The organism is Segniliparus rotundus DSM 44985 (assembly GCF_000092825.1).
Classification (GTDB): Bacteria; Actinomycetota; Actinomycetes; order Mycobacteriales; family Mycobacteriaceae; genus Segniliparus; species Segniliparus rotundus.
Genome location: NC_014168.1, coordinates 110042 through 333736 on the forward strand (window position 1 = coordinate 110042; position 223695 = coordinate 333736).

Here is a 223695-nt window from a genome sequence, read left to right on the forward strand (position 1 = left end):
GAATTGGGCGTCGGCGCCGCTCGGGTTCTGGCGGAGCCAGCGGTCCCGGTCCCACTGATGGCGTTGGTACACCGGGTCGTTGTAGTACCAGCGGTTCTCGTAGTAGCCCTGGTAGCGGTTGTACCATTTGTCGCGCCAGCCCGCGTTCCGAGGGTCGTCGGGGTGGCCTTGGCGCTGGCCCCACTCGTTGTAGCCGTCGCGGTGCCAGCCCATGCGGCTGATCGGGTCGTAGCGCCAGCCCGCGTAGTTGTACCCGTAACGGTCGTAGCCCCGCCGGTCGTAGCCCCAACGGTCGTAGCCCGCCCGGTCGTACCCGTAGCGGTCGTAGCCGGTGTAGTCGTAGCCGTACGGGTTGTAGCCGTCCAGGCCCCAACGGTGCCAGTCGTCCCGGTTGTAGCCGTAGAAGGTGTCCCAGGTCGGGTCGTAATAGCCGAGCTCCTGCTGGTTGAGCGTCGCAGCGGCGGGCGTCGGGTCGCTCCAATCCGGATCGGCCTCGCCGGGCGGATTGCTGATGTCCGCGCCCGCGACCTGGGCGGGCGGCTGGGGAGCCGAGGCTGACGCGGCCGCTTGCGTCGAGTAGCCCCAGGTCGGCAACTGGGCCGAGGCTTGGGTCGCGACCGAGCCTTGGGCGTTCGCGTCCAGGCTTGCGTCCGGCGCGGCCGGCAGGTCGGCGGGCGGGGGCACGCTGTCCGCGAGGTTCTGGGTCAGCTGCAGGTAGAGCTGTTGCAGACCGGCCCGCTGGTTGGCGTCGGGGACGTTGCTCGCGTCGTCGATCAGCTGTTTCGCCTGGTTCAGGTAGTTGCGCGCCTGCCCGAGGTCGTCTGCGCCGATGGGGTTCTTGGACAAGAGCGCCTGCGCGTTTTTCAGGTCGCTGGCGACGTCGTTCACCGCCACTTGCTGCGCGTGGCTGGAGAAGACAGTCTTCTGCAGGCCCCACAGGGCGTCGCCCGGACCGGAGTTGTACGTTGCGACGCCGGTGCCTGCGACGGCAGTTGCGGCGACAGCGACGCTCGCGGCGAGCTTCGGTTTCGCCAAGAGGAAGGCCAGTGCTTTGCTACTGGTCCCAGCCATAGGAGCCTCCTAGAATTGTTGGTTACCCGATGAGTCTCACAGACGAGGGTCACAGTCCGCTTCCGGCAGCCTGGGGGTTGCCTGTGAATGGTTTCGGCCACGTCGGGCGGGCGGAGCTCGTGGGCGCGTCGTGGCCGCCGCCCGTGAGCTCGGGCATACTGGAAGGGCGACCACATAAAACATAAAAAAGGAGCCGACGTGCGCGAGATCATTGAGGGATTTCTGACTTTCCAGCAGGAGATTTATCCGAAACGGCTGGAGCTGTTCAAAAAGCTCGCCGCCGCGCAGAGCCCGAAGGCGCTCTTCATCAGCTGCTCGGACAGCCGCGTCGTGTTGGAGTTGTTGACGCAGCAGGAGCCGGGAGACCTGTTCGTCATCCGCAACGCGGGGAACATCGTCCCGCCCTACGGCCCCGAGCCTGGCGGCGTCACGGCGACCGTCGAATACGCTGTCGCCGTGCTGCAGGTGACGGACATCGTCGTGATGGGGCACTCCAACTGCGGCGCGATGAAGGCCATCGCCGCCGGGCAGCCCCTGGACTCGCTGCCCGCGGTCAGCCACTGGCTGCGGTATTCGGACGCGGCGAAAGCCGTCAACCAGGCGCGCGAGTACGGGTCGGACGACGAGAAGCTGACCGCGTTGGTCCACGACAACGTCGTCGCCCAGATCTCGAACCTGAAAACACACCCCACGGTCGCCCTCGCGCTGGAGCAGGGGCGTCTTGACCTGCACGGCTGGGTGTACGACATCGAGCCAGGGGTGATCGACGCGTATGACGGGACGAGCCGCACGTTCGTGCCGCTCTCCGACAACACCAAAGTGAGCGCGTTGGCCACCAAGCAGGGCTGAGCGCCGAGCAGGGCTAACCGGGGTTGTTCGCGCCGAACACGACGACCGAGCGCAGCACTCGCCCTTCGTGGATGGCGTGGAAGGCTTCTTCCACGTCGCCCACGCCGATCCGCTCGGTGACGAATTTCTCCAAGGGCAGCCTGCCTTGCAGGCTCAAGTCCACGAGCGCGGGGAAGTCCCGTTCTGGGAGGCAGTCGCCGTACCAGGCCGATTTGAGCGAGCCGCCGTGGGAGAAGAAGTCCAGCAGCGGCATTTCCAGGCGCATCGTCGGGGAGGGCACGCCGACCAAGACCACGACCCCCGCGAGGTCGCGGGCGTAAAACGCCTGTTCCCAGGTTTCTGGGCGGCCCACCGCGTCAATCACCACATCCGCGCCGAAGCCGCCGGTGAGCGCTTTGACCGCCTCGGGCACATGGACGCCCTCGCCGGAGAGGATCGTGTGCGTCGCGCCGAGGTCTTTGGCCCAGTCGAGCTTGCGCTGGTCCACATCGACGCCGATGACCACCGAGGCTCCCGCGAGCCGAGCCCCGGCGACTGCTGCCGATCCGACGCCGCCGCAGCCGATCACCGCCACGGCATCGCCGCGCGCGACCGCGCCGGTGTGCACGGCGGCCCCGATCCCCGCCATCACGCCACAACCGAGCAGGCCCGCGACCGCAGGGTCTGCCGCGGGGTTCACTTTCGTGCATTGCCCTTGATGGACGAGGGTTTTTTCGATGAAAGCGCCGATGCCGAGCGCCGGGGTCAGCGCTGTGCCGTCGGTCAACGTCATGGGTTGCTCGGCGTTGAAGGTGTTGCAGCAGTACTGCTGTTTGCCCTTGCGGCAGGCGCGGCATTCCCCACAGACCGCCCGCCAGTTGAGCACGACGAAGTCGCCGGGCTCCACATGGGTGACCGCGGAGCCCACCGCCTCCACGGTCCCCGCGGCCTCGTGGCCCAACAGGAACGGCCATTGGTCGGTGATGTTCCCGTCCCGGTAGGCCAAGTCGGTGTGGCAGACCCCGCAGGCTTGGATCTGCACGACGACTTCGGCGGGGCCGGGGTCGGGGACCACCACGTCGACGAGTTCGACGGGAGCGCCTTTGGCGCGGGAGACGACACCTTTGACGGTTTGCGGCAAGGGAACCTTCCTTCATGACGACAGCCGGGGGTATGCGACAAACCGCATACGCCCAGCCTAATCCCCGCCTCCACGGGTATCAGGTCCCCTGCACGTTGAGAATCTGCCGCAATGTGCGCAGGACGGCGACAAGGCTCTTGGCGTCGTCCATGACCGGGTCGATGTCCTTGTCGGCGTCGGGGATCTCGTCGATCAACGCCGTGCCGCCCCGGCACTCGACGCCTTCCATCCGCGCCCGCGTCCTTCGCGCCGAGCCATTCGGCGAAGACGGACGCGAACCGGTCCATCATCTCGGCCCGGTTCAGGAAGGCGAACCGTTGCGCCCACTGCAGGTCCGCCAAGCCACGACGGAACTCGGGCGTGCCCGAGGGCAAGCACGCGAGATCCGGGTGCGGCAGGTCGATATGCCATATCTTGCACAGCCGCTGCGCGGTTGTGATGTGCTTCTGGGCGATCTTGTTGCCCACGCCTCTGTGCCGGAGTGCAGGAACAACCACACCCGGTCCGCCTCGTCGAGGCAGAGCTCGACGAAGTGGTTGCCGCCGCCGAGGGAGCCAAGCTGTTCGCGTCGCTTCGGCGAGTGGCTGAGGTCCACCTCGAGCTCGTCGGCCAGCTCGCGCAGGCGTGCGGGCAAGGCCCCGCTGTCGGGGCCGGGCTGGGGAGAACTACGGCTTGATCTCGAAATACCCGTACATGTCGCCGTCGAAGTCGTCGCCGTACTGATGGGCTTTGCGGAAAGACTTCCCGTCCAGCATGGCGAGGACGATCGGCCGGGATTCGCAGGCCTGGGCGTCGGGGGGGATGTTCTTGGGCGGATTCGCGAGCTCCACCCAGCCCTCGGCGTCGCCGGAGCCCGCCCGCCGCGCGCCGGACGGGGAGAAGCCGATGCCGGGCAGCTTCTCGTGGAAGCGCCGCTGAATGCGGCTCCAGCCGCCGACGGTCGGCTGGTTCGACTTCGCGTAGAAGGGGCCGTACGCGGTGAGCAGCAATTTTTCTCGCATGAGTGTGGCTTGGGGGTATGCGGCCTGGAAGAGTTTGAGCAAGCTGACGCGCTCGCCCTCGCGGGTGTCGTCGCGCATGCTGTCCCAGGGCTCGTCGCCCTGGTCGCCGATCCGCTCTGTCGGGCAGGGGTTGTCCGGCGAGGCGTGCGCGGGCGAGCCGCACAAGGGCAACACGAGGGGGAGAGCGGCCAAAGCCATTCGAGCCAAACGCATATGATGCAGCTTACAGGCGGCCGCGCAGGGCGCTGAGGTGGACGGCCATCCCGACGAGCGGACCGATCAGCAGGGCGAGGCAGACCCGCAGGCCGATCTGGTCCTGGGGCAGCGCGGGCACGAGCAGCAGGGCGAGGGAGGCGAGCGTCGCGGCCCACCAGCCGACCGCGTTGATCCGGCCGCGACCGGTGGTCAGGCAGGACACGCCGGTGCAGGTGAGCAGCGCGATCATCGCCGCGCCCAAGGTCAACGCGGCCAATGTGGCGCGCCCGAATGGCCATGCCACATGGAAGACCGCCGCAAGCAGCCACGGGCCGAGCAGCGCGGCGGCCAGCGCGCTGGCCGCGCCTGCGAGCAGGACTGCGCCCGTCGCAATGCCGAGCGCGCGCCAGGGGCGGCTCCTGCGGTCGGTGCACCATGCGACCAACGCCCCTTGGAAGACGTTCAACGGCACGAGCAAGGGCGCCCGGGTCAAGGTCACCGCGAGCAGCAACGCACCTGCTCCTTCGGGCAGCCGCCCCGGGGTGGTGATTTTGAGCAGCACGGGGAAGCCCATGACGAGGACCGCGCTCGCCGACGCGGCCGCCACCGCCGCCGCGCAGCGGCGCAGGAATTCCCGCATGGGCACGTCCGCTCTCGCCGCGGCCAGCGCGCGGGCGCGCGGCGAGGCCGTCAGCAGCACCAGCCACGAGCCCGCGCCCGCGACGGCTGCGACGCAGAACCATCCCGGTCCCGCGCCGAACGCGACGCAGCTGATCGCCGCGGCGAGCCGGAACGCGGCGTCGAGCACGGTGAGCACGGCGAACGGGGTCCACGCGTACGCGGCGGACAGCAGCCCGCCGACCGCGGCTTGGGCGGCGACCCCGCACACGCCGACGGCGAACAGCCCGGCGAGCGGCAGCACGCCGTTCTCGGCTGGGCGCGCCGAGCCTGGTTGCGCCCCGCCGGCTTCGAGGAACAGCAGCCCCGCCCACAGGGGGGCGGTGGCCAACGCGAGGCCGCCGAGCACCACGCCGGAGCCGAAGCCCGCGAGGAGGGGCCGCGCGCCGCGCGCCTCGGCCGGGGCGGCCCGAACGCCTCGGGCGGTCTCTTGGAGCAACCCGCCCAGCGCGCCGGTGGCCAGGCCGAACGCGGACCAGAAGACGAACCAGCCCGCGTACTGCGACTCGGTGAGGCTCCGGGCGGCGAGCAGGAGCACGAAGTACCCGCTGGCCGCCGAGAGCGCCGTCGCGACGCCGACGCTCAACACGGCAGGACGCGGAGTGCTCATCACAAGCATGATGTCACAGCGGGCCCGCCGCCCGCCCGGCAAAAACATGTCGCACATCACAGAGGCCTCTGTTTGTGGGCGACAACGTGTCGATCCCCCCGATATCACAATGTTATCCTGGCGCTGAGACATGTGTCTCAATCTCCGGAGGAGGAGTGAGGAAATGACCGTCAGCGCGCAGACCGGCGAGACCCAAGAACAGGCTTCGGGCACGGCGGCCTTGCTCGACGTGCTCGTCGTCGGAGCAGGTTTCAGCGGCATCTGCGCTGGAGTCAAACTGCAGGAGGCGGGAGTCTACGACTTCCTGATCGTGGAGAAAGCCGAGGATTTCGGCGGCACCTGGTGGCACAACACCTACCCCGGCTGCGCCGTGGACGTGACCTCCCCGATGTACTCCTTCTCCTTCGCGCAGAAGTCAGACTGGTCCAACCTGTTCGCGCCGCAGCCGGAACTGCTCGCCTACGCGAGGCAAGTGGCCAAGGACTTCAATTTGCGGCCCCGCACCCGGTTCGGCGTCGCCGTGGAGCAGCTCGTCTTCGACGAATCCGCCGACCGTTGGGACGTGAGCCTCTCCGACGGCAGCGTGTACCGCGCCCGCGTGGTGATCGGCGGCTTCGGCGGCCTGCACGTCCCCAAGATCCCCGAATTCGCCGGCCTCTCCACGTTCCAAGGGCCGGTGTTCCATTCCGCCCAATGGCGCCACGATGTGGACCTGCAGGGCAAGAAGGTCGTCGTGATCGGCACCGGGGCCTCCGCCGTCCAATTCGTCCCCGAGGTCGCGAAAGAGGCCGAGCGGCTGACGGTCTTCATGCGCTCCCCGCACTGGGTGCTGCCCCGGCTCGATTATTCGATCAAACCCTGGCAGCACGCTGTCCTCAAGCACGTCCCCGGAGCCCGGCGGCTGTTGCGGGCCATCGCCTACTTCCTCTACGAGGGGTTCGTCTTCAACCTCTTCTTCCCGAAGGTTTTCGCGCGGTTCTTCGAAGCCGCCTCCAAGGCGCACATGCGCCGGCAGATCGCCGACCCGGCACTGCGGCAGCTGTTGACCCCGGACTGGCGGTTCGGCTGCAAGCGCGTCGTCATGTCCAGCACGTACTACCCCGCGCTGCAACGGCCCAATGTCACCTTGGAGCACAGCGGCGTCGCGGAGTTCACCGAGCACGGCGTGCGCAGCGCCGACGGCGTCCTGCACGAGGCGGACGTGGTCATCCTGGGAACCGGTTTCGAGACCACGGAGGGCGTGCTGCACCTGCCGATCATCGGACGAGGGGGCACGTCCCTCGCCGACGCGTGGCACACCGACGGCCCGGAGCAGTTCCTCGGGCTCTCCACGCACGGCTTCCCGAACCTGTTCACCCTGGTCGGCCTGAACACGACCGGCGGCAACCAGTCGGTCATCTTCGCCATCGAGGCGCAGATGCACTACATCAACCAGGCGATCCGCTGGATATTCGGCTCGCGCTCGGGCGTGACCCGCGTGGAGCTGCGTGAGTCTGTGCAGCGCAGATACAACCGGGACGTGCAGAAAAAGCTGAAGAAATCAGTGTGGCTGACCGGCGGTTGCAAGAGCTGGTACCTCGACAGCGAAGGGCGCAATGCGATCGCCTGGCCGGGCTTCTCGTTCGGATTGTGGTGCAAGACCCGTTTCGCGAAGGCGAGCGATTGGGAGCTGTCCGGCGTTCAGTCCCGCCAGATCGCAGAGGGCTACACCGGGCCTGCGGAAATCGTGCTAGTGGGCGAAAGCATTCCCGTCGAAGCCGAAGTGCGCGGCCACATCGACCCCCTCGACGGCGCACGCCCCTGGTACGGGCGTGTCGTCGGCGGCCCCTCCCTCGGCGTGCTCGCAGCATCAGGCGACACGACAGCGACGTTGCAGATCCCCGGCCGGGAGGCGGCCTCGGTCCGGTTGGCCGGGCAGGACGCGCGCGGCGGTTTCCGTGTCGTCGGCGTCGGAGCCCCGCCGTTCGCGCTGGGCCCCGCGGCGCTCGAACGAAGCGGCTAGGGCCGACGGCGCCCGGATGAGGAATCCGACTAGGCTGGTGGCATGAGCCTTCCGATCAAGCTCGGCTACAAAGCCTCCGCAGAGCAGTTCAACCCCCGCGAACTCGTCGAATACACTGTCGCGGCGGAACGCCACGGTTTTGACAGCGTGGTGGTGAGCGATCATTTCCAGCCGTGGCGCTACACCGGCGGGCACGCGCCCTGGGCGCTCGCGTGGCTCGGGGCGGTGGGCGAGCGCACCAGCAGGGTGCAGATCGGCACGTCCGTGCTCACCCCCACCTTCCGCTACAACCCGGCGATCATCGCGCAGGCCTTCGCCACATTCGGCATGCTGTACCCAGGCCGGGTCTTCCTGGGCGTCGGCACCGGCGAAGCCCTCAACGAGCAGGCTGTCGGCCTGAAAGAATGGCCGGAGTTCAAAGAGCGCTTCGCCCGTCTGCGAGAGTCTGTCGAGCTCATGCGCAAGTTGTGGACCGAGGAACGGGTCAATTACGAAGGCGAGTACTACCGCACGGTCGACGCGACGGTCTACGACAAGCCGTCCGAGCCCATCCCGGTCTATGTCAGCGCGGGCGGCGCTGTGGTCGCCCGGTACGCGGGACGCGCCGGCGACGGGTTCATCTGCACCTCTGGCAAAGGCGCGGAGCTGTACACCGAGACACTGCTGCCCGCCGTGCAGGAGGGCGCGGACAAGGTCGGCCGCGACGCGGGCGGCATCGACAAGCTCATCGAGATCAAGCTCTCCTACGACCCGGACCCGTGGCTCGCTCTGAACAACACGAGGTTCTGGTCGCCCCTCTCCCTTTCCGCGGAGCAGAAGCATTCGCTCTCGGACCCCAAACAGATGGAAGAGGCCGCCGACGCGCTGCCGATGGAGCAGATCGCCAAGCGGTGGATCGTGGCGAGCGACCCCGACGAGGTCGTCGAGAAGATCAAGTTCTACACCGACCTCGGACTGAACCACTTAGTTTTCCATGCTCCTGGGCATGATCAGCTGCGTTTCCTGGAGGTCTTCGAGCGGGATCTCGCGCCTCGGCTGCGCTCGCTCTGAGTTTCGCGAGGTCAGTTGCGCTTTGCGCGGTCTTCGGATACACTCGATTCGGCGACCCGCTCCTCGCCCTTGTTTCCCCTCCCCCCGTCTGGGGCGGGTTGAGCGGGTCGCTCTTTTCTTCCCGCCAATTCCACGCTTCCTGAATGTTCGGCGCGAGGGGTTTCCCACCGGGGCGGCATCAGAAAACAGTGCGCGGGCGAACGATGTTCGCAAGATCCACCAGCGCGTAACGCTGGCTGCGGTGAGCGGCCCGTTTCGCGAGCGCGCGGAGCACGAACTCGCTTTGACGGCGCAGCGAGTGCAAGGTGAAAGGTTTGCCGAGGAAGCTGCCGCTGAGCGGGGGCGAGTGCGCGGGCCTGCCCTGCATCCAGTCGACCGCCTTGCCGAGCAGGAGCGCGCGCGCGGCGAGTGTGCGCGGCTCCTCCTTCGGGAGGCGCTGCTGCCGCTCGGCCGCCGCGCGGAGCAGATCCTCGTCCACCTCGTCCTTGAGGAGGATGACGATCGCGCTCACCGTCGCCGTGGCGGCGTGGCGTGAACTCGAAGGCACTTTGTCCAGCGCCGCGACCGCGCCCATCGGGTCGCCCTCCGCTGAGAGCCGCCTCGCGAGGCCGAACGTGGCGCTGATGAGCCCGTCGTCCGTGGTCGAACACAAGCGGTACAGGGTCTTCGCGGCCGGATCGTCCAGGAGCTCCAACACGACAGCGAGGGCGAGTTTCGGCGCGGGCTCGCCGGGCAGCATCCCCCAGACCTCTTCGAACGACTTCTTGGCCTCTTCGAGGTCGCCTTGGAGCAGGGCCAGATTCCCCTGGTACCAGGACGGGCGCCAGTTGCGCGGGGCGTACAGGTTGTCCAGAAGACGGGCCGCCTCGTCGAGCTGGCCGAGGCCCATGTGCACGCGGACGGCGGCGAGGACTGTCTCGGTGTCGTCGGGGTCGGACTCCAAGGCGCCGGTCACCGACTCCAACGCGTGCTCCGGCTTGGTGTGCAGCAAGGTCGCCAGCAGCGCTGCAGACGGGTGGGCGGGATCGACCAGCGGCAGCGGCAGCGCCTGGACGACCTCGTCCCGGCGCAGCTCTCCCCGGCGGTCCCGTCCGTCGGCGTAGACGTCCAGCCTGCGCGACAACACGTCGGTGCCGAACTCGCCCCGGCTCGCGGTGAACAGGGTCGAACTCGACGGGTACGGCCTGCCCCTGCGTTCGGCGAGCACTTCGCGCAGCACCCCGGACATCTGCACCGACATCTCGCTGGCGGACTGGAACCGGGCTCTGGAGTTCGGGTGCGTCGCGCGCAGCAGAAGCTGGTAGTAGGAGGGGTACTTGGCGAAAACCGGCTCCTCCTGCGGGGAGGGGAGCCCCTCCGCGTAGCGGCCCTTGTCCAGCGGAAGGTCCACGGTCAGCACCGCCAACGTGCGCCCGACCGTGAACACGTCGGTCTGCACGGTCGGCCCGGTGAGGGTCAGTTCCGGCGCTTGGTAGCCGACCGTCCCGTACAGGCGGTTGGTGTCGTGCATGCTCGTCACCGCGCCCAGGTCGATGAGCGTGAGCTGCCCCTCGGTGAGCATGATGTTCTCTGGCTTCAAGTCGTTGTAGGCCAGGCCGATGGAGTGCAAATACCCCAGAGCGGGCATGATCTCCATGAGGTACGCGAGCGCCTGTTCCACGGGCAGGCTGGTGCGGCGAAGGGCCCCCCCGAGCGGCGGGGAGCCGGGTTTGCGGCCATAGAGCAGGTCGCGCAGGGACACCCCGCCGATGTACTGCATGACGATGTAGCCGACCGGCACGCCGTCAAGGTCCGGGTGCTCCACGAAGTTCAAGATCTCCACGATGGCCGGATGGGAGACTTCTGAGAGGAATTGGCGTTCGGCCCGCGCGATGGCCTGGGCGCTCGCGTCCCCTCGGGAGAGCAAGCCTTTGAGCACCACGGGCCGGTTGTCGACGTTGCGGTCCTCCGCGAGGTAGATCCAGCCGAGGCCGCCGTGCGCGATCGGGCCCCGGACCACGTACTGGCCCGCGACGACTTCCCCGGCTTTCAACTGGGGCAGGAACGAGAACGGGGTGCCGCAATTGCCGCAGACCCCTTCGGGCAGCCCTGGGTCGTCCGGGCCCTTGCGGCCCACCGGCGCGTGGCATTTCCAGCAGAACCGCTTGTTCTCCGGCACCTGGGGGTCCGGCATCAGGGCGAGGGAGGGGTCCAACGCGGGAGCGGGTTGGATTCGCACCAGGCCGCCGCCGATCAGCCGCTCGGACAACGGCACGGTGACGGTGCGTTCGGCGCGTTTGGCGGGGCCGCTGCTCTCCACCGGCGCGGTGGGGGCCGGCTGGGTGGTGTCGGCGGGGGAGAACGCCTCCGTCATCGCGCTCCCCCTGATGCGGGGCTGTCCAGCGCCAGCGTGCCCCGAGCGCTGGATCGGGGCCGCCGCGGGCGCCCCGCGCCCGCCGCGTCCCCGATCCGCGCGTCCCATGCCCTGCTCATGGCGTCGACGGCTCCTCAGGCGCGTACTCCGGCGTGGCCGGGGGGCGGTTGCACGGGGAGAACTTCAGGTTGTCCCGGCACAAATTCGTCCAGGTGCCGTCAGCCTTGATTTCCTCGATGATCTTGTTGACCACCCGTTCGAGCTCTGCTTCCCCTTTGTGCATGCCCACGCCGTACACCTCGCGGCCCAGTTGCAGCGCGGAGAGGAAATAGAGGTTGGGGTCCTGGTCGTAGAAGCCGTACAGGATGGACTCGTCCGAGCTGATCGCGTCCACCGAGCCTTGTTGGATCGCGACGAGGCAGTCCGCCCAAGTGGTGGTGCCCAGGATCTTGGCCGTGGGGAAAAGATGGTGGAAATGGCCGACCGCCGTCGAGCCCCGAGCCGCGCAGACCGTCGATTCGCCGAGGATCTTGCGATCTGCGAGCGTGGTGGCGTTCGCGTTGGTCGCGGCCATCACGCGTTGGTCGGTCTCGAAGTACGGCTCGGAGAACGTGATCTCCTTCATGCGCTTGCAGTTGATGCTCATCGTTTTGATGACGATGTCCACCGAGTCGTTCTCCAAGGCTGTGGTGCGGCCTGCCGACGAGATGATGCGGTAGTCCACTCGGTTGGGGTCGCCGAGCATGCCCTGCGCGATTTCGCGGGCCATGGCGACGTCGAATCCTTTCATCTGCCCGGTGGCGCTGTCGCGGTAGCTGAACGGATACGTGCCTTGGTCCAGGCCGACGACGAGCTTGCCGCGCTGCAGGATGCGGTCGAGCCTGCCGCCGTGAATCGGGTCGTGGTTGCCCGAGTACGGCCGCAGCGGCAGCGGCGGCGCGCACTGGCCTTCCTCGCTCTCGCTCAACGCGGCGGAGTCGAGCAGCGCGGCCCCGGCTGGCAGCAACGGCGGCAGCGACACACTGGGCTGCGCGATCACCGCCGCGCCTTGCGCCGAGCAGCCCGCGAGCACCGCTGAGACGAGGCTGGCGGCGAGGGCGCGGAGCAACGCTGCGGCGCTCATGCCCGGTACTCGTTCAGTCTCGGCCAGTATCCCGCGACGACGAAAGCCGCCGCGAGGAACGAGAGGACGGCGGTGGCGGGCGCCAGCGCGGTGAGCGCCTCGCGCGCGCTGGCGACAGAGTCGCGCAGCGTCCGCCGCGAATGCTCGATGTCCGAGGTGAGGGCTTTGTCCAGGGAACGGTACTGGGCGGCGCACGCGTCGGGGCTTGGTCCGATTGCCAATTCCACGGATTCACCGTACATCCCGGCGACGAGGTCTTTGCGCAGCTGCTCGTGGGTTTTCTCCCAAGCTTGCGCCGCCGAGGCGGCGGTCTGCCGGGCCCCCGGCTCGCCTTGCGCGCGGTCCAATTCGTCGAGCTGGTTGTGCGCGGCGGCCATGCTGGAGCGGTAGCTCTGCTCCAGCTGGTCCTCGTCGCCCCGGCGGAGCAGCTGCAGGGTCTCCTGGGTGCGGGCTTGTTGCACGTCGATCCTGGCCGCTGTCAGGGTCCGCAGCGGGTCGGTGCCTTTGCGCTGCCCTTCGCCGCTGAGCGTCACCAGGAACGCCGAGGCGACGAGGAACCAGAGCAACAGCAGCGCGAAGCATCCGCTGGCGAGGATCAGGCCGGGGTTGAAACGCCGACGCGAACGTTTCGAAAGGTGCAATTGCGCCAGGACGAGGCTGCCCAAGGCCAGGGTCAACAGCAGCGCCGGGGCCCAGGGCAGCTGGGTTTGTTGCTGCTGCGCGGCCTCCAAGGCGTCGATCTGGTCGCGGTGCATATGCTCTGCGGCGGGCAGGATGACCGTCTGCATCAGGTGGGAGGCTTGGCTCAGGTAGGCGGCCCCGACCGGTTTGCCCGCCCGGTTGTACACCTTCGCGCTCTCCACGAGCTTCGTGTACACCGGGAGCTCTTCGGCGATGGTCTCCAGTTGCTGGCTTTGGGTGTTCGCCGCGACTTGCACGGTCGCCGCGCTCGCCGCCGCGATGGCCTTGTCGTACCGGTCGCGCATCTCTTGCGACTCCAGTCCGGGGGACAGGAAGACAGCCCCGGTGATGGCGTCCGCGATGGACAGCTCGGTGTACAAGGTCAGTGTGACGTTGGTGAGCGGTTCCGCGCGCCGCAGCGTCGTGTCCAGACCTTGTGTGCGTTCGGCGACGGCCTGCGCCACAGTGGCTCCGGCGATGATGATGAGCAGGATCAAGCCGAGCGCGGTGGCGGCGAGTTTGCCAGGGCTGGTCTGGGCCCGCTCCCAGAGCAGTTCCAGGAAGTCTGTGTCCTCGTCGGCCGTCGTCCTGCGACCGCGCCGCAACGACGCGGCGTCGGTTTTCAGCACGGAGAGGGGAGATATGGTTCGCACCGCCACCCCTTTCGCAGGATTCCGTTCGTGGGCCTTCTCTCCCGTTCCTCAGAGATTCTCCGGAGCTCTTTTCCGCAGTCTAGCGTGACGAAGCCCGACGCCGGGAACTTCCCCGGCCTCATATCCGACTTGTGCAACATGATGGAGACTGTCTTGCCGGAGCCGCCCGAGGTGTGTCCGCCTCCTCCGGCGCGGGACCGCCGAACGGCGGTGCTGGCGTTTTTTCGTCGGCTGCACTTTTATGTCGGCGTGTTCGTCGGCCCGTTTCTGCTGGTGTCCGCCCTGACCGGGGTGCTGTACACGGTCGCGCCGAGCATGACGCAGGCGCTGCACCGCCATGAGCTCTCCGTCGAGGCGGCCGCCGCGGGCACGCTTCCCTTGTCCCAACAAGTCCGCTCAGCTCAGCAAACGTATCCGGGGCGTGTCGTGCTGTCGGTCGCCACCGGCGCCGACGCGCGCGCCACCACGCGCGTCGTCATGTCCGGTTCCGGCTGTCCGTGCACTGTTTTCGTCGATCCGCACACCGCGCGGGTCCGAGGCGAAGCCCCAGGCGACGGCGGCCAGGTCTTCGAGGCGAAATGGAGCGACGACCTGCATCGGACGTTGTTCCTCGGCGAGTTCGGCCGCAATTACGCGGAGCTGTCCGCCAGTTGGCTGTGGGTTTTGGTGGTCTCCGGCCCTGTCCTCTGGTTCTTCGGCCGCCGCACGCGCGGCGGCGGGCCGAAGGCTCCTCGCCTGAGCCTGCGCGGCAGCCACGCCACATTGGGGTTGGCCTTGTCGCTCGGGCTCTTGTTTTTGTCGGCCTCCGGCCTGTCCTGGTCCTTGCACGCAGGGGAGAACATCGACGCGTTGCGCACGGCGGTCTCCGGGGCCAACCCGCCGTTGGCGAAGAAGCTCGACCCCCCCGTTGCCCCCGCGGCGCAGGGGCAACCAGAGTGGTTGGCCCGCGTCGACCGGGTGCACGCCGGGGCGCGGTCGGCGGGCCTCGTCGATCCGATCGTCATCACGGCCACGGACAAACCGGACTCCGCGTGGACGGCTTCGGACCGCGAGCGGCACTACCCGATGCGCAACGACCGGGCTTCGGTCAACCCGCAGACGGGCGCCGTGGTGGCAGTCAGCCGGTTTCAGGACTGGCCGATGCTCGCGAAGATCACACAGTGGGCGATCGCCTTGCACATGGGGCTCCTGTTCGGGTGGGCGAACCAACTGGTCCTCGCCGTGCTCGGCATAGGATTGGCCGTGATGATCGTCCTTGGCTACCGCATGTGGTGGGCCCGCCGTCCCCGCCATGACGGCGGCGCATGGCCCGCCCCCGCGCCGCAACGCGGGGCGCTCGGCGAACTGCCGCCGAGCGCGGCGGCCGCGTTGACAGGCGCGCTGCTGTTCGCCGGATGGTTCCTGCCGTTGTTCGGCGCGAGCCTCGCCGGGTTCGTCCTCATCGACGCGCTCCTCGGCTGGCGCGCACGGCGCCGGGCGCGTGAGGCCCAATGATCGCCGATCCGTGGTTGCGCCTGGCGCTCGCCGCTCTTTTCGGGTTCTCAGCGGGCTACTGCGCGTGGCGGTTGCTGCGCGCGGGGGCGTTTCGGCCCCGGCTGTGGCGCGGGTGCGTCGGCCATGTTTTCCATCTGCTCATGTGCCTGTCGATGCTCGCCATGATCTGGCCGACAACGCCTGCGGTCCCCTACTCGGCGCAGACCGCGGTGTTCGCGGTGGCGACGTTGTGGTTCGCCGCGCTCGCTCTTGGCCGCAGCTCGCAGCGCGCGGGCCGGACCGGCTTCGCCTGCGCGTCGGGCAGGGGAGCGGCCTGGTACCACACCACGATGATGGCGGCGATGCTGTGGATGGCCGCGGTGATGAGCGGGCAACTGCTCGGAGGGGCCCCGCCCGCGTCCGCCGCGCCCCGTCCGGGGGGCATGGCAGGCATGGACATGCCCGGCATGAGCATGCAGGCCGAGGCGGACGGCGGGGCGCGCCACACGGCCCCGATGTGGATGAGCGCCGTCGACGTGCTGCTGGGCTTCATGTTCTTGGCGGCGGCGCTCTGGTGGGTCCGCGGCTATTTCGAATTGCGCCGCAGCCGAGGACGTTCGGTTCCCGCGGAGGCGGAAATGCTCTGCGAGGTGGCGATGGCGCTGGGCATGGGCGCCATGCTGTTCGCCATGGTCTGAGGGTGCCCCGCCGCGTTCCCTCGGCCGCGGCGGCGGGCTCGGACATCGCCGAGGGCAAAGGGGTCGGGCGCGTGGCGGGCCAAGTGGGAGAATGGACTCGATGTCGTTCCTTTTCCTGATCGGACTCGTCGCGGCGGTGGCGTTCGCCGCCCGCGTCGGCCCTGGCCCCTACCTGGCGGTCCAAGTGCCCTACCCTGGCACAGAGGTCCTCCTCGTGCAGGTCGCGACGCAGTTCGTCGCGAGCTTCGCCGGAGCCGTGTGCCTTGGCGGCCTCGTGTTCGCATTGTGCTGCACCCGCCCGAACGCCAAGATGCGCTTGGGCCCGCGCGGTTACGCGGGGTTGCGCACGGCAGAACGGGCGAGCCCGCTGTGGGCGGTGAGCGCCCTGTTCGCGATGGTGACGAGCGCGACGGTCCAGGCCGGGCGCGCGCCATGGGATCTGCTCCACGTCGAAGACCCTGTCGGCAGGCTGGTCTCGCTCGTGTCGGTCTCCGAGCGCTCCGGGGCGTGGCTGGTCGTGGCCGTGCTCGCGACAGCGGTGGCCGCCCTTTCGCGATGCTGCCTGGGATGGGCCTCGTGCGCGGGGCTGGCCTGGCTTTCCGTGTTCGCCGTCGTCGCCCCGTGGATGACGCAGAACGCTGGCGACGGGCCCAACCATGACTGGGCGAGCGGCGCGGCGGTGTGGACGAGCGTCGGTTTGGCGGTGCTGGTCGGGGTCGGAGCGCAAATGCGCGGTGACTGGACGCAGGACCGCGCGGCGGCCCAGCGGCGGGCACGGCGGACCAGCGCTGTCGCGCTCGGCATGGTCGCGGCGGGCTCCGCGGTGCTCGGCGCGCTGTTGATCCCGCTTTCGGCCATGCCGAGCACCTGGTACGGGCAGCTCGGCCTCGCCGCCGCCGTGCTGTTCGCGCTCGCCGCCGCCGCGGTCTTCTTCGGCAAGCTGACCGTTGCCGCCGGGGCCGGGGTCGTGCTGCTCGCTGTCGCCGAGGCGATGTCCGTCCAGCCCGCCCCGGCGTTCGCGGGGCAAAGATTCTCCGTTCCCGAACTGCTGCTCGGGTTCGATTTCCCCGGGGCCCCGACGCTGTGGCGACTGCTGTCGGCGTGGCGGTTCGACGTTGTTTTCGGCACCCTTGCCGTGCTCCTCGCGGCGGCGTACGTGCTCGGCGCGGCGCGATTGCGCGGGCGCGGCGACGCGTGGTCGCCGTGGCGGACGCTTTCCTTCCTCTTCGGCTGCGCTTTGCTGCTGCTCGTGACCTCCTCAGGGATCGGCCGTTACGCGTCGGGCCAGTTCAGCTACCACATGATCTCCCACATGGGGCTCAACATGTTCGCCCCGGTCTTCTTGGTGCTCGGGGCTCCGGTGACGTTGCTGCTGCGCGCGGCGCCCACGGCCGGGCAGCACATGGCCGGGCCGCGAGAATGGGCGCTCGCGCTCGTGCACGCGCGTCTTGTGCAGATCCTCGCGCATCCGCTGGTCGCGGTCGGGCTCTTCGTGGTTTCCCTCTACGGGCTGTACTTCACCCCGGTGTTCGGGCTGCTCGTCCGGTACCACTGGGGGCACCTGCTGATGACCCTGCATTTCCTCGCCATCGGGTACACGTATTACTGGGCGATCATCGGGGTCGACCCCGGCGCTCGTCGGCTGCCGCACCTGGCGCGGCTGGGGATGCTCTTCGCGGTCATGCCGTTCCACGCGTTCTTCGGGGTGGCCGTGTTGTCCGACAACGAGATCATCGGGGGGGATTTCTACCGGTGGCTCGCGCTGCCGTGGGTGAGCGATCTTGCCTCGGATCAGCGCGTCGCGGGCGCGGTGGCGTGGACCAGCGGCGAAATTCCCATCGTGTTCGTCGTCGGCGCGCTGCTCTACCAATGGGCGGGCGCGGACCGGCGCGCGGCGAGCCGCGCCGACCGGCATGCCGCGGATTACGAGGACGCGGAGCTGGACGCCTACAACCATATGCTGCAGAAACTGGTCGAACGGGGCTGAACGGATGTTCCCGCGCCTCCCGGCCGCCGCGATCGCCGCGGCCGGGGACGGCTAACTGACCGGCGAGCCCATGCAGTACACCCGTTTGGGCTCGGGGTACGTCACCGGCGAGGAGTCCACGCACACCGAAGGGTCGTTGGAGCCCTCCACCGCTTTGACCACGCGGTCGTCCCTCACCGAAGCCGCCTCTTCGGCGGTGGTGGAACAGGCCGTCTCCTCGTGCAGCGGCGGGGTCGCGCTCATGGTGTAGCAGTGCCCCTCCCGCAAGTTCTCCACCAGGCACAGCGCCCCGACCTGGCGCCCGTCCAGGTTGACGCGGTAGGTGAAGTAGTACTGGCTGGGGCATTCGTCTTCGCCTCGGACCTTGAGCCCGACCGTGAGGGTGACTCCGGCGGACGCGCAGTCGGTGAGCCGCAGATCCTCGTCGTCCTGCCCGAATGTTTCCGCTCCCGACCGGCCCGGGCTCGCCGTCAAGCATTCGCCGGGCCGGAAACGGTCGAGCTTGTGCTCGGCGACGGCGCGGGCTTGCTGGCCCTGCTGCTGCTCGTGCCATACCGCAAACCCCGCCGCCGCACCGAAGACGACAACGAAGGGCACCGCCCAGAGCAGGAAAGACCTCACGACGCGCATGTCCGGCTACGACCCCCCGTGCTCCGCGCGAGCGGCGAGCGCATCCTCCCAGAGGGCCGAGAGGATCGCCGCGGCAGGGCCGGATTTGGTCTCAGGGTAGCCGACTCCGGCCCAGAGGCTGATCGACTCCGCGTCGCCGCGTTTCGCCGCCGCCGCGCGCAACGGCGAGGTGAGCCAATGCACCTGCGGGTACTCCCCAGGGGCGTGCGAGGAATGCGCGTCCATGAACGCGTTGCGCAGGCCCCGCGCAGGGCGCCCGGAAAACGCGTTGGTCACGGATGTCTCCACGAACCGTGGATCGGTCAGCGCCGCCCGGTGCGCGGGCCGGGTGCCTGCTTCCTCGGCGCGCAAAAAAGCGGTCCCCAGCTGCACGGCGCTCGCCCCTGACGCCAGCAGTTCGGCGATGTGCGAACCACGGCTGACGCCGCCCGCGGCGATGAGCGGCGCAGTTGTGGCCTCGGCCGCCCAGAGCAGCAGGTCGGCGAGGGGCACATGCTCCGGTTTCTCATGGTTGGAGAGCGTCGCGCGGTGCCCCCCGGCCTCGGGGCCTTGCACGACGATCGCGTCCACGCCCAGCGCGTCGGCGGAGCTCACCGCCGAAACAGAGGCGACGCTCGCGACCACTGCGATCCCCGCGTCGTGCAGTTTTGCCACGACCTGCGCGGACGGGAGGCCGAAAGTGAAGGAGACCAGCGGGACCTCCCGGTCGATCGCGAGGTCTATTTTCTCGTCGTAAAAGTCGTCATCGGGGTGCGCCGGGTCCGCCGAGCCAGCCTCCGGCAGGGCCACGCCCGCCGCTTCGGCGGCGGGCAGCAGGCGTTCGCGGTAGGCGGCCACAGCGGCATGGTCCACCGGGTCCGAGCTGGGAACGAAAATATTGACCCCGAAAGGGTGGACGGTGAGCTCTCGCGTCGCGTCCAGCAGCGCCGCTGTCGCGGCCGGGTCGAGGTACCCGGCGCCCAGGAAGCCCAGCCCGCCCGCATTGCTCGCGGCGGCGGCCAGTTGCGGCGTGCTCGGGCCGCCCGCCATCGGCGCGCAGATGATCGGGATCGCGAGGCCGGGCAGGATGCTCCGGCTTTGCTCAAGCTCAAGCGGCATGGCAACCACCCTAGTCGTCCCCGCCCCGGTTGGCGCTCATCCGGCGGGGGCGCTTGCGGCCCGACGGGCGGAATGGCCCTTGGGCGCTTGCGAGCCGCCGCGGCAAAGCGCGTATATGGTGGGGATGTGAGTTCCAGCGCCTCTCCCCGTTATGATCTTGTCGTCATCGGTTCTGGGCCAGGGGGCCAGAAAGCTGCCATCGCGGCGGCGAAACTGGGCAAATCGGTCGCCATCGTCGAGCGCAAGCACATGTTGGGCGGGGTGTGCCTGAACACGGGCACGATTCCGTCGAAGACGCTCCGCGAGGCCGTGTTGTACCTGACCGGCATGAATCAGCGCGAGTTGTACGGCGCGAGCTACCGGGTCAAGTCCAACATCACCCCCGAGGACTTGTTCGCCCGGACCGCCCAGGTGATCGGCAAAGAGACCGAAGTGGTGCGCTCCCAATTGCAGCGCAACCGGGTGGAGATCTTCCCCGGCGTCGCGAGCTTTGTGGACGAGCACACGGTCGAGGTCGTCGACGACGACCGAGGCGAGAGCACCCGGCTGCACGGCGAGTTCTTCGTCATCGCGACCGGCACCAGGCCCGCGCGCCTGCCCGGAGTCAACTACGACGAGGAGCGCATTCTCGATTCGGACGAGATCCTCCAGCTCAAGGCCATCCCCGCCACCATGGTCGTCGTCGGGGCCGGGGTGATCGGCATCGAGTACGCCTCCATGTTCGCGGCGCTCGGCACGCGGGTGACCGTGGTCGAGCGGCGGCCCAGCATGCTCGAATTCTGCGACCCCGAGGTCATTGAGGCGCTCCGCTTCCACTTGCGCGACCTCGCCGTCACATTCCGTTTCGGCGAGGAGGTGACCGACATCGAGGTCGGCCCCAACGGCGCCGTCACCAAGCTCGCCAGCGGCAAGCGGATCCCGGCGGAGACGGTGATGTACTCGGCCGGCCGTCAGGGCCAGACCGAAGCGCTGGCGCTGGAGAACGCGGGGCTGTCCGCGGACGACCGGGGCCGCATCCAGGTCGACAAGCACTTCCAGACTGCTGTGGATCATATTTACGCGGTCGGCGACGTGATCGGCTTCCCCGCGCTCGCCGCGACGTCCATGGATCAGGGCCGCCTCGCCGCCTACCACGCGTTCGGGGAGTCCGCCGAGGGCATGACCGAGCTGCAGCCGATCGGCATCTACTCCATTCCGGAAGTCTCCTACGTCGGGGCGACCGAGACGGAGCTCACCAAGGCCGCTGTGCCGTACGAGGTGGGCGTCTCCCGCTACCGGGAGCTTGCGCGGGGGCAGATCGCGGGCGACTCGTACGGCATGCTCAAGCTCCTGGTGAACACGGACGACCGCAAGCTTCTCGGTGTGCACATCTTCGGTTCGCAGGCCACCGAGCTGGTGCACATCGGCCAGGCTGTGATGGGCTGCGGCGGGACGGTCGACTACTTGATCGAAGCCGTCTTCAACTATCCGACGTTGTCCGAGGCGTACAAGGTCGCGGCGCTCGACGTCGCGAACAAGATCCGGGCGCTCGCCCAGTATTGCGACTAGCCGCGCGAATTTTTCCAAGCCAGCGCGTCGCGCAGCGCCGAGAGGTCGTAATCGGGGGCCGAGGTGTCGGCGACGATCACACTGGCTCCGGCCGCCACGAGCTGTTCGGTGAGCTCAGGCCCCGACCATGAGGCCGCGCGGGCGATCTCGGCGGGGTCGCGCCCGAGCGAGGCGCAATGTTCGGCGAGCGCCGCGCTTTTGCGCGTGAGCTCGCCGACTGCTGAGAAACTGTGCCAGATGTCGGCGTGTTCCGCCACGACCCGCAATGTTTTGCGTTCGCCGCCGCCGCCGATGAGGATGGGGATCTCGCCCACTGGCGGCGGGTTGAGCTTCCCGAGGCGGGCTTTGATCCGCGGCAGGCTCTGCGCGAGCAGGCCGATCCGCGCGCCCGCGGAGGGGAACTCGTAGCCGTATTCCGCGTAGTCCCGCTCCAGCCAGCCGGCCCCGAGGCCCAGGATCAGCCGCCCGCCGCTGATGTGGTCCACGGTGCGGGCCATGTCGGCCAACAGGTCGGGGTTGCGGTAGCCGACTCCGGTGACGAGCGCGCCGAGTTGGACCCGGCTGGTCTGCTCCGCCCAGGCGGCCAGCATGCTCCAGCATTCGAAATGCGCTCCGTTGCCGTCGCCGCTCCACGGGAAAAAATGATCCGTGTTGAACAGGGCGTCCGCGCCGAGCTCCTCCGCCCTCGCCGCGACGTCGCGCAACGACGAGTAGCTCGGGGCCCGCTGCTGGCTGACCAGCAGGCCGACCCGCACCGGGTGGCTTCCCTGCCCTGTTGGGCGCAGGAGGGCGCCGATCAGTTGTCCCCGTCTTCCTCGTCGTCGTCCGACGGCGGCGGGGTTTGGATCGGGCGGAAAGCGTCGTCGTCGGGCGAGCTGCTCGTCGTCGGGGTTTTCGGCGGGTTGGGGCGCAGCCCCAGGTGCTGCACCACGAAGTCTGCGGCTTTGTCGGTCAGGCCGCGGTCAATGTAGGAGTCGTGGTTGTGGAAGTTCGAGAGGTCGTCCGGGCCCGGCAGATGGCAGACGGGATCGCCGTCCGCGCATTCGTCGTCGGTGCGCGACCGAAGCCCGTCCGGCATCGGCAGGACGCCGTCGTAGACGTGCTTGACCGGGTTCCCGAAGACCGCCACCGCGGCGATATGCGGGAAGACGTTCGTGGGAAGGGGCTGGTCGAACCCGGTGTCCGCCAACGAGACCTCTCCCAAGATCGGCAGATTGATCGATTGGGTCGGCAATGGCGACACGGTCACCAGATCGACCACGCCTGCTCCTTGCGAGAAACCGCCGAGCACGATTTTCGTGCTCGGGCACGAACGGGCGACGTTCTGCACATGCTGGCTGAGGTCGTTGCCGCCGTCGCCGAGGCTCTCCGGGCTGAGCACGGCCGGATAGTCCACCGCGTACGCGTCGATGGCCTTTCCGGGCAGCCGTTCGCGCAACCCGTCGACAAAGTACTCGCCCATATAGCCAAGGCCGGGCGGCTCGTTCGTGCCCCTCGCGAACGCCACTTCCACGTCAGGGCAGGCGTCCGCGTGCGCCTGGGCGGCGTGCGGCGCGAGGACGGCGAGACCGGCGCCGCAGAAAAGGGCGGCGGCCAAAGCGGTGGATTTTCTCGGAATGCGCGAGTGTTCCATCCTTCGAGCATGCCATATTTTTCTCACAAGGGTCACTGCTTGTTCCAATCCGCACTCGCTCCTGTCCGCCGATTCGTTTGGCCAGTGACGACGCTGTCTTACTCGCCGTCCGCGTCCGATCCTTCTTCCTCCGGGGCTGCGGTCGTGTCTTCGTCTGGGGCCGTTTGCGCGTCGTTCTCGGCGGGCGGCTGCGGCGCCGGGGCGGCCTGCGCGGGCTGGCCGTTGATCTGGTCGGCGACGAAAGCGGCGCCCTGGGCTGTGAGGCCTCGGGAGACGTACGAGGTGTGGTTCGCGTTGAAATCGGCGCTCTGCGTGTCGAGGCCGCCCTCCACGTTTTCGCAGATCGGGTCGCCGTCAGCGCAGATATTGGTGGTCTTGGCAGCGAGGTCGGGGGTGATGAAGACCGGTTGCAGGCCGTTGAAGACGCGGTGGGTGGCGTCCCCGAACAACGCGACGCCGACAATCCGGTTGGCCACATCCCCCGGCAGCGGGTTGCTGAAGCCGAGCAGCGGCACCCCGAACGAGATCACCGCGTCGACCAGGGCCGCGCCCTGCGAATAGCCGCCGAGGACGAACTGCGTGTCCGGGCATCGGCTGGCCACGTCCTGCAGGTGCGCGGACAGATTGTCCGCGCCTGCGGCGAGGGAGTGCAAGTCGAGTGCGACGAAGTCGTAGTCGGCGGCGTAGTCCACCCCGTGGACGTTGAACGTCTTGCCTGGCTCTTTGGCCTTCAGGGCGTTGGCGAACGCGTTGCCGACGACGCCGACTCCGGCGGGCTCTCCCGTCCCCCGGGCGAAGGAGATGTCGTAGTCGGCGCATCCCGCGGGCGCCGCAGCGGCGTTCGGGGCCATCGTTGCGACTGCGGGCAAGGACGCTGCGGACAAGGACAGCAAGGGAAGCAGTCCGCTGAGGACGCCGCGGACGCGTGAGGAGATCATCATAAAGATCACTCTATACGAATCAAGGATCACTCTCTACGAAATAAATAGTGAACGCTAAATACTTTTCGGCGCTCGTCGTCCCTCCCGACGTCCCGGCTTTCGCCGAGGCCCCGGCCCTGGGCGTCACAAAATCGACCCTGGCCGGTAGGCGGCCGCTTCCGGGTGCTTCGCGACCAGGGCCTCCACCTCGTCGATGACGCGACGGACCTGGTCGTCGGCCGCGCCGAGGAACAGGTCGCGGTCGGCGAGCGCCTCGTCCAGCTGCGCTCGGGTCAATCCCAGTCGTTGGTCCTGGGCGAGCCGCGAGAGCAGGTCCGGCTCGGCTCCGCGCTCGCGGATGTCGTTGGCCAGCGCCACCGCGTGCTCTTTGATCGCCTCGTGCGCGGCTTCCCGGCCCACTCCCGCCCGCACCGCGGCCATGAGGATGCGGGTGGTGCCGAGGAAAGGCAAGTAGCGGGCGACTTCGCGCTCGATCACCGGCTCGAAGGCGTGGAACTCGCCGAGCACCGTCAAAAAGCCCTCGAAAAGGCCGTCGATCGCATAGAACGCGTCAGGCAGGGCCACCCGTCGCACAACGGAGCAGAACACGTCGCCCTCGTTCCACTGCGCTCCGGCGAGCTCGGCGGTCATCGAGGCGTAGCCGCGCAGGACGACGGCGAGTCCGTTGATGCGCTCGCTGGTGCGCGGATTGGTCTTGTGCGGCATCGCGGAGGAGCCGACCTGTCCGGGCTGGAACCCTTCGGTGGCGAGCTCTTGGCCCGCCATCAGGCGCAGGGTGTGCGCGAACGAGGAGGGCGCGGCGGCGAGCTGCACCAGCGCGGAGACGACGTCGTGGTCGAGGGAGCGCGGATAGATCTGCCCGACGCTGACCAGGGCTTGGGTGAAGCCGACGTGCTCGGCGACGCTGCGTTGGAGCCGGGCGAATTTGTCGCGGTCCCCGCCGAGAAGGTCGAGCATGTCCTGCGCGGTGCCGACCGGGCCCTGGATGCCGCGCAGCGGATAGCGCTCGATCAGCTCGTCCACCCGGCGCACCGCGATGAGCAGTTCCTGGGCGCAGGTGGCGAAACGCTTGCCGAGCGTGGTCGCTTGCGCGGGGACGTTGTGGCTGCGGGCCACCAGCATGGTCGGCGCGTATTGGGCCGCGCGTTCGGCGAGCCGGGCCAGCGCGGCGACCGCGTGGTCTCGGACGTGGGCCAGCGAGGCGCGGATGACGGATTGCTCCACGTTCTCGGTGGCGTCTCGGCTGGTCATGCCCCTGTGCACCAGCTCGTGCCCGGCGAGGGCGTTGAACTCGTCGATCCGCGCCTTCACGTCGTGGCGGGTGACTCGTTCCCGCGCTGCGATGGAGTCCAGGTCGACCTGTTCCTTGACCCGCTCGTAGTCGGCGACGCTGGCCGCGTCCCCGCCGGGGACGCCCAGTTCGATCTGCGCCTTGAGCACGGCGATCCAAAGATCGCGCTCAAGGACGACGCGGGCGCGGGGCGACCAGAGCGCCACAAGCTCTTTCGTCGCGTAGCGGGCAGCGAGGACGTCAGGCGTCTGCGGAGTGCTCATACCGTGCTTCGATGTTCCGATCAGCGGGGGGAAAGCTTCGCGGGCCGGTTGGCCCCGAGCGTGCCGAGCTCGGTGTCGAGCACGTCAGGATAGGCGGTGATGATCCCGTCCACGCATTGGTCCAGGTGCAGCTGGCTGTCTGTCCCTTGGCAGATTTTGAGCTGATGGTCCATATCGTTGAGGTTGTTGATGACCTGCGGGAAGACCTTCAGCCCCGCCTTGTGCGCGCGGTCGAGGAACTGTTTGGAGACCAGGAGGGGCTTTTGCTGCCCCGGCGGGGTCTGGTCCTCGGGCTGTGGCAGCGGCTGCGAGGCGAGGAAGTCGGGGGCGATGCCGTCGACCCCGAGTTTCACAGCGGCTTCGATGAGGTCGGCGTGCACTTCGCTCAGGTTCAGGCCGCCGATCCACGGGCTGCCGGGGTAGAATGTGTCGGCTCGCACCAGGGCCACGGTGGGCACAGTGCTCAGGCCGGGGATTTGTTCGGTGCCGACTTTGAAGCCGCTGTGCACCAGGGGCAGGGTGCGCCAGTCGTAGCTGGAGATGATGACATTGTCGAACCTCGCCTCGTTCATCGCTTTCACGACGGCGGCGACGTACTGCTCCGGGGTGGCGGTGTTGGCCTTCTGCACCGGGTCGGTGATGAGTTCGACGTCGAACCAGAGGCGCTCGACCGCGTTGTTGTAGCTGGTGCCGACTTTGAGCAGATCGACCAGCTTGCGCAGCTTGGACCCGGAGGCCTCGCTCTCGCTCTGGTTCGGGTAGGCGGGGTCGGTCTTGTCGCAGACGATCCCCTGCAAGACGGTTTCGTCGCTCAGGGCGTACACGTTCGACCCGATTGTGCCGTCCGGCGCGGGCTTCGGGCCGTTCGGGTCGGCGGACTCCGGGGCGATGGAGCACTTGGCGTCGGAGATCTTGGTGCTCGACCAGGCGATGGCGGTGCCGTTGTTGTCCAGCACCACCGGGACGTGCACCACGCTCACCCCGACGTTCTGGATCGAGTTGCGCACGGTGGGCTCGGACTGGGCCAAGCCGTAGCCCACGCCGCCTTGGTAGGCGATCACGGCGGGCAAGTCGGGCGACCAGTGCACCGGGATCTTCGTCGCCGAGGTCGTCGTCGGCGCGACGGGTGTGTTGCTGCCGCAACCGCTGGCCAGAAGGGTGGCGACGGCGACGGCGACGACCGCCCGGCCCGCGGGTCTCCCGCGGGCGGCCCTCTTGAGGATGCCCATGGCGCAAATACTAGCGGAGCTGGTTGGGCGCGGCGCCAAGTGGTTTGGGCGAAACCCAGGTGGTGATGGTCCCGTTCGCGACCTCGATGCCGGCGGAGTCGATCACCTGGAAATGGACGGGGACTTCGGATCCCTCGGTGATCGTGGAGAAGTCGAAGCCCTCAGGCAGGTGCGCGATCGTGCGCACGCCGCCCTTGATGATCTTCAGGTAGTTGACGGTCATGCCTTTGGGGAGCCAGCGGTGCGTCGACGGGGTGGAAGCCTCCATCACGAGGCCCATCGCGGCCTCGGCGGTGTTGCAGCAGGCGATGGCGTGCAAGGAGCCGATGTGGTTGTGCGTCAAGAACCACGACGGGGCCGAGACCTCGGCGCGGCCGGGCTCGATCGTGCGCACGTACGGGGTGACGGTGGCGAAATACGGCGCCTTGAGCGCGTACCCGGCGGAGAAGGCGACGCGGCCGGGGACGGACTTGCCGAGCTTGAGCCAAGCCCGTCCGAGGGCGCTGCCGCGCAGTGCCAGCTCGGTCCTCGACGTGACGGGCTTGGATTTGAACACCGCCATGGGTCTCCTTCGGATCGGCCGGCTCCGCCGGGCGTGTGGACGGACCGAGCATAATACTACCCGAAAGTAGTATTGGCCGACGCCGTGATCGCGAGGGCGTCGGCAGTGCTGCCTCAGTCTTTCCACCTGCGGACTTGCCAAGCCGCAGGGGTCTCGTGCATACTGAACAACGCTGCTCGCAAGGGCGGCGGGGTTGCGCGCGGCCTAGAGCTTTGACAAAAGTTTCACATCTGATGTCGGGATTTTGCCGCAGCGGACCAGCTTGGCTGGCCCGGAGGAGTGAAAGCTCCAGGGAGTCGGCCGCAGAACCATGAAAGCGAAAGAGCGGCCATTTGGCGTGCGTTCACGACGGCGAGACGCCGCGCGGGCGCCGACGTGAAGGACAGCCCTGCTTGGCGCGAGCCACGGCCAGGGCGCGCCAACCCGGATGCGGTGTTGGCGAGACGCAGGAGAAACGAGGCACTAGTGGCGGGACAAAAGATCCGCATCAGGCTCAAGGCGTACGACCATGAGGCTATTGACGCGTCCGCGCGCAAGATCGTCGAGACGGTCACCCGCACCGGCGCGAGCGTCGTCGGCCCGGTTCCTTTGCCGACGGAGAAGAACGTGTACTGCGTGATCCGCTCTCCGCACAAGTACAAAGACTCGCGCGAGCACTTCGAGATGCGCACCCACAAGCGCATGATCGACATCCTTGACCCCACGCCGAAGACAGTCGACGCGCTCATGCGCATCAACCTGCCTGCCAGCGTCGACGTGAACATCCAGTGAGGCCGCTCTGATGACTTCTTCCACTTCCAAGAACCGCGTGGGCCTGTTGGGCGCGAAGCTCGGCATGACCCAGGTCTTCGACGAGCGCAACCGCGTCGTCCCGGTGACCGTGATCCGCACCGGCGTCAACGTCGTCACCCAGGTCCGCACCCCCGAGCGCGACAAGTACTCGGCCATTCAGCTGGCCTTCGGCCACATCGACCCCCGCAAGGTGAACAAGCCGCTGGCCGGCCAGTTCGAGAAGGCCGGGGTCACCCCGCGCCGCCACCTCGCGGAGTTCCGCCTCGACGACGTCTCCGGCTACGAGGTCGGCCAGCAGATCGACGCGACCGTGTTCTCGGCCGGCGACTTGGTCGATGTGACCGGCACCAGCAAGGGCAAGGGCTTCGCGGGCACGATGAAGCGCCACGGCTTCAAAGGCCAGGGCGCTTCGCACGGCGCGCACAAAGTGCACCGCCGTCCGGGTTCCATCGGCGCGTGCGCCTTCCCCGGCCGCGTGTTCAAAGGCACCCGGATGGCCGGGCGCATGGGCAACGCGAAGACGACCACGCAGAACCTCACCGTGTTCCGGGTTGACCCGGAGGCCGGTGTGCTCCTCATCAAGGGCGCTGTCCCCGGCCGTGACGGCGGCTTGGTGTTCATCCGCTCCGCTGTGAAGAAAGGGGTGGCGAAGTGAGCCTCACCGTGACGATCCACGCCGCTGACGGCAAGAGCGCCGGAACGTTCGATCTCCCCGCCGAGATCTTCGACGCTCCGGCCAACATCTCGCTCTTGCACCAGGTGGTGACCGCGCAGCTCGCCGCTGCCCGGCAGGGCACCCACAAGGTCAAGACCCGGGGCGAAGTCTCCGGCGGCGGCCGCAAGCCGTACAAGCAGAAGGGCACCGGCCGCGCCCGTCAGGGCTCGACCCGCGCCCCGCACTTCACCGGCGGCGGCACGGTCCACGGCCCGGTGCCGCGCGACTACTCCCAGCGCACCCCGAAGAAGATGAAGGCCGCCGCCCTGCGCGGCGCCCTCTCCGACCGGGCGCGCGGCGGGCGCGTGCACATCGTGGACGAACTCGTCGCCGGGCAGTCCCCGTCGACCAAGAAGGCCTCCGCCTTCCTCGACTCGATCGCGTCCCGGCCCCGTCTGTTGGTGGTCCTCGGCCGTGCCGACGAGACCGGTCTGAAGAGCGTGCGCAACCTGCCGCACGCCCACATCCTGACCCCGGACCAGCTCAACACGTACGACGTGCTCAAGAGCGACGACATCGTCTTCAGCCTCGAGGCGTTGACCACGTTCATCGAGCACCACAAGGTCAACAAGAAGGAAGAGGTGCAGGCATGACCATCGCAAGCATCCCGGCTGATCCGCACGACGTGCTGATCCGGCCTGTGGTGAGCGAGAAGTCGTTCGCCTTGGCCGAGCAGAAGACCTACAGCTTCGTCGTGCACCCCGAAGCCAACAAGACCCAGGTGAAACTGGCCGTCGAGAAAGTTTTCGGCGTGAAGGTGGCGCGGGTGAACATCATGAACCGCAACGGCAAGCGCAAGCGCACCCGGTTCGGCGTCGGCAAGCGCGCCGACACCAAGCGGGCGCTCGTCTCCTTGACCGAGTCGAGCAAGACCATCGACATCTTCACGACGGCCGGCGCATAGGACTGAGGTAGAGAACAATGGCTATTCGTAAGCACAAGCCGACCAGCCCGGGTCGTCGTGGCTCTTCGAGCTCCGACTTCGCGGAGGTCACCCGCTCCACGCCGGAGAAGTCGCTGCTGCGCCCCTTGCACAACAAGGGCGGCCGCAACGCCCACGGCCGGGTCACCGTCCGCCACCAGGGCGGCGGCCACAAGCGGTCCTACCGGCTCATCGACTTCCGCCGCGCGGACAAGGACGGCGTGCCCGCCAAGGTCGCGCACATCGAGTACGACCCGAACCGCACTTCCCGGATCGCGCTCCTGCACTACGCGGACGGCGAGAAGCGCTACATCATCGCCCCCGCGAAGCTCAAGCAGGGCGATGTCGTCGAGACCGGCCCGCAGGCCGACATCAAACCGGGCAACAACCTGCCCCTGAAGAACATCCCGACCGGCACGGTGGTGCACGCCATCGAGCTGCGTCCGGGCGGCGGCGCGAAGATCGCCCGTTCGGCCGGCTCCGCTGTCCAGCTGGTCGCCAAAGACGGCCCGTACGCCCAGCTGCGCATGCCGTCCGGCGAGATCCGCAACGTCGACGCGCGCTGCCGCGCTTCGGTCGGCGAGGTCGGCAACGCCGAGCAGTCCAACATCAACTGGGGCAAGGCGGGCCGCAACCGCTGGAAGGGCATCCGCCCGACCGTCCGCGGCGTGGTCATGAACCCGGTCGACCACCCGCACGGCGGCGGCGAGGGCAAGACCTCCGGCGGCCGTCACCCGGTGAGCCCGTGGGGCAAGCCGGAAGGCCGCACCCGCCGTGCCAACAAAGAGAGCGACAAGCTCATCGTCCGCCGTCGTCGGACCGGGAAGAAGCGGTAGAAGGGAACTGACTGATGCCACGTAGTTTGAAGAAAGGCCCGTTCGTCGACGACCACCTCCTGAGGAAGGTGGACGCGCAGAACGACAAGAACACCCATCAGGTCATCAAGACCTGGTCGCGTCGTTCGACCATCCTCCCCGACTTCGTCGGGCACACTTTCGCGGTGCACGACGGGCGCAAGCACGTCCCGGTGTTCGTGAGCGAGTCGATGGTCGGTCACAAGTTGGGCGAGTTCGCCCCGACCCGCACCTTCCGCAGCCACGTCAAAGAGGACCGAAAGGCGAAGCGCCGATGAGCACTGTCCAAGACAACCCGACCGCGCACGCCTCGCTCAAAGGCGCGCGTTTCTCGGCGACCAAAGCCCGCCGGGTCATCGACCTGATCCGAGGCAAGCGCGTGGACGAGGCGTTGGCCATCCTGCGCTTCGCCCCGCAGAGCGCGAGCGAAGAGGTCTCCAAAGTCCTCGCGAGCGCGGTCGCCAACGCCGAGCACAATTTGAACCTGCACCGCTCGACCCTGGTGGTCTCGAAGGCGTTCGCGGACGAGGGCCCGACCCTCAAGCGTTACCAGCCGCGCGCCCAGGGCCGCAGCTTCCGCATTCGCAAGCGCACCGCGCACATCACCATCGAGGTGGCGGCCGCGCTCGCCAACGAGCGGCCGAGCCGCGCCAAGCGCGTCGCCGGTTCCAAGCAGGGCGCGTCCAAGAAAACCGAGTCCAAGAAGACCGAGTCCAAGAAAACTGCGGCAACCGCGACCGAGAAGGGAGGCGAGGAGTAAATGGGACAGAAAATCCATCCCCATGGCTTCCGCCTGGGCATCACCACTGATTGGCGCTCCCGTTGGTTCGCCGACAAGCAGTACAAGGACTACATCAAAGAGGACATCCAGATCCGCAAGCTGCTCGTGTCGGGCATGGAGCGGGCCGGTATCGCGAAGGTCGAGATCGAGCGGACCCGTGACCGGGTGCGCGTGGACATCCACACCGCCCGTCCGGGCATCGTCATCGGCCGCCGCGGCGCCGAGGCCGACCGCATCCGGGGCCAGTTGGAGAAGCTCACCGGCAAGCAGGTGCAGCTGAACATCCTGGAGGTCAAGAACTCCGAGACCATCGCCCAGCTCGTCGCGCAAGGCGTCGCCGAGCAGCTGTCGAACCGCGTGGCGTTCCGTCGCGCGATGCGCAAAGCGATCCAGTCCGCGATGCGCCACCAGCAGGTCAAGGGCATCAAGGTGATGTGCGGCGGCCGTCTCGGCGGCGCTGAGATGAGCCGGTCCGAGTACTACCGCGAGGGCCGGGTGCCCCTGCACACCCTGCGCGCCGACATCGACTACGGCTTCCACGAGGCCAAGACCACCTTCGGCCGGATCGGCGTGAAGGTGTGGATCTACAAGGGCGACATCGTCGGCGGACGGGTCGAGCACGCCGCTCAGCTCGCCGCCGCGGAAGAGGCGGGCGCCCGTCGCGACCGCGCCGCCCGCCCGCGCCGCTCCGGAGCCTCTGGCACCACCGCGACCAGCACCGAGGCCGGTCGCGCTGGCCAAGGCCCGTCCGACCCCTCGGCGGCGGAGCCTGTCGCGGCAGCGCCCGCGGCGGAGTCTGTTGCCAACGAATCAGGTCAGGAGGCCTGAGCCATGCTGATCCCACGTAAAGTCAAGCACCGCAAGCAGCACCACCCGAGCCGTTCGGGCGCTGCCAAAGGCGGCACGAAGGTGACCTTCGGCGAGTTCGGCATCCAGGCCCTTGAGCCCGCCTACGTCACCAACCGGCAGATCGAGTCCGCGCGTATCGCCATCAACCGGCATATCCGTCGTGGCGGGAAGGTGTGGATCAACATCTACCCCGACCGTCCGCTGACCAAGAAGCCCGCGGAAACCCGCATGGGTTCCGGCAAAGGCTCGCCCGAGTGGTGGATCGCCAACGTCAAGCCAGGCCGCGTTCTGTTCGAAATGTCGTTCCCGAATGAGGAGACGGCTCGCGAAGCGCTCCGCCGCGCGCAGCACAAGCTGCCGTTGAAGACGCGCATCGTGACCCGAGAGGAGCAATTCTGATGGCACACCGCACCAAGGCCGCTGATTTGCGCGAACGGGGTCGTGACGACCTGGTCGAGCAACTCGGCAAACTCAAAGAAGAAGCGTTGCACCTGCGTTTCCAGCTCGCCACCGGCCAGTTGGCCAAGAACAGTCGCGTCAGCGAGGTCAAGCGGGAGATCGCCCAGGTGTACACCGTGATTCGCGAGCGCGAACTGGGTTTGTCCGCCGAGCCGACCGCCGAGCAGGCGAAGGCGAAGAAGGCCGAAAAGAAGACCGACAAGGCCGAGAAGACCGACAAGGCCGAGAAAGCCGAGAAGAAAGAGTCCAAGGCCAAGAAGAGCGAGAAGACCGAGGGTGAGGACGCATGAGCGCCACAAAGACTGAACCGACGCCACAGGCCGCGCGCACCTCGCGCCGCAAGGTCCGCTCGGGCGTCGTCGTTTCGGACAAGATGGACAAGACCATCGTCGTGGAGCTTGTGGACCGCCACCGGCACCCGCTGTACGGCAAGATCATCCGGACCACGAAGAAGGTCAAGGCCCACGACGAGCAGCAGGACGCCCATATCGGCGACACCGTGCGGATCATGGAGACCCGGCCCCTGTCCGCGACGAAGCACTGGCGCTTGGTCGAGGTGTTGGAGCGGGCCAAGTAGGCTTCGTGTCTGCGGGTCGTCCCCGAGAATCCTGTCGAATCCCCTGGGCATACCCCAGGGGATTCGGCGTTTGCGCGTCCCTGATAATCTTTTCCGAGAGGAAGACGAAAAAGGGGGCGCTATGAACCTCGGGGACATTCGGCGTGTGGACACGGGGGCATTCGGCGATCTCGCGACGAGCCTGTCGTCGCGGGTCGCGTCGATTCAGGACGCCCAGGGCTCATTCGCGAAGATCACGCAATTCCCCGGATGGAGCGGCGCCGCCAAGGACGCGGCCACGCAGAACTTCCAGAACATCGACACAAGCCTGCTCGACGACATTGCGCGCCTCTCGGCGGTGCGAGAGGCGGTTTCGGAGCTCCACGACGATTTCACCCAGTTGCAAACAGAGCTGCGAGCCCTCGAACAGGAGGCGGACGCGCTCGGCGCGACTATCGACGACAACGGTTTCGTGCACGACAAGCCGGACGCGCACATCTCGGACGCGCAGCGCGCCCGGATCGCGAACCTGTCCGCCGAGGTCGCGGAAGTCATCCGGGCGGCGAACCGCTTGGACGAGAAAGCGGCCGACGTGCTCAAGAGAGCGACGGACGGAACGATCACCGCCGGGGGAGCCGCCGACGACGCCCAGGCCGCGCACGCCGGAGAGCAGCAAGGGGAGCTCGGCGTTGCGGACCCGCCGCCGGGCAAGGGAAGCCCCGACGCCAACACCGGCTGGTGGAACTCGCTCCCCCCGAAGCAACGCCAGTGGGTGATCGACAACCACCCGGATTGGATCGGGGGCAGGGACGGGGTCTCCGCGAGCGCGCGCGACGCCGCCAACCGCACGCTCATCCCGGCGGAGCGGGCGCGATTGACCGCGGAGCGGGACCGATTGCAGCGCGAGCTGGACAGCAACCCCTTCGGCGGCGCGTTCAGCGACAAGGACGCGCAGCTCTGGTACGTGAAGAAGAAACTCGACGACCTCGACGCGATCGACAGGTCGCTGAACCAGTACGGGAAAGACGCTAAATTGCTGGTGCTCGATATGCGGTCAGGAGAGCGCGGCAAGGCCGCCATCGCGCTCGGCGACCCGGACACCGCCGACCATATTTCGGTCACCACGCCGGGGTTGGACTCCTCCGTCGGTGGCAGTCTCAATGGGATGGTCGGCGAGGCAAGCGATCTCAAGAGCGAAACCGAGCGAATTCTGCGGGCACAGGGCAAGCCCGGCGAGACCGTGTCGACGATCGCGTGGATCGGCTACCAGTGCCCCCACGTTGACGGCCCCGGGTGGGGCGACTGGGCGCGCGGCGGCGCGGACGTCAGCCAGGACACCTTGGCGAAGGCGGGGGCGCAGGATCTCAGCCGGTTCTACCAGGGGCTCAACGCGGCATGGCATCCGTCGGACGGGCGTGCGGACACGGGGCCGCAGATCACCGCGCTCGGGCACTCCTACGGCTCGCTCACCACCTCCCTCGCCTTGCAGCAGACCCCGCCGGGTGTGGTGCAGAACGCGGTGCTCTACGGCTCGCCGGGGATCGAGGCGGACTCGGCCCAGCAGTTGCACATGCAGGCCGGGCATATTTTCGCGATGCAGGGCGATGGCGACACCATCAAGTTGGCTGCCGGAACGGGGAATTTCGGCGCGGACCCCTCTGTGCAGTCCTGGGTGACCCGGCTGTCCACCCATGAGGGCATCACGCTCGGTGACAGCCTGGACGGCATCGGTGTGCGCCACGAGGGCATCCAACAGAATGGGCACGAGCACTCGCAATACCCCCAGAACGGGTCCAACGGAGAATTGCGGATGCCGGGGTACAATATGGCCGCTGTGGTTGCCGGGATGACCGGGGACGACGGCCGCAAGGATGTCACCCAGCATGGGGAGTGAGATGAGCACAGACGAGGCCGTGCGCGGGGACGGGGGTGGTGTTCCGCGCCGCTCGTGGTGGGGGCGTGTGTGGAAGCGGGTGTTGATTGTGCTGCTTGTCCTTGCGGTGTGTTGCGGGGGCGGGTGTCTGGCGTTGCGAAAGGCGGTGGATTCTTTGGACCCGAATCCGAAGCATATGACCAAGGAGCAGGCCGAGGCGTTCGAGGAGCGCTACTGGAATAAAAGCACCTTGGAACAGGAAGGCCAGAAACTGGAAGCTCTCTTGGCTAGGACAGGTGATGAGATCGCGGCCCTTGTGCCCGGATTGACGTGGAGTTGGAAGGATGACATGAGTCGCACCGGGTGTCCCGGTGATCCTGCTGCCGATACTTGGGTTGGTCGGTTTTGGGCGCGGAAAGTGGTGTTCGATGGTCCGATTCCGCCTGGGGTGTGGCCGCAGGCGGTGGAGGTCGTGCGTCGTGCGGCGGCGTCCTATGGGGCGACGGAGTATCAGAATTTCATCGACAAGCCGGACAACCATGATTCGAACTTCTACAGCCCGGAGGGGGCGCGGATCGGCCTGACCTCGGCGGTGGCCGCCGTGTTGGTCGGGGTCACGCCGTGCCGGTTGCCGGAACGGTATTTCACCGAGCGCCACCTCCCGGTTCCCGGCGCGAAGTAAGGAGGAAAGATGCCTGCGAACACGCCGACGGGAGCCGGGCCGCATGTGCGAGCCGAGCTGGACGAATTGCGCTCGGGCGTGGACCAGCTGCGCAATCTGGCCGAGGAGACCAAGGACAAGCTCGCTTCCAGCGACTCGGCGCTGGCGGGCGCCAAGTCCGCGTGGCCGGGGATGCGGGCCGCGGGGGTGTTCGCCGCGTACGCTGATGCCGAGACCGCGCGCGGCGCGGCCATGGCCGAATCCTTCACCACGGCCGGTGACAATGTCGCCCATGCCGCCGAACAGTACGAGCATGTGGACGGCGTGAACGCCGACGCCTTGCGCCTGCGATGAGCACAGACGACACCATGCGCGCGGGTGGGAGTTCCGCTCCGCGCCGCTCGTGGTGGCGGCGGGTGTGGAAGCGGGTGCTGGTTGTGCTGCTGGTGCTTGCGGTGTGTTGCGGGGGCGGGTGTGTGGCGTTGAGAAAGTTGGTGGATTCTTTGGACCCGAATCCGAAGCATATGACCAAGGAGCAGGTGGCGGCGTTCGAGGCGCGCTACTTGGACAAGGGCACGGCGGAGCAGGAGGCGCGCAACCTGGAAGACCTTTTGGCGCGGACGGGCGACGAGATCGTCGCCCTCGTGCCCGGGCTGAAGTGGAGCTGGAATCGCGACTGGGGCCGTCTTAGTTGCCCAGGGGATGCTGCGAGCGATACACAAGTTGTCCAGATTTGGGTGCGACAACTGGTGTTCGATGGTCCGATTCCGCCTGGGGTGTGGCCGCAGGCGGTGGCGGTCGTGCGCCGCGCGGCGGCGTCCTATGGCGCGACGAAGTATCAGAATTTCATCGACAAGCCGGACAACCGGGATGTGAACTTCTACAGCCCGGAGGGGGCGAGGATCGGCCTGACCTCGGCTGTCTTGGCGGTATTGATCGGGGTCACGCCGTGCCGGTTGCCGGAATGGTATTTCACCGAGCGCCACCTCCCGGTCCCGGCCGGCAAGTAAGAAGGAACCCGCGCCCGTGAGTCATGCGCCGAACGGTCGGGGGATGGCGCCAGCATGCGCGCTCACGCCCTGCGTGTGACATGAGCAACGGTCCTCCCAGCTTCGCCGTGTAGGCTCGGGCGATGCCGAACACTGAGGCTGCGATGAGGAAACGCAAGTTCTGGATCGTGTCGCTGGTGATCGCGACAGCGGTGCTCGGCTCGGTCGTGTTCTGCGTGGGCGGTTTCTTTTTGCTCGGCTCCTGGGGCAGCCAGCTGGACCCTGACCACACGAGCCCGCACGAGGTCGCCCAAACAGAGGCCGCGTTGCGCCGAGGAGGCCCCGCCGAAGCGGACGCGCAACGGGTCGAGGCGGCGCTCATCCGGGCGGCGGACGCCGTCGCCGCCCAGCACCCCGGTGTGGCGTGGCACTGGGGCGAGCAGACCCCGGAACCATTGGATTGCAACCCCTACCACATGTTCCCGGCGACGCCCCCGGAACAGATCGTCGTTCGCCGTGTCCTGTTCGAAGGCGACCTCGCCGCCCCGGCCCGAGACGCTGCCCTCGCCGTGTTCGAGGAGCAGGCCAAGGCCGTCGGCGCTTCGCTCAAAGATTCGTTCACGACAAGCGACGGCAGATCAGGGGTGACGTTTTCCCGAAGCCCCGGCGATATCGCCTTTGTCGTCACGTGGGGGCGGGTCGATCCGCGCGTGGTCGGCAACCCGACGCAGGAGCAGCAAGCCGCCGCGGTGGTGGAGGGGCGCTCGGCGTGCTTGTTCCCGCAGCGGTATTTCACCGACCGCCATCTGGCGACCCCGAACCGCTGAGCCCAGTGCCCCCGGTTCGCCGCGCCGCTTCGACCGGGCGCGCACGCTGCCGACACGGAGGCGCTAGCGGATGTCGGTTCGCCGCAGCCGCAAACTGTTCGCGACGACGAAGAACGAGGAGAACGCCATGGCCGCGCTCGCGAGCAGGGGGTTCGCGAAACCCAGCACGGCGACGGGGATCGCCGCCACGTTGTAGCCGAACGCCCACAGGAGGTTGCCCCGCAGGGTGCGCAGCGTCGCCCTGGCCAGTGCGATCGCGTCAGGAACCGCGCCGAGGTCCTCGCGCACCACGATCACATCGGCCGCGCTCAACGCGACGTCGGTGCCGGTGAACACGGCCATGCCGAGGTCCGCGACGGCGAGCGCGGGGCCGTCGTTGATGCCGTCCCCGACGAATGCCACCCGCAGCCCCCCCTCTTGCAACTGGCGCAGCACGTCCGCTTTGCCTTCGGGGGCGACCTCGGCGATCACTTCGGGGATGCCGACCTGGTCCGCGACCAGTTGGGCGGCGCTCGCGTTGTCGCCGGTGAGCAGCAGCAAGCGCAGTCCGCGCGCGCGCAGCCGCGCCACTGCCGCGGCCGCGGAGTCCTGGACGGTGTCGGAGAGGCCCAGCACGGCAATGGCGGCGCCGTCTTTGCGCAGCACCACGGCGGTGGCTCCGTTGCGTTGCTGCTCGCGCACGGCTCGGGCGAGCTCGGGGGGCAGGTCGGGGCGCGGCGCGTCGCGCCTGGTGTCGGGACGGGTCACCTCGACGTCGCAGCCGTCCACCGTGCCGCGCACGCCGGAGCCGGGGAGGGCGAGGAAACCATGGACTTCGGGCAGCGCCGGGACGACGCCGCGCGCCCACGAGGCGATCGCGGCGCCCACCGGGTGCTCCGAGGCGGCCTCGACGGCGCCAGCCAGCCTCGCCGCCTCGGCCTCGGCGGCGCCGTCTGCGAGCGCCACGCTGGCCACTCGCATTTTCGCGGTGGTGATGACGCCGGTTTTGTCGAACACCACGGCGTCGACGTCCCTGGTCGCCTCCAACGCCCTCGGCCCTTTCAGGAACACGCCGAGCAGGGCTCCCCTGCCCGCCGCGACCATGAGCGCAGTCGGGACGGCGAGGCCCAAGGCGCACGGGCAGGCGATCACCAGGACCGAGATCGCGACGCCGACCGCGCGCGCGGTCTCGGCCCCGGCGAGCAGCCAGCCGACGAACGTCGCCGCCGCGATGAGCAGCACCGAGGGGACGAAGAACGCCGAGACCCGGTCGGCGAGCTCCGTGGCCTTCCCCTTGCCGATTTGCGCCTCTTCGACCAGCCGCAGCATCCCGGCCAGCCGGGTGTCCTCGCCGACCGCCGCGGCCTCCACCACGAGCCGCCCGGTCAGGCAGATCGTCCCGCCGACCACGGCGGAGCCCGGTTCGACCGGCACGGGGTTCGGCTCGCCGGTCATCGCGCTCATGTCCACATCGGCGGCGCCGCTCAAGACCAGTCCGTCCGTCGCGATGGTCTCGCCGGGGCGGACGGAGAAGCGCGACCCCTCGACGAGGTCTTCGACCGAGGCCCGCACTTCGCGGTCGTCGATCAGCAACGTGACCTCGCGCGCGGCGAGCGCGGCGAGCGCGCGGGTCCCTGCGCCGGCCCGTTGTTTCGCTTTCGCTTCGAAATACCGCCCGGCGAGGACGAACACCGTGATACCGGCGGCGACTTCCAGGTACACGCCGTCGCTGGCGAGGATGGTGGCCAGGACGCCTGCCGGGGCGGGCCGCGGCTGGCCCGTCGTGGCGAACATCGACCACAAGGACCAGCCGAACGCGGCCCACACGCCAAGGGTGACCAGGGTGTCCATCGTCGCCCCGCCGCTGCGGAGCGCGGCGAGGGCGCGGCGGCGCATGGGCGCGGCGCACCACAGCACCACGGGGAGCGCGAGCGCGGTGAGCAGCCATTGCCAGCCAGGAATCCGAAAGCCGGGCTCCATGGCGAAGAGGACGGACAAGTTCGCGAGCGGGAAGAACAGGAGCAGCGCGACAGCGAGCCTGCGGAAGAGGTCCTGCACCTCGCGCTCTTCGGCCTGGTCGGCTTCCTCCGCGAGGGCGGCGGCGCGCGCGTTGGCTTCGATCAGCGCGGCGGCGTACCCGGCTTTTCCCACGACGGCCACGATCTCGTCCGGCGCGACGGACTCGGGCGCGTCGACGACCGCCACCCCGGTCGCGAGGTTCACCTCCGCGCGCACCCCGTCGAGCTTGCCCAAGGCCCGCCCGACCCTGGCGGAGCACGCCCCGCAGGTCATGCCGCTCACGGCGTATCTGGTCCGCCGGAGGGAGCCCGGCTCGAACACGGCGGTCACTCGGGGCGCTCCGGGGCGGGGCGCAGGTGCCCCGTGCGGCGGCCGGGCCGGGCGCCCTGGGGCACGCGCACTTCGACTTCCTCCGGTTTGGGCGACCACACCGAGAGCCGGGACCGCCAGGAACGCTTTGGTTTGGGCAGCGCCACTTCGAACACCGGGGCCGCGGGGACCGCCGCCAGGCGCAACGCGGCCGCTTGAGTCTGCGCCTGGCGCCACCATTGCGCGCAATCGTCGCAGGCCGCGACATGCGCGTCGACCCGGTGGGCGGGCACGGGCTCGCGCTCCCCGTCCAAGCGGGCGGAGAGCGATTCCTGCGCCGTGCCGCACGGGATGCGGGATCCTTCTCGGCTCGATGGCTCCGGCGCGCTCCGCATACCTCATTTTAGCGCCTGACGTGAGCGGTTCATTCCCGATGCGGGCCGCGGCCGCGCCGCACGATATCCTAGGGAGCATGTTGCAGAGCGATGGCGAAGACCGGGCCACCGCTTTTGCTCTTGCTGCCGCGCGCGGCGACCGCAAAGCGCTTGCCGCGTTCGTCGCCGAGACCCAGCGGGACGTGTGGCGTTTTCTCGCCCACCTGACGGACCCGACCCAGGCGGACGATCTCACCCAGGAAACTTTTTTGCGGGCGATGACCAGCATCGCGAGGTTCGAGGGCCGCTCGAACGGCCGAGTGTGGCTGCTGTCCATCGCGCGCCGGGTCGTGGTCGACCAGATCCGTTCCGCGGTGGCCAGGCCGAGGTCGGCCCCTGGCGCCGATCCGGGCCTCGCGCCGGTCGTGCGCCGCAGGGAAGTCGCCGAGCATGGGGCGCAGGTCGAGCTGTCTTTGGTGAAAATGCTGTTGGAGGATTTGGCCCCCGAGCGCCGCGAGGCGCTGGTGCTCACGCAAATGCTCGGCCTTTCCTACGCGGAGGCCGCCGCGGTGTGCGACTGCCCGGTCGGCACGGTGCGCTCACGGGTCGCCAGGGCGAGGGAAGACCTTGTGGAGGCTTCCCGCGAGCAGTCGGGGGACGCGGTCCGTGGCGCTGGCTGACATCGCCCTGCTGCTCGCGCGGCAGACGGCGTGCAACCGTCAGCACCTCGCCGTTCTCGCCCGGCTCCTCGCGGGCGGGGCCAGTCTGCAAGAGCTCATCGACGCGGCGGCGCTTTCCCGCCGAGGAGTCGAAGCGTTCCTGCGCGTCGCCGGTGAGGACGTTGTCGCCGATGCGGACGGTCGGCAGGGGCTGCGGCCGCAGGCTCGGGAGGGGTACGAGGCGCTGCTCGCGTCGGCTTCCCGCCCAGAACTCCGGCCGGAGCTGTTGGAGGAGCTGCGCGCGGCGCGCGCCCGCGCGCCGAAGCCGAACAGGAACCTCGACCATGTCGCGGCCACAGCGGAAACTGTCCTGCGGCGGGCGTCGTGGATCGCGCGGCGTTTCGAGACGAACGGTCTGCGCGTCCTTTTCGTGGGGGACCACGATCTCACCAGCCTTGCGGTGGCGAAGCTCTGCCCTTCGGCGGACATCGCTGTTGTGGACATCGACGAGGCGCTTGTGGAGTTCCTCGCCGCCGAACTGTCCAGTTCCGGAGCGAAATTTCGTGTTCGCCACGCCGATCTGCGGCAAAGGTTCCCCGCCGATCTCGAAGCATGGGCCGACCTGTTCGTGGCCGACCCGCCGTACACGCCGGACGGCGTGGCGTTGTTCTGCGCGCGCGGCGCCCAGGGCTTGCGGTGCCTCGCGCAGGGGCGCGGGCTTGTGGCGTACGGGTACGGCGAGGCCCAGCCCGCGCTCGGCCTCGCCGTGCAGAAGGCCATTGTCGGCCTGGACTGCCTCGTCGAAGAGCTCATTCCCGACTTCAACCGCTACCAGGGCGCGCAAGCGATCGGCAGCGCGAGCGACCTGCATCTGTTGCGTTTCGCCCCCAGCGCGGCCAAGAAAGTCGACCGGATCGCCTCGGGGGGAGCCCCTGCGGCGATCTACACCCATGGTCGGCAGTCGGTGGAGTCGTCGGCTGCGGCGGGGGCGCTGGATCTGCGCAAGCACGAGCCGTCAGCGCTGTTCCGCGCTCTGTTGTGGGAACAGGGCGACCAGTTGGCGCTGCTCGTGGACAACAACCATCCCGATGTGCGCAGCGCCGATGCTCAAGCGCGGCTCCGGGAGGATTTCGCGGAAAAATGGAACCTGCGGTTGCGCAAATCCGCCCCGGATTCCGTCAGCGCGATCATTGAGGCCGACGCTGTGGGCGGGGCTGGTCCGCGCGGGCTCGTCCTCGCGCGTCCGCACGGCAAGGTGAAGAACGTGCTGCGGGAGGCGCTGGTCCGCTCGGCCGGCGGGCGGACGAAAAATCAGGCGCGGGAGCTGGTCGGGAGCATTCTGGCTTCGCTCGGGCCGTGGGGCGAGGGGGTTGGGGAGTGCGTGGTCGGGGACGCGCCGAGGGCAATGCTGCGCACCGTGTTGCACGCGATGGAGAACGCCGTGTCGCACGCGATGGAGAACGCCGTGTTGCACGCGATGGGGGACGCCGTGTCGCACGCGATGGAGGACGCCGCGCGTGGAGCGCGGCAGGAAGGAACCTGATGGCGACGAACACTGCGGCTCCGGGCCCGCGCGCGGGCATTGTCCGCCGGGCGCGGCCCGAGGATGTGCCCGCGATGCGCGCGATGGTCTACGACCTCGCCGTCTACGAGAAGGCCCCCGAACAATGCCATCTCACCGAGGAGCAGTTGCACGCGTCGCTGTTCGGCGAGCGTCCTGCGGTGTTCGCCCACGTCGCGGTGTCGCCGGAGGAGGAGTCGCGGCACGACACGCCCGGCGAGGTCGTCGGCATGGCGGTGTGGTTCCTCAACTACTCCACCTGGGACGGCGTGCACGGGATCTACCTCGAAGACCTCTACGTGCGTCCGCAGAGCCGGGGCTCGGGGCTCGGGAAACAGCTGCTGGCCGCCTTGGCCGGGGAATGCGTCCGCAACGGCTGGTCCCGGCTCAGCTGGTCGGTGCTCGACTGGAACGCCCCGGCGATCGGGTTCTACCAGTCCATCGGGGCGAAAGCCCAGGACGAATGGACCACGTACCGGCTCTGCGGGCCGGAGCTTCGCGCGCTGGCCGAGGGGTGAGGCGGCGCTAGAAGCGTCCGCCCGGATGGGCGAATGACTCGACCTGCTTCAGGTAGTCCTGCGCGTCCTGCGCGACGATGAGCAGGTCGTAGCTGCTGTCCGCGATGAACCCCGCTTCTCGCACGCCCCGGACGGCGGCGAGCAGGTCCGTCCAGAAACCGTTCGCGTTGAGCACCCCGACGGGTTTGGGGTGCAAGGCGAGCTGCGCGGAACCCCACACGTCGAAGAGCTCGTCGAGCGTGCCGAGCCCGCCGGGCAGGGCGACCGCCGCGTCGGCGAGCGCCAACATGAGCTCTTTGCGCTGGTGCATCGTTTCCACCACGCGCTGGGTGGTGAGGTGTTGGTGTGCGAGCTCTTTTTCGACGAGGCTGGCGGGGATGACCCCGTGCACTTGGCCGCCCTCGGCGAGGGCGGCGTCCGCGACGACGCCCATGAGCCCCTTGTGCCCGCCGCCGTACACGATGTGCACCCCGGCCCGGGCGAGGGCGCTGGCGAAATCGGCCGCCGCTGCGGCGTGCGCCGGATCTGTCCCGGTGCTTGCGCCGCAATACACTGCGACTTTCATAGCTCTCCTTGCTTCGCGTCCGACTCGGATCTTGCCATCTTGACCGCCGAGAGCGCGCCCCGCGCGGGAAGACGGCGCCCTTGGCCGCATCGCGCGGGCAATTTTTCGGCGCAGTTCGAGGGGAGGGGAGTGTTGCTGTTGGTTTTCGGGTGGATCGGCTATGAATAACCGGTGACCTCTCGCGCCGTTTTGCAGCACCAATGGGAGAGGTTGCGGCATGCGCTGCTCAAGGAGCGCCCTGAGCCGTTGGAGGGCGTGGACCCGTATCCGGACGAAGACGTCCTCACGATGCTGCGCCAGCTGGGCATCGCGATGATCGAGACCGGGCAGCCGACCAACCTCGTGGAGTCGCAGCTGCGCGCGATCGGTTTGGCGTACACGGGCCACGAGGTGCGGGTGCTCGTGTTCCCCACGTACCTCATAGTGCAGCTGGATTCGCCGTTGCAGACGAAAACACAGGTCGATGAGCCGTCGTGGGCGGTGGCGCGGCTCGACCAGGCGGGCGAGGTGGACACCCTGGTCAAGCTCGCCAAGGCCCGCGCGGCGACCCCTGCGGAGGTGACCGCCCGCACGAAAGCGGCCCGCGGCTGGGCGCCGAGGTTCGGGGCGTTCACGACGGTGCTCGGGCATACGCTCCTCACGATCGGTTTCGGACTGGCTTTGCAGCCCACCTGGGCGAGCCTGCCCGCGTATGCGCTGCTCGGGCTCGTGGTCGGGATGTTGTTGCTGCTCGGCAGATGGTTGCCGTCGGTCGCCATCATGCTCCCGCCGATCGCGGCGACGCTTGTGACCGTTCTCACGACGTGGTACCTGGCCGAGGCGGCTGGTGACGGATTGCTCCGTGTCCTGGCCCCGGCTCTGGTCAGCGTGTTGCCGGGGGTGACGCTCACGATTGGGGCGGTGGAGCTGACCAGCACCCAGGTGATTTCGGGGTCCACTCGGTTGATGTATGGCGCGGCGCAACTGTTGTTGCTCGCGTTGGGCGTGGCGGTGGGGGTGCGGATCGCGGGCCCGTTGTCGCAGCACAGAGGCCCGCTGGGGGCGCTTCCCGCGCACGGGGGGCTCGGCGCGTGGGCTCCGTGCCTCGGCGCGGTGGTCGCCGCGGTCGGGTTCTATCTCTACAAGTCCGCCCCGAAGGGGTCGTTGCCCGCGATCGCGGCGACGATGCTTGTGGCGCTTGTCGGCCAACAGCTCGGCGGCACGTATGTGGACCCGCTGCTCGCCGGGTTCCTCGGCGCGCTGGTCACTGTGCCGTTCGCCCAGCTCATCGGCAGGTTCCGGGGGGCGCCGCCGCCTATGGTGCTCTTGATCGCGGCGTTCTGGTTCCTCGTGCCGGGGGCGCTTTCTTTCGTGAATGTCGGCGAAGTGGTCACGACGGGCGGCGTCGCGGCCTTGTCGCAGCCGGGCGTGGGCGGCGCGCGCGCCTTGCTGTCCGCGGTGGTCGCCATTTTCTCCATCGCGCTCGGGATGTTGCACGGCTGGGGCGTTGATTACGCGGGCGTGAGCCTCGCGCGCCTGTGGCGGGCTCGATTCCGCAGCACGTGAGCACCGTCCCACTTTGGTTATTACATCGTTACACAAATCACTGGAAATCTGTTATGGTTCATCCAACTTTTATGAAACTCCAGCTGTGAAGGATGCACATGGACAATGGATTTGCGCGCTGTTTCGCGCGTTGGCTCGGCACTGGATTCGCCAGCGCCGGGTTGACGGCAGCTGCTTGGCTCACCGCGAGCGCGGCAGCGTCGGCGGACGAGACCGCCGCGTCTTCGGAAGGGGCAGGGGCGTTCGCGCCCATCGCCCCATTGCGCGACAGCGGCCTGATCGCGTCGAACGCCCGTGTCGCCGCGGAAGCGGACGACGAGGCCAATCTCGCGGCAGAGGCTCCCGACGACGCCGACGACGAGGCGTCCGCGCAGGACGTGGACGTGGACGAGCGGGAGGCCGCCGACGCGAACGATCCGAAGTATCCGGACCAGTTCACGCTGGGCGACTTGGAGAACCAGTGGTCCGACACCTGGGAGAACGACCTGCAGTACACGAACATCGGGATCGACTGGGACGTGCCGATCACGATGAGCGACGGAACGGTGCTCAAAGCGAACGTCTACCGTCCGCTCAACGACGACGGCACACCGGTGGACGAACAGCTGCCGGTGATCGTGAACATCACCCCGTACACCAAGCTGGCCTCGATGGCCATCGACTCGATCATGATCCCCCATTACGGGGAGAACTGGGTCAACTTCTTCGGCGACATGTACATGCCGCCCGGCCTGAAGGGGCTCGAACAGTTGCTGCAAGGCTTCAACTCCGGGTTCTTCCAGGAGCTCGGCGTCGACCGCAGGCTGTTGCAATCGGGCTACGCGCAGGTGGTGGTCGACCAGCGCGGCACCGGCTTCTCTCAGGGAACCTGGCAGGTGTTGGGCAAGCGCGAGCAGCTCGACGACAAGGAAGTCGTGGAGTGGGCCTCGGAACAGCCGTGGTCGAATGGCAAGGTCGGGATGACCGGTGTCTCGTATTCCGCCATCAACCAGCTGCAAGCGGCCCAACAGCATCCGAAGGGCCTCAAGGCGCTCTTCCCCGTCGTGCCGAGCGCGGACCTCGTCGCGGACGTGGTGGCCCCGGGCGGCGGCGTCGGCGTCGGCTTCCTGCCCTACTGGTTGTCGCTGATCAACTTCATGAAAGTGCTCCCGGACCTGTCGGCCAGCGCGGGGGGCACCTACGACTGGCAGTGGGCCGACGACCGGCGCAAAGAGGTCTTCGTCAAGCTCGACCTTCTGGCCCAGGCGTTGAACACCCCGGACATCGACAAAGTGGCGGAGTACTACCTTGACTCCCTTGACGAGGACTCGCCGATCTTGCAGGAGGTGCAGCGCCGCCAAGCGCAAGGCCAGAGCATGGGCCAAATCCTGGTCGCCATTGCCAGGACAGGCTCGCCGTGGCGGGACAAGGCGCTGAGCGAAGGCGACCCGCATCGGATTCCCCTGGATGTTGCCAATTTCGCGGACGAAACCTCCCCGTGGCGCAAGGACTTGATCACCGACGTGAGCAAGGTCGACGTGCCCACTTTCGTGGTGGGCGGCTGGCACGACCTCTTCGTCAACAGCGAGGTGCGCCTCCTGAACGAGTTGCCGCTGCCGCCGAGCGAGAAGAAAGTCCTCATCGGCGACTGGTACCACTTCACGACCGGATCCGGCCTCGGGAAATACCCGAACCCGCCGAGAATGGACGTGCTCGCCCGAGCATGGTTCGACCACTGGCTGAAAGGCATTGACAACGGGATCGACACATTCGCGCCCGCCACCTTCTTCAGCCAGTCCGGCGGGAGCGGAGTGTGGACGAACGCCGACGAGTGGCCGCGCAAAGGCATGGAGTACCAGAAGCTGTACCTTTCCGGCCAGCAGGCGATGTCCACCGCGTTCTCGATGCTCGACGGGTCCCTCGCGGAACAGCCCGACGAGGACGAGAACGGGCATTGGATCTCGTTCGGTTTGACGAACATGTGCTCGCGGGACATGAACCAGCCCTTCCTCGGTTTCATGGCCTGGATCGACGCCTGCCATATCGACTCGCGGATCGCGGAGCTCAACGGCCTGACCTTCACCAGCGCCCCGGTCGAGGAGCAGACGGTGATCTCCGGCCCCATCGCGGTGCACCTGAACACGGTGCAACAGAACAAGGACGGGTATTGGGATGTGACGGTCAACGACGTGGACGAGTTCGGCCAGTCCACAGTCCTCTCCACCGGCCAGCTCGTGGTCTCGCTGCGCGGCTTGAACGAGTCCAAGACCACGCGCCTGCCGGACGGCACCGTCGTGGACCCGTACCCGGTCCTCGACTTCGCCAACTGGCGCCCGGTCGAGCCGGGCGACCCGACGCCGATCGACGTCGGGGTCGTCCCCACCGACGCGACGTTGGAGCCGGGGCACCGGTTGCGCGTGGACGTGTTCGCCAGCAACTTCCCCAAGTCGATCCCGATCTGGCCGTTGATGGACGACATGCGCCTGGCCCCCCAGCTGCTCGAACTCGACCCCGACTCCCCGAGCTGGGTCGTGCTCCCCGTCAACCGCAACATCCCAGGAGTGTCCTGATGCAGCACGTGCGATCCCGGCCCTTCCTTCTTGTCAGTGTGGCGCTGCTGGTCGGCGTGCCCGCGGCGCATGCCGCCCCGCCGGACGGCGACGTGGCGTGCCGAGGGCTGATCGCCCTCGACCGCAGATTGGCGACATTGGACCGGCAGTTCGGCGAGCTGAACCCCGCAGATCCGCCCGAAATCCTCGCCCCCAAACAAAAGGACCTGCTCAAGCTCATGCGGGCTGACGCTGTTTCCCTGCGCAAGGTGCTCACGCAGACCGGCAAGCCATTGGGCAATGAGGACGCGGACAAGGGGCTGCCGGAATTCCTCGCCAAGGCCGCCGCGTTCGTCAGCTGGTTCGACAAACCGGACGCCGAGTTGACGGACGACCAGAGGCAACAAGTGACCGACGCGGTCGGCGAGTACCGGTTCGGCGTCGGCCAGTCCTGCGACTACTACGCCCCGCACGACCCGGAGACCGACCCCGAGGGCAAGAACGGCGACCCGTATCCGCCTGGCCACAACGGCTTTGGCGATTACAGCCCCGAACACCAGTAGCGGCCAGAGGGCCTGGTGCGCGGCGGCGTCCGGCTCGGACGCTCCCGGTTCTTGTCGGCGCGCTCCCGTACGGTGGGCGGCATGCGGGAGGATTCGAAGCAGCTCGCCCGATTGCGCGACGGCCCGCCGGGGTCGAGGGCGCTGTGGGTGTACGACGAACAGGACTGGGCTGTCATGCGGGCGCAGCCGTCGGGCTCGCTGGTCTGTCCGGTCCCAGGGTGCGGCGCGCCGTTCACCGTGGTGCGGCAGAACGAGCGCGGCACCAGATGGCTGGTCGACCTGCCCAGCCTGGCAGGCCAGACCGGGCGAACCGCAGGCTGTTCGCACACGCTCACCAGGCCCGGCGCTGGCGGCGGGCCGATGTCCGCGCAGCACCGCTGGATGCAGGAGCGCCTCCGCCGGATCTGCGCGGCGCTCGGGCACGAGTCGATTCCCGAGCATCACGAGACGAACGCGGACCTCTACGTGCCCGGAGCCCGTCTCGTGATCGAGGTGCAGCGCTGGGCGACCGATTTCGCGGGACGCACCAAGGCTCGGGAGCGCGCGGGCGCGCGAGTGCTCTGGCTCATCACCGAGGACGCGGCGGGCCGCTCTGTCGAGCGGGCGTTGCGCCGCCAGCCGTGCGTGCGGGTGCGGGTGCATGAGCGCGGCGACCGCCGCGCGAGGTTGGAGCCGTGGCTGAGGCCGCAGGAGGCTTCGCGCGCGGTGCTGTCCGTGGGCGCCCGGGTCGCTGTTTCCGGCCCCGCCGACGGTCGCTCTCGTCTCGCCTGGCGGGACGGCTGCGGTTTCCTCGCCGAAGTGATCGACGGGCGCAGGGTCTGGACGCCGGGCGGCGCGTGGGCGTCGGCCCAGAGCCAGCGCCCCGCCGCCGCGGCTCCCGCGCCGAGGCGGCTACGGCTTGTGTTTTGGCGTGGTGACCAGGGATGAGAACAGCGCGCTGTAGAAAGTCGTCAGCCGCTCGACGGTGTACACCTCGGGGTCGGCGAGGACGAGCCTGCCGGCCTCCTCCCATGCCCGGAGCAACGCGTGCGCCGCCAATTCGAGGTCCATGTCTTTTTGCCTCGCGCCCGCCAAGGTTTTCAGAAAACCGGTGAGCACCTCGAAGGCGGTCGCCTCGGCGCGTTTTTTGAACTTCTGCCACGCGGGCGGGGAGCCGCCGTACGCGGGGAGCAGAATCGACCGCCACCGATTGGGGGAGGAGAGCACCGTCTCAAGGAACGACCGGGTCATATCGGTCAGCACGGTTGTCGGTTCCGCGTCGTTCAAATTCTTCGGGACGATCGCGGCGAGCTGGGCGATCGCGAGGTTGCCTTCTCTCTTGAGCGATTCGCGCAGGATGTTGTTGGAATCCGTGAACTGGCTGTACACCACCGGGCGGGTCACGCCGATGGATTTTGCGACGGCGTCGACGGTGACCGCTTCGATGCCGCCCGAACAGATCAGCGCCAACGCGGCATCGAGGATCTGCTCGCGGCGTTGCTCCGCGGGCATCCTCGGCGCGTACGGGCGCCTGCTCACTGTGTTGCTCATCTCCGACATCCTATCCCCCCGGTTATGAGGGCAAGCTTGCCTATACTGTTTCGTGAGACGAAAGAAACGCGAGGACACTGTTCATGGCAGAAATTCTGGACTTCTCCGAACTCGTTCGGGCCCGGCATTCGGTTCGCGCGTTCTTGCCGGAGCCCCTGTCGAAAGAGGAGCTCGACGGGGTGCTCGGGGACGCGCAGCGGTCTCCGTCGAACAGCAACACGCAGCCTTGGCGCGTGCACATCGTCTCCGGGGCCAAGCGCGACGAGCTCCGCGCTGCGTTGTTGGACGCGGCCGCGCGCGGCGAGACGAGCTTGGATTTCTCCTTCGACCCCAAATACGGCCAGAACGAAGTGCTGCTCGAGCATATGAGGCAGTTCGGGCAGGTGTACTACGAGACGATGGGCGTGTCGCGGGACGACGCCGAGGGCCGCAGCAAGCTCATGTTGCGCAACCTGGGGTTCTTCAACGCCCCGCATGTGGCGTTCCTGTTCTTGCCGGTCGTCGGGGACAGCGTCCGGGTCGCGGCGGACATCGGCATGTACGCGCAGACATTCCTGCTCTCGCTCGTCGCGCGCGGTTTCGGCGGCATCCCGCAGACCATGCTCGGGCACTTCGCCAACACGGTGCGCGAGGTGCTCGGGATCTCCGAGGAGCACAAGCTGCTCTTCGGGATTTCGTTCGGCCGACCGGACGAGTCGGCGTTGGAGAACAGCTTCCGCGTCGACCGCACGCCCGTCGAGCACAGCGTGGTGCTGCACTCCTGACGAGGCAGAGGGACGTGAGCGGCCTTGTCCTGCCAGCGCGCTGGGCAGGGAGTTTGCGGCCGCGGGAATAGTTTCGCCGGAACGCGGCGTTCCTCATATGTCACGTCATGTCGGCCCAGGATTGTGCCAGCACCCAGTGTGCCAGCCCCGATAGTGTGAGCGAGGAAAGCCCATGCCCCGTCCTATCCGAGTCAGCCTCTTCATCCCGCCGACCCGGCTCGCCAGCTACAGCGCTGTTCGAGACCAGGTCACGGCGGCCGAGGAAACAGGGGCGGACATCTTGTTCGGCTACGACCATTTTTTCCCGCCAGAGGTGACTGGCTTCAAGGACGGCGTGCCGGAGCTCGCCGACCCGCAGCCCGATTTGCCGAATTTCGAGCCGCTGACGGCGTTGGCGGCGTGGGCGGAGCAGACGAGCCGGCCGGAGCTGGGGCTTTTGGTCACGGGAGTCGGGTACCGCAATCCTGACTTGCTCGCGGACATTGCGCGGACCATCGACCATATTTCCGGCGGTCGGCACATCCTGGGCTTGGGCGCGGGCTGGTACAAACCGGACTATGACGAGTACGGCTACGAGTTCGGCACGTTCACCACGCGGTTCAAGCTGTTCGAGGAGAGCTTGGAGCGCATCACGGCGAGGTTCGCGAAGCTCAACCCGGCTCCGACCCGGCATATCCCTGTCTTGATCGGCGGCGGTGGTGAGAAGAAGACGTTGCCGTTGGTCGCGAAGCACGCCGATATTTGGCACTCGTTCAGCGACTTGGAATCGCTGCATCGCAAGAAAGACATTCTGACGGGTCTTTTGGAGCAGAACGGCCGCGCCGCCGACGCCGTCGAGATCTCGCAGAACTGGCCGGGAGCCGAGCAGGCCGACGCGTACGTCGCGGCGGGCGTGACCCTCTTCAATGTCGACTACCGGCTGGACGACCCCGAGAAGGTCGCGGCGGTCCGGGAGATCATCGCGTGGCGGGACAAGGCGAACGGCTGAGGTCGTTTCGCCCTCATGCGAGGTGGCTGGGCGGCTCCTGCGGCGATGCGCCCCGCGAGCTTTTGGCTGCTGCGCGCGGGCTCTTCGGCGAGTTGGATGAAGGCGCCGAGGCGGGCTTTCGCTTCGGCGTGGGGCGAGGGCGGCCTCGACGGCTTCGGGCGGGTCGAGCCGTTCGGCCCGGATCGCGACGGCGGTTTGTTGTGCCGTGAGTTCTTCGGGCGCAAGCGCGCCCATGCTACTTATGCGTAAAATAATAGCCCTTCGGGCGAGCCGAGGAATTGCGCCCGCCGCTCGCAAAAGCTCCTCGTCAATTGTTCTTTTCAGTAATTCCTTCACTTTTCAAGCATGCAAAATTCTTTTGTTGTGGCGCTCACATATTTTGGGGAACGCCTTCGGGGTCCGTTAGGGTGAATGGGCAGCGTGCAGATCGAACAATCCTTTTGGAGGAAGTTGTGCCTTCGCCGACAGCCGAAAAAGTCCAGACGATCGAGAAGGCCCAAACGCCTTCTGCGGGAGGGACTCCGTTCGGCTTCGGGGAGGACGAAGCGCTCGGCGCGAGGACAAAAATGGGCATCGCCGCAGCGCGCGCGAGTTCGAAGGCGGGGATTCCGCCGACCCTCGCCCTCGGCTTCCTCGGCCTGTTGTTCTTCATGATCGGCGACGGGGTGGAATCCGGGTTCATCACCCCCTTCATCGCCAGCCACGGCGGCGGCGCCAAGGCGGTGGCCGCCTATCTCATCACCGGCTACGGCGTCGCGGTCGCCGCCGCGTCCTGGCTCGCGGGCGCGCTTTCGCAAGTGTTCGGCCCCAAGAAGGTCATGTGGGCCGGCTTCGGGATCTGGCTGGTCTTCGACGTTGTTTTCCTCCTCGCGGCGATGGATCACAATTTTCCGCTCATGGCGCTCGGCTACTGCGTCCGGGGCTTCGGCTATCCGCTGTTCGCCTACGGGTTCCTGGTGTGGATCACCGCGGTCACCCCCAAACGCCGCCTCGGCACCGCGGTGGGCTGGTTCTATTTCGCGTTCACCGGCGGCTTCCCCACGTTGGGCTCGCTCGTCGCGAGCTTCGCGATTCCAGGTTTCGGCCAGGGCGACCAGGAGCGCGGCGAATTCGGCACATTGTGGCTGGCGGTCGGCATCCTCGCGGCCGGGGCCTTTCTGGCCCTGTTCGGCGTGCGCGACAAAAGGGGCGCGGAGCCCACTGCGGGGGCGGGCGGGCGCCCGTTCAAAAGCCTGCTGTCCAGCTTCACCGTCGCCTACCACCATCCCAAAGTCGCGCTGGGCGTGCTGGTGCGGATGATCAACACGACGCCGCAGTACGCGCTTCTGGTGCTGTTCCCGAGCGTCTACACCAATCTGCTCGGCAAAGGAGACCCGATTGCCGGAAGCCAGAAGTGGCTGCTGCTGGTCGCGGTCATTTTCGGCACGAACGTCGGTTTCAATCTGGTCTTCGGGGCGTTGTCCGACCGCATCGGGTGGCGCCCGACCATCGCGTGGTTCGGGGCTGTCGGCAGCGCGGCGACGTTCAGCCTGTTCTATTTCCTCACCCCGCTGGTTGGCCCGGACCGGTTCTGGCTGATCCTGGTCCTCGGCGGCGCGTACGGGGCCACTCTCGGCGGGTTTGTGCCGATTTCCGCCCTCGTCCCGCAGCTGGCCCCGGAGAACCGGGGCGGGGCGATCGCGATGCTCAACCTTGGGGCCGGGGCCTCCTACTTCGTCGGGCCGGGCATTGTGAGCCTCTTTCTCACGCTGCTGGGCTCCGGCAAGTTCGCCACGACCGTGATCGTGCTGACGTTGTCGGCGACGTACTGCGTCGCGGCTCCCCTCGCCTTTCTGCTCCGCGCCCCGGACGAAGAGGAGGCCGGGGCGTAGAGCCTGCGTGCGCGCGGGCCGTCGGGTCTGCTTCGGCCCGCCGGTTTTGACTGCTCACGCCGCAGAAATCGCTGTCATGTCACGGTCCGGGGAATCCTTGGCCGCATTTGCCCGCGCAGCTGGTGGCGCGGGGCTTCGCATTGTAGAAAAGAACCCAAGTGACCGGTGTGGTCAACATTGGCTCCTGGAGTGAGGTTCTTATGAGACGCGTCCCCGCGGCGATGATCGCCGGCTTGGTGTTTTTGGGCACAGCGAAGAGCTTCGCGCTCGCCGAACCGGTCAACCATCCGGTGAACGACGAGCAGCAGTCGGTCAGCACGGCCATCGCCCGTGCCCTGGCGCAGCGCGGCATGCCCTATGTGTACGGCGGCGGCAACGCGCAAGGGCCCACCGGCAATCCGAACGGCACGGGCGTCGTCGGCTTCGACGCCTCCGGCCTCATGGTGTACGCGTTCGCGGGCGCCGGGGTGAAACTGCCGCGCACCTCGACCGACCAGTACAACAAAGCAGGCCGTTCGGTCTGGCCGCAGCAGGCCCAACCGGGGGACTTGATCTTCTACGGCCCGAACGGGACCGAAAGCGTCGCCATGTACCTCGGCAACGGACAGATGTTGGAGGCCACCAATCCGGTTGTGACCATCTCGCCGGTGCGCTCGGAAGGCATGGCGCCGTACATGATCCGGGTGATCGGCTGAGGCCGGCCAGAACTGCCCGGACGGGGCCCAGCGCGCCCCATGCGCAAGGCCCCGAACGGCTCAGAGCCGTTCGACGACCCAGTCGATGGCTTTGGTCAGCGCGGTGACGTCCTCCGGGTCCACGGCCGGGAACACGCCCAAACGCAACTGGTTGCGCCCGAGCTTGCGGTACGGCTCGGTGTCCACGATGCCGTTCTCGCGCAGCGTCTTCGCGACCTTCGCCGCGTCCACCTCCTCGTGGAAGTCGATAGTCGCGACCACGGGGGAGCGCAACGCCGGGTCGGTGACGAACGGCGTGGCGAACTCGCTCTGCTCGGCCCAGTCGTACAGGCGCGACGAGGAGTCCTTGGTGCGCGCGGTGGACCAGGCGAGCCCGCCTTGGCCGTTGATCCATTCGATCTGCTCGGCGAGCAGCACCAGCGTCGCGACGGCAGGAGTGTTGTACGTCTGGTCCTTCGTGCTGTTCTCCAGCGCGGTCGGCAAGGAAATCGACTCGGGGGCCCAACGCCCGGAGAGCTCGTTCACCCGCTCTATGGCGGCGGGGGAGAGCAGCGCCAGCCAGAGGCCGCCGTCGGAGGCGAAGCCTTTCTGCGGGGAGAAGTAATACACGTCGGTCTGCGTCACATCGAGCGGCACGCCGGCGGCGGCGGAGGTGCCGTCGATGACGACAAGCTCGTCTTTGGCCCAGCTCGGGCGCGCGACCGGCACCGTCACCCCGGTGGAGGTCTCGTTGTGCGCCCAGGCCAGCACGTCCACCGGTTCGGCGGGGGCGCTGTCGGGCACGGCAGGAGCCGAACCAGGGTCGGATTGCACGACCACCGGTTCTTTGCGGTCGGGGTGCTTGGCGACGACGCTCGCGAACTTCGCGCTGAACTCGCCGAAAGAAAGGTGCAGGGACCGCTCGCGGATCAGCCCGAACGCGGCCGCGTCCCAAAAGAACGTCGCGCCGCCGTTGCCGAGCAGCACCTCGTAGCCGTCCGGCAGGGAATAGAGCTCTTTGAGCCCCGCGCGGACCCGTTTGACCACGTTCTTGACCGGCGCTTGGCGGTGGCTCGTGCCGAGCACGGTCGCGGCGCTCGCCGCGATGGCCTGGATTTGCTCGGGGCGGACCTTCGAGGGGCCGGAGCCGAAACGTCCGTCTTTGGGTTTGAGGCCGGAGGGAATCTCAAGAGCAGTCACGGCGATCAGCCTACCTCGCCTAAGCTGAAGCAATGACCGTCGATCCAACGGCAGGCCCGCCGCCTTTGCCCGACCTTCGCGAGGAATACACGGATGTGTCCCCGGATTTGGACGTCGCGGACGTCCAGGCCGGCTGGCCCGAGCTGCTGCAGAACTGGCTCGCCCAGGCTTGGGAGTCGGGGTTGCCGGACGCGAACGCCCTGGTGCTCGCCACGGTCGACGACGCGGGCCGCCCGCACAGCCGTTCCGTCTTGTGCAAAGGAATCTCCGCGGACGGAATCGACTTCTACACCCATTACGCCTCCGCGAAGGGGCGGCAGTTGGCCGCCTGCCCGCACGCATCGGCCACGTTTCCCTGGTACGGGCTTTCCCGGCAGGTGCATCTGCGCGGCGAAGTCCGCAAGCTGGACCACGATTGCTCCATCGGCTACTGGTCGAACCGCCCAAGGGGCAGCCAGCTCGGGGCCTGGGCCTCCGAGCAGTCGCGGCCCATTGCGTCCAGGGAGGCGCTTGTGGCGCAGTTGCGCGCGGCGGCCGAGCGGTTCCCCGAGGGCGAGCCGGTGCCGTTGCCCCCGGGTTGGGGCGGCTATCGGCTCGTGCCTTTCGAAGTGGAGTTTTGGCAGGGTCGCGCGAACCGCCTGCACAATCGCGTGTTGTTGGCCTTGGCCGACGGGCAGTGGCGGGCGACGCGCCTGCAACCGTAGGGCGGCCCGCCCTAGTCCGCCCGTGCGACGAGCTCGTTCGCGATGGCTGCGACTTTGTTCGCGAGCGCGGCTGCCTGTTCGGCCGAATTGGGGTCGATGAACGCGCAGACCGAAGCCTCCACCACGGCGGTCTCGTCGAGCCGGGCGTTGAGCGAGCACCGCCATCGTGGTTTGTTGTCCAAGAGGCTGTGCCAGCTCGCTCCGGCCGCGGTGATCTGATCCACCGCGTTGCGCCAGGTCAGGTCCCCGCTTGAGCGATGCTCGACGGAAGTTTTCGACCCGCAGGAGCGCAGCCCTTTGACGAGGGCGGCGAACACGTCGGAGGCTGCTTTCGCAGTGGGGAACACTCCGACGATCTGGCCTGCCACGGTGCGGTACGCGCTGCCTTCCCCGTCGGCGTAGCCCGCCCCCGCGTACCTGCTCCACGACGCGCCGTAGACCAGCGTGGTGGTGGCGTTGCTCATGGTCCGGCACTCAACGGGGGTGGTCTGGCTCGGGCCGTTCGGCGACGTGAGCTCCCACAGGTCGGCGGACAGGTCGGCGCCGACGATGTCGCTCAACTCGTCCGAAGAGAGCAAAGGGCTCTCCGGAGCGGCGGCGGCGGGAGTCGCGGAGCAGAGCATCGCCGCCGCTGTGAAAAAGGAAGCAAACAGCGGAATTCGCATAGGTCCGCCAGTGTAGTCCCATACGCAACAGAAGCACACTCTGGCCCCCGCGATTTTGGTGACCTGCACCATATCTTTGACCGGCGTTCTGGGTCCGCCGCGGCCAGCGCGGCGTGATGGCCGCGGCGGCGCCGAGTTCAGGACAGGGCGAAACGCGCGTGCTCGCCGGGGCGCAGTTGCGCGACCAGGCCCACGGCGGGCTCGTCCAGCACGCCCACCACCGGATAGCCGCCAGTGGTGGGATGGTCGGCGAGAAAGCAGATCAGCTCGCCGGACGGCGTCGCCTGCACCGAGCCATGGGCGACAGGTTCGCTGCGCTGCGGCTCGAAACGCCAACGGGGGCCGGCGCCGGAGCTGCGCAGCCGCACGCCGACCCGGTCGCTCTGCTCCTGCGCCACCCATGTTTGGGCGGCGAGGTCCAAGCCCGCCACCCGGTCCGCTCTCGGCCCCAGCCGCCCGCGCAGCACGGCGGGCCCGCCGCCGGGCCGAGGACCGAGCGAGAGGAAGTCCCACGGCGGGGCCTGCGGCGCGGGCTCTGCGACCGCGATCCGGCCGCCCGGGCGGATCGGCGCCGGGCCGAGCCCCGTGAGCGTGCATGTCGAGCGTGAGCCGAGGGAGCGCGGCGCCTCGAACCCGCCTCGTGCTCCGATGTAGACGCGGGCTCCGACGGGGGCCATGCCGAGTTCCAAGGTTTCGCCTGTGCGCAACTCGAATCGGGCCAGGCGCTCGACGGGCGCGCCGTCCACCGTCCCCGGCGCGGGGGCTCCTGCGAGCAGAAGCTCCAATGTCGCCTCGGCCCGCAACGAGAACCCGCCGAACAAGCACTCGATCGCGGCGGCTGCGGGATCGTTGCCGAGGAGCTGGTTCACGGTGGCCAAGGCTCCCCGGTCGGCCGCTCCTGAGCGCGGCACCCCGAGATGCGCCAAGCCGGGTCGGCCGAGGTCTTGGAACAACGCCAATGGCCCGGTCGCCAGGACCAAGGCGCTGCGCTCCGTTGTCATGTGACCGCCTCGAACACCACCGTCGAGCCAGGTGCGAGCAACGCGGGCGGGTCGCGCCTCGGGTCCCACATCGGCGCGTCCGTGGCGCCGATCAGCCGCCATCCGCCCGGCGTCGCCATGGGGTACACGGCGCAATACGCGGCGCCGAGGGCCACCGCGCCCGCGGGGACGCGCGCTCGCGGCGACTCCCGGCGCGGGACGGCGAGCCCGGCCTCGGGGTTGGCGAGGTACGCGAAGCCGGGGCTGAAGCCGAGGAACTGCGTCGTCCACGCCGACCCGGTGTGCGCGTCCACGACTTCGCGGACCGACATGCCGGTCAGTTCGGCCACCTCGGCGAGGTCTGGTCCGTCATAACGGACTTTGACCACGACGACCGGGCCCGGCGGTTCGGCCGTCACATGGATCTCTGTCGCGTGGACCTCTTCAACGAGGCCCGTGTCACGAATATCGCTGTCCGCGACCACCAGCAGCGTCCGGTCGCCGGGGACCGCCTCCACGAACCTGCGATCCGCACGCAACCGTTTGTACAGCGCAAAGACCTGTTCTTGGCCCTCGCATTCGATCAACAGCGCGTTCGTGCCCGCCTGCATCACCCGCATCGCGCGCGGCCTGTTCGGCTCGTGTCCACCAAAATCAAGCTACCCTCGAGTAGAACAGTTGGCACGGGCCGGTTAGTTTGGTACACACCAAAGGCCGAACGAGTGGTCCGGCCCAGGACGGTGAAGGAGCCCCCGTGTCCGTAGCCCAGCCCGCAGAGCGTACCGACCAGAACGCGGTCGGCGCTGCGACATTGCGTTACCCAGGCGGTGAGAAAGAGCTGACTGTGACCCCGGCGGTGGAGGGGAACGCTGGCGTCCAGCTCGGCGACCTTTTGGCCTCCACCGGTTACGTCACTTACGACGAAGGCTTCATGAACACCGCCTCGACGAAGTCGGCGATCACCTACATCGACGGCGAGCACGGCATCCTCCGCTACCGGGGCTACCCGATCGACCAGCTGGCGCAGAAGTCCACCTTCCTCGAAGTCTCCTACCTGCTCATCTACGGGGAGCTGCCGACGGCTGCGCAGCTGGAGGAGTTCGCCCACAAGATCTCGCGGCACACGATGCTGCACGAGGACCTCAAACGCTTCTTCGACGGCTTCCCGCGCGACGCGCACCCGATGCCGGTGCTCTCCTCCGCGGTGAACGCGCTCTCGGCCTACTACCCGGACTCGGTCGACCCCTCCGACCCCGCCCAGGTGGAGCAGTCCACGCTCCGTCTGCTCGCCAAGCTGCCCACTATCGCGGCCTACGCGTACAAGAAATCGGTCGGCCAGCCTTTCCTGTACCCGGACAACTCGCTCAACCTGGTCGAGAACTTCCTGCGGATGACCTTCGGCTTCCCCGCCGAGCCGTACGACATCGACCCGAACGTGGTCAAAGCGCTCGACATGCTCTTCATCCTGCACGCGGACCACGAGCAGAACTGCTCCACCTCCACGGTGCGCCTGGTCGGGTCCTCGAACGCGAACCTGTTCACCTCGGTCTCCGGCGGGATCAACGCGCTGTGGGGGCCGCTGCACGGCGGCGCCAACCAGGCGGTCTTGGAAATGCTCGACCAGATCAAGGCCTCCGGCGAGAGCGCGTCGGACTTCCTGGCCAAAGTGAAAGACAAAAAGACCCGGATCAAGCTCATGGGCTTCGGTCACCGCGTGTACCGCAACTACGACCCGCGCGCGGCCATCGTCAAGCAGACCGCCGACCAGATCTTGAACCAGCTCAAAGTCACTGACGAGTTGTTGGACATCGCCAAAGAGCTCGAACAGGCGGCGCTCACCGACGAGTACTTCGTCTCGCGCAAGCTGTACCCGAACGTCGACTTCTACACCGGGCTCATCTACCGCGCGATGGGCTTCCCTGACCGCATGTTCACTGTGCTGTTCGCGCTGGGCCGGCTGCCCGGCTGGATCGCGCACTGGCGGGAGATGCACGACTCGGGGCCGCTCAAGATCGGCCGTCCCCGCCAGATCTACACCGGCCAGCCCGAACGACCGTACGTTTCGCTCACCGACCGGGTGTGACGCGCTGGCTCGGGCGCTTCGTGAGGCGGCTCGCCGCCGCAGTCCTCGTCCTGACCGCCGGCCTCGCTGTCGCGGCTTTCGCGCTCGACACGCAGCTGCGGCGCTCGGACGTGTTGGACGACTATCCGGGCAGGCCCGAAACGGCCAGCGGCACGAACTGGCTCCTCGTCGGATCTGACTCGCGGATCGCGCTCTCCGAGCGGCAACAGGAGCAGCTGGCGACCGGCGGGGACGTCGGCCCAGCCCATTCGGACACGGTCCTGCTGATCCATGTCCCCGACTCGGGGCCCGCCACCGTCGTGAGCCTGCCGAGGGATTCGTCGGTGCAGATCCCCGGCGAGTCCGGGCGCAACAAACTGAACACAGCGTATGCCCGGGGCGGGGGGCGTTTGCTCGCCCAGACCGTGGAATTGGCCACCGGGGTCCGGCTCGACCATTACGCCGAGATCGGCTTCGGCGGCCTCGCCGATTTGGTGCAAGCCGTTGGCGGCGTGGACGTCTGCCTCGACGAGCCGATCAACGACCCGCTCGCCGGGATCGATCTGCCGCAGGGCTGCCAGCGCCTGGACGGAGCCCAGGCCCTTGGCGTGTCTCGGTCCAGGGCCACCCCCAGGGCGGACCTGGACCGGATGCTCCACCAACGCGCGCTCATCGGCTCGCTCATGGCCAAACTCGGCTCGCCCTGGACATTGGCCGATCCGTCCCGGATCAGCGCCCTGTGGCACGCGGCCACCGAAGACGTGGTGTTCGACGACAGCGTGCATGTCTGGCAGCTCGGCGAACTCGCGAAGGCGCTGAACGGCCCGGTCGACGCCACTGCGGTGCCCATCAGCGGGTTCGCGAACACGGACGTCGGCAATGTCGTCCTCTGGGACAAGGACCAGGCGAAAGCCCTGTTCCAATCGTTACGGTGACGGGGTGAGCGGGCCGCCCATGATGTTGTCGGCAATGCCCCGAAGAATGCTCGACCCGTCTTCCTCGCGCAGCTTGTCGTACCATGCCTGCGTCACCGCCGGGTCCATGGCGTGCGTCACGTCGGAGCGCTTGCGGGCGCGCAACACGAGTTCGCCGGCCCGCTCCGTCCTGGCTGCTTGGTACGCCAATAACGCGGCATGCGGATCGTTCGGATGGTCTTGGAACGCGAACTGCAACGCCACCGCGTCCTCCATCGCGCTGCAACCGCCCTGCCCGATGTCCGGCGTGGTGTTGTGCGCCGCGTCCCCGAGCAGCGCCACGCGCCCTCGCACCCAGGTGTCGAACGGGTCCACGTCGAAGATCTCCACCCGGTTCACCGCGGCGGGGTCGATGGCTTCGATCAGCGCGCGCACGCCGCCCGTCCAATGGGCGAACTTCGCCGCGAGGATTTCTTTCGCCGTGCCCGGCTCGAACACCAGCCCCTCCGGCTCTGGCGTGTCGAAGAAAAAGTAGAAGCGGTTCCCCGCGACCGGCATCACTGAAACCCGTTTGCCCTCGCCGACGTAGGTGGTCCATTCGGTCGCCGGGCCCACCGCCTCGTCCACCGCCACGAGGCCGTTGAAGTTGACATATCCCGCGTACCGCCGCTGCGTCGAGCGGCCGAGAACATAGTCGCGGCCCACGGATTTCGCGCCGTCGGCGCAGATGACAATGTCGCCGCTGGCGCTCGACCCGTCGGCGAACCGCACGCTCGCCGCGTCCGCCCCGTCGGCCACGGCGGTCATTTTCTTGCCGAACTGGATCTCGTCCACGCCGAACTTCTCCATGAGCATCAGTTGCAGTTCCGCGCGGGCGATCGGGTAGGGCCGCTGCCCGACGGCTTCGATCAGCGGCAGCATGCTGAACCGGCACATCACCTCGCCGCTCAGCCCGTTGATGTACGACATGCTGTTCATAGTTCCGCCGAGCTTCGCGGTTTGTGCCTCCAAACCAAGATGGTTGAGGCACTTCACCCCGTTCGACCAGACCGATATCGCTGCTCCGACCGGCTTGTTCTCCCGCACTTGCTCGTAGATCTCGACGTCGAATCCGATGTGCCGCAACGCCAGGGCCGCGCTTGTGCCGCCCATCCCAGCGCCAATGATGACTGCCTTCACCATCTCACAGTACCGTTGATCGGGTGCCCGTGCAGATCAGCGCCGAGAGCTTCGAGCGGCTCGTGGGCGAAGCCCTCGACCTCATCCCCCCCAAGCTCGCCAGGGCGGTGGACAACGTCGTGGTGCTGATCGCGGACCGCAATCCTGAAGAGCCGGATCTGCTCGGGCTCTACGAGGGCGTTCCGCTCGGCGAACGCGGCTCCGACTACGGCGGGTCGCTGCCCGACGTCATCCACATCTACCGGGACGCGATTTTGGAGATCTGCGACAGCGAGGACGATGTGGTGGACGAGGTCGCGATCACTGTCGTCCACGAGGTCGCGCACTACTTCGGCGTCGATGACGAGAAGCTTCACGAGTTGGGCTGGGGCTGACCGCCGAATTCTTGGAGGACTGTGTCGCAGACCGGCCCCAGGGCTGTGCTGTGACCAGTGTTACCAGGCTGAGCGGGCGAAGCGGGAACACGACTCGTCAATACGGCGTTAACATAGGCGTAACGACATGTTTCCGAGGGAGGCATGCGAGGGAGTGAGAAAGGCCAGCCTGTCCAAAAAATGAATGACACAATGAGAAGCCGAAACACGTGCAGGAACCTCGCCGTGAGCCTGGTGGCCGTGTGCGCCGCTGCGTTCGGCTCGGCAGCCGGCGCCGCCGCGTCGAACGCGCCCACTCCGCCCAAACCGAAAGCCAGCGACACGCTCGACCGCCCAGGAGCCGGAACCCATTTCCCCCGGGGCGGTTTCAGGTTCGACAACAGCGGCCACCCGGTCACCGGACAGGGGCCGAACAAGGGGACCAAATCACTCGAAGACACTCTGGAAGCCGCTGGAGCCCCGCGCCGCTGAGCGTTCGGACGGGGCGCGTTGGGCCTTGTCGCCGGGGGCGTCCGGGGCTCAGCGGCCTCGGAATTCGACAGGAGGGCCGGACACTTCGCCGAACCGCGACCGCGCCTCGGCGGGAAGGGGCACGGGCCTCCCGCCTTCGCCGATGACCACAATTGTCGTGGTCCCAACGGCCGTGACCTGACCGTTGTGGTCCTCCAACGCATAGGACAGGTCGAAGCTCGATCCGCCTATGCGGCTCGTCCAGACGTGGACGCGCACATCTGCTCCGGTGTACTCCAGCACAGCGCGGTATTCCACTTCCTGCCGCGCGACCAGCGCGCTCACGCCTTCTAAGCGGAGCTGTCCGGAGATAAGGCGGACGCGGGCCTCTTCGAAGACGCGGAGCACGGCGACATTGTTGACATGCCCGAGCGCGTCCATGTCGCCGAATCGAAGCTGGATCTGCACGCAAGCGGCTTGCTGGGGGTGGCTGGCGGGAGAAGCGGTCACGGGCGGGAAGCATACCGCTCGGCGCGGACCGGTCAGTCCTCGTACTCGCTTTGGAGGCCGATGATGTCGATGGTGGTGGCCAGGGAGTCGTAGGCTCCGGTGAGCAGCAGGATCTCGATGATCTCAGCTTCGTCGAAGTGCCGGGCGAGTTCGGCGAAGTCCTCGTCGCCGAGCGATTTCTGCCGCACAAAACCGTCAACAGCGGTGAGCAGTGCTTTTTCTTTCGGGCTCCACCCTGCGGCGCCGGGGCCTTCGGCGACGCGTTCGTGCTCGGCCGCGGTGATTTTTGCGCGGGCGCTCAGCCGGACGTGGTGGTTCCATTCGTAGGCCGAGCCTCGCAGGTGCGCCACCCGCAGGATCACGAGTTCCACGTTGCGGAGTTTGATCTTCGACAGCCCCTGGAAGTACCCGGTGTACCCGACGAAAAAAGGGAAGAGGCGCTTGTTGCGGCCGAGGGCTTGCATGATCCGCAGATGCCTGACGCCGAGACGGCGCGCGCCTGCTTTGTCGATGGCCCATGCGAGCGGGCCGATCTGCCGAAAACCGCCGAGCGCGACGCGGGTCTGCGCGGCCATGCTCACGCGCCGGGCAGCAATGCTTCGATCGCGGCGGTCAGCTCTGGGGCCTGCGGCGCGGTCGTCGGGCGGAATCGGGCCGAGACGGAGCCGTCCGGCGCGATCAGGAACTTCTCGAAGTTCCACTGCACAGCGCCCGCGTGGCCCTCGGCGTCGGCTTTCTGCACGAGTTCGCGATACAGCGGGTGTTGCCCTTCGCCGTTGACCTCGGCTTTTTCGAGCAAGGGGAATGTCACGCCATAGGTGGTGGAGCAGAACGTCTGGATTTCCTCGGCCGAACCGGGCTCTTGTCCGCCGAACTGGTTGCAGGGCACGCCGACGACGGTCAGCCCTTTGGGGCCGTAGTTTTCCGCCAGCTCTTCGAGGGCTTTGTACTGTGGGGTCAGCCCGCATTTGGAGGCGACATTGACGACGAGGACCGGGCCGGACGGCTGCGCCAACTCGCGCAGCGTGGTCGATTGGCCGTGCAGTGTCGTGACGGGCGTGTCGAGGAGAGTGCTCATTTTTCCAGCCTACGCTTGGCTCGCGGCGTGCTGTACAGTCCGGATGGTCGCCGTGGCGCGCTGATCGTCGGGCGGCTCCGCCGCCGGAGTGCTCTGCGCCAGGATTGAGGAGACACGCCACATGAACATTGCTCGCCGCCGCCCTGTTGCGCGCGCCTGGTCCGCCGGGGTGCTGCCCGGTGTTGTTCTCGCGTTGACCGGTGCGTGCGGCGCTGCCGCGGCGGTGGCGGACGTGCGGGATGTGTGCGACGAAGGGCAGCGCGGCGTGGTCGACGTCAAGAACAGCATGCAGTCGTTCGTCGAGGCGCTCGGCGAGTACGCCAACGCCACTGACGAGGGCAAGGCCGAACGGGCGGCGGTCGGCAAGTTCGCTTGGCTGGCGGAAAACTCGTTGCGGGTCGCTGCCAGCCGCCTTGATTCGGTGAGCAGCTTCAGCCAGCCCGGCCCGATCACCGAGAAGAGCGAGGAGCTCGTCCACCAGATGCGTTTGTTGTTCGACGCGCTCGGCACGAACGACTACGCCTTTGTGGACCCGGTGATCGACGGGTACAACGACGCGGCGGTGGGGTTCATGGCGGCGTGCACGGGCGATCCTGTCGGCGGCGACGAGGCCTGAGGGCTCAGCCGCCCGCGTCACCCCTGGTTCGCTCGTCAGCACTGGCGCTTGCGGGGGCGCTGTGCCAGCGTGCGGCGACGTCTGGGTGGGCGCGCACGCGTGATTTCCAGGCGTTGTGCCCGTAGGTGAGGAAGATCGGGTTGTCTGGTTCTGGTTCCACCGGCCGCACGCGCCGGGCGAGTTCGGGGGGCAGGTCGAGCGTGGGGAGCGACGAGCCGAGCGCCGGGTTGTAGAAGAACGGGATCGACAGGCGCTCTTCGCCCTCGGGCGGGGTGCGGACTCTGTGCCGGGTGGCGCGCAGGTAGCCGCAGGTCGCGACTTCCAGCAACTCGCCGATGTTCACGATCAGCGCGTCGTGGACGGTCGGCGCGTCGGTCCACCCTTGGCCCGGCACGTCGACTTGCAATCCCGTTGAGCCTGGCGCGCCCGCGAGGAGGGTGAGCACGCCGGAGTCCTTGTGCGCGCCGACGCCTTGCCCTGGCTCTTCGTTCGGCCCCGTCTTGGCTCCGGGGTAACGGATGATTTTGAGCAGCGTCGCCGGTTGGGGGCGGTAGCCTGCGGGGTCGGCGGGGTCCGGCTCGGGGTGGAACGCGGTGTCGAAGTGGCTGTCCGCGGCTTCGAAGGACAGCGCGAGCGCGGCGAGGAGCTGGCGGCTGATTCGCTCAAGGCGCGCGCAGTGCCGTTCGACGGCGGGACGCAGTTCGGGCAGCTGGGGCGGCCATTGGTTCGGGCCTTGCAGGTTCCATGGCCCCTGCGCCCCGGGGATCGGGCTGAGATCAGGGCCGATGTCGATTTGCTCACGCCAGTCGACGCGGCCGCCGGTGAGCTCGCCGCCCAGGCGGGTGTACCCCCGGAAATGCGGGCTCTGGGCCATGCCGATGGCGGCTTTGTCCTGTTCGGGCAAGGCGAAGAAGCGTGTGGCGAGGGCGAACAGCTCGGTCAGGCCGTCCGAGGCTCCGTGCCCGGCGAGGTAGCAGAATCCGACCTCGCGCATGACCTCTCGCAGTTGGGCGGCGAACGCGCGGGGCTCGGAGCCGAAACGGCTCAGGTCGACGACAGGCAGGTTGGCCATGCCTCAATGGTGCGGCATTTCCCGTCGTGCTGTAAACTTGAATATCACAAGTTACTCGCGAGTAACTTAGCGTGGCGCAACCCCTCCCGCGTTCAATCGAAAGGCATGCACAATGGGCCACTACAAGGCAAACCTGCGCGACATCGAATTCAACCTCTTCGAGCTGTTCGGTCTTGAGGAGACGCTGGCCAGCGGCGATTACGGCGATCTCGACGTCGACGCGGTGAAGGACATCCTGCGCGAGACCCGCAAGCTGGCCGAGGGCCCGCTCGCCGACGCCTGGGTGGGGCCGGACCGCAACCCGCCGGTGTACGACCCGGAGAAGTTCGAGGCGGACCTGCCCGAGGAACTGCAACGCGCGATCAAGCTCATCAACGAGTCCGGCGCCCTGCAACTGTGCATGGACCCCGAACTCGGCGGCATCCCCGCGCCCCGCGCGCTCGGCTGGGCGAGCGCGGAGATGTTGTGGGGGGCCAACGCCGCCGCCATGTTCTACACCTGGGGCGTGCCGTTCGCCCAGATCCTCTACGACATCGCCACTGACGAGCAGAAGCAGTGGTGCAAGGTGATCGCGGAGCAGAACTGGGACGCGACGATGGTGCTCACCGAGGCCGACGCGGGCTCGGACGTCGGAGCGGGCCGCACGAAGGCTGTCGAGCAGCCGGACGGCACCTGGCACATCGAGGGCGTCAAGCGCTTCATCAGCGGCGCGACCTCCGGCGATCTTTTCGACAACATTTTCCATTTGGTGCTCGCGCGGCCCGAAGGCGCGAGGGCGGGCACGAAGGGGCTGTCGCTCTTCTTCGTCCCGAAGTGGCACTACGACTTCGAGAAGCGCGAGCGCGGCGAGCGCAACGGCGTCTTCGTGACCAACCTCGAGCACAAGATGGGCATCAAAGCCTCCACCACCTGCGAGCTGGCCTTCGGCCAGCACGGCATTCCCGCAGTGGGCTGGCTGGTCGGCGGCGTCCACGACGGCATCGCGCAAATGTTCGACGTGATCGAGAACGCCCGCATGACGGTCGGCATCAAATCCACCGCAACCCTCTCCACGGGCTACCTCAACGCGCTGGAGTTCGCCAAGGAGCGCGTGCAGGGCTCGGACTTCACCCAGATGCTCAACAAGGACGCGCCCCGGGTGACCATCATGCGCCACCCCGAGGTGCGCCGGAGCCTGCTGGAGCAAAAGGCCTACGCGGAAGGGCTGCGCGCCCTCTATCTGCTCGCGGCCGCCTACCAGGACCCGGCTGTGGCGCAGCGCCTCTTCGGCGCGGACGAGGACCTCGCCTACCGGGTGAACGACTTCCTGTTGCCCATCGTCAAGGGTTTCGGCTCCGAGCAGGGCTACGCGCACCTGGCCGACAGCTTGCAGATCTTCGGCGGCTCGGGCTTCTTGCAGGACTACCCGATCGAGCAGTACATCCGCGACGCGAAGATCGACACCTTGTACGAGGGCACCACGGCCATCCAGTCGTTGGACTTCTTCTTCCGCAAGATCGTCCGCGACCAGGCCGGCGCGTTGAACCACATCACCGGCCAAATCCAGGAGTTCGTGGACTCCAGCGCGGGCAACGGCAGGCTCAAAGAGGCGCGCGAGCTGCTGCGCGCCGCGCTCGGGGACTTCCAGGCGACGTTCAACGCGCTCGCCGGGATCGGCTTCGCCGCGATGGAGCAGCCGACCGAGGGCTACAAGATCGCGCAGTCCAGCGTCCGGTTCCTCATGGCCGCGGGCGACCTCCTCATCGGCTGGCTCTTGCAGCGCCAGGCGCAGATCGCCATCGAAGCCCTCGACGGCGGCGCCACCGGCGCCGACCGGGACTTCTACGAGGGCAAGATCGCCTCGGCGGTCTTCTTCGCGAAGAACATCCTGCCGAAACTCGCGAGCACCCGCGCCATCGTCGAAAGTGTGGACAATGACATCATGGACTTGTCCGACTCCGCGTTCTGAGCGCCCTGAAGGGTCAAAAAACTGCACGAGAAAAACTTCATAAGGAATCCGTTCTGAGAAGGAGCCATCATGGGCCACTACAAGGCAAACCTGCGCGACATCGAATTCAACCTTTTCGAGCTGTTCGGTCTTGAGGAGACGCTGGCCAGCGGCGATTACGGCGATCTCGACGTCGACGCGGTGAAGGACATCCTGCGCGAGACCCGCAAGCTGGCCGAGGGCCCGCTCGCCGACACCTGGGTGGGGCCGGACCGCAACCCGCCGGTCTTCGACTCGGAGAAACACGAGATCGAGCTGCCCAAAGAAATCGCGAAGGCGCTCGACCTCCTCTACGACTCCGGAGCGCTGCAGGTTGCCCTGCCCGAGGAAATCGGCGGCATCCCCGCTCCCCGCGCGCTCACCTGGGCATTGACCGAGTTGCTCGTCGGCAGCCACGCGGCGGTGTATTTCTACGCTATTGGCCCCGCGTTCACCGCCATCCTCTATGCCCTCGGCACCGACGAGCAGAAGCAGTGGTCCAAAGTCATCGCGGAGCAGAAGTGGGGAGCCACGATGGTGCTCACCGAGCCGGACGCGGGCTCGGACGTCGGAGCCGGGACCACGAAGGCTGTCGAGCAGCCGGACGGCACCTGGCACATCGAGGGAGTCAAGCGCTTCATCACGAGCGCGACCTCCGGCGACTACTTCGACAACATTTTCCATTTGGTGCTCGCGCGGCCCGAAGGCGCGAGGGCGGGCACGAAGGGGCTGTCGCTCTTCTTCGTCCCGAAGTGGCACTACGACTTCGAGAAGCGCGAGCGCGGCGAGCGCAACGGCGTCTTCGTGACGGGCGTCGAGCACAAGATGGGCATCAAGGCGTCCGCCACCTGCGAGCTGACCTTCGGCCAGCACGGGAAACCCGCCGTGGGCTGGCTGGTCGGCGGCGTCCACGACGGCATCGCGCAAATGTTCGACGTGATCGAGAACGCCCGCATGCTCATCGGCATCAAGAGCATCGCCACGCTCTCCACCGCGTACCTCAACGCGCTGGAGTTCGCCAAGGAGCGCGTGCAGGGCTCGGACTTCACCCAGATGCTCAACAAGGACGCGCCCCGGGTGACCATCATGCGCCACCCCGAGGTGCGCCGGAGCCTGCTGGAGCAAAAGGCCTACGCGGAAGGGCTGCGCGCCCTCTATCTGCTCGCGGCCGCCTACCAGGACCCGGCTGTGGCGCAGCGCCTCTTCGGCGCGGACGAGGACCTCGCCTACCGGGTGAACGACTTCCTGTTGCCCATCGTCAAGGGTTTCGGCTCCGAGCAGGGCTACGCGCACCTGGCCGACAGCTTGCAGATCTTCGGCGGCTCGGGCTTCTTGCAGGACTACCCGATCGAGCAGTACATCCGCGACGCGAAGATCGACACCTTGTACGAGGGCACCACGGCCATCCAGTCGCTGGACTTCTTCTTCCGCAAGATCGTCCGCGACCAAACCGCCGCGTTGAACCACATCACCGGCCAAATCCAGGAGTTCGTGGACTCCAGCGCGGGCAACGGCAGGCTCAAAGAGGCGCGCGAGCTGCTGCGCGCCGCGCTCGGGGACTTCCAGGCGACGTTCAACGCGCTCGCCGGGATCGGCTTCGCCGCGATGGAGAACCCCACCGAGGGCTACAAGATCGCGCAGTCCACCGTCCGGTTCCTCATGGCCGCGGGCGACCTCCTCATCGGCTGGCTCTTGCAGCGCCAGGCGCAGATCGCCGCCCAGGCGCTCGACGGCGGCGCCACCGGCGCCGACCGGGACTTCTACGAGGGCAAGATCGCCTCGGCGGTCTTCTTCGCGAAGAACATCCTGCCGAGGCTCGCTTCGCTCAAGAGCATTGTCGAGAATTTGGACAACGACATCATGGAGCTCCCCGAAGCGGCGTTCTGATCTGACCTGTTCCGGGCGGCAGGGCCGATGGCCCTGGCGCGCTCGCGCATGATATCTTGAGATTGTTTTTGCAAACAATTTTCAATAGCTCTGCGCGAGGAGAAATCGATGATGTCTGCGTCACCCTTGCGGCGCACACGGTACGGCGCTCTGGCCTTGGCGGCGTTGGCCCTCGCCGGATGCGACAAATCCGCCGGTGGCGCGACTGCGCGCACGCCGAACATCGTCGCCTCCACACAGGCGTGGGCCCTGGTCGCGAAAGCCGTCGCTGGCGAGCAGGTCCCCGTCGCGGTGATCGTCGGCGCGGGCAAGGACCCGCACGAGTACCAGTTCAGCTCGCGAGACGCGGCGGCTGTCGAAAGCGCCAGCGTCGCCGTCATGGGCGGGAAGGGCTACGACTCCTTCATGGACAAGGCGCTCCCCGCCGGGGGCGGCCCGAAAGCGATCAAGGGGGAGTCCGCCACGATCGTCAGCCCCGAACTGCGGCCAAAGGGCAACGCCGCGCTCGACAATCCGCATGTGTTCTTCGACTTCGCCGTCGTGGACGCAGTGGCCCACGAGCTCGCCGACGAGCTGAGCCGCGAAGACAGCGCCCACGGCGACCTTTACCGGCACAACCTGCGAACGTTGCGCGCGCAGCTGCAGGGCTTCGCCGAACAGCTCGAAGAGCTCGGCCGGAGCCATCCGGGGCTGCGCGCGGTGCAAACCGAGTCCGTCGGGCAATACCTGCTGGACTACCTGGGGGCCAGCGACGTCACCCCCGCCGGGTACCGGGCCGCAGTGGCGAACGAGTCGGACCCCGCGCTCGCGGACCAGGCCGCCGCCGTCGGGCTCATCTCCTCCCGAGGGGCCGACCTCGTGGTGGACAACCCGCAGGAGGAGAACAAGTCGGTCAACGAATTGCTCGCCGCGGCCACATCGGCTGGTGTGCCGGTCGTGGGCGTCGGCGAGACCCCGCCCCCGCAGGTCGCCTCGTACAGCGACTGGCTGCGCTCGATCCTCGGCGGCTTCACCACGGCGCTCGGATCGCCCGCCCAACCGAACGGCGAACATGCCGGACCGGCCCGCTGAGCCGGCGCTGCGGTTTTCCGCCGCAGCGCTGCGCGTCGGGGAGCGCGTCCTGGTCGAGAACCTCGATCTCGCGTTGGCGCCCGGCGAGTTCCTCGCCGTCCTCGGCCCCAACGGCGCTGGCAAGTCCACACTGGTGCAAGCCGCCCTCGGTCTGCGCGCCCTCGACGCGGGAAGCGTCGAGATTTTCGGCCAACCGCCCGCGCGGGCCCGCGACCACATCGGGTACCTCGCCCAGCGGGTGGAGTTGGACCGCGCGACCGCGTTGCGCGGACGCGACTTCGTCGGCTTCGGTTACGACGGGTTCCGCCTGGGGCCGGGGTTCCTGCGCGCGGGGCGCAGAAAGACCGCCGTGGCGCGGACGCTTGCCAGGCTCGGCGCGGAAGATTTCGCAGACCGGCCCGTCAGCGGGCTTTCCGGCGGGGAATTCGCCCGATTGCGCCTCGCCCAAGCCTTGATCGGCGACCCGAAGCTGCTCATCTGCGACGAGCCATTGGTGAGCCTCGATCTCGCGAGCCAAACGTTGGTGGTCGAACAGATCGTCCGCCAGCAGCAGGAGCGCGGCGCGGCGGTCGTCTTCATCACCCATGAGCTCAACCCGGTGCTCGCGCATGTCGACCGGGTGCTGTACGTGGCGCGCGGCGGGCACCGCCACGGTCCGGTGGACGAGGTCATGACGGCGGCGTCGCTCTCGGCTTTGTACGCGTCCCCGATCGACGTGCTGAACGTGCGCGGCAAACTCGTGGTGGTCGGCGCGGGCGAGGAGGGCCACGGATGAGTTCGGCGAGTTTCTTCGATTGGGGGCTCACCTGGCACCTGCTCGGCTACGCGCCGACGCGCCGCGCCGTGCTCGCCGCGGCGATCCTCGGCCTGCTTTCCGCCGCGCTCGGCCCGTTCATCGTGCAGCGGCGGATGAGTTTCGCCGTCCACGCGACCAGCGAGCTCGCTGTGACCGGGGCCGCTTTGGCGCTCTTCCTCGGCGGATCGTTGCGCCTGGGCTCGATGTTCGGGGCCCTGGCGGCCGGGCTCGTGTTCGGGCTGCTGGGTTTGCGGGCCGCCGACCGGGATATCGCGTCCGGGGTCGTGCTCTCGTTCGGCCTCGGCCTTTCGGTGCTGCTCTTGAACTTGCGCGAGGGGGCGGCCACGAATTTGTCCTCCCTGTTGACCGGCGGGCTCGCGAGCGTCAGCAACGACGATCTGCGGCTTATGGCTGCCACCGCCGTTGTGGCCTGCCTGGTGGTGATGTGCTGCGGGCGCCCGTTGTGGTTTGCGAGCCTGGACCCCTTCGGGGCCGCCGCGAAGGGGGTCCCGACACGCTCCCTCGCGGTCGGTTTCACAGTGCTCGTCGCCGCTGCTGCGGCGATCGGGATGCAGGTCGTCGGGGCGCTCTTGGTGCTCGCCTTGATGGTCGCCCCTGCTGCGGCAGCTGCCCGGCTGACCGCGTCGCCCCGCCTGGGGGCAGTCCTCGCCTTTGTTTTCGCGCAGCTCGCAGCCGTGGGAGGGGTGCTGCTCTCGCTGGCTCCCTCGTGGCCGCCGTCCGCGCTCATCACCACCATCTGCTTCTTGCTCTACATGGGCGCGCGGGCGGTCGGTTTTTTCCGTCGTCGCCGTTTTCGCGCCGCAGGCTGATACCCTGACACCGATGAAGAACGGCAGAACATTCGCTCGTGCCGGTTGGGCGGCGCTGGGCGCCGTGTCGCTGCCTCTGGGCCTTGCGTCGTGCTCCGTGCTCGGAGAATCAGAGCGGTTCGCCTCGCTGCCAGAAGCCTGTTTCGCGGGGATCTCCTCTGCGGTGGACGCGGCGGTCGGGCCGTTGGCCCCGCAAGGGCGCAAAGACGATGTGTTGCCCGAGGACACGGCGATCTCCCGGCCGTCTGGCTCGACGAAATTCTGCGCTCGTTCGTTCACCGACGCCGTCAACCGCAGAGACTGGAAACAGGGGGAGCCGAATTTCCGCAAGGTCTTCTTGGAGTACGCCCTGTATCGGAGCGGTTTCCTCTCAGAGGGGGTGGACGACGCGAAACGCGAGCTCAAACCGCCCTTAGTCGATCCGAAGCGTCTCGTGCCCGAGCCGAATATCGGGGACGAGGCCGTCGGGTGGTGGGACTACTCGCAGAGCCAAGGCGCGAGTTGGCAGGTCAGCCTGCGGGTGTCCAACATGCGGGTGCTGGTCCGGGTGTCGGGCGCGGACTACCTGAGCGACTACACGGTGGACCGCCAATTCTCCGCACGGCTCGATTACGATTCGCAGCGGCTCAAGGACGAGCTGCGCCGGGAAGCGCAGTCCATCGCCAAAGCAGTCGTCGATCAGCTGGCGCACCCCTCGTCGCCGGGTTCGCCGTAACGGCCCGGCGGGTGTCCTTCCTCCCGTCGACAAGGCCGAATGTCACGTTCGGGACACATCACTGGCGATCTTGGACCCACCGGGGATACCATCCAGCTATGTCTTTCGGTCGAGCGTTCGCGGCCCTTGTTCTCCTCACGGCCGCTGCGGTTGTGTCCGTGCGCGGCGCCCACGCCAGTTCCCCCCAGGCCAAAGAAACCGGGCCACGCCCGGCCGCGATGACCGAGCCGCACATCGCCGCGATGACAGAACCTGGTGGCAGCGGCGACGGTTCGAAGGCGGGCGGGGCCCTCGTTCCGCGCTGATTCCCCATGGTCGCTGCAGTGGTTGATCTCAACGCCGACCTCGGCGAATCCTTGGGGGTGTGGCGAATCGGCGACGACGGGGCGATGCTGGAGATGGTGAGCAGCGCGAATATCGCCTGTGGGTTCCACGGCGGCGACCCGGCGACCTTATGGGAGACGTGCCAGGCCGCGGCCCGCGCGGATGTCGTGATCGGCGCGCAGGTGAGCTACCCGGATCTGTTGGGCTTCGGGCGGCGCTTCCTGGACATCGCGCCGAAAGACCTCACGGCGGCCGTGGTGTACCAGGTCGGGGCGCTCGACGCCATTGCCCGCTGCATGGGCAGTCGGGTGCGCTATGTCAAAGCGCACGGCGCGCTGTACCACGCGCTCGCCGAACACGACCGCCAAGCCGACTCGTTCGCCCAGGCCGTGGCCGACTTCGACCCGAGACTGCCTGTCGTGCACTACGGCGGGGCGATCACCGCCAAAGCCGAGACCCACGGTTTGCGCCTTGTCGCGGAGGCATATGCCGACCGCGCCTACACGTCGCAGGGCACGCTGGTCCCCCGCAGCGAGCCGGGCGCGGTGCTGACCGACCCTCGGGCCATCGCCGAGCAGGCGACGCGGTTCGCACAGGAGGGCAAGGCCGAGTCGATCTGCCTCCATGGGGACACGCCGGGCGCGGTGGCCTCGGCGCGAGCGGTCCGCGCCGCCTTGGCGGCATCGGGCGTCGCGATCCGGCCGTTCCTCTAGAAGGCCGCTCCGGACGGGCGTTACTCCGGGGGTCGGGAAGGCGGCTGGATCGGGCCGAAAGTGCTCCGGGTCGGTTTCGGCGGCGCGACCGGTTTCGCCCCGTCGATGAGCACGTCCCCTTTGGCGCTGCCGGTGACGACGGCGAACCCTTGGTCGTTGTGCCTGGCGACGAAGCACACGGTCTTCCGGCTGCCGACCAGCCAGCTCTGCGTCTTGACGATGGTCCAGTTGACGTCCAGCGTCGAGGCCCGCAGCCGCTCCGCGTTCCCCAAGTACGCTTCGGCGGCCTGCTCGCACAGCACTTTGAGCTTGTCGTTCTGCTCGTCCTCCGTCGGCGGGTCCGTGTCGGAGCGGCCGGGGAACAGTTTCGCGAGGTCTGTTTGCCCGATGACCTCGAAAGCGTGCGGCTGGGAGCAGTCCACCGGTTCGGTCGGCATGTTGTGCTCGGCCCCGACGCACACGCCGGTGTCATAGGTGAGGGATTGGTCCTGGTCCGCGACCCGGTTCGTGAACGAGAGCAGCGCGCCGTTGCCGCCGGGCACTTCGAGCCCGCAGCGCAGCGTGTGCCCGCCGTGCGCCCACGCGCTTTCGCTGGACAGCAACGCGCCGATCTTGAACCTGCCATGGGTGTCGAACCGTCCGCGCAGATAGTTGTTCACCACACCTGAGCACAGCTGTTGGTCCCAGGCCGCGATCTGTTTCTGGTCCGGATAGGCGGTCGAGGAGAACACCGTGCCGGGGTAGTCGTTCAGGTCCACCGACGCGGCCACCTCGAAGACATGTTCTGCGGCGCAGTCCACGGCGCCCCCTGGTTGCCCGCCCGGCCCAAGTGCCAAACACGCGCCGGGCTCCTCGGCCCGTCTCGCTTGCGCCTGCGCGTCCTGGACGACATCGGGGATGATCTGGCGGGCGGTGGAGCCCGCGGGCGCGAACGCGGCGGCGGCGACGCCGAGGGCTCCGAGCCCCACTCCCGCGAACACCGCGCGCAACGCCATCACAGCTCCGATGATACGGGCAACCCCCGCACAGGCTAGGCTGGGCGGCATGGAAATCCTGTATGGAACGGTCAACACCGCCGCCCGGCTCATGTGGCTCTATCAGGGATTGCGCCTCAAGATCGTCGGCGTCGGCAACATGCCGGCGCGCGGCGGCGCGGTGGTCGCGCTCAACCACACCGGGTATCTCGACATTCCGTTCGGCGGGCTCACCTCGTTCCTGCACAAACGCAATATGCGGTTCATGTACAAGACCGAGATGCGGGAAAACCCCTTCGTGCGGTGGCTTTTCGACCGGCTCCGCCACATTCCCGTCGACCGGGATTACGGGAAGGCGAGCTACGACCACGCGGTCCGGCTCCTCAAAGAGGGCGAGCTCGTCGCCGTGTACCCGGAGACGACGATTTCCCGCAGCTTCGAGTTGCGCGAGTTCAAGAGCGGCGCGGCGCGGATGGCCATCGACGCGAAGGTGCCGATCGTCCCGGTCATCGTCTGGGGTTCGCAGCGGATCATGACCAAAGGCCATCCGAAGGCGATGGGCCGCACGAAGACGCCGATTTGGATCGAGGTGGGCGAGCCCATCGCGCCGGACCTGCCCCCGGAGCAGCTCATCGTGAAGCTCAAAGAGAGCATGCAGGCCAAGCTCTACGAGGTCCAAGACAAATACGCGCAGACGTTCGGCCCGTACCCGCCGGGCGCGTGGTGGGTGCCCAAGCGCCTTGGCGGCGGGGCTCCGAGCTTGGAGGAGGCGGACGCGCTCGACGCGGCGGAAGCTGAAGAGAAACGGGCCAAACGGGCCGCAGCCCGCGCGGCGGGCGCAGACGAGAAGAAGCATTAGCCGCGTTATGCCAGCACGCCATTCCCACGAGCACGCGCACCACCAATCCAGAGAGAGCGCCGCCGCGCCGCACGGGCGTCCGCCCAAACTCATCGTCAGCGATGTCGACGGCACGCTGCTCGATGAGAACGAGCACGTCACGCCGCGCACCCGGAAAGCGATCAGCACCGCTGTCGCGTCCGGGGCGCATTTCGTCCTTGCCTCCGGCCGAGGCGTTCGCAGCCTGTTGCGCATTGTCAGGCAGCTCGACGCGCCGCCGATGACCATTTGCGCGAACGGCTCCATCACCTACGACTCTGCCAAGGACGTCGTGCTGCGGGCCAGCGAATTCGAAATCGCCGCGTTGCGCCGCCTCGCCGAGGCCGTCAAGCAGGCGCTGCCCGGCGCGGAATTCGCGGTCGAGCGAGTGGACCACGGGACCGACCCGCTCGCCTACGTGAGCACGCCCGGCTATGTGCACGCGTGGGCGACCTCGGATTACACGCCCGCGTCCGAAACCGAGCTGTTGTCGCGTCCGGCGGTGAAGTTCCTGGTCCGCGCGGTCGAGGAGTCCTCCGACGCTATGGCGCGGGTGCTCGGGCCGCTGGTGCGGGATTTCGCGGAGGTCAGCTTCTCGACCTCGGCGGGCCTGTTGGAGATCGGCCCGCCCGGTGTGAGCAAAGGCAGCGCCATCGCGCAGCTCGCCGCGATGTTCGGCGTCGAAGCGCAGGACGTCATCGCGTTCGGCGACATGCCGAACGATATCGCCATGTTGCGTTGGGCGGGCCGTTCGGTGGCGATGGCCAACGCGCATCCGCTTGTGCTGGAAACCGCTTCGGAGGTCACTGCTTCCTGCGTCGAAGAGGGCGTGGCGCAGGTCTTAGAGCGCTGGTGGCCGTAGCCGACCTGTTGTTCAGCCCGATCCTCGCGCGGCCGACCGCGTTGCCCCGCTCTTCGCGCGCCGCTTTTTGCACGCCATATCGCGCTGCGGCTTGGATTGCGTCGCCTCGCCTCGCCTCGTCTCGCCGGGGCCGGTGCGCGCTCCCTCCTGTGCGGGCAACGCGCTCAAGAGAGCGGCGGGCAAAAGAAAAGAGCCCCTGCGTCGGCAGAGGCTCTTCTTCTCGTCTTTTCTCGTCTGCTAGACGACGGTTCGGGCCCGGGCCCGGGCGTTGCGCCGTTTGAGGGCTCGCCGCTCGTCCTCGCTCAATCCCCCCCAGATACCGGAGTCCTGTCCGGAGGCCAATGCCCAAGAGAGGCATTCGGGGCTCACCGGGCAGCGATGACAGACCACTTTGGCACGCTTGATCTGCTCAAGCGCCGGGCCGCTGTTGCCGACAGGGAAGAACAGCTCCGGATCTTCGTCCCGACACACGGCCTGATGGCGCCAATCCATTCTTTGCTCCTCGTATTCTCGTTACTTATCTGTGCGGCCAGAACCGGTCGCATCGTCTTGGGTGGGTGGTTTCGCAAAAATACAGCGCCCATGACCCGTCGCACATGGGCACGGCTGTAACCCTGAGTTCATGTTTCGCGACGCATTGTTTCCACAATGTTGCCATTGTATGGTCGCACAATCCTGACGGAAGTCAAGTGCTTGTTATGAGAGAGTGGCCTTTGTCACCTTCTTGCTTCTTTGGCTGCTCGGCGCAGCTTTCACAAGCTGTCTCTTAACATTTTTACTCCAAAATTTCCCAACGCGCACGGAAAAAAGAAAAGAAGTTCCACAAGTTCGGTCACGAACACGGGGCGACGACGTCGAGGGCCGCTGGAATGGAACGGAATTCCGCGCGAACTCGCTTGCCGACGTATTCCCCGTCGATCTGGCACCGCAGCGCATCGGCGCTGCTCAGGGTGAGCTCAATGAGATTATCGACACGTACGGAACCAGGTGTGTCCGGCGCGGTCCGGGGCGAAAGCAGTTGCACGGCCAACGGAATACTGTGCCACGGGTCCAGCTTTGTGGCGGCAAACACACCGAGGCCTTTGTCGTGTCGGACCCCCGGATTGGTGGTGATAGGCCGATTCCCGAAGTATGTCCACGGGCTGCAATTGCTCACAAACGCCAGGCCGACTCCTCGCGTCGGCGCTGTGCCGGGAAGTTCGAGCGTGAGCGGGCCAGGCCGAAAAGCCCAACGGAAATACGCGGACACCGCGGCCAAGAAATACCGTGCCGGTGTGACCGGGCGCCCCGACCAACGTCCCGCCTCCATCATGGCGACGACGTCCGCGTCAATGCCGAGCCCTGCGTTGCAGAGGAACCAGCGGGACTCGCGCCGCCCGTCTGCCAGGCTCATGTCGCACAGCCCAGCGGAGACGCGCCTGCGCTCATTCCCGCGCAGAGCCCTGAGGAGTTGGTCGACGGCACGTCTCGGATCAGGGCTGATCCCGAGGGATCGGGCGAAAACGTTCGCGGAGCCGCCAGGAATCACCGCCACTGCGGGCGCCGCCCCTGGTTCGGGGCGCGAGGACTGCTCCGGCGGCCCGAGCAAGCCGGACGCCAATTCGTTCACCGTCCCGTCGCCGCCGTGGGCGATGACCAAATCCGTCCCGTTCGCGACGCACTCCGCGGCCAGCTCGGCGGCGTGCCCGCGATGCGAGGTCTCCTGAACGGTCAGATCGAGATCGTTCTGCAGCAACGAGACCAGCAACCCCCTCGACTGCGCCGTCGTGGTGGTGGCTCGGGGATTGACCACCAGTACCGCGCGCACCCGCACAGCCTAACGCCTACGCTGGAAGGCGATGCACCCTGATCCCCGTCCCGACTCCAGTCCGGCCCCGCCCCCCGCGCCTCCGAAGCCGATCCTCGCAGCGGGGGTCGTGTCCGCGGTTTTGGGCCTCATCGCGGCCGGTTTCGGGGCCGCGGTCGCGGTGGCCGCGCTGATGGGCAGAAGCTTCCCGGGGCTTTCCTCCCCGGCCACTGCCGTCGCTTTCCTCGCCTTCGGCGGCGCCCTCGCCGCGGCTGGCGGGGCGCTCGTGAAAGGCAAGGCTTGGGGGAGGGGGCTGATCGTCCTCTTCTGCTTGCTCTTGCTGCCCATCGCGTACGGAACGGTCCGAGATTCGCAGCAGCCGCTGATCGGCTACCCGCTCGGCCTGGCCGCGCTGGCCAACCTCGTCTGTCTTTTCACACCGACGGCGTTGCGCTGGGCGAGTGAAAACCGGACGCTGTGACCTCGTCGGCCGCACACCGCGCCCTCAAGCCATCGGCGCGACCGGGAGGCTGACCCCGTCCATGTAGCCGGTTTGCGCGCTCCGGACCCCGAGGCATTCGACGACCCGGAGATCGTGCTCGTGGCCGAGCACAGTGATGGACGCGGCGGGAAAAGCGAACCGTCGCCCCAGCATCAGGGGCTGTTCGAGCCAGCGCACCAGCAGCGCCCTGCTGAAATGCCCGTGGCCGACCAGCACCACATCGTGATAGGCCAGCCTCGACACGGCCTCACGGATCACCTGGTCCGCGCGATGCAGCACGTCCTCTTCGCTTTCCCCGTCCGGCGAAGGGTGCGTCCACACCGACCAATCCGGCTCCATCATGCGGATCTGGTGGGTCGTCAAACCCTCGTACTCGCCGTAGTTCCATTCGGCGAGATCGTTCCAGGTCTCGTTGACGGTGAGCCCGGCCAGCTCGGCGGTGTGCAACGCGCGCTTGCGCGGACTTGAATACACCAGCGGATCGCGCAGTTGCAGCTGTTCGAGCGGCCCTTTCAATCCCTGCGCCTGCGTTTGTCCGAGTGGCAGAAGGGGAAGGTCGGTGACACTGGTGTGCCTGCCGATCCGGGACCATTCGGTTTCGCCGTGCCGGATGAGCACGAGCCGGTTCTTTGCAGTCATCGCACTATCTTCCAGGATGATGTTCGCGGCTCAGCGCCCGGAGTACACCAAAACTTTTCCGCCCTGCTGGCGGATCACCGAAGAGCCGCTCACGGCGAGGCTGACCCCGCCCTTCCCCCCGGCGTTGGCCCCTTGCATCGGAATGTCTCTGAGCCTCGCGCCGGTGGCGGGGTCGAGGACGGCAAGCCCGTCCGCGGTCGGGGCGATGAGCTGTCCGCCCATTTCGGTCGCGGGCCCGACCAGGCCGGGAGTTTGGAAAACCACCGCCAGGCTCTCCGCGGAGAGGCCCACGACAGCGGCGCCGGTCCACCAGGTGATGAGCGCGGGGCTCGTGCGCCACGGCGGCGTCTGGTGCTCGGTGACCGGCGTGTTCAGATCGGTGCTCCGGACGACTTCGCCGTGCATGCCCACTTCCGCGATCTGCGCAGGATGGTCCTGCGTCGCTGGCACGTACAGCGCTGCGCGCTCGTCGACGACGCCGAGCAGCTCCGCGTCATCGCCCGGTTGCAATGTGTCGAGCACGGCGGAACAGGTCTGCTCTTTCGGGCAGGCTTTCTCCGGTTCGGTGTCCTTCTTCGGCGAGTTCTTCAGGAACGAGAGCAGCAGGGCCGAATCACGCCTGCAACGCTCCAGGACCGCGAACGAGTCCTCGCCCACAACCGCGGAGCGCAGCGCGCAACCTGGGTGGGGCTGCTTGTTCGGTTCGAACGGGGTGGTGACGTGCCCGTACTCCACGCTGCGCAACAGGTTCTCATGCCAAAGCTCCAGATGGCGGGGGCCGAGGGCCAGAATCATATGCGGCGCCCACGCGCCTGTCCCGGAGCCTGGCCCCCCGCCCTCGGAGCCTTGCGAGAGGACGGTCGGCGCGAGCCGGATGTGCCGGAACAAGGCCCCGTTGCCCGTGCGTGTGTCTTCATGCAGACCAGTCGGCCGTTTCCCAGTGGCGGCTTCCAGGGCCACGACAAGGGAGCAGCCGTCCGGGCCCCGGTACACGGCGAAGACTTTTCCCCACGCGGAGGTCGCGGCGCACAGCGGCATGGGCTCGGCGAAGCGCCACGCTTGTCGTCCGGTCGCGATTTCCCAGCCGGTCAGAGCATGGGCGTCCGCGACGACCAAGGTGCCGCCGAACACCATCGGCGACGAGGCGGCGCTGTCGGACTTCGACCAGGCAAGCTCGAAGCTTTCCGGCACGACGGCCGCGTTCTGCGGCGACGGGGCCGCTCGCGCGGCGGTCTGTGCGACCACCTGCCGCGTCGGGGCGCGCAACCAGAGGACCGCCCCCGCGGCCAGGACGGTCAATGCGATCGAAAACGCGATAAGGCAGTCACGCCAAAAAACTGGTCTTCGCATGGACGACTATTCGGCGGCGGGTTGTGCGGCCCCACCGCGGCGACGCCGACGGCGGGGGCGCTTCGCGCCGCCGTCCGCGTCGCCTGCGCCGGAAGGAGCCGCGCCCACCTCCGCCGCCGCGGTCGCCGGAGCGCCCGAGGCGGGCGCCGCGCCGGTGGCGCTGTTGCGGCGGACGCGCTGACGGTCCCGGACGGGCTTGGGGGAGTCTCCCCGGCGTCCAGGGCGTTCGCCCCGTTCGCGCCGCTCGGCCCTGGGCGGGGCGGGCTGGGCCGGGGTGAGCCTGCCGGTGGAGCCTTCGGGGATGCCGAGGTCGGTGTAGATGTGCGGCGAGTTCGAGTACGTCTCCGGCGGTTCGGCGTGGTTCAGGCCGAGCGCGGTGTTGATGTGCTCCCAGCGGGGCAGGTCTTCCCAGTCCACCAGCGTGATCGCGATGCCGGTGCGCCCCGCCCGGCCGGTGCGGCCGATCCGGTGCACGTAGACCTTCTCGTCTTCGGGGCAGGTGTAGTTGATGACGTGGGTGATCCCGTCGATGTCGATGCCTCGGGCGGCCACGTCCGTGCACACAAGGATTTCGATCTTGCCCTTGCGGAACCCGGAAAGCGCCTCTTCGCGGGCGCCTTGGCTCATGTCGCCGTGCAGTGAGCCTGCCGAGAAGCCGCGCTCGACCAGCTCGTCGGCGAGTTTGCCCGCGCTGCGTTTGGTCCGGGTGAAGATCATCGTCGTCCCCCGGCCTTCGGCTTGCAGGAACCGGGAGACCAGTTCGTCCTTGTTGAGGGCGTGCGCGCGGTACACATGCTGCGTGGTCCGCTCATGCACCGCGGCGGTGTCGTGCGACTCGGCGCGGATGTGCGTCGGCTGGGTCATGAATGTCCGGGCCAGGGTGAGCACCGGGCCGGGGATGGTCGCGGAGAACAGCATCGTCTGTTTGCCGGTGGGCAGCTTGGCCATGATCTTCTCGACGTCCGGAAGGAAGCCCAGGTCGAGCATTTCGTCCGCCTCGTCGAGCACGAGCATCCGAATCGCGTTGAGCTTCAGGTTCCCGCGACCCCACAGGTCGAGCAGCCGGCCAGGGGTGCCGACGACGACGTCCACGCCTTTCTCCAGCGTGGCGATCTGCCCCTCGTAGGGCCTGCCGCCGTACAGGGAGACGATGCGCGTCGGGCGCCCGTCGGAGAGTTTGAGCTGTTTGCAGGCGTCAACCAGGTCGTTGGTGACTTGCAGGCACAGCTCGCGCGTCGGCACGACCACCAAAGCGCGGGGGATGTCCTCGGCTGCGGCTTCAGCGACCCGCTGCAGGAGCGGAATCCCGAACGCCAAGGTTTTGCCCATGCCGGTGCGGGCTTGGCCGATGAGGTCGTGGCCGCCGAGGGCCAATGGCAGGGCCTGCTCCTGGATGGCGAACGCGTTGTGCTTGCCCGCGGCGGCGAGCGAAGCGACGATTTCCGGGTGAACCCCGAGTTCTGCGAAGCTCGGTCCAATATCCGTTGTGATGATGTTTTCTCCTCGTCAGGCGCGCCGACGAGGCGCGCTGCATGATATGCGCCTCATATGAGCCCCGTCCGCACCGCGACGCGCATATTCAGTATACATGGCGGTCGGTACACTGAGTCCCGTGGACCAGACCCCCCCAGCGCAATGGCACGGTGTTCCCGAGTTCCTCGCGTTGCTCGCGTACGGCGAGCTCGCCGCGTACTACCGGCTCGCCGAGGACGCCGCGCTCGCGCCGACCCTGGCGGGGAAAGCGGCGATCGCGCGGATGGGAGCCGCCCAGTTCCAACATTTCGAGACCTTGCGCGAGGCGTTGGCCGCCCGGGGCGCGGACGTTTTCCAGGAGATGACGTCCTTCCAGCCGGTGCTCGACATGTTCCACATCCGGACCACGCCGAGCACCTGGCTCGAAGCGCTGGTCAAATTCTATGTCGGCGAAGGCCTCGCGGCGGATTTCTACCTGGAGATCGCCGACGGCCTCCCGCCAGAGGTGGCAGCGGTCGTCAAAGACGTGCTCACGGACCGCGCGCACGCGCAGTTCGTGGTCGAGCCGGTGCGCCAATCGGTGCTGGCCAGCCCGAAAGAGCGCTCCCGTCTCGCGCTCTGGGCCCGGCGGCTGCTCGGCGAGGCGATCGCGCAGGCCCAAACAGTGCTGGCCAGCCGGGAGGAGCTCGCCGATCTGCTGTTGCGCAGCTCGGGAAACCTCAACCGCATCGCGCAGCTTTTCGACGAGGTGACCGAACGGCACCAAGAGCGCATCAGGCTGTTGGGGCTGGAAGACTGAAGGCCCGTCGCGGCCGGGGCCGCTATCTGCCCCTGCCGCCCGCGACGATCATCTGTCGCGCCAGCCTCGGCGCGAGCACTTCCACTGCTTGGAGGAAATACGACACCCGGGGCAGCACCCTGGACACCCTGGTCCGCGCCGCGAGGACGAGCCATTCCGCTGCCTCTTGCGCGCTGAGCGCCGCGAGGTTGTCGTACTCCTCGGTGGGGGCGATCATGGGGGTGCGCACGAGCGGGAAATGCACGCTGCTGCCGCACACGCCGCGATGCCCGTATTCGAGCTGGATCGAGCGCGCCGCGATCGAGGCGGCGGCTTTGGCCGCCCCGTAGCCGACGAACCGAGTCCCCGCCTCAATGGGGACCACCCAGCTGGAGATATTGATGATGTGTCCGTCGCGGCGCTCCAGCATGCCCGGCAGGAAATCGCGGACGAGGCGCATCGCGGAGAAATAGTTGATCTGCATGGTGCGTTCGATGTCGTGCCAGCGTTCCAGCGACTCGGCCGTGTCCCGGCGGATGGAGTGGCCCGCGTTGTTCACCAGCACGTCCACGCCGCCGTGTTCGGCGTTGACCTTCTCGGCGAGCGCGTCCACCGCGTCCAAGTCGCGCAGATCGCACGCGAACACCGCCGCGTGGCCGCCCGCGGCGTGGATCTTCGCGGCGACCGCTGCGAGCTCGTCGTGCCGACGCGCGACGAGCAGGACAGTCGCGCCGAGCTCCGCGAACCGGTGGGCGGCGGCTTCGCCGATACCCGAGGACGCGCCGGTGATGAGGACGCGCTTGCCCCGGATCGCCGTCCCATAGGAGGGGTCTCGGCGGGCCCGTGACAGCTTCCAATCGGGTGCGGCGCGCAGAACGAACCGATTGGCCGCGTCGTCGACTTTGGCGAGAACGCGGGAAGGATGGTTGCGGACGGCGATGTTACTCACGCGAAGTATTGTAGAGGCGCGGGCGCTCAGCGCGCTTGCGTCCCGATGACTTTCTCGCTCAGTTCGGGCAACACCGCGGTGAAGACGGGGGACAAGCGGAACATTCTGGGCGCGATGCGGCTGGGCCGGACCCGCGCGGCCAGCACGACCCACTCGGCGGCCTGCGCGGCGGAAAGGCCGGGCACTTCGGCGTACTCCTCGGTCGGGGCGATCATCGGGGTGCGCACGAGCGGGTAGTACAGCGTCGTCGCGCTCACCCCGTTGGGGCGCAATTCCATGTTGATGTTGCGGCTCATGGTGGACAGCGCCGACTTCGCCGCGATGTACCCGGCGAACTTCGGCACGCCCTCCGACAGCACCCCGCCGCTGGCCACGTTGATGATATGCCCGTCGCGGCGCTCCAGCATGCCCGGCAGGAACCCCCGGACAAGGCGCATCGCGGAGAAATAGTTGATCTGCATGACCCGCTCGATGTCGTGCCAGCGCGCAAGCTGCTCGGGCAGGCTGCGGCGGATCGAGTGGCCCGCGTTGTTCACCAGCACGTCCACCCCGCCGTATTTGCTCACGACCTCTGCGCAGAGCGCGTCCACCGCGTCCAGCTCGCGCAGGTCGCATGGGATGGCCTCGGCCCGCCCGCCCGCTGTTCGGATCTGTTTCGCGACGCTTTCGAGCTCCTCTGCCCGGCGCGCGACCAGGATCACCTCCGCGCCCAGGCTCCCGAGCTGGCGGGCTGCTTGCTCCCCGATGCCCGAGGAGGAGCCGGTGACCAGCACGCGCTTGTTGCGCACCGCCGTCCCGTAGGACGGGTCTTTGGCGGCTTTGCGGATCCGGGCGGTTGTGGCGTGCTGGTTGCCCCAATGCGTGAAGCCGTCGCGCGCCAGGGAGAGGAATTTCGCGGCCCTTCGGCCGGTAACGACGTTATTGCTCATGGCGGACAACCCTACCCTTGCTTTCGTGCCCGGCTTCGACGGCGTGGCGCCGCGCATTGCCCTCAGTGGGATAGGCTGATGCGAGAGCCGCACAGGGAATCCCCCCGAGAGTTTGGAGAAGCGTTGGACGTCAAGATCGGCATCGTGCACAGCCCCCGAGAAGTGACCATCGACAGCGCGCAGACTTCGGAGGAAGTCGCCCAGCTCGTCGAAGCCGCCCTCGCTGGAGAATCAGTGCTCAGCCTGGTGGACTCCAAAGGCCGCAAATACCTGGTGCCGGCGAGCCGCATCGCGTACGTGGAGATCGGCTCGACGGATGTGCGGCGCGTCGGCTTCTCCGGCTAGTCCAGCTTCCCCCGCTAGTCGAGCTTCGGCACGCGGGAAAGGCCCCCCCACGCGAGGGAGACGGCGGCGAACACAGCTTCTTCCTTCGCGATTGGCTGGCCGGTGTCCTGCCAGTGCCTCGCGCTGACCTGGATGAGCCCGACGAGCCCGACGGCGATCATCCTGGCCTGGTGCAGGCCGAGGCCGGAATCTTGGCGGACCAGGTCGAACACCGCGTCCACGCACGCGTCGGTCGCCCTGCTGATGCGAGACTGGACTTCGGGGAGCATCACGTCCGTGTTGAAAATCAGCTTGTAGCCCTGGGTGTCGTTGTCGATCACGTCGAAGAACGCCCGCACTGCCGCGATGAGCCTGCCGTTGTTGTCGGTGGTGGAGCGCAATGCTTGGCGCACTCGGAGCACAAGCTCCTCCACATGCCCGTCCAGCACGGTCAGATACAGCTCGAGTTTGGAAGGGAAGTGCTGGTAGAGGACGGGTTTGCTCACGCCGGCGCGATCGGCGATGTCTTCCATCGAGGACTTGTGGAAGCCCGAATCCGCGAAGACGTCGTTCGCCGCGCTCAGAAGCAGCTTTCGCCGGTCTGTCTTGGCGAGCCTGCCGCGGCTTGCGGGGCGCGATCCGGGCGTCCGTCGCGGCGCTGCGGGTTGGGGGCTCATATTGTGACAGTACCGAAAAGCGCTGGCTCCTATGGTTACCGGGGAGTAGTTTTTCGTCACTTCCGGTGTTTTCGCGCAAGCAGCCAATACGCCAGACCGCCGATCGAAGCCCCGACGAACCAGCTGCACTGCGCGAGTGTGCGCACCGCGAGCGAGGCCCCGGGGTCGTCCGCGACCACGCACGCCGCCGCGCTGGCCGCGCCGACCGCAGTGGCCGCTATCGCGGGCAGATGGAACCCCCGCGTGTACCAGTAGCTGCCCGTTTCCGACATGCTGTACAGATCGTCCGCCACGATGCGCCTTCGGCGCACCAAGTAATAGTCGACGACCAGCACCGCGTACAGCGCGCCGAGGAACGCGCCGAGGGTTTCCGCTGTGACGTGGAAGGCGGCGGGGTTCTCGATCAGCTTCCACGGCGCGATGAACACCGAAGCCGCGGCGGCGGCCATCCCGCCGCCCAACCAGCTGATCCGCTGCGGCTTCACATTCGACAAATCAAACGCAGCGGAGACGAAGTTCGCGACGATATTGATGCCCACGGTCGCGATGAGAATCGTCAGGACTCCGATCACCACGGCCGTCGAGTTCGGAATCCGCGTGACGACCCCGTTCGGGTCGGCCACCATCTCCCCGAACACGGGGACCGTGAGCGAGGCGGTGACCACGACCAACAGCGAGAAAAACAGGAAGTTCACCGGCAGGCCGAAAAATCCGGACGTGCGCACCACCCGCATGGATTTCCCATACTTGGCGAAATCCCCGAAGTTCAGCACCGGAGCCCCGAAATAGGACACCACCAGCCCGACCGCGCCGACCATGGCGCACAACGAGGCCGCCCAGCTTTGCTGCCCCTCGCCGCCGCTGAGATCGAACCGGATCGCACCCCACCCGGTCTGCTGGATGAGCCATCCGCAGAGCGCGATCATGACCGCGTAGACGGCGGGGCCGGCCCAATCGATGAACCTGCGGATGAAGTCCATCCCATGCCAGAAGATCAACGTCTGAGCGCCCCACACCATCAGAAACGTCGCCCAGCCGACAGCGGAGAGCCCGAGGAAGCCGTGCTCCCCGGCGTCGGCGTACGCCCTCGCCGAAGGGAACAGCTTGACCAGGGCCAAAGTGACCGCGTTCGCGGCGAGGTAGGTCTGCATCCCGTACCAAGCCACAGCGTTGAGCGCGCGCAGGACAGCAGGGATCTTCGCGCCGAGAACGCCGAACGACAGCCTGCACACCACGGGATACGGCGCGCCGGTGCGTTGGCTCGGCTCGGCGACGAGGTTGGAGAGCCCGTACAAGGCGACGACCGCCACCATGATCGCCACGAACACCTGCCAGCCCGCGAGGCCGAGGGCGAACAGGCTCCCCGCCGCCGTGTACCCGGCCACACTGTGCACATCAGTCATCCAGAACGCGACAAAGTTGTACACGCCCCAGTTTTGGCGACGAGTCGGGGCCAAGTCCGCATTGGTCAGCCTCGGATCGTGTCCGGCGACCACGTCTTCGTCCAAAGCGGCAGGCATCCGCAGAAAATACCGGACAGACATTGCCCATATGTTGCACCAGGGTTGCCGAAAACAAAGGTATGAGGAAAGATACAGCCCATGACTACTGAGCACTCAGACCCAGTCAACCCCGGTTTCCCGCACAGCGGCGACCCGCTCTCGGGCACGCCCGCCGCGGCGGAATCTTCCCCTCCCGAGACTGCGGAACAGCGTGCCGCCCCGGGCGCTGTTGGTTCCGCTTCCGGCAACGACGCGAAAGGAAAAGGCGTCGAGCACCTCGACGCGGTCAAGCACACCCGCACCGGGGCCACGTGGACCGCCATCATCTTCGGCACCCTGCTCCTGATCGTCCTCTTGATTTTCATCGTCCAGAACGGGGAGCCGACCAAAGTCGTCTTCCTCAGCTGGGACGTCTCGCTGCCCTTGGGCGTGCTCATGTTGGCCGCCGCGATCATCGGCGTCCTCGGCACGGCGCTGGTCGGCGCTGCCCGCATGTTCCAAGTCTGGCGGGCGGCGCGCAAGAGCCACAAAGCCTGATCCGGAGCCCCTTCGCGCGCACCTGGCCCCAGTCCTGGGCGGGCGCGGGGAGACGCAGGGAAGGCCCAGGCATACTGGACGGATGAACGAAGCGCAGCAGGCGATCCCGCGCCGCACCGGTTTCGCGCACAACGAACGTCCCGGCCACGCCCCAGTCCAGTTGTTCTATGAAGAATTTGGCGCGGCGACCGACCCGACCGTGCTGCTCGTCATGGGGCTCGGCGCGCAGATGCTCCTGTGGCCGACAGACCTGTGCGAGGAGCTCGCCCGCCTCGGCTTCCATGTCGTCCGCTTCGACAACCGCGACATCGGGCTCTCATCGCGGCTCGACGGCCTCCAATCCAAGGCGACTTTGCCGTTTCGGCTGGTCCGGCTCTTCCTCGGCCTGCCCAGCGCGATGCCGTACAGCCTGCACGACATGGCATCGGACGCCATCGCAGTGCTCGACCATGTGGGCGCCCCGCGCGCTCATGTCGTCGGCGCCTCGATGGGCGGGATGATCTCCCAGCTCCTCGCCGCCGACCACCCGGATCGTGTGCTCAGCCTCGGCCTCTTTTTCACCTGCGCCATCGAGCGCTTCGCCATCGCGCCCCGAGCGAAAATCCTCGCTTTCTTCGCCGAGACCGCGCCGAAAAACCCGACGAGAGAACAAGAGATCGACGCGTTCGTCCGCAGCTACGAGCACCTCGCCGGACGTCACTACCCCCTCGAGACGGAGTTGTTGCGGCGGGAATGCGAGGCCATGTGGGACCGCAATCCCGACGCCGAAGGCCCCATGCGCCAATTGGACGCGATCATCGGCACGGGCAGCATCGCCGCATCCGCCGCCCGCATCGACCGCCCGACCGTCATCATCCACGGCTCTGACGACCCCGTGATCCGGGTGTCCTGCGGCGAATCCCTCGCCCGGCTCATCCCCGGAGCCAAACTGAACGTCGTCGACGGCATGGGGCACACATTGCCGCTCGTCCTGCTCGACTTCTTCGTCGAGGAGCTGACCGCCAACTTCGCGCGCGCGCAGGCATAATTGCCGATATGACCTCTGACGCATCCCAGGCTGTTCCTCGGCGCTCCGGATTCGCCGCGAACCCCCAAGCCCGCCCTGGGCCGGTCACGCTCTGTTACGAGGAATTCGGCTCGGACGCCGACCCTGCCGTCCTGCTCATCATGGGTTGGAGCGCCCAAATGCTGTACTGGCCGACCGCGTTCTGCGAACAGCTTGCGGCAAAGGGTTTCCGAGTCATCCGGTTCGACAACCGGGATATCGGTGAGTCCACGAAATTCCGAGGCAAAAAACCCAGGCCCATCGTCCCGAGCATCGTGCGGTTCTTCTTCGGCAAACCGAGCGCCGGCGCCACCTACGCCCTGCCCGATCTCGCCCAGGACGCCATCGCGCTGCTCGATGCGCTCGGCGTCGCACAAGCCCATATCGTCGGAGCTTCTATGGGCGGCATGATCGGCCAGATCGTCGCGGCCGACTACCCGGACCGCGTGCTCAGCTTCGGCGCGGTCTTCACCGCGCCGCTGCGGCCGTTCGTTTTCTTCACCACGCTCAAAGCCCTGCCCCTCTTTCTCAAAAAGCCCCCCGCGAACGAAACCAAAGAACAGACCGTCGATCGCCTCTCCCGCGAAATCCAATGGCTCAGCGGCGACGCCAAGCGGCATGAGTCCGCGTTGCGCGCCGAACTCGCCCGCGCCTACGACCGGGGCAGGGGCGACCTCGCAGGCTCGGTCCGCCAGATGGACGGCTTGCTCGCCACCGCCAGCCTCGTCGGCCACGCCGAGCGGATCAACTGCCCCACCGTCGTCATCCACGGCGCCAAAGACCCCTTGGTCCGCACGGCCTGCGGCAAAGACCTCGCGAGCATCGTCCCCGGCGCCACACTGCGCGTCATTCCCGGCATGGGGCATTCCATTGCCGAGCCGGTGTGGCCGATCCTCGTGGACGAGCTCACCGCCAACTTCGCGAAAGCCACCACCTGAACCACAGGGCCATCCGGGCCTACGAGACCTCGGAGGCTGGGGCAGCCCAGGTGTTGCAGGCGGAGGGGCGGCCGCCGGAATCGACGCCCTTGCGGAACCAATCGAGTTGGTGTTGACCGGAAGGCTTCGTGTTTGCGCCAGCTTTGCTGGTGTCCGCAATACTATGATCGGAGTTGTTGTAGAAGTAGTTGAAGAAGTCGCGGTCGTCTGCGTTATTTTTGTATTGGGACCCAAGGTAAATGCCTGATAAGCAGATGATTTCGGACAGTCTCCTGCGGTGGATTTCTCCCCCCTGCTCGGTCGTGTTTCCGAATGTATTTTCTGCTTCGCTTTCCGCGCCGCCGAGCCCGGACTCCAGTAGTACCCAAGTTGTGTACGAAGTATTTTTAGTGTAGAACCCAGACCCTGAACCCAGGAGGTTGATCTGCACGACCAACGGCACCGAGTCCCTCAACGGCCGGTTCCGGCAGGCGACCAGGCGGCGCGGGCACTTCCCCAACGAGCAGTCCGCCCTGAAAGTTCAGGGCCCCACCGCCATCGGACGACAGCACAACCGCGCCAACTCCACCGGCTCCATCCCCGGATGGAAAAGCATCCCAACACCCTCGCCCTCACCTACAGCGACCGCCTCGCCCACTCACCAGCCGATCGCCCCTTACATAAAAAATCAGACACACCCCTCCGGTCGTTGGTGTGGTCCGGCTTTATTCGAATCCGGTGATGTGGCCTTGGTTGCCGGCGCCGACCTGGTGGACGGTGGCTTGGACTTCGAAGTCGCCGTGGTTGTTGTCGCCTTGTTTGTGGACACCGCTGTCGTTGTGGGCTGTGGCGGGTGCGTGGCCCATGCCCGCAGGCGCGGTGGCGGTTGCGGGGCCGGGGTCTGTCGTTGTGTGGGCGGCGGGCGCGGCGGGGTGGTGCGGGGTGTTGGGGGCTTGGCTCAGGCTCGCGCCGGGCTGGTCGGGTTTGGCCTCGTCCTGCTTGTCTTTCCCGTCGTTGTCGCCTTTATTGTCGTCGGTGTTTTTCTCGGCGTTTTTGTCCTCATCCTCGTCGTCTCTGCCTTTGTCTTTCTCGTGCCGGTCTTTTTCCTGCTCGGCTTGCTGCTGTTGGGCTTGTTGCGCGGCCTGGGCGGCGGTTTGGATGATCTGTCCGAGGCTGCCCATGAGGCCCGAGAGGGCCCCGCCGAGCGCGGAGCCCAGACCGCTCACCGCTTGTCCGAGGGCTTGCCCGGCCGAGCCGAGAGCCTGTCCGGCCGAGCCGAGCGCCGAACCCCCGCCGCTGCCGGTCCCGCCGCCGACGCTGGAGAGTTCGGAGCCGATCGGCGAGCCGTCCGGTGGCATCCCGCTGTCCGAACCGCTGCCACTAGCAGCGCTCCCGCCGCCACCGGCGCCCCCGCCCCCTGTGCCGCCGCCGCCCGTGTTGCCGGTGCTTGGTGTTTGTGGTGGTGCTGTGTTGATGTTGTCGAGGTATCCGGCCATGGTGTGGTACTGCTCGGATATATGGTTCTTCGTGTTGTAGTTCAATTGGAGGAGTTGCTGGCATGTGTCATTGATCTGTCCCATGACATTGTTCATGTCCGTGACCACGTCTTTGCGCTCCCAGATTTGGTATTCGCTGACACCGCCCGCTTCGACATAGTATTTTCGACTGTTTCCTGCCTCGTTTAGTTTTCTTGTCGCTACCTGTTTCAAACGAACGAGCTCTTCTCCGGTCAAGTATCTATCCGGGTTCCACTCCACGTCGAAGCGATAGGTTGTGGGCGGACCTCCGTCCCAGTATATCTTCCGAGTATGATCTTTTTCCGCGTCATCGCTGCCTTTAATTTTTGTGTAGACACTTTCTCGAACCTCTGACCGGTTATTCAGCAGATCGGTCAGCACTTTTGACTTTTTGTCGTTCGACTGATCTGTGACCATCCACTCGGCGGACTCCGCGTCATAGCCGCCCTGTGTGTTCTTTGCCGCAGATTCGCACTTCTTCTCGAAGTCTGCGTCATTCTGCTTGAGCGAGTCGGCCAGACTCTGTAAAGCTTGATTTGTTTTGTCGTGCTTGTCCTTGAGCAGCTGCTGTATGCTATCGGCAACTTGCAGGATGCCCTTGGCGTTCTCCTTCGCGGCGTCCGTGTTGGTGATGACAACCTTCTTATTCGCATCGAAGTCCGCATGGGCGGCCTCGGTCACGGAGTCGTTCCAGTGTTCTTTCAGGTTTTCCATAGCCTTCGTGCGCAATTCTTCGAGCGCTTCCTGATCTTTCCCGGCCTGGAGAATCCTATTCGCGTCAGCTCGGATCATCCCAAGGTCGATGTCCTTTTCGAGTTCGTACTGTTTCTTGTACTCCCCGGCGGGCAAATCGTACTTCCCGTGGTCCCATGTCACCCCGAGCGCGTTGATTCCCGACATGTGATTCGTGCGACTTGCGATGTATTTGTCCAAAAGATCGAAGGCGTCACACCCCCATTGATCGTCACGAACGCCAGTGAGAATTTCTTCCCCTTTGTCAATCCATCCTGGGCTCGTCATGCAATGCTCTTTCGGTCACGCGGAATGTTGTAGAAGCTCATGAGATTTCCCCGCTCACAGGTCGATCTTCAGATCGCGTTCGTTGCTCTCGTCTGTTCCTTGATAGGAGGCGGCGGCTTCGGCCAGCACTGTGCCGAAGACATTGTTGTACTCGCCATGGTGCTGGAAGGGCACAGGCACCTTGTCCAAGCCGCGCTGCATCGCTTCTGCTTCTGCGGAGAACGCCGCGCCCATCCCCTTCGCCATCTGGAGGCCCTTGAGCTGTTCCGCTATGGTTTTCGCCTTCTCCGCGAAACCGTGGAAGTCCTGGCCTGAGCTGCGCACTCCGTCCGGGTTGGCCATATCCGCCATACTCGTCTCCTTCCCGTCGAGGCTGATCGGCTTCAGCCAACCCTGTGATCTGCCCCTACCGGCAGGTATCCTCCTGATCGGGCAGTATAGTGCATATGTGAGATGGGCGCCACTCTTCTGGGTTGCGCACGCCCCATCGCTGCGACCAAGGAAGGGGAGAGCATGCAACCGGCTGATGTGCTCTACAACATGGCGCAATCTGCGCTCAAGAGGAACGAGCAAACTTTCCAGGCGTTTCAGAAATCTATGGCACAGCGCAAAGCGCAACAAGAGGCCCTCTACGCCCAGGTGAAAGAGAAGAACACCGCGGAGCCCACGGCGGAGGAGCTGAAGGCCGAGAAGGGCGAGCGCAAGGCAGCGTCCATCTGGAACGACACTGGCAAATTCGGCAATCTCGAATCGGAAGAGTCCGTCTCAGAGGAGCCCGTCAAGCGCGATGTGCGCGCCGACGCGGACACTCGTTCCTTTCGCCCTGTCGACGAGGATGAAGAGGCCGAGGACGCGCCTGTTGGCCGCCATAGCAGGCCAGATGACGGCATCTGGGGCGCGAGCACGAGAAAGATCGGAAGTTACCAAGACGAGGAGGAATGACTACCGCCTCGTGGCGGCCACTGCTGCGGCGGGGGCTGCTGATACGGCTGAGGAGGGCCGGGCGGTTGGTGCGGCCATGGCGCGGGAGGGTAGTGCCCTTGCGGGGGGTGCGGCTGCTGGCCCGGGACGGCCTTCTTTTTCAAGCTCCTCACCACAAGCAACACCGCTGCGGCGACGAAAGCGGCCACCAGGAGAAAGCAAAGACCGATGAGAACCAGTTTCCAGGGCGCGGCACTCATGCGAAACGTTTAAACAGAATCTCCGCGCCCCGGAAAGAACAGGTCTTTCGGGCTCACTTCGAGCCATTCGGCGATGCTGTCGACCTCGTCCAGCCGCCACACGCGGTGATTGCCGAGCAGATCGGCCAAGGTTTGCTGGCTGACCCCGAGTGCCTGCGCCGCGTCGGACCGGCTCAGGCCAAGCCGGTCCAGGTGCCCCTGGACTGTCCGGCTCACAGTCTCGTTGAGCTCTCCCATGCAGGCAGAATATCACGCATTCAGGCAAGGGATGTTCTCCGAGTCACATGGGTGTTCGCGGGGAGTCCGCTACTCGTGGTCCTCGCCGGAGCCGTTCGCGTCCGCCTGTGCTTGCTTGATCTTGTCGGCGGGGTCGCCGCCGCTTTGAGGGTTCAGTTTGTGCTGCAGAGGGCCCAGGCCGGGGGCGGGGAGCCGGTCGGGGCCGATGTCGTTGATGCTCCCCCCGGCGGTGTTCGGGTCGGAAGGCCCGCCCTGGGGTCCTGACCGGCCTGGCGGGGAGGCGGAGCCCTGGGGCGGCGAGGCTTCGGGGGGCGCGCCGTCGCCTCGGGGGTGTTGTTCGGCCCCGTCGTCGGAGGGGTCCTGCTGCTCGGAGGAGTCCGAAGGCGGCGGTGGCTGGTCTTTGTCTCGGATGCAGGCGGTTTGCTCGGGGTCGTTGGTCTGCGGGCAGGGCCCTGGCCCTGGCGGGGTCTCGAGTTTGGCCGTGCTGTCGCCGGGGGTGTAGTGGTAGGTGGAGTCGTGCGGGTCGTAGCGCAGGTCGCCGTGCGCGAGCTGGTCTGCTTTCACGCGCAGCCGAGCGGTTGTCTCAGCGAAGAGGCGCGCGTCCTGATCGCCTGCGGCTGCTGGTTTCGGGGTGAAGCAGCCCGCAGGCGCGTCCCGCATGGCGTCGTGGGCTTTTGCGAGGTCGGCTCGGGCGTGCGCGAGGCCGCCCGCGTTCGTGTGCTCGTCGGCCAAGCTTTCGAGCACGACGACGAGATTGATGCGCGCGGGGCAGCTGTCCGGGTTGTCGGCGAGCGCCACGGCCTCGCTGAAATGCTGTTCCGCCGCTGTCAGGCGTCCTTCGAGGATGTCGGCGTCGCCTTCTGCGAAATGCGCTTTCCACGGTTCGAGGATGTCCCAATCCAGGAGGCTGCGGGCCTTCTCGTGCAAGTGGGGCACGTCTTGGCGGTCGAAGAGGCCAACGGCGTCTTTGCCGGTCGCGCACACCCAGAACAGGTAGCCCGCGCTGAGCAGCGCCAGCGCGACGAACGGGGCGCAGAGCGCGCAGAGCCGTCTGCGCAGCAGCGCGCGGCGCGGGGCTCGGGTGAAGTACCGCCGCACGCCGACGGCGGCCTGTTGCGCCCAGTTCCTCACACCAGGCCCCCGTGCTGGTCTTGGCGGACCTCCCGGATCAGCAGGAACGCCTCGACGGACAGGATGAGGGCGGCGATCATGGCGAACACCCAGTAATACTCCGTGCGGTCGGTCCAGTCGGACGAGGTTTGCCCGGACCCGGCGGGGGAGGCTCCGGGCAGGACTGGGACCACGGCCGCAATGGGGTCGCCGGGGCCTCGGTGCGAGTACGGCAGGGACAGTTGCCCCGCGATCTCGCGCAGCGCCGCCTCGTCCGGGGCGACGATCAGGGGGCCGTCCGCGCCTTGGGCGTAGACGACGGCGCCGTCGTCGCCCCAGCGTTCGGGCACGCGCCCGCCCGCCGCGCTGCCGTAGCCGAGGACCGCGCCGCCCGAGACGAGTCCGGGCCCTGGTGTGAACGCTCCGCGCGGGGCGTTGTGTCCGCGTCGGCCTTCGCCGAGGTAAAAGACCAGGTTCTGTGATCGGGGGTGCTGTTGGCGCGCGGTGTCGAGCCCCTGGTTCAACAGCGGGCTCGCGGCTGTGGGGTCGGCGCGGTCGAGCGCCCCGGCGGTGACTGGGTACGCGGAGTAGTTCTCGAGGAAGGCTTCCAGGCCCCAGGTGTCGGCGGACAGCGGCCAATCCACTCGCGCTGTGGCGCTGAACGCGATGACGCTGAAGTTGGCGTGCGGGAACTGGCGCACGATCGCTTTGAGGTCCGCCCGGACGCCGGCCATGCGGTAGTCGTGTTTGGGGCCGAAGTCGTCCGCCCACGAGTTGGGCGAGCGGTCCACGAGGAGGAAGATGTTGCGTTCCGGGTTGTCCGACGGGGCGGCGACGGGCGGCGATGTGAGCGGCTCCTGACGGCGCTGGCTGGTGCTCGGGCGCAGCGCGGCGACGAAGACGCAGAGAATGGCGAGAGTGAGCGCTCCCCAGCGCAGCAGCACCGCGGTGAGCCTCCCGCCGGATTTGCGCACCAAGAGGCAGTAGAGGGTGTAGACGCGCAGCGCGAGGACGATTGCCGCCGCCGCTGCCACGAGGGCGGCGCTCATCGCCGGATCACCGCCAAACACAGTGCGAGGAGCGTCGCGAAACCAACGGCGAAGCCGAGGACCCGTGACGGGTTGTCCGCTTCGACCTCGGGCGGGACGGCCTCGGCTCCGGCGGCCAGGGCGGGGCGGTTCGCCCGGATTTGGTCGAGCGCGCCGGTGAGCGCGGCGGGGTCGGCGGTGTCGGAGAACGCGAAGAACTTCCCTCCGGACACGTCCGTTTCGGTTTTCGAAACGCCTTGCGGCTGCGCGCCCGGGCCGCCCCCAGGCGCGATCTGAATAATGTTGATCTGCGCTTTTGCTTCTGCGGTGAGCTGCGCGAGCGAACCAGGGGAGTAGACGGTGCGCGAGCCTGAGGCGGGGCGCTCGTCGGTCGGGCCGAGGTAGACCACGGATCGCCGCCTGCCGGACGGGCTGGCGTGGTCGGGGAACCCGATCACGCAGCTGGCCAAGGTGTCGATGAAGTTCGGCTGGTAGTCGACATAGCGGACGGTGCGCGAGAACGCGTCTTGGCCGTCGGCGAGGTCTTTGGCCTGTTGTTCGGTGAGCTGCTGGCCAGCGGCGGCTGCGGCGGCGAGGTTCGCGAGGCCCGCGAATCTGCGCAGCTGGCGGGCCGCGAAAGCATGGTCGGCGGTCAGCGGCAAGGCCCGCAGAGTCGGGGAGGTGAGGCCGATGCGTTGGCCGGAGCCGGGCTGCTCGGCGAGGGCCGCGGCCTCGCGCTGGTAGTACGACAGCAACGCTGAGGCCATGGGGCTGGTGACCGGGCTCGCGACGCACAGCATCACGTCGTCGGGATGCCTGTGGCCGGATCCGCCCGCGCGCTCGGCCTGCACCGGCCGCGCGGAGGCGTACAGGACGCAGACCAGCACAGCGAGGACGGACATCGTCGTCACGATCAACAGCGCCCGCTGGATCCTGACCGCGCGCACGTATTCGGGCAGGGCGGTGAGCCGCTCCACGCGGGCAAGGGGGCGCAGCGCTGTGCCGGTTCTGGCGCGCACGGGCAGCAGAGCCGCGCCGAGCACACCGCCCATCAGCAGGAATTTGCCGATGTCGAAGACAGGCGCCCACCGTAATTCCATGGCCAGGTTCAGCGCCATCCGGCGATCACCTCCTTGGCCGCCGCGGCGGCGCGCTCCACGTCCGGTTGTTCCTGAGGGGCGAACTGGCCGGGGTAGAGGGTTTCCAAGGCCCCGGAGGCCCCCGCGAGGGGGCTTTCGGCGAATTCGGCGAGCACCATCTTGCCGGCGGGCTCCCCGGTCCACAGTTGCAGGAACACGCGCATGCCCCGGCTGATCGAGCCGTGCGCCGCGCGGCTAGAGATCTCGCCGCGCCTGTGCCGGGCCGCCGTGGCGTCGATGGAGCGGGAGAATGCGCGCTTGAGCCGCCGCAACGTGATCTCGCGCAGCACCGGCACGCGCCGCAGCCGCTCCACGGGCAGCGTCCACACGAAAATCCCGACGAGGCAGCCAGCGGCTGCGGCCACCAGCAGGGCAGCGAGCACAAGCCACACCGTGTCGTACGGCACGGGCGCCAGCACCAGCCGCAGCTTCTCGACGTCGTCAGCTCCCACGGCCGCTCCGGCTCAGCAGGGCGGTGACTTCGCGGCGCAGCGCGGCGGTGCCCTCCACCCGCGCGGCGCGCACACCGCTGGCGGCGAGGAAGTCGGCGAAGGCGCTCTCGCGCCGCTCCTCCGCGTGACGGTAGGCGGCGAGCACTTTGCGCCCCAGCGCCTCCTCGCGCAGCAGCGCCCGCCCGGTTTCCACGTCGTAGCCGCCGCCCGATCCGGATTCTGGTTCGAGGATCGGCGCGTCCCGCACGATGATCCAGTACAGATCGTGCCGGGCCGCGACCCTGCGCAACTGTCCGGCAAGGGCGCCCGGCGCCGAGCCGTCGTCGTCCAGGTGCGGTTCGCCGGAGACGAGGAAGACGACATACCGTTTGCGGAAGTTGCGCTCCACATACGCGAGTTGCGCGCAGAGGCTCTCCCGCGCGGCGTGGTCTAGGTCGTGCCCCGACACTTTGGCGAGGATGTGCTCGACGTGCGTTTCGCCCCGGCCCGGCGGCATCCGGGCCGACCCGCGCGCGTCCCCGTAGACGAGGCCCACCTCGTCCCCTTTCGCGATGCAGATCAGTCCCACCAGTCCCATGGCGTTGACCGCGACGTCGCGTTTGACCTCGCCGGACGGCGCGACGGCCGCCATCGAACGGCTCACGTCCACGACGAGGAGGATGTTGTGTTGGCGCAGAGAGACGAACCGTTTCACCAACAGGCTGTCGCTGCGCGCGGTTGCCTTCCAGTCGATATCGCGCACGTCGTCGCCCGGCACATATGGCCGCAGGTCGTCGAATTCCTGGCTGCGGCCGTGGAAGAGGGACAGGTGACCGCCTTCGAGGAGCCCCCGCGCTTTCCCGGCGGGGCCGACCAGCTTCTGCCCGGCCAGCACCTGCGCGCGGACCCGCTGCAGCAATGCCCCCATCAGCGCGCCCCCGCGTTGCTCATGGTGTTCGCACCGCGCCGAGGATGGCGTCGATGACCAGTTCGGGGGTGACTTGATCGGCGGCCGCCTCGAACCCGAGGGTCAGCCGGTGGCGCAGGACGCGGTGCGCGAGGGCCTTGATGTCGTCCGGAAGAACATGGTCGCGACGGTTGAGCAGGGCGAGCGCCCTGGCCGCGCGGCACAGGGCGATCGTCGCCCTCGGGCTCGCCCCGACTTCGATGAGCCGGGCGAGTTGCGCCGGGATGAATGCGTGCGGGTTGCGCGTGGCCGCGACGATATGGGTGACGTAGTGGACGACCATCGGGTCGATGTGGATTTTCTTCACGACCGCTTGCACGCGCAGGATGTCGTCCAAGCTCGCCACCGGCCGCACGGCCGCGTCGTCCTCGTACACCCCGGCTTCGATCCGGAAAATGACCTCCGCCTCTTCTTGGGGCGTGGGGTATTCCAGCACCTCTTTGAGCATGAAGCGGTCCATTTGGGCTTCGGGGAGGGGGTAGGTGCCCTCTTGGTCCACCGGGTTCTGCGTGGCCAGGACGAGGAAGGGCTCGGGGAGCTTGTAGAGCTGCCCCGCGATGGTGCTCTGGCGCTCCTCCATCGCCTCCAGCATCGCCGACTGGGTCTTCGCCGACGCCCGGTTCACCTCGTCGAGCAGAACGATGTTCGCGTGCACCGGCCCCAACACCGTGTGGAACTCCCCCTTGGAGCCGTCGTAGAGCTGCGTGCCGATGATGTCCGACGGCAACAAATCCGGCGTGCACTGAATACGCTGGAAATGCGCCCGCACCGACTGCGCCAACGTCTTCGCCGCCGTCGTCTTCGCCAACCCCGGCACGCTCTCCAACAAAACATGCCCACCCGTGAGCAAACCAATCAACAACGTCTCCCGAAGCGCCTTTTGGCCGACGACCTTTGCCGCGAACGATGCGGCCAGCGCTGTTGCGACCTGCGCGCCGTTCTCGACCTCGCCTGGCGAGGGCCGTGCCGAAGAGTGCGGCGGCGCGCTCAAAAGACGACTTCCAGTTGGTTCCGGGTGAGATCCGCGGAGCCCGTGAAATCGCGCGGCTCGGCGGGGAACTGGCCGTTGCCCTTGCCGCCGCCCACCAGTTCCACGGTGAAATTCCAGTGCAGGGTCACGGTCACTTTGGCCGTCATGGTGGCGAAGTCCACGGTGACGGCGGGGTCTTGGTCGTCGTAATTCTCGGTCTCAGTCCAATGGACGGTGTCCGGGGCGGCTTGGTCGTTGTTGAGTTTGTTCGGGCAGCCCGCGGGGGCGAGCTCGGCCGACTGCTCGCAGGCCTGCAGTTTGTCGTCGAGAGCCTGGATGACCGCGTCGTGCCCGTTCTGCGAGAGCTGCCCGTTGACCAGCCAGTTCGGGTCAGCTCCTTGATAGAGCTGGCCCAGCAGCTCCTTGTCCCGTTCCGCCGTGAGCGTGATGTTCTTGTTCAACGAGCCGACTTCGAGCGCCCCTGGGAAGACGGCGATGGTCTTCGTGTTGCCCGCGGGCTTGCCGAACAGCGTCAAAAAGTCCAGCGCCCGCCCGCCGCCGGTCGGGGCGCTCGGGCGCAGCGCGATGGTGGCGTGCGGCAGCTTCCAGCCCGCCCGGGTCTTGCGGACCGTCAGCACGTCCTCGGATTTGACGTCGCCGAAGAGGACGGAGACGGAGACGTTCGCCGTGTCCGGTTGGCTGCCCGCTGCCGAGCCCAGGATCTGCGTGTTCGATATCCTGGCGAGGTCTTGTTGGCGTTTGAGCACGTCAGCGGTGAGGAACTCCGCGCCCGACGGCTGCTCGACACCGAGGGCGAGGGCTTTTTGCGGGTTGTCCTGGGCGAGCGCGTCGAAGTACATCCGCACGGCCTCTTCCGGGGTTTTCCCGCCGGTTTGCGCCACCTTCTCCGCGTCGGGCCCCACCACGAAAACACTGACCGCCCACACGATCGCGACGATCAGGACAATCGCGCCCGCCGATGCGAGCGCGACCATGAGCGCACGGCGGTTGCGCCTCGGGGCTGGTTCTGGCATAGGTTCGCTGAACTGCCCGAACGAGGAGTCGAACACTGCTCCGCTCTCTCCTTATGTTCTCGCTGCGGTGTTTAGGAATCGTACACCGGAATGAATGGAAAAAATCCGGTCACCCCGAACCCCTGCCGCCGCTCGCCATAGACTGGCGCTATGGGCGTCTACGACTATGTGTTGGCCGCCGACCGGGTTGTGGCCGAACTGCGCGCCGCGGCGTTGGCGGGCAGGGCTGAAGGCAAGGGTTTCGCCCAATCGTGGCTGTTCGTCGGCCCGCCGGGGTCAGGCCGCTCGGTGGCCGCCCTCTCGTTCGCGGCCGCGTTGCAGTGCCAAGCCCCGGAGCCCGGTTGCGGCGAGTGCCGCACATGCCGTTCGGTTTTCGCCGGATCGCACCCTGACGTGCGCAGGCTCAATCCGCAGGGGCTGTCCATCTCGGTCGCCGAAATCCGCGAGGCCACGGGTTGGACGGCGCGCCTGCCCGCGTCCCCCTGGCGGATCTTGTTGGTGGAAGACGCCGACAGGCTCACCGAGTCGGCCACGAACGCCCTCCTCAAAGCAGTGGAGGAGCCCTCGTCCCGAGCGGTTTTCCTTTTGTGCGCGCCCTCGGTGGACCCGCACGACATCGCAGTGACGTTGCGGTCGCGGTGCAGGCTCGTCTCGCTCGGGGCGCCGAGTCGGGAGCAGGTGGCCAAGGTCCTGGTCGAGCGCGACGGCGTGGACGCTTCGACCGCGCAGTGGGCCGCGTCGGTGAGCGCCGGGCATGTGGGCAGGGCCCGCAGGCTCGCACGGGACGAAGCGGCTCGGGACCGCCGCGCAGCGACCTTGGCCTTGCCGCTCGCCATGCTCGACGTCCGGCAGCGCTACGACGCGGCGGTGCGGATCGCGAGCCAAGCCTCCGAGGAAGCCGCTGCCCGATGCGCGGCATTGGACGCCCAGGAGCTCGCCGACCTCAAAGAGCAGCTCGGCGTGGACGGCCCCGGCAAGGCCGCCCGAGCCGCGCAGGGCGCGGTCAAAGAGCTTGAGCGCAAGCAGAAGCTGCGCGCCACCCGCGTGGAGCGGGACGCGCTCGACGGGGTGCTCGTCGATCTCCTCGCCTACTACCGCGACGCGCTCGCCTGGCGGTGGGGCGCGCCGACCCCGGCGTTGTGCCCGGACGTCGCGGAGCAGGTCCGCGAACTCGCGGAACGGCGGGACGAGCGGCGCCTGCTCGCGGCCATGGAGGCCATTCTCGGGGCGCGGGAGGCCATCGCCGCGAACGTGAAGCCGAAAGTCGCGCTCACCGCGATGGTCTCCTCGCTCGCCATGACATCTTGATATACCCCAAGGGGGTATGCTAGAGTGGTGGTCCAAGCAAGGAAAGGAGATGAAAAATGGCTCAAGGAAACCCCAACAACCCGAACTGCCAGTGCCAAGACTGCCAGTGCGGCCCGAGTTGCGCTTGCACCAGCTCGTCGTGCGCCTGCAGCTCGTGCGGGCATTAATTTTGCCGGAGCCCGAAAGGTTCGGTAACATTCCCTGCTGCCGGAGCGCGAGGCGTTTCGGCAGCAGGCCGCTTTAGCTCAGTCGGTAGAGCGATTCACTCGTAATGAATAGGTCAGCGGTTCGATTCCGCTAAGCGGCTCCATGAAAAGACTGGTCAAAGACTGTCGTTCAAGATCGCTGAATCGCCCGGTCGGCGGCCGTGGACACAGCCCGCGCCCGCAATGTCCATGACTGCCTCTCTGCGGGGCCGGGTGTCGGAGCCCGGTGCGATGATCGGGCCATGACGACCAAGGCGGTTGCGCTGGACGCCTTTGCCGCAGAGTGCCGCGTTCTGTCAGCCGTGCGCCAGAATGTTGATCACATGCCCTTCGGGGTCCCGGACGAAGAATCGGCGCACGCCCCAGGGCTCGTCGACGAGGTCGTGCACGATTTCGGCCCCGGTGGCCACAGCCTCCCGATAGGCGGCGTCGACATCGTCGACATGGATGGAGACGGCCGGGACGAGGGGCGCGGTTTCGTCATGGGTTGTGAGGCTCACCTGGGTTTCGGGCCGTTGCGGGTCGGCCAGCGTCACGATCCAGCCGTGATCCATGACGACGCGCAACCCCAGGACCCGGGTGTAAAAATCCTTGGCCTGTTGCAGGGACGCGCATTCGAGGTTTGGAACGACTCTGTTCACCTTCATGCCGGGGATCTTTCCAGATCATGCCGACCGGGCATGGGCCGAGCTGGCTCTGCGCGGTGGCGGGGGCGACCTCAGCAGAGGTCGTCATCGACCTCGGGCGAAGACTTGGCCACTGCGGCTTCGAGCGTCTGGAGCCAGCGCACGACCTGTTTCTGCTCCTCGTCGCTCAACGTCGCCAAGGCGCTTTCGACGGTCTTGATTTTCTCGGACGCGTCTCCCGCGACATACTCGCTGCCCTGCGGGGTCAAAGAGAGCAAGGTGGCGCGCCCGTCGGCGGGGTCGGGCTCGCGCTGCACCAACTCGGCTTGTTCCAAAAGCGTGACGACCCTGGACATCGTCGGGGCGGTGACCCGTTCGCGGTTCGCGAGGTCGCCGAGGCGCAACGGCCCGTGCTGGGCGATCACGAAGAGCGCGGATATACCGCTCACTGTGAGCGAACTCATATCGCCAGCCCTGCGCATGCCGCGCAGAATCCGCAGAAGCAAGTAGAACACGTCGGCGGCATCTCCGTAGCATCCCACATGGAACGGGGCCTTCGCCTCGGGCGCAAGCCCTGACGGCTGTCCGGTTCCCACGCGATCTCCGATCCTTGTCGTTTCCGTTTCTTATGCCGGAACGTCCGTGCATCGTACCGCAGGTTGTTGAGTTCCGGCAATCAGCGGCGGGCATAGTTGCCGATTCGCGCGCGAAGCCGCCACAATGGGAGCATGGGACCGGTCCGCGCTCGACGATTTTTCTCGACACTCGCGATCGCGCCGGACGCGGTGCGTGTGGTGAACGCGGTGGCGTACGGCGCGGCGCTCGGATTCCGGCTCGCCTATGTCAAGAGCATGGTCGCCAATCCGTCGAAAGCGCGGACCGCGGCGATGCGCCGCGCGGGCGCGGTCACCGCCGCGGTCGAGGGCGGGCTGTACGACGCGGCCCACGCGCGACTGGGCGACAGCTTCCTCGCCGCCCAGGAGACGTATCGGCGCAAACGGTCGATCTTGGGCGATCTTCTCGCGTCGGAGCCCGCTCCGAAGCGGACCGCCTTGCTTTCGAGGGCTCTTTCGGGTTCGAGGGCCGTGCCGGGGTTGCGGCGGCTGCTGCCGAAGCCGCAGCCGGCGCAGGAGCGTCGGAACCGGGCCAAACTGGTCACGCCCCGGTGCGCTCGCGCGCTGCGCAGTTCGGTGCTCGGGCCTTCGCCGACGATGCTGTCCGCCGACGGCGAGCCGCACGACTACCGGACGCTGTGGACTCCGAAGGACCGCAGGGTCGAACATCAGCTGCTCATCGCCCTGGAAGAGTTCTCCGGGCTTGCTCTGCCCGGCTTGACCAAGGGGAATCTGCTGCCTTTCACAGATCCTGAAACGGGCCTGTTGGTGCCCTGGGACGAGGCGGTGGCGAGTTCCGGGGCGATCGTCGTGGACAGGGCCGTGCTCGAATACCTGCTCGACTCCCGTTACGGCGACGGGATTCTGCGCGGGGCCGAAGCGTTCAACAGCGCGCGCGCTCTGTGACGTCGGACGAGGGCGCGGCCCAGGCGCCGCAGTCCCCAAGCTTTTCGCCGCCGCTGGTTTCGCCCAGATCGCCCCTGCGGCTCGCGGCGCTCTCGTCCGCGCCGTAGTGGACGGCGATCAGCGCGATGACGGCCGGGCGGCCCAAACCGGCTGGGGGCGCTGGCTCTGGTTTATGGCGCCCCCGCTTCACGGCGACGCGGGGCCCAGCGAGAGCCACGCTGCGAACGACAAACCGGTGACCTGCTCGTACAACTGGACGTAACGCGCCCGGGTGGCGGCGACGACGTCGTCGGGCAGCGCCGGGGGCGCTGTGCCCCCGGATTTCGACCAGCCGGATTCCGGGCTTGTCAGCCAATTGCGCACGAATTGTTTGTCGAGGCTTGTGCCGGGGCTCTCGGCGGGCCAGTAACGCGACGAGTCGGGGGTGAGCGCCTCGTCGGCGAGCACGAGCTGGCCTTGCGGGTCGAGCCCGAATTCGAATTTCGTGTCCACCAGGGTCAGGCCCCGGTCTGCGACGTGCCTTGCCGCCGAGCGGAAGATCCCCAGCGCGGCGTCCCGAAGCCGATGGGCGAGGTCCGTGCCGACCTGTTCGGCGACTTTTTCCAGGCTGATGCTCTCGTCGTGCTCGCCGAGCTCGGCTTTTGTGGTGGGGGTGAAGATCGGCGGTTCGAGGCGGGCGTTCTCGCGCAGCCCAGGGGGCAGCGCGACGCCGGAGACGGAGCCCTCCTGCTGGTATTCGGCCCAGCCGGAGCCGGTGAGGAAGCCTCGGACGACGCATTCCACCGGGACCATGCGCAGGCGGCGCACCACGAGCGCCCGGCCAAGGACCTCGTGCGGTATCCGCTCGTCGTCCGGGGGCCCGGCGAGGTGGTTCGCCGCGGAGAGCGTGTCGAAGAAGTAGACCGACAGCGCGGTCAACACGCGGCCCTTGTCGGGGATGGGCGTCGAGAGGACGTGGTCGTACGCGGAGACGCGGTCGCTGGCGACGAACAGCAGGTGCTCGTCGTCCACCGCGTACAGGTCGCGGACTTTCCCGGAATGCACATGCGGGTACTCGGCGAGCGTGGGGCGCATGGGCCTGAGCGTACCTGGCCGCCGAGGTCGGCGTTGCGTGGCTGAACCCGCCCGCCCGTTGTATGCTCGCATAAGCATCTACGCATATATTTTCAGGAGGTGTGCATGGCGCACGACCACGACCACGCGCACGGCGTGGGCGAGAGCAGCGACCGCACCTGGCTTTTCGCCGCGTTGTGCCTGCTCCTGCTGCTCATGGCGGCAGAAGCGGCGGCGGGGTTGCTCTCGGGCTCGCTGGCCCTTTTGTCGGACGCCGCCCACATGCTCACCGACGTGGCCTCGCTCGGCCTTGCGATCATGGCCGTCAAACTCGCCGCCCGCCCCGCCCGAGGGGCCATGACCTACGGGCTGCGCCGGGTGGAGATCCTTTCCGCGCAGATCAACGGGGCGACGCTCCTGATCCTCGGCGGCTGGTTCGCTTACGAAGGCGTTCAGCGGCTCCTGCGCCCCCACCAGGTCGAAGGCAAACTCGTGCTGGTCACAGCCCTCGTGGGCGTGGTGGTGAATCTCGCCGCGACGATGTGCGTCAACAAGGCGAACCGCGCCAGCCTGAACATCGAAGGAGCCTTCCAGCACATCCTCGCCGACCTTTACGCCTTTATCGCCACAGTCGTCGCTGGCCTGGTGATCTGGTTGACCGGATTCTCCCGCGCGGACGCGCTCGCCGCGCTCGTCGTCGCCGGGCTCATGCTCACATCGGGCTGGACGCTGGTGCGCGCGGCCTCCCGGGTCCTGCTCGAAGCCGCGCCGAACGGCTTCTCGCCGGACGCCATCGGCGCTGAACTCGCCGCGCTCCCTGGTGTCGTCGAGGCGCACGACCTGCATATTTGGGAGATCTCCTCCGGGCATCCCGCTCTTTCGGTCCATGTGCTGGTCGACGAGGACGCGGACTGCCATGAGCGGCGCGTGGCGATCAAACAGCTCCTGTGGGAGGAGCACGGCGTCGAGCACACGACGATCCAAGTGGACCACTTCGCCGCCGGGGAAGAGCACTGCCACGAGCCGCACGGGCTGGTGCACCGGTCTGGACGAGACGAAATCCGCGTCATAGAGCACACTGGTACGCATGGGCATCACTGTCGAGGCTGACTTCCTTGTCGTCGGCGCGGGGATCGCCGGGGCTTCGACCGGGTACTTCCTCGCCCAGCACGGCAAAGTCGTCGTGCTGGAACGGGAAGCCGCGCCGGGGCAGCACGCCACTGGCCGCTCTGCCGCGATGTACGAACCCGCCTACGGCAACGCCCAAGTGCGCGCCCTCACGGCGGCGAGCCGCAGTTTCTTCGACTCGCCGCCCGAAGGCTTCGCCGAACACCCGCTGCTCTCCCCCCGGGGGGTGGTGATCGCGCAGCTCGCCGGGGAAGAATTCGGGCCCGGAGCCGACCCGGCAGGACCGGCGCTGACCGACGAAGCCCTGATCGCGGACTTGCTCGAAGTGCCCGGTGCGACATTGCTCAGCAAGCACGACGTGCTCTCGCTCATCCCGGTGCTGCGAGAAGAAATGGTGCTCGGCGGGGTGCATGACGCCCAGGCCGAGGACGTGGACGTCGGCGAGCTGCACCTCGGCTTCCTGAAGGGAATCCGGGCGCGCGGCGGCGAAGTCCGCTGCGGGCGCGGGGTCGCCGCGGTCAGCCGCGTCGGGGCCGCCTGGCAGGTCCAGGCGGGGGACGAGTCCTATCGCGCCCCCGTGCTCGTCAACGCCGCCGGGGCTTGGGCCGACGTGGTCGCGCGGCTCGCCGGGGTCCGCGAGATCGGTTTGGTCCCCAAACGCCGCTCCGCGTTCGTCTTCCACCCGCCGCACGGGCTCGACGTCCGCGCGTTGCCGATGTTCAAGGATTTGCGCATCGGTTTCTACGTGAAGCCGGACGCGGGCATGCTCCTCGGCTCCCCGGCGAACGCCGACCCGACGCACCCGCAGGACGTGAGACCGCCGGACCTGGACGTCGCCCTCGCGATCCACCGCATCGAAGAGGCCACCACGCTCACAGTGGGCCGCCCGTTGCGCGCATGGGCGGGGCTGCGCTCCTTCGTCCGCGACGGGGGGCTGGTCGGCGGGTACGCGCCGGACGCGGCGGGGTTCTTCTGGGTCGCCGCGCAGGGCGGCTACGGCATCCAAACCTCTCCCGCCATGGGCGAGGCGACCGCCGCTCTGGCCCTGGGCGAGCAGATCCCCGAACATATCGCCGCGCACAGCCTCACCGCGGAGGCGCTGGCCCCGGACCGGCTGCGATGAACGCCCCGGGGCGCGAAGCCGCCGCGCCGTGGCCGACGTTGGTCTACGAGGACGCGAAAGCGGCGGTCGTGTTCTTCGCCAGGTCTTTCGGCTTCACCCCCGCCACGTTGGTCGGCTCCGGCGAGCGCGTGCTGCGCGCGGAACTCGTCTGGAAAGGCGGTGGCGTCGCCGTGGTCTTCTCGGCCTCGGAGACGGACCAAGAAGGCGCCCGTTCGCTTTCGCTCGTCGCCGAGTCCGCGCAGGAGGTGCAGGAGCTCTATGCGCGCGCTGTGGCGGCGGGGGCGCGCAGCGTGGCGGCTCCCCACGACGACGAAGACGGCTCGCGTTGTTTCCGCGTCGCCGATCCGGCAGGCGTGCTCTGGTGCTTCCGAAGCGAAGGGACGGCCGCGGCTCAGGAGCCGCAGATCTTCGACGACGGCTCTGAGGAAGTCCCGCAGCCGCCCCCCGCGCACGCTTGCGCTGAATAAGGGCAGGTGGGAACGCTCTCGGGCGCTGCGGGCACGCGGTCTGCGGCTTTGCTGCCCACATACGCCCCATAGCCAGCGGGAATGATGGAGACGGCAGCGCCGGTCACGACTGCGGCCCCCAGGCCCCACGGGCTGTGCAGGGCCGCCGCGCCGACCGCGGCGAGAATCATCACCGCGCCGCTCGCCGCCATGCCCGGCGCAGCGATTTTATTGCCGAGCTTGAATGCCTGATCGGAACGCATGGTCGCGCTCGTGCGCACCCCGGCGAAGCGGTTCCGGGGCAACTTCTGCGCCCATGAAGCCCATGCGATCGCGAGCAGAGCGGCGCCGCTGAGAACGAAGACGGTCGCGAGGACGACGACCCACGTGGACGGCATGGGAGTATTTTAGCCCGCCCCGTTCAGGGGGCGGCACGGAGCAGCCTGCCGCACGAGTGCCAGCCGGCGGCTTGTCCGCGAACGCGAGCGCCGCAGCCGGTTGTGCCCACGCGTTGAAGACGGCGCAGTAAGCTGTGCCCCCATGACTGAACCTGCCGCGCATCGTTACGACAACGCCACCGTCCGGCGCATCGAGGAGTTTTGGCAGGCCGAGTGGCAGCGTTCGGGGGCGCTGCACGCGGACAACCCGACCGGCGAGCTCGCGGGCGACGGCGCGGCGCGGGAGCCGTTCTTCATCATGGACATGTTCCCCTACCCCTCCGGGGACGGATTGCACGTCGGGCATCCGCTCGGCTTCATCGCCACCGACGTGTTCGCCCGGTTCCAGCGGATGGCGGGCAAGAACGTCCTGCACACAATGGGCTTTGACTCCTTCGGCCTGCCCACGGAGATTTACGCGGTGCAGACCGGGACACACCCGGCGGCGGTGACCGACCGCAACGTCGAGCGGTTCTTGCGCCAAATCCGCCGCATCGGCCTCGGCCACGACGAACGCCGCCGGTTCAAAACCTCCGACCCGGACTACTACCGTTGGACGCAGTGGATCTTCCTGAAGATTTACAACGCCTGGTACGACCGCGAGGCTGGCCGAGCCCGGCCGGTGGGCGAGCTGGAGGCGGCGTTCGCCTCCGGAGCGAGGGCGACGCCGGACGGGCGCGCGTGGTCCGCGCTGACCAAGGCCGAGCAACGCGCGGTCGTCGACTCGCACCGGCTCGTGGGCAGGCACGAGTCGGTGGTGAACTGGTGCCCCGGCCTCGGGACGGTGCTGTCGAACGAGGAGGTCACCGACGAGGGCCGCTCGGAGCGCGGCAATTTCCCGGTGTTCCGCAAGAGCCTGCGGCAATGGACGATGCGCATCACCGAGTACGCCGACCGGCTCATCGACGACCTCGACCGGCTGGACTGGCCTGAGAAGGTCAAATCCATGCAGCGCAACTGGATTGGCCGCTCCACTGGCGCGGTGGTGTCCTTCCCATGCGGCGAGCAGGTGTTGGAAGTCTTCACCACCCGCCCGGACACCCTCTACGGCGTCACATTCCTGGTCGCCGCGCCCGAATCGGAGCTCGTCGCCAGCCTTGTGCCGCAAGCCTGGCCGGTCGGGACGGACCCGCGGTGGACCGGCTCGGCCGCGACGCCGGCCGAGGCCGTCGCCACGTACCGGGCCAAGGTCGCGAACCGGGCCGAACGGGAGCGTCAGGAGGACAAAGCCAAGACGGGCGTGTTCACGGGGGCGTTCGCCGTCAACCCGCTCACGCAGGAGCGCATTCCCGTCTTCGTCGCGGACTACGTCCTCGCCGGTTACGGCACGGGCGTTGTCATGGCCGTGCCGGGGCACGACCAGCGGGACTGGGACTTCGCGAAAACCTTCGGGCTGCCCGTCGCGGAGGTGGTTTCCGGCGGGGACGTCGAGATCGGCGCGCACACCGGCGAGGGGCAGCTGGTGAACTCCGGGTCGTGGGACGGGCTTTCCGCGAGCGAGGCGAAGGCCGTCGCTGCCGACGATCTCGAGCGGCTCGGGGTGGGCCGCAAGCAGCTGCAATACAAGCTGCGCGACTGGCTCTTCGCCCGCCAGCGTTACTGGGGCGAGCCGTTCCCTCTGGTCGCGGACGAATCCGGGCAGGTCTTCCCGCTCGACGACACGGCCCTGCCGGTGCTGTTGCCGCAAATCGAGGACTTCCGGCCCATCGTCTTCGACGCCGACGACCAAGACTCCCGCCCGTCCGCCCCGTTGAAAAAAGCGGGCGATTGGCTCACGGTGGAATGCGACTTCGGCGACGGCGCGCAGCCGTACACCCGCGAAACCGACGTGATGCCGAACTGGGCCGGGAGCTGCTGGTATTACTTGCGCTACCTCGACCCGAAGAACGAGGAGGCGTTCTGCGACCCGGAGAACGAACGTTATTGGATCGGCCCGAGGCCCGACGCCCGAGGCGGCGCAGATCCGGGCGGGGTGGACCTGTACGTCGGCGGGACCGAGCACGCGGTGCTGCACCTGCTGTACGCGCGGTTCTGGCACAAAGTCCTCCACGACCTCGGCTACGTGTCTTCGGCGGAGCCGTTCCGGCGTTTGTTCAACCAGGGCTACATCCAGGCGCCCTCGTACACCGACTCCCGAGGCGCGTACGTCCCCGCGGCTGAGGTCGAGGAGCGCGACGGGGAGTTCTTCTGGCAGGGGCAACCGGTCAAACGCGAGTTCGGCAAAATGGGCAAGAGCCTGAAGAACTCGATCACCCCCGACGAGATCTGCGACGAGTACGGCGCGGACACGCTGCGGGTCTACGAGATGTCGATGGGCCCCTTGGACCAGTCCAAGGACTGGTCCACCAAGGACATCGTCGGCGCGCAGCGCTTCCTCGCCAGGGTGTGGCGTGTCGTGGTGGACGAGCAGTCCGGGCAGGCCTGCGTTGTCGACGCGGAGCCGGACGCAGAGACTGTGCGCGCCTTGCACCGCGCCATCGACCAGGTCGGCCAGGAGTACGCCGCGCTGAAGTTCAACTTGGCGGTGGCCAAGCTCATCGAGTACACCAACTACCTCACCAAACGCTATCTTTCCGGCCAGCAGGGCGCGGAAGGCGCGCCGCGCGCCGCGGTGGAGCCGCTTGTGGTGATGCTCGCCCCGCTCGCCCCGCACCTGGCCGAGGAGCTGTGGCGCAGGCTCGGGCACGACGAACTGCTGGTGCGCCACCCCTTCCCGACCGCCGACCCGGCGTTCCTCGTGGATGACGAGGTGAAGCTCCCGGTGCAGGTCGCAGGCAAAGTGCGCGCCACGATCGTCGTGCCCGCCGGGGTTTCGGAGGACGTTGTCCGCGCGGCCGCCCTCGCCGACCCCAAAGTCGTGGAGCACCTGGCGGGCAAGGAGCCCAAGCGGGTCATCGTCGTGCCGAAGAAGATGGTCAGCATCGTGCTGTGAGCACGCCGCTCGGCGCAGTGCTCGCGCGGCGGCTAGGGTGGGGATGTGGCCGAGGCGCATCCCGAAGTGACGTTCGCTCCCGAAGTGCGGGCCTTCCTCGAAGAGGGCACCAGGACCGGGGTCGTGGCGTGGGCCGGGGCGACAGGGCAGCCGTACGCCGCCCCGGTGTGGTTTGTGGTCGAGCAGGACGTGCTGCTGTTCACCACGATGGCCGACTCCGCGAAGGCCAAAGCCATGCGGCGCGATCCTCGGATCGCGCTCACCGCGCAGCTCTCGGAGCCCCCATACGCCTATGTGCAGGTCCGAGGCATCGCCGAGCTGATTGAGGACCTCGCGGAAGTCCGCCGGGTGGCAACCCTCGCGGGCGGGCGGTACATGGGCCAGGATCGGGCGGAGGAGTTCGGCGAGCGCAACGGGCAGCCGGGCGAAGTGGTCGTCCGGTTGCGTCCGACCACCGTGACGGCCATGCTCGACGTGACCGCGACCTGAACCCTCAGCCTGGCCTGTTGTCACTGGGCCCGTCGTCGCCGGGGGCCGTTGTCACTGCGCCTGTTCGAGCAGCTCCAACCAGCGGTCTTCGAGTTCGGCTTGTTCGCGTTCGAGGGCGCGCAGCGCGTCCGCCCCGGCGGCGAGCCCTGGGAAGTCGTCCGGGTCGTGCGCGGCGAGCTTGTGCCGCGCGGCTTCGATCTGCGCGCCGAGCTTTTCGACGCGGCGCTCGACCGAGGCGATCTCTTTCTGCGCCGCCCGCAGGTCCGCGGACCCGGAGGACTTCGCCTTCGCCCCGGCCGGCGAGGAGCTGCGCGCGTCTGCCGCCCGCCGCAACGCCAAATACTCCTCCACCCCGCCTGGCAGATGCCGCAATGTGCCGCCGAGGATCGCGTACTGCTGGTCGGTGACCCGTTCCAGCAGGTAGCGGTCGTGCGAGACAACCAGCAGCGTGCCCGGCCAACCGTCCAGGAGGTCTTCGAGCGCGACGAGCATGTCCGTGTCGAGGTCGTTGGTCGGCTCGTCCAAGATGAGCACATTGGGCTCGTCCAGCAGGATCAACAGGAGTTGCAGCCGCCGCTTCTGGCCGCCCGAGAGGTCCCGGATCGGCGTGGACAGCTGCGCGCTGGAGAACCCCAGCCGTTCGAGCAGCTGCGCTGGGGTGTGCTCCTTGCCGCCGACGGTGTACGAGCTGCGCTTGTCCGCGAGCACTTCGCGCACCCGCTGCGACTCGTGCTCGGCTAGTTCGGCGAGGTTTTGGCTGAGCGTCGCGATCTTCACCGTCTTGCCCCGCGCGACCTTGCCCGCAGTGGGCTCGACCTCCCCGGTCACCAGCCCGAGCAGTGTGGACTTCCCCGCTCCGTTCACCCCGAGGATCCCGGTGCGCTCGCCGGGGGCGATTCGCCACTCGACCTCGCGCAGCACCTCCCGGCCGTCGAACGAGACGCCGGCTCCCACCAGGTCCAGCACGGTTTTGCCGAGCCGGGTCACAGCGGTCGATCGGAGTTCGACGGTGTTGCGCGGCGGGGGTTCGTTCGCGATGAGCTGGTTCGCGGCCTCGATGCGGAATTTCGGTTTGCTGGTGCGCGCCGGGGCGCCTCGGCGCAGCCACGCGAGCTCTTTGCGCATGAGGTTCTGGCGTTTGGACTCGTGCGCCGCCGCCATCCGGTCCCGCTCGACCTTCGCGAGCACGTACGCCGCGTAGCCGCCGTCGAACGGTTCGACGACGCGGTCGTGCACCTCCCAGGTGGTGGTGCAGACCTCGTCGAGGAACCAGCGGTCGTGGGTGACGACCAGCAGGCCCCCAGCGCCTCGCGGCCAGCGGCTCTTCATGTGCTCGGCCAGCCACAGCACGCCTTCCAGGTCCAGGTGGTTCGTCGGCTCGTCCAGCATCAGCACGTCCCAGTCGCCCGCCAGCAGGGCTGCCAGCCCGACCCTGCGGCGTTGCCCGCCGGAGAGCGCCCGGACCGGTTGTTCCCACAGCTCCTTGTCCGGGAGGAGCCCCGCGAACACGTCGCGGATCTTGGGGTCCGAGGCCCACTCGTGCTCGGGCGCGTCGCCGACGACGGCCTGGCGGACGGAGGCTTCGGGATCGAGGTTGTCGCTTTGGCCGAGCACGCCGACGCGCAGGCCGCTGCGCGCGGTGACCCGGCCCGCGTCCGGTTTGTCCAGGCCCGCCAGGAGGCGCATGAGCGTGGATTTGCCGTCGCCGTTGCGCCCGACCAGCCCGATGCGGTCGCCTTCGGCGACGCCCACGGTCACGGAGTCGAGCACGACTTTTGTGGGGAATTCACGGCGGATCGACTCCGCGCCGAGCAGGTGCGCCATTGGTGTGCGAGCGTAGCACGCCCGAAGCCGGGCGTCGCTGTCCCTGGGGACAGACGTGGGCGCGGAGCCGAAGCTGTCAGTGCCGCCCCCGATACTGCTGGCATGACCACAGCCATGCGCGACATCCCGCAGCACGACCGGCCGAGGGAGCGGCTGCTGCGCCAAGGCGCCGCCGCGCTCAGCGAAGCGGAGCTGGTCGCGATCCATCTTGGTTCCGGGCATGCGCGGGCGAGCGCCCTCGACGTCGCCCACGTCTTGCTGACATCCTGGGGCGGCGTCCACGGGCTCGCCCGAGCCCGCCCGGAAGAGCTCGCCCGCACCCCAGGGGTGGGGCCTGCGAAGGCGGCGCGGCTGGCGGCGGCGTTCGCGATCGCGGGGCGCGTGGACGCTCCGGACGAGCCTGTGCAGCTCGTGCAGTCCTCGGATATCGCGCGTGTCGCCAGCAGGGTGTTGGGGGCGTCGCGGACAGAGCAGGTCGCGGTGCTGGTCGCCGACGCGCGGCTTCGGTTGCGCCGGACGGAGATCGTCGCGATGGGCTCGGCGACCGCGTGCCCCGTGCCGGTGCGGGAAATCCTCGCCACGGTGCTCCGTCACGACGGCGTCGCGTTCGCCCTTGCGCACAACCACCCGAGCGGCGACCCCACGCCGAGCGCCGCCGACCGGGCGTTGACGGACATGCTGCACAACGCCGCTTGGGCCACAGGCCTGCGCTTCCTCGACCACATCGTCGTCGCGGGGGAGCGGTGGCGCAGCGCGGCGTTCTGAGTTTCACGCCGGACGGTCGTGGCTTTTCACGAACGAGCGCACTTTGCTGACGATGAGGATGACGACCAGCACAGCGCCCGCGTTCGACACGATGCTGTTCAGGAGCTGCGACATGTCCACGGGGAGGCTGATGATGAAGGCGAGTCCGATGAGCGAGAGCGCGAGGCATGCCGCGCCGCTGAGAACGCTCAGCCGCGCGTGTGCCGCCCGGTAGTCGCGGATGTCTTGTGCGGACCAGCCGCGCCCGGGCAGCTCGCTTTCCCGAAGGCTCGGGCGCAGCTTCTCGACGAGGTCTTGCGTCACGGGTTTGCGGATGATGCCCGAGACGAGGAGGAACAGGGCCAGGACGAAAGCGGGCACGCTGTTGATGGCCATGGCCAGCCGGGGGTTTTCGGTGAGCAGGACGACCGCCAGGTTCATCCCGAAGAGCAACAGCATGTAGCCGGAGACGAGGTCTAGTTTCCGTTCGCGCAGCGCGTTGACGGCGGTTTGCGCGGCGGCGGCGACCACGGACGCCGTGAGGGCGAGCCAGGGCGGCGCCCCGCATGCCCTCGCCAGGTAATACACGATCAGCGGGGTCAGGGCGGCGAGCAACGTTTTTCGGACGATCGCCGACGAACGCGCAGACTCCTGAGGAATACCTGGCATGAAGCCAGCGTAGGGCAGGCTCTCGGTGTGGCCGGGACGCGCGAGCCCATGTTCTCCTGCGTGTCCGAGATGGCTGGCGCTCCCGGTGCTTGCGGCGACCTCCGAAACGGGGGTCAATCGATGTCGGCGGTGAAGACGGCGATGCGTTTGAGCGCCTTGCGGGCGATGTACGGCAGCCCGGCGCCGGGGTCGCCGGGCGGGACGATCCTGAAGTTGCTGATGCGGTGCGACCTGCCGAGGAAACGCACTTCCCCTTCGCCTGCGGCGATGAGGTTGCGCACCCAGTCGGTGTAGGTGCCGTGGCCGAGGGTGGCGACGAAGCGGCCCTTGGTTTGGACCGGGTTCACCGGCGTGCGGAACGTTTTGCCCGACGTGCGGCCCTTGTGCACGACCTGCGCGAATCCCGGCAGGTAGGGGGCTGCTTTGACGACGAGGGGGTTCATGAATGTGACCTGGAGCCGGTCGAACCATTTGGGGAAGATGTACGCGCCTTCGGCCATCAGGGCTCCTCGTTCTCGCGAGATCATGCTGTCCCTCACACACTAGGCCATGCGGCGCGGGGCCGACCGTTCCAGGCTCGCGCGGGGCCTTGCTGCGCGGCCCTGCCGTGTGTCACGTGCGGCGGTGACGTCCGACCCTTGGGGCCCGCCGCCGATGCTGCTGCACTGGGAGACAGTCGAGCGAAAGGAGATGCGGCGTTGGGAGCGGATTTGGATCAGTCGGCGTTGCTGTTCGAGCTGGAGGAAGTCGCCGAGCGGGAGGTGAACCGGCACTTGGCCATGGCCAAGGACTGGCACCCGCACGACTATGTGCCCTGGTCGGACGGGAAAAACTTCGCGGCGCTCGGCGGCGTCGACTGGGACCCGGAGCAGTCCAAGCTTTCCGATGTGGCCAAAGCCGCGCTGGTCACGAACCTTTTGACTGAGGACAACTTGCCGTCGTACCACAATCGGATCGCCGGGGACCTTTCCCCGGACGGGGCCTGGGGCACATGGGTCGGGCGGTGGACCGCGGAGGAGGCCCGCCACTCGACGGTGATGCGGGACTATCTCGTGGTCACCCGGGGCGTCGACCCGGTGGCGTTGGAGTGCGACCGGATGACCCATATGACGCACGGGTTCCAGCCGCTCGCGCGGTTCCCGCACGGCACGGGCGCGGCGTTCCTGCACACGGTCGCCTATGTCTCGTTCCAGGAGCTCGCGACGCGGATCAGCCACCGCAACACCGGCGCGATCTGCGGCGATCCGATCGCCGAGGCGATCATGCAGCGTCTCGCCCTGGACGAGAACCTGCACATGGTCTTCTACCGCAATATTTGCGGCGCGGCGCTCGACGCCGACCCGGACCAGGCGATGGAGGCGATCGCCAACGTGGTGACGAACTTCCAGATGCCGGGGTCGAATATGCCGAACTTCCGCCGCCATGGCGTGCTCATGGCCAAGCACGGCGTCTACGACCTGCGCCAGCATTTGGAAGAGGTGCTCCTGCCCGTGATCCGCACATGGCGCGTCTTCGAGCGCGCCGATTTCACCGCGCGCGGCGAGGCGGCCCGCGACCGCCTCGCCGCGTATCTGGAAGATCTGCGGACGGTCCAAGTGCCGAGGTTCGAGGAGCACCGCGACCGCGCGTTGGCCAGGGACAAAGCCAGGGGGATCGACCGGGCGCTCGCGCCGCAGGCGGTGTGAGCCCGCTGCGCCAACACGCGTGCCGCGCGGCTATGCGCGCGTGTTGGCCTCCGACATGGTTTCGCCGAGCTTTTGCAACAGCGGCGGCATGTCCATTTTCGCCACGACGGCCTCGATGAGCACGAGCCGGTCCTTCGCCGCCTCGGTTTCCTCGATGGCGGCGCGCAGCCCGCCGACCGTGCCGACCCGCAAACACAGGGGTTCCGTTTCCGGTTCGAACGCGCTGAGCAGCTTCGCGTAATCCCAGTGGTCGATGTCGTTGTAGGGCTGCTGGGCCCCGTGGATCGCGCGCTCCACCGTGTACCCGTCGTTGTCCACCACCACGATGACCGCGTTGAGGCCGTAGCGCGCGATCACCGAAAGCTCTTGCGCGGTGAGCTGCGCGGAGCCGTCGCCGATGAGCAGCACCACGCGCCGGTCCGGGCAGGCGAGCCCCGCGCCGAGCGCCGCGGGCAGGGTGTAGCCGATGGACGCCCACAACGGTTGCCCGATGAAGGTGACCCCGGCGGGCAGCGGGTGGGTGGCCAGGCCGAAGAACGAAGTGCCCGCCTCGGCGATGACAATGTTGCCGGGGGTGACCGCGCCCGCCAGCAGGTCCCACATCGAAGCCTGGGTCAGCGCCTCGCCCGGCGAAGCCGCCGACGCCGCGGGCGGGGCCGGGGCTGCTGGTTCGGGCGGGCGGGGGCGGCCCGAGAGCAGTTCGGTGAGCGCGCCGAGCGCGTCGCGCATCTCCAGCGGCGCGAACAGCTCGCCCGCCACCGTCGACTCGTGCGGGCCGATGTCCACCGTTTTGGCCACATCCAGGTGCTGTGTGAAGAAACCACTGATGAAATCCGTGAATTGCACCCCGGCCAGGATCAGCGCCTCCGCCTCTTCCACACCCGCGCGCACATGGGGCTCGCTGTTCGCCCCGATGTAGATCCCCAGGAAGTTCGGGTCCAGCTCGTCCACGATGCTCTTGCCCCACAACAGGGTCGCGTGCGGCAGCGCGCCCGCGTCGAGCAGCCGCGCGAGCTCGCCCACCGCGCCGAAACGATGCACCAGCAGGTCGGCGAGGACCGCGGGGCGCTTGTCCGCCAGCAGTTTCGCAGCGGCCTCCTGGAACGCGGCGAGCGCCCCTGGGCTGGACGCGTCCTGCGGGCCCGGGATGGGCGCGGCGGGCGGGTAGCTCGGCACCTGCGCCACATCCGAAGGCAACAACAAGTAGCCGGGGCGGCGTTGCTCGCGCACCTCGCGCAGCACCCGGTCGATCTCGCGCGTGGCGTTCGCCGGGGTGAGGCTCGCCTGCGCGCAGGTGATCTCGCGTTGGATGCGCAGGAAATGCTCGAAGTCGCCGTCGCCGAGGGAATGGTGCAGGCTGCGCCGGGCGCGTTGCGCGTCCACTGTCGGCCCGCCGCAGATGTGCACCACGGGGACGTGCTCGGCGTAGCTGCCCGCCGTGGCGTTCACCGCCGACAGCTCCCCCACCCCGAATGTGGTGACCAGGGCGGCGATCCCGTTCATGCGCGCGTACCCGTCCGCCGCGTAGCCCGCGTTCAGCTCGTTCACATTGCCCACCCAGGCCAGGCCGGGGTGCTCCACGATCCGGTCCAGGAACATCAGGTTGAAGTCCCCGGGGACGCCGAAGACGTGGCGCACGCCCAGTTCGGCGAGCCGGTCGGCGAGGTAATGCCCGATGGTGTACGGCTGCGGCATGCCCCGATTCTGCCGGGTGGTTTTGCGCGCGGCAACATTTGCCCGCATCGGCGGCGTCGCGCCTGCTTTGACACGTCTCTGATCGACGCGCGTACGATACGACCGAGTCGGAGGACGATCACCGGAGGTTCCAGGGATGACGCAACCGCACGAGAAGCTGCCGCCCGCGCGGAACCCGAAACCGTTGGAGGAGCGCATCCGCATCCTCGACGAGGAGCTGCCGCAGTTGCGCGTCAGCGGCGAGTCCGCGTGCAGGCGGGTTTTTGCGACCGTCGGGCACGAGCGCGCCCTGCTCGAACTGCGGTTGGCCTGGGAAGCCCTCGCCGACGAGTTCGAGCTGGCGCGCGGGTCGCGCAACGAGCCCTTGGGGCATGTCGCCTTGGCCCGGATCATCGAGACCGCCGTGCATGCGGCGTTGGCCGGGTACTCGCAGGCCGTCGTGGACGCCATGCACGAGCCCAAGCCTGCGGGCGCGTCCTTGGAGAACCAGTTCTACGACGAGTACTGGGATCTGCCCGAGGACGAGCGCCCCGACTCGGTGGACGACTACATCCGCCAGCGCAAGGCCGAGTTGGGCGGCCCCGTGCAACCCGAGGACCAGTACCAGGCCGACGAGGCCGCCGCCCAGGAGCGCATCCGGGCCGAAGTCGGCAGTTTGGCGGATTTGGACCCCGACAAACTGCGGGTCACCGAATCGTGGATGACCGACGAGGCCGCCGAATTGCGGGAGCGCTACGCCGAGACCGTGCGCAAGCTTCAGGCTTTCGACCCTGCTGGCGTGCGGGGCGTCGGCAAAGACAACCCGCACAACCCGATAGTGAAGGTCACCGTGTCGATGGCCTCCGCGTTCGAACTAGAACTCGGCGAGCGCGTGTGGAGCGACCCCGGTTCGCGGCTCGGCCAGGCTGTCGTCAAGGCCCACGCGGCGGCCCGCGCGGACTTCGCCGCGAAAATGCACGACGGCGGCATCACCTTGTGGGGCGACGGGCGGCCCGACGAAGAACAGCCCGGCGGAGCGCCGAGCCGCGCCTGAAAACGGAAGAGTATCCGATGGCGGGTGCGCAGCGAGGGGCTTGACGGGCCTATATACTGGTGTCAAAGATCCCGGGCGGTGGGGTCGTGGAGAACATGAGGAACGCGATCATGAACGCTGTGAATCCGGGGAATCCCGGCTTGAAGCTCACCGATATCGGTGGTGGAGCCTCGGGCCGCACGAATATCGATTTGGACGCCCTGGGGCGTGTCACCCTCAAGATGGAGCCGTTGAGGGCGGAGCTGGACGGCTTGATCAAGCAGTGGGACGAGTCCACCGAGCGTTACCATGCGGCTGCGGGCTCGGACGACATGAACGGCAACTTGAAACAGCAGTCGACCCAGGCCAAACAGGACGCCGATCAGCACAGCAAAGCCACCAGCGAGCGCGCGCAAAAGGCTGCGGACACCTCGAAAGAGGCCCATGCGCAGTACTCGGGCGTCGAGGACGACAACCACACAGAGCTCAAGAAACCCGGCGACCACCTGTCCGGCGGCGGCGGGGCGAACTTCAACGCCCCTGCGGCGACCCAGGCGGGCGCGGACTCCAACGCGTCCGCCGCAACGGGCGGCCCGGTTGCCCGGTAGGGCAGTGCTGGTCGTGGAACGAAGCGAGGAGCAGGGCATGAACGCTGTCACGAAGGCGGCTGTGCTGGATTTGGCGGCGTGGACCGCTCTTGGCGCCGCTGGTTGCAACCGAGGCGGCGGCGCACCGGCAACGGTGATCCAATCCACCATCATCCAGTCGCCGGGTGGGGGTAACGCAGGATCGTCTTCCTCAAGCGCGGCTCCGGTCGGTGTCGCTCCGATCAATGACTCCAAGGAGCTGTGCCATCAGGTTTTGACTAAAACGAGGGGGTTGAGCAATGCATCGATTGCTTTCTGGAAGATTGCTGTTGCTCGTCATGGATGGTCGTACTCTGACCCGGATGTTGAAGCTGCAGTAAATCGGATCGAGAAGGAAATGGACCCGATTTTTCCATCGTTTGAAAATTTTGTTGGTAAACAGGCGCCTGCTGTAATCGCCGATTCCGCGAGCGATTACTTAAAAACATTGAAAATCTTTTCTAATGCAATCGTTGAGCAACAGAAAGACGATGCTCTTAATCCTGCAGCAAATAACTTTGGGAATGCGAAAGATAAGCTTGAAAGCATTTGTAGTTCGAGTGGAGAGTAAAAATTCTTACACGGAGGGTTGCGGTGGTGGTATGGAAAGCGGAACATGAGAGATGAGAAGTTGGGCATGAAGGTTGTCGCGAGAGTGGCTGTGCTTGTTTTGACGGGCTTGACGGCCTTCGGTGCCGCTGGTTGCAACCGGGGCGGGGGCGGCGGTGGCACGACAACCATCATCCAGCAGCCGGGGGGTAATACATCTGCTGGGCAAGTTTCATCTCCGGTTACTAGTTCTATAGCTGCCCTTGATGACCCGCAAAAACTTTGCGGGTCATCAAAGGTAGAGGTAAAGAGATAATTAGCGCTATAGACAGCTTTGTTCTTGCGATCCCAAACAAAGAATCTGGGCAAGTCTGGAACTGGGGAGATGAGAAAATATCTCAAGCCGCTGATCATATGAAACAAGTTGTTGATGAATCTGCGCCAAAACTTGACGCGTATGTCGGTTCGGGTGCGCCAAAAGACTTAAGTGATGCTGTGCATAACTTCGTTAAAGTTGCTAAAGAGTTTGCTGATGCCGCTGATAGAAGGGCGGACGCGGATGAGATTAATCCGTTGAATAAAGAATTCACGGACGCGGTAAATAGAAATAAAGAAGTTTGTCACTTTTAATAAAAAATATTTAGCAAGGGGAAATGCAAAATTGCTGCACCCGCTCCGAATTTCAGGATTTTAAACGATGTTATTCAGCCGCAATGGCCGGATGCTGATGAGGGCGGTCCGGCGGCGGAGGCTGGGGTGAAGGATGGTTTGCTCTCGCAGATGCAGAGTGTGCTCGACCAGATCGACCAAGCAGGTCTATGGGGGAGTAAGAGGTCGTCGCTGGTTCGGGCTCGCAGTACGAGGTGGACGCGGAGCGCCGGAAGTGCAACACCCTGAAGGAGGCTTGGCTTGCGCAGATGAAGGCCCAGGCAGATTTCGAAAAGGCCACAACCGAAAATACGAAGAACGGGCGGGTTCAGATCACGAAGACGGCGAACGAAGCCCTTGCCAAGCAGTCTTCTGCGGGCGGTGTTTTTCAAAAGCGCGGGCGGGATTTCTGCCGGAGAGGTCTTGGGGCGTTCACGAAGGGTCTTGACGTGGGGCGTATACTGGCGGGGATCGTTGTGGCGGATGCAGTTTTGGCTGGTGGGGATGCAATCCTCACCTCAGAAGGTGAGAGATGAGGAGTTGGGCATGAAGGTTGTCTCGAGAGCTGCTGTGCTTGGTTTGGCGGGGCTGGTGGCCTTTGGTGCCGCTGGTTGCAACCGTGGCGGGAGCGGCGGTGGCACGACAACCATCATCCAGCAGGCTCCCCCGATAAACGGCGGTAGTGCTCAATCGAATTCTCTTACGCCAAGTGTGACTCAGACGCCTATATCTGACTCAAAGAAGCTCTGTAGCCTTGCTCAGGGTAGGGGTTTGGAAATTGTTCATGCAATTGATAAATTCTGGGGGTTAGTTATGAAAGATGGATGGTCCTGGGGGGACGAAAAAGTTGCAAGCGCGGCAGACAACGCTGGTCAGGTTGTGAGCAAGGTGGCTCCTGTTTTGGAAGCGGCCATTGGAAGTGGCGCACCTAAGGATATTGCCGATGCTATTCAGAAATTTGTGAAGTCTTCACGGAGTTTTGCTGATGCCATTACAAATAGGGCAGATGGTGACACTATGAATCCCTTGAATAAAGATTTTGGTGCTGCGGTAGATAATCTGAAAGCGGTTTGTAGTATTTGATTCTTGGCGATGATTATATTTTGAGTACGATAAAATAACTGGAAGAGGGGTAGGAATCTAGTAATGGCGGCTCCGAAGCCGGATTTTGGCTCTATCAATGATGTAATTATGCCGCACTGGCCGGATGCCGATGAGGGCGCTTTGGCAAACGAGGCTGGGGCGAAGCAAGGCTTGCTCTCGCAGATACAGGGTGTGCTCGACCAGATCGACCAGCAGGTCTATGGGGGGAAGAAAGAGGCCGTCTCTGGTTCAGACTCGGAGCAAGGGGTGGACGCGGAGCGTCAGAAGTTCAACGCCCTCAAGGAGGCTTGGCTTGAGCAAATGAAGAGCCAGGCGAATTTCGAGAAGATGACTGCGGAGAACGTGAAAAACGGCCGAAGCCAGATCACGAAGACCGCGAACGATGCTCTTGCTGAGATCGCCCAAGCGCAGGCGGCCTCTGATTCGTATCGCAGCTCTGTCGCCGGCAGGTTGAAAAATGCCCTTGGCCTCGTGGACTCCCAAGCTGAGCTTGAGGCCAAGATCGCCAAAATCAAAGATCAGGCGGGAAAGACTGCGGGCAACCAGCAGTCGGCTATGAAGAGTAGCAACGAGGATGTGTACACGGGAGGGTCCTTCGGTCGTGCGGCAGGCATGAATGCCGATACAGATACGAGTTACACATTTGGTCGGCAGGCTGGATACACCCGGGGCGATGCCGCTCAGGGTGAGTCTTTAGCTCGGCAGGCTGGATACACCCGGGGCGATGCCGCTCAGGGTGAGTCTTTAGCTCGGCAGGCTGGATACACCCGGGGCGATGCCGCTCAGGGTGAGTCTTTAGCTCGTGCGGCTGATAGTCAGCAAAGCACCGGTTCCTCGGCCTCTGGTGGTTCCTCGGGTTCTGGCGGCTCTGGCGGTGGTGCCTCGGGCAGCGGTGGTGCTGGTGGTGGTGCTTCGACGGGTTTGCAGTCAGGGGCTGCGGTTGCGGAGCGTGGGGCTGATGCTGCGCCGCAGGGGGCTAGGCAGGCTGGCGGTGGTGGTGGGGGTATTGGGGCTCCTCCGTCGATCAGCGGTATCGGCGGTGGTCCGGCTGGGGGCGGGCCAGGTGGGGGTTCGCGGATTGGTGGGATCGGCGCTGGTGGTTCGGAGGTTTCTCGGACGGGTGTGCAGGGGGGTGGTGCGGCGGAGAAGCCCGCCGCGCAGCCGTCCTCGGGCGCGGGTGAGCAGCGGGGTGCTGGGTTGAGCCGTGCGGGGGGTTCTGCTGGTGCTGGGGGTGTTGGCGGGGAGACGCGGGCGATGTCGGCGCAGCAGGCGGCGCTCAAGGACGCGATGCGTGGTGACACTGCTGGGGGTGCTTCGGGGACGGGGCGGCATTTGGAGCAGCAGGGGCAGGCGTTGGGCACGCAGCGGGTGACGGAGCTCTCGCCGACGGCGCTCATGGCGGCTCGGGGGGGAGACGGCGAGGGTGGCGGGTTCGTTCTCGGGGTTGCGGGACCGCATCGCGGCGGCGCATCCGGCGGCGGGGGCGGGGGAGCTGGCGGATTTGATCACCGGGGGCGGTGTGGTTGTCGGCGCTGGCCGCGCGGGGTTTTTGGCGGACGGGTTCACCTGGGGGCGGGTGGAGCAGCCTCCGTTCGAGCATGTGGGGTCGGGGGGTTTGGTGTTCTTGTTCGAGGACATGAGGGTCGCCCCGAATCCGCAGGCGGGGGTGTGGCGCCCGGTGGTGGCGCGGGTGACGACGACGGGCTGGTTGGGGCAGGTGGACCCGGCGATGCGGTTGCCGGAGGGCACGCGGGTGCTGGACCGCTCGAAGGCCCCGGCTGGGACGGACCACCTCACGAATCCGGGGTTGTTGGCTGTCGGGCTCGCGAAGTGGTTGTTGGAGGACGGTTTGGGCGGGGACTCCTCGTGGCGTTTGGCGGCGGTGTGTTTCCTTGAGGAGCCGGACTCGCGGTATGTGCAGGCTTTGCTGGCGTTGCCGCGCCCGGTGGAGGCGTATTGGCCGGACCGCCCCGGTTACGAGGCGGACGTCCCGCAGGCCGCAGTTCAGGACGCGCGGGCCCTGTCGTCGGAGGAGCTCGCGGTCAAGCAGAGTGACCCGTTGCGGCACGCGGCGGACATGGCGCGCCTGGCGCCGGACGGTTTGTACGATCCGGCGGGTTTGCCTCCCAAGGAGGCCGGGTGGTACCGCAAGTCCGTGCAGCGGGCGAACAGCGAGCGGATCACGAACGCGCGGTGGAAGCAGGAGTTGGACCAGTACCGGCGCGAGGAGCGCGGCGCGGGGGCGTTGAACTGGTGACCGCGGCGAACAGCAGGACGGGGAGGGGGTAGGGCGTGGCGCATCCGTTGGAGATGGTGAGCCCGGTGTTGGCGGGCGCGGTCAAGGCCGTGCCGAAGGAGAAAGCCCCCGCTGTCGCGGCGGGGATGGCCCGCGCGGGGGTGTCGGGGGCGTCCGCGTACACGCAGGGGCAGGTGTGGGGCCCGTTGTACGGGGCGTTGGCGAACAACGGGGAGGGGTCGGGGACCGGGGAGTTCGCCGCCGCGCGGGAGGCCGCGAAGGGCGAGTTGCGCTCGCACGAGCTGGACGGCATGGAGCTCCTCGCCCGCCTGGAAGGACGCGTCCCCGCCCCCGTCGGGGACGCCCCGCCCACCAGGGGCGAGTACGAGAACCACCGCAACCTCACCTGGCGCCTGCGCGCGATGCTCACCGCCCTGGAGGACCCCTACCCCGAACAGCTCCTCGACATCGCCCACTGCCTGCACAACGGCGGCATGAACGACACCGACATCACCCAAGCCCTATAAGCTGAGCTTGGACTGGAATCAGGAGCCTCTCAGTCTTGGTATATCTGGTATCTGGAGGAAATTTTCTGTCCTCGGGAACCGGGCAAGGTTTTGGCGCGTCCAACCTAACATTGAGGCTGCGTATTGCGCGCGTATCAGAAGGAGTGTATCAAAGTTATGACCGCTGATTCGGGTGGAGCCGGAATGGCGGACACTCCCTATGAAGGCATGACAAGTGCAGAGGTTAACGCTAAGTTCAATAGAGATATCGAGCGAAGGCTCGCTGAGCTAGATGAAGCTGAACGTGCTTTAACAGCCATTCGCGGCGTCGGAGAGGCGGAGCACGGCTCCGTGCGGGTCGAAGTCGACTCAAACGGGATGATTGTCGATATCAAGCTCGCGGATCGCGCTATGCATCTCGGTTCGCCAAAGCTGGAGCGGGCGGTGCTACTCGCCCTGACCAAGGCGAAGAATGCAGCCATAGCTGCTGGCGAAGCTCCGTTCTCAACGGTTGTCGGGGATGAAGAGGCTCGTGACTATACCGAGAAACGGCTTGAGCCGGAGCCTGAGGAGGAGCCAAAGGGAGGGGCGCTCTGGGGCGAGAACGGTAATCAGCGGCGCTGGGCCCCGGACCCCGACGAAGAGGAAGAAGAATACGACTGGCGCAGGGATCTGCGGCGCTGATTCGAGAAGGTCTTTGAGGAGGACATATGCGGGTCAATATTGATGGTATGAAGACGGACGCGAATCGCGTGGAGGATGTGGGAAGGCAAATAGTCGCCACGGGTAATAAAATGAAGAACGAGAATGCCGACAGCTCTGCTTATGGCTGGATCGGTGACATCTTCGAGGCAGGTCTCCGCATTCTTGAAGTCGCCGCAGGCGAAGGGCTCGCCGGACTGGGGAACACTGTTGTGACGACCGGTGGTCACCTTCGTGAAGCTGCGAAAATTTTCGAGGAGCAGGAGCACCACAACACGCAGAGCCTTGCCAACGTGGGCGATCAAGTGAAATACAATTTTTAGGCTGGGGAGGACGATATGCCTGGAACACTATTATCAGACGCTGTGCAATGTAAGAAGGACGTGCAGGATTTTGTCACGAAGCTCAAAGCGTTGAATCTTGCCCAGCACTCCGACAAGACGAGGGAGATCGACGCTTTTGACGGTGCTGTCTCTGACGGAGATTTTTTCATGTCCATCAGCAAGGATGTGATCGATTGGTTGATGAAGAATGTCGAGCAATTCAAGCATGTCGTTGACATAATTACCATGGATGAGAAAAAAGCTGACTCCATTGTCCATGATTGGTCGGATGCCTTCCCCAAGGAGCTGGCCCACCACGCTGATGACTTGAAGAGCTTGGGCAAGCAGATCGCGGCAGACTGGGGTTCAAGCACGATACCAGGGTTGAATTTCGACAGCACGGGCTTGGACACGATGGCAAGCACGTTCGGCCAATTGCAAGACGGAGTGAGCGGCCCTCCGGGCAGCGCTGACCACCCAACATGGTTCGTTGTGAGGCAGACGGCACTTGCTGAGATCCTGATCGTGTCGGGAGATGCCTGCTTGGCCGTCGGAGAACTCATCAACAAAGTCAACGATCTTATTAAAAAGATGATCAAAAAGATCAAAGACGGCCTTGCGAAACTGTTGCTTGCTGTGGTTAACAAGATTTTAACTGCCATAGCGGAGAAAATACCGGGCGTTGGCTGGCTGATGGAGGGCATAGATGTGATCGCGAACCATTCGGACGCGCTCACGCGGCTGATCCGCGATATCACAGATGTCATAAAAGAATTGATGAAGTACAAAGACGCGGTCTGGGAAGCGCTGAAGGAGGCGGACGCTATCGTCAGAGCAGGTGAGAAGGTGTTCAAAGACGTGGGGAACCTGCAGAGCCATTTCAAGTAACCGCGTCGGCTAGCCGCGCGCCGTCAGACAATCTGAACCGTTCCCCGACATAAGAGAGGTTTCCGCGTCGTGATTCCTATGCCAGAGTTTAAGGATTTTGATGACTGGGAACGAGAGATCAAACGGATACAGGACCAAACAATCCAGACACTGAAGGCAGTGAGTGCCGCTGCCCAGAAGTCTCGTGGCTCTGGCGCAGCCGAGCGGGGGATGATCATGGTAGAAATGAACGCCAAGGGCGACTACGAGACGCTTGTCATTGACAACGCTGCTTTCCGTTTCGGCCCGACCCGCCTGGCAGCTGGAATTCTGCAGGCTATGCGGGCTGCGCACAACGCGAGGTTGCGAACAATTCGAGAAGATGCAGTAGAGCAGGTTGGAGAGGACGCGGTGGGCGGTGCTTTCACGCCAAAGCTCTATCCTGACCCGGACGACGAAACCCCTCCAGACGACGAAGACGAAGATCAACCACAAAGGCGCTGGTAGGTTCGACTGCGAGCGCGGTAAGCGACGACTGAAAGAAAGTAGGGCTGAGAAATTATGGAACCCAGTAAAAGAGCGCATGCCAGAAGGAAAAGCGCTATGCTCCTCATGCTCGCCCTTATGCCAGCGGCCTGCTCCCGGGATGTGCCGCATGCGGCAAGCGGAGGCCCATCATCGCCGGGCTCCCAGCACAGCGTCTCCCCAACGCCGGTGACTGCTGCGACCCTCTTGCCAAACGGGGACTCATCGACCCAACGCGGCAGTCTCGGGCAAAAGTTCACGGTGCAGGCCGAGGGTGCTGTCTTCGAGGTCGCTGTCCATGAGTTGGTCTCTCTTGGGAAGCCGAGCCCGGACTGGAGCACCCCGGAGGATGGGGTTATTCCAGGTGCGGCATGGCACGGGGTCGCCTGGCGTGCTTCGTTCACGGTCAAATGGGTTTCAGGCGCGGTAAGTCCGACGAAGCTGATCTCGCTGCTGGGCTGGGAAGCCGGATTCAAGAAAGGCGAAGAGCCGGGAGCGGACAACACGTACCAGTCGAAGCTGACTGGTGTCGACGCCTTGGACGACCAGGAGATCGGTTTCCTGCTCGGATCGGTTCATGTCGGCCAAGAGGTGGACGGTTACACGTATTTCGACGTTGACAAGGAGCCGATCACCACGGTCGACCTCGTGCACGTTGATTCGCCGCCCCGCCCGCCCCTCGCCGTGTGGGCCGCGAGCTAACGGCGAGAGGGAGGCTTCGACCTTGGGCAGAATGGCGGTGGCGGACAGGCGCATGCGCATCATGACACAGAGGAAGGCTTCCGCACATGGACGAGCTGCTTTGGTTCGGGTTGTCTGAGCAAGCTTGGCTCAGTGTCGTTGTCGCGGCGTCCCTGGCGATATCGCTTGTCGTGACACTGGTTTCACGGGCGGTGGTCGATCCCGAGGTCGTGGCGCAGGGCACCGGTTTCTTCGGCGGCGACAGCCTGGAGCTGCGGTCTGTGTGGGGGCGAGGGGCTTTGCTCTGCATGGGTTTGGTGTTGTGCGGCGCGGTTGTCGTCGTGTCCGACGGCGGGCTGGACACGCTGGTCCTCTTTTCGCTCTTCGCGACGTTGGTCGTTCTCGCGGTGGAACTTCTCTTCCCGGGCGCGCTCACGCCAGGAGCCGTCGGGGACGTGGATCGGTTTTCCACGCGACGTGACGGCACACTCGTCCGCGGGGTTGCGCTTCGTGCGAAATTCAGCCACAGAATCGCGGAAGGGATCGCGTTCTTGTTCTTCAGCGGCGCGCTCTTGGGTTTCGCGGCGAAAGCATGGGGCGACCCATGGGCGTTCCTCGAAGGAAAAAGCTCATTCGAGAGATGGCTGGTGATAGCTTTGCCCGGTGTGCTGGGCGCGCTCGGGTTCACCGCCGCGCTTTTCGCCCTGTTCGACGGCGAGTACGAGCAGAACCTTCTCGTCATGACCCCAGACTGGTTCTCATTTCCGGCCGATTCGAAAAAGAGCGTCAAGACCATCATGTGGCGGGACGTCTGTGAGATGCGGCGTTGCGAAGATGAAGACATCGTTGCGTACAGCGTTGAAGACGAAGCGGGCAACGACCGCACAGTCCACGTCTCGCGGGCAGGCGACTACCTTGCAGCGTTCGATGTGAACGGGGCTGTCCTCGGCAGGATGCTCCTGACGGGATTGCCGCGCAAAGATCAGTTTGAAAAAGTGCTCACATCGTTGTGGAACGAGCCGCAGCGGCGAGCCCGTCTCGCAGGGCAGGACGCCGTCGCATGGGTCCGGCAGCTGGCGGAGCGTGAAGCTGGGCGCACTTCTGAATGAAGCATCCGGCTGGGTTCCGCGCCGTGGCCGCTCTGATCTGCCCGTGTGCTCAGGGGCGGTCGCTGCAAGGCATGGGCAAGCGCACGGCAGAGCGGAGCCGCAAACCAAGAGGAGGAGCGAGTGGACTTGCTTGAGTTCATTCTGGATTTTCTGGGCTGTCCTCGGCTTCGGTATGCGCGAGTGTTGAAGTTCGGGGCCGCGCTCATCGTCGTTGTTGTCGTGGTCGCGCAGCGGACTTGGTGGGGCGCGTTGGAAGCCGTGTTCGCCGTTGCGGCGTTCGTTTTCGGGATGGTGGCGACCCGTCTCAACGGGTGGCCGGGGTGGCTCGCGTTGTTCGCCGGGATGATTTTGCTGGTGTGCGCGTTCGTGTTGGCGAAGGAGGTCGGGCATGTGTGAGCGCGAGGTCTGCTCGTGCGGCGCATGGCCGCGCGGCACTGGGCTCGTCGCGGCGGGCAGCACCCTCTAGACTCGACCTTATGTCGAGCGTGATGCGGACGTTCACGGCGACGGCCATCGCCGCCACGGGCATTGCCTCCTGCGCGCACAGCGAGACGGAGCAGGCGCGGGGCATCACGGTGTTCGCGGCGGCGTCGCTGCAGAAAGTGTTCACGGAGCTCGGCAAACAGTTCGAGGCGCAGCACCCGGGGACGAGTGTGCGGTTCACCTTCGCTGGTTCGCCCACGCTGGTGGCGCAGCTCGACCAAGGGGCGCGGGGTGATGTGCTGGCTTCGGCTGACGAGGCGAATATGGACCGCGCGAGGGAAAGCCAATTGGTGGGCGAAGCGCGGGTTTTCGCGACGAACCGACTGGTGATCGTGACGGCCCGGGGCAACCCGAAGCGCATAGCGAAGCTCGCGGACCTGGCGAACCCGGATCTTGCGGTCGTGGTGTGCGCGGCGCAGGTGCCGTGCGGGGCGCTGGCGGGGAAGGTCGAGGCGAAGGCGGGTGTTGTGGTCCGGGCGCGCAGCCAGGAGCCCTCGGTGGCCGATGTGCTCGCGAAGGTGGCGTCGGGGGAGGCGGACGCGGGCCTGGTGTACAGCACGGACGCGAGCGCGGCCGGGGGCACGGTGTCGTCGGTGCCGGTCCCGGAAGGCGATGCGCTGGCGACGCGGTACCCGATCGCGGTCCTCGACCAGGCGAAGGGCGGCCCGCGCGGCGCGACTGCGGAGGCTTTTGTGGCGTTGGTGCTCAGCCCGCAGGGCCAGGAAGTGTTCGGGAACGCGGGCTTTGGGAAGCCGTAGGCGCGCGGGCGCGACGGGAGCCGGGATTTCGCCGGGGCTGCTGGTGCCCGCCGCGCTGGGCCTGGTGCTGGTGACGCTGCCGGTGCTGTGCCTGCCGAGGGGGGTCGCGTTCGGCCAGCTGCCTGCGTTGGCGCGCTCGGTCGCGGCGCGGGACGCGCTGCGGCTGTCGTTGGTGACGACGACGAGCGCGACGGCGCTCGTGTTGCTGTGCGGTGTCCCGCTCGCGCTGGTCCTCGCCCGCAGCGGCGCGCGCGGTTCGGTGTTGTTGCGCGGCGCGCTGCTGGTGCCGTTGGCGCTGCCGCCGGTGGTGGGCGGCATGGCGTTGCTCTCCGCGTTCGGCAGGCGCGGTTTGCTCGGGCATTGGCTCGACGAGGCCGGGGTGCGGATCGCGTTCTCGACCACTGCTGTTGTCCTCGCCCAGGCTTTCGTGGCGCTGCCGTTTTTCGCGCTGGCTTTTTCGGGCGCGCTCATCGCGGCGGGGTCTGCGCCGGAACGCGCGGCGGCGGGGCTCGGGGCGCGGCCGTGGCAGGTGCTGTGGCGGGTGACGTTGCCGAGGCTGCGTCCGGCGTTGGTGTCGGCGGCCGCGTTGGCGTTCGCCAGGGCGCTCGGGGAGTTCGGGGCGACTTTGACGTTCGCGGGCAGCTTCCAGGGGGTCACCCGGACGTTGCCGTTGGAGGTGTATTTGCAGCGGGAGGTGGACCCCGCCGCCGCGCAAGCGCTCTCCCTCGCGTTCCTGGCGGTCGCTGCCGGGTTGGTGCTGCTCACGTTGTGGGCGGATCGCCGCCGGGCCGCGCAGGAGCGTCGGCGGTTGGAGGCGGCGCGATGAGCGGCGCGGCGTTGCGGGTGGATGTGGCCGCCGCGGCGCGGGGCGTGGAGGCGGCTTTCGAGGTTCCCGGCGGGCAGTGCGCGGCGTTGATCGGCCCGAACGGGGCGGGTAAATCAAGCCTGCTCGCAATGGTTTCGGGCGGGTTGCGGCCAGACCGGGGGCAGGTCCTTGTCGGGGGCCGGGACGTGGCGCCGACGCCGGTGTGGCGGCGCAAAGTCGCGCTGCTCGCGCAACGCGCGGTGCTGTTCGAGCATCTGGACGTGTTGGACAATGTGGCGTTCGCGCCGAGGGTCGCTGGTCTTTCCGTCGCGCGCTCCCGCGCGCTGGCCCGCGAATGGTTGGAGCAGCTCGGCGCTTTGCGGTGGGCCGCGCGGCGCCCGCATGAGCTGTCCGGCGGGCAGGCGCAGCGGGTGGCGCTCGCCCAGGCCCTCGCCGCCGACCCCCAGGTGCTGCTGTTGGACGAGCCGTTCGCCGCGATGGACGTGCAGGCCGCGGCGGAGCTGCGGGCCGTGTTGCGTCGGCTGCTCGACGGCCGGACGTGCGTGCTGGCGACGCACGATTTCGCGGACGTCGCGACCCTCGCCGATGTTGTTGTGGTGCTCGATGCGGGGCGGGTGGCGCAGACGACCAGCCCCGAGGGGCTTGTCGCCGACCCGGCGACCGAGTTCGCGGCTCGTCTTGTGGGGCTCAACCGTGTCGGGTCGGCGTTGTTCCCGCCCACAGCGGCGAGAGTGGTGTTGGGCGCGGAGGCGCCGCCGCGACACGGTGGCGCATGCATCGAGGGCGCGTTCATCGGGATCGTCTCGCACGGCGAAGGTTTGCGGGCGCTGTGCCGGGTGGGGGATTGCGTGGTCGAGGCGCAGGTCGGCCATGATCTCGCGCAGCGGCTCGAACCGGGCACGGCGGTGGGGATCGCCGTCGAGGACACTGCGCGCTGAAATCCCCGGCGCTGCGCTCTTTCGTTGTGCTGGTCTCTGGCTCGGTGCTGGTCTCCTTTTCTCAGCTCGAGCGGTATTCCGGCCGGAGCGTGTCCCCGAACGCGCTGAGCGGGATCGTGGCGGAGAACGCGCCCGCGTTCACCGCCCCGACACGCTCGGCGGGCAAGTAGACGACCAGGTCGGTCGGGGTCAAAGCGAACGCCGAGTAGGAGCCGTCGTTGTAGGTTCCGATGGAGAGCTGCCCGAGCGTCCCCTGTTTCGCGTCGCGCAGCACCAGCGGCGTGATCGTGGCCGGGATGTTCGTCCCCGCTTTGAACAGGTCCGAGATGCGCAGTTGCCGGTGCTCGGCCAAGTCGAATGTCAGGGTCAGGCACTCGTCGTTCGGGTGCGCCGCGGCCGAGACGGACACTGTCTCGTGGAACACGAGGCTCTGCACCGAGGCGGAGTGCCGGTAGTCGTGGTGTTCGTCGATGTCGCCGGAAACCGAGGTTTGCGGCGCGGAGGGGATCGAGGAGCGCAACTGGGCGAACCGGCTCTTGATGAAGGCGGCGAGCTGCGACTCGACCCACTCGTCGCCGAGCATGTCGCCCGGCACGGGGCTGCTGTAGCTGACTGTTCGGTCGTCGGACAGGCTTTCCTGGAACTCGCAGCGCGCCTCGTCGGTGTGGCGCGGGTACTCGCCGTGCTCGCGCCACGCCCCGCCTGCCTGGGCGCACACGCTGGCCTGGTCCGCGAGGGCCGGGGCGGCGGCTGGTCCTGCGAGCAGGCCGGTCGCGATGAGCGCGGTGAGCAAACGTCGCATCACGGTCAGCGGAGCGGTTTGACGCTCGTCTTGGGCGGCTTCGCGCTGGCAGCAGGCGTGGCAGGGGCCGGGGCGGCGGGCGCGGTGGTGGCTGGCGATGCTGGCGCGGCGATCGGCGGGACGGCGGGCGCCGGAGCCCCAGGCACGGGGGCGCCAGGCGCGGGCGCAGCGCTGTCCGGGGCAGCGCCGTCAGGGGCCCCGGCCACCGGCGGGGGCGCGGACAGGGTGAACGTCTGGGTGAGTTTTTGCGTCACGGGCTGCCGGTTCCCCTTCGTGAACGCGGTCTCGGTGAAAACCACCGTCCGCGCCGCTCCGGCCGACTGCTCCTCATAAGTGGCCCCGACGGCGATCTGCCGTTCGTCGCCGTCGCGCGCGCCCGCGAGCTGTCCTTGGTAGACGGCGATCCGGGACTTCAGCCACGCGGCCAGCTGCTTGCTGCCCGCGGCGTCGTCCGCCACATCGCTCGGGTACTCATATTGCAGCTGCAAGAAGGTGCTGCCCGGCGTCTCCGGGGTCAGCTCGCACGCGGCCCTGCCGGTGATCTGCACGAACTCGCTGCGCTCAGACCACAAGCCGTCCACCGTTTCGCACACGCTTTGCCGGTCGGCGCGCGCGGGGGCCGCCGCCAGCGCGGCCGCGCCCGCGACGGCGGCCATCGCTGCCAACAGTTTCTTTCGCATAGCCGTCCACCCTACCGGCTTCGCCTGTGCGTCCCCTTGGCGGACGCTGCGGGGCCTGCGCTCGTGGTCAGGTCTCGTACGGGTTCTCGGGCGGCGGGATGGGCGCGACGTGTATGACGCGCACGGTCGGAATGTCCTCCGGGTCGTTGTCGATGCTGCCCGGCACGTATGTCCCGATCAGCCGCACCCACTGTTTGTCGGCGAGGTCCTGCGCGGGGGCGCGGGCAGGGTCCACGTCGAGCTTGAGCACCACCGAGCGCGCGTCCGCCGCGCAACACCAGATGAACACCCTGGCCAAATAGAGTCCGTCGGGGAGTTTCCGGACGAAACCGACCAACGAGACCTCCCTGCCGTCGAGCGTGGCCGGGGCCCCGAGCGCCCGGCCGACGAAGTCGATCAGCTTCATCGACGGTTGGCCCGGGGGCAGCGGCGGGTAGGGGGCCGGGTCGGCTGGAGCCGCCTGCGCCTGCGCGGGCGGCTGGTCCACGGTCAACACCGGCGGCGGCGCGAAGAGCAGCACCAACGCCGGAACCATCAACAACCACGCCATCCGGCTCGAATGATGGTGCTCGTGCTCGTGCTCGTGCTCTGTGGGCTTGCTGCGAAAACTCGCCGCGATGAGCGCCACCGCGAGCAGCACGGCCGCCGCGCCGGTCGCCGTGAGCCACGGCCCGAGCGCGGGTTTCACATACCGCGCATAGTTCCCGTTCAACGAGATCTTGAGCACGGCCCCGCCCAGCAGCAGCAGGATCAAGTGTTGTGTCTCTCGGCGCACCGTTATCGACCTCCTCCGAACACCAGCAGACCGGCCGCGGCCGCCATCAGGACCGCTATGGCGAGAACAACCGCGTCCAGCCGCGCCGTGAATTTCGTGCCGAACATCCCCACATGCATCGCGACGAGTTTCAGGTCCACCATCGGGCTCACCACCAGGAAGACCAGTTGCGCGGTCGAGGGCATCGTGGTGAAGCTCGCCGCGACGAACGCGTCCGCCTCCGAGCACACCGAAAGCACGACGGCGAACACGGCCATCGCCGCGATCGCGGGCACAAGGCTGGCGCCGAGGGCCGCGAGCCACGACGGCGGCAGCGCCACATGCGCGATTGCCGCGAACGCCGCCCCGGCCACCAGGAACGAGCCCGAGGACAGCAGGTCCGCCTGGGCCGCCGCGAGGAACCTGTCGGACCAGGAGCCCGCAACCTCGTGCGGGTGCGCCGCGTTCGGCGGCGGCTCCCGCTCTGCCGAGCTTTTGGCGAACACGAGGCCGACGAGCCACGCGACCAGCAGGGAAGCCGCGAACCTGCACAACGCCATCTGCGGCCGGTCGGGGAACGCCACGAACGTCGCAGCGATCACCACCGGGTTGATCGCCGGGGCGGAGAGCAAAAAAGCGATGGCCGCGCCCCTGCCGACGCCCGAATCGAGCATTCGGCTCGCGATCGGCGCAGACGCGCACTCGCACGCGGGCAACCCCACCCCGGCCAACCCCGCCGCCAGCACTCGGGCCCGCCTGCCAGCAGGAAGGAGCTTGCGCAGGTCGTCGCCGGGCAAAAAGGCCGCGATGAGCGCGCTCACCAGCACGCCCAACGCCACGAACGGGATCGCCTGCACGAAAATGCCCGAGAAGACGGTGGCCGCCTCGGCCAGGGCCGGGTGCGCCGCGAACGCCCCCGAGAGCTGATCGGCGAACAGAATGAACAGCAGAAGGGCAAGCGTGAACACCCATACCGAGGAGACGCGGACGGAGCCGGCTTGCGGGCGCACGCCCGCCAGGGTAGCAACTCGCCTTGCGGACCTTCACGCTCTACACTGTTGGACGTGCGAAAAGAGTGGCGCCGGTTGGCGAGCCGACTTGTGGCCTCATCGGTTCCGTTCGTTTTGGCCGTGTGCGGCCTGGGCGCCTGCGGCCAGGACAAAGCCGCTCCGCCCCCGCCTCCTCCGCCCGCCCCGCCCTCCGCGCCCCCGAACACGACCACGACGCCGACGAGCGTCCCGCCCGGCACGAAGCTCTCCTCGCAGGAGGCTCCTGCCGACTGGAAGCGGCTCCTCCCGCCGGGCGCGGACGCGACGCTGATCCGCTATCGCTCCGTCTCGGGCCTTGACGGCTCCGCGACCGAGGTCGGCGGCGTCGTCCTCACCCCCGCCGGACCCGCCCCGAAAGAGGGGTGGCCCATTATCACCGTCGGCCACGGCCTGACCGGTGTGCGCGGGGACTGCGGGGCTGCCGAGCACCCGCTGCTCGCCAGCGTCACCAAGCGGCTCGCCCCGCTGGTCAAAGCGGGCTACCTGGTCGTGATGAGCGATTACCAAGGGCTTTCCTCGGCGGGCACGCACCCGTTCCTGGACCCCAAGACCGCCGCGTACAACCTGATCGACGCGGTCGCCGCCGCGCGCCAGCTCGTCCCGCAACACTCCAACAAATGGGCCGCGATGGGCCATTCCCAAGGCGGCCAAGCCGCATGGGCGGCCTTGGAGCACGCGAAGGAGTACGGCAAATCGTTCCAGTTCGTCGGCGCTGTCGCGCTCGCCCCCGCGGTCAATGGCGCGGCAGCCTTCGACGCGGCGCTCCACGGCAAGCTGACCAAGCTGCAGGAGTCGCTGTTCCCGGCTCTGATCGCCGGGTACCTCGCGAGGCACCCCGACGGCAAATGGGAGGATTTCCTGTCCGGGGCCTTGCTGGAGAACCACGACGTTTTGCTCTCCTGCGCCCCAGAGGACATGCAGAAACGAGCCGCTGTCCTCTCCCGGATCACCCCTGGCGACGTGGTGCCGGACACGGAGCAGGCGCAGGCCAAGCTCCGGGCCTGGCTGGAGGAGGTCTCCTTGCCCAAAACGGCGGGGGACGGGCCGCTGTTGGTCGTGCAGGGGGCCAAGGACGAGCTCATCGAGCCCGAATGGACGCGGGAGGCGGTGCGGCAGGGCTGCGCGCTGGGCTTGCGCGTGCAGGAGATCGTCCGCCCCGGCCAAGGGCACGCTGACGTCGAAGACGACAAAGATGTGCTGGACTGGCTCGGGGCGCGCTTCGCCGGGGACCAGCCGGCGCCCACGAGCTGCGAGTAGGCCGCGGGATCGGAGTAGGCTTGGCGCATGCGTCTCGCTCACTTCGGCCAGTCCTGCGTCCTCGTGGAGCACGCGGGAACGAAAGTTCTGATCGATCCGGGGTCCTTCTCGCACGGGTTCGAAGGCGTCTCGGGCCTGGACGCGATCCTCATCACCCACCAGCACGCGGATCACGTCGACCAGAGCCGCCTCGGGCCGCTGATCGAGCTCAACCCGCAGGCCGCGCTGGTCACGGACGCGCAGACGCAGGAGATCCTCGGCGAGGGGTGGCAGAAGGTCGTCCCCGGCGACTCCTTCGCGGCGGGCGCGCTGAACGTCCGCGTGGTCGGCGGCAAACACGCCGTGATCGTGCCGGATGTTCCGGTGGTGGACAATCTGGGTTTCATTTTCGGCGACGAGTCCGAACCTGATCTTTTTTACCATCCCGGCGACGCGTTGCATGTGCCGGAGCGCAGCCCCCAGGTCCTCGCGGTGCCCACCGGCGGGCCGTGGATGAGGGTGTCGGACGGCGTCGAGTTCCTCCGCGCGGTCAAAGCGCGGCTCTCGGTGCCGGTGCATGGGGAGACCGAGCGTTTTCCGCAGTCGTACACCGACCGCTATGCCGAATACGGGCCGGCCGGGGCGGAATTGCGCATCCTGCCCCGCGAAGAAGCCGTCGAAGTCGCCTGAGCGAATTCCTGAACAGATCGGAGCAGGCCCATGAGCACAGATCCCGCGTACACCAGCTGGCTCGACTTGCAGTTCCAGCCTCCTGCGCGGCTCGGCGACACCAGCCTGGACGCCGACGGCGTCGCCCGGCACATCCATGACGAGCTCATGCTCGACGGTTCGTCCCGCTTGAACCTCGCGACGTTCGTGAGCACCTGGATGGAGCCGCAAGCCCAAAAGCTCATGGTCGAGGCGTTCGACAAGAACATGATCGACAAGGACGAGTACCCGGCCACCGCGGCCATCGAGACGCGGTGCGTGTCCATCGTCGCCGACCTCTTCCACGCCCCGGGGCTCGACCCGGGCGACCCGGGGACCGCGACCGGGGTGTCCACGATCGGGTCCAGCGAGGCTGTGATGCTGGGCGGGCTCGCGCTGAAATGGCGTTGGCGGCTCGCGCGCGAGCGCGCGGGCGCGAGCACGGCAAGGCCGAACCTGGTGCTCGGGTCCAATGTGCAAGTGGTGTGGGAGAAGTTCTGCCGCTATTTCGAAGTCGAGCCCCGGTATCTGCCGATGGCCCCCGGCCGGTACACCATCACGGCGGAGCAGGTCCGCGAGGCGGTGGACGAGAACACCATCGGCGTCGTGGCGATCCTCGGCACCACCTTCACCGGCGAGTTCGAACCGGTCGAGCAGATCGCCCAGGTCCTCGACGAGCTTGCTGCTTCGGGCGGGCCGGACGTCAAGATCCATGTGGACGCGGCGAGCGGGGGTTTCGTCGCCCCGTTCCTGCATCCGGAGCTGCGCTGGGACTTCCGCGTGCCCAGGGTCGCGTCGATCAACGTGTCCGGGCACAAATACGGGCTCACGTACCCCGGCGTCGGGTTCGTCGTGTGGCGGGACCGGGAGCAGCTGCCGGAAGAGCTGATTTTCCGGGTCTCCTACCTCGGCGGCGACATGCCGACGTTCACCTTGAACTTTTCCCGCCCCGGCAACCAAGTGATCGGCCAGTACTACAACTTTTTGCGCTTCGGACGCGAGGGCTACACGCGGATCATGGGCGCGTTGCAGCACATCGCCAGGTGGATCGCCGACGAGCTCGCCGCGCTGCCCGGCGTGCGAATGATCGCCGACGGCTCCGCGATCCCCGTGGTGGCGTTCGCTTTGGACGAGGAACTGGGCTACGACGTGTACGCGCTCTCGCACGCGTTGCGCGCCGGGGGCTGGCAGGTGCCCGCCTACCCGATGCCCGAGGGCGCGCAAGGGCTGTCGGTGCTGCGGATCGTTGTGCGGGAAGGGTTCAGCGGCGAACTCGCCCGAGCGCTGGTCCAGGCGGTGGGGACAGCGATGCAGGAGCTTTCCCAAGGCGGGCTGAAGCCCAGGAAGCAGTTCATGCACTGACGCAGTCCGCGTTGGCAGCCGTCGGCGCGAGCGGACCCGGCTGTACGCAAACCAGGGCGCAAGGAGACCAGGCTATGACGCTTTTCGGCCCCGAGGACGTGCTCGGCCCGCCGCGGGAACGGCAGGCTCTCCCCGCTGGGGCCGTGCATCTGCCCGGTTGGCTGTCGCTGCCCGAGCAGGCCAGACTGAGCGCCGAGTTCCAGATGTGGGCGCGCGGGCCGGTTCCGCTTCGTGCGGCGGCGCTCCCGAACGGGGGCCGCATGTCGGTCCGCACGGTGTGCCTCGGCTGGCATTGGCAGCCGTACCGGTACACCCGGACCGCCGACGACGTCAACGGCCAGCAGGTCTTGCCCTTCCCGGATTGGCTCGGCGACCTCGCCAAGGCCGTTGTGCGCGAGGCCTGCGGCGCGACCGCTGCCCGAACGTACCGCCCGGACGCCGCGCTGGTGAACCACTACGACGCGCATGCGCGGATGGGCATGCACCAAGACAAGGACGAGAGAACGGACGCGCCGGTCGTCTCGCTCAGCGTCGGCGACAGTTGCGTGTTCCGGTTCGGCAACGCCCAAGGCCGGGGCAAGCCCCACACCGACGTCCGGCTCGAATCCGGGGACGCGTTCGTGTTCGGCGGGCCTTCGCGCCTCGCCTACCACGGGGTGCCGAAAATATTCCCGGGCACCGCGCCCGAAGGCTGTGGGCTCGCGCGCGGACGGCTCAACATCACCGTGCGCGCCACGGGGATGCCGTGAGGGTCACTCGCCGGAGATGAAGGTCTCCAACTGGGCGCGGGCGACGTCGTCGGCGAGCTGGCGCGGCGGGGACTTCATCAAGTAGGCGCTGGCCGGGTAGACCGGGCCGCCGATGCCCCGGTCGAGGGCGATCTTCGCGGCCCGCACCGCGTCGATGATGATCCCCGCGGAGTTCGGCGAGTCCCACACTTCGAGCTTGTACTCCAAGCTCAGCGGCACGTCGCCGAAGGCCCGGCCTTCAAGGCGCACGTACGCCCACTTGCGGTCGTCGAGCCATTCGACGTAGTCGGACGGGCCGATGTGGACGTTGCGGTCGTAGACCTTGCCCGCCAGCGACCCCTGCAGGTTGCTCGTGACGGCCTGGGTCTTGGAGACCTTCTTGGACTCCAACCGGTCGCGTTCCAGCATGTTTTTGAAGTCCATGTTGCCGCCGACGTTGAGCTGGTAGGTGCGGTCCAGCACGACGCCCCGGTCTTCGAAGAGCTTCGCCATCACGCGGTGGGTGATGGTGGCGCCGACCTGGCTCTTGATGTCGTCGCCGACGATCGGCACGCCCGCGTCCTCGAACTTCTTCGCCCACACCGGGTCGGAGGCGATGAAGACCGGCAGGGCGTTCACGAACGCCACCCCGGCGTCGATGGCGCACTGGGCGTAGAAGCGGTCCGCTTCCTCGGAGCCCACCGGCAGGTACGAGACCAGCACATCGGCTTTGGCGGCCTTGAGGGCGGCGACCACGTCGGCCGCCTCGCCCGGGGCCTCCTCGATGGTCTGCATGTAGTACTTGCCGAGCCCGTCGAGGGTGGGGCCGCGCAGAACGGTCACGTCCTGGGGCGGCACGTCGGAGATCTTGATGGTGTTGTTCTGGCTCGCGAAGATGGCCTCGGAAAGGTCGAAGCCCACTTTCTTGGCGTCCACGTCGAACGCGGCGACGAACTTCACGTCGCGGACGTGGTAGGGGCCGAAACGAACGTGCATCAGTCCGGGGACGGTCGCGTCCTCATCGGCGTCCTGGTAATACTGCACGCCTTGGACCAGGGACGCGGCGCAGTTGCCGACGCCGACGATCGCAACTCGGACTTCGTTCGCGTTCTCGCTCATGCTTGGTGGCTCTCTCCTCGGATCTCAGCGGCGATGAGCTCGTTGAGCCATCCCACTTCGCGTTCAGTGGACTCCAGGGCCAGCTGTTGCAGCTGGGCTGTGTACCGGCGCAGGCCGGCGCTGGCTTTCGCCAAGGTCTCGCGCAGGGTGTCGCGACGTTGCTCCACCTGCCGGCGGCGGCCTTCGAGAATGCGCATGCGCACCTCGGGCGTGGTGAAGCGGAAGAATGCCAACCGCAGGCCAAAGCCGTCGTCCGTGTAGTTCCGGGGTCCGGTGTCGCTCACCAATTCGATGAAGCGTTCCCGCCCTTCCGGGGTGATTTCGTAGACCCGCTTCGCCCGCTTGCTGCCCACGGACGTGGAGCCGGCCAGCGCGCTGCGGGCGGAGGGCGGCGGCGCGGCGTCCTCCGAGCCGATCAAACCCTCCGCCTCCATGCGCTTCAAGGCCGGGTACAGGGACCCGTACGAGAAGGCCCGAAACGGACCGAGCAGCTCTCGGAGGTTTTTGCGAAGGTCGTAGCCATGTATGGAGGAGTCATGGAGCAATCCGAGGATCGCCATCTCCAACATGCTCTCGACCTTTCTCCGCTCTCCGCCCACGTTCTTGTGCCGTGTTCTTTTTGGTTTGACCCGTCCAGATGGTATATCGCGCCGATATAGCTGTCAATTTCGAACTCTCAGAACGCGCATTAAGAGCATGCCGAAACGCGCAGTGCGCGCGCATCTCTCCGGGCGGCCCGGCGGACGAGGCGGCGGCGAAGGCCTTCGCCGCCGCGCCCGCGGCCGGCCTGAGCGGTCGGACCGCACAGCGCTTTCCCAGGAGGCGCACAACAACTGCGCAGCCGAGACTTAACTCCCGCTGATGTTTCGGTCCTAGCATCGTGTCATGCCTCTGCACGAGGCTCGAGAGACGACACTCGCCAAAGGAGACTCGAAATGTCGCAACCGTCCGCATCGCCCGAAACCACAGAACCGCCCTCCAAGCCCGCGCCGGGCACTGTCACGCATGTGACCACGAATCTGCCGCAGTCGAACATCGGCTGGGCGGTGGCGTCGGCCATCTTCTTCTGGCCGCTCTCGTTCAGCGCCTTCACCAACGCCTGGAAGGTGTACCCGCTCTGGTCGGCGGGCGACGGCGAAGGGGCCGAACAAGCGGCGGCCAAGGCCAAGCTGCTCGGCAAGATCTCCCTCCTGGTCGGACTGGTCCTCATCTTCTTGTTCGTCGGGTTGCGGATCGTGCTGCCCTTCTGGTTCTGGCGCCACCACGGCGGCGGTTGGGGCCTTGGGGATTGGGGTCCCGGCGGCCACGAGCCCGGCGGCTGGGGTCCTGGCGGCCACGAGCCCGGCGGCTGGGGTCCTGGCGGCCACGAGCCCGGCGGCTGGGGTCCCGGCGACATGGACCACGATGGCCCCGAGGGCCAGCCATCGCCTCCGGCCCCGCCGCAGCAGCCGGTTCCGCCGCAGCAGCCAGTTCCGCCGCAGCTGCCGGTTCCGCCGCAGCAGCCGGTTCCGCCGACTGCTCCGAGGAGCTGACGCGTCGAGGAAGATCCTGGTCGCGCCGGCCTTCGGCGCGACCGGGCTTTTTCACTTAACCTGGACAGGTGCGATCACTCGGCCAGCCTGGGCACCATGTCGTGGAGTACGGACTCCAACGGCGTTCGAGGCTTGCCGACTACCAGGCGGGGCTCGTCGCACGGGGGGAGATCTGCGACGCGGACCGCTTCCTCTTGCTCGCCGCGAAATTCCACGGCCAAGCGTCCACGACGCTCTGCCCGGTCTGCGGCAAAGAGCGCCTGACCCTCGTCTCGTGGGTCTTCGGCGACTCGCTCGGCCCGGCTTCCGGGTCCGCGCGGGGCGAGGCCGAGCTCGCGCAGCTCTCCCTGGCGCGGGGCGAGTTCACGGTCCACGTCGTCGAGGTCTGCCGGGGCTGCTCGTGGAACTTCCTCATCCGCTCCTATGTGACCGGCACGGCGAAAACACGGGCCAAACGCGGAGCGTCCCGCTAGGCCGCGGCGGCGGCGCATGATCGGCTGTAGAATGGCCGCGAACCACGCTTGAGCCTTTCGGCCGGCGGCGAGATCTGTGGAGAAAGAAGGCGACCGTATGAAAACCATGACTGCGGCACTGTTCGCGACAGCTGTTTGCGGGGCGGCCTTCCTGGCCCCGTCCCCCGCGTTGGCCGCCCCCGCCCCCGGCCACCACGACAAACAATGGTGCCCCGGCCAGCCTTGGGACGAGGAGTGGGGCGTCAACGACAACCCGATCAGCTGCCACGCCGTCGACACGGACGAGGACGACGAGGGCCTGGACGACGACGCCCCGGACCCTGACCTCGGCGTCGGCGTGCCCAAAGCCCACCCGGACGGCGAGTACCCGCCGGACTACGACTGGTCCGACCGCTACGAGGACAACCACGGCGGCCGCCACGGCTGAGGCCCGTGCTTATACAGTGACGGGGTGGCCCGAGTCCCCGACACCAGTCCGTCCCGCGAAGTCGACCAGGCTTCGCTCGGCGGACGAGTGCTGCCCACCTGGGAGTCCGCTGCCGCTGTGCAGCTCTCCCGCTGGGTAGGCGGTGCGTTCGGCGAGCACGGCACAATCGGCAGACAGCCGTTTTTCACCCCGGTGCGGATACTGCTCCTGTTCGCGGTCCTCGGCTTGGTCCTTGGCTTCGGCTCCAAAGCCCCGTGCCTTGAGCAGCGCGAGACCAAACACGGCCACTTCGAAGTCCTCTGGACGAACCACAACGAGTACGCCCGCGCCTGTTACACGGACATTCTGCCGTTGTACGGCTCAGAAGGGTTCGACAAGGGCTCCGTGCCCTACCGCGACCACCGGCCGGACGGGCGTTGGATGGAATACCCGGTGCTGCTCGGCTCCTTCCAGTACGCGGCCGCCGCGGCGGCGCACGCCTGGACGGCGGGCGCGCGGCACGGTGTGCTGCCGCCGATGGCGCCGGGGCTGGTCTTCTTCGCCGTGTGCGCGCTGGTCATCGCCGCCGCCTGGCTTGTCGTGGTGTGGGCCAGCGCCCGGCTCGCGGGGAACAGGGTCTGGGACGTGTGGCTCGTGGCGCTCAGCCCGGTGGTGTTCGTGCAGGCCTTCACGAACTTCGACGCGATCGGGGTCGCGCTGTTGATGGCAGCCCTGCTCGCCTGGCGCAGGAATATGCCGTTCCTCGTCGGCCTGTTGGCGGGCCTCGGGGCCGCGGTCAAGCTTTTCCCGGTCCTGCTGTTTTTCCCGTTGCTGCTCGTCGCGTGGCGGGACAAACGCGTTGCCGACTGGGCCAAGGCGCTCGCCGCCGCCGCAGCGGCGCTCCTCGTGGTGAACCTCCCCGTGGCCTGGGCGTACCAGGAAGGCTGGTCCGAGTTCTTCACGTTCAACAGAGACAGGCTCTCGCAGGAGGGCTCGCTGCTCTACCTGGTGTTCGACTACCTGCGCGTCCAAGCCCAGCACGGCTCGGTCGGACTTTTGCCCGCGGAGAAAGCGAACGCGATCTCCCTCGTGGCCTTCGTGCTCTGTTGCGCCGCCATCGCGGCGGTGAGCCGCACGGCGCGCGCGAAGCCGACGCTGGAGCAGCTGGTCTTCCTGACGGTCACGGCGTTCCTGCTCACGAGCAAGGTGTGGAGCTCGCAGTACTCGCTCTGGCTGGTGCCGCTCGCCGTGCTCGCCTTCCCGCGCCTCTGGGCGCTCGCGGGCTGGATGTTCCTGGAGCTCTTGAACTGGCTGACCAGGCAGTGGTGGTTCTATGAGAGCTTCTCCGGCGGCGGCGACCCCACGGTGGAACGGGTGTATTTCCTGTTGCTCGTCCTGCGCGACGGGGCGCTGGTCGCGATCTGCGCCGCCCTCGTGCGGTCGCTCTACCGCGGGGAGCGCGCCCCTGCCCCCTGCGCGTCGCCCACAGCCGAGCCGGCTCGCTGAGTTGTGCAATCCGCCTGCTCTCGTTTAGACTTCCCCACCGAACATATGAGATTCTCCTGACCCGGCCATCCCTTGGTTTCTTTTGTCCGGCTGGGTTCGTTTAGACCGTAGGAGGTGATGGGGTTTCATGCGTCAATACGAGCTCATGCTCATCCTCGACCCGAACATCGATGAGCGCACCGTCGCCCCGGCGGTGGACAAGCTGCTCGGCGTGGTCCGCGAGGAAGGCGGCAGCGTCGAGAAGGTCGACGTCTGGGGCCGTCGTCGGCTCGCGTACGAGATCGCCAAGCGCGGCGAAGGCATTTACGCCGTCGTGGACCTCAAGGCCCAGTCTTCGACCGTCTCCGAGTTGGACCGCCAGCTGCGGATCAACGAGACCGTCCTGCGCGCCAAAGTGCTCCGCAAAGACAAGTAAATCCCCAGGAGGGCGATATGGCAGGCGACACCGTCATTACCGTGGTCGGCAACTTGACGGCCGACCCGGAGCTGCGGTTCACTCCGACCGGCGCGGCCGTCGCGAACTTCACCGTCGCGTCGACGCCGAGGATGTTCGACCGCCAGACCAACGAGTGGAAGGACGGCGAAGCGCTGTTCTTGCGCTGCAACATTTGGCGCGAGGCCGCGGAGAACGTGGCCGAGTCGCTCACCCGAGGCTCTCGCGTCATCGTCACCGGCAGGCTCAAGCAGCGTTCCTACGAGACCCGCGAGGGCGAGAAACGCACTGTCGTCGAGCTCGAGGTCGATGAGATCGGCCCGTCGTTGCGGTACTCCACCGCGAAGGTGAACCGGGCGGCGCGAGGCGGCAGCAGCGGTGGCGGCGGCGGGCGCTCCGGCGGCTACGGCGACGACCCGTGGGCCTCGGCCCCGGCCGGGGACGACTTCCCCTCCTCCTCTTCCCGTTCCGGTTCCGGCGACGACGAACCGCCGTTCTGACATTGATCCAAGGAGCATGACATGCAGTTGATTTTGACGAAGAAAGTGGCCGGTCTCGGCGGTGCTGGCGACCTCGTGGAGGTCAAGGAGGGCTACGCCCGCAACTTCCTCCTGCCCCGCAAGCTGGCCATCACCGGCACCGCTTCCGCGCAGAAGCAGGCCGAGAACATCAGAACTGCCGCAGCGCAGCGCGAAGCCAGGGCGCATGACCGCGCCGAGGAGCTCAAAGCCAAGCTCGCCGAGGTCGGCAAGGTGGCTGTGCCCGCCCGCGCCGGCAACACCGGAAAGCTGTTCGGTTCGGTGACCCCGGCGCAGGTCGCGGCAGCGATCTCGAACGCGGCTGGCTCGCAGGTGGACGCTGGCGATGTGCGGCTCGCCGCGCACCAGATCCGCTCGCTCGGCCAGTACGAGATCGAAGTGGACCTTGGAGCCGGACTGACCTCCAAGGTCAAGCTGGACATCGTCGCCGCGCAGTAACACTTCTGGCACGACGCGTCGAGCGGCTCGCGACATGCGGGCCGCTCGACGCGTTGTCAGGCTCCTGCCGACCGGAGACGACGGTCCCGCTCGTGGTTCCTCGTCGTGGCCGAACCGCTCACGGCGCTTGGAAGCGTCTTTCGCTGAACCGCAGGACCGGGCGGTAGCCGAGTTTTCGGTAGATCGAATTCGGCCTCGGGCTGGTCTCGTCGGTGAACAGCACCACGCGTGCGGCCCTGCCCGTCTCAAGCGCCCATGCGGTCGCCGCGCCCGCGACAGCGATGCCGTACCCGTTGCCTCGGACGTCCTCCGGCGCGAACACCGGCCCGACACGGGAAACCCCCGCGACCGGTCGCCGCACGCCCGCGAACGCGACCGGCCTCCCCTTGTCCTCCCAAATGACGAAGACGCAGTCCGACCCGCGCAGGTTCGAGCCCAGGACCCGCCGCATCGTCTCGGGCGAGCCATGCCTGCCGTAGTCCTCGGCCTCGTAGTCGAGAGTCCATCCGACCAGCAGGTCGAGGTCCGCGGCCGTCGCGAGCCGCGCGGCTCCTGGCACGGCGGGCGGGGTGTGCTCGCCGAGTTCGTGCAGCACGTTGTGGCGCGGCGGCAGCGCCACGGCGCCCACTGTTGCGCACCACGCATCGGCGAAGGCGTCCGCGACCTGCTCCGGGCCGTCCACGGCGACGAGCGCCGGGTCCGCCTCGGCGTAGGCCGCGACGACCGCGTCCACACAGCTCCGCGGCAGCGCGGAGAGCCGGAGCGGATCGTCCCGGCTGATCTGCAGCATCGCCCCGGCCAACGTCCCGTGCGGCCATGCCGTCAACAACAGGTACGGGGCGCCGCCCTGGGACAGGTAGGCGGACAAAGCGCTGAGCGTGAATGTGTTGCGGACGGCGTCCTTCTCGTAGAGCTCTCGCGTCAGTTCCCAGAAATCCGCCACCCTGCCATGCGCCCGAACGACCACCCCTGGATCATGCCCCCGGCGTTCCGCGGCGTCAATCTCCGCTGTTGCGCACAGGTTTTTGCCATGCGTCCGCCTGGCTCGGAAACTTCCGGCGCCCTTTGTCTTCCATCGAGATGGCCAAACGCTGTACTCCAGATCACAACACGCCGACGGGCGCATTCTCGCGACACGCCGATACTTTTTTCATCCACAGCCTTTATTGTTTCTTAACATGCCCTGAACTGGGGAAAGTGAGATTTCTGCGCACTTTCTCCACATTTCATCCACAGGCTCGCGGAACTCGTGAACAACTTGTCCCGGGCAATGCACAGGTTTCTGCGGCAGCTGTGGATAACTGATCTTGACCGACGGGCGCTCGGGCCCTAGCGTTGCTTGGTCATCGCCCCCTCGGAAAGGGGCGGGCGTCCTCAACGGCAACGGCCGCCGATGAAAAATGTCAGTCCGTTCGGATACATATGTCAAGGATGCGACTGACAACGGAGCGAGAGTGAGGACTGTGCATGCCAATGCCTGTGGGCGAGTCCAGGGAACGGGTCGGCCTCGTGCGCGCCGAGGATGCCCCTCGTGAGGACCACGGTCTCGGATCCGCAGTCGCCTCCCGGGACCGGGGGCCGAGCTCCGACGGGCCGTACGACGCGGGCCGCCAGCCGCCGCAGGACGCCGTCGCGGAGCAATCCGTGCTCGGCGGCATGCTCCTGTCGAAAGACGCCATCGCCGACGTGCTCGAACACGTCCAAGGGAAGGACTTCTACCGTCCTGCCCACCAATTGGTCTTCGACGCCATCTTGGAGCTGTTCGGGCGGGGCGAGCCCGCGGACGCGGTGCTCGTGGCCGCCGAGCTGGAGCGCAAAGGGCATCTCGGGCGGATCGGCGGAGCCCCGTACCTGCACACACTGATATCGAGCGTCCCCACAGCGGCGAACGCGTCCTACTACGCCGAAATCGTCGCCGAGAAGGCGATCATGCGCAGGCTCGTCGAAGCGGGCACCCGCATCGTGCAGTACGGCTACGGCGGGGCGGACGGCCAAGACGCCGCCGAAGTCGTGGACCGGGCGCAAGCGGAGATCTTCGACGTCACCCAACGCAAACGCGCCGACGAAGTCGTGGCGCTCGAAGACCTGCTCCAACCCACCATGGACGAGATCGACTCCATCGCGAGCCGCGGCGGGATCTCGCTCGGCGTGCCCACCGGGTTCGCCGACCTCGACAAGGTGACCAACGGCTTCCATCCCGGCCAAATGATTATCGTCGCAGCCCGCCCCGGCGTCGGGAAATCCACCCTCGCATTAGACTTCCTGCGGTCCTGCTCGGTGCAGAACGGCCTGGCCAGCGCCTTGTTCTCCCTGGAGATGAGCAAGATGGAGATCGTCATGAAACTCCTCTCCGCCGAGGCGCGGATCCGTCTCGCCGACATGCGCTCGGGCCGGATGAGCGACGACGACTGGAGCCGCCTCGCCCGGCGGATGAGCCAAATCAGCGAGGCGCCCCTGTTCATCGACGACTCGCCGAACCTCACCATCATGGAGATCCGCGCCAAAGCGCGCAGACTCAAGCAGCGCCATGACCTCAAGCTCGTCGTCGTCGACTACCTCCAGCTCATGACCTCCGGCAAAAAGGTGGAGTCCCGTCAGCAAGAAGTGTCCGAATTCTCCCGTCAGCTCAAACTGCTCGCCAAAGAGCTCGAAGTCCCCGTCGTCGCGCTCAGCCAGCTCAACCGCGGCCCCGAGCAGCGCACCGACAAACGGCCCATGGTCTCGGACCTGCGCGAGTCGGGCTCGTTGGAGCAGGACGCCGACATGGTGATCTTGGTGCACCGCCCGGACGCCATCGAGCCGGACGACCCCCGAGGCGGCGAGGCGGACCTCATCCTCGGCAAGCACCGAAACGGCCCGACCTGCACCATAACGGTCGCCCACCAGCTGCACGTCTCCCGGTTCGTGGACATGGCACGGGGCTGAAGGGCCTCTGGCGGGTCTCGTGGCCGCCGGTTTGGCGCCAATCAGTTTGGCGCAGTGTTGACGCCTCAATTCCCCGGGTGCGGTGTGCGTGTCGCATGGAGGAGCACACGAGTGTGCGATGATGAGGCATGGCGAAGGCCGATGATCTGTACCTGATGCAGTTGGAGTTGCAGAAGCGGACAAAGGCCAGCATGCAGGCCGTGGACCAGGGCTTCCAGGCGATTCGGGACGAGGAGCGTCGGCAGGCGGATCAGCGGGAGAAGCGGGCCGAGCAGGAAGCAGCGGCCACCCCTGAGGGAAGAGCCCGGGCGGCGTGGGACGCGGCCTCGGACCCGAGGCGCTGGGGCAGCTACGAGGACGAAGAGGGATAGTGATGGCGGACATGAGCAGCCCCGACGGGGTACGCCAGCTCGGCGACGCGTGGCTGCAAGCGAGCGGCGGGCTGCACGACCAGGCCACGGCGATACAGTCGTCCCCGCTCTTCCCGGCCAGTTTCGGGTCGCGCTACGCGGAGCAGGCCGCGGGGGTGCGCGAGGGGTTCGAGAAGATCGCCGACACCTGGCGCGGCTGGGGCGGGCATTGCGAGGGCTACGGCGGGAACCTCCACGGCGCCGTGAACACATACACCGGCGCCGACGAGGGCAACGCCTCCGAACTGGACATGCACTTCTGATGGCCGACACGGGCAAGGAGATCCTCGACAGCGGCCACGTGCCCGTGAACGGCCAACAGACGGAGGCGCTCGCGGCGCTGCGCCAGTACTTTGACATCCTGCTGCTGCACTGGGTCAGGCTCGCGGCCTGCGGTGTCAGTTTCGCCGGGCTCGACCCGAACAGGGGCGGCGGCTATTACACGCAGGCGTACCACGCCGAGGACGACATCGACCTCAAAGCATTCCGGGACACATCCCAGACGCTGCGCACCGCAGGCGCGGGCACACAGACGCAGCTCGACCTGATCGCACAGACCGAGAACCTGCACCACCACTGGAACGACCCCGCTAGCGACGCGGCCCTGCACAACTACCTGACCAACAAAGACCGCATGGAGCAGGACCAGAGCGATCTCGTCGCCCACCAGCAGAATATCGCGCAGGTGGCCGAGAACCTGCAGAAAGCGCTGGAAGCCAAACGCGACATGGCGGTCAACGCCGTCGACAAGCTGGTCAACCAGGCGCTGCGCAACAGCCCCGGGATTTCGAGAACCGGCTGCGCACCGCCTGCGAGTCGATGGAGTCCAACAACCAGGGCGGCGGCATCGGCGGCTTCGGCTTCCACCAGCACCTCTACCAGCACCACGGGGCCCCCGGCGAGAACTGGAACGCCAACGACGTGCGGGGCGACATCCAGAACAGCGTGGTGAACGCCTTCGCCCTGGTCTGCCAAGCCCTCGACAAAGCCGACAACGAGGTCAAAACCCACATCGAGGAGAACTACGACGTGCTCCTCAAAGCCCTCGACGCCCAAGGCGGGCCACCGCCGCCCCTCTCGGAGGAGGCGCTCGGGCGGGTCATGCCGAAGCTGGCCAAAGACCCGCAGAAGCTGCACGAATACTACGAGATGCTGCTACAGACGATGCGGGAGAACGGGATCGACGACCCGAAGGCGCAGATCACCTTCCTCGCCACACTCGCGGAAGAGTCCGACCAGTTCACGGCGCCAGGGCTCGAGGAGCTTTGGGACGAAAAATACGGGGACAACCCACCCTACGACGCCAGAGCACACTACTACCAGGTGGTGGACGGTCTCGAAGGGGACGACTGGGTGTACCACGGGCGGGGCTATATCCAGTTGACCAATCGCGCGAACTATCAGGCGGCTCAAGACTACCTCCGCCAGCACGGATACCCGAACATCGACCTCATGGGCCACCCCGAGCAGGCGTCGGACCCCAAAACCGCCGCAGCGACAGCCGGATGGTTCTGGAAGAACCACGGCGCCGACCTCAGCAGAGTCGCCGCTGCAGGAGATCCGAGCACGGCATTCACAAACGTGACGATGGGCGTCAACGGCGCTGTGAACGGAGAAGTCGCCCCAGCCGCGCAGTACCCGACAAGAGCCGAGTACTACAACGCGCTCGTCACGGAGTACCGGGAGATGCTCGCCGCAAGAGGGGTGCCCGAAAGCTCCCTGCCCACCACCATCGACACAGCCCCGAGGTACTGATGAGACTGACGCACACCTGGTTCTCGGCGCTGGCCGCCGCCTTCGCGCTCGCCAGCTGCCACGCTCCGGACGACGGCCAGGGCTCCTCGTCGAGCGCCCAGCACCACGCCGTGGGCGCATCGACCGCCGCGACAGCGCCGCTGCCGACAGACTTCCCTGGCATACCTGCGGGAGCGGTCGTCGCGTACCACGACGGCGACGGCGTCAAAGTCATCACCGCGATCCCAGCTGCTACGCAGGCGAGCTTCGGGGCGAAAGACACCGGAGCCCCGTCCTTCACCGCCGATGGGAAGCACGTGTTCGCGAGCGTCGGCAAGGCGAACAGGCAAGACGCTGATCAGATCTTGGACTTCGATGTGGCCACCCGGACCGTCAGATCCATCGCGTGCCCGTGCGCGAAGGCCGTGGCGGCAAGCGGCAGCATGCTTGTCTGGTGGGAAGACCCCGACCGCCTCATGAGTCTCGATCTGCGCGAGCCGGATCCGAAGCCAAAAATATTGCGCACCGTGCAGCTCCCGACCCCCGCCCCCGACAAAATCCAGGGCGAATTGTCATGGCAACCCAGCGGCACAGCCGTCATCGGCGCCAGCAGGGACATCGTGCTCATCGGCAGACTCCCCACGAAACCCCTTCCCACTGGAGGCCCGACCTACTTGTTCACTGTGCAGGACGATGGCACAGCCCGATCGCTCGGAGCGGCGAACTCCGATGGTCCGGTGACCCGCGCGCTCTTCAGCCCCGGCGGGAAACAATTCGCTTATATCGGCAGGTATCGGGCGAGCTCAAACTCCCGATCCGCGTCCGTGTCGATCGTCGACACCTCGACCTGGCAGACACAGACCCCGTCCATCGCAGACAGCTCCAGTCCGGGCGTCGTCCCCGGTGTGACCAGTCTCTGGTGGGATTCCGACGGAGCGCTCGACACCGTCTATTACAGCGACAAAGAAGGCTCGCCCAGCCCGATGACGACTGTCACCCCGCCGAACATCTGGACGCTCACCGACCAAACATGGAAGCAGATCGGCTTCGACGGGGAACGATGGTTGTACCACCTAGCTCCTGGCGCGATCTTGACGCTCGGGCGTTCCAACCCCAGGGACGAGCACAGCGTCAGCACGACCCTCTCCATGGAGGTCCAAGGGCGTCGCGCGCAGATCGCAGAGGGCGTCACAGCAGTTGCGGCGATGTCCGCAAGGCAATGACGGGGCCCGTCCTCGTCCGGTGACCAGCACAACGGTTGCCAAGCCTCGGACCATTGGCCGAGCAAGTGAGATTCAGCTCCCCCGGCGCGGCCGGGCCGGGATGTTCAGGGGCCACCAGAACCAGCGCCCGAGCAGGGACGCGATGGCGGGCGTCATGAACGATCGCACCACGAGGGTGTCGAAGAGCAGGCCCAGTCCGATGGTGGCCCCGCCTTGTCCGATCATGCGCAGGGAGCTTGTGGCCATGGAGCCCATGGTCACGGCGAAGACGAGGCCGGCTGCGGTGACCACGCCGCCGGTGGCGCCCATCGCGCGGACGAGGCCGGTGCGCATGCCCGCTCCCAGTTCCTCTTTGAACCGGGAGACCACGAGGAGGTTGTAGTCCGATCCGACGGCGAGCAGGATGATGACGGAGAAGGCCAGGACGATCCAGTGCAGCTTGATCCCGAGGATGTGCTGCCAGAGGAGCACGGACAGCCCGAAGGAGGCGCCGAGGGACAGGAGCACCGTGCCGACGATGACGAGCGACGCGATGAGCGCTCTCGTGACGACGAGCATGACGATCAGGATCAGGGTGATCGCCGCGACGCCGGCGATGAGCAGGTCGTAGAAGGACCCTTTCTGGATGTCTTTGAATGTGGCCGCTGTGCCGCTGAGGAAAAGCTGCGCCCCGGCGAGGGGGGTGCCTCGGACGGCGTCGCGGGCGGCTTGCCGTTCGGCGTCGACATGCGAGACGCCCTCAGGGGTGGCCGGGTCGTTGTCGTGGGTGATGATGAAGCGGGCCGCGGCGCCGTCCGGGGACAGGAAGAGCGTGAGCCCGCGCTGAAAGTCGGGGTTCTGGAATGCTTCGGGCGGCAGATAGAAGTAGTCGTCGCTTTTGGACGAGTCGAAGGCTCGGCCCATCGCGGTGGCGGTGTCGGTCATGCGGCCCATTTGGTCGAGCAGTCCCGCGAAGCTGCTGTGCATGACGAGGATGGTCGACCGCATGGACTGCGCCACCTCGATCATGGTCGGGAGCTGCGCGGCGAGCTGGCGGATTGTCGTGTTCATGTCGCCGATGTCGTGCAACAGCCCTGCGAGGGGCTCGGTGAATCTGTCGACGCCGTCAAGCGCCTCGAAAGCCGAGCGCACTGACCAGCACACGGGAATGCCGTCGCAGTGCTGTTCCCACGAGGTGTCGTCACGCACTGGTGTGAGGATTTCCTCGAAGTCGGCGATCCGGTCGCGCATCTCTTCGACGGTGGTGTTCATCGCGGCCATGCCGCCCGCCATGCTGTCGGTCGTCGCGGCCATGCGCTGCACGAGCTGCTGCATGCGCCCCATCACTGCTGTCATGTCGCCGATCTGGTCCGCCATGGTGAGCATGTCGGCCATCCGGTCGTGCATGAACTGGAGGTTTTCGGTGATGGGGACTGTTTGCATGCTGACTTGGAACGGTATGGAGCTGTGCTCGATGGGGCTGCCGAGCGGCCGGGTGATGCTCTGCACCATGGCGACGCCGGGCGCGCGGAACACGTTTTTGGCGATCCGGTCGAGCAGGATCATGTCGCTCGGGTTGCGCATGTCGTGGTCGGCTTGGACCATGAGGATGTCCGGGTTCATCCGCGCGGCGCTGAAATGGTGCTCGGCGGCCTCGTAGCCGGTGTTCGCGGGCTCGTCGGCGGGGATGTAGAAGCGGTCGTTGTAGGTGGTCTCGTATCCGGCGAGGCCGAGCATGCCGATGATGGCCGCTGCGGCCGTCCCGGCGAGCACCGGCCCGGGCCAACGGGCGACAACCGCGCCGATTTTGCGCCAGCGTCGTGTGTTGGCGGGCCGTTTGGGTTCGAGGAGGCCGAACCGGGCGCAGAGCCAGAGCACGGCGGGGCCGAGGGTCAATGCCGCGGCGAGGACCACCAACAGGCCGGCCGAGGAGGGTATGGCCAGCGCCTTGAAGTAGGTCAGCCGGGTGAAGTACAGGCAGAACGTCGCGCCCGCGACGGTGAGCCCGGAGCCCAGGATGACGTGGGGCACCCCGCGCAGCGTGGCGTCGTAGGCGTCTTCGGGGGATTCGCCGCGGTTGCGGGACTCGTGGTAGCGCCCGACGAGGAAAATCGCGTAGTCGGTGCCCGCTGCGATGGCCAGCGCGGTGAGCAGGCTGACGGCGAAGGTGGAGAAACCGATGAGGCGTTGGTCCCCGACGACGGCGACCACGCCTCGCGCCGCGCCCATTTCCACGAAGACCATGAACAGGATGAGCAGCACGGTGCTGATGGACCGGTAGACCACCAGCAGCATGATGGCGATGACGGCGATGGTCACCGCCATCATGAGGATCATGCTCTTATCGCCCGCGTCGCTCATGTCCGCCGAGAGCGCCGCTTGCCCGGTGACGTAGACGCTGACCCCGTCGGGAGGCGGTGTTTCGGCGGCGATGCGCCGCACCGCCCGCACGGACTCGTTGCCGAGCGGCGTGCCTTGGTCGCCGGCCAGGTTGACCTGCGTGTAGGCGGCTTTGCCGTCGCTGCTCTGCGCCCCGGCGGCGGTGATGCGGTCGCCCCAGAAGTCTTGGACGTGTTCGACGTGTTTGGTGTCCTGCCGCAGCCGCGCGACGAGGTCCTCGTCGTAGCGGCGGGCCGCCTCGCCGAGTGTGTCGCGGCCCTCGATCAGGACCATGACGGCGCTGTCGGAGCGGAATTCGCCGAACGCCGCGCCCATCTTTTTCGCCGCCATCACCGAGGGCGCGTCCTGGGGCGCCGACGGCAGCGAGTTCGCCCGCCCGACGGCCTCGATCTGCGGCACGAGGAGGTTCAGCGCGATGGTGAGCAGGAGCCAGCCCAGGATGACCGGCGCGGCCAGGGCGCGCATCGCCCTGGCGAGGAGCGGCCGGGGCTGGGGGTTCCCGTTCATCCGGCTTTCACCAGGCAGGAGACCTGCGCCCCTTGGCCGCTCGCCGTGCGCTCGTCCTGGATTTCGCCGTTCACCCGGATGCGGCAGCCGATGCTCCCGCTCTCGCCTTGTGCCACGAGGTTGGCGAACACGACCGGGGCCATTGTCGTGATCGTGCGCGACCACGGCAGGGCCGTGAAACTCGCGTTTTTCGGCTGGGCGTGCTCGTCCACGTAGCTGACCTTGCCGCGGGCCTGAGTCGCGCCGAAGACCTCGTAGACGACGGTTTTCGGCGTGATCGGGACGATGCTCTCCAAGTTCCCAGGCTGCGACAGACGGGTTTCGTCAGCCCCGAATTCGGCGCGCAGGCGGAGGACGGCGACCGTGCTGGCCGCCGCCGCGATCACCACGAGAGCAGGTATCCAGTGTTTCTTGAGCGCGTTGATGGCCGGGTTCCTCTGGTCGTGTCGGGTGTGTTGTCGTTGGCGCGGGGTTTCATTCCCAGAAGGCCCGCCATGCCCGTTCTTCTTCGGCTTTGTCGTGGTGCAGTTCTTCGGACGGGGGTTCGAGGACGACGTCGGGGTGGGGGAGGGCGAAGAAGTCTCCTGCGCCCCGCGCGGCCTCGTGGCCGCCGGTGTCGATGAAGCAGTAGCCGAGTCCGGACAGGCTGCCGGGCTCGTTGGTCTTGCCGAAGTGGCGCAGGAGGTCTCGGGCCACCGCCTTGCCGCCGTTTTTGGCGAAGATCGCGGCTTTGGGGAGGGTTTTGCCCGAGGGCGAGGTGACGCTGGCGATGTCGCCGACAGCCCAGACGCCTTCGTGCTCTGTCCGCATGTTCTGCCGGTCCACCGAGATCCAGTCGTCTGCGCGCAGTGAGAGGGCGGGTTTGTGCGGGGGGACGAACACGAGCAGGTCGAAGGGGGCGGTCTCGCCGTCCGCGAACCGCACGGTTTTGGTGTGGTGGTCGACGCGCTGCACGGCGTGGCCGGGGTGGAAGGCGATCCCTTGTTCGTGGAGCAGCTCGACGAGCTTCGGCCCGGCGTGGGGCCCGGCGGACGGCATGGGCTGGGGTTCGGGAGTGTGGACCGAGATCTCCGTCGTTTCGCGGACGCCGCGCTCGTGGAGCAGGTCTGCTGCGAGCAGCGCGCCTTCGTACGGGGCCACCGGGCACCGGTAGGGCTGGGAGGCGACGAGGAACACCAGTTTGCCGCCGTCGAAGTGCTGCAACGCGCGATGGGCCCGTCCGGCTTCGGCCGCGCTGTAGTAGTGGACTGCCGATCCAGCGTCCAGGGCCTCGTGCAGGCCCGGCACCTCGCCGGGGGTGTTTTGCGCGCCCAACGCGAGGACGAGCGCGTCGAAGCCGAGCTGTGCGCCGTCGTCGAGGGCGACGGTTTTGTGTGCTGGGTCCACGCCGACGACCTTGCCTTGGACGGTCGTCAGTCCGTCGAGGGCGTTCTGCGTCGGGCGGATGGGGACGCTCTGCTCGTCGCGCCAGCCGCGCATCACCCACGGCAGGGTGAACCCGAGGTAATGCTCGAAGTTTTGGTCCACGAGGACCACGTCGACGTCGTCGAGGGGAGCGCGCGATTCGCGCAGTTCTTTGACGACGCTCAGGCCGCCGATTCCCGCGCCGAGGACGACGATTCGTTTCCTGTCCATCTGCTGCCTACTTCCTTCTGAAAAAGCCCCCGAACGGGAATCGGGGTTGCTGGCCTGGGTGCCCGTCGCACCATTGCTCCGGCGGCGTCCGGCGTTTGACCGACTCGATGTGCGAGCCGCAGCCGGACCAGGTCGTCTTGCCGCAGGTCCGGCATTGCGCCGCATGGCACACGATGGTCTCCTTTCGTCGTGCCTCACGCCAGGCTGAGGAACAATTTCTCCAGCTCGTCCACGGTCAATCCGTGCCCCGGCGTGCCGTCCGGCTCGGCCACGCAGTCCCGCAGGCCGGTCGCGATGATCTTGAAGCCCGCGCGGTCCAAGGCGCGGGAAACTGCTGCGAGCTGGGTGACCACGTCTCGGCAGCTGCGTTCTTGCTCGATCATCGCGATCACCCCGCCCAGCTGCCCGTGGGCTCGGCGCAGGCGGCCGAGGACCGCCGCCATGTCTTCGGGGGCGCGGCGCGGGGCGGGCGGCGGTGTCGTTTCTTCCATGACCCACATATACCATAGGGGGTATGGTATCGGCAACGTTCGTCGCGGGCGGCCGGCTGGCGGGCGGGAGGCGGTTTTGCGGCGAACCGGCTCCGACGCGCAGGCCGCGCTTTCGCGTCGGGCGAATGCTCGGCCTAGAATTCGTTCGGGACGAAACGTCGGGGCGGCGCCGATGACGGCTGCCGCGGCGAAGCGCGAGCCCGCCGAAGAGAATGAGCCCAGCAGAAGAGGAATGGCGTATGCGGCATGTTCGTTTTTTCCATCGGTTCCGGCCGGGCGCCGTGCGGCGCGGAGCCGGGGCCTTGTGCGTCGGGGCGGTCGTCTTGGCCGCCGGGTGCGATCACGGCTCCGCGCGCTCGGCGACCTCCACGCCGCCGCCAGCGATGCGGGTCGTCAAAGACGTCCAGTACGCCGGGGGGGCGGCCGACGCGGACAGATCGGGCCATATGCTGGACCTGTACCTGCCGCAAGGGGCCGCGAAAGCTGTCCCGTTGGTGATCTGGACGAACGGCAGCGCGTTCTTGTTCCCGGCGGGCCGGGACCGGGGCGACTTGTTCGCGAACCGGCTCGTGCCGCGCGGTTACGCGGTCGCGGCGGTCGCGGTGCGCGGCAGCGGCCAGGCCACGTTCCCCGCGCAACGCGATGACACGTTGGCTGCCGTCGCGTTTCTGCGCCGCAACGCGGCGCAGTACGGCCTCGATCCCGCGCGCTTCGCGTACATGGGGCATTCTTCGGGCGGTTGGAGTTCGGCGGTGGCAGGCGTGGAAGGCTCCGGAGAGTCCGCCGTGCAGGCGGCGGTCGCGTTGTCGCCGGTGACCGATGTCGCGGCGACCGCCAAGGAAGCCCTCCCCGACGACATGTGGCGGATCGCCGAGGAGCAGCGCCGCAGCAATGTTCCGGGCGTGCCGGGGTTCCGGGGGGACCACGAGGCCGCGGACTCCCCAGAAGGGAAGTTCCTGGGCGGCCGGGTGAGCGACAATATGGACAAGGCGGCGGCGGCGAGCCCGGCCCTGCACGTCGCCCCGGCGGGGCCGCCGTTCTTGATCGTGCACGGGACGGAAGACGAATATGTGCCGTTCGCCCAGGGCACGACGTTGTATTTCGCGCTCAAGCAGGCGGGCCGCGACGTCACGTTCGTGATGCTGCCCGGCGCGAGCCACAGGGCCACGCTTCCCCCCTGGTCGGCGGAGAGCGTCAAAAATGCCACCTCGGCGCATTCGACGGGCGGCCGGACCCCCGACGTGTCCGCTGTCTCCGGGGACGGCTGGGATGTGATTCTCGGCTTCCTCGACGCGCATCTGAAGCCATGAGCCGGCTCGGGGAGCGTTCTCAGGCCGGCGCTCGCCGGGGCCGGCCTCGGGTTTCGGGCCCGGACGGTTCGCTGACCGGGTGTCGTTGATGGAGGATGGGCGTTCTCCCGTCGCGCAACGCCGATGGGTTTCGCCATGACGAGGAAGGTGCCCAGCGTGCCGGTGACGCCCGCGAAGAAACCGACCGCGCGCGCCCGGCAGGCGGCGCAGACGCGGGACCGCATCCTTGAGGCGGCGGTGCAATGCTTCTCGGAAGCCGCCTACGAGGAGGTCGCGGTCAGCGACATCGCCAAGGCCGCGGGGGTGGCGCATGGTCTGCTCTTCCATTATTTCGGCAGCAAGCGCGGGATGTATTTGGAGGCGATGCGGGTCGCGGCGCAACAGCTGGAGGCGTCTTTCGTCTTTGAGCCAGACTTGGAGCCGTTGGAGCAGGCGCGTCGCGCGGTTGCTTCGCACTTGCGTTTCCTCGCCGCCCATCGAGGCATGGCCCTGCGCTTGATCCTGGGCGGCAGAGGGGCGGACCCTGCGGCGTGGGAGGTGTTCGAGGCCGCCCGATGGCGCGCTGTGGAGGCGACTGCCGCGCTCTTCGGGGTCGACTCCCAACGGCCCGCAACGCGCATGGCGTGCCGGGCCGCCGTGGGCGCGATGGACGAGGCCGCGGTTTTCTGGCTGCACAACGACCAGCTGTTCGCCGTGGACGACATGGCCGAATGGATGGTGGCGATGGTGGCCTCGGTGGTGCGCGCGGCGATCCGGCTGGACCCCGGCATGGGAGTCGAGGACGCGCTGTCGGTGATCGACGGCCAGTTGCCGCCGGGGTAGCGCCCCGGCCAAGGGCGCCGGGGGCGTCGCCAAGAGCGTGGGCGCATGGATGTTTGGGCGGGTATTCCAGCCCGCGCGGTTGCGGGGGCGTTTTCTGCGCGCGGTGCTCGCGCGGGCTAGCCAGCCGCGACGAGTGTTGCGAGTTTTTCCAACGAGGCGTCGAGCTCTTTGCGGAACGCCCGCTCCAGCACCTTGCCCAGCGGGCCGACCAGCACAGGGCTGGTGAAGACGATGTGCAAGGTCGCACGTGACCGCTCTGCGGGCCGGTCTGCGACCGAGAATTCCAAGACGACGCTCGATCCCGTGCTGCCCGAGCCGGACAGGGACACGAACTCGGGGCCGCGGATGTCGTCGGCGTGGAACTCGATGGCGTCGGTGACGCCCTTGATCTTGACCACCTCGACAAAGCGGGCGCCCTTTTCCAGCGCGGCAGGCGGTTCTTCCGCCCACTTGGCGTGCAGGGTGTTCCAGTCCGCGAACCGTTGCGGGTTGGAGACCGCGGACCAGACCAGCGCCTGCGGCGCGTCGATTTCTCGGGAAGTGGTGACCTCGGGCATCACAGAGCTCTTTCGTCGGTGGGGCGGTTTCTCGTCGCGGGCTTCACAGGATCGCTGTGATGTGGTCGGTTCTGCCCAACAACGCTTTCCCGTAGGTCTCCATCGAGACCTGGGGCAGAATGACCGCGTGCCGCTGGCCGACGTTCGCGTCGCGCCAGATGCGTTGCAGCGGGTTGACGTCCGCGAAGCTCCCTGCGCCGCAGGCGTTCAGCAGCGTGTTGATCGCGTCGTTGACGCTCGTCAGGGCGACTGCGGCGTCTGCCCGCATCCGCGCCCGCGCCGCGACGTCGGGGTACACGCCCTGCTCGGCGTATCGCTCGACGTCGTCCGCGGCCCGGTAGGCATGCAGATGGGCGGTGTCGATCTTTGTCGCAGCGTCCGCCACCAACAGTTGGAAAGCGACGGAATCGGCCTGCTGTTCGATGTTGGTGTAGGCCAATGCCTTGGTCGAAGCCTTTTTCACCGCGATGTCGAGGGCGGCGCGGCCGAGGCCGAGCTGTGGCCCGATGAGGACGAGCACCAGCATGGGGGCGAACGCCGACCGGTAAAACGGGTTGTCCGGGTACTGCTCCACAGAGTCCCCGGACACCACCGGCAGCATCGAGCTGACGCGGTGGCTCGGCACGAACACGTCGTCGGCGACGATGGTGTTGCTGCCGGACGAGCGCATCCCCGCGACGTGCCAGGTGTCCTTGATCTGAACGTCCGAGGCGCGCATGACGACCATGGATTGGTCGATCTCGTCGCCGTTCTCGTCCACCTCCCACACCCCGCCCGAAACCCAGTCGGCGTGCAAACTCGCCGAGCAGTACGGCCATTCTCCGCGAATCAGGTAACCGCCGGGCGTCGCGCGCGCCGTGCCGCCCGGCGACACCACCCCGGACAGGATGGCGTCGGGGCCGTCCGCGTATATCTCGTCGACAGTGGCAGCGTCGTACAGGCAGGTCGACCAGGCGTTGATGTTGGAGAGCGTGGTCACCCACGAGGTTCCGCCGTCCGCCTCCGCGATCAGGGCGGACAGGTCCAACATGGCGCGCAGGCCCGCCTCCAGGCCGCCGAAGCGCCTCGGCGCGGCGAGCCGGAACGCGCCCGCGTCCCGCAGCGCGGCGATCACCTCGTCGGCGATCTTGCGGTCCCGCTCGTTTTGGGCCGCGTGCTCACGGATCAATGGCAGCAAGTCGCGCACTCGGTCGAGGACGTCGGCGGCGGTGATGGTGTCGAACGTGGTCATGGCGTTCCTCCAAGCGGTCGTCGGTGGGTGGTCTGCGTTGCTCTGCGGCGAGGCGGCGCAGGTCCGCTTGTTCGTCGACCGGCGCGGGCCGTGTGTGGCGTCGTCATGTTGCTCTCCTTTGCGCCGAGGAACGCCCGCCCAGTCTAAGATTTCAGTGACTCTGTGTCAATGACGCTTGATCAATTATTTTGGGACGAGTGTGCCCCAGATCGGGGGAGGGGTCGGCAAAGCTTTCTCGGCGCCGGTGTTGAACAGGGCGTTGCCGCTGTTCGGCCTGAGGCGCGCGGGTGGTTCGCGACACGCCGTCAGGGGTTCCTCGCTCAGGCGAAGGGCCCTGCGGCGGCAGAATCAGTACTTGCCGAAGACGGTGGCGGTGTTGTGCCCGCCGAACCCGAACGAGTTGTTGATGGCGTACGCGTGGTCGCTTTTGCGGGGTTCGCCGCTGACCACGTCGAGGTCGATCTCCGGGTCGGGGGTCTCCAGGTTCAGGGTCGGGGGGATGATGCCCTCTTGCAGGGTTTTGACCGTGATGACCGCTTCGACCGCGCCGACTGCCCCCACGGAGTGACCGATCGCGCCTTTGGGCGCGTACACCTCGGCGTGTTGCAGGCCCGCGAGGCGGATGGCTTTGGCCTCGGCGAGGTCCCCGACGCTCGTCGCGGTCGCATGCGCGTTGACGTGGCCGACGTCGCCGGGTTGCAGCCCGGCGTTCTCCAGCGCCCGGGTCATCGCCCTGGCGGCGCCGACGCCGTCGGGGTGCGGGGCCACCAGGTGGTGGCCGTCGGAGGTGATCCCCGCGCCGAGCAGGCGGGCGTAGCTCCGGGCCCCTCGGGCTTTGGCGTGCTCTTCGGTCTCGATGACGAGCAGCGCGCCGCTCTCGCCGAACACGAAGCCGGTCCGGTTCTTGTCGAAGGGCCGCGAGGCTTTCTCGGGTTCGTCGTTGGCGGTCGAGAGCACGATGCGCATATTGGCGAACGCGGCGACGGCGAAAGCGTCGATGGCCGCCTCGACGCCGCCGCAGATCGCGATGTCGGCGTCGCCGTAGGCGATCTGGCGCCACGCGTGCGCGATGGCTTCGTTGCCCGACGCGCAGGCGGACACCGGCGTGATGATGCCGCCGCGCGCTTTGCGTTCGAGCCCGACCACTGCGGCGGGGCCGTTGGCCATGAACATTTGCACGGTGAAGGGCGAGATGGCCCGTGCGCCCTTCTCGCGCATCTCGTCGTACGCTTCGGCCATGCCCCGCACCGAGCCCATCCCCGCGCCGATGGCGACGGCCAGCCGCGCCTCGTCGACGCCGTCCGGCGACCCGGCGTCCGCCCAGGCCTGGCGGCCGAGGACCGTCGCCATGCGCTGCACGTAGGACATGCGCCGGTGTTCGACTTTGGTCAGGTCTTTGTCGAAATCGCGGACTTTCAACCGTCCGCCGATGCGGACGGGAAGGTCCAATCCGGCCGCGAAGTCGTCTTCGAGGGCGCGGATGCCGCTCTCGCCGTCGAGAAGCCCCTGCCATGTGCCCTCGACGTCGGGGGCGATGGCGCTCATCATGGCCATGCCGGTCACAACAATGCTCGGGAATCCGCCATTCGCCGTGGATGGTCTCGCCATGGTCAGCGCTCCTCCTTGATGCGCTTCGGCGGCCGCCGCCGCAAGCTTTTTGTTCGCAAGTGCGAAGTAACTTTATACCTGAGAGTTTGCTGGCAACAAGCGCCCACGCCGCCTTTTTGCGTGTCCGTCCGCATGCTCTGCGCAATGAGTGACATGTTGCACATTGCGAGTGTAAACGACCGCGCGGCGAGGGTCGCGGAAGGCCCGTCGGAATCGCGAAACTCGCGAGAATCGCGACGGAATCGGGCGTGCGAATGCTCCCGTTCGTCAGGCGTTCGGAAAGTCAGGTGTTCGGAAACACAGCCCGCTCAGATATACAGCGCGGGGTCGATGTAGCACGTCGGGTCGACCCCCGGCTCGCGTTGCTTCTCAGTGCGCGAACGCACGACCGCGGGGATGCCTGTCGCAATCGATTCGGCGGGCACGTCGCGGGTGACCACGGCATTCGCCCCGACGGCGCTGTCGTCGCCGATCCGCAGCGGCCCGAGGACTTTCGCCCCGGCCCCGACGGTGACCCGGTTGCCGATGGTGGGGTGGCGCTTGCCTGCCCGCAAGGACCGCCCGCCCAAGGTGACCCCGTGGTACACCATGACGTCGTCGCCGATCTCCGCGGTTTCCCCGATCACAACGCCCATGCCGTGGTCGATGAAGAACCGTCGGCCGATTGTGGCCCCCGGATGTATTTCGACTCCGGTGAAGAACCGGGCGAGCTGGGACAGCGCTCTGGCTGGCCCGCGCAACGCCGGTGTGGCCCACATGCGGTGCGCGACCCGGTAGGCCCAGATCGCGTGCAACCCGGAATAGAGCAGCGCGTTCTCCAGGTCGCTGCGCGCGGCAGGGTCGTGGCTGCGCGCGTTCTGCAAGTCTTCGCGCAAAGCGGACAGGACGGACACGGCGCCGTCAGTCCCGGATGTGGTCGAAGAGCGCGGTCGAGATGTACCGCTCGCCGAAATCGCAGACGACCGTGACAATGAGCTTCCCGGCGTTCTCCGGGCGTTTGGCGAGTTCGAGCGCGGCCCAGACGTTCGCGCCCGCCGAAATGCCGCCGAGGATGCCCTCTTCGACGCCCAGCGCCCTGGCGACTTTGATCGCGTCGGCGAATTCCACGTCGAGGATCTCGTCGTAGATGTCGCGGTCGAGCACCTCGGGGATGAAGTTCGCGCCGATGCCTTGGATTTTGTGGGCGCCTGCCGCGCCGCCGTTGAGGATCGGGGAGTCCTTGGGCTCGACGCCGACGATCCGCACGCCCGGTTTGCGCGCCTTCAGCGCGCGCCCGACGCCGCTGATGGTCCCGCCGGTCCCGATGCCCGCGACGAAGACGTCGACGGCGCCGTCGGTGTCGGCCCAGATCTCCTCGCCCGTGGTCTGCTCGTGCATCGCGGGGTTGGCGGGGTTCGAGAACTGATTGGCCGCCACGGCGTTGTGGGTGCCGGCGATGATCTGCTTCGCCCGCTCCACAGCCCCGGCCATGCCTTCCGATCCGGGGGTCAGCACGATCTCGGCCCCGAACGCGCGCAGCATCGCGCGCCGCTCGACAGACATCGTGTCCGGCATCGTCAAGATCACCTTGTACCCTCGTGCGGCTCCGACCATGGCTAACGCGATCCCGGTGTTGCCGCTGGTGGCTTCGACGATGGTGCCGCCGGGCCGCAGCTCGCCCGAGCGCTCCGCCGCGTCGATGATCGCCACGCCGACCCGGTCTTTGACGCTGTTCGCCGGGTTGTAGTACTCGAGTTTGGCCACGACGCGGCCAGGCAGCCCCGCGGTCAACCGGTTCAGCTGAACGAGCGGGGTGTGCCCGACCAGATCACTGACGTTCTCGTAAATCTTGCTCATCGCTGATCCTTCTCGTGCCGCCGCGGCACCAATGCCCTGCATGACTCACACTACGTTACCTGCGGCCCGGCCGTGTTCTCGCGCTCTGGCCGCTGTGGCTGCCGGGCGAGGCGGTTGAGAAGAAATCTCGCCGATCCGAGACCGCGGCGCGGGCGGCATGCTCGCGGTCTCTGGCCGATCGCGTGTCCCGGCGGGCGTTTGGTTGAATGGGCGAGCCCACTTCGAGCGACTGGAAAGAGCGACCTTCATGGACTTGCAGGACGAGCGCGCCCGCGCCGCGCCGGTCATCATTGCCGACGGATTGGGCGTGGACGGCGAGCACGGCCCGTTCTTCTCCGACATCCGCCTTGCGCTCGCGCCGGGCTTGCACGCTGTGCGGACATCCGGCCCACCAGCGCAGAGCGTGCTGCTGCTGACGCTCGCGGGACGTTTCAAGCCGAGCCGGGGCGAGCTGTCCGTGCGCGGGGACGTCGAGCCGGGGAAAATCCGACGGCATTGCGCGATCGCGGCTTTCGCCGACATCGACGAGTTGGAGGAGGCGGTCACCGTGCGGACAGTGCTCGCCGAGCAGCGGCGATGGCTGGCTCCGTGGTGCTCGCGGGCCAAGGCCGAGCCCGCCGCGGCGGTGCTGGGCGAGGTGTTCGCCGAGATCCCCCCGCCGCCGTTGGCGAAATATGTCGCCGACCTTTCCGACCTTGAGGTGTTCCTGCTCAGGATCGCTCTCGCGCTCGTGACAGACCGGCCGATTCTGGTGGTCGGCGACTTGGAGCAGGTCCGCGACAGTGCGCACCGGGCGCTCGCGGCCCGCCGCCTGGGCGCGCTCGCCGCCCGGCGGACCGTCGTCGTCGGGGTGGCCAACCCCCTCGGCGACGACGCTCCCGACCACACTTTGCACGACTGTCGCATTCTGCTCAGAAAGGACTGAACATGTTGGCTGGACTGGCTTTCGGCTCGGAGATCAAACGGTTCGGCCGCAGTCGGCTGACCCGCGCCGCAATCGTCGTGCTCGCCCTCTTGCCGTTGGTGTACGGGGCGCTGTACCTGTGGGCGTACTGGGACCCCTTCGGCCATGTGAACAAGATGCCGGTCGCGTTGGTCAACGCCGACCGGGGCGCTGTCGTCTCCGGCCAGCGGATCAACGTCGGGGATGAGATAGCCAAAAGCTTGACGCAGGACGGCGGCCTGGAATGGCATGTGATGAGCCACGAGCAGGCGCGCGGCGGGGTCGACCACGGCAAGTACTACTTCATGTTGGAGCTGCCGCCGGACTTCAGCGAGGCAGTCGCCTCCCCCGTGACCGGGCAGTCGAAAAAGGCCGAACTGATCGCCGTTTACAACGACGCCAACAACTACATCTCCTCCAATATCGGCCGCACCGCTGTCGACCAGGTGCTGACCGCTGTGTCGACCCGGATCTCGGGGCAGGCGGTCAACCAAGTGCTGTCCGTTGTCCTTTCCTCCGGCTCGGGGATCAAACAGGCCGCGGACGGGGCCAGGCTGCTCGCAGACGGGGCGGCGCAGGTCGACGACGGCGCCGCGCAGCTTTCCGCCGCAATCGACAAAGCGACCGATCCGATCCTCGCCGTCGGCAAAGCCGCCTCGGCCGTCGGCGGCGACACCGAACAGCTCCAGCAGGCAGCCGTCGCGCTGCGCCAGGCGAATGCGCAGATCGGCGGCATCGCAAAGGCGCAGGACGGGGCAGCCGCCTCGCTCGCCGGGGTGATCGACCAGCTCTCGGCGAGCGACGACCCCGCCGCGAGGAGCTCGGCCGAAACATTGCGCGGTGTGCAAAACCAGCTCCACGAGCACCAATTCACCCCGCAGATCCGCCAACAGCTCACCGACGGCGAGAACGCCGCGATCTCGCTGACCGAAACGCTGCGCTCACCGGGCAGCCCGCTGCGCTCGGCCCTCGACCAGCTCGGCGGCAAAGGGCGGGACCTCACGGACAAGCTCGCACAGTTGCGCGCCGGGGCCGAGCGGCTGAAATCGGGCACCGCGCAGGTGCGCGGCGGGTCGTCCGAGCTCGCGGCCAAACTCGCAGACGGTGCTGGCCAGGTCCCCAACTGGACGCCCCAGCAGAAGGACGCCATCGCCGACACCATTGGCGGCCCGGTCCACTTGCGCGCCTCGCACCTGAACGCCGCCCCGAACTTCGGCACCGGCATGGCCCCGTTCTTCCTGACGTTGGCGCTGTTCTTCGGCGCGATCGTGCTGTGGATGGTCTTCCGGCCGCTGCAAAACCGCGCTATCGCGGCGCAGGCCCCCGCTTTCCGGGTGGCGCTCGCCAGCTATCTGCCCGCCGCCCTGATCGGGATATCCCAGGCGGTCGTCCTGTACTGCGTGGTGCGCTTCGGCCTCGGGATGCGCGCCGCGCACCCGGTGGCCATGTTGGCGTTCATGGCGTTGGTCTCGTTCGCGTTCGTGGCCCTGACGCAGTCGGTCAACGCGCTCCTCGGCCCCGCGGTGGGCCGAGTGCTGGTGATGGCGCTGCTCATGGTGCAGCTCGTCAGCGCTGGGGGCATGTACCCGGTGGAGACCACGTCGAAGCCGTTCCAAGCGCTGCACCGGTACGACCCGATGACCTACGGCGTCAATGGGCTGCGCCAGCTCGTTCTGGGCGGTGTCGACAGCAGGCTTTGGCAGGCGGTCCTCACGCTCGCCGCCATTATGGCGGGCGCGCTGGCGGTCTCGTCTGTTTGCGCGCGGCGCAACAGGCTCTGGAACGCGAGCAGGCTGATCCCGGCGATCAAGATGTAGCCGCCGTTCGCCGCGGGCTCAGCGCCCGTTCGCCGGTCCGACCAGACCCGACACCAGTTCGCCGCGCGCTGCCGCCTCAAGGACTTGCCGCACGCCCGCCGCGGTCTGGGCCCAGCTGAACTCGCGCGCCCGCCTGCGGGCCTTCTCGCCCAAGGCCTCGCGTTGCCGGTGGTCGCCGATCAGGTCGCGCACGACGCGGGCGAGGTCCTCCGGCCCGTCGACCAGAACCCCCGTGACGCCGTCGAGGATGGAGTCGGTCAGCCCGCCGCTGCCGGTGTACCCGACGGTGGGCACGCCGTGCTGGGCCGCTTCGATCACCGCGAGCCCCCAGCCTTCGGCGAGGGAGGGCATGACGTGCAGCCAGGCGCGGGCGAGGACTTCATGTTTGCGCGCCTCGTCGACGCGGCCGTGGAACACGACAGCGTCCGCGACGGCGAGCTCGTCCGCGCGGCGGCGCAAATTGTCCGCCCACCAGCCGTCCCCGACGATTTCGAGCCGCAACTGCGCGAGCCCGTCCGCGCGCAGCGCCGCCAACGCGTCCAGCACGTCCTCCACCCGTTTGTGCGGCACGAGGCGGGTGAGCACGCACAATGTCGGCTGCGCGCTGCGAGTCGCGGGGCCGCCGACGGGCGCGCCTGCGGGCACCCGGTCGACTCCGGCCCGGACCACGGCGGCGCGTTCCCGGTCGACGCCGAGCCGCACCAGGCCCTCCAGAGACGGGAGCGAGACAGTGAGGTACTGGGCGCGGCGGTGCACCCAGGGCGAGACGACAGACTCAAGCCACCAGCCGAGCGCGCCGAGCAGGCGGCCAGCCACCGGCCACTGCTCTTTGTGGCAGTGGTGCACGAGCACCACCACCGGCGCGCGGGTGGCCAACCGGGCGAAAAACCCCATCCCGTTGTGCGTGTCGACAATGACGTCCGGGCGGAATCCGGCCAGGGGGCCGATCCCGATCCTGGCCAAGGCGAGCGCGGCGAGCGCCCTCGGGTACACCGTGAGCCTGCCGCCGCCTCGGGAGAACCGCATGCCGTCGCGCGTCTCGGAGCGCGCCGAGCCGCGGTGGCGCGCGGTGCGCACGACCACCTCGACGCCCTCGCTCGCGAGCCGTTCGCCGACCCGCTCCAAGTACTGCTCGCTGCCCCCGCCCTGCGGATGGGTGGTATCCCGCCAGCTCAAGAGCAGGACTTGGGTAAGCTGAGCCATAATGGTCACCGAGCCTAACGCAAAGATCTGTCAAGACGCTGTCAGGTCGGCCCTCGCCGAAGGCGCCACACTGCGCAGATCCTTCGGGCTGCTGCGCGCGTTCCGCTTCGAATCCTCCGACCCGGACCAATTCTACGATCCGCTCGCGCAGGACTGGCTGCGCATTCTGCTCGCCGCGTGGCGGGCGTGGCGCCCGGAGGCCGAGCTTTCGGCGCTGCGCGCGCTCGACGTCGGTGGGGCGGAAGGCCGCTCGGCGGTCCTGCTCGCGGACATTGTGGAGCGCTCTGTCCTGGTGGACGCGGACCCCGACGGTTGCCGGGAGGCCTTGGCCTCGGGCGTGCCCGTCGTGCGCGGGGACGGGCAGCGCCTGCCCTTCGCCGACGCGACGTTCGATCTCGTCGCCTCCTCCAATGTGGGCGAGCACGTCCCCCAGCCGTGGCGCCTGGCCGACGAGCTGCTGCGCGTCACCCGCCCCGGCGGCATGGCCGTCTTCTCGTACACCGTGTGGCTGGGCCCGTTCGGGGGGCATGAGACCGGGCGGTGGCATTGGCTGGGCGGGCGCTACGCCGCGCGGCGGTACGCCCGCGCGCACGGGCGCCCGCCGAAGAACCTGTTCGGCGTCTCGTTGTTCGCGGTGAGCGCCGCTGACGGACTGCGGTGGGCGCGCCGGCTCCCGCCGGGGGCTGTCCTGCTCGCGGCGCTGCCCCGGTACCATCCGCGCTGGGCGTGGTGGCTGGTGCGGCTGCCCTGGCTCAGGGAGCTGCTCACCAGCAATCTGCTCCTCGTGGTGGGCAAGCGGTAACGACTGCTCACAGCAGGCGCCGGTGGCTGCGCCACCCAGCCGTCAAGGCTAGAATGACGTCGACACATACTCGTCCACGTCCTACACATGGGGGCACCTTGTACGACACGCGCGCGGCCCGAAGGTCTTTTGACATCGGCATTCTTTCGTTGGGCATCCCCATTGACGGGCAGGAGGCCCCGAAAGACCTCGCCCACGCCCGCAAGGCTTTCGATTTGGCCTCGCGGCAAGATCCCACGATGAGCGACGCGTGGCTCGGCCTCGCCACGACCCTGGCCCAAGCGCAGGAAGAGCTCCCCGGCGAAATCGTCCTGCGGCTGTACGAGAACGGCGAGCGCAACCTGTTCGCCGAGCACCGTCGGCTCGGCTTGCCGCCGCGCACCTTGGGCGGGCGGTTCTCCACCGGCCTCTACATCGACTACCCGCTCACCGACTGGAACGAGATCCAGGTCGCCAAGGCCTCGCTTTTGATTCGCGAGCGCAGCCACGACGAGGCGGAACAGCTGCTCAAAGACCTGCGCGAGCGCACAGGCGGCAAGCTCGCGATCGTCGATTACGTCACTGGCTTCCTGTACTACGGCGCGCAGCTGTGGCCCGACGTGCTGGTGGCGTTGCGCGAGTCGGATGGGTGGAGCGACCGTTACCTCGCCTCCGGGGCGGACCTCATGGTCGGCTCGTCCTGCGCGCAGCTGGGCCTGTTCAGCCAAGCCGTGCAACGTTTGGAGCGGGCCGAGTCCGGGGTGATCCCCGCCGCGCAGATCGCCGCGAAGTACAGCCGGGGACTGGTGCTCCGCGAACAAGGCGAGGCGGAGAAAGCGCGCGCCATTTTCGAGGAGATCTATGCGCGCGAGCCCGGCTTCGAGGCGAATAAGCGCGCCATGCAGGAGCCGACCTTCCGCATCGTCACCACCACGCCGGAGCGCATCGCGTTGCGCGCCAACAGGTGGGACCCTTCCTCCGCGCCGTCCGAGGACGAGATCAAGAAGAAGGAAGCCGCCGCAGCCGAGGAGAAACGTTCCGCCGAGAACGAGATTTTGCTCGCCGAGGCACAGCAGGAACTCGATCTGCAGATCGGCATGAGCGGGGTGAAGCAGCAGGTCGCGAGGTTGCAGGCCACCGTGCAGATGGCTCGTTTGCGCGCGGAGAAGGGCCTCGGCGGCGGCCAGGCGAAAAGCCAGCACCTCGCCTTCACCGGCCCTCCTGGCACCGGTAAGACGACCATCGCCCGCGTGGTCGCGAAGATCTACTGCGGTTTGGGCCTGCTGAAGACGGCCAACGTGCTGGAAACCAGCCGCAAGGACTTCGTCGGCGAACACCTCGGCTCCACCGCGATCAAGACCACGGCCCTGATCGACCGCGCGATGGACGGGGTGTTGTTCATCGACGAGGCGTACACGTTGCTCCAATCGGGGCTTTCCGGCGGCGACGCGTTCGGCAAGGAGGCCATTGACACCCTCCTCGCCCGGATGGAGAACGACCGCGACCGCCTCGTGGTCATCATCGCCGGGTACGACAACGAGATCGACCGTTTCCTCGCCGGGAACGAGGGTCTCGCGTCGCGGTTCGCCAAACGCATCCGGTTCGACTCCTACACCCCGGACGAGCTGGGAAGGATCGCCGAGTTCCAGGCCAAGCGCCGCGACGCGGTCATCACGCCGGACGCGATGCGCGAATTCATCACTCAGACCCAGCGCCTGTACGACCAGACGAAGATCTCGTCGAGCGGCCAGGAAATGCGCTTGGTCGACCTTGCGGGCAATGGCCGTTTCGTGCGGAACGTCATCGAGGCCGCCGAGGAGGAACGCGAGTTCCGGCTCACCCAGAGCGGCGTCGATCCCGCGGACCTGACCGAGGAAGACCTCATGAGCATCACCGCCGAGGATTTGCGCACCGCGATGAGCAGCGTCATCGCCGCGAACCGGCTCTAGCCGGCTGCGCGCGGGATCTTCGCGTCAGGCTCGGCGGCCAGGCCGATCAAGACCGGAAAAAACACTCTTGCCGGCGCGGGAGTCCGCGCTGGTCTTCGCCCGCGGCCACGAGCGTCCACGCCGGCCCGTGGGCACGTCGCGCGCCGCTCGGGTTCACCCCCCAGGGGGAAGGGGCGCCGGAATCGCTGGGGCGATCATGCCGACCGCTTTGTTCAGCCTTTCTTGTGCGGTGCCAGGTTTTGGAAAAATCATCAGCCCGTTTGGTTGCGGGTTTTAGGGCGTCTGGATATGCTCAACACGATATACGCGGTGGTCGCGACAATTTTGGAGGAACCTCATGGGTGGTTCGCTTCGCTCGGACTCGGCGGAGCTTCGCGCCGTCCAACAGCTCGTGAGCGGCATTGTGGACGAGATGCGCGTGGGGTTCGACGGGTTGGCGCAGCACGGGGACCAGCTCTTGGAGGGGTGGATCGGTGTGGCGGCTTCGAAGTTCCGTGCGCCGTGGGATGAGTGGAAGCAGGGCTGCAAGACGGTGGTGGACGCTTTGGAGGCCGAGTCCGGGCTTTTGGGCGAGTCCGCCGATGAGTACGACCAGCAGGAGGGCGTGAACAGCGACAGCCTGGCGAATGTCGATGTGAGGTACAACTGGTGAGCGGGATGGGCGAGGAGTACCGCGTGGAACTCGACCAGCTTCTCGCGCATGTCGAGCGGTGCGAGGAGTTCGACAAGAAAGTCGAGGATTGGCTCGACCAGATCGACGCGGCCATCGCCCGTCTGCACACGAGCTGGTCGGGCGAGGCCGCTGCGGCGCAGCGCGAGCAGCACGACCGCTGGGTCGCTGGCGCGCGGGAGATGCGGGACGCGCTTGCGAGGCTCAAAGATCAGGCGGCGGCGGATCATGGGCGTTACGCGGGGCTGATCGGGCATCAGCGGGGTATGTGGCCGTGAGCCCCGATCCGGTTTTGTCGGTGTCCCCGCCTGATTTCAGCCGCGCGGGGCAGATCGTGCGTTCCGCGTTGGGCGGGGGCTCCTCGGGTTCTGGCGGGGAGATCGCCCCGGCGTTCTTCGACCTGGTGATGGACTTGAAGACCACGAAAGGCCTGGCGGGCACGGACGCGTACGCACACGAATGGAATAACCAGTTCTACCGGCCCGCTTTGATCGGGGACACGGGCGGCGCGGGCAAGGGCGGCGGCCTGATGGACGCGGCGACCGTCGCATTGAACGCCATGGGGATGCTCTCGGATCTGCTCGTGTACTCGGGGATCAACCACGCGCTCGGGGACGACCCGGACGCGCCCGCGTTCCCACCGGGCACCCACGAGGTGATCCCGGTGCCGTTCGTCCCGGACGCGCAGGGCCGCACAATGCAGGCCGCGCCGGGGTGGTGGCCGATCATCGCCGGGATGCTCACCGGGCAGGAGTACCCGGACGGGGACGTGAGCGCGCTCAGAAACCTCAGGGACCGCTACAAATCCACCGCGACCGCGTTCCGCAGCGGGACAGCGGCCCTGGACCAAGCATCCGCGCTCGTGCAGCAGCAGCAAGCCCCGGAGGTCGCTGGGGTGGTGAACTGGCTGGGGATCGTGAAAACCCAGCTTTTGGACGTGGCGGACGGGTTCGACGTTCTCGGCGACGGCTGCGCGCAGTTCGCGCAGCACGTCCAGAGCGCGCGCGACGAGGTGAACAAGAAAGCCCAGGAAGAGCTGGGGAACATCGCGGAGACGGAGATCATCTCCGCTGGCCTGGCGGGGGCCACCCTCGGCGTCTCCGAAGTGCTCGGCAACTACCGGCTCTACAAGCGCGCGAAGGAGCTGGCCGAGTTCGTCAAAACCCGGTTGAGCGCAGAGCGCATCGCCCAAGAGCTGCGTGACGCGTTCAGCCCCATGGCCGCAATCGCGGGCGGCCCAGCCGCCCAAGGCGTCGGCAAGCTCCTCCCGCTGTTGAACGCGATGCCCGCCATCTACATGCCCGAAGGCGCCGCCGAAGCCGCCGCCATCGGCTCAGCGTTAGGCCTCGACCGCCTCGTCACGCACATGACGCGCCGCATGCGCCCCAACGCCGCCACCGAACGCCAGGTGTACGAGAACGCGGTCTCTGAGAGCATGAACGGCAAGGAGTACTGGCAGAGCGGCGCGAACAAAAATATCCTCATCCCCAAGGACGGCAAATACCCCCCGGAGATCACCAACCTTCCCAAAACCGACAACGGGAAGTACTACCAAGGCGCGGACGGCACGCTGTACCCTGTGAACACGCAAATCCATATCGGACACATCAAGTACAGCGAATGGGCGAGGCTTCGAAACGACGCTATAGCTAAAGGCTGGACCGAACGCCAGCTTCAGGAGTACATTCAGAACCACAAGCTCTATCAGATCGAGGACGCGTACGGCAATCTGAGCCACCAGTACGAGGCCCCCATCCCTTCCGTGGCCGAGATTTTGAGAGAGAACCCGCAATGACTAATAACATCGACGTACACAGCCGAGACAGCTTGCAGCAGACCCCGTTGCACATCAGCGTCGGTGACATGTGGGAACCGGGCGATCGTACCCCGTCAGTAGATCAGCTCATCGCAGCCGGGGCCGACGTGAACGCACGCGATCAGTGGGGGCGTACCCCGCTTCACTACGCCAGCCATAGCGACCGAGCCGACGCGGTGGCGGCGCTTATCGCAGCTGGTGCCGATGTGAACGCCCGAGACAACGGAAACTGGACCCCACTGCATGCAGCCGCAGCCCGAGGCTGCACAGCTGTGGTCAAGTTACTCCTTGACGCGGGAGCCGAAGTGGAGCCTATTGACAGCCAAGGGGAGACACCTTTGTCAAGAGCCATCACAGCGAAGAGCGGTGTACCGGAAGAAGTGATCAAACTGCTGCGTGAGCGTGGTGCTAATCCGTGGCGTAAGAGCGGTCGGCACAGCCCTCTGAGCGCTGCCCGAGCCCACACGAGCGGTTATCACTTTCAGGAGATCAAAGAGGCATTTGCGGACTTGCCGGATGAGGAGCCGAAGTGAGCGTTCTTGACACGGATGGGCGGTTGGCGGACATGCGGGTTCGGGCTGAGCGGTTCGCCGCGCGGGTGGAGGGGATTCGGGGCAAGGGCACTCGTTTGAACGGTCGCTTGGTCTTCGAGGTGGACGCGCGCAAGAACCCCGTGAATGTCGCTGTTGACGCGAGCATCGGGCAGTACAACGCGGATTCTATCGCTGAGTTGTTCCATGGGGCGGCGCGGGACGCGTGCCAGGACGTGGACCGGCAGATGCGGGAAGCCCTTGTGGAGTTCGGGGAGGACCAGAAGACCAGGGAGCTTGTGCGCGAGCTGATGGGGCCGCTGAGTCCTCGCCTGCCGCCTGCTCCGGGGGCGCAGCAACGCCAAGCGGAGCCGCAAGGCCCGGACCCGGACGACGAGGAAGCGTGGAACGACGCGCGAAGCTGGCTGGAGAAAGCGTAGCGGGAGCCGTGTTGCCCCTTGTCCTTGCGCAGGCGAGGGCGTGGAAGAGCGGGTCGCTTTTCGTCATCGCCGCGAACCGGCTGTAGTCGGCTGCGCGCGGGTTGTTTCTGTCCGGCGCACCTCGTACCGGCGCAGAGCGTCATGGACGCCACGACTCCTCGAAATGTGACCGGCGGGAAATAAGGTCAAAGGTTGTGCTGGTCAAGGCGGGAGGCCCCTCTTGGCGCCGGAAGGCTACCGCCGTAGCGCGGTTCGCACAAGTGGCGCGAGCTGAATTTTTGCGGCCAAAACGAGTGTCACGGACGGCTGCTCGGCGAACGCAGGCCCGCCACCCATCGCCGCGCGGCCTCGTCCGACGGCGGCGGCACGCCGATCGGCCGGTTCGCCGCCCCGCCGAACGACTCACATGACCAGGACCCGAGGTAGAAAACCTCGATGGAGTGCTGCCAGAGCGACTTGAGCGCTTCGGCGACGACGGGGTCGTCCACATGGCCGACGAAGTCGAGGAAAAACCAATAGGGTTCCGGCTGATTGCGGGTCGGGCGGGACTCGATGCGGATGAGGTCCAGATCGCGCAGGGCGAGCTGGTTCATCGCATTGGCGAGCGAGCCGGGTGCGTGGGCCAGCCGCAGCGCGACGGCAGTTCGGTCCGAGCCGGTGCGGGGCGGCGGCGCGCACGGCGCGCTGATCAACGCGAACCGGGTTCTTGAGCCAGTGATGTCGGCGACTGAGCGAGCCGCCTCGCGCAAGCTCAGGCGCTCGGCCATGATCGGGGTGGTGACCGCCGCGTCCGCGCGGCCCTCAGCGGCGTCCAATGCCGCCGCGGCGTTCGAGCTCGCCGGGACGACTGCCGCGCGCGGCCAGCGCTGCGCCAGCCACGACCGCACCTGCGCCGCCGCCACCGGATACGCGGCGACTGTGGCGACTTCGTCCGGATCGGCTTCGGGGGCGAGCAGCACGGAAAAGCTCACTTCGAGCTGGGTTTCGGCCACAATCTGCACCGGTTCCCCGGCCACGAGCCCGTCCAGGGTGGGGGCGACCGATCCGTCCGCCGTGCTCTCGACCGGGACGCAACCGTAGCGCGCCGTCCCGTCCCGCACCGCGGCAATCACGTCCTGGGGGCTGTTGAGCGCGAGGGCTCCTGTGTCCGGAGCGAGCCCGCGGCGCACGAAATCCAACATCGCGGCCTCCGTGAACGTCCCGGAGGGGCCGAAATACGCGATCATTCGAACTGCGCCCGCTTGTGGTCGCCGAAGGGCTCGTCGCGCTCGCGGACCGCCTCGCGGAATCCCGCCGTCATCGAACGCAACTGGAAGGCGTAGCCCTCGCGGGTGTGCCGGGAAATGCCGTCGAAGACGGTGGAGACCATCGTGGAGTTGGCGACCCCCTGGTTGATCAACGCGCTGTTGAGCGCGAGTTTGACCATCATGAGCTGGTTGATCGGCATCATCGCGATACGTTCGACGAGGTTTTCGGCGCACTCGTCGAGTTCGTCGGGTTCGGGGGCTTCCACGGCCAAGCCCCATTCCTCGGCTTGCTTGCCGCTGATGCAGTCGCCGGTGAGCAGGAGGCGTTTGGCGCGTTGGTCCCCGAGACGGTGGGCCCACATGCCGGCGGCGGGGACGCCCCAAACGCGGGTGGGCGGGTAACCGATTTTGGTGTCCGAGGCGCAGATGATCTGGTCGGCGTAGAGGGCGATGTCGGTGCCGCCTGCGACGCAGAAGCCGTGGAGTTTCGCGACGGTGGGCTTGTTCGCGTGCAGGAGGCTGGCGAAGCCTCGGTTGAAGCGGCTCATCATGGCGTAGTCGAGCATGGGGTCCCAGACCCCCCAGGGGTTGTGGTTGACCGCTTGGGCGACAGGGTCCAAGACGGTCCCGGCGCGCGCGGCCCGGTTGTCCGCCGCGCCAGGGGCCGTTTCGTGCGCCCCCGCGTCCGACGTCCCGCCGTTTTCGGCGAACATGTCCAGGTCGTAACCGCCGCAGAAGCCCTTGCCGCGCCCGGACACGAGGATGACGTGCACGCGGGGGTCGAGGTCGGCGCGCTCCACAGCGGCCGCGAGGTCGAGGGGAGTGTCGGGGGTGATCGCGTTGCCCCGTTCGGGGCGGTTGAACACGATCCGCGCGACCCGCCCGGTTGTCTCATAGGTCAAGGTCTTGTAGCGCGCCCCTGCGTTGTCCGGCTCCGGCCGGTCGGCGAACGGCGCGTGAGGCCCCTCGCGCAAACCCTCCCGCCACGCCGCGGGACGTTGGCCGCTGTGAGACTCGTCAGGCATGCTGCGATCCTAGCAGTCTCTGCTCTTCACGCAGGTCCGAGTGGTTGGTTTGGGCGCGGCCGCGCCCCGCCGCTCCCTCGTTCAGGGGCGGTTGCGAACCGGGATGGGCCACCAGAACCACCGGCCGAGAAGCGTCGCGATGGCCGGGATGACGAGCGAGCGGACCACGAGGGTGTCCAGGAGGAGGCCGCCGCCGACCATGGTGCCGATTTGGGCGAGGATGGTGGAGTATCCCGCGAGCATCGCGAGCATCGTGAAGCCGAAGACCAGTCCCGCCGTGGTGACCACGCTGCCGGTGCCCGCCATGGAACGGACGATTCCGGTTTTGATCCCGGCGCGCAGCTCCTCTTGGAAACGGGTGACGAGCAACAGGTTGTAGTCCGCGCCGACCGCGACGAGGAAGACGAAAGAACAGGGCGCGACAGCCCAGTGCAGGGGCAGGCCGGCGAGATGCTGCCAGATCGCGACGCTGAGCCCCCATGCGGAGAGGTAGGAGATCGCCACGGTGCCGACGACTGCGACGGCGGCGACGAAACTGCGCAGCAGGACCAGCACGACGCAGAACACGAACGCGAAGGCCGCGACCGCGCTGGTGATGAAGTCTTCTTTGGCGAAGGCCGCGATGTTGAGCAGGGTGCCTCCGGCCCCTCCGAGGCTGACTTTGCTGCCGCCGAGCGAGGTGCCTTTGAGCGCAGCGGTGGCCGCGGGGACGATCCGGGCGCTGTAGTCCATGCTTGCTTTGCTGAAGGAGTTCACATCGCCCATGACGAGCATCCGGGTGACTTTGCCGTCCGGCGAGAAGAACACAGAGAGCGCCGATTGGAACAGCGGGGATTGGAAGGCTTGGCTCGGCAGGAAGAAAAAACCGCTCGGGTCTGCGCCGCCGAAGCTTTCCGCGACTTGCCTCGTGAACTCGGTGATCTCGGAGATCTGGGGCGTCAGCGAGTCGAGCATGTGGCGCACCGGCGCGAGCGTTTGCTGCATCTCGTTGAGGAAATCGCCCAGCACCCGGATTTGCGCGTCCAATCGCGGGAGGGACTGCGAGGCGGTGCGCGCCCCGTTGAGAAGGTCCTGCACGCCGCGCTCGTCGAATTGGTCGAGATTGTCCAAGAGCGAGAGCCCGGTGAGCGCCGCGTGGCAGTACGGGATGTTCTCGCAGTTGGGGATCGAGTTCGCGAGCTGCTCGCCCGCGTCGCTCAGCGGTCGCACGTCGTCGCGCACGGAACGCGCTTTCTCCAACACGTCGAGGAACTCCGCCTGGAGGCCCTGGCCGCTGTGGATGGACTGTCCGAGGCCCTGCCGCGCCGCGCCCAGTTCTGCTTGCAAGCCCTTGACCGCGAAAGAGAGGCTCCCGATGCGGTCGGAAAGCGAGGCGATCCCGCCGAGCTGCGCGGTGAGCATTGCCGTCATCTGCGACATCCGCTCGCCGACATAACCCGCCTGGTAGGTCAGCGTCCCCTGCGGCAGCGGAGCAATCAGCGGCCTGGTGATGCCCTGCACCGCCCGCACGCCGTTCACGGCGTAGACCGCGTTCGTCAGTTTTGCCAGCGCGATCAGGTCTGCGGGATTGCGCATGTCGTGGTCGGACTCGACGAAGAGCAGGTTCGGGTTCAAAAGATTGGGCGGCAGGTGCCGGTCCGCGGCGGCCAGGCCGACGTTCGCCTCCGTCGTGTCCGGCTGCGCCGCGCGTTCGTTGTAGCTGGTGACGTAGGTCGGCAAGACGAGGATCGCCGCTGCGAGCACGGCGGCGCTGCCCACCAGCACCGGGCCGGGCCAGCGGACCACGCGAGTGGCGACGCGCCGCCAACGCCGCGCGGCGCGTTGCCCGCGCGGCTCGTAGAAGCCGAGTCTGCTGCCGACCGCCAAGAGCGCTGGCCCGAGGGTCAGCGCCGCCGCGAGCGCGGTGAGGATGCCGATGGTGCAGGGCAGGCCCGAGGTGGAGAAAATGGAGAGCCGGGTGAAAGACATGCACGCGGTGGCCCCCGCGACGGTCAGACCGGACGCGAAGACGACGTGCTGCACGCCCGACAGGGCCGTGTAATACGCCGTGGCAGGGTCTTCCCCCGCTTGTCTGGCCTCCTGGTACCTGCCCAGCAGGAAGATGCCGTAGTCCGTCCCCGCGCCGAGGATGATCCCGGCGAGCAGGCTCGAGGCGAAGATGGAGACCCCGATGATCTCGTGTGCGCCGAGGAGCGCGACGAGCGGCCTCGCTGTCAGCAAGGCGACTCCCACCACGAGCAGCGGCATGCCCGCCGTCAGCAGCGAGCGGTACACAAGGAGCATGGTCAGGGTGATGAGCAGCGTGCAAGCGGCCACCACTGGGATGATCGACCGGTTGATCGACAGGAGCTCGTCGTTGACGACTGCCGCCGGTCCGGTCACATAGGCTTTGACCCCTTTCGGCGGCGGGGTCTTCGCGATGATGTCGCGAACAGCCTGGGTGGACTCCATCGCCAGGGCCGTGCCCATGTTGCCGGTCAAGTTGAGGTAGGCGAACGACGCCTTTTTGTCGGAGCTCTCAAACGCGGGCGCGAATGTGGGGTTGGACCACAAGTCGATCGCGGTGATGACGTGTTTCTTGTCCGCGTTCAGCTTTCCCATCAGCTCGGCTTGGTAGCGGTGCGCGTCCGCGCCCAGCGGTTCTTCGCCTTCGAGCAGCACCGCCACGAAATTATTGGTCCCGCCTTGGCCGAAGTACTTGCCCATGTTGGCGATCGCTTGCACCGACGAGGCCTCATCCGGCAAGAAGGACAAGGCGTGCAGCTCCACGACCTTTTCGAGCTGGGGCACAGCGAGGTTCAGCCCGGCGGCAAGCAGCAACCACACTGCGACGATGGGCACGGAGAACCCGTACAAGAGCCTCGCGACCAGCGGTCTGCCTTCTTTTCGGGCGCATCCTTCCCGCAGGGACGACACAGAGAATTCGCCCCGCACGCGTGCGGCGAAAGCGCGGGCGCCGCTCCTGCTGTCCGCCCTGTTCACGCGACCTGGACCTTGCAGTTCGCCACGTTCGCCGACGCGCTGGGCGGTTGTTCGTCGCGGACTGTTCCGTCAATGATGATTCTGCATCCGACGCCTCCTGCTTTCGACTGCACGATCAGCCCGGTCATCACTGTCGGACTGGCGGTGCGCAGCGACTCCTGCCAGGGCAGCACCGCGTCGGCGTCATGGGCTTGGGCGTGTTCGTCGAGGTAGGACACCCGCACCGGGGTTCCAGCTGGTCCGCTGGCCTCGTAGTCGATCGTCCGTTGCGGGGATTGCCCGAGTTTCGGCAGGGCGCTCGCGAAACCGACCGCCTCGTCCGGGATCGAGCTTGAGCGCAGGTGCGCGATGAATCCGCCCGCTGCAACGAGGATCAGCAACGAGACGAGATACGGCCAGGCGCTTTTCATGCGCGGCTCCTGCTGCTCACCAGGCGAAACGTGCTCACTGGGCGAAACGCAATTCGGCGATGGTGCCGCGGAAGCGGCTGGGCACGAGCTTGGACTGGTAGAACGCTTGTATCTGTCGTCCTGCCAAGCCTCGCCCGGCCCCGATCGGGACCGGGCGCACGGCGGCGACTCCGGGGATGGTCTCGGGGTATTTGGAGATCTCTATCGGGCTGGCGGGGAACGGCATCGGGGGGACGACGTACTTCGTCTTCGCGAGCGAACCGCCGATCAGTTGGTCTTTCGTCCCGAATGTTTTGTATTTCTTTTTCGTCCACCACGAGGGGAGGGCGTCGAAGAGGAACCTGCCTGCGGGGAAGCGTTGTGCGCAGCCGCGGATCAGGCCGAGTGCGAGCGGCTTTTCGAGGTAGCACAGCAGGCCCTCTGCGGTGATGAGCACAGGCGAGCCCGGTTCGACGTGGTCCGCCCAGGCGAAGTCGAGCGCGGAAGTCGCCACCGGCACGATGTGCTCCTCCTGGGGGAGCAGCTGTTCGCGCAGCCGCACGACAGGGGGGAGGTCGACGCTGACCCATCGCGTTCGCGGCCTGCCCAAGCGCCAGTAGCTCGTCTGGAACCCTTCGGCGAGCGAGACCACGGTCCCGTTCGGATGCTCGCCCAGAAAGTCGCGCACTGCCGCGTCGAATGCCGAGGCTCGAAGCGCGAAAGTCTGGGTGGGCGCGCCGAAACGCTGCTCGTAGGGGTAGTCGATGTGTTCGAGCAATCGCACGGCGAGCTCGTCATGGATGATCGGGTTCGGGCGGGCCGCCTCGCTGCCCCTGCACCAGAGCGTCCACAGGGCTGTTTCCGAGACATCGGTGAGTTCTGTCCCGTCGCTTCTTTGCATGGGCTTCTCCTGCGCTGTTGTGCACGGCTTTTCCTGCGAAGCTCAAAATGCCGTATGGCCCTGAGCACATTTATAGCATAGTGCGCCTCCGGTGCTCTGGGTGGACAGAACCACTCCCTTTGTCAATCGTTTCTGAATATAGTTCCGTCGTCGGGGCGCGACGCGCCGCGGGGCAATAGACCTATTGCCCCGCCCGTGTTCGACGCATGGAAAGAAGCATGTCGAAAAACGCATGAGAAGAAGCATGCCGAAAATCACGGAGACGCTTTGGGACGAGTGGGGATTTTTTCTTGAAAAAGCGCGCGAACGCACGGCTTTTGTTTCCGTGACCCCGGCGCGCCGACCTCCAGGGCTAGTCATCGGCGCAGGTGAGAAGCCTGTGATGCGTCCTGTCCTGGGCGTACAGGACCACGCGCCGCCCGCCGGACCATCGGTCAAGCGAAAGTTTACCCGACGTTCATCTTGGGTCGGACTTAGTTGGCATATGATAAGTACATCTGACTGAGGCGACGACATCTGTATCTTCGTGAACGCGCGAACCACCTGTGGAACATTTCGCGCGTCGAGGTTCTGGGTGTCTTTCTCTTTGCTCTGCGCAGTCGTATTAAGAATAAGGTGAAAATGGAGGCTCTCATTGGTTGCTGTGGCTATAGTCGGGATCGGATGCAAATTCCCCGGAGGCATTGCGGACGCGGACAGTTTCTGGGATTTCATTCTGAACAAGGGCGACGCGGTGACGGACATTCCGGGGGACCGGTGGGACGTCGACAAGTATTACGACCCTGACCCGGACGCCCCTGGCCGTATGTACGTCCGCCGCGGCGGTTTCCTGACACACCAGTTCCAACAGTTCGACGCCGACTTCTTCGGCATCTCGCGCCGTGAGGCTGCCATCCTCGACCCGCAGCAGCGGCTGTTGCTGGAGACCGTGTGGGAGGCGCTGGACGACGCCGGTCTCGCGGGCAAGGTCTCCGGCGAGGAGGTCGGCACCTTCATCGGCGGTTTCACGAACGACAACGCGGTCGGGCGGACAAGCGCCCACCAGCTTGAGCGGATCAACAACTTCGCGGCGACCAGCTCCTCGCAGACTTTGCTCGCCAACCGCCTCGCCTACGCGCTCGACTTGCGCGGGCCCAGCATGACCGTGGACACCGCGTGCTCCTCGTCCCTGGTCGCGACCCACCTCGCGGTGCGCGCCATCGAATCGGGGGAGTGCGATGTGGCGATCGCCGGCGGCTCGAACGTCATGTTCCAGCCGGAGACCTTCATCACCATGTGCAAGGGCAGGTTTTTGGCCGCAGACGGCCGATGCAAATCGTTCGACGCCGCCGCCGACGGCTACGGCAGGGGCGAAGGCGTCGGGGCGGTGGTGCTCAAAGGCCTTGAGCAGGCATTGCGCGACGGCGACCGCGTGTACGCGGTGATTCGCGCCAGCGGGGTCAACCAGGACGGCAGGACCCCCTCGCTGCCTGTGCCCAACCCGGTCTCGCAGCAGCGTCTCGCCGAGCGGGTGCTCAAAGAGGCGGGGATCGACCCCGCGCTCGTGGGGTACGTGGAAGCGCATGGAACGGGCACCAATGTCGGCGACCCCCTGGAGTTGACCGCGTTGGGCAATGCTTACGGCAGGGTCCCCGGAAGGGACGATCCCCTGCTCATCGGCTCGGTGAAGAATAATTTCGGCCACACCGAGGCAGCAGCGGGCGTCGCGGGCCTCATCAAGGCCGCGCTCACTGTGCAGCGTCGGATTGTTGCGCCGCAGGTATGGCTCGAAAAGCTCAATCCGCAGATCCCGTTCGAGGAACTGCGGCTGCGCGTGCCGATGGCGGCAGAGAAGTACCCGGACCTGCGCGCCCCGGCGTTTGTCGCGGTCAATAGTTTCGGTTACGGCGGGACGAACGCGCATGTCCTCGTCGAGGAGCCGCCCGCGCCGCGCGCGACCGGCGCGGTGGACGGGGTGCGGGTTTTCCCGTTGTCCGCGCGCAGCGAGGCCTCGCTGCGCGGCATAGCCCGAAGCTACGCGCAGCTGCTGGAGTCCGACCGCTCCGACGAGAAGGCGCAACGCCTGAAGACCGCTGCCACCGGCCGCCGCGCGCACCACTTTCTGCGCAAGGGGATCGTCTACCGGGACGCGGACCACCTGTTCGAGCAATTGAACGCCTACGCGGACAACGACAACGTCGCGCCGGGACGCGTCCTGGTCGAAGGGATCTCCGAACCGGTGTTCGTCTTCAGCGGCATGGGGCCGCAATGGTGGGCGATGGGGCGAGGGCTGTTGGAGCGCCCGGGCGTTTTCCGCGACACCGCCGAGGAGGTCGACGCCGCGTTCCGGGCGGTCTCCGGTTGGTCGGTGCTCGAAGAGCTCCTGCGCCCGGAGGGCGATTCCACGATCAGTCGCACCGACGTCGCGCAGCCCGCGAACTTCTTGGTCCAGGCGGCGCTCGCGAAACACGTCGAGCAGTTCGGGGCCAAACCCGTCTGCGTGGTCGGACACAGCGTCGGCGAGGTCGCCTCAGCGTACGTGAGCGGCGCGTTGTCCCTGCACGACGCGGCGACGGTCGCTTTCCACCGCTCCCGCCTGCAAGCGAAGACGGCGGGCACGGGCGGCATGCTCGCGGTCGGCCTCGGCTCCGACGACGCGCGGCGGCGCGCGGAACGCTTCGCGGACAAGGTGTGCGTCGCCGCGATCAACAGCAGCGCGGCGACCACTCTCGCGGGCGACTTCGACGCGTTGCGCGAAATCCACGCCGAACTTGTGGAAGAAGGCATTTTCGCCCGGACGCTGCGCGTGGAAGTGCCCTATCACAGCCACCTCATGGAGCCGATCCTCGACGAGCTCGCCACTGCGCTGCGCGGCCTCGTCCCCCGCCCCGCGGCCATCCCCGTCTACTCCACAGTGACGGGGGCCCAGATTGACGGCGAGGCGTTCGCGGACCCGGCCTACTGGCAGAAGAACGTCCGCGAGCCGGTCTTGTTCGCCCAAGCGATCGACACGTTGATCGAGGAACGGCACCGGGCGTTCCTCGAGATCGGCCCGCACCCCGTGCTCGCCGGGAACATCCGTGAGAGCTTCGTGCGCCACAGCGTCTCCGGCGCGGCGATCCCGACGCTCGACCGCAACGTGGAAGCCGAGCAAGCGGTGCTGCAGGCGGTCGCCGACCTGTACGCCGCGGGCTCGATCGACGTCCCCGGCGACGCCGGTCTGTACAGCTCCAGCGCTGTGGACCATGTCGACCTGCCGACATACCCGTGGGCGCGGGAGCAGCTGTGGGAGGAAGAGCCGGTGACGCTGCGCGCGCGCTACGGCGACCCCGACAGTTTCCCGCTCCTTGGCGACCGGACCGGGGACACGGTGTCGCAATGGGGCCTCACGCTGGCGCCCGCGAACCTGCCCTGGCTGCCGGACCACGTCGTCGCCGGGTCGGTCGTGCTCCCCGGCACGGCGTACCTCGACGCCGCGCTCAGCGCCGCGCGGCAACGCACTGGCCGCGCGCACGCGGGCCTGGATTCCGTGGCGTTCGTGGCTCCGCTGGTCATTGCCGAGCACGACGTCCCGATCACCCGGCTGTCCGTGGAGGACGCCACGAAGCGTTTTGTCTTCAAAGGCCGCTCCGCGCACACGCAGCAGTGGACGACCCATGCGTACGGCAGGCTGGTCGAGGCCGACCCCGGAAGTTTGACGATAGACATTCCCGCGCCGACGCAGAGCGACGTGGCATTCGCGCGCGAGGCCGTGTACGAAGGTTTGTCGTCGGTCGGGCTCTCGTACGGACCTGCCTTCCAGCGGATTCGCAGCGCGCGCATCGCCTCGGACACATGCGTCGCGCAGCTGGAGAGCCCGTCGCTCTCCGGTTCGGGCCCGGCCCGCCAGCACACGGTGCATCCCACGCTCTCCGACGCGGCGCTGCAATGCGTCGCAGTCCTTTTGGCCGCCCGTCCCGAGCTGGTCGCCGTCCCCTCGGCGTATGTTCCGGCCTCGGTGGACCGGGTTCGGTTCTACCACGAGGTGCCCGAAAACCCGCTGGCGGTCGTGGAAATCACCAGCTCGCAGCCACTGCGGGCCAATGCCTACCTCGCGTCGGAGGACGGCGACGTCGCCCTGGCGATGTTCGGGGTGACATTGCGGCCGGTCGGCGCGGCCCCGAGCCCCTTGGAGGAGCTGGACCGTTACTTCTTCGAGCCTCGGTGGGAGCCCGCCGACGAGGAGGAACACGCGCCCGCGGCTGCGCCGCGCGCGGCCAATGCGGTGGTTTTGATCGGCAACGTGGCGCAGTCGGTCGAAGGAGGATGTCGGCGGGCGGCGGGCGCCGGAGCCCGCGTCGTGCGTTTGGCCTCCGCCGCGGCAGAACGATCTGCCGAACTCGCCGAAACCCTCGCCGCCGCGATGCGGGACGACGCATTCGTCCGGGTCTTGGTGGCAGTTGGCGACGACGGGGCTCCTGAGGAGAACGTCCACCACATCGTCGCGGTTGCCCGCGCGCTGACCGAGGTTCTCGCCAGCGACGACACGGACCAAACCGTGAAGGCGGACGCGCAGGCTGTCGTCGTGAGCCGAGGCGCGTTCTTCGCGCCCGGCGACCATGACCTGAACCTTGCCCACGCCGGGCTGGCCGGGGCGCGGCGGACAATCGCCAACGAGCAACTGGCCGTCAGGTGGTCTCTGCTGGACACAGCGGTTTCGGCGACCGAGGACGAGGTGGCCGAGGCGCTCGGCGCGGCAGGAGCCACAGCGGCGCTCGACGAGGTCGCCGTCCGCGCGGGGCGGCGTTGGGTCCAGCGGATGCGCCGTTCCCTGCCCGAGCTCACCGAAGCCTGGGAAACCCCGTTCCAAGCCGCCGACCCCGAGGTCGCGTACGAGGTGCAGCTGCCCAAATCGAGGTTGCTCAAAGACATCGCCCTTCGGGAGTGCGACCGGGTCGAGCCGGGGCCGCGGCAGGTCGAGATCCGCGTCGAGACCATCGGTTTGAACTACAAAGACCCGTTGAAGGTCATTGGGATCTTGGCGGATCGTGAGCTTGAGGGAACGTATTTCGGCCTGGAACCCGGCATGGAGGGCTTCGGCGTCGTCACGCGCGTGGGTTCGGACGTGCGCGAAGTCCGTGTCGGCGACGGCCTCATCGTCTCCGAGCGCGGGTTGTTGCGCCGTTATCTGACATTCGACCTCGATGGCGGGGCCGCCTGGGCGCCCCTGCGCCACGAGGACTTCTCGGATTCGGAGTTCGACCCGCTGGCCATAGGTTCTGGGCTGCCGTTCCTCACCGCCGCCTACGCTTTCCGGTCCCTTGTCGGACTCCAACCCGGAGAACGGGTCTTGGTGCACGGCGCGGCAGGCGGCATGGGCATGGGCGCGGTGCAGCTCGCGGTCAGTATGGGCGCAGTGGTCTATGCGACCGCCGGCACCGAAGAGCGCCGCCGCGCCGCGTTGGAGCTCGGCGCGGCCGAGGTCTTCGACTCGCGGTCGGTCGGCTTCGTCGACGATGTTTTGCGGGCCACCCAGGGGCGCGGGGTGGACGTGGTCTACAACTCGCTGCCAGGGGAAGTGATCGCCCAGAACTTCGCCGTCGCGGGAGAGTTCTGCCGGATCGTCGAGATCGGCAAAGCGGACATCTACTTCGGCGGCTCGATGGAGCTCAAACCTTTCAACCGCAACCTCACGTTCCACTCGTTGGACATGGACCGGCTGATGCGACAGCGACCGGACCTGTTCCGGCAGCTTTTGCAGGAGGGCGTCGGGCTGCTCACCGACACACGGCTCCGGCTTCTGCCGTACACGAGGTTCTCGATCAGCGACGTCGCCGAGGCGTTCGAGGCGGTGTTCCGCGCTCGGCACGTCGGCCGGATCGTCGTCGACCTGCGGGACGAGGCTCCGATGTTGCTGCCGCGCAAGGCCGCTCCAGTCGCAGTGCGCCCCGACGGCTCGTATCTCATCACCGGAGGGTTCGGCGCGTTCGGTTTGGCGACTGCGCGGTCGTTGGCCCGCGAAGGGGCGACTCGCCTGATCCTCGTGGGTCGCAGCGGCGCTGTCACAAGTGAAGTCCAAGCGCAGGTCGAATCGTTGCGGGCCTCCGGGGTCGAAGTTCTCGAAAAGCGGATCGACATCGCCGACTACGACCAGGTCGCCGCGCTGGTCAGCGATGTGGAGTCTTCGGGGAGCCCGCTGCGCGGCGTCTTCCACACCGCCGGGGTCATCTTCGACGAACCGATCGGCAAACTCACCTTGGACGCGGCGCGCAAAGTGTTCGCGCCCAAGGTCGTCGGCGCCCTCAACCTCGACAGGGCGTTGCGCGAGCACGGGGCGAGGATCGACTCGTTCGTCCTCTACTCCTCGATCAGCGCCCTTGTGGGCGCCGCGCCCCAGACGAGTTACGCGGCGGCGAACAGCGCGCTGGACGCCTTCGCGCAATGGCGTCGCGCGCAAGGCCTGCCTGCGTTGTCGGTGAACTGGGGCGCGTTGAGCGGCGGCATGGCGGTGACCTCGGACGCCGTGCAGAGCTATCTGGACTTCATCGGCTTCCGCATGGTGAACATGGAGACCGCCGCCGCGCTCCTGCACGAGTGCTCCCGCTTCGACCTGCCTCATGTCGCCGTTATGGGGATCGACTGGGGCCGTTGGCGCAATGCCATGCCCGCCGCGGCCCAGAGCACCCGTTTCTCGCATCTCGCCGCGGAAGCCGAGACCGTCACGAACGAACAGGCGGCATTCCGCGCCGCCGTGCTCGCCGCGCCGGAAGAGGAGCGCGGACCGATCGTCACCAAGGCGCTCGCCGAGCAGCTCGCAGAGGTCCTCGGGGTCAAAGCGGAAAATCTCGACCCGAGAGGGCCGCTCGTGGACCTGGGGATCGACTCCCTCATGGCGGTCGAGTTCGGGGCTCGCGCGGGCAAGCACCTGAACATACAGGTGGCGGCATTCCAATTCACCCCGGATCTCACGCTCGAAGCCGTGGGCGCCCGTATCGCGGCGCTCATCGTCCAAGAGGCGGCCGCAGAGTCCGACCAGACCTCGGAAAAAAGGTGAGCGCGAAAATCCGCTCTCCTCAAGAGTTCTGGTGGTGGCCGAGGCCCTACAATCCTGCGCTGCCCACGGTGCTGCACTTCGCTTGCTCGGGATCGGACCACACCGGCGAGATCCGCCTCGCCCCGCACATGGAAGGGGTGAACTTCGGGGTGTGGCGGATGCCCGGGCGCGGAGCCAGAGCCGACGAACCGCCCTCCACCAGCCTGCAGCGCCTCGTGGACGAGATCACGACGGCGGCTCTGGGGCTCGACTGCCGGTCGCCGGTGCTCAGCGGGCACAGTTTCGGCGGGCTGCTCGGGTACCTCGTCTGCCAAGAGCTGGAGTCCCAGGGACGCGCAGTGGGCAGATTCGTGCCTGTGGCGAGCGCTGACCCGTCAGTGTGGCGCAGAGACGCCGCCCTCGCGAAGCTTTTCGGCGGGCCGAAGAAACACGCGCAACGGCGCGTGGTGATGTTCGAAGAGCGAGGCGTGTGGCCCCCCGAGGGAGCCGAATCGGCGACGGTGTTGCAGGCGGCGCGGTCCCGGTTGGAGGGCGACATAGCGTTGGGCCTGCAATCGTTCCGGCATGATCGGATCAACGCTTCGATCACGGAAGTGAGCGCGAAAGACGACGAAATCCTCAAGGAACGGGCGGCGCAGCGCCGGTGGGCTCAGCACACGTCGGGGGAATTCGAGAGCATCGCCGTGACCGGCGGGCATTTCTTTTATTGGCGGCGGCCCCAAGTCTTGGCGACCATCTTGAAGAGCGAAGTCGAGCTGGCCCAGCACAACTGAATGCGCCACAACTGGACGCAGTGCGGCCAGGAAAGCGGCACCGCTCGTTTCTCGCGCGCCGTCGCCCCGGGGCCTTTGGTCCTGCGCGATGAGCAGTTCCTGGCCGCCTGGGGTATTCGGGTCTGAGATACCCCGGTTCAGCGGCCCGGGAGCAACCGCACCAGGCGCATCACAGTAGGCAGGATGCGCTGCAACAGCCAGCCGGGGAACCAGCGCTCGCCGGAGAGGCTGAGGAACCGCTGCGTCACGAGGCCCTGCGTCTCGGTGTATTTGAGCAAGCCCTCGGCGCCGTTGCGCCGACCGGCCCCGGATTCGCGCGTGCCGCCGCACGGAGCCTCGTGCGAGGCCCACGCGGCGAAGCCCTCGTTGACGTTCGCGGAGCCCGAGTAGATCTGCCCGGCGATTTCTTGGCCTTCACGCCATGTTCCCGCCCAGACGCTGCAGTTCAGGCCGTAACGGGTGTCATTGGCCGCGGCGATGGCCTCGGCCACCGTTTTCACCGGGTACACGCTCACGACCGGGCCGAAGGTCTCCTCTTTGTAGAGGGTCATGCCCTCGCGCACGCCGCCCAAGACCGTGGGCTCGTAGAAGTAGGGGCCGAGGTCGGGCCGCGCCTTGCCGCCGATGAGCACCTTCGCGCCTTTGCTGACCGCGTCGTTCACATGGTCGTCCACCGTTTTGAGCTGCGCCTCGGAGATGAGCGACCCCATGTCGATGTCGCTGCTGTAGCCCGCGCCGAGGCGCATCGCCTTGGTCTGCGCCACGAACTCATTGATGAACTGCTCGTAGACCTGCTCTTGGACGTAGATGCGCTCAATGGAGATGCACAGCTGGCCGGAGTTCGAGAAACACGCGCGGGTGGCGCCGAGCGCGGCGCGGCGGATGTTCGCGGTGGCGGTGACGATCATCGGGTTCTTGCCGCCGAGCTCGCCGGAGAAGCCGATGAGCCTGCGCCCGCACTGCTCGGCGAGGCTCTTGCCGGTGGCGGTGGAGCCGGTGAACATGAGGTAGTCGGCCTGCTCGGCGAGGGCGTTGCCCACCACTTGGCCGGGCCCGGGCAGGGTTTGCAGCACATCGCGCGGCAGGCCCGCCTCGTAGAGCAGCTCGGACAGCGCGAGCGTGGAGAACGGCGTCTGGCTGTCCGGTTTCATGATGACGGCGTTGCCCGCCAGCCAGGCCGGGTTCGCGTCCTGCACGGACAGGGCCATCGGGTAGTTCCACGGCGAGATCACGCCGACGACTCCTTTCGGCAGGTGCCGCACGCGCGCGTCCATGAGGATCGGGACGGCGGGTTTCACGCGTTTCTCTTTGAGGATCTTCGGGCCGTTCGCGGCGTACCATCCGGCCGCGGTGGCCACGAACAGCACCTCTTCGACGGCGCTGGCCCGCGCTTTCCCGGTCTCCGCCTGCACGATGTCGGCCAGTTCGTCCAGTTTTTGGAAGACGAGCGTTTGGAACCGGCGCAGGATCGCGGCGCGGGATCGCAGCGAGGTCTTGGCCCACTCCTTCTGCGCGGCGCGGGCCCGCGCGAAGGCGCGCTCGACGTCGGTCTCGTTCCCGATCGGCATCTGCGCCAGCTCTTTGCCGGTGAACGCCTCAGTGATCGCTCGGGAGGACCGCTCGGCCGGTTCGTCGATGGCGACGAGTTTGCCGAGGCGGGCGAATGTGGACGGAGAAGGCACAGGCATAACGGGATTCTAGTCTGTGCCCCGCCAGGGCACAAGGCCAGGTTTTGGGCGTGGGGTGGGCGAAAACAGCCCGCCTATGCTTAGGATATGCCATGGCGTACACAGGGCGGTTCAGAAATCTCAGTGACACGATGTTCCGATTGAAGCCGCCGGTGGACATCATGGTCCCCCAGGGCGAAGGTGTGAACCTGAAGCGGTCCTTGTCCATTTGGCAGCTCGCCGCAATCGGCATCGCGTGCACGGTCGGGACTGGTATTTTCGTGACGTTCTCGCAGGTGGTGCCTGCTGCGGGGCCGGGCGTGCTCGTCTCCTTCGTCCTCGCCGGCGTGACGGCCGGGCTCACCGCGCTCTGCTACGCGGAGGTCTCCTCCAAAATCCCGTTGGCGGGGTCCAGCTACAGCTACACCTACGCGAGCCTCGGCGAGATCGCCGCCTACCTGGTCGGTTGGTGCCTGCTGCTGGAGTACTCCGTCTCCACCGCGGCGGTCGCCTCCGGGTGGAGCGGCTACCTGAACCAGCTCCTGAGCGACTTGCGGCTCGTGAACCTCCCCGGCTGGATGAGTCACGCCCCCACGCCGGGGCAAGGCTTCGGGGTCAACGCCCCCGCCGTGCTGCTCGTCGTCCTGTGCGCTTTGCTGCTCATCAAAGGCACGTCCGAATCGGCCCGGACCAACGCGGTGATGACGGCGATCAAACTCGCCGTGCTGCTCTTCTTCGCCGCTGTGGCCTTCTGCGGTTTCCACGCCTCGAACATGCACCCTTTCGCGCCGCACGGGATCGGCGGGATCGGGACCGCGGCAGGGATGGTGTTCTTCAGCTACATCGGCATGGACGCGGTCTCCACCGCCGCGGAAGAGGTGGAGAATCCGCGCAAAGCCCTGCCCAAGGCCTTGATCCTGGCCCTCGTGGTCGTCACGGGCATCTACCTGCTTGTGGCGCTCGCCGCCATCGGGGCGCGGCGCGCGAGCCAGTTCGACCCGAACGAGAACGCCCCCCTCGCCGTCATCCTGCAGGAAGTGACGGGATGGACGTGGACCTCCGTGCTGCTCTCCGCCGCCGCCGTGATCTCGATCTTCTCGGTCACCCTGGTGACGCTGTACGGCCAGACGCGCGTGCTGCACTCGATGTCCGGCGACGGCCTCGTGCCGAAGATTTTCAGCAACCTCAACGAGAAGACGAGGACGCCGGTCGGCGGCACCATCATCGTCGCTGTCTTCGTCTCCGTGCTCACCGGGCTCGTGCCCTTGGACATCTTGGCCGATTTCGTGAGCCTGGGGACCTTGGTCGCCTTCAGCGTGGTCTCGGCGACGGTCATCATCCTGCGCAGGCGCCGCCAAGGCGACGCGCGCAGCTTCCAAGTCCCGTTCTATCCGGTTCTGCCGATCCTTTCCATCCTGGCCTGCTTGTATTTGATGTACACCCTCGCGGACTCGGAGCACGGCTGGCTGACATACAGCATGTTCGGGCTCTGGATGGCGATCGCCATTGTCGTGTACTTCGCCTACGCCCGGCACCACGCGGTGCTCGCCGAGCGCGAGAGCGCGGCGCCGACGTCGATTCCGTGATCTTCCTATAGGATCGGTCGAATGCTCCCCTGCGAAGACGTGGACGCCCTGCTGAAGGATGTGGGCGAATTCATCGCCTACTTCAGCATGGTGGCGCGAGGCCCTGGGGGCCCTGCGGTCGACTGGACCGGAAAAGTCGGTTTCACCAGCGGCGACGTCAGAATCGACCTCGTCGCCGACGACGCCGTCCACGAGGTCTGGACGGAGGACGGGAAAGAGGAGAAGGCCCGGAGTTTTTCCGCCTTCCCGCTCGCCGGGAAATGCGTTTGGTTCGATTTGCTCTGCGGGCTCCTCGACGAGGAAGACGGCTACGAGACCTACCAGCAGTGGATCCACCGTCCCCCTTCCGCCGACGTCGGCATATGCAACAACAAGAAGGGTCCCGACAACAAAAGGGTCCAGCAGCTCTACGTCAAAAGCTCCCCGTACATCACGTACCCGATCGACCCTGACGATCAGGACACGAACGCCGAAATCGCGCACACCATGGCCGCGAGCTACAAGGAGATCTGGGAGACGGTCGCCCGGAAGTTCTCCCAGGAGCAATTGCAAGCCTTCGGCCCGCTGCCGAAAGTGGTCGAGCACCGCCACCTTGGGGACGGGAAAGCCAAACAAGGCAAAGAGGACTCCGAGAAGCTCCGCCATCCCGACACGGCCGCCCTGCTGCGCGACCTCGGCGAATTCCTCGGCTCCATGGGCGCGGTCCTCGTTGCGGCGCAGCAGCGCGGCGGCGGCTCCGGTTTCGTGCGCGCCGGCGTCGGTCCGGTCGGCGCGGTGGTCTTCAACAGCCCGAACATCCCCGAACTGCTCCGGGTCCACGAGAAAAGCCTGTTGTTGTTGCGCAAGGTCCAGGGCGAGCTGCTGCCCGGCCCCGCCTTCTCCGGGTTCGACGTGGCGGGCAAATACTGCCTCCTGCACTATGGCGACCGGCTGCGGGCCAGCCTGTCGGCTCCGAGCGTGCTCGAGGACTGGTACGCGAAGGGGCAGCACGCCCAGGTCGTCGTCGAAGAGGCCGGGGCGCATGCTGTGCGAGTTTCGGACATGAACGATCCCGAGCGTCACGCTGTTGTCCATCCGTTGGAGACGACGCTCATGAGCCAGCTCCTGCACACCGACTACAAGGAGCTGCTCACCAGCCTGCTCGACGGATTGCCCGCGCCCCAGGACGCGAAGAGAGCGGCACCGATCAGCACCCCGTGGGGCGATTTCTAACCCTTCCGGCCCGCGGGCGCCGTGGCCCGCGCGCAACCGTCTGCGGTGGTTGCCCCGCTCCTGCGCGCCCCTCTGTTTGAGGCCCGTCTGTTTGAGGCCCGTCTGTTTGAGGTCCGCCGCGTTTTAGCGCAGGGCGCCCACGCGGTCGCTCAGCTGGTCTTCGGTCAACAAGTCGCCGAATTTCACCATGTCCACGTCGCCGTTCGATGAGACGAAGGCGAACGCCGGTTGCCAGGTGACGCCGAACTTGCCCCAAATCTCGCCGCTGCTGTCCTCGATCTGCGGGAAGTTCAGGCCGTACTTGTTCACGAAGTCGCGCATCGCGCCCTGATCGCTGCGCGAGGCAACGCCGACGAACGGCACATTCGGATGCTCCGAGGCCACTTTCTGCACGAACGAGCCTTCTTGGTTGCAGTAGGGGCACCACGGGGTCCAGAACCAGAAGACGGCGGGTTTGCCCGCGTACGTCGCGCCGGAGATCTCTTTGCCGTCCAAACTGGTGGCGGTGAACTGGAGCTGGTCCGGCGTGTCGGCGCGGGCGGGCGCCACCGCGACCGCGAGGCCTGCCGCCATCGCGACGACGGCGACGAGCGCTCGGGAGAAGGCAAAAGCCCGGATATGGCGGATGAGTCGCATAGCAACCTCCTGGAAAGTGGCCCTCGCCGTCGAAGACCGTTCCCGATCATCGTAACGCAGGATCAATTGCGCGCAATGGGTTCTACCGGATTGCGGCTTTGCGCCTTGCCGAGTATGCTGTCCTGGCTCACGTCCACGACGTGGCATGGCGGGCGTAGCTCAGTTGGTAGAGCACCTGATTGTGGTTCAGGTGGTCGCGGGTTCAAGTCCCGTCGTTCGCCCCACATCGGGACCCCCGCGCCCACGCCCCTGTGTTGTTGCGAGCAGGGCGCGCGACTGCCTTCCCGTCGGCCCGTGCTGCTCTCGCCCCGGCGCCATGGGCGGCCCCCTGTCCGCCCCTGTGCCCATGCTGGTTTCGAGCCGTCAGTTCTCTGCGGTTACACTGCCGCCCATGGCTGAGACACAGGGCGCGCACCGGCGCTCGCGCTCGATGGTCCTCGCGATCTGTTTCGCGCTGGGGGGCGCGTCGGCCGTCAGCGCCCCGCCGTGCGCTGCCGATCCCGACGGCCAGCTGACGGTGGCCACCTCCGGCGGCACCGCGGCGGCCCTGCGCGCGCTGGCCGCCGTGTACGCCCGCGGCGGCGGGGAGCGGGTCCGCCTCGTGTTCGGCCCGTCCATGGGCGAGACCCCGCAGACGATCCCGGCGAGAATCGCGAGGGGCGAGCGGATCGATGTGGTCGTGATGGTGGGATCGGCCGTTGACCGGCTCGCGGACGACGGCCAGCTGACGGGCCCGATCCGTCCGGTCGCCTGCTCGCATATCGCGATGGCCGTCCGGGCTGGCGCCCCGCGTCCGGACATCTCGACTCTGGACTCCTTGCGCCGCGCGCTCCTGGAGGCGCGTTCGGTGGCGTACTCCGACAGCGCGAGCGGCGTCTTTGTCGCGACCCAGCTGTTCCCTCGGCTCGGCGTGTCGGACACGATGCGGGGCAAAGCCTTCCAGGTGCCAGCGGTCCCGGTCGGTGAAGTCGTGGCCCAGGGCCGCGCAGAGTTGGGATTCCAGCAGTTGAGCGAGCTTCTGCCGGTCAAAGGGATCGATGTGGTCGGTTTGCTGCCGAGCGGCGCCCAGTTGGGCACGACCTATTCGGGCGCGGCTGTCTCGTCCTCGGCGCACAAGGACGAAGCAGAGTCTTTCCTCTCGTTCCTGGGCGGCGAGCAGGCGCGCGGGGTGATGGAGACAAGCGGGCTGGAGCAAGGGGGTTGCCCGGAGCCCGACCAAGACCAGGACACGGACTGAGGCGCGTTCGGCGCCTGTGCGGCTCTGCGGCAAGGGCAGGGGGCGTACGGCGCGGCGCTGTGCTGCTATCCTCCCACGGATACGTCGAGCTGAGAGGTGTTCCGGATGAAGGTCGCAGTGTTGTGGTCGCTTGCCCTCGCGTGGCCAGCGCTGGCGGTTTTCGCCGGGCAGCGCCCGGCTGTCGCCGACGAGCCGAGCGAGGTCGTCTATCGCGTCATGTACCCGTCGCTGCCGCCCCAGGCGCGCAAGGAGTACACGATCACTGTTCGTGACGGCGTGGCGGAGTTCGTCGTCCACGCGGGTTCGCTGGAGGACCCGGTGCTGGTGCGGGACGCCGCTGTGGTCCCCGAGGACGTCGTCGGGGAACTGCGGTCCGGGGAGCCGGGATTGGCGGGCCCGTGGGGCCCGGCGCCGCTGTGCGTTGGCGCGTTCGAGTCGGAACTGGATGTGACGACGGGGCAGGGCCCGCGCCATGTGACTGGCTCTGGCTGCGGCGGCCGTGCGGGTGCGGCCATCGAAGCCTACATCGGGCCGGTGAAGCGCCTGTTCGATCTGGACCGCCTTCTCGGCGAGCGCAGGCTCGCGCCGGACGACCAGTAGCAGGTCCTCGGGCACGTCTGTGTGCCCCGGACTGTGCTTTCGGCCGATGTTGTGCTGGCAGGCGGTGCGGGCGACGGTGCTGGTCGGCCTGGGGCGCGCGTGTTCCTGCTATCATGGACGAGCCTTCGGGGGCTGCGCGCGGCTTGGCCGGGAATGCTCTTCGCCGCCGCCTTCGCGCAAGCGACCCGAATGACGCGCAAGCAACCATGCGGGCAGCAATGCGCGCAAGCAAGAACGTGTGAGCAACAAGGAGAAGGCGATGCCGAAGTCGAAGGTCCGCAAGAAGACCGACTTCACGATCAACCCCGGCGCCGCTGGCGCGGGCTCGGCCCGCACGGCTCCGTCCAGCACCTGGTACGTGGCCCTGATGCTCGGCTTCATGCTCGCCGGGCTGGCGTGGTTGGTGGTGTACTACATCGCCGCCGCAGACCTCGATGCGCTCAAGTGGATGGCCGACCTGCAGTTCTGGAATTTGGCCATCGGTTTCGGCCTGATGGTCGTCGGCCTGCTCATGACGATGAGGTGGCATTGAGCCAGCCCCCAGGGGGACTCGCCCGTACAATAACCCCATGACAGCCCGCGTCCTTGTCGTGGACAACTACGACAGTTTCGTCTTCAACCTCGTGCAATACCTGCGCCAACTCGAGGCGGCTGTGTCGGTGTGGCGCAATGACGACCCCCGCCTCGCGGACCCGGACGGCGCCATCGCCGAATACGACGGGGTCCTGGTCAGCCCCGGCCCGAGTTCTCCGGAGAAGGCCGGGGCGAGCATCCCGGTCGTGCTTTCGGCGGCCAGGCAGCGCAAGCCGCTGCTCGGGGTGTGCCTCGGGCATCAGGCGATCGGCGTCGCCTTCGGCGGCGTGGTCGGGCGGGCTCCGGAGCTGCTGCACGGCAAGACCAGCAAGATCACCCACACAGACAGCGGCGTGTTCGCGGGGCTCCCCCAGGGCTTCATCGCGACCCGGTATCACTCGTTGTCCATCCAAGAGGACACGCTGCCGTCGGTCTTGGCGGTGACGGCGCGCAGTGAAAGCGGCGTCATCATGGGGGTCGCCCATCGCGAGCTCCCAGTCCAGGGCGTGCAGTTCCATCCCGAATCCATCCTCACCCAAGGCGGGCACCGCATGCTCGCGAACTGGCTCGGCGACTGCGGGCGGCCGGTCGAGGACTCGTTGGTGCGCGAACTCGCCGCCCACGTCCTCCCTGCTTGAAGCCGAGAGCGCGCTGCGAAATCACGCGGAATTACAGACGTGGGATTTGCCCACAAGTGTGGACAAGCCTGTGGATAAACGACTCGTGGCGTGGTGGTGGTCAGGCGAAGAGACCTTCGCCTGACCACCACCACGCCACGAGAAGCGCAGCTCAGCGAATGTGTTCCCCGGCTTCGATGCTGGGGAACGGCTCCGGTGGGGGAGTCTGCTCCTGGGGCCCAGACGGGACATTGCGCGGCGGCTCCTGCGCACGAGGCTGTTGCGGCGCGCTGGGCGCAGGCGCGGCGGGCGCAGGCGCGGCGGGCGCAGGAGCCCGCTCGGGCGGGGCGTCGCCGTCCTCGATCGCGAGCTGATGGTCGAGCTGCTCCAACACCCGTGGCCGCGAACCGGGCGACGCGGGCTCGTAGGGGCCGATCTTGTCGACGTCCCATGTTGTGGCGTGGTCCTCGACGTACCATCCTCGCGGCCACGGGTTGCCGGTCTCGACGAGGCGCTCGAACATGCCCAAGAAGGCCACCCAGCACGCGGCCTGCGGGGTCTGGTACACCTGTTGCAGCCAGGGGGCGACCTCGTTGGCCCACTCCACCTCTTCTTGGAGGAACTTCTGCCGGTGCCACACGTCGTACCAGCCGAAGAAAAGGTAGTGGATCGCGTTGATCGGGTTCTGGACATTGATGATCGTCGGATCGATCCAGTACTTGTTCGGTTTGATCGTCGGCTGGATGATCGCGATGAGCGGGCCGAAGAGCTGCGCCATCGGCTGCCACGCCGCTGCGGGAGCGAAGGCCTCCGAGACGAAGTCGCCAGCCATCGGCGCGAGTTCGATGATGTCCGCGAGCCCGCCGTAGCGGTCCGGCGGCGGCCAGCCGAATGGGCACGGCGGCTGATACAAGATCGGCCCGTTGTTGAGGCTGAGCACGCCTGCGAGCGCAGGATTGGCCGGCGGTTCGCCGCCGCTGTCAGGGTCGTCGTTGTCGGGGTCGCCGTTGTCGGGGCCGACCGCCGCCGAGTTCGCCGGGTCGCGCTCGAACCGCGCCATGGTGTGCAGGGCTTCAGCGGTGGCCGGGTCCTGCAACGCGAGTTCGGTGACTTGGTCGTAGCCCGCCCCTCGGCTCAAGTCGGACGGCAGCGCGTCGTCGTTCTCCTCCGAATCCGCAGGCTCTCGCAGCGACAATGTCGTTGTGCCGCTCGCGGGTCGCGCTTGCGCTCGCGGGGCCCGGCGCCCCGCTTCGGCGCTGTTTTCCTGGGCGCCGCGCGCGCCCGTTCTGTGTTCATCAGCGGGGCGCTCCTCTGTGGGGCGCGCGTGCTTGGCCTGCGCCGCGGCGAGCAGGGCCAGCCCCGGCATTGCGTCGCGGCGGGCGTCAGACGGCATGGGCGCGGCCGCCCGACCAGCGGCCACTGCCAGCGCGGGCCCGGCCTGCGGCGGGAGCGAGCTGACCGCGGCCTGCGCGCACACGAGGACCGCGCCGAACGCTCGCGCGGCGGCGAACAACGAACGCTCTCGCCCGCCCTGCCGACGAGGGCTGCCGATCGGATTCTTGGTCTGCATGTTCCTCCTCTTGCTCATTCGTCCCCCGCTCACGAAGAAGGCCCGTGGGGCACAGGCCCCGTAGAGGGCTCGAACACCCCTTCGAGATGCCAGAGCCCGGTGAACTTGTCGAACGGGCCGCCGACGATCAAACTGCGCCATTGCAGGCTGTAATGGCGTGTCGCGGGGTCATAGGAACCAGTCGCCCAATCGCCCTGCGGGATGTTATCGGCGACTGGGGCGTCGAGGAACTTCTGCGCAGCCCAGTCCCATACCTGTTTGACCTGCGCCGCGCCTTGGACCTGCGCGTCTTTCGCCGGTCGTGGTTTCGGCGCGCCCTGGTTGAAGTATTGGCCGTTCCAGGTCGCGGCCCAGCTGGACAGGTCAGCGGCAAGGGTCCCGTCCGTCCGCAGCAAAACCTTCGGCGGGCCGACGGGGCGCTGGGTCTGCGGATCGGTCGCATTGGTGGAGATCGAGAACTTGACGAGGAAGAACGGGGTCGGCTGCGTCACCGAGTCCGCCAGCGAGTCGCCCGCCTTCGGGTCGGTCGGCGTTCCCGCGAACGCCGGGTCCGGCAGGCTCTGATAGCCACCTGCGCGCAAGCCGCCGCCGACGCCAGGGGCGAGAGAGGTGTACGCGCCGGGCACTGGTTTCCCGTTGACCTGCCAGACGGGAGATCCCGGGTTGGCGTTCGACATCACCCCGCCCGCCGGGGTGAGCATCTGGAACCAGGTCCCCGTGGGAGCTTTGTCCGGGCCGAGATAGGCGGCTGGGTCGAAGCGGAAGAGCCCGACGAGCTCGACGCCGCCGCGGTCGGGCTGTTGCGGTTGCGAGTTGCCGCATCCGCACACGCCAAGGGCGAGGGACAAGGCGGTGAGAGCCCGGACCGCGTGTGCTGTGAGATTCATACCTGCTCCTGCGCGTTGTTGCGATTCCTGCTGAGAAGCACGTCGGCTCCGACCACGAGCACCAACGCCAGCCCTGGGACGAGGTAGAACCAGCCGAACTCGTCAAAGGCGTCCAAGCCCAGCGGCTTGGTGGTCTCGTTGAGCCGTTCGAGCGCCTGGAAGTGGCCGAGGTTGTCGGCGAACTCCTCGATCACGTTCGCGAAATCGGCGCTGATCGTCGCCCACTGGTCCACGAACGCCTTCGTCGCGGGAAGGTTCGCGCCGGGGTGTGTGTGCAGGTCGTTGAGCAGTTCCGCGGAAGAAGGGCCGATCACCACGAATTCGCTTTGCGCCCACCGAACATTCTCCTCGGTGAGGATCGGGCGGAAATCGCGCAACAGTTTCGTGCCTGCGGACGAGTGGGCGAACACCCCTGCGGTGACCGGGAAGAGCACGAGGAGGACTCCCACCAGGGCTGCGGCGGATCGCAGCGCCGTGCGCGTGCGCGCCGAGGCGCTGAACAGGCCAGTCATGCCGATGACGACCAGCGCCAATCCTGCGAAGCCGAACACGAACGGGAAGAGGCCGAACGGCGGGAGGGAGCGCAGTTGCCCAAAGGCCCCCTCGTCGGCGCGCATGGTCGCGATCCAGCTGGAGAAACGGGCTTCGGTCTCGGGGAACTGCGCGACGAAACTGATGGTGTTGCTGTGGGAGAGGTCATCGTGCGGCAGACGCCGCTCGGCGGTCTCCGCCCGCGCCGCCTCGATCACCGCGAGGTGGTTTTCGAGCTGATGCAGGCGTTGGTCGGTGAGCACGGGGGTGAACCGCTCGACCATGCGCTGGCCTTCGGCCGACTCGCTGTACATGCCGAGCCGGATCGGGGCGAGCATGAAGGCCGCGCCGAGGAGCACGAGCACCCCCCAAAGCCAGTACTCGCCCAGCCATGCGGCGCGTGCGCGCCCGCGGTCGGGCTTCTTGGCGGTTTCCTCGTGCTTTGACAGTTCAGGACCATGCTTGGGCAGTTCAACCAAGGGGACTGCGCTCCTTGTGCGAGTGCTCTCCCCGGCCCAGGCTCCGAGCCCGTCGGCTGCGGCATTGGCTCACCGGCTCCCGCCGCGGCGTTGGATTCATCGGCTCCCGCCGCGGCGTTGGATTCATCGGCTCCCGCCGAAGTGTCCCTGCAAGTGCCAGAGCCCCGTGAACCCGTCGAAGGGGCCGCTGACGATCTGGCTGGTCCAGGTGAGCGTGTAGTTGCCGTTGGTGTCGATGACGCCTTTCACCGGCGTCGTGTGGCCGGGCAGATCGCCGCCTGGTTTTGGGGCTCCTTGGTTGAACACCTGGTTGTTCCAGGTCACGGCGAACGCGGACAGGTCGCCGCTGAGGGTGTTGCCGTCCCGGTTGATGACCGGCAGCGCCGTCTGCTCTTTGGTCTGCGGGTCGGTCTGGTTCGTGGAGGTCGCGAACAGCACGCCGTAGAACCGCACCGGGCGGGTCACCGTGCCCGCGGTGGCGTCTCCGTTCCTGGCGAACGGGGCGGCGGGCTGCGGCTGGTATTTGCCGGTGATGAGTCCGCCGTCAGTGCCAGGGGCGAGCGGTGTGACTGTGTTGTCGCCGCACGGCGAGTCGCTGTTGCCCAGGAAGGGTCCGTCCTCGCCGCCCGCGGGGAGGATCATGCGGAAGTACGAGCCCTGCGGGGAGCCCACGCAGGAGCCCGGAGCGATGGAGAACAGCCCGTTCAGCCCCTCGGCGTTCGCCGGTGGCGAGGCGATGAGGGCGGCTGAGGCGAGGGCAGCGGCGGCGGCGCAACGGGCGGCGACGGCACGGGCAGAAATCGACATGCGCTTTTTCTTCCTGACTCACGGGTGTTGGTCGTGGCGGTGTGAACAGGAAAAGCATCCGGCGCGCCAGGGCTTTCTGCGCCCGCCCAGGCTGGCGTTTGCGGCGCTGCTCTCTGGTTTTGCGATCAAGTCATGCTGATCGCAAAATTCGAGCTTGCCTCAGTTGCCTGGGGGTTGGGGTTGTCTGGCGGGCGTGGTCAGCCGAGGTAGTGCTCGCGGTCGGGGATGCCCATCTCGTCGCGCAGCGCGTTCTCGGTGAGGTCATGCGGATGCACCGAATCCGGGACTGCGACCTCGGGGGTTTTCGGGTCGCCGTCCCAGTCCAGCGGCAGGCCGACGGCCTCGTGCTCCGCGTTTGCCAGATACTGCGGGTTCCAGCCGCCGATGTTCTGCGAGTCGATCGGGTCCGTGCCGCTCGGGCCGTACTCGCCGGGCATCATGGAGCCGTGCGTGTCGTCGTACGCGTGCGCCATCTCGTGGTACAGCACCACCGCCGGGTTGAGCTCGTGGTAGTCCGGTTTCGGCCCTTGTGCGAGGGCTCCGAGGTTCGTGAGCGTGGTGTCGATGCTGATGATGGCGTCGGTGCCCGGCCCAGGGCGGTGACGTTCCATGTCGTAGAAGAAATCAGAGCTGTTCGTCGGCTGGTCGCCGACAGCGGGGGCGGTGTAGCCGTTGTTGTACAGCACCTTGCCGTCGTTGAGCAGGTGGCCGTCGTCGATGAGCAGGTTGTGCCCGCTGCTGCCGAGCGCGCGGAGCATGTGCTGTCCGTCGGGGGAGGCGGCGAGCAGTTCGAGGTCGTCCTGCATCCTGCGCTGGAACTCGGGCGAGCCCTGGACGGTGATGGTGTCGGGGATCTCCAGCGGCTGGATGGTGACGGTGCGATTGGTCCCGAAGCCCGCGTTGACGTGGGCGCCCGCCTGGGCGTAGATAGTGTCCTGGCCGCCCTGGTTGTTGATGGTGGCTTCGCCCGTGCCGGTGTAGATGGTGTTGCGGCCGGCGCCGGCGTTGATGGTGTTCTGACCGGTGCCGCCGTAGAGGACGCTGTTGCCGGAGCCCGCGTTGATCTTGTTGTTGCCGGAGCCGCCGTTGATGTAGTCGGCGCCTTTGCTGCCGGTCACCGTGTTGTTGCCGGAGCCGAGGTAGACGGTGTTGTGGCCTTGGCCGAGCGTGACCGTGTCGTCGCCTTTGCCGGCGTCGATGTAGGAGCCGCCCACGGCTTGGTCGTCGATCACGTCGGCGCCGTCGCCGAGCTGGAAGCGGACCCGGACCGCGACGTGCGGGTCCACCGAGACGCGGTCGTTGCCGCCTTGGGTCTGGATGAGCACGTCCTGCGAATCTTGGGCGCTGAGGGTCTGGGACCTGCCGTTCACGGTGACGACCAGTCGTCCCCCGGAAGCCTGCTGGACCGAGACCGTGTCGTCGCCGTCGCCGGTTTGGAAGACCACCATGCCCTGGTCGCGGGTGAAGGCGAGGCCGTCACCCTGGCTCTGGGCTTCGCCTTCGCCCGAGCCCAGCGCCGAGGGGGCGGCGAGGCCGCCCGCGCTCGTCAGGGCGGTGGCCGCTTCGTCGTCGAGCGCGTTGCCTTGGGCGATCACGTCGGCGACCCGTCTGGGCAGCTCCTCGCGGAGCGCGAGATATTGGGCCTGCTCGTCGTCGGGCAGCTCGCTCCACAGGCCGCTCGCGCCGTAGAAATCGTTGATCTCGCCGGTGTCGGAGAACGTGAAACGCAGCTGCGCGCCGTCTTCGACGATGTTCGAGGCCAGGCGCAGAAGCTCCGCGCGTTCGTCCACGACCCGGCCGAGGGCCGAAGCCAGTTGCGCCGCCGCGCTTCCCGCTGCCCCCGTGTACGCGTGGTTCTGCGCGAACACGGCGTCCGCGCTCGTGCGGGCGGCTCCGGCCCAACCGGCGAGCAAGGACTCGTGCCCTCGGATGTGCGCGCCGATTTCCGGGAAGCCCTCACCCCGCCGCCGTATGGCTTGCACGAGGGCGTTGCCTGGCCCGGAGATGTCTGCGAGAATGTCCTTCCACGTCAACGCCATCAGCGGTCCCCGTCCTGTTCGTTGAGACGCACGGCGTGCGCGGCGCTGTCGTCGTTGCCCGCGTAGAGGGCGGCGCTTGCCTCGATCTGTTCCGCCGTGCTTTCCAGGCGCCGCAGGTAGGCCTCGTCCGCCGCCGCCCAGGCTTCGGCCAACGCGGCGGCTGCTTTCGCCGCGTTCCCGCCGAGGGCGGCCCCATTCGAGGACAAGGCTTCGGCGGCATTCTGCGAGAGGGCCTGCGCGGCAGGGGTTTCACCTCGGATCGCGCCCGCGTAGCTGTTCAGCTCCTCGGCGTTGACCGTCAGAACCCCGTTGTCCGCCATCGCGCTCCTGCCCCTTCGTGTGATCTTGGCCAGAGGGGCCAAGCCTTGCTGGAAACCTGCTTGAGGGCTTAGACGCGGGGGAGGGCGCTGGGGTTCCCGAGGAGCCGGACCATTATCAGTGACGTGCGACACATGGCTTTGTCATGCGAGCCCGTCCCGTCCGCCCTGGCGCCGCTCCAGCAGTTGTGCTCGCTCGGTCCCGCTCGCCAGGCGCTCCGTCTCCTCCGGTGGCCACGGGGCCCGCGCTGGCAGAGTGCCGCACAGTGGGGCTTTTCTCTTGGCGAGAAAGGTTGTCAACGTCCAGGGCATGCTTTCTCCTGCGGGCCCGCCGAGCGCCGCGCGCCGAGCGTGGGGTTCAAAATTCTGTGGTTTGTCTAAGAAACAGAGTACTCGTTTTCTCCGCTTCCGCAGGCGCGGGCTTGCCGCCGCGGACCGGCGCCATCCCGGGGGGCTTTGCCCGAGCCTGTGGGGCGGATTGGCCGCAGAGCACGGGAAAAGCCAGGCGGTGCCGCCGGGCGCTCAGTCTGTTCACAGGGGGGCGCGACCAAATTGTGTCCTTTTCGTTACCCTGCGTTCGGTGTCGTTGGGCGGTGTACTACAGTCCAGAAAACAATGTCATAACAGACGCTCTCGGTTGGTTCAAGAAAGGCGGGGGAAGGATGTATGCGCAAGAAGAAAATATGGCGGGGAAGCCTAGGACGAGCAGTTCGCCAGCCGGGCCGCGCCCGCAGATCGCGACCTGGGGCCAGCGGGCGGGGGCCTGCCTCATCGATTTCTTGATTTTGCTGCCGTTCGTCGTGCTGGACGAAATGGTCAAGGCGCACATGGCGTCGTCGGGGCTGTACGCCGGCACGTCGGGAGGCGCGGCTGTCGCCTCCGCGCTCTTGATGCTCGGGCTCATGGTCGTGTGGATCTGGAACGTGGTCGTGCAGCAGGGCCGAACCGGGCAAACGGTCGGGAAAGAGACGATGAAGATCAGGTTGGTCGGCGCCAGCTCCGGCGAGCCGGTCGGCAAAGGCCGCTGTTTCGCGCGCCAAACAGCCCATCTGCTCGACGCCCTCCCTCTTTTCACCGGCTACCTCTGGCCGCTGTGGGACGAAAACCGGCAAACGTTCGCGGACAAGGCGGCTCGGACAGTCGTCGTTCAGATGTGAGGCGGCTCGGCCGCCTCGTGCGGCTTGAGCTGGTTATTTCGGTTTGACGAGCGGGAACGCCAAAGTCTCACGGATAGTGCGCCCGGTCAGCAGCATCACGACACGGTCGACGCCGACGCCGAGCCCGCCGCTTGGCGGCATGGCGTGCTCCAGCGCCGCGAGGAAGTCTTCGTCGAGTTCCATCGCCTCCGGATCGCCGCTCGCGGCCGCTTCGGACTGGGCCTGGAGGCGGCGGCGCTGTTCGACGGGGTCGTTGAGTTCGCTGTAGGCGGTCGCGAGCTCCATGCCGCCGACCACCAGATCCCACCGTTGCGTGACCCCAGGGCGGTCCGGGTGCTGTTTGGTCAGCGGGGAAACCGACAGCGGGAAGTCGCTGTAGAAGGTCGGCGTGGTCGTCGTATGCTCGACCAGGCGTTCGTACAGCTCCAGGAGCAGCTGCCCGCTGTCCCAGTCGGGGCGGCATTCGAACCCCCGCTCGACAAGGTGCTGGCGCAACTTCGCCGCCGGGGTGTGCTCGTCCACCTCGTCCCCGAGCGCCTGCGAGACCGCGGTGAGCATCGGGATCATCGGCCACGGCCCTGGGGCGGCGAGCAGGCCCGCGTGGCCGACGGCCTGCGCGCTGGCGCGCAGCATCTGCTCGGTCAAGTCCCGCATGCCTCGGTAGTCCGAATGCGCCTGGTACGCCTCCAACAGGGTGAATTCGGGGTTGTGGGTCGCGTCCACGCCCTCGTTCCGGAAGACTCTGCCGATCTCGAAGACTCGCTCCATGCCGCCGACGAGCAGGCGTTTGAGGTACAGCTCCGGCGCGATGCGCAGGTACAGGGGCAGATCGTACGCGTTGATGTGGGTGCGGAACGGTTCCGCGTTGGCGCCGCCGTGGACTCGTTGCAGGACCGGCGTCTCGACTTCCAGGAACCCCTCGCCCCACAGCTGCTCGCGCAGTGTGCGCAGCACCGCGCCGCGCTTGGCGAGCGCGTCCCGCGCCTGCGGGTTCGTCATCAGCTCCACATGCCGCAGGCGCACTTTTGCCTCCGGGTCCGTGAGGCCCCGGCGTTTGTCCGGCAACGGGCGCAGGCATTTGGCGTTGAGCCGCCAATCCCGCGCCATGAGGGACGCGGTGCCGGTCCTGGAAACACCGGGCGCCGCCTCCACGCTGATCAGATCCCCGAGGTCGATCTCTTTGCGGAACGCGTTGAGCTTGCCGTCGGGCAGCTCGCGCTCCTCAAGGACCACTTGCGCGGCGCCGGAGCTGTCGGAGAGGTCGACGAACACCACGCCGCCATGGTCGCGCTCGCGCAGCACCCGACCGGACACCCGCACCTGCCGCCCGGAGCGGGAGCGGCCCGCCGCCAAGGCGTCGCGGACGGTGGAAGTCGGCGGCTCGCACTCGGGGTACGGGTTCACGCCTTGTTCTTTGAGCCGTTCGAGTTTCCCGATCCGCACCCGCACCTGCTGCGGCAGGCGCGGGTGGTCCTGCTTGTCCTCCTCGGGCAGCGCGGTGGCCGCGAGGAGGGCTTCGGGCGGGACCGGGTGCTGCCCCCTCGGCTCGGATTTGCCGCCGAACTTCGGCACGACCAAAAAGCCCTCGGCGATCCCCGAAGCCATGGCGACCCGGGGCACCACGCGCGCCTCTTCGAAGCACACGTAGCGCGGAACCCATTCCGGCCCGAACCGGTGGTTGAAGCGGTACATCGCCTCCAGCTGCGTCCAACGTGAGAAGAACAGGAGCACGCCGCGCCACCAGCGGATCATCGGGCCCGCGCCGAGTCGGGAGCCTTCTTCGAAGGCGTTGCGGAAGACGGCGAAATTCAGCGAGATCTTCGAGACACCGAGCTGTTTGGCATGCAGGGCGAGCTCGCAGATCATCAGGTCCATCACGCCGTTGGGGGATTTCGGGTCCCGTCGCATCACGTCGAGCGAGACTCCCGAACGGCCCCACGGGACCAAGGAGAGCAGCCCCACCACGTCGCCGTCCGGGCCGAGCGCCTCCACGAGCATGCAGTCCCCGTCTGTGCCGTCGCCGAGCCTGCCCAGCGCCATGGAAAAGCCGCGTTCCGCGCCGATGCGCCACTGGTCCGCTCTGCGCACCGTGGCGGCCAGCTCCTCTTCGGACAGTTGGCTGTGACGGCGCACGCGCACAGTGATCCCGGCGCGGCGGACCCTGGTGACCGCTTGGCGGGCCACTTTGCGGGCGGGGCCGTCGAGGCTGAAGCTGCGCGGGTTCAGAATCGCCTCGTCGCCGAGCTGGAGCGCGGAAAGGCCGGCCTCGCGATACGCGATGGCGCCGCGTTCGCTCGCCCCCATGACAGCGGGCGTCCAGCCGTAGCTCTCGCAGGTCGCGAGCCAGGCTCCGATGGCGCCCTGCCAAGAGCGCTCCTCGCCGATCGGGTCGCCCGAGGCGAGGCACACGCCGACCTCCACCCGGTAGGTGAGGGCAGCTTTGCCGTTGGGGGCGAAGACCGCCGACTTGTCCCGCCGCGTCGCGAAGTAGCCGAGCGAGTCGTCCTCGCCGTACAAGGACAGCAAGCTCCGGATGGAGCGTTCCTCCTCGACAGTCAGCGTGCTGGCGAGCCGTTGGGAGCGGAACAGAACGATGATCGCGGCGATGAGCGCGAACGCGCCGAACAGCCCGAGCAGGGTGTTGACGAAGCCGTAGGAGTAGCCGCTGAAGTCGTGTCTCTCGAACGCGGTGAAGATGACGACCCGGTTGAGGGTGTAGGCCAGGCGCTCGTCCGGGGGCACCGTGTGCGGGAACGCCTCGACCAGCGCCCAGCCGAGCCCGGTCGCGACGAGGAGGCCGATGAACAGGGCGACCAGGGCGCGCAGCGGCGCGACGCGGCGGACCTTCGTGCTGAATTCCCCGTGCGCGGCCAGGAGCAGCGCGACGGCCGCGCAGTGCGTTGCCAGCCCGATGATCGGCCAGAGCCGTTCCCCGTCCAGCAGTTGGACGACGTTGTACCACGAGAAGACGACGAGGGTCACGAGCAGGGTCAGCCAGGCCAGGCGTTTGCGCTCGGCGAGCGCGGCGGCGAGGATGCCCAGCACGAACGCCCAGGCGAAGCTGGTGTCGGGGACGGCGAAAAAATACGTGTCCAGGTAGACGCGGGGGGTTTCCGCCCAACGACGCAGGTGTGGGGAGACGCTGAAGAGGAACGAGAGCACCGAGAACGCGGCGATGGCCATCCCGGACCGGTGCGGCACCAGATGCAAAGGGCCTTTGCGTCTGCGCTTGTCGCCCGCGGCCGGCCGAGGCGGACGCAGCTCGCCCCTGGCGCCTGTTTTTTTCTCCTCGACTGCCCCTGCTGTCATCGCTGATTCGCTCCCTGTGCCGCTCAGCGCTCTGTGAGCACGATGCCGTCCTCGTCGCTGTGCAGGAGGTCGCCGGGGCGGAACACGACCCCGCCGAACTCCACGGGCACGTCCAGCTCGCCCGCGCCGGTCTTGCCGCTCTTGCGGGGGTTCGAGCCCAGCGCCTTGACGCCGAGGTCGAGCCCCGCCAACGCCGCCACGTCGCGCACTGCTCCATTCAGGACCAGGCCCGCCCAGCCGTTGTCCTCCGCCAGCTTGGCGATGACGTCGCCGACCAGCGCGGTGTGCACGCTGGCGGAGCCGTCCACCACCAGCACCGCGCCGTTGCCCGGCGTCGAGAGGGTGGATTTGATGAGCGCGTTGTCTTGGAAGGCGCGGATCGTGCGCACCGGCCCCGCGAACTGGCGGCGGCCGCCGTATTGGCGGAATTGCGTGTCGCAGCTTCGGACCTGCTCGCCGATCTGGTCCACGAGATCTGCGGTGGGAGTAAAGTTCACAGCGGTCATACAGGTCACTCTAGTGCTGCCGTGTAAAGAAAAGCTGAGAGGATTCGCCATCTCGTGCGCTCCGCTCCCGAACGGTGTGCGTTAAAGTCAAGGGCCGTGCCGGACGACTCCACCGCAGGACTGCGGACCCAAGCCCTTCGATTCCTGGTGACAGGCGTTTTCTCCGCTGTCGTGGATTATGGTCTGGTCATGGCGCTCTCCCAGCTCGGGGCCGCGCCGAACGCCGCGAACATCGTCGGATTCGTCGTGGGCACAACTGTGGCGTACCTGATAAACCGGCGCTGGACGTTCCAGGCGGAGCCCAGCGCGAAACGGTTTGCGCAGGTGGCCCTCCTCTACACGGCGGCGTTCCTGTTGCGGGCCGGCATCTTCGCCGGCGCCTTGGCGCTGGCGCGGTCCTGGGAGGTCTCGAAGTTCCTCGCCGAGTCGGGCGCGTGGGTCCTGGCCCAGGGCACGGTCACGGTGATGAACTTCCTCGTGCAGCGCATGGTCATCTTCCGCGCGCCCGCGCGTCTGCCGGACGCGCCGGGCCAAGCCTCACGGCCGGGCGGAGCTTGATCCCGAGCTGTGGCCCTCCTCGCCCGAGGCTGTGCGGGAGCGGGTTTGGTTCGGCCTCGGCTCGGCGGAGCCGCTCGGGCGCGAGTCGGCGGGGGTGGTGGCGGACCCTGTGGCCGAGGGCGCCGTGGACGTGCTGGAATCGTCTTGGCCGCGCGGGCGCGAATGACGGGGCTCAGGACCGTCCGGGCTGTCCGAGGAGTTCGGCGAACCGGAGGTGCTTTCCGAGCCGGACGGCGTGGGCGACGTCGTGGGGGTGGAGGTCTCGGTTGTTTCCGGGCGCCGGGTGCTCGTGGGCTGCGTCGGGCGGTATTGGTATTGCTGGCTGGTCGGCACCTGCGCCGGAACCGTCCAGTTGCCGTCCGAGCCGAACACGGCGTTCGTCGGCGGGGCCCACGGTTGCGCGGGGCTCTGCGCGGTCGGAATCGGTTTTTTCGACACGTCGAGAATCACGTACAACAGGAGCAGCGCGAAGGTCGAGGTGCGCAGCCTGCCGCCGAAAAGGGTCGCGGGCACCCGCCGTTTCGGCTCTTCCTTCGGTGTTTGGGCGGTGATTTTCGGGAATCGCCAACTTGGTGACTCCTCCACGAAGGGCCGTTTGCGTGTGGCGTCTTTCTGCTCGCTCATCGCACACGCTCCTGCGGCGCGGTGTCTTCTTCGGGCCGGGGCGGGCGGACGGTTTTCTTCGACGCGTCCTCAGGCTGCGCCGGGCCTGGGCTCGCCATGGTCGCGATGCCTTCTTTGCGCAGGTCGCTGAGGATTCGTGCCCGCAGCCTCCGGCTGAGGACGAACTGTTGGCCGGGCACGGAGTTCGCGACGATGCGCATGCTGGTCCGGTCGAGTTCGATGCTCTCCACCCCCGTGTACACGGGCTCGCCGCGCAACAGCGTGGCCAGGTTCGGGTCTTCTTTGGCCGCCGCGCAGATCTCGACCAGCTTCTCGCGCACGAGCCCGATGTCCGTCGAGTTCGGCACGGGGATGTCCACCACCGCCTGCGACCAGTCCTTCGACATATTGGTCGATTTCACGATTTGGCCGTTGGGGACGGTGAACAGCTGTCCCTCGGAGGATCGGAGCTTGGTCACGCGCAGGGTCACCTCCTCCACGGTGCCGACGGGGTCGTAGGTCGTGCCCAGGACGGACAGCTGCACCAAGTCGCCGATGCGGTACTGCTTCTCGGCGATGATGAAGAACCCGGAGAGCAGGTCTTGCACGATGCGCTGCGCGCCGAAGCCGAGCCCCGCGCCCGCCGCGGTCGCGGGGACGGTGAGCCCGGTGAGGTCGAATTCGAGCAGTTTGGCGATCCGCAGCCCCGCGACGAAGTACACCAGGACGGTGAGCGCCCAGGCGATCGTCGCGGCGAGGGTCTCGCGTTGGCGCGATCCCTCGCTGCGCACGCCGGAGTGCTTCTGCGAGAACAGGCCGCCTCGGCCGAAAATCCCCGCCGCCCACCGCAAGAAGCGCGCGAGCAGGACCGCGGCGATCATGGCCATGACGATCCGGACGCCGCGGGTGAGCATCCAGTCGCCGAAGTTCTGCACGCCGAATTTGGCAAGCCACTTCGTCCATTCGCTGTACGCGGGGGCGCTGAGGTTGGCGTGCACGTCTGCTGACTTTAGTCGACCGGAGCCGCCGGGCTCGCGCGCTGGTGCCGTTGGGGCTCGCGATCTCCGAAACGCTCCTGGCGGCCGATTCGGCGCAGCCGCGCCCATTCTCGAAAACCGCCGAGGTCGCGCCGGGTGACGAGGAAGAACCAGCCGAATCTCGCCCATTCCTGCGCCACGAGTTTCCGCATGCCCCGTTGGGCCTGCAAATACCCCCGGTTGCGATAGGTGTAGAAGCGTTTCACCTCGTCGGACGGGTATTGCGCGTGCATCGCGCCGCCCAGGATCGGCAGGAACTCGTCCGAACCCTGCGGATGCAGGTACGCGGCGTGCAGACAGGTTCCGAACCGCAGGCCGCTCTGGACGAGCCGCCGGTGGACTTCGACCTCGTCGCCCCGCAAGAAAAGGCGCAGGTCGGGCACGCCGACGGCGAACAGCGCGTCGGTTCGGAACAATGCGCCGTTGAACAAGGAGGCAATGCCCGGCAGCAGCTCCTCGTCCCCGAGCTCGGACCTGCGCCTTCGCCAGCGCAGCCCGCGGCGGAGGGGGAACGCCAGCCGGTCCGGGTCGGCCTCGTCCACCACCGCGGGGGAGACTTCGGCGAGCCCGTGACGGCGCGCGCAGCTCAGGAGCGCGCCGAGGGTTTCGGGGCTTTCTGGGCGCCCGTCGTCGTCGGCGAGCCACACCCAGTCCGCCCCTTCGGCCAGGACGGTCAGAATCCCGAGCGCGAACCCGCCCGCGCCGCCGAGGTTGCGCTTCGAGCCGATGTAGCGCGCGGTGGGCCACAGCTCCGCGACGAGTTCGGCGACTTCCTGCTCCGCCGCGTTGTCGACGACCACCAACCCGGCCAGCGGCGCGGTCTGGGCCTGCAGGGCGGCCAGGGAGCGGCGCAGCGTGCTGGCGCGGCGGTGGGTGACGATGACCGCCCAAACGCGCTCTGTGCCGAAAGGACGCTCTGGGCTCAAGGGAGGTGACACGCAGACCATTCTGCTCAATCCTTCTGCGGGTATGCTCATGGAGTGCCCCGGCAGGTTTCGGGCCGGGGCGACACGACATGGTCACAAGACATGCAGAGAGGGAAGCGCTATGCCTGGATTTCTTGAAAAGGTGAAGAGTTTCATCAAAAAAGACCCCGCGAAGGTCGAGCAGGCCATTGACAAGGCGGGCGACCTGATCGACAAGCAGACGCAGGGCAAGTACGCCGACAAAGTGGACAAGGTCCAAGACGTCGCGAAAAAAGCCGCGGAAAAGGTTTCCGAGGGCGAATGACCGGCGAGCCGGGCGGGCGCGATGTTCGCTCCGCCCGGCTGCGCGCGGCGGCCGCAAGTGCGGATTTGACCGGGTCGGCTCCGAGCCGGTACGATAATTGATCGGTGTTGCGGACCTCGTGCGCCCTCGAACAGTCTATTTTCGGCTGATCCAGCGGCGGGGGGCTCTGCCGAAGAGACATATACGACCGTTTGAGACCCGAGGTGTTCCCCCTTGCCCACGATTACACACACCACATACAGCCCGAAGGCTGCCGACCTGAACCATCAGTGGCATGTCATCGACGCGACCGACGTCGTGCTCGGCCGGTTGGCGGTGACTGCGGCGACCCTGCTGCGCGGCAAGCACAAGCCGACGTACGCCCCGCACCTCGACAACGGCGACTTCGTCGTCATCGTGAATGCCGGGAAAGTCGCCCTGACCGGCAACAAGCGCGCTGACAAGCTGGTGCACCGCCACTCCGGCCACCCCGGCGGCCTCAAGACCCGCAGCATCGGGCAGCTGCTCGACAGCGATCCTCGCCGCGTGGTGGAGAAGGCCGTCAAGGGCATGATCCCGCGCAACAAGCTGGGCCGCGCCGTGGAGCGCAAACTCAAGGTGTACGCAGGCCCGGAGCACCCGCACCAGGCCCAGCAGCCCGTGCCGTACGCCATCACCCAGGTTTCGCAGTGAGCGCGGACGAGAACCAAGGCCGTGCAGTGAGCGAGGAGCAAGAGACAGTGACCGAGGACTACCTGACCGACGACGAAAACGCGGCGCTCGACGCCATCGAATCGGCCGAAGACGAAACGCAGGGCGCGGGCAGCGCCCCCGCGCGGGAGAAGGCCCCGCTGCGCGAATTCACCGAAGAGATCATCACGGTCGGCCGGCGCAAGGAAGCCGTTGTGCGCCTGCGCCTCTCCCTCGGCACCGGCAAGTTCACCTTGAACGGCCGCAGCCTTGAGAATTACTTCCCGAACCGGGTCCACCAGCAGTTGGTGAAGTCCCCGCTGGTCCACGCGGACCGCGAGGGCTCGGTCGATGTGCGTGCCACGCTGCACGGCGGGGGCATCTCCGGCCAGGCCGGCGCGTTGCGCCTCGCCCTGTCCAGGGCGCTGATCGAGGCAAGCCCGGAGGACCGTCCCGCCCTGAAGGTCGCGGGCTTCCTGACCCGCGACGCTCGTGCGACCGAACGCAAGAAATACGGCCTCAAGAAAGCCCGGAAAGCCCCGCAGTACTCGAAGCGTTGAGCTTCGCCGTCTTCTTATGACAGCACTGTTCGGCACCGACGGTGTTCGTGGTGTCGCGAACACCGAGCTGACGCCCGAGTTGGCGTTGACACTCGGATCTTTAGCTGGCTCGAGGTTGCGCGGCGAATCCGGTCTCGCCGTGGTCGGCCGCGACCCCCGCATCTCCGGCGCGATGCTCGAAGCATGCGTGTGCGCTGGGCTGGCAAGCTCCGGCGTGCGCGTGCTCCGGGCGGGCGTGCTGCCAACTCCCGCGGTGTCCTGGCTGGTCAAAGATCTCGGAGCCGATCTCGGCGTGGTGGTCTCCGCGTCGCACAACCCCATGCCGGACAACGGGCTCAAGTTCTTCGGGCCTGGCGGCGGCAAGCTCGACGCGGAGACCGAAAACCTGCTCGCCGCCGATGTCTCGCGCGTCAGCAAGGGCGGCAAGGCGAGCTGGGGATGGGGCGAAGGGGAGCGGCCCACCGGCGCGGGCGTCGGAGACCTCGTCGATTTCCCCGAAGGCGCGGCGCGCTATGTGTCCCGTTTCGCGCCGATCACCCCGAAAGCCGGGCAGTTGCGTGTGGTCGTGGACTGCGCCAATGGCGCGACTTCGCGTTTGGCGGCCCAGGTGTACGAGGCCACGGGCGCCGAGGTCATCACGCTCAACGCCGAACCGGACGGGCTCAACATCAACGACCGCTGCGGTTCCACGCACCTCGACGGCCTGCGCGCGGCGGTGTTGGAAGAAGGCGCGGACCTAGGCCTCGCCCATGACGGGGACGGGGACCGCTGCCTCGCCGTCGCCGAGGACGGCGACGTGGTGGACGGGGACGCCATCATGGCTGTTCTGGCGCTCGGCCTGCATGAGCGCGGCCAGCTGCGCCATAACAAGCTCGTGGTGACCGTGATGAGCAACCTCGGTTTGCACATCGCGATGCGCGCGGCGGGCGTCGAGCTTGAGGTCACCCAGGTCGGCGACCGGCATGTGACCGACGCGCTCCGCGAGGGCGGCTACTCCATCGGCGGCGAGCAGTCCGGCCACGTCGTCATTCCTGAGCTGGGGGAAACCGGCGACGGCATGGTCACCGGCCTTCGTCTGATCTCCCGCATTGTGGAGAGCGGCAAGAGCCTTTCCGAGCTCGCTTCTGTCGTGCAGGTGTATCCGCAAGTCCTGGTCAATGTGCCGGTGGTCGACAAACTCGCCGCCGCCAGCGATCTGTCCGTGCTCGACGCGGTCGCGTCCGCGCAGGAACGCCTCGGCGGCAAAGGGCGTGTGCTGCTGCGGCCGTCCGGCACCGAGCAGCTGGTCCGTGTCATGGTCGAGGCCGAATCGGCGCTGAGCGCGCACGAGGTGGCCGAACAAGTGGCTGGACTGGTCCGCGCCACCAATCTGAAGTAGTGTGCGCCGAGCCCGGCGACCGTTCCTTCGCCCCCGGTCCCTCCTTGTTCTCGGGTCTGCGTTCTGCCGTCTCCGCCTCTCGCGTCCCGCTCGGCTTCCGAGCGCGCCCCGGGGCGGAAAAATATTCGAGGGAACCAAAGCGCTCCCCGAAACGTCCAACAGAGCAGAACCACGATATGGCAGAACAAGACAAGGAGAGGGGCGAGAGCTGTGGCGGACATGCAAGCAGCGGAGGTGCGTCGCATCGGCGCGGCGGTCCAGGGGGACGGCAACCGGGTCGGGCAGATCGGGGCCGATGTCGCCGCCGCGGCAGAATTGCTGGCTTGCGCGCTGAGCGACACTCCGGTGGCCCCGCAGGCGCACGGCATGTCCTCCGGTTTCGGCCAGCTCGCGGAGTCGATGAACCAGTACCACGACTACCTCGCCGCATTCGGCCAGGCGCTGATCGCGGCCGCCGCGACGTACGAGAAGACCGACGAGCGCAACGCCCGCGCGTTCGCCGCCGGGGACAGCGCGAGCGGTCAGGCTGGGGCTGCTTTCCTCGGCCACAACAACTGAACGACCACGGGGAAGGGGAAACATCATGACGACTGCTGCGAAGACCGGGCACGACCTGATCCAGGACGGCGCTTTGGCCCTTGGGTTCCAAGCGATCGACCAGGTCGTCGCCGCAGCGGACGCGCTGCGCTCGATCGGAGTCCAGTGCCAGGCCCATGCCTCGGGAACCGACCTTCGGCGCCGGTACGAACAGTGGGGTCCGCTGGGCGTGCAAAAGATCGCTCGGGCCGCCGAGCTTCTGGACAACGCGAGGACGGGCCTGGAAGAGCTTCGCGCCGACGCGGGCTCGGCCGCCGACCGCTTGGCCGGAGCCTGGGCGGACACGGCGGGCCGCGCCGCGTGCGAGAACTATCAGGCGGCCTCGGCCCGCGCCGACGCCGATCTGGCCAAGGTCGGGCAGTCCTCCCGAGCGCTGGGCGTGTACCACGGCGCTCTCGTCCAGCTGCTGGACAGCTTGCGGACACAGGCCCAGCTCATCCTCGACAACCTGCTGGCCAGCCTCGGCCAATACCGGACCACCGACGCTGTCCTCCAGGCGGTGCGGCAGGTGCAGGACGTGATGGGGCAGCGGCCTGCCGCGCCGAACGCGCGGGACGTCGTCGACGCGATGCGCCAGCAGCTGCAGAACCAAGTGGCCACCCCGACCGAGTACGCGGCGGCGCAGCTGCGGCGGCTGCTCGACATGGCGCAGCAGCAAGGGGCTGCGGCGACGGAGCTTGTCGCCAGCGCGCTGCGGGGCGTGAACACGGACCCGTACCTGGCGCCCGAGTTCCCGGTCGCCGACGAGCCGGACTGCGGTTGCCTGGGCGACCACGACGAGAAGAAGCCCGAACCCCCAGCAACCGTTGCGGCCGCGCAGTCCCTCCCCGCAGCGGGCGGCTGGTCGGGCGGCGGACCCAGCGGTTCTCCCGGAGCTTCCGGCGGCGCTCAGGGTTCCGGGGGCGCTGATGCTCCTGGCTCATCCGGCCCTTCCGGCAAGGGCGTCGGCCCGGACGACTCCGTCGAGGGCGACGAGGCGGCGCACGCTGCGGGCCCAGCAGGGGACGACACGGCGTCCGAGGAGAGCGCCAGCGCTCCTGACCTTGGCTTTCTCGGCGATATCGGCAGCGCTGTGGGTTCGGCGATCGGCAGCATCGCGGACGCGGCCGGTCAAATCGTCACGGGCCTCGCAGGCGCGCTCGGTTCCGGGGTCGGGGCGGTCGGCACTGCGCTCAGCGGCACAGACTTCTCGAAGCTCGACGGCGACGACGCGAAGAACGCGACCGAAGCCTCGGCGGACGAGTCCGTCGCAGCGGACGAAGCAGAGGATGACGTTGACGCGGAGTCTTTTGACGTGGATCCCGACGCACAGGGCGCTTCCGGCTCCGGTCTCGACGCAGAAGCCGACTTGGACAGCGCGGAGGAGGCCGGTGACGATGCGGCTTCACTGTCCGCGCACAGCCCGACGGCCACGCCCGAGAACGACGCTGCGTTCGCGCAGCCTGCCGGCGACGCGTGCCCGGCGGCCGCGGCGCGCCAGCACGCCGAGCCGATGTCTGCCGCCGGGCCTGCCCAAGTCGGCCACGGCGAGTTCGAGATTGCGGCGAACCAGCTCCAGGCGCCCGCCCCGAAGGAAGACGCCGCCGAGCGGCGGGCAGACGCCGTTCCGGCGACCACGCCGGTCTCGGCCCAGCCCAGCACAATCCCGAGTTTCTGAGATATCGCCATGGACGCCGCAGAACAGCTGTACCACCTGCAACGAGAGAACCAGAAACAGATCCAGCAGCTGCAACACGACACAACCCAAGGTTTCGCCTACCTGCGCAAAAGCGCAGAGGCGTCGGCGCGCGGAGTCCGGCAGAGCCTCAGCGCGACCGGGCCTGTTTCCTCGCGCTCAGCGGACCGGGGCTGGGATTCGAGCACGCGGGACGTCGGCGGACCAACAGCCCCGCAACAGGCAAAACCTTTCGTCGAGCCCATTCCAGCTGGGGCGCCCGCCGAGTTGCGCAACATCCTGATTCGCAACCAGCACATGGAGCTGCGGTGGCAACGCGAATTCGCCGCCCGTCTCCGACGTGCTGGCGAGGACCGCGCCGCTGCGCCGCAGCGGCAGGCGGGCCAGGTGAGACAAGCCGAGCAGCGGCGGGCAGCGCAACCGGACGCGCGCAAAGGCCGGGGCTGGGACGACAGCACCCGCCGGATCGGCTGGTCTGCGCAGGATTAGCTGGAGGAGCGTCAGCTCAGGAGCGCGCGGAACGCGTTGACCGGATTGCGTTCGACGGCGCTCGCGTCCAGGGGCGCGGCCCCCGGTAAGGACGCGTCGGGGTCGGCGAACGCCGCGTAGGTCTTGTCCTTGGCCAATGTGGCGAGCAACCAGCCGGTGAGCTGCGCGTGCGCCACGCTCCGCCCCGCGCCGAGGTCGAGTTCGAACCAGCCCCGAGGGCCGCGCCGTTCCGGCAAGTCCTCCGGCGCGAAGTCGGGAATGGCGCGCAGCGCCGCGACAGCGCCCCAGGCGAGCGCGAGTTCGGTCGCGTTCGAGGTGAGCGAAAGCTCCTCCCCGACGGTGGTGAGGATCAAACCGGCAGCGGCCACGTCCTCGGCGGCCTGGACCGTCGCTGCTGTGGTCTTGCTCGGCCACAGTGCCGCGACGGCCGCCACGCTGGGGTCTTTCGCCGCGGCGAGCACTGAGGCCGAAGCCCCGAGGCCATGCCCGACGAGCCCGACCCGCTGCGCCCGCGCCTGGTTCGCGCCGATGCTGGCGGCGCGGACAATCTCCACGGCCCGGCTCAGGTCAGCCGCGAAATCCTTGTCGCTGGCGAACAGGCCGCGGTGCGCGCTCGGCGCAGCCACGATGAAACCCCACGAAGCAAGATGGCGCAAGGTGCGATGGTAACGCTTGGGATGCGCCATCCAACCATGCGCGAACACGATGGCGGGCAGATTCGAGCCGCTCACCGGGGAGAACACAAGCCCAGGCAGCCCGGCGGCTCCGAGATCGCCGCGCGCCACTCGGTTCGGCCCGGTGCGGGCCAAGCGGGCAAGCAGCGGTTTCGGATTTTTCGCCATGGACGTATCCTAGCGCGGATGAGCAAGGCCGAGAAGAGCATCACCTGGACGCTCTGGGCGCTCTTGCTCATCGCCAGCACGGCCGTCGGTGTTTTCGGCTTGGTGATCGGGACCATCGACGTCGTCCTCGTCATCATCGGGGCCGCCAACGGCCAAGACGTGGACGGCTGGGCCTCGCTGGCGTGGTACTTCGTGTGCGGCGCGCTGCTCGTGGCGCTGCCCTGGTCGATCCTCGGCGCGGTCGTGGCCATGGCCCGGCGGCGAAAGCGCGTGTGGTTTTGGCCCGTCGCCGCGCTCGGCGTGGTGGTGCTGCTGGCGTCCGGGCTGGGACGCATGTGCGGTGTGCTCTAAGACCGTGTCTCCCGCGCGGCCCGCACGTCGTTAGGGATTTGCCTCGGATTCACCTAACCTAGACGGCATGTGCGGCATCATCGGCTACGTCGGGCACCGGCAAGCGAGTCCAGTCCTGATGGAAGCATTACGCAGGATGGAATACCGGGGCTACGACAGCGCGGGGGTCGCCGTGGTCGCCGACGACCGCACCCTCGCCACGGCGAAGAAAGCCGGTCGCATCGCGAACCTGGAACGCGTGCTCGCCGCCATGCCGCAGGTCCCCGGCCAGCTCGGGATGGGCCACACCCGGTGGGCGACGCACGGTCGCCCCACCGACCGCAACGCCCACCCGCACCTCGACCCCGCCGGCCAGGTCGCGGTCGTGCACAACGGGATCATTGAGAACCATCTGCGTCTGCGCATGGAGCTGGAAGCGGAGGGTGTGGAATTCGCCAGCGACACCGACAGCGAGGTCGCCGTCCACCTCGTCGCGCGCGCGGTGGCCGACGGCCCGACAAAGGGCGACTTCGTCGCGAGCGTCCGCTCGGTCGTGCAGCGCCTGCACGGGGCCTTCACCCTGGTGTTCGCCCACGCCGAGCATCCGGGGACGATTGTCGCCGCACGGCGCTCCACCCCGCTCATCCTCGGCGTCGGCCAGGGCGAGATGTTCCTCGCCTCGGATGTCGCGGCTTTCATCGAGCACACCCGCGAGGCGGTCGAGCTCGGCCAGGACGAAGTCGTGGCCATCACCTGCGACGGCTACCAGATCTGGTCCTTCGGCGGCGAACAGCGCACCGGCAAGCCGTTCCACATCGACTGGGACCTCGCGGCGGCGGAGAAAAGCGGCTACGAGCATTTCATGCTCAAAGAGATCGCCGAACAGCCCCAGGCCATCGCCGACACCCTCCTCGGCCACTTCGACGGGGGGCGGGTTGTGCTCGACGAGCAGCGCTTCACCGACCAGGACCTGCGGGACGTGGACAAGATCTTCGTCGTCGCCTGCGGCTCCGCGCACCTTTCGGGGCTCATCGCCAAATACGCCATCGAGCACTGGACCCGGCTGCCGGTGGAGGTGGAGCTCGCGAGCGAATTCCGCTACCGAGACCCGGTGTTGGACAGCTCCACCCTGGTGCTCGCCATCTCGCAGTCCGGGGAAACCCTCGACACCCTCGAAGCGGTCCGGCACGCCAAAGAACAAGGCGCGAAAGTCCTCGCCATCTGCAACACCAATGGCGCGCAAATCCCCCGTGAAGCGGACGGGGTGCTGTACACGCACGCCGGCCCCGAGATCGCCGTCGCGTCCACCAAGGGCTTCATCACCCAGGTCGTCGCGAACTACCTCGTCGGCCTCGCCCTGGCGGGGGCGAGGGGCACCAAATACCCCGACGAGGTCGCCCGCGAGATCGCCGAACTCGAAGCCATCCCGGACCTTTTGCGCCATGTGCTGGGCCAGATGGAGCCGGTGCGCGAACTCGCCACACAGCTCTCCGGGGCCTCGACGATCCTGTTCCTCGGCCGCCACATGGGGTACCCGGTGGCGCTCGAAGGGGCGTTGAAGCTCAAAGAGCTCGCGTACATGCACGCGGAAGGCTTCGCCGCTGGCGAGCTCAAACACGGGCCGATCGCCCTGGTCGAAGAGGGCGTGCCGATCGTGGTCGTCGCACCGCCGGTCAAGTCCATGCTGCACGCGAAAGTGCTCAGCAACATCCAGGAGGTCCAGGCGCGCGGGGCGCGGACCATCGTCATCGCGGAAGAGGGCGACGACGCGGCGGCGCCGCACGCCGACCACCTTTTTACCGTGCCCGCCGTGTCCACGCTCTGGCAGCCGCTGCTCGCGGTCGTCCCGTTGCAGGTCTTCGCGGCCCAGGTCGCCATTGCTCGGGGCCTTGATGTGGACAAGCCGCGCAACCTCGCGAAATCTGTCACGGTCGAGTAGCCGCCCGCCTGCCTGCCGCGGCGCGACCGATTAGGGTGGACCCTGATGCCTTCTTATTATCCGGCGGCCCTGGTCAAACGGGCGGACGAGTCGTTGATCCGAGCGCTCGCCCCTGGGGTTCCGATGCGCCGCGCCGCGTTCGGCCTGGCGCAGGTGGTTTTGCGCGAACTGCGCGATCATGCCGGGGGCGCGGTCGGCCAGAAGGTTTGGTTGGTCGTCGGCGTCGGGGACAATGGCGCTGACGCGCTCTGGGCAGGGGCGTTCCTCAAACGCCGGGGCGTGGACGTGCGTGCGCTGCTGCTGAACCCGCGGCGCGCGCACCCTGCGGGCCTGGCCGCGTTCCGCCGCGCTGGCGGGAAATTCGTCGACGACGTGCCCGACGCGCCCGCCCCGTTCGGCGGCGGGCCCGGACGCGGCGTTGTGGTGGACGGGGTGGTCGGTTTGTCCGGGAAGGGGCCATTGCGCGGGCACGCTGCGGAGATTTTCAGCAGGCCCAGCGGGCATCGGGTCGTCGCAGTGGACCTTCCGAGCGGCGTCGACCCGGACACCGGGGCGGTGGCCGGGCCTGCCGTCACAGCGGATGTGACGGTGGCGATGGGGGTGTTCAAACAGGCCCATGCCCTCAACCCTGGGCGCTGCGGCCGGTTGGAACTGGTCGACATCGGTTACCCGGAAGCCGGTTTCGGCCCGTTGGGCGTGCTCGACGGGGCGCGCGGCCTGACCGCGTTGGGGCAGGAGCGCCTCGCGGCTCTGCTGCCGGCGCCGGGACCGGGGGACGACAAATACACGCAGGGCGTGCTCGGCGTCGTCGCCGGATCGCCGACATACCCCGGAGCCGGGGCGCTCTGCGCCTCGGGGGCGCTGGCGACGACCTCGGGCATGGTGCGAGCCGTGGGCCCAGGCGCGAAAGCGCTCGTCGCCGTGCATCCGGAACTTGTGGTGAGCGAGGACGTCGAATCGACGGGACGGGTGAACGCCTGGGTTCTCGGCCCGGGCGCGGACGAGTCCACGCGCGCGCTGCTGTTGCGCGCGCTGGCCACGGATCTGCCGGTCGTCGCGGACGCCAGCGCGCTGCGCCTGGTCCCCGACGCGATCAAACGCCGGTCCGCGCCGACGGTCGTCACCCCGCACGAGCGGGAGTTCGAAGCGTTCGCGGGCCGCCCGGTCGGTGCCGACCGGGCGGCTGCCGCAGCGGCGTTGGCGACCGAGTGCGGGGCGACAGTGCTGCTCAAAGGCCACGTCACGATCATCGCGGAGCCGGGCGGGCAGGTTCTGGTGAACATCGCGGGGAATTCTTGGGCGGCCACTGCGGGCTCGGGCGATGTGCTTTCCGGCATGATCGGCGCATTGCTCGCCTCGGCGGCCGCCGAGCACGCGGCCCCTGTCGCCGCTGCGATCCACAGTCGCGCCGCGGCCCTCGCCGCGGGCGCCGAGCCCGGAGCCCCGATCACCGCCAGCGCGCTCGCCGCGCGCATTCCCGACGCCATCCGCTCCGCGCGCGCGAGCGGGCTTGCGCGGCGGACTCCCAGCGTGCGGGCCGCGGGGCGGACAGGCGATGGCAACGCGATAGGGTCATACCCATGATCCCCGCGGTGCAGGCGACGGTCGACCATCATGCCATCGCGCACAATGTCCGGCTGCTCGCCCAGGCTTCGGCCCCGGCTCAGGTCATCGCGGTGCTCAAAGCCAATGCCTACGGGCATGGCGCTGTGCCGGTGGCGCGGACCGCCCTTGCCGCTGGCGCGGCTCAGATCGGCGTCGCGACCCTGGCCGAGGCATTCGAGCTGCGTCAAGGCGGGATCGAAGCCCCGATCATCGCATGGCTGCACGCCTTCGACCCAGACGAGGCCGTCGCCGTGTTCGCCGAGGCGATCGCTTCGGGGATCGAGCTGGGCGTTTCCACTTCGTCGCAGGTGCGCGCTGTGGCCGAGGCGGCTCTGCGGGCCGACCAGCTCGCCGTCGTCGCGGTGAAGGTGGACACGGGCTTGAACCGAGGGGGCTTCGCGCGCGGAGAGTGGCGCAAGGCCTTCGCCGATCTCGCGAACGCGGAGGCGGCCGGGGCGGTGCAGGTGCGCGGGGTGTTCAGCCACCTCGCCAACGCCGACCGGCCCGAATACCGCACCAACGCCGAACAGGCGAGGAGCCTGCGCGAAGCCGTCTCGTTCGCCCGCGCGGCGGGTTTGGCCCCCGAACTGGTGCACCTCGCCAATTCCCCCGCAGTGCTCACCCGGCCGAAAGCACTGGTCAATGAGCTGCCTGTGTTCAACGCGACCCGTCCCGGCGTCGCGGTGTACGGGCTTTCCCCCATTATGGGCCGGGATTTCGGGCTCATCCCGGCGATGACTTTGACGGCGCGGGTCGGGTTGACCAAACGGATCCACGCAGGCGACGGCGTCTCCTACGGGCACGACTTCGTCGCCGCGTCCGACACGACACTGGCGCTTTTGCCCATCGGTTACGCGGACGGGCTGCAACGCGCGCTCGCGGGAAAATTCGAGGTGTCCATCGGCGGGCGGCGTTATCCGGGGGTGGGCCGGGTCTGCATGGACCAAGTGCTCGTCGATCTCGGGCCGGGCGAGCCGAAGGTGCGCGAGGGCGACACCGCGGTCCTGTTCGGGCCGGGCTCCGACGGGGAGCAGACGGCCGACGACTGGGCGCGGGCGGCGGGCACCATCAACTACGAGATCGTCACCCAGCTGCGCGGCCGCGTGCAACTGCGCCACATCCACCAACGCGAGCCCGTCGACCAACTGCGCCATACCCATCATGCCTGAGCCGTCCGAGCGCGTTCTCGCGACTGCGCACGAAACATTTTCCCTCGGTCACGAGCTGGCCGCGCAGCTGCGCGCCGGCGACGTGGTGGTGCTCGTCGGCCCGATGGGCGCGGGGAAGACCACGCTGACCCGAGGCATCGCGCACGGGCTCGGCGTCAGCGGCAGGGTGCAGTCGCCGAGTTTCGTCATTGTGCACACCCACCCCCCTGCCCAGGGCGGTCTCGCGCTGGCCCATGTGGACGCGCAGCGGCTCGGCGGGCACGCCGAATT

Annotated in this window: 226 protein-coding genes, 2 tRNA genes and 3 pseudogenes (2 of these 231 only partly in view); 137 read left to right on the forward strand and 94 right to left on the reverse strand. The window is 67.5% G+C overall.

What is annotated here, in order from left to right:
- Positions 1–1071 carry the 5' portion of a hypothetical protein gene (locus SROT_RS15450; RefSeq protein WP_013137071.1) on the reverse strand. 1065 nt of this gene lie to the left of the window's left edge, so only the first 1071 of its 2136 coding nucleotides appear in the window; it begins with the start codon at positions 1069–1071; its stop codon lies off the left edge, out of view.
- A gap of 198 nt (positions 1072–1269) precedes the next feature.
- On the opposite strand from SROT_RS15450, the gene SROT_RS00665 reads away from it, so the two are divergent.
- Positions 1270–1920: a carbonic anhydrase gene (locus SROT_RS00665; RefSeq protein WP_013137072.1), complete on the forward strand. Its 651-nt coding sequence runs from the start codon at positions 1270–1272 to the stop codon at positions 1918–1920.
- 13 nt (positions 1921–1933) lie between these two features.
- Here SROT_RS00665 and SROT_RS00670 read toward each other — a convergent pair whose 3' ends face one another.
- From SROT_RS00670 to SROT_RS00685, 4 genes and pseudogenes are all read right to left on the reverse strand, one after another.
- Positions 1934–3040, reverse strand: coding sequence for an S-(hydroxymethyl)mycothiol dehydrogenase (locus SROT_RS00670; protein ID WP_013137073.1), 1107 nt, complete (start codon positions 3038–3040; stop codon positions 1934–1936).
- A gap of 79 nt (positions 3041–3119) precedes the next feature.
- Positions 3120–3662, reverse strand: a pseudogene (locus tag SROT_RS15880) (RtcB family protein); the annotation flags it as partial.
- Between the two features lie 43 nt (positions 3663–3705).
- Positions 3706–4254 carry a hypothetical protein gene (locus SROT_RS00680; protein WP_148223288.1) on the reverse strand — a complete coding sequence of 183 codons (549 nt, stop codon included), beginning with the start codon at positions 4252–4254 and terminating at the stop codon, positions 3706–3708.
- A gap of 10 nt (positions 4255–4264) precedes the next feature.
- Positions 4265–5524, reverse strand: coding sequence for a polysaccharide biosynthesis protein (locus tag SROT_RS00685; RefSeq protein ID WP_148223289.1), 1260 nt, complete (start codon positions 5522–5524; stop codon positions 4265–4267).
- Between the two features lie 163 nt (positions 5525–5687).
- Between SROT_RS00685 and SROT_RS00690 the strand changes: the two genes are divergently transcribed.
- Positions 5688–7526, forward strand: a complete 1839-nt coding sequence (locus tag SROT_RS00690; protein WP_013137076.1) for a DUF4873 domain-containing protein — start codon at positions 5688–5690, stop codon at positions 7524–7526.
- 42 nt (positions 7527–7568) lie between these two features.
- On the forward strand, positions 7569–8576 hold the full coding sequence (gene fgd, locus SROT_RS00695; protein WP_013137077.1) for a glucose-6-phosphate dehydrogenase (coenzyme-F420): 1008 nt from the start codon (positions 7569–7571) through the stop codon (positions 8574–8576).
- A 178-nt stretch (positions 8577–8754) separates the two neighbouring features.
- On the opposite strand, the gene SROT_RS00700 is transcribed toward fgd, so the two are convergent.
- The 3 genes from SROT_RS00700 to SROT_RS00710 all read right to left on the reverse strand — a co-directional run bounded on the left by SROT_RS00700 (position 8755) and on the right by SROT_RS00710 (position 13386).
- Positions 8755–10929 carry a serine/threonine-protein kinase gene (locus tag SROT_RS00700; protein ID WP_013137078.1) on the reverse strand — a complete coding sequence of 725 codons (2175 nt, stop codon included), beginning with the start codon at positions 10927–10929 and terminating at the stop codon, positions 8755–8757.
- A 115-nt stretch (positions 10930–11044) separates the two neighbouring features.
- A complete protein-coding gene (locus SROT_RS00705) occupies positions 11045–12052 on the reverse strand; it encodes a glutamate ABC transporter substrate-binding protein (RefSeq protein ID WP_013137079.1) in 1008 nt (335 codons plus the stop codon).
- Entirely contained in the window at positions 12049–13386 is a 1338-nt protein-coding gene (locus tag SROT_RS00710; protein ID WP_013137080.1) for a hypothetical protein, read from the reverse strand. Before SROT_RS00710 ends, SROT_RS00705 begins: the two co-directional genes overlap by 4 nt.
- Before the next feature lie 84 nt (positions 13387–13470).
- On the opposite strand from SROT_RS00710, the gene SROT_RS00715 reads away from it, so the two are divergent.
- The 3 genes from SROT_RS00715 to SROT_RS00725 all read left to right on the forward strand — a co-directional run bounded on the left by SROT_RS00715 (position 13471) and on the right by SROT_RS00725 (position 17544).
- Complete coding sequence (locus tag SROT_RS00715; protein ID WP_245535328.1) at positions 13471–14880, forward strand: PepSY-associated TM helix domain-containing protein; 1410 nt, start codon at positions 13471–13473, stop codon at positions 14878–14880.
- Positions 14877–15557: a DUF5134 domain-containing protein gene (locus SROT_RS00720; RefSeq protein WP_013137082.1), complete on the forward strand. Its 681-nt coding sequence runs from the start codon at positions 14877–14879 to the stop codon at positions 15555–15557. Before SROT_RS00715 ends, SROT_RS00720 begins: the two co-directional genes overlap by 4 nt.
- A 100-nt stretch (positions 15558–15657) precedes the next feature.
- The gene (locus SROT_RS00725; protein ID WP_013137083.1) at positions 15658–17544 is read left to right on the forward strand and encodes a cytochrome c oxidase assembly protein; all 1887 of its coding nucleotides are present in this window, start codon (positions 15658–15660) and stop codon (positions 17542–17544) included.
- Positions 17545–17595: 51 nt separating this feature from the next.
- On the opposite strand, the gene SROT_RS00730 is transcribed toward SROT_RS00725, so the two are convergent.
- Positions 17596–18174: an LppU/SCO3897 family protein gene (locus SROT_RS00730; protein ID WP_013137084.1), complete on the reverse strand. Its 579-nt coding sequence runs from the start codon at positions 18172–18174 to the stop codon at positions 17596–17598.
- A gap of 6 nt (positions 18175–18180) precedes the next feature.
- Positions 18181–19272, reverse strand: coding sequence for a nitronate monooxygenase (locus SROT_RS00735; protein WP_013137085.1), 1092 nt, complete (start codon positions 19270–19272; stop codon positions 18181–18183).
- A gap of 126 nt (positions 19273–19398) precedes the next feature.
- Here SROT_RS00735 and sthA point away from each other — a divergent pair, with 126 nt between their 5' ends.
- Positions 19399–20820, forward strand: a complete 1422-nt coding sequence (gene sthA / locus SROT_RS00740; protein WP_013137086.1) for a Si-specific NAD(P)(+) transhydrogenase — start codon at positions 19399–19401, stop codon at positions 20818–20820.
- Here sthA and SROT_RS00745 read toward each other — a convergent pair.
- From SROT_RS00745 to SROT_RS00770, 6 genes are all read right to left on the reverse strand, one after another.
- Positions 20817–21575 (reverse strand): LLM class F420-dependent oxidoreductase, encoded by a 759-nt coding sequence (locus SROT_RS00745; RefSeq protein ID WP_013137087.1) that lies wholly within the window; start codon positions 21573–21575, stop codon positions 20817–20819. The genes sthA and SROT_RS00745 overlap by 4 nt on opposite strands.
- Before the next feature lie 41 nt (positions 21576–21616).
- Positions 21617–22453 carry a cutinase family protein gene (locus tag SROT_RS00750; protein WP_013137088.1) on the reverse strand — a complete coding sequence of 279 codons (837 nt, stop codon included), beginning with the start codon at positions 22451–22453 and terminating at the stop codon, positions 21617–21619.
- 98 nt (positions 22454–22551) lie between these two features.
- The gene (locus SROT_RS00755) at positions 22552–23394 is read right to left on the reverse strand and encodes a cutinase family protein (protein WP_013137089.1); all 843 of its coding nucleotides are present in this window, start codon (positions 23392–23394) and stop codon (positions 22552–22554) included.
- A gap of 123 nt (positions 23395–23517) precedes the next feature.
- Positions 23518–24948: an adenylosuccinate lyase gene (gene purB / locus SROT_RS00760; protein ID WP_013137090.1), complete on the reverse strand. Its 1431-nt coding sequence runs from the start codon at positions 24946–24948 to the stop codon at positions 23518–23520.
- Positions 24949–24968: 20 nt separating this feature from the next.
- Positions 24969–26177: a PI-PLC domain-containing protein gene (locus tag SROT_RS00765; protein WP_013137091.1), complete on the reverse strand. Its 1209-nt coding sequence runs from the start codon at positions 26175–26177 to the stop codon at positions 24969–24971.
- A gap of 10 nt (positions 26178–26187) precedes the next feature.
- Entirely contained in the window at positions 26188–26739 is a 552-nt protein-coding gene (locus SROT_RS00770; RefSeq protein ID WP_013137092.1) for a hotdog fold domain-containing protein, read from the reverse strand.
- 465 nt (positions 26740–27204) lie between these two features.
- On the opposite strand from SROT_RS00770, the gene rpsJ reads away from it, so the two are divergent.
- From rpsJ to SROT_RS00850, 16 genes and pseudogenes are all read left to right on the forward strand, one after another.
- Entirely contained in the window at positions 27205–27510 is a 306-nt protein-coding gene (gene rpsJ, locus SROT_RS00775; protein ID WP_013137093.1) for a 30S ribosomal protein S10, read from the forward strand.
- A 10-nt stretch (positions 27511–27520) separates the two neighbouring features.
- Positions 27521–28186 (forward strand): 50S ribosomal protein L3, encoded by a 666-nt coding sequence (rplC, locus tag SROT_RS00780; protein WP_013137094.1) that lies wholly within the window; start codon positions 27521–27523, stop codon positions 28184–28186.
- Positions 28183–28839, forward strand: coding sequence for a 50S ribosomal protein L4 (gene rplD / locus SROT_RS00785; protein ID WP_013137095.1), 657 nt, complete (start codon positions 28183–28185; stop codon positions 28837–28839). The genes rplC and rplD overlap by 4 nt, the downstream gene beginning before the upstream one ends.
- Positions 28836–29150, forward strand: coding sequence for a 50S ribosomal protein L23 (gene rplW / locus SROT_RS00790; RefSeq protein ID WP_013137096.1), 315 nt, complete (start codon positions 28836–28838; stop codon positions 29148–29150). Before rplD ends, rplW begins: the two co-directional genes overlap by 4 nt.
- A gap of 17 nt (positions 29151–29167) precedes the next feature.
- Positions 29168–30004, forward strand: a complete 837-nt coding sequence (rplB, locus tag SROT_RS00795; RefSeq protein ID WP_013137097.1) for a 50S ribosomal protein L2 — start codon at positions 29168–29170, stop codon at positions 30002–30004.
- Between the two features lie 14 nt (positions 30005–30018).
- Positions 30019–30300 (forward strand): 30S ribosomal protein S19, encoded by a 282-nt coding sequence (gene rpsS, locus SROT_RS00800; protein WP_013137098.1) that lies wholly within the window; start codon positions 30019–30021, stop codon positions 30298–30300.
- On the forward strand, positions 30297–30782 hold the full coding sequence (gene rplV / locus SROT_RS00805; protein WP_013137099.1) for a 50S ribosomal protein L22: 486 nt from the start codon (positions 30297–30299) through the stop codon (positions 30780–30782). The genes rpsS and rplV overlap by 4 nt, the downstream gene beginning before the upstream one ends.
- Positions 30783–31631, forward strand: a complete 849-nt coding sequence (rpsC, locus tag SROT_RS00810) for a 30S ribosomal protein S3 (RefSeq protein ID WP_013137100.1) — start codon at positions 30783–30785, stop codon at positions 31629–31631.
- A gap of 3 nt (positions 31632–31634) precedes the next feature.
- A complete protein-coding gene (gene rplP / locus SROT_RS00815; protein WP_013137101.1) occupies positions 31635–32051 on the forward strand; it encodes a 50S ribosomal protein L16 in 417 nt (138 codons plus the stop codon).
- A pseudogene (gene rpmC, locus SROT_RS17245) lies at positions 32051–32275 on the forward strand (50S ribosomal protein L29); the annotation flags it as partial. The gene rplP and the pseudogene rpmC, both read left to right, overlap by 1 nt.
- Positions 32276–32397: 122 nt before the next feature.
- Positions 32398–32688: a 30S ribosomal protein S17 gene (gene rpsQ / locus SROT_RS00825; RefSeq protein ID WP_013137103.1), complete on the forward strand. Its 291-nt coding sequence runs from the start codon at positions 32398–32400 to the stop codon at positions 32686–32688.
- 121 nt (positions 32689–32809) lie between these two features.
- Positions 32810–34561 carry an alpha/beta hydrolase gene (locus SROT_RS00830; protein ID WP_013137104.1) on the forward strand — a complete coding sequence of 584 codons (1752 nt, stop codon included), beginning with the start codon at positions 32810–32812 and terminating at the stop codon, positions 34559–34561.
- Position 34562: 1 nt separating this feature from the next.
- A complete protein-coding gene (locus SROT_RS00835; protein ID WP_148223291.1) occupies positions 34563–35222 on the forward strand; it encodes an LppA family lipoprotein in 660 nt (219 codons plus the stop codon).
- Positions 35223–35231: 9 nt separating this feature from the next.
- Complete coding sequence (locus SROT_RS00840; RefSeq protein ID WP_013137106.1) at positions 35232–35555, forward strand: WXG100 family type VII secretion target; 324 nt, start codon at positions 35232–35234, stop codon at positions 35553–35555.
- Complete coding sequence (locus SROT_RS00845) at positions 35552–36211, forward strand: LppA family lipoprotein (RefSeq protein WP_013137107.1); 660 nt, start codon at positions 35552–35554, stop codon at positions 36209–36211. Before SROT_RS00840 ends, SROT_RS00845 begins: the two co-directional genes overlap by 4 nt.
- A 122-nt stretch (positions 36212–36333) precedes the next feature.
- On the forward strand, positions 36334–37017 hold the full coding sequence (locus SROT_RS00850) for an LppA family lipoprotein (protein WP_013137108.1): 684 nt from the start codon (positions 36334–36336) through the stop codon (positions 37015–37017).
- Between the two features lie 63 nt (positions 37018–37080).
- Here SROT_RS00850 and SROT_RS00855 read toward each other — a convergent pair whose 3' ends face one another.
- Both SROT_RS00855 and SROT_RS00860 read right to left on the reverse strand, forming a co-directional pair.
- Positions 37081–39345, reverse strand: a complete 2265-nt coding sequence (locus SROT_RS00855; protein WP_013137109.1) for a heavy metal translocating P-type ATPase — start codon at positions 39343–39345, stop codon at positions 37081–37083.
- Positions 39342–39719 (reverse strand): zf-HC2 domain-containing protein, encoded by a 378-nt coding sequence (locus SROT_RS00860; protein ID WP_013137110.1) that lies wholly within the window; start codon positions 39717–39719, stop codon positions 39342–39344. The genes SROT_RS00855 and SROT_RS00860 overlap by 4 nt, the downstream gene beginning before the upstream one ends.
- A 77-nt stretch (positions 39720–39796) precedes the next feature.
- Here SROT_RS00860 and SROT_RS00865 point away from each other — a divergent pair, with 77 nt between their 5' ends.
- From SROT_RS00865 to SROT_RS00875, 3 genes are read left to right on the forward strand one after another with little or no spacing between them, the layout of a single operon-like run.
- A complete protein-coding gene (locus tag SROT_RS00865) occupies positions 39797–40378 on the forward strand; it encodes a sigma-70 family RNA polymerase sigma factor (RefSeq protein WP_041406796.1) in 582 nt (193 codons plus the stop codon).
- Positions 40365–41900, forward strand: coding sequence for a bis-aminopropyl spermidine synthase family protein (locus tag SROT_RS00870; protein ID WP_013137112.1), 1536 nt, complete (start codon positions 40365–40367; stop codon positions 41898–41900). The genes SROT_RS00865 and SROT_RS00870 overlap by 14 nt, the downstream gene beginning before the upstream one ends.
- On the forward strand, positions 41900–42436 hold the full coding sequence (locus SROT_RS00875; RefSeq protein WP_013137113.1) for a GNAT family N-acetyltransferase: 537 nt from the start codon (positions 41900–41902) through the stop codon (positions 42434–42436). The genes SROT_RS00870 and SROT_RS00875 overlap by 1 nt, the downstream gene beginning before the upstream one ends.
- Before the next feature lie 7 nt (positions 42437–42443).
- Here SROT_RS00875 and SROT_RS00880 read toward each other — a convergent pair whose 3' ends face one another.
- Positions 42444–43001 (reverse strand): LOG family protein, encoded by a 558-nt coding sequence (locus tag SROT_RS00880; protein WP_013137114.1) that lies wholly within the window; start codon positions 42999–43001, stop codon positions 42444–42446.
- A gap of 171 nt (positions 43002–43172) precedes the next feature.
- On the opposite strand from SROT_RS00880, the gene SROT_RS00885 reads away from it, so the two are divergent.
- The 4 genes from SROT_RS00885 (at position 43173) to SROT_RS00900 (ending at position 48564) form a co-directional block, all read left to right on the forward strand.
- A complete protein-coding gene (locus SROT_RS00885) occupies positions 43173–44546 on the forward strand; it encodes a threonine/serine exporter family protein (protein WP_013137115.1) in 1374 nt (457 codons plus the stop codon).
- A 98-nt stretch (positions 44547–44644) separates the two neighbouring features.
- Positions 44645–47095 (forward strand): CocE/NonD family hydrolase, encoded by a 2451-nt coding sequence (locus SROT_RS00890; protein ID WP_013137116.1) that lies wholly within the window; start codon positions 44645–44647, stop codon positions 47093–47095.
- Positions 47095–47637: a hypothetical protein gene (locus SROT_RS00895; RefSeq protein WP_013137117.1), complete on the forward strand. Its 543-nt coding sequence runs from the start codon at positions 47095–47097 to the stop codon at positions 47635–47637. The genes SROT_RS00890 and SROT_RS00895 overlap by 1 nt, the downstream gene beginning before the upstream one ends.
- 81 nt (positions 47638–47718) lie before the next feature.
- Positions 47719–48564, forward strand: a complete 846-nt coding sequence (locus SROT_RS00900) for a hypothetical protein (RefSeq protein WP_148223292.1) — start codon at positions 47719–47721, stop codon at positions 48562–48564.
- Here SROT_RS00900 and SROT_RS00905 read toward each other — a convergent pair.
- On the reverse strand, positions 48529–49167 hold the full coding sequence (locus tag SROT_RS00905) for a TetR/AcrR family transcriptional regulator (RefSeq protein WP_013137119.1): 639 nt from the start codon (positions 49165–49167) through the stop codon (positions 48529–48531). The genes SROT_RS00900 and SROT_RS00905 overlap by 36 nt on opposite strands.
- An 83-nt stretch (positions 49168–49250) precedes the next feature.
- Here SROT_RS00905 and SROT_RS00910 point away from each other — a divergent pair, with 83 nt between their 5' ends.
- From SROT_RS00910 to ripD, 5 genes are all read left to right on the forward strand, one after another.
- Positions 49251–49931 (forward strand): nitroreductase, encoded by a 681-nt coding sequence (locus SROT_RS00910; RefSeq protein WP_013137120.1) that lies wholly within the window; start codon positions 49251–49253, stop codon positions 49929–49931.
- Between the two features lie 172 nt (positions 49932–50103).
- A complete protein-coding gene (locus SROT_RS00915; RefSeq protein ID WP_013137121.1) occupies positions 50104–50919 on the forward strand; it encodes an LLM class F420-dependent oxidoreductase in 816 nt (271 codons plus the stop codon).
- Between the two features lie 15 nt (positions 50920–50934).
- Positions 50935–51168, forward strand: coding sequence for a hypothetical protein (locus SROT_RS00920; RefSeq protein WP_013137122.1), 234 nt, complete (start codon positions 50935–50937; stop codon positions 51166–51168).
- Positions 51169–51371: 203 nt separating this feature from the next.
- On the forward strand, positions 51372–52790 hold the full coding sequence (locus tag SROT_RS00925) for an MFS transporter (protein WP_013137123.1): 1419 nt from the start codon (positions 51372–51374) through the stop codon (positions 52788–52790).
- Between the two features lie 200 nt (positions 52791–52990).
- Positions 52991–53485, forward strand: a complete 495-nt coding sequence (gene ripD / locus SROT_RS00930; protein WP_013137124.1) for an NlpC/P60 family peptidoglycan-binding protein RipD — start codon at positions 52991–52993, stop codon at positions 53483–53485.
- Between the two features lie 60 nt (positions 53486–53545).
- Here ripD and serC read toward each other — a convergent pair whose 3' ends face one another.
- Positions 53546–54664, reverse strand: a complete 1119-nt coding sequence (gene serC / locus SROT_RS00935; protein ID WP_013137125.1) for a phosphoserine transaminase — start codon at positions 54662–54664, stop codon at positions 53546–53548.
- A gap of 32 nt (positions 54665–54696) precedes the next feature.
- Between serC and pdxH the strand changes: the two genes are divergently transcribed.
- On the forward strand, positions 54697–55368 hold the full coding sequence (gene pdxH, locus SROT_RS00940) for a pyridoxamine 5'-phosphate oxidase (RefSeq protein ID WP_041406801.1): 672 nt from the start codon (positions 54697–54699) through the stop codon (positions 55366–55368).
- A gap of 11 nt (positions 55369–55379) precedes the next feature.
- Here the strand turns inward: pdxH and SROT_RS00945 are convergent, their stop codons facing one another.
- The 3 genes from SROT_RS00945 to SROT_RS00955 all read right to left on the reverse strand — a co-directional run bounded on the left by SROT_RS00945 (position 55380) and on the right by SROT_RS00955 (position 57633).
- On the reverse strand, positions 55380–56033 hold the full coding sequence (locus SROT_RS00945) for a sensor domain-containing protein (RefSeq protein ID WP_041406803.1): 654 nt from the start codon (positions 56031–56033) through the stop codon (positions 55380–55382).
- A gap of 137 nt (positions 56034–56170) precedes the next feature.
- Entirely contained in the window at positions 56171–57034 is an 864-nt protein-coding gene (locus tag SROT_RS00950; RefSeq protein WP_013137128.1) for a 5-oxoprolinase subunit C family protein, read from the reverse strand.
- Positions 57031–57633: a 5-oxoprolinase subunit B family protein gene (locus tag SROT_RS00955; RefSeq protein WP_013137129.1), complete on the reverse strand. Its 603-nt coding sequence runs from the start codon at positions 57631–57633 to the stop codon at positions 57031–57033. The genes SROT_RS00950 and SROT_RS00955 overlap by 4 nt, the downstream gene beginning before the upstream one ends.
- A 134-nt stretch (positions 57634–57767) precedes the next feature.
- Here SROT_RS00955 and SROT_RS00960 point away from each other — a divergent pair, with 134 nt between their 5' ends.
- Together SROT_RS00960 and SROT_RS00965 are read left to right on the forward strand one after the other, a co-directional pair.
- Positions 57768–59096 (forward strand): citrate synthase, encoded by a 1329-nt coding sequence (locus tag SROT_RS00960; RefSeq protein WP_013137130.1) that lies wholly within the window; start codon positions 57768–57770, stop codon positions 59094–59096.
- Positions 59093–60010: an LCP family protein gene (locus tag SROT_RS00965; protein WP_013137131.1), complete on the forward strand. Its 918-nt coding sequence runs from the start codon at positions 59093–59095 to the stop codon at positions 60008–60010. The genes SROT_RS00960 and SROT_RS00965 overlap by 4 nt, the downstream gene beginning before the upstream one ends.
- On the opposite strand, the gene hpxO is transcribed toward SROT_RS00965, so the two are convergent.
- Positions 60002–61171, reverse strand: coding sequence for an FAD-dependent urate hydroxylase HpxO (gene hpxO, locus SROT_RS00970; protein WP_013137132.1), 1170 nt, complete (start codon positions 61169–61171; stop codon positions 60002–60004). The genes SROT_RS00965 and hpxO overlap by 9 nt on opposite strands.
- A gap of 20 nt (positions 61172–61191) precedes the next feature.
- Here hpxO and SROT_RS00975 point away from each other — a divergent pair, with 20 nt between their 5' ends.
- Entirely contained in the window at positions 61192–61542 is a 351-nt protein-coding gene (locus SROT_RS00975) for a metallopeptidase family protein (protein WP_013137133.1), read from the forward strand.
- Between the two features lie 225 nt (positions 61543–61767).
- Positions 61768–62013 (forward strand): hypothetical protein, encoded by a 246-nt coding sequence (locus tag SROT_RS00980; RefSeq protein ID WP_013137134.1) that lies wholly within the window; start codon positions 61768–61770, stop codon positions 62011–62013.
- 48 nt (positions 62014–62061) lie between these two features.
- On the opposite strand, the gene SROT_RS00985 is transcribed toward SROT_RS00980, so the two are convergent.
- The 3 genes from SROT_RS00985 to SROT_RS00995 are packed head-to-tail and all read right to left on the reverse strand — an operon-like array spanning position 62062 to position 63580.
- Positions 62062–62502, reverse strand: coding sequence for an acyl-CoA thioesterase (locus SROT_RS00985; RefSeq protein ID WP_013137135.1), 441 nt, complete (start codon positions 62500–62502; stop codon positions 62062–62064).
- A 32-nt stretch (positions 62503–62534) separates the two neighbouring features.
- Positions 62535–63077: a carboxymuconolactone decarboxylase family protein gene (locus SROT_RS00990; protein ID WP_013137136.1), complete on the reverse strand. Its 543-nt coding sequence runs from the start codon at positions 63075–63077 to the stop codon at positions 62535–62537.
- Positions 63078–63079: 2 nt separating this feature from the next.
- On the reverse strand, positions 63080–63580 hold the full coding sequence (locus SROT_RS00995; RefSeq protein WP_013137137.1) for a glutathione peroxidase: 501 nt from the start codon (positions 63578–63580) through the stop codon (positions 63080–63082).
- 121 nt (positions 63581–63701) lie between these two features.
- Here SROT_RS00995 and SROT_RS01000 point away from each other — a divergent pair, with 121 nt between their 5' ends.
- Positions 63702–64196: a hypothetical protein gene (locus SROT_RS01000; RefSeq protein WP_013137138.1), complete on the forward strand. Its 495-nt coding sequence runs from the start codon at positions 63702–63704 to the stop codon at positions 64194–64196.
- Between the two features lie 4 nt (positions 64197–64200).
- Here SROT_RS01000 and SROT_RS01005 read toward each other — a convergent pair whose 3' ends face one another.
- A complete protein-coding gene (locus tag SROT_RS01005; RefSeq protein ID WP_013137139.1) occupies positions 64201–65268 on the reverse strand; it encodes an isopenicillin N synthase family dioxygenase in 1068 nt (355 codons plus the stop codon).
- Positions 65269–65380: 112 nt separating this feature from the next.
- Here SROT_RS01005 and SROT_RS01010 point away from each other — a divergent pair, with 112 nt between their 5' ends.
- The 8 genes from SROT_RS01010 (at position 65381) to SROT_RS01045 (ending at position 73570) form a co-directional block, all read left to right on the forward strand.
- Positions 65381–67216 (forward strand): acyl-CoA dehydrogenase, encoded by a 1836-nt coding sequence (locus SROT_RS01010; RefSeq protein ID WP_013137140.1) that lies wholly within the window; start codon positions 65381–65383, stop codon positions 67214–67216.
- A gap of 69 nt (positions 67217–67285) precedes the next feature.
- Entirely contained in the window at positions 67286–69121 is a 1836-nt protein-coding gene (locus tag SROT_RS01015) for an acyl-CoA dehydrogenase (RefSeq protein ID WP_013137141.1), read from the forward strand.
- A 108-nt stretch (positions 69122–69229) separates the two neighbouring features.
- Positions 69230–70192 (forward strand): metal ABC transporter solute-binding protein, Zn/Mn family, encoded by a 963-nt coding sequence (locus SROT_RS01020; protein ID WP_013137142.1) that lies wholly within the window; start codon positions 69230–69232, stop codon positions 70190–70192.
- Positions 70173–70967, forward strand: coding sequence for a metal ABC transporter ATP-binding protein (locus SROT_RS01025; protein WP_013137143.1), 795 nt, complete (start codon positions 70173–70175; stop codon positions 70965–70967). Before SROT_RS01020 ends, SROT_RS01025 begins: the two co-directional genes overlap by 20 nt.
- Positions 70964–71818: a metal ABC transporter permease gene (locus SROT_RS01030; protein WP_013137144.1), complete on the forward strand. Its 855-nt coding sequence runs from the start codon at positions 70964–70966 to the stop codon at positions 71816–71818. The genes SROT_RS01025 and SROT_RS01030 overlap by 4 nt, the downstream gene beginning before the upstream one ends.
- Positions 71819–71831: 13 nt before the next feature.
- Positions 71832–72533, forward strand: coding sequence for a hypothetical protein (locus SROT_RS01035; protein WP_013137145.1), 702 nt, complete (start codon positions 71832–71834; stop codon positions 72531–72533).
- A gap of 98 nt (positions 72534–72631) precedes the next feature.
- The gene (locus SROT_RS01040) at positions 72632–72838 is read left to right on the forward strand and encodes a hypothetical protein (RefSeq protein ID WP_013137146.1); all 207 of its coding nucleotides are present in this window, start codon (positions 72632–72634) and stop codon (positions 72836–72838) included.
- A gap of 6 nt (positions 72839–72844) precedes the next feature.
- On the forward strand, positions 72845–73570 hold the full coding sequence (locus SROT_RS01045; RefSeq protein WP_013137147.1) for a 5-oxoprolinase subunit PxpA: 726 nt from the start codon (positions 72845–72847) through the stop codon (positions 73568–73570).
- A gap of 20 nt (positions 73571–73590) precedes the next feature.
- Here SROT_RS01045 and SROT_RS01050 read toward each other — a convergent pair whose 3' ends face one another.
- Positions 73591–74565: a septum formation family protein gene (locus SROT_RS01050; RefSeq protein WP_013137148.1), complete on the reverse strand. Its 975-nt coding sequence runs from the start codon at positions 74563–74565 to the stop codon at positions 73591–73593.
- 49 nt (positions 74566–74614) lie between these two features.
- Here SROT_RS01050 and SROT_RS01055 point away from each other — a divergent pair, with 49 nt between their 5' ends.
- Positions 74615–75403 (forward strand): lysophospholipid acyltransferase family protein, encoded by a 789-nt coding sequence (locus SROT_RS01055; RefSeq protein WP_013137149.1) that lies wholly within the window; start codon positions 74615–74617, stop codon positions 75401–75403.
- Between the two features lie 7 nt (positions 75404–75410).
- The gene (locus SROT_RS01060) at positions 75411–76283 is read left to right on the forward strand and encodes an HAD family hydrolase (protein ID WP_013137150.1); all 873 of its coding nucleotides are present in this window, start codon (positions 75411–75413) and stop codon (positions 76281–76283) included.
- Positions 76284–76520: 237 nt separating this feature from the next.
- On the opposite strand, the gene SROT_RS01065 is transcribed toward SROT_RS01060, so the two are convergent.
- Positions 76521–76775, reverse strand: a complete 255-nt coding sequence (locus tag SROT_RS01065; RefSeq protein WP_013137151.1) for a WhiB family transcriptional regulator — start codon at positions 76773–76775, stop codon at positions 76521–76523.
- Between the two features lie 340 nt (positions 76776–77115).
- Complete coding sequence (locus tag SROT_RS01070; RefSeq protein ID WP_041407509.1) at positions 77116–78090, reverse strand: diacylglycerol/lipid kinase family protein; 975 nt, start codon at positions 78088–78090, stop codon at positions 77116–77118.
- A gap of 31 nt (positions 78091–78121) precedes the next feature.
- Between SROT_RS01070 and SROT_RS01075 the strand changes: the two genes are divergently transcribed.
- Positions 78122–78550, forward strand: a complete 429-nt coding sequence (locus tag SROT_RS01075; RefSeq protein ID WP_013137153.1) for a hypothetical protein — start codon at positions 78122–78124, stop codon at positions 78548–78550.
- A 24-nt stretch (positions 78551–78574) separates the two neighbouring features.
- On the opposite strand, the gene SROT_RS01080 is transcribed toward SROT_RS01075, so the two are convergent.
- Genes SROT_RS01080 through SROT_RS01090 form a run of 3 tightly spaced genes read right to left on the reverse strand, consistent with a single transcriptional unit; the run spans position 78575 to position 82054 of the window.
- Positions 78575–79210, reverse strand: coding sequence for an acid phosphatase (locus SROT_RS01080; RefSeq protein ID WP_013137154.1), 636 nt, complete (start codon positions 79208–79210; stop codon positions 78575–78577).
- 30 nt (positions 79211–79240) lie between these two features.
- On the reverse strand, positions 79241–80560 hold the full coding sequence (locus tag SROT_RS01085; protein WP_013137155.1) for an Rv3212 family protein: 1320 nt from the start codon (positions 80558–80560) through the stop codon (positions 79241–79243).
- A gap of 6 nt (positions 80561–80566) precedes the next feature.
- Complete coding sequence (locus SROT_RS01090; RefSeq protein ID WP_013137156.1) at positions 80567–82054, reverse strand: DEAD/DEAH box helicase; 1488 nt, start codon at positions 82052–82054, stop codon at positions 80567–80569.
- A gap of 94 nt (positions 82055–82148) precedes the next feature.
- Between SROT_RS01090 and SROT_RS01095 the strand changes: the two genes are divergently transcribed.
- Entirely contained in the window at positions 82149–82832 is a 684-nt protein-coding gene (locus SROT_RS01095; protein WP_013137157.1) for a ferritin-like fold-containing protein, read from the forward strand.
- A 22-nt stretch (positions 82833–82854) separates the two neighbouring features.
- On the opposite strand, the gene SROT_RS01100 is transcribed toward SROT_RS01095, so the two are convergent.
- Positions 82855–83760: an SDR family oxidoreductase gene (locus SROT_RS01100; RefSeq protein WP_013137158.1), complete on the reverse strand. Its 906-nt coding sequence runs from the start codon at positions 83758–83760 to the stop codon at positions 82855–82857.
- Positions 83761–83786: 26 nt separating this feature from the next.
- A complete protein-coding gene (locus SROT_RS01105; protein WP_013137159.1) occupies positions 83787–84689 on the reverse strand; it encodes an SDR family oxidoreductase in 903 nt (300 codons plus the stop codon).
- 123 nt (positions 84690–84812) lie between these two features.
- On the opposite strand from SROT_RS01105, the gene SROT_RS01110 reads away from it, so the two are divergent.
- Positions 84813–85034 (forward strand): DUF3107 domain-containing protein, encoded by a 222-nt coding sequence (locus SROT_RS01110; protein WP_013137160.1) that lies wholly within the window; start codon positions 84813–84815, stop codon positions 85032–85034.
- Between the two features lie 14 nt (positions 85035–85048).
- Here SROT_RS01110 and SROT_RS01115 read toward each other — a convergent pair whose 3' ends face one another.
- Together SROT_RS01115 and SROT_RS01120 are read right to left on the reverse strand one after the other, a co-directional pair.
- On the reverse strand, positions 85049–85690 hold the full coding sequence (locus SROT_RS01115) for a TetR/AcrR family transcriptional regulator (RefSeq protein WP_013137161.1): 642 nt from the start codon (positions 85688–85690) through the stop codon (positions 85049–85051).
- Between the two features lie 56 nt (positions 85691–85746).
- On the reverse strand, positions 85747–87210 hold the full coding sequence (locus SROT_RS01120) for an NCS1 family nucleobase:cation symporter-1 (RefSeq protein WP_041407514.1): 1464 nt from the start codon (positions 87208–87210) through the stop codon (positions 85747–85749).
- Between the two features lie 81 nt (positions 87211–87291).
- On the opposite strand from SROT_RS01120, the gene SROT_RS01125 reads away from it, so the two are divergent.
- The 3 genes from SROT_RS01125 to SROT_RS01135 all read left to right on the forward strand — a co-directional run bounded on the left by SROT_RS01125 (position 87292) and on the right by SROT_RS01135 (position 89712).
- Complete coding sequence (locus SROT_RS01125) at positions 87292–87729, forward strand: LapA family protein (RefSeq protein WP_013137163.1); 438 nt, start codon at positions 87292–87294, stop codon at positions 87727–87729.
- Between the two features lie 82 nt (positions 87730–87811).
- Entirely contained in the window at positions 87812–88756 is a 945-nt protein-coding gene (locus SROT_RS01130; RefSeq protein ID WP_013137164.1) for an alpha/beta fold hydrolase, read from the forward strand.
- A gap of 8 nt (positions 88757–88764) precedes the next feature.
- Positions 88765–89712: an alpha/beta fold hydrolase gene (locus SROT_RS01135; protein ID WP_013137165.1), complete on the forward strand. Its 948-nt coding sequence runs from the start codon at positions 88765–88767 to the stop codon at positions 89710–89712.
- Positions 89713–89731: 19 nt separating this feature from the next.
- On the opposite strand, the gene SROT_RS16290 is transcribed toward SROT_RS01135, so the two are convergent.
- On the reverse strand, positions 89732–90154 hold the full coding sequence (locus SROT_RS16290) for a hypothetical protein (RefSeq protein ID WP_148223294.1): 423 nt from the start codon (positions 90152–90154) through the stop codon (positions 89732–89734).
- Here SROT_RS16290 and SROT_RS16650 point away from each other — a divergent pair.
- Positions 90114–90234: pseudogene (locus SROT_RS16650) on the forward strand (transposase); the annotation flags it as partial. The gene SROT_RS16290 and the pseudogene SROT_RS16650 sit on opposite strands and share 41 nt — an antisense overlap.
- Positions 90235–90416: 182 nt before the next feature.
- Here the strand turns inward: SROT_RS16650 and SROT_RS17250 are convergent.
- The gene (locus SROT_RS17250) at positions 90417–92228 is read right to left on the reverse strand and encodes a hypothetical protein (RefSeq protein ID WP_013137166.1); all 1812 of its coding nucleotides are present in this window, start codon (positions 92226–92228) and stop codon (positions 90417–90419) included.
- A 54-nt stretch (positions 92229–92282) separates the two neighbouring features.
- Positions 92283–92579 carry a hypothetical protein gene (locus SROT_RS01145; RefSeq protein WP_013137167.1) on the reverse strand — a complete coding sequence of 99 codons (297 nt, stop codon included), beginning with the start codon at positions 92577–92579 and terminating at the stop codon, positions 92283–92285.
- A 162-nt stretch (positions 92580–92741) separates the two neighbouring features.
- Between SROT_RS01145 and SROT_RS01150 the strand changes: the two genes are divergently transcribed.
- Positions 92742–93170: a hypothetical protein gene (locus tag SROT_RS01150; RefSeq protein ID WP_013137168.1), complete on the forward strand. Its 429-nt coding sequence runs from the start codon at positions 92742–92744 to the stop codon at positions 93168–93170.
- 248 nt (positions 93171–93418) lie between these two features.
- Here the strand turns inward: SROT_RS01150 and SROT_RS01155 are convergent, their stop codons facing one another.
- The 8 genes from SROT_RS01155 to SROT_RS01190 all read right to left on the reverse strand — a co-directional run bounded on the left by SROT_RS01155 (position 93419) and on the right by SROT_RS01190 (position 100361).
- A complete protein-coding gene (locus SROT_RS01155; RefSeq protein WP_013137169.1) occupies positions 93419–93646 on the reverse strand; it encodes a helix-turn-helix domain-containing protein in 228 nt (75 codons plus the stop codon).
- Positions 93647–93715: 69 nt separating this feature from the next.
- A complete protein-coding gene (locus SROT_RS01160; protein ID WP_013137170.1) occupies positions 93716–94777 on the reverse strand; it encodes a hypothetical protein in 1062 nt (353 codons plus the stop codon).
- Positions 94774–95805 (reverse strand): hypothetical protein, encoded by a 1032-nt coding sequence (locus SROT_RS01165; RefSeq protein ID WP_013137171.1) that lies wholly within the window; start codon positions 95803–95805, stop codon positions 94774–94776. Before SROT_RS01165 ends, SROT_RS01160 begins: the two co-directional genes overlap by 4 nt.
- The gene (locus SROT_RS01170) at positions 95802–96902 is read right to left on the reverse strand and encodes a hypothetical protein (RefSeq protein ID WP_013137172.1); all 1101 of its coding nucleotides are present in this window, start codon (positions 96900–96902) and stop codon (positions 95802–95804) included. The genes SROT_RS01165 and SROT_RS01170 overlap by 4 nt, the downstream gene beginning before the upstream one ends.
- Entirely contained in the window at positions 96893–97375 is a 483-nt protein-coding gene (locus SROT_RS01175; protein ID WP_013137173.1) for a hypothetical protein, read from the reverse strand. The genes SROT_RS01170 and SROT_RS01175 overlap by 10 nt, the downstream gene beginning before the upstream one ends.
- Entirely contained in the window at positions 97365–98282 is a 918-nt protein-coding gene (locus SROT_RS01180; RefSeq protein WP_013137174.1) for a DUF58 domain-containing protein, read from the reverse strand. Before SROT_RS01180 ends, SROT_RS01175 begins: the two co-directional genes overlap by 11 nt.
- A 19-nt stretch (positions 98283–98301) precedes the next feature.
- Positions 98302–99312, reverse strand: coding sequence for an AAA family ATPase (locus SROT_RS01185; RefSeq protein ID WP_013137175.1), 1011 nt, complete (start codon positions 99310–99312; stop codon positions 98302–98304).
- Positions 99309–100361 carry a hypothetical protein gene (locus SROT_RS01190; protein WP_013137176.1) on the reverse strand — a complete coding sequence of 351 codons (1053 nt, stop codon included), beginning with the start codon at positions 100359–100361 and terminating at the stop codon, positions 99309–99311. The genes SROT_RS01185 and SROT_RS01190 overlap by 4 nt, the downstream gene beginning before the upstream one ends.
- 114 nt (positions 100362–100475) lie before the next feature.
- On the opposite strand from SROT_RS01190, the gene SROT_RS01195 reads away from it, so the two are divergent.
- Together SROT_RS01195 and SROT_RS01200 are read left to right on the forward strand one after the other, a co-directional pair.
- Entirely contained in the window at positions 100476–101633 is a 1158-nt protein-coding gene (locus SROT_RS01195) for a DNA polymerase III subunit delta' (RefSeq protein WP_013137177.1), read from the forward strand.
- Between the two features lie 234 nt (positions 101634–101867).
- Positions 101868–101943 (forward strand) — tRNA-Thr (locus SROT_RS01200).
- Between the two features lie 192 nt (positions 101944–102135).
- Here SROT_RS01200 and SROT_RS01205 read toward each other — a convergent pair.
- Positions 102136–102486, reverse strand: a complete 351-nt coding sequence (locus tag SROT_RS01205) for a VOC family protein (RefSeq protein WP_013137178.1) — start codon at positions 102484–102486, stop codon at positions 102136–102138.
- A 71-nt stretch (positions 102487–102557) separates the two neighbouring features.
- Positions 102558–103061: a MarR family winged helix-turn-helix transcriptional regulator gene (locus SROT_RS01210; RefSeq protein WP_013137179.1), complete on the reverse strand. Its 504-nt coding sequence runs from the start codon at positions 103059–103061 to the stop codon at positions 102558–102560.
- A gap of 132 nt (positions 103062–103193) precedes the next feature.
- Between SROT_RS01210 and SROT_RS01215 the strand changes: the two genes are divergently transcribed.
- The gene (locus SROT_RS01215; protein ID WP_013137180.1) at positions 103194–103985 is read left to right on the forward strand and encodes a hypothetical protein; all 792 of its coding nucleotides are present in this window, start codon (positions 103194–103196) and stop codon (positions 103983–103985) included.
- Positions 103986–104171: 186 nt separating this feature from the next.
- On the opposite strand, the gene SROT_RS01220 is transcribed toward SROT_RS01215, so the two are convergent.
- Positions 104172–105059: a phosphoribosylaminoimidazolesuccinocarboxamide synthase gene (locus SROT_RS01220; RefSeq protein ID WP_013137182.1), complete on the reverse strand. Its 888-nt coding sequence runs from the start codon at positions 105057–105059 to the stop codon at positions 104172–104174.
- A 105-nt stretch (positions 105060–105164) separates the two neighbouring features.
- On the opposite strand from SROT_RS01220, the gene SROT_RS01225 reads away from it, so the two are divergent.
- From SROT_RS01225 to SROT_RS01235, 3 genes are read left to right on the forward strand one after another with little or no spacing between them, the layout of a single operon-like run.
- A complete protein-coding gene (locus tag SROT_RS01225) occupies positions 105165–106148 on the forward strand; it encodes a cation diffusion facilitator family transporter (protein ID WP_013137183.1) in 984 nt (327 codons plus the stop codon).
- On the forward strand, positions 106126–107289 hold the full coding sequence (locus SROT_RS01230; RefSeq protein WP_013137184.1) for an NAD(P)/FAD-dependent oxidoreductase: 1164 nt from the start codon (positions 106126–106128) through the stop codon (positions 107287–107289). Before SROT_RS01225 ends, SROT_RS01230 begins: the two co-directional genes overlap by 23 nt.
- On the forward strand, positions 107286–107756 hold the full coding sequence (locus SROT_RS01235; protein ID WP_013137185.1) for a VOC family protein: 471 nt from the start codon (positions 107286–107288) through the stop codon (positions 107754–107756). Before SROT_RS01230 ends, SROT_RS01235 begins: the two co-directional genes overlap by 4 nt.
- Here the strand turns inward: SROT_RS01235 and SROT_RS15885 are convergent.
- On the reverse strand, positions 107681–108133 hold the full coding sequence (locus SROT_RS15885) for an SdpI family protein (protein WP_013137186.1): 453 nt from the start codon (positions 108131–108133) through the stop codon (positions 107681–107683). The genes SROT_RS01235 and SROT_RS15885 overlap by 76 nt on opposite strands.
- 142 nt (positions 108134–108275) lie before the next feature.
- Here SROT_RS15885 and leuS point away from each other — a divergent pair, with 142 nt between their 5' ends.
- On the forward strand, positions 108276–111104 hold the full coding sequence (leuS, locus tag SROT_RS01240; protein WP_013137187.1) for a leucine--tRNA ligase: 2829 nt from the start codon (positions 108276–108278) through the stop codon (positions 111102–111104).
- A gap of 45 nt (positions 111105–111149) precedes the next feature.
- On the forward strand, positions 111150–111593 hold the full coding sequence (locus tag SROT_RS01245) for a PPOX class F420-dependent oxidoreductase (protein ID WP_013137188.1): 444 nt from the start codon (positions 111150–111152) through the stop codon (positions 111591–111593).
- 51 nt (positions 111594–111644) lie between these two features.
- On the opposite strand, the gene SROT_RS01250 is transcribed toward SROT_RS01245, so the two are convergent.
- The gene (locus tag SROT_RS01250) at positions 111645–113417 is read right to left on the reverse strand and encodes an ABC-F family ATP-binding cassette domain-containing protein (RefSeq protein WP_013137189.1); all 1773 of its coding nucleotides are present in this window, start codon (positions 113415–113417) and stop codon (positions 111645–111647) included.
- Positions 113418–113519: 102 nt separating this feature from the next.
- On the opposite strand from SROT_RS01250, the gene SROT_RS01255 reads away from it, so the two are divergent.
- Entirely contained in the window at positions 113520–114182 is a 663-nt protein-coding gene (locus SROT_RS01255; protein WP_245535332.1) for a JAB domain-containing protein, read from the forward strand.
- A 3-nt stretch (positions 114183–114185) separates the two neighbouring features.
- Here SROT_RS01255 and SROT_RS01260 read toward each other — a convergent pair whose 3' ends face one another.
- Both SROT_RS01260 and SROT_RS01265 read right to left on the reverse strand, forming a co-directional pair.
- The gene (locus tag SROT_RS01260; RefSeq protein ID WP_013137191.1) at positions 114186–114830 is read right to left on the reverse strand and encodes a VC0807 family protein; all 645 of its coding nucleotides are present in this window, start codon (positions 114828–114830) and stop codon (positions 114186–114188) included.
- 113 nt (positions 114831–114943) lie between these two features.
- A complete protein-coding gene (locus SROT_RS01265; protein WP_013137192.1) occupies positions 114944–115330 on the reverse strand; it encodes a PNPOx family protein in 387 nt (128 codons plus the stop codon).
- A gap of 198 nt (positions 115331–115528) precedes the next feature.
- Here SROT_RS01265 and SROT_RS01270 point away from each other — a divergent pair, with 198 nt between their 5' ends.
- Positions 115529–116515 carry an acyl-ACP desaturase gene (locus tag SROT_RS01270; protein ID WP_013137193.1) on the forward strand — a complete coding sequence of 329 codons (987 nt, stop codon included), beginning with the start codon at positions 115529–115531 and terminating at the stop codon, positions 116513–116515.
- 30 nt (positions 116516–116545) lie between these two features.
- Here the strand turns inward: SROT_RS01270 and SROT_RS01275 are convergent, their stop codons facing one another.
- Positions 116546–118210, reverse strand: coding sequence for an alpha-keto acid decarboxylase family protein (locus SROT_RS01275; RefSeq protein WP_013137194.1), 1665 nt, complete (start codon positions 118208–118210; stop codon positions 116546–116548).
- Positions 118211–118346: 136 nt separating this feature from the next.
- Here SROT_RS01275 and SROT_RS01280 point away from each other — a divergent pair, with 136 nt between their 5' ends.
- The 18 genes from SROT_RS01280 to SROT_RS01355 all read left to right on the forward strand — a co-directional run bounded on the left by SROT_RS01280 (position 118347) and on the right by SROT_RS01355 (position 132103).
- Positions 118347–119243 carry a hypothetical protein gene (locus SROT_RS01280; protein ID WP_013137195.1) on the forward strand — a complete coding sequence of 299 codons (897 nt, stop codon included), beginning with the start codon at positions 118347–118349 and terminating at the stop codon, positions 119241–119243.
- Positions 119244–119353: 110 nt separating this feature from the next.
- Positions 119354–119830: a hypothetical protein gene (locus SROT_RS01285; protein ID WP_013137196.1), complete on the forward strand. Its 477-nt coding sequence runs from the start codon at positions 119354–119356 to the stop codon at positions 119828–119830.
- 37 nt (positions 119831–119867) lie between these two features.
- Positions 119868–120419 carry a hypothetical protein gene (locus tag SROT_RS16305; protein ID WP_148223295.1) on the forward strand — a complete coding sequence of 184 codons (552 nt, stop codon included), beginning with the start codon at positions 119868–119870 and terminating at the stop codon, positions 120417–120419.
- A gap of 260 nt (positions 120420–120679) precedes the next feature.
- Positions 120680–121027: a hypothetical protein gene (locus tag SROT_RS16310; protein ID WP_148223296.1), complete on the forward strand. Its 348-nt coding sequence runs from the start codon at positions 120680–120682 to the stop codon at positions 121025–121027.
- A gap of 287 nt (positions 121028–121314) precedes the next feature.
- A complete protein-coding gene (locus tag SROT_RS01290; RefSeq protein WP_148223297.1) occupies positions 121315–121581 on the forward strand; it encodes a hypothetical protein in 267 nt (88 codons plus the stop codon).
- Positions 121582–121591: 10 nt separating this feature from the next.
- Positions 121592–122128, forward strand: a complete 537-nt coding sequence (locus SROT_RS16315; protein ID WP_148223298.1) for a hypothetical protein — start codon at positions 121592–121594, stop codon at positions 122126–122128.
- Positions 122129–123572: 1444 nt separating this feature from the next.
- Positions 123573–124406, forward strand: a complete 834-nt coding sequence (locus SROT_RS17255; RefSeq protein ID WP_013137198.1) for a hypothetical protein — start codon at positions 123573–123575, stop codon at positions 124404–124406.
- A 35-nt stretch (positions 124407–124441) separates the two neighbouring features.
- A complete protein-coding gene (locus SROT_RS01305; protein ID WP_013137199.1) occupies positions 124442–124912 on the forward strand; it encodes a hypothetical protein in 471 nt (156 codons plus the stop codon).
- A 156-nt stretch (positions 124913–125068) separates the two neighbouring features.
- Positions 125069–125575 carry a YbaB/EbfC family nucleoid-associated protein gene (locus SROT_RS01310; RefSeq protein WP_083777806.1) on the forward strand — a complete coding sequence of 169 codons (507 nt, stop codon included), beginning with the start codon at positions 125069–125071 and terminating at the stop codon, positions 125573–125575.
- A 26-nt stretch (positions 125576–125601) separates the two neighbouring features.
- Entirely contained in the window at positions 125602–125916 is a 315-nt protein-coding gene (locus tag SROT_RS01315; protein WP_013137201.1) for a hypothetical protein, read from the forward strand.
- Positions 125917–125931: 15 nt separating this feature from the next.
- On the forward strand, positions 125932–126804 hold the full coding sequence (locus tag SROT_RS01320; RefSeq protein WP_013137202.1) for a hypothetical protein: 873 nt from the start codon (positions 125932–125934) through the stop codon (positions 126802–126804).
- Between the two features lie 69 nt (positions 126805–126873).
- Positions 126874–127290: a hypothetical protein gene (locus SROT_RS01325; RefSeq protein WP_013137203.1), complete on the forward strand. Its 417-nt coding sequence runs from the start codon at positions 126874–126876 to the stop codon at positions 127288–127290.
- Between the two features lie 207 nt (positions 127291–127497).
- Entirely contained in the window at positions 127498–128010 is a 513-nt protein-coding gene (locus SROT_RS01330) for a hypothetical protein (RefSeq protein WP_148223299.1), read from the forward strand.
- Positions 128011–128096: 86 nt separating this feature from the next.
- Positions 128097–129098, forward strand: a complete 1002-nt coding sequence (locus SROT_RS01335) for a hypothetical protein (protein WP_013137205.1) — start codon at positions 128097–128099, stop codon at positions 129096–129098.
- A 120-nt stretch (positions 129099–129218) separates the two neighbouring features.
- Positions 129219–129494, forward strand: coding sequence for a hypothetical protein (locus tag SROT_RS01340; protein ID WP_013137206.1), 276 nt, complete (start codon positions 129219–129221; stop codon positions 129492–129494).
- A gap of 80 nt (positions 129495–129574) precedes the next feature.
- A complete protein-coding gene (gene modA / locus SROT_RS01345) occupies positions 129575–130339 on the forward strand; it encodes a molybdate ABC transporter substrate-binding protein (RefSeq protein WP_083777807.1) in 765 nt (254 codons plus the stop codon).
- Entirely contained in the window at positions 130326–131165 is an 840-nt protein-coding gene (locus SROT_RS01350; protein ID WP_049773249.1) for an ABC transporter permease, read from the forward strand. The genes modA and SROT_RS01350 overlap by 14 nt, the downstream gene beginning before the upstream one ends.
- Positions 131162–132103, forward strand: a complete 942-nt coding sequence (locus SROT_RS01355) for a sulfate/molybdate ABC transporter ATP-binding protein (protein ID WP_013137209.1) — start codon at positions 131162–131164, stop codon at positions 132101–132103. The genes SROT_RS01350 and SROT_RS01355 overlap by 4 nt, the downstream gene beginning before the upstream one ends.
- Positions 132104–132164: 61 nt before the next feature.
- Here SROT_RS01355 and SROT_RS01360 read toward each other — a convergent pair whose 3' ends face one another.
- The 4 genes from SROT_RS01360 to SROT_RS01375 all read right to left on the reverse strand — a co-directional run bounded on the left by SROT_RS01360 (position 132165) and on the right by SROT_RS01375 (position 135349).
- Positions 132165–132905 (reverse strand): DUF3298 domain-containing protein, encoded by a 741-nt coding sequence (locus SROT_RS01360; RefSeq protein ID WP_013137210.1) that lies wholly within the window; start codon positions 132903–132905, stop codon positions 132165–132167.
- 5 nt (positions 132906–132910) lie between these two features.
- Entirely contained in the window at positions 132911–133585 is a 675-nt protein-coding gene (locus SROT_RS01365; protein ID WP_013137211.1) for a hypothetical protein, read from the reverse strand.
- A gap of 67 nt (positions 133586–133652) precedes the next feature.
- Positions 133653–134360, reverse strand: a complete 708-nt coding sequence (locus tag SROT_RS01370; protein WP_013137212.1) for a TIGR03943 family putative permease subunit — start codon at positions 134358–134360, stop codon at positions 133653–133655.
- A 2-nt stretch (positions 134361–134362) separates the two neighbouring features.
- Positions 134363–135349, reverse strand: a complete 987-nt coding sequence (locus SROT_RS01375; protein ID WP_013137213.1) for a permease — start codon at positions 135347–135349, stop codon at positions 134363–134365.
- Between the two features lie 54 nt (positions 135350–135403).
- Here SROT_RS01375 and SROT_RS01380 point away from each other — a divergent pair, with 54 nt between their 5' ends.
- From SROT_RS01380 to SROT_RS01395, 4 genes are all read left to right on the forward strand, one after another.
- Positions 135404–136645, forward strand: a complete 1242-nt coding sequence (locus SROT_RS01380) for an alpha/beta hydrolase family protein (protein ID WP_041407529.1) — start codon at positions 135404–135406, stop codon at positions 136643–136645.
- A gap of 27 nt (positions 136646–136672) precedes the next feature.
- Entirely contained in the window at positions 136673–137314 is a 642-nt protein-coding gene (locus tag SROT_RS01385) for an MBL fold metallo-hydrolase (protein ID WP_013137215.1), read from the forward strand.
- 30 nt (positions 137315–137344) lie between these two features.
- The gene (gene gad, locus SROT_RS01390; RefSeq protein ID WP_013137216.1) at positions 137345–138694 is read left to right on the forward strand and encodes a glutamate decarboxylase; all 1350 of its coding nucleotides are present in this window, start codon (positions 137345–137347) and stop codon (positions 138692–138694) included.
- 74 nt (positions 138695–138768) lie between these two features.
- Positions 138769–139443, forward strand: a complete 675-nt coding sequence (locus tag SROT_RS01395; protein WP_013137217.1) for an alpha-ketoglutarate-dependent dioxygenase AlkB family protein — start codon at positions 138769–138771, stop codon at positions 139441–139443.
- A 3-nt stretch (positions 139444–139446) separates the two neighbouring features.
- Here the strand turns inward: SROT_RS01395 and SROT_RS01400 are convergent, their stop codons facing one another.
- Both SROT_RS01400 and SROT_RS01405 read right to left on the reverse strand, forming a co-directional pair.
- The gene (locus tag SROT_RS01400; RefSeq protein WP_013137218.1) at positions 139447–140541 is read right to left on the reverse strand and encodes an inositol-3-phosphate synthase; all 1095 of its coding nucleotides are present in this window, start codon (positions 140539–140541) and stop codon (positions 139447–139449) included.
- Complete coding sequence (locus SROT_RS01405; protein ID WP_013137219.1) at positions 140538–141110, reverse strand: PadR family transcriptional regulator; 573 nt, start codon at positions 141108–141110, stop codon at positions 140538–140540. Before SROT_RS01405 ends, SROT_RS01400 begins: the two co-directional genes overlap by 4 nt.
- Positions 141111–141476: 366 nt before the next feature.
- Here SROT_RS01405 and SROT_RS15460 point away from each other — a divergent pair, with 366 nt between their 5' ends.
- From SROT_RS15460 to rplI, 7 genes are all read left to right on the forward strand, one after another.
- A complete protein-coding gene (locus tag SROT_RS15460) occupies positions 141477–142073 on the forward strand; it encodes a CD225/dispanin family protein (RefSeq protein ID WP_013137220.1) in 597 nt (198 codons plus the stop codon).
- A gap of 68 nt (positions 142074–142141) precedes the next feature.
- A complete protein-coding gene (locus SROT_RS01415; RefSeq protein WP_049773251.1) occupies positions 142142–142546 on the forward strand; it encodes a DUF5318 family protein in 405 nt (134 codons plus the stop codon).
- Positions 142547–142643: 97 nt separating this feature from the next.
- Positions 142644–142973, forward strand: coding sequence for an Mtp family mycobacterial-type pilin (locus tag SROT_RS01420; protein WP_013137222.1), 330 nt, complete (start codon positions 142644–142646; stop codon positions 142971–142973).
- Positions 142974–142997: 24 nt separating this feature from the next.
- Positions 142998–144458, forward strand: coding sequence for a glycosyltransferase family 87 protein (locus SROT_RS01425; RefSeq protein WP_013137223.1), 1461 nt, complete (start codon positions 142998–143000; stop codon positions 144456–144458).
- A 127-nt stretch (positions 144459–144585) separates the two neighbouring features.
- On the forward strand, positions 144586–144873 hold the full coding sequence (gene rpsF / locus SROT_RS01430; RefSeq protein ID WP_013137224.1) for a 30S ribosomal protein S6: 288 nt from the start codon (positions 144586–144588) through the stop codon (positions 144871–144873).
- 17 nt (positions 144874–144890) lie between these two features.
- Positions 144891–145391, forward strand: coding sequence for a single-stranded DNA-binding protein (locus tag SROT_RS01435; RefSeq protein WP_013137225.1), 501 nt, complete (start codon positions 144891–144893; stop codon positions 145389–145391).
- 21 nt (positions 145392–145412) lie between these two features.
- Positions 145413–145868, forward strand: coding sequence for a 50S ribosomal protein L9 (gene rplI / locus SROT_RS01440; protein WP_013137226.1), 456 nt, complete (start codon positions 145413–145415; stop codon positions 145866–145868).
- A gap of 118 nt (positions 145869–145986) precedes the next feature.
- Here rplI and SROT_RS16320 read toward each other — a convergent pair whose 3' ends face one another.
- A complete protein-coding gene (locus tag SROT_RS16320) occupies positions 145987–146835 on the reverse strand; it encodes a GNAT family N-acetyltransferase (RefSeq protein ID WP_049773252.1) in 849 nt (282 codons plus the stop codon).
- A 500-nt stretch (positions 146836–147335) separates the two neighbouring features.
- Between SROT_RS16320 and dnaB the strand changes: the two genes are divergently transcribed.
- The 5 genes from dnaB to SROT_RS01475 all read left to right on the forward strand — a co-directional run bounded on the left by dnaB (position 147336) and on the right by SROT_RS01475 (position 152160).
- Positions 147336–148793, forward strand: a complete 1458-nt coding sequence (dnaB, locus tag SROT_RS01450; protein ID WP_013137228.1) for a replicative DNA helicase — start codon at positions 147336–147338, stop codon at positions 148791–148793.
- Between the two features lie 128 nt (positions 148794–148921).
- Positions 148922–149164, forward strand: coding sequence for a hypothetical protein (locus tag SROT_RS01455; RefSeq protein ID WP_013137229.1), 243 nt, complete (start codon positions 148922–148924; stop codon positions 149162–149164).
- A gap of 2 nt (positions 149165–149166) precedes the next feature.
- Positions 149167–149466 carry a hypothetical protein gene (locus tag SROT_RS01460; RefSeq protein ID WP_013137230.1) on the forward strand — a complete coding sequence of 100 codons (300 nt, stop codon included), beginning with the start codon at positions 149167–149169 and terminating at the stop codon, positions 149464–149466.
- Positions 149467–150022: 556 nt separating this feature from the next.
- Positions 150023–150958, forward strand: a complete 936-nt coding sequence (locus SROT_RS15465; RefSeq protein ID WP_148223300.1) for a glycoside hydrolase family 19 protein — start codon at positions 150023–150025, stop codon at positions 150956–150958.
- Positions 150958–152160, forward strand: a complete 1203-nt coding sequence (locus SROT_RS01475; protein ID WP_013137233.1) for a hypothetical protein — start codon at positions 150958–150960, stop codon at positions 152158–152160. The genes SROT_RS15465 and SROT_RS01475 overlap by 1 nt, the downstream gene beginning before the upstream one ends.
- Before the next feature lie 72 nt (positions 152161–152232).
- Here SROT_RS01475 and SROT_RS01480 read toward each other — a convergent pair whose 3' ends face one another.
- The 4 genes from SROT_RS01480 to SROT_RS01495 form a co-directional block, all read right to left on the reverse strand.
- Entirely contained in the window at positions 152233–155046 is a 2814-nt protein-coding gene (locus tag SROT_RS01480; protein ID WP_013137234.1) for an MMPL/RND family transporter, read from the reverse strand.
- The gene (locus SROT_RS01485) at positions 155043–155435 is read right to left on the reverse strand and encodes an MmpS family transport accessory protein (RefSeq protein ID WP_013137235.1); all 393 of its coding nucleotides are present in this window, start codon (positions 155433–155435) and stop codon (positions 155043–155045) included. The genes SROT_RS01480 and SROT_RS01485 overlap by 4 nt, the downstream gene beginning before the upstream one ends.
- An 85-nt stretch (positions 155436–155520) precedes the next feature.
- The gene (locus tag SROT_RS01490) at positions 155521–156681 is read right to left on the reverse strand and encodes an NAD(P)/FAD-dependent oxidoreductase (protein WP_013137236.1); all 1161 of its coding nucleotides are present in this window, start codon (positions 156679–156681) and stop codon (positions 155521–155523) included.
- A gap of 194 nt (positions 156682–156875) precedes the next feature.
- Positions 156876–157181, reverse strand: a complete 306-nt coding sequence (locus tag SROT_RS01495; RefSeq protein ID WP_013137238.1) for a metal-sensitive transcriptional regulator — start codon at positions 157179–157181, stop codon at positions 156876–156878.
- Between the two features lie 230 nt (positions 157182–157411).
- Between SROT_RS01495 and SROT_RS01500 the strand changes: the two genes are divergently transcribed.
- Positions 157412–158482: a prolyl oligopeptidase family serine peptidase gene (locus SROT_RS01500; protein WP_013137239.1), complete on the forward strand. Its 1071-nt coding sequence runs from the start codon at positions 157412–157414 to the stop codon at positions 158480–158482.
- 135 nt (positions 158483–158617) lie between these two features.
- On the forward strand, positions 158618–159304 hold the full coding sequence (locus SROT_RS01505) for a TetR/AcrR family transcriptional regulator (RefSeq protein ID WP_187288050.1): 687 nt from the start codon (positions 158618–158620) through the stop codon (positions 159302–159304).
- 116 nt (positions 159305–159420) lie between these two features.
- On the opposite strand, the gene SROT_RS01510 is transcribed toward SROT_RS01505, so the two are convergent.
- The 5 genes from SROT_RS01510 to cysK form a co-directional block, all read right to left on the reverse strand.
- A complete protein-coding gene (locus SROT_RS01510; protein WP_013137241.1) occupies positions 159421–159861 on the reverse strand; it encodes a type II toxin-antitoxin system Rv0910 family toxin in 441 nt (146 codons plus the stop codon).
- 43 nt (positions 159862–159904) lie between these two features.
- On the reverse strand, positions 159905–161092 hold the full coding sequence (locus SROT_RS01515) for an acyl-CoA dehydrogenase family protein (RefSeq protein ID WP_013137242.1): 1188 nt from the start codon (positions 161090–161092) through the stop codon (positions 159905–159907).
- A 348-nt stretch (positions 161093–161440) separates the two neighbouring features.
- Entirely contained in the window at positions 161441–162700 is a 1260-nt protein-coding gene (locus tag SROT_RS01520; RefSeq protein ID WP_013137243.1) for a KasA/KasB family beta-ketoacyl-ACP synthase, read from the reverse strand.
- A 308-nt stretch (positions 162701–163008) separates the two neighbouring features.
- Complete coding sequence (gene epsC, locus SROT_RS01525) at positions 163009–163593, reverse strand: serine O-acetyltransferase EpsC (RefSeq protein ID WP_013137244.1); 585 nt, start codon at positions 163591–163593, stop codon at positions 163009–163011.
- Positions 163594–163600: 7 nt separating this feature from the next.
- Complete coding sequence (gene cysK, locus SROT_RS01530) at positions 163601–164536, reverse strand: cysteine synthase A (RefSeq protein WP_013137245.1); 936 nt, start codon at positions 164534–164536, stop codon at positions 163601–163603.
- A gap of 247 nt (positions 164537–164783) precedes the next feature.
- On the opposite strand from cysK, the gene SROT_RS01535 reads away from it, so the two are divergent.
- Both SROT_RS01535 and SROT_RS01540 read left to right on the forward strand, forming a co-directional pair.
- Positions 164784–165461, forward strand: coding sequence for a hypothetical protein (locus SROT_RS01535; RefSeq protein WP_013137246.1), 678 nt, complete (start codon positions 164784–164786; stop codon positions 165459–165461).
- 2 nt (positions 165462–165463) lie between these two features.
- Positions 165464–167296 (forward strand): YhgE/Pip family protein, encoded by a 1833-nt coding sequence (locus SROT_RS01540; RefSeq protein WP_013137247.1) that lies wholly within the window; start codon positions 165464–165466, stop codon positions 167294–167296.
- Positions 167297–167314: 18 nt separating this feature from the next.
- Here the strand turns inward: SROT_RS01540 and SROT_RS01545 are convergent, their stop codons facing one another.
- Positions 167315–168499, reverse strand: a complete 1185-nt coding sequence (locus SROT_RS01545) for a glycosyltransferase family 4 protein (RefSeq protein WP_013137248.1) — start codon at positions 168497–168499, stop codon at positions 167315–167317.
- Between the two features lies 1 nt (position 168500).
- On the opposite strand from SROT_RS01545, the gene SROT_RS01550 reads away from it, so the two are divergent.
- The 7 genes from SROT_RS01550 to SROT_RS01575 all read left to right on the forward strand — a co-directional run bounded on the left by SROT_RS01550 (position 168501) and on the right by SROT_RS01575 (position 174685).
- Positions 168501–169301, forward strand: a complete 801-nt coding sequence (locus SROT_RS01550; protein ID WP_013137249.1) for a class I SAM-dependent methyltransferase — start codon at positions 168501–168503, stop codon at positions 169299–169301.
- Positions 169302–169399: 98 nt separating this feature from the next.
- A complete protein-coding gene (gene eccA, locus SROT_RS01555) occupies positions 169400–171229 on the forward strand; it encodes a type VII secretion AAA-ATPase EccA (RefSeq protein WP_013137250.1) in 1830 nt (609 codons plus the stop codon).
- 337 nt (positions 171230–171566) lie between these two features.
- The gene (locus SROT_RS01560) at positions 171567–171881 is read left to right on the forward strand and encodes a WXG100 family type VII secretion target (protein WP_013137251.1); all 315 of its coding nucleotides are present in this window, start codon (positions 171567–171569) and stop codon (positions 171879–171881) included.
- A gap of 5 nt (positions 171882–171886) precedes the next feature.
- A complete protein-coding gene (locus SROT_RS01565; protein ID WP_041406821.1) occupies positions 171887–172177 on the forward strand; it encodes a WXG100 family type VII secretion target in 291 nt (96 codons plus the stop codon).
- On the forward strand, positions 172174–173694 hold the full coding sequence (locus SROT_RS01570) for an HNH/ENDO VII family nuclease (protein ID WP_013137253.1): 1521 nt from the start codon (positions 172174–172176) through the stop codon (positions 173692–173694). Before SROT_RS01565 ends, SROT_RS01570 begins: the two co-directional genes overlap by 4 nt.
- Positions 173691–174248 carry an ankyrin repeat domain-containing protein gene (locus tag SROT_RS15900; RefSeq protein WP_013137254.1) on the forward strand — a complete coding sequence of 186 codons (558 nt, stop codon included), beginning with the start codon at positions 173691–173693 and terminating at the stop codon, positions 174246–174248. Before SROT_RS01570 ends, SROT_RS15900 begins: the two co-directional genes overlap by 4 nt.
- A complete protein-coding gene (locus tag SROT_RS01575) occupies positions 174245–174685 on the forward strand; it encodes a hypothetical protein (RefSeq protein WP_013137255.1) in 441 nt (146 codons plus the stop codon). Before SROT_RS15900 ends, SROT_RS01575 begins: the two co-directional genes overlap by 4 nt.
- A gap of 296 nt (positions 174686–174981) precedes the next feature.
- Here SROT_RS01575 and pheA read toward each other — a convergent pair whose 3' ends face one another.
- From pheA to SROT_RS01600, 5 genes are all read right to left on the reverse strand, one after another.
- Positions 174982–175911: a prephenate dehydratase gene (gene pheA, locus SROT_RS01580; protein WP_013137256.1), complete on the reverse strand. Its 930-nt coding sequence runs from the start codon at positions 175909–175911 to the stop codon at positions 174982–174984.
- Positions 175908–176957, reverse strand: a complete 1050-nt coding sequence (locus tag SROT_RS01585; protein ID WP_013137257.1) for a crotonase/enoyl-CoA hydratase family protein — start codon at positions 176955–176957, stop codon at positions 175908–175910. The genes pheA and SROT_RS01585 overlap by 4 nt, the downstream gene beginning before the upstream one ends.
- 81 nt (positions 176958–177038) lie before the next feature.
- The gene (locus tag SROT_RS01590) at positions 177039–179873 is read right to left on the reverse strand and encodes an MMPL/RND family transporter (RefSeq protein ID WP_342626120.1); all 2835 of its coding nucleotides are present in this window, start codon (positions 179871–179873) and stop codon (positions 177039–177041) included.
- Positions 179874–179935: 62 nt separating this feature from the next.
- Positions 179936–180349, reverse strand: coding sequence for an MmpS family transport accessory protein (locus tag SROT_RS01595; RefSeq protein WP_013137259.1), 414 nt, complete (start codon positions 180347–180349; stop codon positions 179936–179938).
- Positions 180350–180383: 34 nt separating this feature from the next.
- Entirely contained in the window at positions 180384–181229 is an 846-nt protein-coding gene (locus SROT_RS01600) for a class I SAM-dependent methyltransferase (protein WP_013137260.1), read from the reverse strand.
- 634 nt (positions 181230–181863) lie between these two features.
- On the opposite strand from SROT_RS01600, the gene SROT_RS01605 reads away from it, so the two are divergent.
- Together SROT_RS01605 and SROT_RS01610 are read left to right on the forward strand one after the other, a co-directional pair.
- Positions 181864–188241: a type I polyketide synthase gene (locus SROT_RS01605; RefSeq protein ID WP_013137261.1), complete on the forward strand. Its 6378-nt coding sequence runs from the start codon at positions 181864–181866 to the stop codon at positions 188239–188241.
- 68 nt (positions 188242–188309) lie between these two features.
- Positions 188310–189014: an alpha/beta fold hydrolase gene (locus SROT_RS01610; RefSeq protein WP_041407544.1), complete on the forward strand. Its 705-nt coding sequence runs from the start codon at positions 188310–188312 to the stop codon at positions 189012–189014.
- A gap of 137 nt (positions 189015–189151) precedes the next feature.
- Here the strand turns inward: SROT_RS01610 and SROT_RS01615 are convergent, their stop codons facing one another.
- Positions 189152–190702, reverse strand: coding sequence for a succinic semialdehyde dehydrogenase (locus SROT_RS01615; protein WP_013137263.1), 1551 nt, complete (start codon positions 190700–190702; stop codon positions 189152–189154).
- Positions 190703–190794: 92 nt separating this feature from the next.
- On the opposite strand from SROT_RS01615, the gene SROT_RS01620 reads away from it, so the two are divergent.
- A complete protein-coding gene (locus SROT_RS01620) occupies positions 190795–192267 on the forward strand; it encodes an APC family permease (RefSeq protein ID WP_013137264.1) in 1473 nt (490 codons plus the stop codon).
- 21 nt (positions 192268–192288) lie between these two features.
- On the forward strand, positions 192289–193479 hold the full coding sequence (locus tag SROT_RS01625) for a hypothetical protein (RefSeq protein ID WP_013137265.1): 1191 nt from the start codon (positions 192289–192291) through the stop codon (positions 193477–193479).
- 123 nt (positions 193480–193602) lie between these two features.
- Here the strand turns inward: SROT_RS01625 and SROT_RS01630 are convergent, their stop codons facing one another.
- Positions 193603–194115 carry a redoxin domain-containing protein gene (locus SROT_RS01630; RefSeq protein ID WP_013137266.1) on the reverse strand — a complete coding sequence of 171 codons (513 nt, stop codon included), beginning with the start codon at positions 194113–194115 and terminating at the stop codon, positions 193603–193605.
- A 148-nt stretch (positions 194116–194263) separates the two neighbouring features.
- On the opposite strand from SROT_RS01630, the gene SROT_RS01635 reads away from it, so the two are divergent.
- The 5 genes from SROT_RS01635 to SROT_RS01655 all read left to right on the forward strand — a co-directional run bounded on the left by SROT_RS01635 (position 194264) and on the right by SROT_RS01655 (position 197163).
- Positions 194264–194339: transfer RNA gene (locus SROT_RS01635), tRNA-His, on the forward strand.
- Between the two features lie 167 nt (positions 194340–194506).
- Positions 194507–195352, forward strand: a complete 846-nt coding sequence (locus SROT_RS01640; protein WP_187288051.1) for a substrate-binding domain-containing protein — start codon at positions 194507–194509, stop codon at positions 195350–195352.
- Between the two features lie 105 nt (positions 195353–195457).
- Positions 195458–195952, forward strand: a complete 495-nt coding sequence (locus SROT_RS01645; RefSeq protein ID WP_013137268.1) for a hypothetical protein — start codon at positions 195458–195460, stop codon at positions 195950–195952.
- A gap of 259 nt (positions 195953–196211) precedes the next feature.
- A complete protein-coding gene (crgA, locus tag SROT_RS01650; RefSeq protein WP_013137269.1) occupies positions 196212–196484 on the forward strand; it encodes a cell division protein CrgA in 273 nt (90 codons plus the stop codon).
- 37 nt (positions 196485–196521) lie between these two features.
- Positions 196522–197163, forward strand: coding sequence for an aminodeoxychorismate/anthranilate synthase component II (locus SROT_RS01655; RefSeq protein ID WP_013137270.1), 642 nt, complete (start codon positions 196522–196524; stop codon positions 197161–197163).
- Positions 197164–197314: 151 nt separating this feature from the next.
- On the opposite strand, the gene SROT_RS01660 is transcribed toward SROT_RS01655, so the two are convergent.
- The 6 genes from SROT_RS01660 to SROT_RS16940 all read right to left on the reverse strand — a co-directional run bounded on the left by SROT_RS01660 (position 197315) and on the right by SROT_RS16940 (position 203775).
- On the reverse strand, positions 197315–198712 hold the full coding sequence (locus SROT_RS01660; protein WP_013137271.1) for a hypothetical protein: 1398 nt from the start codon (positions 198710–198712) through the stop codon (positions 197315–197317).
- 29 nt (positions 198713–198741) lie between these two features.
- Entirely contained in the window at positions 198742–199599 is an 858-nt protein-coding gene (locus tag SROT_RS01665) for a hypothetical protein (protein WP_013137272.1), read from the reverse strand.
- Positions 199596–200609, reverse strand: a complete 1014-nt coding sequence (locus tag SROT_RS01670) for a hypothetical protein (protein WP_013137273.1) — start codon at positions 200607–200609, stop codon at positions 199596–199598. The genes SROT_RS01665 and SROT_RS01670 overlap by 4 nt, the downstream gene beginning before the upstream one ends.
- A 123-nt stretch (positions 200610–200732) precedes the next feature.
- Positions 200733–201416 carry a hypothetical protein gene (locus SROT_RS01675; protein WP_013137274.1) on the reverse strand — a complete coding sequence of 228 codons (684 nt, stop codon included), beginning with the start codon at positions 201414–201416 and terminating at the stop codon, positions 200733–200735.
- Between the two features lie 197 nt (positions 201417–201613).
- Positions 201614–203455 carry a M91 family zinc metallopeptidase gene (locus SROT_RS01680; protein ID WP_013137275.1) on the reverse strand — a complete coding sequence of 614 codons (1842 nt, stop codon included), beginning with the start codon at positions 203453–203455 and terminating at the stop codon, positions 201614–201616.
- The gene (locus tag SROT_RS16940) at positions 203455–203775 is read right to left on the reverse strand and encodes a hypothetical protein (protein ID WP_013137276.1); all 321 of its coding nucleotides are present in this window, start codon (positions 203773–203775) and stop codon (positions 203455–203457) included. The genes SROT_RS01680 and SROT_RS16940 overlap by 1 nt, the downstream gene beginning before the upstream one ends.
- Positions 203776–204455: 680 nt before the next feature.
- On the opposite strand from SROT_RS16940, the gene SROT_RS01690 reads away from it, so the two are divergent.
- Complete coding sequence (locus SROT_RS01690; protein WP_245535333.1) at positions 204456–204929, forward strand: RDD family protein; 474 nt, start codon at positions 204456–204458, stop codon at positions 204927–204929.
- Positions 204930–204962: 33 nt separating this feature from the next.
- Here SROT_RS01690 and lysX read toward each other — a convergent pair whose 3' ends face one another.
- Both lysX and rraA read right to left on the reverse strand, forming a co-directional pair.
- The gene (gene lysX, locus SROT_RS01695) at positions 204963–208238 is read right to left on the reverse strand and encodes a bifunctional lysylphosphatidylglycerol synthetase/lysine--tRNA ligase LysX (protein WP_013137279.1); all 3276 of its coding nucleotides are present in this window, start codon (positions 208236–208238) and stop codon (positions 204963–204965) included.
- Between the two features lie 23 nt (positions 208239–208261).
- Positions 208262–208744: a ribonuclease E activity regulator RraA gene (rraA, locus tag SROT_RS01700; RefSeq protein ID WP_013137280.1), complete on the reverse strand. Its 483-nt coding sequence runs from the start codon at positions 208742–208744 to the stop codon at positions 208262–208264.
- A 96-nt stretch (positions 208745–208840) separates the two neighbouring features.
- Here rraA and SROT_RS01705 point away from each other — a divergent pair, with 96 nt between their 5' ends.
- Positions 208841–209302: a GtrA family protein gene (locus tag SROT_RS01705; protein ID WP_013137281.1), complete on the forward strand. Its 462-nt coding sequence runs from the start codon at positions 208841–208843 to the stop codon at positions 209300–209302.
- On the opposite strand, the gene SROT_RS01710 is transcribed toward SROT_RS01705, so the two are convergent.
- Genes SROT_RS01710 through glfT1 form a run of 3 tightly spaced genes read right to left on the reverse strand, consistent with a single transcriptional unit; the run spans position 209282 to position 211889 of the window.
- Complete coding sequence (locus SROT_RS01710; protein ID WP_013137282.1) at positions 209282–209926, reverse strand: hypothetical protein; 645 nt, start codon at positions 209924–209926, stop codon at positions 209282–209284. The genes SROT_RS01705 and SROT_RS01710 overlap by 21 nt on opposite strands.
- Positions 209923–210903 (reverse strand): mechanosensitive ion channel family protein, encoded by a 981-nt coding sequence (locus SROT_RS01715; RefSeq protein WP_013137283.1) that lies wholly within the window; start codon positions 210901–210903, stop codon positions 209923–209925. The genes SROT_RS01710 and SROT_RS01715 overlap by 4 nt, the downstream gene beginning before the upstream one ends.
- A gap of 11 nt (positions 210904–210914) precedes the next feature.
- A complete protein-coding gene (glfT1, locus tag SROT_RS01720; RefSeq protein WP_013137284.1) occupies positions 210915–211889 on the reverse strand; it encodes a galactofuranosyltransferase GlfT1 in 975 nt (324 codons plus the stop codon).
- Between the two features lie 100 nt (positions 211890–211989).
- On the opposite strand from glfT1, the gene SROT_RS01725 reads away from it, so the two are divergent.
- The 7 genes from SROT_RS01725 to SROT_RS01755 all read left to right on the forward strand — a co-directional run bounded on the left by SROT_RS01725 (position 211990) and on the right by SROT_RS01755 (position 217540).
- Entirely contained in the window at positions 211990–212172 is a 183-nt protein-coding gene (locus SROT_RS01725; protein ID WP_013137285.1) for an antitoxin, read from the forward strand.
- Positions 212173–212394: 222 nt separating this feature from the next.
- Positions 212395–212844, forward strand: a complete 450-nt coding sequence (rplM, locus tag SROT_RS01730) for a 50S ribosomal protein L13 (protein ID WP_041407555.1) — start codon at positions 212395–212397, stop codon at positions 212842–212844.
- Complete coding sequence (gene rpsI, locus SROT_RS01735) at positions 212841–213401, forward strand: 30S ribosomal protein S9 (RefSeq protein ID WP_013137287.1); 561 nt, start codon at positions 212841–212843, stop codon at positions 213399–213401. The genes rplM and rpsI overlap by 4 nt, the downstream gene beginning before the upstream one ends.
- A 16-nt stretch (positions 213402–213417) precedes the next feature.
- Positions 213418–214779, forward strand: coding sequence for a phosphoglucosamine mutase (gene glmM, locus SROT_RS01740; protein WP_013137288.1), 1362 nt, complete (start codon positions 213418–213420; stop codon positions 214777–214779).
- Between the two features lie 219 nt (positions 214780–214998).
- The gene (locus SROT_RS01745; protein WP_013137289.1) at positions 214999–215337 is read left to right on the forward strand and encodes a hypothetical protein; all 339 of its coding nucleotides are present in this window, start codon (positions 214999–215001) and stop codon (positions 215335–215337) included.
- A gap of 25 nt (positions 215338–215362) precedes the next feature.
- Complete coding sequence (locus SROT_RS01750; RefSeq protein WP_013137290.1) at positions 215363–217033, forward strand: hypothetical protein; 1671 nt, start codon at positions 215363–215365, stop codon at positions 217031–217033.
- A 9-nt stretch (positions 217034–217042) separates the two neighbouring features.
- Positions 217043–217540: a hypothetical protein gene (locus tag SROT_RS01755; protein ID WP_013137291.1), complete on the forward strand. Its 498-nt coding sequence runs from the start codon at positions 217043–217045 to the stop codon at positions 217538–217540.
- A gap of 11 nt (positions 217541–217551) precedes the next feature.
- On the opposite strand, the gene SROT_RS01760 is transcribed toward SROT_RS01755, so the two are convergent.
- Positions 217552–218382: a dienelactone hydrolase family protein gene (locus SROT_RS01760; RefSeq protein ID WP_013137292.1), complete on the reverse strand. Its 831-nt coding sequence runs from the start codon at positions 218380–218382 to the stop codon at positions 217552–217554.
- 18 nt (positions 218383–218400) lie between these two features.
- Here SROT_RS01760 and SROT_RS01765 point away from each other — a divergent pair, with 18 nt between their 5' ends.
- From SROT_RS01765 to tsaE, 5 genes are all read left to right on the forward strand, one after another.
- A complete protein-coding gene (locus SROT_RS01765; RefSeq protein WP_013137293.1) occupies positions 218401–218733 on the forward strand; it encodes a hypothetical protein in 333 nt (110 codons plus the stop codon).
- A 67-nt stretch (positions 218734–218800) separates the two neighbouring features.
- Positions 218801–220651 (forward strand): glutamine--fructose-6-phosphate transaminase (isomerizing), encoded by a 1851-nt coding sequence (gene glmS / locus SROT_RS01770; RefSeq protein WP_013137294.1) that lies wholly within the window; start codon positions 218801–218803, stop codon positions 220649–220651.
- Between the two features lie 45 nt (positions 220652–220696).
- Entirely contained in the window at positions 220697–222235 is a 1539-nt protein-coding gene (locus SROT_RS01775) for an NAD(P)H-hydrate dehydratase (protein ID WP_013137295.1), read from the forward strand.
- Positions 222232–223425, forward strand: a complete 1194-nt coding sequence (alr, locus tag SROT_RS01780; protein ID WP_013137296.1) for an alanine racemase — start codon at positions 222232–222234, stop codon at positions 223423–223425. Before SROT_RS01775 ends, alr begins: the two co-directional genes overlap by 4 nt.
- Positions 223418–223695 carry the 5' portion of a tRNA (adenosine(37)-N6)-threonylcarbamoyltransferase complex ATPase subunit type 1 TsaE gene (gene tsaE, locus SROT_RS01785; RefSeq protein WP_013137297.1) on the forward strand. It continues 160 nt past the right edge of the window, so only the first 278 of its 438 coding nucleotides appear in the window; the start codon lies at positions 223418–223420; the stop codon falls past the right edge of the window. Before alr ends, tsaE begins: the two co-directional genes overlap by 8 nt.

Coding starts and splice junctions, on each gene's coding strand:
- SROT_RS00680 (WP_148223288.1), bottom strand. CDS start 4,254: ATGCGTTTGGCTCGAATGGCTTTGGCCGCTCTCCCCCTCGTGTTGCCC.
- SROT_RS00685 (WP_148223289.1), bottom strand. CDS start 5,524: ATGAGCACTCCGCGTCCTGCCGTGTTGAGCGTCGGCGTCGCGACGGCG.
- SROT_RS00690 (WP_013137076.1), top strand. CDS start 5,688: ATGACCGTCAGCGCGCAGACCGGCGAGACCCAAGAACAGGCTTCGGGC.
- fgd (WP_013137077.1), top strand. CDS start 7,569: ATGAGCCTTCCGATCAAGCTCGGCTACAAAGCCTCCGCAGAGCAGTTC.
- SROT_RS00700 (WP_013137078.1), bottom strand. CDS start 10,929: ATGACGGAGGCGTTCTCCCCCGCCGACACCACCCAGCCGGCCCCCACC.
- SROT_RS00705 (WP_013137079.1), bottom strand. CDS start 12,052: ATGAGCGCCGCAGCGTTGCTCCGCGCCCTCGCCGCCAGCCTCGTCTCA.
- SROT_RS00720 (WP_013137082.1), top strand. CDS start 14,877: ATGATCGCCGATCCGTGGTTGCGCCTGGCGCTCGCCGCTCTTTTCGGG.
- SROT_RS00725 (WP_013137083.1), top strand. CDS start 15,658: ATGTCGTTCCTTTTCCTGATCGGACTCGTCGCGGCGGTGGCGTTCGCC.
- SROT_RS00730 (WP_013137084.1), bottom strand. CDS start 18,174: ATGCGCGTCGTGAGGTCTTTCCTGCTCTGGGCGGTGCCCTTCGTTGTC.
- SROT_RS00735 (WP_013137085.1), bottom strand. CDS start 19,272: ATGCCGCTTGAGCTTGAGCAAAGCCGGAGCATCCTGCCCGGCCTCGCG.
- SROT_RS00750 (WP_013137088.1), bottom strand. CDS start 22,453: ATGGAACACTCGCGCATTCCGAGAAAATCCACCGCTTTGGCCGCCGCC.
- SROT_RS00755 (WP_013137089.1), bottom strand. CDS start 23,394: ATGATGATCTCCTCACGCGTCCGCGGCGTCCTCAGCGGACTGCTTCCC.
- purB (WP_013137090.1), bottom strand. CDS start 24,948: ATGAGCACTCCGCAGACGCCTGACGTCCTCGCTGCCCGCTACGCGACG.
- SROT_RS00765 (WP_013137091.1), bottom strand. CDS start 26,177: ATGGGCATCCTCAAGAGGGCCGCCCGCGGGAGACCCGCGGGCCGGGCG.
- SROT_RS00770 (WP_013137092.1), bottom strand. CDS start 26,739: ATGGCGGTGTTCAAATCCAAGCCCGTCACGTCGAGGACCGAGCTGGCA.
- rplC (WP_013137094.1), top strand. CDS start 27,521: ATGACTTCTTCCACTTCCAAGAACCGCGTGGGCCTGTTGGGCGCGAAG.
- rplW (WP_013137096.1), top strand. CDS start 28,836: ATGACCATCGCAAGCATCCCGGCTGATCCGCACGACGTGCTGATCCGG.
- rplB (WP_013137097.1), top strand. CDS start 29,168: ATGGCTATTCGTAAGCACAAGCCGACCAGCCCGGGTCGTCGTGGCTCT.
- rpsS (WP_013137098.1), top strand. CDS start 30,019: ATGCCACGTAGTTTGAAGAAAGGCCCGTTCGTCGACGACCACCTCCTG.
- rplV (WP_013137099.1), top strand. CDS start 30,297: ATGAGCACTGTCCAAGACAACCCGACCGCGCACGCCTCGCTCAAAGGC.
- rpsC (WP_013137100.1), top strand. CDS start 30,783: ATGGGACAGAAAATCCATCCCCATGGCTTCCGCCTGGGCATCACCACT.
- rplP (WP_013137101.1), top strand. CDS start 31,635: ATGCTGATCCCACGTAAAGTCAAGCACCGCAAGCAGCACCACCCGAGC.
- rpsQ (WP_013137103.1), top strand. CDS start 32,398: ATGAGCGCCACAAAGACTGAACCGACGCCACAGGCCGCGCGCACCTCG.
- SROT_RS00830 (WP_013137104.1), top strand. CDS start 32,810: ATGAACCTCGGGGACATTCGGCGTGTGGACACGGGGGCATTCGGCGAT.
- SROT_RS00835 (WP_148223291.1), top strand. CDS start 34,563: ATGAGCACAGACGAGGCCGTGCGCGGGGACGGGGGTGGTGTTCCGCGC.
- SROT_RS00840 (WP_013137106.1), top strand. CDS start 35,232: ATGCCTGCGAACACGCCGACGGGAGCCGGGCCGCATGTGCGAGCCGAG.
- SROT_RS00845 (WP_013137107.1), top strand. CDS start 35,552: ATGAGCACAGACGACACCATGCGCGCGGGTGGGAGTTCCGCTCCGCGC.
- SROT_RS00850 (WP_013137108.1), top strand. CDS start 36,334: ATGCCGAACACTGAGGCTGCGATGAGGAAACGCAAGTTCTGGATCGTG.
- SROT_RS00860 (WP_013137110.1), bottom strand. CDS start 39,719: ATGCGGAGCGCGCCGGAGCCATCGAGCCGAGAAGGATCCCGCATCCCG.
- SROT_RS00865 (WP_041406796.1), top strand. CDS start 39,797: ATGTTGCAGAGCGATGGCGAAGACCGGGCCACCGCTTTTGCTCTTGCT.
- SROT_RS00875 (WP_013137113.1), top strand. CDS start 41,900: ATGGCGACGAACACTGCGGCTCCGGGCCCGCGCGCGGGCATTGTCCGC.
- SROT_RS00880 (WP_013137114.1), bottom strand. CDS start 43,001: ATGAAAGTCGCAGTGTATTGCGGCGCAAGCACCGGGACAGATCCGGCG.
- SROT_RS00890 (WP_013137116.1), top strand. CDS start 44,645: ATGGACAATGGATTTGCGCGCTGTTTCGCGCGTTGGCTCGGCACTGGA.
- SROT_RS00895 (WP_013137117.1), top strand. CDS start 47,095: ATGCAGCACGTGCGATCCCGGCCCTTCCTTCTTGTCAGTGTGGCGCTG.
- SROT_RS00900 (WP_148223292.1), top strand. CDS start 47,719: ATGCGGGAGGATTCGAAGCAGCTCGCCCGATTGCGCGACGGCCCGCCG.
- SROT_RS00905 (WP_013137119.1), bottom strand. CDS start 49,167: ATGAGCAACACAGTGAGCAGGCGCCCGTACGCGCCGAGGATGCCCGCG.
- SROT_RS00910 (WP_013137120.1), top strand. CDS start 49,251: ATGGCAGAAATTCTGGACTTCTCCGAACTCGTTCGGGCCCGGCATTCG.
- SROT_RS00915 (WP_013137121.1), top strand. CDS start 50,104: ATGCCCCGTCCTATCCGAGTCAGCCTCTTCATCCCGCCGACCCGGCTC.
- SROT_RS00920 (WP_013137122.1), top strand. CDS start 50,935: ATGCGAGGTGGCTGGGCGGCTCCTGCGGCGATGCGCCCCGCGAGCTTT.
- ripD (WP_013137124.1), top strand. CDS start 52,991: ATGAGACGCGTCCCCGCGGCGATGATCGCCGGCTTGGTGTTTTTGGGC.
- pdxH (WP_041406801.1), top strand. CDS start 54,697: ATGACCGTCGATCCAACGGCAGGCCCGCCGCCTTTGCCCGACCTTCGC.
- SROT_RS00945 (WP_041406803.1), bottom strand. CDS start 56,033: ATGCGAATTCCGCTGTTTGCTTCCTTTTTCACAGCGGCGGCGATGCTC.
- SROT_RS00950 (WP_013137128.1), bottom strand. CDS start 57,034: ATGACAACGGAGCGCAGCGCCTTGGTCCTGGCGACCGGGCCATTGGCG.
- SROT_RS00955 (WP_013137129.1), bottom strand. CDS start 57,633: ATGCGGGTGATGCAGGCGGGCACGAACGCGCTGTTGATCGAATGCGAG.
- hpxO (WP_013137132.1), bottom strand. CDS start 61,171: ATGGTGAAGGCAGTCATCATTGGCGCTGGGATGGGCGGCACAAGCGCG.
- SROT_RS00990 (WP_013137136.1), bottom strand. CDS start 63,077: ATGGCCGCGCAGACCCGCGTCGCGCTCGGCGGTTTTCGGCAGATCGGC.
- SROT_RS00995 (WP_013137137.1), bottom strand. CDS start 63,580: ATGAGCACTCTCCTCGACACGCCCGTCACGACACTGCACGGCCAATCG.
- SROT_RS01000 (WP_013137138.1), top strand. CDS start 63,702: ATGAACATTGCTCGCCGCCGCCCTGTTGCGCGCGCCTGGTCCGCCGGG.
- SROT_RS01005 (WP_013137139.1), bottom strand. CDS start 65,268: ATGGCCAACCTGCCTGTCGTCGACCTGAGCCGTTTCGGCTCCGAGCCC.
- SROT_RS01010 (WP_013137140.1), top strand. CDS start 65,381: ATGGGCCACTACAAGGCAAACCTGCGCGACATCGAATTCAACCTCTTC.
- SROT_RS01015 (WP_013137141.1), top strand. CDS start 67,286: ATGGGCCACTACAAGGCAAACCTGCGCGACATCGAATTCAACCTTTTC.
- SROT_RS01020 (WP_013137142.1), top strand. CDS start 69,230: ATGATGTCTGCGTCACCCTTGCGGCGCACACGGTACGGCGCTCTGGCC.
- SROT_RS01025 (WP_013137143.1), top strand. CDS start 70,173: ATGCCGGACCGGCCCGCTGAGCCGGCGCTGCGGTTTTCCGCCGCAGCG.
- SROT_RS01030 (WP_013137144.1), top strand. CDS start 70,964: ATGAGTTCGGCGAGTTTCTTCGATTGGGGGCTCACCTGGCACCTGCTC.
- SROT_RS01035 (WP_013137145.1), top strand. CDS start 71,832: ATGAAGAACGGCAGAACATTCGCTCGTGCCGGTTGGGCGGCGCTGGGC.
- SROT_RS01040 (WP_013137146.1), top strand. CDS start 72,632: ATGTCTTTCGGTCGAGCGTTCGCGGCCCTTGTTCTCCTCACGGCCGCT.
- SROT_RS01045 (WP_013137147.1), top strand. CDS start 72,845: ATGGTCGCTGCAGTGGTTGATCTCAACGCCGACCTCGGCGAATCCTTG.
- SROT_RS01050 (WP_013137148.1), bottom strand. CDS start 74,565: ATGGCGTTGCGCGCGGTGTTCGCGGGAGTGGGGCTCGGAGCCCTCGGC.
- SROT_RS01055 (WP_013137149.1), top strand. CDS start 74,615: ATGGAAATCCTGTATGGAACGGTCAACACCGCCGCCCGGCTCATGTGG.
- SROT_RS01060 (WP_013137150.1), top strand. CDS start 75,411: ATGCCAGCACGCCATTCCCACGAGCACGCGCACCACCAATCCAGAGAG.
- SROT_RS01065 (WP_013137151.1), bottom strand. CDS start 76,775: ATGGATTGGCGCCATCAGGCCGTGTGTCGGGACGAAGATCCGGAGCTG.
- SROT_RS01075 (WP_013137153.1), top strand. CDS start 78,122: ATGCACCCTGATCCCCGTCCCGACTCCAGTCCGGCCCCGCCCCCCGCG.
- SROT_RS01080 (WP_013137154.1), bottom strand. CDS start 79,210: ATGACTGCAAAGAACCGGCTCGTGCTCATCCGGCACGGCGAAACCGAA.
- SROT_RS01085 (WP_013137155.1), bottom strand. CDS start 80,560: ATGCGAAGACCAGTTTTTTGGCGTGACTGCCTTATCGCGTTTTCGATC.
- SROT_RS01095 (WP_013137157.1), top strand. CDS start 82,149: ATGGCGGTCGGTACACTGAGTCCCGTGGACCAGACCCCCCCAGCGCAA.
- SROT_RS01105 (WP_013137159.1), bottom strand. CDS start 84,689: ATGAGCAATAACGTCGTTACCGGCCGAAGGGCCGCGAAATTCCTCTCC.
- SROT_RS01115 (WP_013137161.1), bottom strand. CDS start 85,690: ATGAGCCCCCAACCCGCAGCGCCGCGACGGACGCCCGGATCGCGCCCC.
- SROT_RS01120 (WP_041407514.1), bottom strand. CDS start 87,210: ATGCCTGCCGCTTTGGACGAAGACGTGGTCGCCGGACACGATCCGAGG.
- SROT_RS01125 (WP_013137163.1), top strand. CDS start 87,292: ATGACTACTGAGCACTCAGACCCAGTCAACCCCGGTTTCCCGCACAGC.
- SROT_RS01130 (WP_013137164.1), top strand. CDS start 87,812: ATGAACGAAGCGCAGCAGGCGATCCCGCGCCGCACCGGTTTCGCGCAC.
- SROT_RS01135 (WP_013137165.1), top strand. CDS start 88,765: ATGACCTCTGACGCATCCCAGGCTGTTCCTCGGCGCTCCGGATTCGCC.
- SROT_RS17250 (WP_013137166.1), bottom strand. CDS start 92,228: ATGACGAGCCCAGGATGGATTGACAAAGGGGAAGAAATTCTCACTGGC.
- SROT_RS01145 (WP_013137167.1), bottom strand. CDS start 92,579: ATGGCGGATATGGCCAACCCGGACGGAGTGCGCAGCTCAGGCCAGGAC.
- SROT_RS01150 (WP_013137168.1), top strand. CDS start 92,742: ATGCAACCGGCTGATGTGCTCTACAACATGGCGCAATCTGCGCTCAAG.
- SROT_RS01155 (WP_013137169.1), bottom strand. CDS start 93,646: ATGGGAGAGCTCAACGAGACTGTGAGCCGGACAGTCCAGGGGCACCTG.
- SROT_RS01165 (WP_013137171.1), bottom strand. CDS start 95,805: ATGAGCGCCGCCCTCGTGGCAGCGGCGGCGGCAATCGTCCTCGCGCTG.
- SROT_RS01170 (WP_013137172.1), bottom strand. CDS start 96,902: ATGGCGCTGAACCTGGCCATGGAATTACGGTGGGCGCCTGTCTTCGAC.
- SROT_RS01180 (WP_013137174.1), bottom strand. CDS start 98,282: ATGGGGGCATTGCTGCAGCGGGTCCGCGCGCAGGTGCTGGCCGGGCAG.
- SROT_RS01195 (WP_013137177.1), top strand. CDS start 100,476: ATGGGCGTCTACGACTATGTGTTGGCCGCCGACCGGGTTGTGGCCGAA.
- SROT_RS01205 (WP_013137178.1), bottom strand. CDS start 102,486: ATGAAGGTGAACAGAGTCGTTCCAAACCTCGAATGCGCGTCCCTGCAA.
- SROT_RS01215 (WP_013137180.1), top strand. CDS start 103,194: ATGGGACCGGTCCGCGCTCGACGATTTTTCTCGACACTCGCGATCGCG.
- SROT_RS01220 (WP_013137182.1), bottom strand. CDS start 105,059: ATGCGCCCCACGCTCGCCGAGTACCCGCATGTGCATTCCGGGAAAGTC.
- SROT_RS01225 (WP_013137183.1), top strand. CDS start 105,165: ATGGCGCACGACCACGACCACGCGCACGGCGTGGGCGAGAGCAGCGAC.
- SROT_RS01230 (WP_013137184.1), top strand. CDS start 106,126: ATGGGCATCACTGTCGAGGCTGACTTCCTTGTCGTCGGCGCGGGGATC.
- SROT_RS01235 (WP_013137185.1), top strand. CDS start 107,286: ATGAACGCCCCGGGGCGCGAAGCCGCCGCGCCGTGGCCGACGTTGGTC.
- SROT_RS15885 (WP_013137186.1), bottom strand. CDS start 108,133: ATGCCGTCCACGTGGGTCGTCGTCCTCGCGACCGTCTTCGTTCTCAGC.
- leuS (WP_013137187.1), top strand. CDS start 108,276: ATGACTGAACCTGCCGCGCATCGTTACGACAACGCCACCGTCCGGCGC.
- SROT_RS01250 (WP_013137189.1), bottom strand. CDS start 113,417: ATGGCGCACCTGCTCGGCGCGGAGTCGATCCGCCGTGAATTCCCCACA.
- SROT_RS01255 (WP_245535332.1), top strand. CDS start 113,520: ATGACCACAGCCATGCGCGACATCCCGCAGCACGACCGGCCGAGGGAG.
- SROT_RS01260 (WP_013137191.1), bottom strand. CDS start 114,830: ATGCCAGGTATTCCTCAGGAGTCTGCGCGTTCGTCGGCGATCGTCCGA.
- SROT_RS01265 (WP_013137192.1), bottom strand. CDS start 115,330: ATGGCCGAAGGCGCGTACATCTTCCCCAAATGGTTCGACCGGCTCCAG.
- SROT_RS01275 (WP_013137194.1), bottom strand. CDS start 118,210: ATGCCGCAGCCGTACACCATCGGGCATTACCTCGCCGACCGGCTCGCC.
- SROT_RS01280 (WP_013137195.1), top strand. CDS start 118,347: ATGACGCAACCGCACGAGAAGCTGCCGCCCGCGCGGAACCCGAAACCG.
- SROT_RS01285 (WP_013137196.1), top strand. CDS start 119,354: ATGAACGCTGTGAATCCGGGGAATCCCGGCTTGAAGCTCACCGATATC.
- SROT_RS16305 (WP_148223295.1), top strand. CDS start 119,868: ATGAACGCTGTCACGAAGGCGGCTGTGCTGGATTTGGCGGCGTGGACC.
- SROT_RS01290 (WP_148223297.1), top strand. CDS start 121,315: ATGAAGGCCCAGGCAGATTTCGAAAAGGCCACAACCGAAAATACGAAG.
- SROT_RS16315 (WP_148223298.1), top strand. CDS start 121,592: ATGAAGGTTGTCTCGAGAGCTGCTGTGCTTGGTTTGGCGGGGCTGGTG.
- SROT_RS01310 (WP_083777806.1), top strand. CDS start 125,069: ATGACCGCTGATTCGGGTGGAGCCGGAATGGCGGACACTCCCTATGAA.
- SROT_RS01315 (WP_013137201.1), top strand. CDS start 125,602: ATGCGGGTCAATATTGATGGTATGAAGACGGACGCGAATCGCGTGGAG.
- SROT_RS01320 (WP_013137202.1), top strand. CDS start 125,932: ATGCCTGGAACACTATTATCAGACGCTGTGCAATGTAAGAAGGACGTG.
- SROT_RS01335 (WP_013137205.1), top strand. CDS start 128,097: ATGGACGAGCTGCTTTGGTTCGGGTTGTCTGAGCAAGCTTGGCTCAGT.
- modA (WP_083777807.1), top strand. CDS start 129,575: ATGTCGAGCGTGATGCGGACGTTCACGGCGACGGCCATCGCCGCCACG.
- SROT_RS01355 (WP_013137209.1), top strand. CDS start 131,162: ATGAGCGGCGCGGCGTTGCGGGTGGATGTGGCCGCCGCGGCGCGGGGC.
- SROT_RS01360 (WP_013137210.1), bottom strand. CDS start 132,905: ATGCGACGTTTGCTCACCGCGCTCATCGCGACCGGCCTGCTCGCAGGA.
- SROT_RS01365 (WP_013137211.1), bottom strand. CDS start 133,585: ATGCGAAAGAAACTGTTGGCAGCGATGGCCGCCGTCGCGGGCGCGGCC.
- SROT_RS01385 (WP_013137215.1), top strand. CDS start 136,673: ATGCGTCTCGCTCACTTCGGCCAGTCCTGCGTCCTCGTGGAGCACGCG.
- gad (WP_013137216.1), top strand. CDS start 137,345: ATGAGCACAGATCCCGCGTACACCAGCTGGCTCGACTTGCAGTTCCAG.
- SROT_RS01395 (WP_013137217.1), top strand. CDS start 138,769: ATGACGCTTTTCGGCCCCGAGGACGTGCTCGGCCCGCCGCGGGAACGG.
- SROT_RS01400 (WP_013137218.1), bottom strand. CDS start 140,541: ATGAGCGAGAACGCGAACGAAGTCCGAGTTGCGATCGTCGGCGTCGGC.
- SROT_RS01405 (WP_013137219.1), bottom strand. CDS start 141,110: ATGTTGGAGATGGCGATCCTCGGATTGCTCCATGACTCCTCCATACAT.
- SROT_RS15460 (WP_013137220.1), top strand. CDS start 141,477: ATGTCGCAACCGTCCGCATCGCCCGAAACCACAGAACCGCCCTCCAAG.
- SROT_RS01420 (WP_013137222.1), top strand. CDS start 142,644: ATGAAAACCATGACTGCGGCACTGTTCGCGACAGCTGTTTGCGGGGCG.
- rpsF (WP_013137224.1), top strand. CDS start 144,586: ATGCGTCAATACGAGCTCATGCTCATCCTCGACCCGAACATCGATGAG.
- SROT_RS01435 (WP_013137225.1), top strand. CDS start 144,891: ATGGCAGGCGACACCGTCATTACCGTGGTCGGCAACTTGACGGCCGAC.
- rplI (WP_013137226.1), top strand. CDS start 145,413: ATGCAGTTGATTTTGACGAAGAAAGTGGCCGGTCTCGGCGGTGCTGGC.
- dnaB (WP_013137228.1), top strand. CDS start 147,336: ATGCCAATGCCTGTGGGCGAGTCCAGGGAACGGGTCGGCCTCGTGCGC.
- SROT_RS01455 (WP_013137229.1), top strand. CDS start 148,922: ATGGCGAAGGCCGATGATCTGTACCTGATGCAGTTGGAGTTGCAGAAG.
- SROT_RS01460 (WP_013137230.1), top strand. CDS start 149,167: ATGGCGGACATGAGCAGCCCCGACGGGGTACGCCAGCTCGGCGACGCG.
- SROT_RS15465 (WP_148223300.1), top strand. CDS start 150,023: ATGGAGTCCAACAACCAGGGCGGCGGCATCGGCGGCTTCGGCTTCCAC.
- SROT_RS01475 (WP_013137233.1), top strand. CDS start 150,958: ATGAGACTGACGCACACCTGGTTCTCGGCGCTGGCCGCCGCCTTCGCG.
- SROT_RS01480 (WP_013137234.1), bottom strand. CDS start 155,046: ATGAACGGGAACCCCCAGCCCCGGCCGCTCCTCGCCAGGGCGATGCGC.
- SROT_RS01490 (WP_013137236.1), bottom strand. CDS start 156,681: ATGGACAGGAAACGAATCGTCGTCCTCGGCGCGGGAATCGGCGGCCTG.
- SROT_RS01495 (WP_013137238.1), bottom strand. CDS start 157,181: ATGTGGGTCATGGAAGAAACGACACCGCCGCCCGCCCCGCGCCGCGCC.
- SROT_RS01500 (WP_013137239.1), top strand. CDS start 157,412: ATGCGGCATGTTCGTTTTTTCCATCGGTTCCGGCCGGGCGCCGTGCGG.
- SROT_RS01505 (WP_187288050.1), top strand. CDS start 158,618: ATGACGAGGAAGGTGCCCAGCGTGCCGGTGACGCCCGCGAAGAAACCG.
- SROT_RS01510 (WP_013137241.1), bottom strand. CDS start 159,861: ATGCCCGAGGTCACCACTTCCCGAGAAATCGACGCGCCGCAGGCGCTG.
- SROT_RS01515 (WP_013137242.1), bottom strand. CDS start 161,092: ATGACCACGTTCGACACCATCACCGCCGCCGACGTCCTCGACCGAGTG.
- SROT_RS01520 (WP_013137243.1), bottom strand. CDS start 162,700: ATGGCGAGACCATCCACGGCGAATGGCGGATTCCCGAGCATTGTTGTG.
- cysK (WP_013137245.1), bottom strand. CDS start 164,536: ATGAGCAAGATTTACGAGAACGTCAGTGATCTGGTCGGGCACACCCCG.
- SROT_RS01535 (WP_013137246.1), top strand. CDS start 164,784: ATGGACTTGCAGGACGAGCGCGCCCGCGCCGCGCCGGTCATCATTGCC.
- SROT_RS01540 (WP_013137247.1), top strand. CDS start 165,464: ATGTTGGCTGGACTGGCTTTCGGCTCGGAGATCAAACGGTTCGGCCGC.
- SROT_RS01545 (WP_013137248.1), bottom strand. CDS start 168,499: ATGGCTCAGCTTACCCAAGTCCTGCTCTTGAGCTGGCGGGATACCACC.
- SROT_RS01550 (WP_013137249.1), top strand. CDS start 168,501: ATGGTCACCGAGCCTAACGCAAAGATCTGTCAAGACGCTGTCAGGTCG.
- SROT_RS01560 (WP_013137251.1), top strand. CDS start 171,567: ATGGGTGGTTCGCTTCGCTCGGACTCGGCGGAGCTTCGCGCCGTCCAA.
- SROT_RS01565 (WP_041406821.1), top strand. CDS start 171,887: ATGGGCGAGGAGTACCGCGTGGAACTCGACCAGCTTCTCGCGCATGTC.
- SROT_RS15900 (WP_013137254.1), top strand. CDS start 173,691: ATGACTAATAACATCGACGTACACAGCCGAGACAGCTTGCAGCAGACC.
- pheA (WP_013137256.1), bottom strand. CDS start 175,911: ATGATCGCGTATTTCGGCCCCTCCGGGACGTTCACGGAGGCCGCGATG.
- SROT_RS01585 (WP_013137257.1), bottom strand. CDS start 176,957: ATGCCTGACGAGTCTCACAGCGGCCAACGTCCCGCGGCGTGGCGGGAG.
- SROT_RS01595 (WP_013137259.1), bottom strand. CDS start 180,349: ATGAAAAGCGCCTGGCCGTATCTCGTCTCGTTGCTGATCCTCGTTGCA.
- SROT_RS01600 (WP_013137260.1), bottom strand. CDS start 181,229: ATGCAAAGAAGCGACGGGACAGAACTCACCGATGTCTCGGAAACAGCC.
- SROT_RS01615 (WP_013137263.1), bottom strand. CDS start 190,702: ATGCCTGTGCCTTCTCCGTCCACATTCGCCCGCCTCGGCAAACTCGTC.
- SROT_RS01620 (WP_013137264.1), top strand. CDS start 190,795: ATGGCGTACACAGGGCGGTTCAGAAATCTCAGTGACACGATGTTCCGA.
- SROT_RS01625 (WP_013137265.1), top strand. CDS start 192,289: ATGCTCCCCTGCGAAGACGTGGACGCCCTGCTGAAGGATGTGGGCGAA.
- SROT_RS01630 (WP_013137266.1), bottom strand. CDS start 194,115: ATGCGACTCATCCGCCATATCCGGGCTTTTGCCTTCTCCCGAGCGCTC.
- SROT_RS01640 (WP_187288051.1), top strand. CDS start 194,507: ATGGCTGAGACACAGGGCGCGCACCGGCGCTCGCGCTCGATGGTCCTC.
- SROT_RS01645 (WP_013137268.1), top strand. CDS start 195,458: ATGAAGGTCGCAGTGTTGTGGTCGCTTGCCCTCGCGTGGCCAGCGCTG.
- crgA (WP_013137269.1), top strand. CDS start 196,212: ATGCCGAAGTCGAAGGTCCGCAAGAAGACCGACTTCACGATCAACCCC.
- SROT_RS01655 (WP_013137270.1), top strand. CDS start 196,522: ATGACAGCCCGCGTCCTTGTCGTGGACAACTACGACAGTTTCGTCTTC.
- SROT_RS01660 (WP_013137271.1), bottom strand. CDS start 198,712: ATGCAGACCAAGAATCCGATCGGCAGCCCTCGTCGGCAGGGCGGGCGA.
- SROT_RS01665 (WP_013137272.1), bottom strand. CDS start 199,599: ATGAATCTCACAGCACACGCGGTCCGGGCTCTCACCGCCTTGTCCCTC.
- SROT_RS01675 (WP_013137274.1), bottom strand. CDS start 201,416: ATGTCGATTTCTGCCCGTGCCGTCGCCGCCCGTTGCGCCGCCGCCGCT.
- SROT_RS01680 (WP_013137275.1), bottom strand. CDS start 203,455: ATGGCGTTGACGTGGAAGGACATTCTCGCAGACATCTCCGGGCCAGGC.
- SROT_RS16940 (WP_013137276.1), bottom strand. CDS start 203,775: ATGGCGGACAACGGGGTTCTGACGGTCAACGCCGAGGAGCTGAACAGC.
- SROT_RS01690 (WP_245535333.1), top strand. CDS start 204,456: ATGGCGGGGAAGCCTAGGACGAGCAGTTCGCCAGCCGGGCCGCGCCCG.
- lysX (WP_013137279.1), bottom strand. CDS start 208,238: ATGACAGCAGGGGCAGTCGAGGAGAAAAAAACAGGCGCCAGGGGCGAG.
- rraA (WP_013137280.1), bottom strand. CDS start 208,744: ATGACCGCTGTGAACTTTACTCCCACCGCAGATCTCGTGGACCAGATC.
- SROT_RS01710 (WP_013137282.1), bottom strand. CDS start 209,926: ATGAGCGAGCAGAAAGACGCCACACGCAAACGGCCCTTCGTGGAGGAG.
- glfT1 (WP_013137284.1), bottom strand. CDS start 211,889: ATGGTCTGCGTGTCACCTCCCTTGAGCCCAGAGCGTCCTTTCGGCACA.
- SROT_RS01725 (WP_013137285.1), top strand. CDS start 211,990: ATGCCTGGATTTCTTGAAAAGGTGAAGAGTTTCATCAAAAAAGACCCC.
- glmM (WP_013137288.1), top strand. CDS start 213,418: ATGACAGCACTGTTCGGCACCGACGGTGTTCGTGGTGTCGCGAACACC.
- SROT_RS01745 (WP_013137289.1), top strand. CDS start 214,999: ATGCAAGCAGCGGAGGTGCGTCGCATCGGCGCGGCGGTCCAGGGGGAC.
- SROT_RS01750 (WP_013137290.1), top strand. CDS start 215,363: ATGACGACTGCTGCGAAGACCGGGCACGACCTGATCCAGGACGGCGCT.
- SROT_RS01755 (WP_013137291.1), top strand. CDS start 217,043: ATGGACGCCGCAGAACAGCTGTACCACCTGCAACGAGAGAACCAGAAA.
- SROT_RS01760 (WP_013137292.1), bottom strand. CDS start 218,382: ATGGCGAAAAATCCGAAACCGCTGCTTGCCCGCTTGGCCCGCACCGGG.
- SROT_RS01765 (WP_013137293.1), top strand. CDS start 218,401: ATGAGCAAGGCCGAGAAGAGCATCACCTGGACGCTCTGGGCGCTCTTG.
- glmS (WP_013137294.1), top strand. CDS start 218,801: ATGTGCGGCATCATCGGCTACGTCGGGCACCGGCAAGCGAGTCCAGTC.
- SROT_RS01775 (WP_013137295.1), top strand. CDS start 220,697: ATGCCTTCTTATTATCCGGCGGCCCTGGTCAAACGGGCGGACGAGTCG.
- alr (WP_013137296.1), top strand. CDS start 222,232: ATGATCCCCGCGGTGCAGGCGACGGTCGACCATCATGCCATCGCGCAC.